General features: G+C 67.1%; 174 protein-coding genes and 6 pseudogenes (1 of these 180 only partly in view). 87 read left to right on the top strand and 93 right to left on the bottom strand.

The features are described from left to right. Together QM693_RS10265 and QM693_RS10270 are read right to left on the bottom strand one after the other, a co-directional pair. Positions 1 to 336: the 5' end (the start) of a uracil-xanthine permease family protein gene (locus tag QM693_RS10265; protein WP_283333327.1), read on the bottom strand. 1,092 nt of this gene lie to the left of the window's left edge; the window shows 336 of its 1,428 coding nt (coding positions 1–336); its start codon is at positions 334 to 336; its stop codon lies off the left edge, out of view. Between the two features lie 164 nt (positions 337 to 500). Continuing rightward, on the bottom strand, positions 501 to 2,204 hold the full coding sequence (locus QM693_RS10270) for a PucR family transcriptional regulator (RefSeq protein WP_283352244.1): 1,704 nt from the start codon (positions 2,202 to 2,204) through the stop codon (positions 501 to 503). A gap of 301 nt (positions 2,205 to 2,505) precedes the next feature. Here QM693_RS10270 and QM693_RS10275 point away from each other — a divergent pair, with 301 nt between their 5' ends. Next, complete coding sequence (locus tag QM693_RS10275; protein ID WP_502942625.1) at positions 2,506 to 3,345, top strand: NmrA/HSCARG family protein; 840 nt, start codon at positions 2,506 to 2,508, stop codon at positions 3,343 to 3,345. Positions 3,346 to 3,363: 18 nt separating this feature from the next. On the opposite strand, the gene QM693_RS10280 is transcribed toward QM693_RS10275, so the two are convergent. Both QM693_RS10280 and QM693_RS10285 read right to left on the bottom strand, forming a co-directional pair. Continuing rightward, positions 3,364 to 3,936 carry a hypothetical protein gene (locus tag QM693_RS10280; RefSeq protein WP_283352246.1) on the bottom strand — a complete coding sequence of 191 codons (573 nt, stop codon included), beginning with the start codon at positions 3,934 to 3,936 and terminating at the stop codon, positions 3,364 to 3,366. A 135-nt stretch (positions 3,937 to 4,071) separates the two neighbouring features. Then, positions 4,072 to 5,190, bottom strand: coding sequence for an XdhC family protein (locus tag QM693_RS10285; RefSeq protein WP_283352247.1), 1,119 nt, complete (start codon positions 5,188 to 5,190; stop codon positions 4,072 to 4,074). A gap of 183 nt (positions 5,191 to 5,373) precedes the next feature. Between QM693_RS10285 and QM693_RS10290 the strand changes: the two genes are divergently transcribed. Beyond that, positions 5,374 to 6,561: a CaiB/BaiF CoA transferase family protein gene (locus tag QM693_RS10290; RefSeq protein ID WP_283333331.1), complete on the top strand. Its 1,188-nt coding sequence runs from the start codon at positions 5,374 to 5,376 to the stop codon at positions 6,559 to 6,561. Positions 6,562 to 6,584: 23 nt separating this feature from the next. Here QM693_RS10290 and QM693_RS10295 read toward each other — a convergent pair whose 3' ends face one another. After that, a complete protein-coding gene (locus tag QM693_RS10295) occupies positions 6,585 to 7,946 on the bottom strand; it encodes an amidase (RefSeq protein WP_283352248.1) in 1,362 nt (453 codons plus the stop codon). 142 nt (positions 7,947 to 8,088) lie between these two features. Here QM693_RS10295 and QM693_RS10300 point away from each other — a divergent pair, with 142 nt between their 5' ends. Next, positions 8,089 to 9,264, top strand: coding sequence for an MFS transporter (locus tag QM693_RS10300; RefSeq protein WP_283352249.1), 1,176 nt, complete (start codon positions 8,089 to 8,091; stop codon positions 9,262 to 9,264). On the opposite strand, the gene QM693_RS10305 is transcribed toward QM693_RS10300, so the two are convergent. Both QM693_RS10305 and proS read right to left on the bottom strand, forming a co-directional pair. Continuing rightward, complete coding sequence (locus QM693_RS10305) at positions 9,148 to 10,158, bottom strand: hypothetical protein (protein WP_283352250.1); 1,011 nt, start codon at positions 10,156 to 10,158, stop codon at positions 9,148 to 9,150. The genes QM693_RS10300 and QM693_RS10305 overlap by 117 nt on opposite strands. 131 nt (positions 10,159 to 10,289) lie before the next feature. After that, positions 10,290 to 11,729 carry a proline--tRNA ligase gene (gene proS, locus QM693_RS10310; RefSeq protein ID WP_283352251.1) on the bottom strand — a complete coding sequence of 480 codons (1,440 nt, stop codon included), beginning with the start codon at positions 11,727 to 11,729 and terminating at the stop codon, positions 10,290 to 10,292. A 242-nt stretch (positions 11,730 to 11,971) separates the two neighbouring features. Between proS and QM693_RS10315 the strand changes: the two genes are divergently transcribed. Then, positions 11,972 to 12,430 (top strand): helix-turn-helix domain-containing protein, encoded by a 459-nt coding sequence (locus tag QM693_RS10315; RefSeq protein WP_317571073.1) that lies wholly within the window; start codon positions 11,972 to 11,974, stop codon positions 12,428 to 12,430. A gap of 17 nt (positions 12,431 to 12,447) precedes the next feature. After that, positions 12,448 to 13,638, top strand: a complete 1,191-nt coding sequence (locus QM693_RS10320) for a PIN domain-containing protein (RefSeq protein ID WP_283352253.1) — start codon at positions 12,448 to 12,450, stop codon at positions 13,636 to 13,638. Positions 13,639 to 13,836: 198 nt separating this feature from the next. Here QM693_RS10320 and QM693_RS10325 read toward each other — a convergent pair whose 3' ends face one another. Next, positions 13,837 to 14,493 carry a maleylpyruvate isomerase N-terminal domain-containing protein gene (locus tag QM693_RS10325; protein ID WP_280779269.1) on the bottom strand — a complete coding sequence of 219 codons (657 nt, stop codon included), beginning with the start codon at positions 14,491 to 14,493 and terminating at the stop codon, positions 13,837 to 13,839. A gap of 34 nt (positions 14,494 to 14,527) precedes the next feature. On the opposite strand from QM693_RS10325, the gene QM693_RS10330 reads away from it, so the two are divergent. Next, positions 14,528 to 15,190: a class I SAM-dependent methyltransferase gene (locus QM693_RS10330; protein ID WP_283352254.1), complete on the top strand. Its 663-nt coding sequence runs from the start codon at positions 14,528 to 14,530 to the stop codon at positions 15,188 to 15,190. A gap of 18 nt (positions 15,191 to 15,208) precedes the next feature. On the opposite strand, the gene QM693_RS10335 is transcribed toward QM693_RS10330, so the two are convergent. After that, on the bottom strand, positions 15,209 to 15,889 hold the full coding sequence (locus QM693_RS10335; protein ID WP_283333340.1) for a TetR/AcrR family transcriptional regulator: 681 nt from the start codon (positions 15,887 to 15,889) through the stop codon (positions 15,209 to 15,211). Between QM693_RS10335 and QM693_RS10340 the strand changes: the two genes are divergently transcribed. Further along, positions 15,867 to 16,466 (top strand): DUF2867 domain-containing protein, encoded by a 600-nt coding sequence (locus QM693_RS10340; protein WP_283352255.1) that lies wholly within the window; start codon positions 15,867 to 15,869, stop codon positions 16,464 to 16,466. The two genes, QM693_RS10335 and QM693_RS10340, sit on opposite strands and share 23 nt — an antisense overlap. Before the next feature lie 13 nt (positions 16,467 to 16,479). Here QM693_RS10340 and QM693_RS10345 read toward each other — a convergent pair whose 3' ends face one another. After that, positions 16,480 to 17,415, bottom strand: a complete 936-nt coding sequence (locus tag QM693_RS10345; RefSeq protein WP_009476517.1) for an RNA polymerase sigma-70 factor — start codon at positions 17,413 to 17,415, stop codon at positions 16,480 to 16,482. Positions 17,416 to 17,612: 197 nt separating this feature from the next. Between QM693_RS10345 and QM693_RS10350 the strand changes: the two genes are divergently transcribed. The 3 genes from QM693_RS10350 (at position 17,613) to QM693_RS10360 (ending at position 19,872) form a co-directional block, all read left to right on the top strand. Continuing rightward, complete coding sequence (locus tag QM693_RS10350; RefSeq protein ID WP_283352256.1) at positions 17,613 to 18,098, top strand: carboxymuconolactone decarboxylase family protein; 486 nt, start codon at positions 17,613 to 17,615, stop codon at positions 18,096 to 18,098. 77 nt (positions 18,099 to 18,175) lie between these two features. Next, positions 18,176 to 18,841: a HEAT repeat domain-containing protein gene (locus QM693_RS10355; RefSeq protein WP_280779264.1), complete on the top strand. Its 666-nt coding sequence runs from the start codon at positions 18,176 to 18,178 to the stop codon at positions 18,839 to 18,841. Positions 18,842 to 18,855: 14 nt separating this feature from the next. Beyond that, positions 18,856 to 19,872, top strand: a complete 1,017-nt coding sequence (locus tag QM693_RS10360) for a MerR family transcriptional regulator (protein WP_283352257.1) — start codon at positions 18,856 to 18,858, stop codon at positions 19,870 to 19,872. A 25-nt stretch (positions 19,873 to 19,897) separates the two neighbouring features. Here the strand turns inward: QM693_RS10360 and QM693_RS10365 are convergent, their stop codons facing one another. Genes QM693_RS10365 through QM693_RS10380 form a run of 4 tightly spaced genes read right to left on the bottom strand, consistent with a single transcriptional unit; the run spans position 19,898 to position 24,577 of the window. Continuing rightward, positions 19,898 to 21,142 carry an NADH:flavin oxidoreductase/NADH oxidase family protein gene (locus tag QM693_RS10365; RefSeq protein ID WP_283352258.1) on the bottom strand — a complete coding sequence of 415 codons (1,245 nt, stop codon included), beginning with the start codon at positions 21,140 to 21,142 and terminating at the stop codon, positions 19,898 to 19,900. A 29-nt stretch (positions 21,143 to 21,171) separates the two neighbouring features. After that, positions 21,172 to 22,641, bottom strand: a complete 1,470-nt coding sequence (locus tag QM693_RS10370) for a class I adenylate-forming enzyme family protein (protein WP_283352259.1) — start codon at positions 22,639 to 22,641, stop codon at positions 21,172 to 21,174. An 11-nt stretch (positions 22,642 to 22,652) separates the two neighbouring features. Then, positions 22,653 to 23,600 carry an alpha/beta hydrolase gene (locus tag QM693_RS10375; protein WP_283352260.1) on the bottom strand — a complete coding sequence of 316 codons (948 nt, stop codon included), beginning with the start codon at positions 23,598 to 23,600 and terminating at the stop codon, positions 22,653 to 22,655. 8 nt (positions 23,601 to 23,608) lie between these two features. Further along, entirely contained in the window at positions 23,609 to 24,577 is a 969-nt protein-coding gene (locus QM693_RS10380; RefSeq protein WP_283352261.1) for an enoyl-CoA hydratase/isomerase family protein, read from the bottom strand. A 177-nt stretch (positions 24,578 to 24,754) separates the two neighbouring features. Here QM693_RS10380 and QM693_RS10385 point away from each other — a divergent pair, with 177 nt between their 5' ends. From QM693_RS10385 to QM693_RS10415, 7 genes and pseudogenes are all read left to right on the top strand, one after another. After that, entirely contained in the window at positions 24,755 to 25,459 is a 705-nt protein-coding gene (locus tag QM693_RS10385) for a TetR/AcrR family transcriptional regulator (protein ID WP_120661608.1), read from the top strand. 115 nt (positions 25,460 to 25,574) lie between these two features. After that, positions 25,575 to 26,476, top strand: a pseudogene (locus tag QM693_RS10390) (SDR family oxidoreductase). 46 nt (positions 26,477 to 26,522) lie between these two features. Then, positions 26,523 to 27,629, top strand: a complete 1,107-nt coding sequence (locus QM693_RS10395) for an NADP-dependent oxidoreductase (protein ID WP_283352262.1) — start codon at positions 26,523 to 26,525, stop codon at positions 27,627 to 27,629. Between the two features lie 142 nt (positions 27,630 to 27,771). Beyond that, entirely contained in the window at positions 27,772 to 28,395 is a 624-nt protein-coding gene (locus QM693_RS10400; RefSeq protein ID WP_283334614.1) for a saccharopine dehydrogenase family protein, read from the top strand. 633 nt (positions 28,396 to 29,028) lie between these two features. After that, positions 29,029 to 29,631 (top strand): hypothetical protein, encoded by a 603-nt coding sequence (locus QM693_RS10405; protein WP_283334615.1) that lies wholly within the window; start codon positions 29,029 to 29,031, stop codon positions 29,629 to 29,631. Next, a complete protein-coding gene (gene gvpJ, locus QM693_RS10410; RefSeq protein WP_005575060.1) occupies positions 29,628 to 29,996 on the top strand; it encodes a gas vesicle protein GvpJ in 369 nt (122 codons plus the stop codon). The genes QM693_RS10405 and gvpJ overlap by 4 nt, the downstream gene beginning before the upstream one ends. 90 nt (positions 29,997 to 30,086) lie before the next feature. After that, positions 30,087 to 30,509 carry a hypothetical protein gene (locus tag QM693_RS10415; protein WP_005575058.1) on the top strand — a complete coding sequence of 141 codons (423 nt, stop codon included), beginning with the start codon at positions 30,087 to 30,089 and terminating at the stop codon, positions 30,507 to 30,509. A 4-nt stretch (positions 30,510 to 30,513) separates the two neighbouring features. On the opposite strand, the gene QM693_RS10420 is transcribed toward QM693_RS10415, so the two are convergent. Then, positions 30,514 to 31,293, bottom strand: a complete 780-nt coding sequence (locus tag QM693_RS10420; RefSeq protein ID WP_283352263.1) for a DUF899 domain-containing protein — start codon at positions 31,291 to 31,293, stop codon at positions 30,514 to 30,516. Positions 31,294 to 31,416: 123 nt separating this feature from the next. On the opposite strand from QM693_RS10420, the gene pip reads away from it, so the two are divergent. Then, positions 31,417 to 32,373 (top strand): prolyl aminopeptidase, encoded by a 957-nt coding sequence (gene pip, locus QM693_RS10425; protein ID WP_283352264.1) that lies wholly within the window; start codon positions 31,417 to 31,419, stop codon positions 32,371 to 32,373. A gap of 29 nt (positions 32,374 to 32,402) precedes the next feature. On the opposite strand, the gene helR is transcribed toward pip, so the two are convergent. Together helR and QM693_RS10435 are read right to left on the bottom strand one after the other, a co-directional pair. Beyond that, a complete protein-coding gene (helR, locus tag QM693_RS10430; RefSeq protein WP_283352265.1) occupies positions 32,403 to 34,547 on the bottom strand; it encodes an RNA polymerase recycling motor ATPase HelR in 2,145 nt (714 codons plus the stop codon). A gap of 4 nt (positions 34,548 to 34,551) precedes the next feature. Next, the gene (locus tag QM693_RS10435) at positions 34,552 to 35,781 is read right to left on the bottom strand and encodes a glycosyltransferase (protein WP_283352266.1); all 1,230 of its coding nucleotides are present in this window, start codon (positions 35,779 to 35,781) and stop codon (positions 34,552 to 34,554) included. Between the two features lie 461 nt (positions 35,782 to 36,242). On the opposite strand from QM693_RS10435, the gene QM693_RS10440 reads away from it, so the two are divergent. Both QM693_RS10440 and QM693_RS10445 read left to right on the top strand, forming a co-directional pair. Beyond that, on the top strand, positions 36,243 to 36,893 hold the full coding sequence (locus QM693_RS10440) for a DUF1345 domain-containing protein (RefSeq protein ID WP_283352267.1): 651 nt from the start codon (positions 36,243 to 36,245) through the stop codon (positions 36,891 to 36,893). A gap of 106 nt (positions 36,894 to 36,999) precedes the next feature. Beyond that, positions 37,000 to 38,265, top strand: a complete 1,266-nt coding sequence (locus QM693_RS10445; RefSeq protein ID WP_283352268.1) for a hypothetical protein — start codon at positions 37,000 to 37,002, stop codon at positions 38,263 to 38,265. Positions 38,266 to 38,281: 16 nt separating this feature from the next. Here QM693_RS10445 and QM693_RS10450 read toward each other — a convergent pair whose 3' ends face one another. Together QM693_RS10450 and speB are read right to left on the bottom strand one after the other, a co-directional pair. Continuing rightward, positions 38,282 to 39,028, bottom strand: coding sequence for a glycoside hydrolase family 25 protein (locus QM693_RS10450; protein ID WP_105418037.1), 747 nt, complete (start codon positions 39,026 to 39,028; stop codon positions 38,282 to 38,284). Between the two features lie 47 nt (positions 39,029 to 39,075). After that, on the bottom strand, positions 39,076 to 40,113 hold the full coding sequence (gene speB / locus QM693_RS10455) for an agmatinase (RefSeq protein WP_280779247.1): 1,038 nt from the start codon (positions 40,111 to 40,113) through the stop codon (positions 39,076 to 39,078). Between the two features lie 108 nt (positions 40,114 to 40,221). Here speB and QM693_RS10460 point away from each other — a divergent pair, with 108 nt between their 5' ends. The 4 genes from QM693_RS10460 to QM693_RS10475 all read left to right on the top strand — a co-directional run bounded on the left by QM693_RS10460 (position 40,222) and on the right by QM693_RS10475 (position 44,875). Then, the gene (locus QM693_RS10460; protein WP_283352269.1) at positions 40,222 to 40,842 is read left to right on the top strand and encodes a helix-turn-helix domain-containing protein; all 621 of its coding nucleotides are present in this window, start codon (positions 40,222 to 40,224) and stop codon (positions 40,840 to 40,842) included. A gap of 93 nt (positions 40,843 to 40,935) precedes the next feature. Next, a complete protein-coding gene (locus tag QM693_RS10465; RefSeq protein ID WP_283352270.1) occupies positions 40,936 to 42,393 on the top strand; it encodes an amino acid permease in 1,458 nt (485 codons plus the stop codon). After that, positions 42,390 to 43,190 carry a carbon-nitrogen hydrolase family protein gene (locus tag QM693_RS10470; protein ID WP_283352271.1) on the top strand — a complete coding sequence of 267 codons (801 nt, stop codon included), beginning with the start codon at positions 42,390 to 42,392 and terminating at the stop codon, positions 43,188 to 43,190. The genes QM693_RS10465 and QM693_RS10470 overlap by 4 nt, the downstream gene beginning before the upstream one ends. Then, on the top strand, positions 43,187 to 44,875 hold the full coding sequence (locus tag QM693_RS10475) for a flavin monoamine oxidase family protein (RefSeq protein ID WP_283352272.1): 1,689 nt from the start codon (positions 43,187 to 43,189) through the stop codon (positions 44,873 to 44,875). The genes QM693_RS10470 and QM693_RS10475 overlap by 4 nt, the downstream gene beginning before the upstream one ends. A 52-nt stretch (positions 44,876 to 44,927) precedes the next feature. On the opposite strand, the gene ggh is transcribed toward QM693_RS10475, so the two are convergent. Genes ggh through QM693_RS10490 form a run of 3 tightly spaced genes read right to left on the bottom strand, consistent with a single transcriptional unit; the run spans position 44,928 to position 48,559 of the window. Then, complete coding sequence (gene ggh / locus QM693_RS10480; RefSeq protein WP_005249245.1) at positions 44,928 to 46,265, bottom strand: glucosylglycerate hydrolase; 1,338 nt, start codon at positions 46,263 to 46,265, stop codon at positions 44,928 to 44,930. A gap of 46 nt (positions 46,266 to 46,311) precedes the next feature. Next, complete coding sequence (locus QM693_RS10485) at positions 46,312 to 47,139, bottom strand: class I SAM-dependent methyltransferase (RefSeq protein ID WP_283352273.1); 828 nt, start codon at positions 47,137 to 47,139, stop codon at positions 46,312 to 46,314. Further along, the gene (locus QM693_RS10490; RefSeq protein ID WP_280779241.1) at positions 47,132 to 48,559 is read right to left on the bottom strand and encodes an amino acid permease; all 1,428 of its coding nucleotides are present in this window, start codon (positions 48,557 to 48,559) and stop codon (positions 47,132 to 47,134) included. Before QM693_RS10490 ends, QM693_RS10485 begins: the two co-directional genes overlap by 8 nt. A 174-nt stretch (positions 48,560 to 48,733) precedes the next feature. Between QM693_RS10490 and QM693_RS10495 the strand changes: the two genes are divergently transcribed. The 5 genes from QM693_RS10495 to QM693_RS10515 are packed head-to-tail and all read left to right on the top strand — an operon-like array spanning position 48,734 to position 54,595. Next, positions 48,734 to 48,940, top strand: coding sequence for a heavy-metal-associated domain-containing protein (locus QM693_RS10495; RefSeq protein ID WP_105418026.1), 207 nt, complete (start codon positions 48,734 to 48,736; stop codon positions 48,938 to 48,940). Positions 48,941 to 48,996: 56 nt separating this feature from the next. After that, positions 48,997 to 49,887, top strand: a complete 891-nt coding sequence (locus QM693_RS10500) for a DUF8832 domain-containing protein (protein WP_283352274.1) — start codon at positions 48,997 to 48,999, stop codon at positions 49,885 to 49,887. Further along, positions 49,887 to 52,157 carry a heavy metal translocating P-type ATPase gene (locus QM693_RS10505; RefSeq protein ID WP_283352275.1) on the top strand — a complete coding sequence of 757 codons (2,271 nt, stop codon included), beginning with the start codon at positions 49,887 to 49,889 and terminating at the stop codon, positions 52,155 to 52,157. The genes QM693_RS10500 and QM693_RS10505 overlap by 1 nt, the downstream gene beginning before the upstream one ends. Beyond that, positions 52,154 to 52,480 (top strand): metal-sensitive transcriptional regulator, encoded by a 327-nt coding sequence (locus QM693_RS10510; RefSeq protein ID WP_280779237.1) that lies wholly within the window; start codon positions 52,154 to 52,156, stop codon positions 52,478 to 52,480. Before QM693_RS10505 ends, QM693_RS10510 begins: the two co-directional genes overlap by 4 nt. 36 nt (positions 52,481 to 52,516) lie before the next feature. Next, complete coding sequence (locus QM693_RS10515; RefSeq protein WP_283352276.1) at positions 52,517 to 54,595, top strand: heavy metal translocating P-type ATPase; 2,079 nt, start codon at positions 52,517 to 52,519, stop codon at positions 54,593 to 54,595. On the opposite strand, the gene QM693_RS10520 is transcribed toward QM693_RS10515, so the two are convergent. The 3 genes from QM693_RS10520 to QM693_RS10530 all read right to left on the bottom strand — a co-directional run bounded on the left by QM693_RS10520 (position 54,537) and on the right by QM693_RS10530 (position 58,488). After that, positions 54,537 to 56,201, bottom strand: a complete 1,665-nt coding sequence (locus tag QM693_RS10520) for an FAD-dependent monooxygenase (RefSeq protein ID WP_283352277.1) — start codon at positions 56,199 to 56,201, stop codon at positions 54,537 to 54,539. The genes QM693_RS10515 and QM693_RS10520 overlap by 59 nt on opposite strands. Before the next feature lie 62 nt (positions 56,202 to 56,263). After that, entirely contained in the window at positions 56,264 to 57,226 is a 963-nt protein-coding gene (locus QM693_RS10525; protein WP_065492745.1) for an MBL fold metallo-hydrolase, read from the bottom strand. 209 nt (positions 57,227 to 57,435) lie between these two features. After that, positions 57,436 to 58,488: a YeiH family protein gene (locus QM693_RS10530; protein ID WP_283352278.1), complete on the bottom strand. Its 1,053-nt coding sequence runs from the start codon at positions 58,486 to 58,488 to the stop codon at positions 57,436 to 57,438. 101 nt (positions 58,489 to 58,589) lie between these two features. Between QM693_RS10530 and QM693_RS10535 the strand changes: the two genes are divergently transcribed. Continuing rightward, on the top strand, positions 58,590 to 59,495 hold the full coding sequence (locus QM693_RS10535; RefSeq protein ID WP_283334630.1) for a LysR family transcriptional regulator: 906 nt from the start codon (positions 58,590 to 58,592) through the stop codon (positions 59,493 to 59,495). 7 nt (positions 59,496 to 59,502) lie between these two features. On the opposite strand, the gene QM693_RS10540 is transcribed toward QM693_RS10535, so the two are convergent. The 3 genes from QM693_RS10540 to QM693_RS10550 all read right to left on the bottom strand — a co-directional run bounded on the left by QM693_RS10540 (position 59,503) and on the right by QM693_RS10550 (position 62,772). After that, the gene (locus QM693_RS10540; protein ID WP_283352279.1) at positions 59,503 to 60,234 is read right to left on the bottom strand and encodes a sulfite exporter TauE/SafE family protein; all 732 of its coding nucleotides are present in this window, start codon (positions 60,232 to 60,234) and stop codon (positions 59,503 to 59,505) included. 49 nt (positions 60,235 to 60,283) lie between these two features. Further along, positions 60,284 to 61,312: a phosphotransacetylase gene (locus QM693_RS10545; RefSeq protein WP_283352280.1), complete on the bottom strand. Its 1,029-nt coding sequence runs from the start codon at positions 61,310 to 61,312 to the stop codon at positions 60,284 to 60,286. A gap of 89 nt (positions 61,313 to 61,401) precedes the next feature. Beyond that, complete coding sequence (locus QM693_RS10550) at positions 61,402 to 62,772, bottom strand: aspartate aminotransferase family protein (RefSeq protein ID WP_283334633.1); 1,371 nt, start codon at positions 62,770 to 62,772, stop codon at positions 61,402 to 61,404. Positions 62,773 to 62,997: 225 nt separating this feature from the next. Between QM693_RS10550 and ald the strand changes: the two genes are divergently transcribed. The 5 genes and pseudogenes from ald to QM693_RS10575 all read left to right on the top strand — a co-directional run bounded on the left by ald (position 62,998) and on the right by QM693_RS10575 (position 68,543). Next, on the top strand, positions 62,998 to 64,119 hold the full coding sequence (gene ald / locus QM693_RS10555; RefSeq protein WP_005249214.1) for an alanine dehydrogenase: 1,122 nt from the start codon (positions 62,998 to 63,000) through the stop codon (positions 64,117 to 64,119). Positions 64,120 to 64,222: 103 nt separating this feature from the next. Beyond that, a complete protein-coding gene (gene pdxR / locus QM693_RS10560) occupies positions 64,223 to 65,692 on the top strand; it encodes a MocR-like pyridoxine biosynthesis transcription factor PdxR (RefSeq protein WP_105418015.1) in 1,470 nt (489 codons plus the stop codon). A gap of 190 nt (positions 65,693 to 65,882) precedes the next feature. Beyond that, positions 65,883 to 66,945: pseudogene (locus tag QM693_RS10565) on the top strand (hypothetical protein). A gap of 104 nt (positions 66,946 to 67,049) precedes the next feature. Then, positions 67,050 to 67,640: a dihydrofolate reductase family protein gene (locus tag QM693_RS10570; RefSeq protein WP_283352281.1), complete on the top strand. Its 591-nt coding sequence runs from the start codon at positions 67,050 to 67,052 to the stop codon at positions 67,638 to 67,640. 633 nt (positions 67,641 to 68,273) lie between these two features. Beyond that, positions 68,274 to 68,543: a hypothetical protein gene (locus tag QM693_RS10575; protein WP_283352282.1), complete on the top strand. Its 270-nt coding sequence runs from the start codon at positions 68,274 to 68,276 to the stop codon at positions 68,541 to 68,543. 77 nt (positions 68,544 to 68,620) lie between these two features. Here the strand turns inward: QM693_RS10575 and QM693_RS10580 are convergent. Then, positions 68,621 to 69,130 (bottom strand): annotated as a pseudogene (locus tag QM693_RS10580) (ANTAR domain-containing protein); the annotation flags it as partial. Between the two features lie 220 nt (positions 69,131 to 69,350). On the opposite strand from QM693_RS10580, the gene QM693_RS10585 reads away from it, so the two are divergent. Together QM693_RS10585 and proC are read left to right on the top strand one after the other, a co-directional pair. Then, positions 69,351 to 70,229 carry an NAD(P)-binding domain-containing protein gene (locus tag QM693_RS10585; protein ID WP_283352283.1) on the top strand — a complete coding sequence of 293 codons (879 nt, stop codon included), beginning with the start codon at positions 69,351 to 69,353 and terminating at the stop codon, positions 70,227 to 70,229. Between the two features lie 232 nt (positions 70,230 to 70,461). Beyond that, positions 70,462 to 71,325 carry a pyrroline-5-carboxylate reductase gene (gene proC / locus QM693_RS10590; RefSeq protein ID WP_283352284.1) on the top strand — a complete coding sequence of 288 codons (864 nt, stop codon included), beginning with the start codon at positions 70,462 to 70,464 and terminating at the stop codon, positions 71,323 to 71,325. 34 nt (positions 71,326 to 71,359) lie between these two features. Here the strand turns inward: proC and QM693_RS10595 are convergent, their stop codons facing one another. The 8 genes from QM693_RS10595 to QM693_RS10630 form a co-directional block, all read right to left on the bottom strand. Continuing rightward, a complete protein-coding gene (locus tag QM693_RS10595; protein WP_283352285.1) occupies positions 71,360 to 72,364 on the bottom strand; it encodes a DMT family transporter in 1,005 nt (334 codons plus the stop codon). After that, positions 72,351 to 72,797: a VOC family protein gene (locus tag QM693_RS10600; protein ID WP_105423856.1), complete on the bottom strand. Its 447-nt coding sequence runs from the start codon at positions 72,795 to 72,797 to the stop codon at positions 72,351 to 72,353. Before QM693_RS10600 ends, QM693_RS10595 begins: the two co-directional genes overlap by 14 nt. A gap of 8 nt (positions 72,798 to 72,805) precedes the next feature. Further along, positions 72,806 to 73,609 (bottom strand): NAD(P)H-dependent oxidoreductase, encoded by an 804-nt coding sequence (locus QM693_RS10605; RefSeq protein ID WP_283352286.1) that lies wholly within the window; start codon positions 73,607 to 73,609, stop codon positions 72,806 to 72,808. A gap of 108 nt (positions 73,610 to 73,717) precedes the next feature. Beyond that, positions 73,718 to 74,164 (bottom strand): VOC family protein, encoded by a 447-nt coding sequence (locus tag QM693_RS10610; protein WP_283352287.1) that lies wholly within the window; start codon positions 74,162 to 74,164, stop codon positions 73,718 to 73,720. A 34-nt stretch (positions 74,165 to 74,198) separates the two neighbouring features. Then, positions 74,199 to 75,074 (bottom strand): amidohydrolase family protein, encoded by an 876-nt coding sequence (locus QM693_RS10615; RefSeq protein ID WP_283352288.1) that lies wholly within the window; start codon positions 75,072 to 75,074, stop codon positions 74,199 to 74,201. Positions 75,075 to 75,102: 28 nt separating this feature from the next. Next, positions 75,103 to 76,239 carry an acyl-CoA dehydrogenase family protein gene (locus tag QM693_RS10620; RefSeq protein ID WP_283352289.1) on the bottom strand — a complete coding sequence of 379 codons (1,137 nt, stop codon included), beginning with the start codon at positions 76,237 to 76,239 and terminating at the stop codon, positions 75,103 to 75,105. Positions 76,240 to 76,342: 103 nt separating this feature from the next. Next, entirely contained in the window at positions 76,343 to 77,410 is a 1,068-nt protein-coding gene (locus tag QM693_RS10625; protein WP_283352290.1) for an isocitrate/isopropylmalate family dehydrogenase, read from the bottom strand. Positions 77,411 to 77,475: 65 nt separating this feature from the next. Continuing rightward, positions 77,476 to 78,930: an AMP-binding protein gene (locus tag QM693_RS10630; RefSeq protein WP_283352291.1), complete on the bottom strand. Its 1,455-nt coding sequence runs from the start codon at positions 78,928 to 78,930 to the stop codon at positions 77,476 to 77,478. Between the two features lie 253 nt (positions 78,931 to 79,183). Here QM693_RS10630 and QM693_RS10635 point away from each other — a divergent pair, with 253 nt between their 5' ends. The 6 genes from QM693_RS10635 (at position 79,184) to QM693_RS10660 (ending at position 86,857) form a co-directional block, all read left to right on the top strand. Then, a complete protein-coding gene (locus QM693_RS10635; RefSeq protein ID WP_105423852.1) occupies positions 79,184 to 79,912 on the top strand; it encodes a FadR/GntR family transcriptional regulator in 729 nt (242 codons plus the stop codon). Between the two features lie 118 nt (positions 79,913 to 80,030). After that, on the top strand, positions 80,031 to 81,659 hold the full coding sequence (gene pruA / locus QM693_RS10640; protein ID WP_283352292.1) for an L-glutamate gamma-semialdehyde dehydrogenase: 1,629 nt from the start codon (positions 80,031 to 80,033) through the stop codon (positions 81,657 to 81,659). A 25-nt stretch (positions 81,660 to 81,684) separates the two neighbouring features. Continuing rightward, entirely contained in the window at positions 81,685 to 82,839 is a 1,155-nt protein-coding gene (locus tag QM693_RS10645; protein ID WP_283352293.1) for an NAD(P)/FAD-dependent oxidoreductase, read from the top strand. A 517-nt stretch (positions 82,840 to 83,356) separates the two neighbouring features. After that, positions 83,357 to 85,204, top strand: a complete 1,848-nt coding sequence (locus QM693_RS10650; protein ID WP_283352294.1) for an APC family permease — start codon at positions 83,357 to 83,359, stop codon at positions 85,202 to 85,204. 155 nt (positions 85,205 to 85,359) lie between these two features. Then, positions 85,360 to 86,541, top strand: coding sequence for a thiolase family protein (locus QM693_RS10655; protein WP_283352295.1), 1,182 nt, complete (start codon positions 85,360 to 85,362; stop codon positions 86,539 to 86,541). Position 86,542: 1 nt separating this feature from the next. Next, complete coding sequence (locus QM693_RS10660) at positions 86,543 to 86,857, top strand: DUF3263 domain-containing protein (RefSeq protein ID WP_283352296.1); 315 nt, start codon at positions 86,543 to 86,545, stop codon at positions 86,855 to 86,857. Positions 86,858 to 87,002: 145 nt separating this feature from the next. Here the strand turns inward: QM693_RS10660 and QM693_RS10665 are convergent, their stop codons facing one another. From QM693_RS10665 to QM693_RS10705, 9 genes are all read right to left on the bottom strand, one after another. Next, complete coding sequence (locus tag QM693_RS10665) at positions 87,003 to 87,896, bottom strand: SDR family NAD(P)-dependent oxidoreductase (RefSeq protein WP_283352297.1); 894 nt, start codon at positions 87,894 to 87,896, stop codon at positions 87,003 to 87,005. Positions 87,897 to 87,934: 38 nt separating this feature from the next. Then, positions 87,935 to 88,720 carry an alpha/beta fold hydrolase gene (locus QM693_RS10670; RefSeq protein ID WP_283352298.1) on the bottom strand — a complete coding sequence of 262 codons (786 nt, stop codon included), beginning with the start codon at positions 88,718 to 88,720 and terminating at the stop codon, positions 87,935 to 87,937. Then, positions 88,717 to 90,432: a PHA/PHB synthase family protein gene (locus QM693_RS10675; RefSeq protein WP_283352299.1), complete on the bottom strand. Its 1,716-nt coding sequence runs from the start codon at positions 90,430 to 90,432 to the stop codon at positions 88,717 to 88,719. The genes QM693_RS10670 and QM693_RS10675 overlap by 4 nt, the downstream gene beginning before the upstream one ends. Before the next feature lie 28 nt (positions 90,433 to 90,460). Continuing rightward, positions 90,461 to 90,919, bottom strand: coding sequence for a MaoC family dehydratase (locus QM693_RS10680; RefSeq protein WP_283352300.1), 459 nt, complete (start codon positions 90,917 to 90,919; stop codon positions 90,461 to 90,463). A 115-nt stretch (positions 90,920 to 91,034) separates the two neighbouring features. Next, positions 91,035 to 95,876, bottom strand: a complete 4,842-nt coding sequence (locus QM693_RS10685; RefSeq protein WP_283352301.1) for an NAD-glutamate dehydrogenase — start codon at positions 95,874 to 95,876, stop codon at positions 91,035 to 91,037. Between the two features lie 436 nt (positions 95,877 to 96,312). Continuing rightward, the gene (locus tag QM693_RS10690; protein ID WP_283352302.1) at positions 96,313 to 96,441 is read right to left on the bottom strand and encodes a hypothetical protein; all 129 of its coding nucleotides are present in this window, start codon (positions 96,439 to 96,441) and stop codon (positions 96,313 to 96,315) included. Between the two features lie 31 nt (positions 96,442 to 96,472). After that, positions 96,473 to 97,786, bottom strand: coding sequence for an aspartate aminotransferase type Ic (locus tag QM693_RS10695; RefSeq protein WP_283352303.1), 1,314 nt, complete (start codon positions 97,784 to 97,786; stop codon positions 96,473 to 96,475). A 234-nt stretch (positions 97,787 to 98,020) separates the two neighbouring features. Next, on the bottom strand, positions 98,021 to 99,181 hold the full coding sequence (locus QM693_RS10700; protein WP_283352304.1) for an AMP-binding protein: 1,161 nt from the start codon (positions 99,179 to 99,181) through the stop codon (positions 98,021 to 98,023). Between the two features lie 75 nt (positions 99,182 to 99,256). Further along, a complete protein-coding gene (locus tag QM693_RS10705; RefSeq protein ID WP_283352305.1) occupies positions 99,257 to 100,009 on the bottom strand; it encodes an enoyl-CoA hydratase-related protein in 753 nt (250 codons plus the stop codon). A gap of 166 nt (positions 100,010 to 100,175) precedes the next feature. On the opposite strand from QM693_RS10705, the gene QM693_RS10710 reads away from it, so the two are divergent. Together QM693_RS10710 and QM693_RS10715 are read left to right on the top strand one after the other, a co-directional pair. After that, positions 100,176 to 101,114, top strand: coding sequence for a LysR family transcriptional regulator (locus tag QM693_RS10710; protein ID WP_283352306.1), 939 nt, complete (start codon positions 100,176 to 100,178; stop codon positions 101,112 to 101,114). A 100-nt stretch (positions 101,115 to 101,214) separates the two neighbouring features. After that, positions 101,215 to 101,574, top strand: coding sequence for a helix-turn-helix domain-containing protein (locus QM693_RS10715; RefSeq protein ID WP_283352307.1), 360 nt, complete (start codon positions 101,215 to 101,217; stop codon positions 101,572 to 101,574). Between the two features lie 74 nt (positions 101,575 to 101,648). Here the strand turns inward: QM693_RS10715 and QM693_RS10720 are convergent, their stop codons facing one another. Then, positions 101,649 to 101,972, bottom strand: a complete 324-nt coding sequence (locus QM693_RS10720; protein WP_283352308.1) for a hypothetical protein — start codon at positions 101,970 to 101,972, stop codon at positions 101,649 to 101,651. Positions 101,973 to 102,805: 833 nt separating this feature from the next. Between QM693_RS10720 and QM693_RS10730 the strand changes: the two genes are divergently transcribed. Continuing rightward, on the top strand, positions 102,806 to 103,171 hold the full coding sequence (locus QM693_RS10730; RefSeq protein WP_283352309.1) for a type II toxin-antitoxin system HicB family antitoxin: 366 nt from the start codon (positions 102,806 to 102,808) through the stop codon (positions 103,169 to 103,171). A gap of 1,077 nt (positions 103,172 to 104,248) precedes the next feature. On the opposite strand, the gene QM693_RS10735 is transcribed toward QM693_RS10730, so the two are convergent. Further along, the gene (locus QM693_RS10735) at positions 104,249 to 104,677 is read right to left on the bottom strand and encodes a MerR family transcriptional regulator (RefSeq protein ID WP_283352310.1); all 429 of its coding nucleotides are present in this window, start codon (positions 104,675 to 104,677) and stop codon (positions 104,249 to 104,251) included. 343 nt (positions 104,678 to 105,020) lie between these two features. On the opposite strand from QM693_RS10735, the gene QM693_RS10740 reads away from it, so the two are divergent. From QM693_RS10740 to QM693_RS10750, 3 genes are all read left to right on the top strand, one after another. Then, a complete protein-coding gene (locus QM693_RS10740; protein WP_283352362.1) occupies positions 105,021 to 105,533 on the top strand; it encodes a hypothetical protein in 513 nt (170 codons plus the stop codon). Positions 105,534 to 106,151: 618 nt separating this feature from the next. Continuing rightward, positions 106,152 to 106,499 (top strand): histone-like nucleoid-structuring protein Lsr2, encoded by a 348-nt coding sequence (locus tag QM693_RS10745; RefSeq protein ID WP_280779219.1) that lies wholly within the window; start codon positions 106,152 to 106,154, stop codon positions 106,497 to 106,499. A 52-nt stretch (positions 106,500 to 106,551) separates the two neighbouring features. After that, the gene (locus QM693_RS10750; RefSeq protein WP_283352311.1) at positions 106,552 to 107,304 is read left to right on the top strand and encodes an SOS response-associated peptidase; all 753 of its coding nucleotides are present in this window, start codon (positions 106,552 to 106,554) and stop codon (positions 107,302 to 107,304) included. Between the two features lie 321 nt (positions 107,305 to 107,625). On the opposite strand, the pseudogene QM693_RS10755 reads toward QM693_RS10750, so the two are convergent. The 3 genes and pseudogenes from QM693_RS10755 to QM693_RS10765 form a co-directional block, all read right to left on the bottom strand. Further along, positions 107,626 to 108,201 (bottom strand): annotated as a pseudogene (locus tag QM693_RS10755) (ATP-dependent DNA ligase); the annotation flags it as partial. 1,193 nt (positions 108,202 to 109,394) lie between these two features. Further along, positions 109,395 to 109,622 carry a helix-turn-helix domain-containing protein gene (locus tag QM693_RS10760; protein ID WP_283352312.1) on the bottom strand — a complete coding sequence of 76 codons (228 nt, stop codon included), beginning with the start codon at positions 109,620 to 109,622 and terminating at the stop codon, positions 109,395 to 109,397. Further along, positions 109,622 to 110,239: a DUF2975 domain-containing protein gene (locus tag QM693_RS10765; RefSeq protein ID WP_283352313.1), complete on the bottom strand. Its 618-nt coding sequence runs from the start codon at positions 110,237 to 110,239 to the stop codon at positions 109,622 to 109,624. Before QM693_RS10765 ends, QM693_RS10760 begins: the two co-directional genes overlap by 1 nt. Before the next feature lie 580 nt (positions 110,240 to 110,819). Here QM693_RS10765 and QM693_RS10770 point away from each other — a divergent pair. Further along, the gene (locus QM693_RS10770; protein WP_283352314.1) at positions 110,820 to 111,110 is read left to right on the top strand and encodes a helix-turn-helix domain-containing protein; all 291 of its coding nucleotides are present in this window, start codon (positions 110,820 to 110,822) and stop codon (positions 111,108 to 111,110) included. A 128-nt stretch (positions 111,111 to 111,238) separates the two neighbouring features. Here QM693_RS10770 and QM693_RS10775 read toward each other — a convergent pair whose 3' ends face one another. Next, entirely contained in the window at positions 111,239 to 112,006 is a 768-nt protein-coding gene (locus QM693_RS10775; RefSeq protein ID WP_167114788.1) for a hypothetical protein, read from the bottom strand. Between the two features lie 153 nt (positions 112,007 to 112,159). Beyond that, a complete protein-coding gene (locus QM693_RS10780; RefSeq protein ID WP_283352315.1) occupies positions 112,160 to 112,717 on the bottom strand; it encodes a hypothetical protein in 558 nt (185 codons plus the stop codon). Between the two features lie 106 nt (positions 112,718 to 112,823). Between QM693_RS10780 and QM693_RS10785 the strand changes: the two genes are divergently transcribed. Beyond that, entirely contained in the window at positions 112,824 to 113,492 is a 669-nt protein-coding gene (locus QM693_RS10785; RefSeq protein WP_283352316.1) for a DUF6461 domain-containing protein, read from the top strand. 118 nt (positions 113,493 to 113,610) lie between these two features. On the opposite strand, the gene QM693_RS10790 is transcribed toward QM693_RS10785, so the two are convergent. The 7 genes from QM693_RS10790 to QM693_RS10820 all read right to left on the bottom strand — a co-directional run bounded on the left by QM693_RS10790 (position 113,611) and on the right by QM693_RS10820 (position 120,156). Continuing rightward, a complete protein-coding gene (locus QM693_RS10790) occupies positions 113,611 to 113,997 on the bottom strand; it encodes a hypothetical protein (RefSeq protein WP_120659151.1) in 387 nt (128 codons plus the stop codon). 185 nt (positions 113,998 to 114,182) lie between these two features. Then, the gene (locus QM693_RS10795) at positions 114,183 to 114,881 is read right to left on the bottom strand and encodes a hypothetical protein (RefSeq protein WP_182624746.1); all 699 of its coding nucleotides are present in this window, start codon (positions 114,879 to 114,881) and stop codon (positions 114,183 to 114,185) included. 245 nt (positions 114,882 to 115,126) lie between these two features. Beyond that, on the bottom strand, positions 115,127 to 115,606 hold the full coding sequence (locus tag QM693_RS10800) for a hypothetical protein (RefSeq protein WP_283352317.1): 480 nt from the start codon (positions 115,604 to 115,606) through the stop codon (positions 115,127 to 115,129). A 707-nt stretch (positions 115,607 to 116,313) separates the two neighbouring features. Further along, positions 116,314 to 116,532, bottom strand: a complete 219-nt coding sequence (locus QM693_RS37835; RefSeq protein WP_502942627.1) for a hypothetical protein — start codon at positions 116,530 to 116,532, stop codon at positions 116,314 to 116,316. Between the two features lie 269 nt (positions 116,533 to 116,801). Further along, positions 116,802 to 118,406 (bottom strand): amidohydrolase, encoded by a 1,605-nt coding sequence (locus tag QM693_RS10810; RefSeq protein ID WP_283352318.1) that lies wholly within the window; start codon positions 118,404 to 118,406, stop codon positions 116,802 to 116,804. After that, positions 118,406 to 119,902, bottom strand: coding sequence for a sodium:solute symporter family protein (locus tag QM693_RS10815; protein ID WP_283352319.1), 1,497 nt, complete (start codon positions 119,900 to 119,902; stop codon positions 118,406 to 118,408). Before QM693_RS10815 ends, QM693_RS10810 begins: the two co-directional genes overlap by 1 nt. Beyond that, positions 119,899 to 120,156 (bottom strand): DUF3311 domain-containing protein, encoded by a 258-nt coding sequence (locus QM693_RS10820; protein WP_283352320.1) that lies wholly within the window; start codon positions 120,154 to 120,156, stop codon positions 119,899 to 119,901. The genes QM693_RS10815 and QM693_RS10820 overlap by 4 nt, the downstream gene beginning before the upstream one ends. Positions 120,157 to 120,335: 179 nt before the next feature. On the opposite strand from QM693_RS10820, the gene QM693_RS10825 reads away from it, so the two are divergent. The 4 genes from QM693_RS10825 to QM693_RS10840 all read left to right on the top strand — a co-directional run bounded on the left by QM693_RS10825 (position 120,336) and on the right by QM693_RS10840 (position 125,219). Next, positions 120,336 to 121,517: a PucR family transcriptional regulator gene (locus QM693_RS10825; RefSeq protein WP_283352321.1), complete on the top strand. Its 1,182-nt coding sequence runs from the start codon at positions 120,336 to 120,338 to the stop codon at positions 121,515 to 121,517. A 100-nt stretch (positions 121,518 to 121,617) separates the two neighbouring features. Beyond that, the gene (locus tag QM693_RS10830; RefSeq protein WP_283352322.1) at positions 121,618 to 122,400 is read left to right on the top strand and encodes an IclR family transcriptional regulator; all 783 of its coding nucleotides are present in this window, start codon (positions 121,618 to 121,620) and stop codon (positions 122,398 to 122,400) included. Positions 122,401 to 122,583: 183 nt separating this feature from the next. Beyond that, positions 122,584 to 123,855 carry a hydroxyacid-oxoacid transhydrogenase gene (locus tag QM693_RS10835; protein ID WP_283352323.1) on the top strand — a complete coding sequence of 424 codons (1,272 nt, stop codon included), beginning with the start codon at positions 122,584 to 122,586 and terminating at the stop codon, positions 123,853 to 123,855. Beyond that, positions 123,852 to 125,219, top strand: coding sequence for an MFS transporter (locus tag QM693_RS10840; RefSeq protein WP_283352324.1), 1,368 nt, complete (start codon positions 123,852 to 123,854; stop codon positions 125,217 to 125,219). Before QM693_RS10835 ends, QM693_RS10840 begins: the two co-directional genes overlap by 4 nt. 51 nt (positions 125,220 to 125,270) lie before the next feature. Here QM693_RS10840 and QM693_RS10845 read toward each other — a convergent pair whose 3' ends face one another. Next, positions 125,271 to 126,026 (bottom strand): sulfite exporter TauE/SafE family protein, encoded by a 756-nt coding sequence (locus tag QM693_RS10845; RefSeq protein ID WP_005254313.1) that lies wholly within the window; start codon positions 126,024 to 126,026, stop codon positions 125,271 to 125,273. Positions 126,027 to 126,189: 163 nt separating this feature from the next. Continuing rightward, positions 126,190 to 127,998: a sulfoacetaldehyde acetyltransferase gene (xsc, locus tag QM693_RS10850; protein ID WP_283352325.1), complete on the bottom strand. Its 1,809-nt coding sequence runs from the start codon at positions 127,996 to 127,998 to the stop codon at positions 126,190 to 126,192. Positions 127,999 to 128,197: 199 nt separating this feature from the next. Between xsc and QM693_RS10855 the strand changes: the two genes are divergently transcribed. Genes QM693_RS10855 through QM693_RS10870 form a run of 4 tightly spaced genes read left to right on the top strand, consistent with a single transcriptional unit; the run spans position 128,198 to position 132,454 of the window. Continuing rightward, positions 128,198 to 129,031, top strand: coding sequence for an IclR family transcriptional regulator (locus tag QM693_RS10855; RefSeq protein ID WP_280779191.1), 834 nt, complete (start codon positions 128,198 to 128,200; stop codon positions 129,029 to 129,031). 10 nt (positions 129,032 to 129,041) lie between these two features. Further along, positions 129,042 to 130,010 (top strand): AAA family ATPase, encoded by a 969-nt coding sequence (locus tag QM693_RS10860; RefSeq protein WP_317570551.1) that lies wholly within the window; start codon positions 129,042 to 129,044, stop codon positions 130,008 to 130,010. A 10-nt stretch (positions 130,011 to 130,020) separates the two neighbouring features. Further along, positions 130,021 to 131,727 carry a cobaltochelatase CobT-related protein gene (locus tag QM693_RS10865; RefSeq protein ID WP_283352327.1) on the top strand — a complete coding sequence of 569 codons (1,707 nt, stop codon included), beginning with the start codon at positions 130,021 to 130,023 and terminating at the stop codon, positions 131,725 to 131,727. A 43-nt stretch (positions 131,728 to 131,770) separates the two neighbouring features. Next, a complete protein-coding gene (locus QM693_RS10870; RefSeq protein WP_283352328.1) occupies positions 131,771 to 132,454 on the top strand; it encodes a phosphonatase-like hydrolase in 684 nt (227 codons plus the stop codon). Positions 132,455 to 132,532: 78 nt separating this feature from the next. Here the strand turns inward: QM693_RS10870 and pdxS are convergent, their stop codons facing one another. Together pdxS and QM693_RS10880 are read right to left on the bottom strand one after the other, a co-directional pair. After that, positions 132,533 to 133,423, bottom strand: coding sequence for a pyridoxal 5'-phosphate synthase lyase subunit PdxS (pdxS, locus tag QM693_RS10875; RefSeq protein ID WP_005249195.1), 891 nt, complete (start codon positions 133,421 to 133,423; stop codon positions 132,533 to 132,535). Then, complete coding sequence (locus QM693_RS10880) at positions 133,420 to 134,967, bottom strand: amino acid permease (protein WP_283334651.1); 1,548 nt, start codon at positions 134,965 to 134,967, stop codon at positions 133,420 to 133,422. The genes pdxS and QM693_RS10880 overlap by 4 nt, the downstream gene beginning before the upstream one ends. Positions 134,968 to 135,614: 647 nt before the next feature. On the opposite strand from QM693_RS10880, the gene QM693_RS10885 reads away from it, so the two are divergent. The 4 genes from QM693_RS10885 (at position 135,615) to QM693_RS10900 (ending at position 141,723) form a co-directional block, all read left to right on the top strand. Continuing rightward, positions 135,615 to 137,018, top strand: coding sequence for an amino acid permease (locus tag QM693_RS10885; RefSeq protein ID WP_280783132.1), 1,404 nt, complete (start codon positions 135,615 to 135,617; stop codon positions 137,016 to 137,018). Between the two features lie 141 nt (positions 137,019 to 137,159). Further along, positions 137,160 to 138,506, top strand: coding sequence for a GlnX family signal transduction membrane protein (locus QM693_RS10890; RefSeq protein WP_283352363.1), 1,347 nt, complete (start codon positions 137,160 to 137,162; stop codon positions 138,504 to 138,506). Beyond that, positions 138,506 to 139,516: a glutamate ABC transporter substrate-binding protein gene (locus tag QM693_RS10895; RefSeq protein WP_283352329.1), complete on the top strand. Its 1,011-nt coding sequence runs from the start codon at positions 138,506 to 138,508 to the stop codon at positions 139,514 to 139,516. Before QM693_RS10890 ends, QM693_RS10895 begins: the two co-directional genes overlap by 1 nt. Positions 139,517 to 139,554: 38 nt before the next feature. After that, positions 139,555 to 141,723: a serine/threonine-protein kinase gene (locus QM693_RS10900; RefSeq protein ID WP_283352364.1), complete on the top strand. Its 2,169-nt coding sequence runs from the start codon at positions 139,555 to 139,557 to the stop codon at positions 141,721 to 141,723. A gap of 14 nt (positions 141,724 to 141,737) precedes the next feature. On the opposite strand, the gene QM693_RS10905 is transcribed toward QM693_RS10900, so the two are convergent. After that, positions 141,738 to 141,953, bottom strand: coding sequence for a hypothetical protein (locus QM693_RS10905; RefSeq protein WP_105423030.1), 216 nt, complete (start codon positions 141,951 to 141,953; stop codon positions 141,738 to 141,740). Positions 141,954 to 142,156: 203 nt separating this feature from the next. On the opposite strand from QM693_RS10905, the gene QM693_RS10910 reads away from it, so the two are divergent. Both QM693_RS10910 and QM693_RS10915 read left to right on the top strand, forming a co-directional pair. Further along, the gene (locus QM693_RS10910; RefSeq protein WP_283352330.1) at positions 142,157 to 142,924 is read left to right on the top strand and encodes a thiazole synthase; all 768 of its coding nucleotides are present in this window, start codon (positions 142,157 to 142,159) and stop codon (positions 142,922 to 142,924) included. A 41-nt stretch (positions 142,925 to 142,965) separates the two neighbouring features. Next, positions 142,966 to 143,775, top strand: a complete 810-nt coding sequence (locus tag QM693_RS10915; RefSeq protein ID WP_283352331.1) for an MBL fold metallo-hydrolase — start codon at positions 142,966 to 142,968, stop codon at positions 143,773 to 143,775. Between the two features lie 56 nt (positions 143,776 to 143,831). On the opposite strand, the gene QM693_RS10920 is transcribed toward QM693_RS10915, so the two are convergent. Beyond that, complete coding sequence (locus QM693_RS10920; protein ID WP_283352365.1) at positions 143,832 to 144,830, bottom strand: PHP domain-containing protein; 999 nt, start codon at positions 144,828 to 144,830, stop codon at positions 143,832 to 143,834. Positions 144,831 to 144,875: 45 nt separating this feature from the next. Beyond that, positions 144,876 to 145,751 carry a LysR family transcriptional regulator ArgP gene (locus tag QM693_RS10925; protein ID WP_283352332.1) on the bottom strand — a complete coding sequence of 292 codons (876 nt, stop codon included), beginning with the start codon at positions 145,749 to 145,751 and terminating at the stop codon, positions 144,876 to 144,878. A gap of 72 nt (positions 145,752 to 145,823) precedes the next feature. Here QM693_RS10925 and QM693_RS10930 point away from each other — a divergent pair, with 72 nt between their 5' ends. The 5 genes from QM693_RS10930 to QM693_RS10950 all read left to right on the top strand — a co-directional run bounded on the left by QM693_RS10930 (position 145,824) and on the right by QM693_RS10950 (position 148,696). Then, complete coding sequence (locus tag QM693_RS10930; protein ID WP_283352333.1) at positions 145,824 to 146,444, top strand: LysE/ArgO family amino acid transporter; 621 nt, start codon at positions 145,824 to 145,826, stop codon at positions 146,442 to 146,444. A 47-nt stretch (positions 146,445 to 146,491) separates the two neighbouring features. Then, a complete protein-coding gene (locus QM693_RS10935) occupies positions 146,492 to 147,073 on the top strand; it encodes a hypothetical protein (protein WP_064080315.1) in 582 nt (193 codons plus the stop codon). Beyond that, positions 147,073 to 147,477, top strand: coding sequence for a TIGR03668 family PPOX class F420-dependent oxidoreductase (locus QM693_RS10940; protein WP_280783014.1), 405 nt, complete (start codon positions 147,073 to 147,075; stop codon positions 147,475 to 147,477). Before QM693_RS10935 ends, QM693_RS10940 begins: the two co-directional genes overlap by 1 nt. A gap of 55 nt (positions 147,478 to 147,532) precedes the next feature. Beyond that, positions 147,533 to 148,201 (top strand): SDR family oxidoreductase, encoded by a 669-nt coding sequence (locus QM693_RS10945; RefSeq protein WP_283352334.1) that lies wholly within the window; start codon positions 147,533 to 147,535, stop codon positions 148,199 to 148,201. Positions 148,202 to 148,354: 153 nt separating this feature from the next. Further along, positions 148,355 to 148,696: a hypothetical protein gene (locus QM693_RS10950; protein ID WP_280783016.1), complete on the top strand. Its 342-nt coding sequence runs from the start codon at positions 148,355 to 148,357 to the stop codon at positions 148,694 to 148,696. A gap of 3 nt (positions 148,697 to 148,699) precedes the next feature. On the opposite strand, the gene QM693_RS10955 is transcribed toward QM693_RS10950, so the two are convergent. After that, the gene (locus QM693_RS10955) at positions 148,700 to 149,350 is read right to left on the bottom strand and encodes a maleylpyruvate isomerase family mycothiol-dependent enzyme (RefSeq protein ID WP_283352335.1); all 651 of its coding nucleotides are present in this window, start codon (positions 149,348 to 149,350) and stop codon (positions 148,700 to 148,702) included. 160 nt (positions 149,351 to 149,510) lie between these two features. Here QM693_RS10955 and QM693_RS10960 point away from each other — a divergent pair, with 160 nt between their 5' ends. From QM693_RS10960 to QM693_RS10970, 3 genes are read left to right on the top strand one after another with little or no spacing between them, the layout of a single operon-like run. Continuing rightward, positions 149,511 to 150,377: a TIGR04222 domain-containing membrane protein gene (locus QM693_RS10960; RefSeq protein ID WP_283352336.1), complete on the top strand. Its 867-nt coding sequence runs from the start codon at positions 149,511 to 149,513 to the stop codon at positions 150,375 to 150,377. After that, positions 150,374 to 151,219, top strand: coding sequence for an MbnB/TglH/ChrH family RiPP precursor modification enzyme (locus QM693_RS10965; RefSeq protein ID WP_283352337.1), 846 nt, complete (start codon positions 150,374 to 150,376; stop codon positions 151,217 to 151,219). The genes QM693_RS10960 and QM693_RS10965 overlap by 4 nt, the downstream gene beginning before the upstream one ends. After that, the gene (locus tag QM693_RS10970) at positions 151,216 to 151,545 is read left to right on the top strand and encodes an SCO6045 C-terminal-like domain-containing protein (protein WP_283352338.1); all 330 of its coding nucleotides are present in this window, start codon (positions 151,216 to 151,218) and stop codon (positions 151,543 to 151,545) included. Before QM693_RS10965 ends, QM693_RS10970 begins: the two co-directional genes overlap by 4 nt. Here the strand turns inward: QM693_RS10970 and QM693_RS10975 are convergent. Next, positions 151,463 to 152,488 (bottom strand): alpha/beta fold hydrolase, encoded by a 1,026-nt coding sequence (locus QM693_RS10975; protein WP_283352339.1) that lies wholly within the window; start codon positions 152,486 to 152,488, stop codon positions 151,463 to 151,465. The two genes, QM693_RS10970 and QM693_RS10975, sit on opposite strands and share 83 nt — an antisense overlap. Before the next feature lie 121 nt (positions 152,489 to 152,609). Here QM693_RS10975 and QM693_RS10980 point away from each other — a divergent pair, with 121 nt between their 5' ends. Continuing rightward, positions 152,610 to 153,365, top strand: a complete 756-nt coding sequence (locus QM693_RS10980; RefSeq protein ID WP_105423050.1) for a GntR family transcriptional regulator — start codon at positions 152,610 to 152,612, stop codon at positions 153,363 to 153,365. Between the two features lie 8 nt (positions 153,366 to 153,373). Here the strand turns inward: QM693_RS10980 and QM693_RS10985 are convergent, their stop codons facing one another. Continuing rightward, a complete protein-coding gene (locus tag QM693_RS10985; protein ID WP_283352340.1) occupies positions 153,374 to 154,075 on the bottom strand; it encodes a phosphonatase-like hydrolase in 702 nt (233 codons plus the stop codon). Positions 154,076 to 154,116: 41 nt separating this feature from the next. Continuing rightward, positions 154,117 to 155,262, bottom strand: coding sequence for a TIGR03364 family FAD-dependent oxidoreductase (locus tag QM693_RS10990; RefSeq protein ID WP_283334661.1), 1,146 nt, complete (start codon positions 155,260 to 155,262; stop codon positions 154,117 to 154,119). 187 nt (positions 155,263 to 155,449) lie between these two features. Between QM693_RS10990 and QM693_RS10995 the strand changes: the two genes are divergently transcribed. Beyond that, on the top strand, positions 155,450 to 156,259 hold the full coding sequence (locus QM693_RS10995) for a CPBP family intramembrane glutamic endopeptidase (protein WP_283352341.1): 810 nt from the start codon (positions 155,450 to 155,452) through the stop codon (positions 156,257 to 156,259). 22 nt (positions 156,260 to 156,281) lie between these two features. On the opposite strand, the gene QM693_RS11000 is transcribed toward QM693_RS10995, so the two are convergent. The 7 genes from QM693_RS11000 to QM693_RS11030 form a co-directional block, all read right to left on the bottom strand. After that, positions 156,282 to 157,379: a DUF6777 domain-containing protein gene (locus tag QM693_RS11000; protein ID WP_349307497.1), complete on the bottom strand. Its 1,098-nt coding sequence runs from the start codon at positions 157,377 to 157,379 to the stop codon at positions 156,282 to 156,284. A gap of 67 nt (positions 157,380 to 157,446) precedes the next feature. Continuing rightward, on the bottom strand, positions 157,447 to 157,821 hold the full coding sequence (locus tag QM693_RS11005) for a nuclear transport factor 2 family protein (protein ID WP_005262400.1): 375 nt from the start codon (positions 157,819 to 157,821) through the stop codon (positions 157,447 to 157,449). Between the two features lie 158 nt (positions 157,822 to 157,979). Beyond that, a complete protein-coding gene (locus QM693_RS11010; RefSeq protein ID WP_280783027.1) occupies positions 157,980 to 159,389 on the bottom strand; it encodes an MFS transporter in 1,410 nt (469 codons plus the stop codon). A gap of 74 nt (positions 159,390 to 159,463) precedes the next feature. Next, on the bottom strand, positions 159,464 to 160,192 hold the full coding sequence (locus QM693_RS11015; protein WP_283352343.1) for an enoyl-CoA hydratase/isomerase family protein: 729 nt from the start codon (positions 160,190 to 160,192) through the stop codon (positions 159,464 to 159,466). Positions 160,193 to 160,196: 4 nt separating this feature from the next. Further along, the gene (locus tag QM693_RS11020; protein ID WP_283334666.1) at positions 160,197 to 161,396 is read right to left on the bottom strand and encodes an acyl-CoA dehydrogenase family protein; all 1,200 of its coding nucleotides are present in this window, start codon (positions 161,394 to 161,396) and stop codon (positions 160,197 to 160,199) included. A gap of 20 nt (positions 161,397 to 161,416) precedes the next feature. Next, positions 161,417 to 163,489, bottom strand: coding sequence for an acetate--CoA ligase family protein (locus QM693_RS11025; protein WP_283352344.1), 2,073 nt, complete (start codon positions 163,487 to 163,489; stop codon positions 161,417 to 161,419). After that, positions 163,486 to 164,319, bottom strand: a complete 834-nt coding sequence (locus QM693_RS11030) for an SDR family NAD(P)-dependent oxidoreductase (RefSeq protein WP_011596223.1) — start codon at positions 164,317 to 164,319, stop codon at positions 163,486 to 163,488. Before QM693_RS11030 ends, QM693_RS11025 begins: the two co-directional genes overlap by 4 nt. A gap of 253 nt (positions 164,320 to 164,572) precedes the next feature. Between QM693_RS11030 and QM693_RS11035 the strand changes: the two genes are divergently transcribed. Beyond that, complete coding sequence (locus QM693_RS11035; RefSeq protein WP_005249163.1) at positions 164,573 to 165,202, top strand: TetR/AcrR family transcriptional regulator; 630 nt, start codon at positions 164,573 to 164,575, stop codon at positions 165,200 to 165,202. Between the two features lie 36 nt (positions 165,203 to 165,238). Beyond that, positions 165,239 to 166,174, top strand: a complete 936-nt coding sequence (locus QM693_RS11040) for a DMT family transporter (protein ID WP_283352345.1) — start codon at positions 165,239 to 165,241, stop codon at positions 166,172 to 166,174. A 3-nt stretch (positions 166,175 to 166,177) separates the two neighbouring features. Here the strand turns inward: QM693_RS11040 and QM693_RS11045 are convergent, their stop codons facing one another. The 4 genes from QM693_RS11045 to leuS form a co-directional block, all read right to left on the bottom strand. Then, positions 166,178 to 166,633, bottom strand: coding sequence for a DUF5994 family protein (locus tag QM693_RS11045; RefSeq protein WP_283334668.1), 456 nt, complete (start codon positions 166,631 to 166,633; stop codon positions 166,178 to 166,180). Beyond that, positions 166,630 to 167,139, bottom strand: coding sequence for a DUF5994 family protein (locus QM693_RS11050; RefSeq protein WP_283352346.1), 510 nt, complete (start codon positions 167,137 to 167,139; stop codon positions 166,630 to 166,632). Before QM693_RS11050 ends, QM693_RS11045 begins: the two co-directional genes overlap by 4 nt. A gap of 124 nt (positions 167,140 to 167,263) precedes the next feature. Continuing rightward, a complete protein-coding gene (locus QM693_RS11055) occupies positions 167,264 to 167,713 on the bottom strand; it encodes a DUF5990 family protein (protein ID WP_283352347.1) in 450 nt (149 codons plus the stop codon). A 65-nt stretch (positions 167,714 to 167,778) separates the two neighbouring features. Beyond that, entirely contained in the window at positions 167,779 to 170,616 is a 2,838-nt protein-coding gene (gene leuS / locus QM693_RS11060; protein ID WP_283352348.1) for a leucine--tRNA ligase, read from the bottom strand. A gap of 115 nt (positions 170,617 to 170,731) precedes the next feature. On the opposite strand from leuS, the gene QM693_RS11065 reads away from it, so the two are divergent. Both QM693_RS11065 and QM693_RS11070 read left to right on the top strand, forming a co-directional pair. Continuing rightward, complete coding sequence (locus QM693_RS11065; RefSeq protein WP_280783036.1) at positions 170,732 to 171,133, top strand: SdpI family protein; 402 nt, start codon at positions 170,732 to 170,734, stop codon at positions 171,131 to 171,133. A 22-nt stretch (positions 171,134 to 171,155) separates the two neighbouring features. After that, the gene (locus QM693_RS11070) at positions 171,156 to 172,127 is read left to right on the top strand and encodes a DUF1648 domain-containing protein (protein WP_283352349.1); all 972 of its coding nucleotides are present in this window, start codon (positions 171,156 to 171,158) and stop codon (positions 172,125 to 172,127) included. 32 nt (positions 172,128 to 172,159) lie between these two features. Here the strand turns inward: QM693_RS11070 and QM693_RS11075 are convergent, their stop codons facing one another. Next, positions 172,160 to 172,837, bottom strand: a complete 678-nt coding sequence (locus QM693_RS11075; RefSeq protein ID WP_283352350.1) for a FadR/GntR family transcriptional regulator — start codon at positions 172,835 to 172,837, stop codon at positions 172,160 to 172,162. A gap of 68 nt (positions 172,838 to 172,905) precedes the next feature. On the opposite strand from QM693_RS11075, the gene QM693_RS11080 reads away from it, so the two are divergent. The 3 genes and pseudogenes from QM693_RS11080 (at position 172,906) to QM693_RS11090 (ending at position 175,280) form a co-directional block, all read left to right on the top strand. Then, positions 172,906 to 174,189, top strand: coding sequence for an MFS transporter (locus tag QM693_RS11080; RefSeq protein ID WP_283352351.1), 1,284 nt, complete (start codon positions 172,906 to 172,908; stop codon positions 174,187 to 174,189). Continuing rightward, positions 174,186 to 174,436: pseudogene (locus QM693_RS11085) on the top strand (bile acid:sodium symporter); the annotation flags it as partial. The gene QM693_RS11080 and the pseudogene QM693_RS11085, both read left to right, overlap by 4 nt. 61 nt (positions 174,437 to 174,497) lie before the next feature. Next, positions 174,498 to 175,280, top strand: coding sequence for a Mut7-C RNAse domain-containing protein (locus QM693_RS11090; RefSeq protein ID WP_280783040.1), 783 nt, complete (start codon positions 174,498 to 174,500; stop codon positions 175,278 to 175,280). Here QM693_RS11090 and QM693_RS11095 read toward each other — a convergent pair. The 3 genes from QM693_RS11095 to QM693_RS11105 all read right to left on the bottom strand — a co-directional run bounded on the left by QM693_RS11095 (position 175,268) and on the right by QM693_RS11105 (position 176,898). Next, complete coding sequence (locus QM693_RS11095) at positions 175,268 to 175,444, bottom strand: hypothetical protein (protein WP_174233816.1); 177 nt, start codon at positions 175,442 to 175,444, stop codon at positions 175,268 to 175,270. The two genes, QM693_RS11090 and QM693_RS11095, sit on opposite strands and share 13 nt — an antisense overlap. A gap of 85 nt (positions 175,445 to 175,529) precedes the next feature. Then, the gene (locus QM693_RS11100; protein ID WP_009476712.1) at positions 175,530 to 176,135 is read right to left on the bottom strand and encodes a YqgE/AlgH family protein; all 606 of its coding nucleotides are present in this window, start codon (positions 176,133 to 176,135) and stop codon (positions 175,530 to 175,532) included. 67 nt (positions 176,136 to 176,202) lie between these two features. Continuing rightward, positions 176,203 to 176,898 carry a TetR/AcrR family transcriptional regulator gene (locus QM693_RS11105; protein WP_283352352.1) on the bottom strand — a complete coding sequence of 232 codons (696 nt, stop codon included), beginning with the start codon at positions 176,896 to 176,898 and terminating at the stop codon, positions 176,203 to 176,205. Between the two features lie 145 nt (positions 176,899 to 177,043). Here QM693_RS11105 and QM693_RS11110 point away from each other — a divergent pair, with 145 nt between their 5' ends. After that, positions 177,044 to 177,985: an NAD-dependent epimerase/dehydratase family protein gene (locus QM693_RS11110; protein ID WP_283352353.1), complete on the top strand. Its 942-nt coding sequence runs from the start codon at positions 177,044 to 177,046 to the stop codon at positions 177,983 to 177,985. Between the two features lie 10 nt (positions 177,986 to 177,995). Further along, positions 177,996 to 179,294, top strand: coding sequence for an MFS transporter (locus QM693_RS11115; RefSeq protein ID WP_280783044.1), 1,299 nt, complete (start codon positions 177,996 to 177,998; stop codon positions 179,292 to 179,294). Positions 179,295 to 179,302: 8 nt separating this feature from the next. On the opposite strand, the gene QM693_RS11120 is transcribed toward QM693_RS11115, so the two are convergent. Next, positions 179,303 to 179,713, bottom strand: coding sequence for a PaaI family thioesterase (locus QM693_RS11120; protein WP_009476716.1), 411 nt, complete (start codon positions 179,711 to 179,713; stop codon positions 179,303 to 179,305). A 276-nt stretch (positions 179,714 to 179,989) separates the two neighbouring features. Between QM693_RS11120 and QM693_RS11125 the strand changes: the two genes are divergently transcribed. Beyond that, positions 179,990 to 181,552, top strand: a complete 1,563-nt coding sequence (locus tag QM693_RS11125) for a glycoside hydrolase family 183 protein (RefSeq protein WP_283352366.1) — start codon at positions 179,990 to 179,992, stop codon at positions 181,550 to 181,552. Positions 181,553 to 181,573: 21 nt separating this feature from the next. Here the strand turns inward: QM693_RS11125 and QM693_RS11130 are convergent, their stop codons facing one another. The 6 genes from QM693_RS11130 to QM693_RS11155 all read right to left on the bottom strand — a co-directional run bounded on the left by QM693_RS11130 (position 181,574) and on the right by QM693_RS11155 (position 190,581). Then, positions 181,574 to 182,653: a sulfate/molybdate ABC transporter ATP-binding protein gene (locus QM693_RS11130; RefSeq protein ID WP_283352354.1), complete on the bottom strand. Its 1,080-nt coding sequence runs from the start codon at positions 182,651 to 182,653 to the stop codon at positions 181,574 to 181,576. After that, positions 182,650 to 183,456 (bottom strand): ABC transporter permease, encoded by an 807-nt coding sequence (locus QM693_RS11135; protein WP_283334679.1) that lies wholly within the window; start codon positions 183,454 to 183,456, stop codon positions 182,650 to 182,652. Before QM693_RS11135 ends, QM693_RS11130 begins: the two co-directional genes overlap by 4 nt. Further along, a complete protein-coding gene (gene modA / locus QM693_RS11140) occupies positions 183,453 to 184,262 on the bottom strand; it encodes a molybdate ABC transporter substrate-binding protein (protein WP_283352355.1) in 810 nt (269 codons plus the stop codon). The genes QM693_RS11135 and modA overlap by 4 nt, the downstream gene beginning before the upstream one ends. Further along, positions 184,259 to 184,663 carry a TOBE domain-containing protein gene (locus QM693_RS11145; RefSeq protein ID WP_280783047.1) on the bottom strand — a complete coding sequence of 135 codons (405 nt, stop codon included), beginning with the start codon at positions 184,661 to 184,663 and terminating at the stop codon, positions 184,259 to 184,261. Before QM693_RS11145 ends, modA begins: the two co-directional genes overlap by 4 nt. 86 nt (positions 184,664 to 184,749) lie before the next feature. Continuing rightward, on the bottom strand, positions 184,750 to 188,886 hold the full coding sequence (locus QM693_RS11150; RefSeq protein WP_283352356.1) for a bifunctional nitrate reductase/sulfite reductase flavoprotein subunit alpha: 4,137 nt from the start codon (positions 188,884 to 188,886) through the stop codon (positions 184,750 to 184,752). Between the two features lie 243 nt (positions 188,887 to 189,129). After that, positions 189,130 to 190,581: a CCA tRNA nucleotidyltransferase gene (locus tag QM693_RS11155; protein WP_011596241.1), complete on the bottom strand. Its 1,452-nt coding sequence runs from the start codon at positions 190,579 to 190,581 to the stop codon at positions 189,130 to 189,132. 149 nt (positions 190,582 to 190,730) lie between these two features. On the opposite strand from QM693_RS11155, the gene QM693_RS11160 reads away from it, so the two are divergent. After that, positions 190,731 to 191,306 carry an NUDIX hydrolase gene (locus tag QM693_RS11160; RefSeq protein ID WP_005572816.1) on the top strand — a complete coding sequence of 192 codons (576 nt, stop codon included), beginning with the start codon at positions 190,731 to 190,733 and terminating at the stop codon, positions 191,304 to 191,306. Between the two features lie 2 nt (positions 191,307 to 191,308). Beyond that, positions 191,309 to 192,112, top strand: a pseudogene (locus QM693_RS11165) (DUF6049 family protein); the annotation flags it as partial.

Here is a 192,112-nt window from a genome sequence, read left to right on the forward strand (position 1 = left end):
CGACACCAGGATCGCCCCGGTCACCTGCGCCGAGGTGCCGCCCTGGGCGCGGATGGCGGCGATGCCGCCGACGAACGCGGCCGACGTCCCCAGGTAACTGGGAATCCGGCCCTTGACGACCAGCAGGAAGAAGAGGGTGCAGAATCCCGACAACATCACGGCCAGTTGAGGATTGAGACCCATGATGATCGGGAAGACGAACGTGGCCCCGAACATCGAGACCACGTGCTGCCCGCCGAGCCCGATCGTGCGACCCCAGCTGAGCCGTTCGCTCGGGGCGACGACCTCCCCGGGCGCGATGGTCTTGCCATCTCCGTGCAGTGTCCAGATAGGCATAGGGGGACCTTTCAGACAGGTGACGGTGCAGGGGTGCCGACGGCCAGCTTCGATGATGTGCCGCATGTCACATTTGCACCTCGATAGGAGGGCAACGTTATTACAGCGTCAGCCACCCGGCGTGAGAAGAATCTGCCAGTGCGTGCCCGGCGAAATTGGCAACTTTAGGAATTGATGCCGCGCATCGCCATGATCTTGAGGGCGAGCGACAGGTCGAGGCGCAATTCGGGGTGATCGGTGAACGACCCGAGCATCTTCTCCAGCTTCACCACCCGGTACCGCAGGGTGTTGTAGTGAAAGTGCAGTTGACGTGCGGTTTCGGCGATGTTGATGTTGGTGGCGAGCAGCACCTCGAGGGTGCGCCGCATGTCCTGCGCCTCGGGTGTGTCCGCCGTCAGCTCACGCAGGGTCTCCTGCGCGAACGACTCGAGTTCGCGGTCGTCCTCGACGAGGCTCAGCAGCCGGTAGACACCGAGGTCGTCGAAATGCGTCACGGCCCAGGCGCCGGTGATCTGCCGTCCCACCTTCAGCGCGGTCCGGGCCTGGCCGTAGAGGGCCGGGATGCCGTCGACCGAGTCCGTCGGCCGGGACACTCCCACCCCGAAGGGTCTGCGCCCACCGCCGCCGTCGCCGCGCACGTACGCGACGAGTTCGTGGACGAGGTTCATCGTGTCGGTGCCGACCCCCATCAGGATCACCGTCTCCGTCGCCAGCGCGGTGACCGCGGCACCCGTGTCACGGCCCGCGACGGCACTCGTGAATGCCCGCGCCTGTCGCTCGACGAGCGGCATCCGGGTGGGCATCGACGGCTCGTCCTCACCGACCGGATCGGGTTCGATCACCACGACGACCACGGGACGGTCCAGGTCCCAGCCGAACGTCTTGGCGTGCGCGACGACGTGCTCGTGTTCGCCGCCGCGGCCGAGCAGCAGGTCCCGCACGAAGTTCGCGCGGTGCTTCTCCTCCACCGAGGACACGACCAGTTCGCGGGCGACCACCAGGGCGCACACCGCCGCCGCCTGCTCGACGAGATACAGGTCTTCGCTGCGCAGCGGGTGTCCGGTGCTGAAGTGCACCAGCCGCCCGTGATCGATGCCGTTGGCCGAAATCGCTGAGACGGCGATGAACTCGTCGCCCAGCCGGTGCAGGCCCAGCCCGCCCTCCGTCGAATCGGTGCGGACCCGCCCGGTGGAGTCGAGCGCCGCACTCGACGCCAGCCGGTTCAGCTCGGACTCGTCCCCGGCCCGGCACAACTGACGTCCGTCGGGTGTCGTGATCAGCACGGCCCCGCCCAGTTCACCGTGGACGGCGTCGGCGAGTTCGGCGAACCCTCCGCCGGCCATCACGACGTCGACGAGCACTCTCCGCAGCCGGTCCGCCTCGAACACGGCGTCGACCTGCCGGGCCGACAACTCCGCGAGCGCAGCCGCCAGCGGGTGTGTCTGCGAGTACAGGTCCGCGACCACGACGAGAGGAAGCCCGAGTTCGTCGGCCGCATCGGACATCTCGGCCGGCAACGTCGCGGTGGGGTCGTCGAGCCGGACGGCGAGCCCGGAGACGCCCCGCCTGTCGAGTCGGGCGAGAAACGCGTCGATCGGCTCGACCAGCCGGCCGAGAACCGCGGACGTGGTGAGCAGCAACTGCCCGGTGCGGAGCCACGGTCCGATGTCCGGCACCGCCATCACGGCGACGTTCGACACCTCACGCGAGGTGCCGGTCTCGCCGGCGACGAGGGTCGGGGAGACGAGGAGATCGGACACCAGCACGTCGGCGAACGGTTGCGGCGCAACGTCCCGAGCAGGCCCGTCGCCGGTGTCGGCGGCTGCACGGAACCCGGGAGCGGAACTACCGACATCCCTCGCCGTCACTGCAACACCCTGCTCACCTGATCCGATACTCGCCCCGAATGGCGCGAAAGTGTGACCTTAAGTCGAAACCGAATAACCGTCAAACGACGGTCACGCGGCGCACTCGGATGCGTACGAAACCTATGTACACGAAGGGCAACTCGTGGATCGGCATCTGGCATGCGCCTACCGCACAGCCGGGCAGGTCGCGTGCTTTCAACCCGGACCGGATCACAACCATCGTCGCACCGACCAGGGCAGACGTCGCGGTGAGCGGCCGGAGCCTGCGAGTAGGCTGGCGCGGTCGAGAAGGAGAGATCTTGTGCCCATGAGTGAGCCGTATGCAGTCGTCGGAGCAACGGGTGGTCAAGGAGGCGCCGTCGTCGACGCGCTCCTCGAACGAGGACGTGAGGTACGAGCACTGGTCCGTCGAAGCTCTTCGCGCTCAGACGCGTTGCGCCTGCGAGGCGTCGACATTGCCGTGGCTGATATCACCGATCGGGCGGCGATCGCGTCAGCCGTCGAGGGGTGCGCGGGCGTGTTCGCCATGACAACGCCTTTCGAGGACGGCCCGGAGGCGGAAATCGCTCAGGGTGCCGCGCTTGTCGGCGCGTTCAGTGATTCCGGTGTTCCCCACGTGGTGTTTTCTTCGGTGGCCGACGCGGACAAGAGCACCGGGGTCCCACATTTCGACACGAAGGCTGCTACCGAGTCGTTGCTGCGAGACTCCTCGGTCTCGTACACGATCGTCGGGCCGACCTACTTCTATGACAACCTGCTCGGTGGCCTCGACAGCATCCGCCGAGGCCGGCTCGATCTGCCTCTGCCGGTCGACACCCCGCTGCAGCAGTTGTCGCGCCGGGACCTCGGTCGGTTCGTCGCCCTCGTGTTCGACGACCCGGACCGCTTTGCCCGGACACGAATCGACCTGGCGTCGGACGATCCGACGCCACGTCGGATGGCCGAAGTGCTCGGCGAGGTACTGGGCACGCCGGTTCATTCCCATGCGTCCGACGCGGACGCCATCGCATCGCCGGACATGCGCGCGATGTTCCGCTTCCTTACCGACACCGGATACGACGCGAACATCGGCGAACTGCGCCGGCTCTACCCCGAGGTGGGGTGGCAGAGCTTCGCCGATTGGGCAGCCGAGTTGGCGTGACCGCGTGATCTCCGCAGATTAGTGGCGTTTGCCGGTCGGGGTTGTCCGGGTGCCCGGTGGTGGGGTGTCGGCCCGGGCGAGTTCGGCCACGCGGTCGGCCAGCTCACCGGTCAGTGTCGTGTCGGGTTCGGTGCTCGCGGCGTCCGCAAGCCGGGTTATGACGGTTGTGGTCGCCGGGTCGGCGGGGTCGGCTACGTCGTCGAGGTTCTCGGCAAGCGAATCGGTGTCGAGTTGATGGGCCGCCTTCTCGTTCAGCTCGGCGTTCCCTACGGCCGCGGACCGAGAGGCGGTCTCTACCTCGGCGGCAGCGATATCCGAGGCGCCGGGATCGTCATCGGTGTCGGGGGCGGTGCCGGCGACCAGGGTGATGCGGGGTGGGGCGTCGGCGCCACGATGGGCACGGTCCTGGTGACCCAGAACGCTACCGACGGCGCAATCGAGCAGGCCGAGGCCGCCCCGGTACAGCCGTCGGGCCGGTGCTGCGGGTGCCAGGTGTGCGATGACCTGTTCGTCGATCAGGTGAAGGGGGTAGCGCACGATCGTGTACTGCGCGCGCAGTACGGCCAGGGGAAGTGCGGTGATGATGTTCATGAGGCCTCTATATCGGGTGAAAGGAAGGACTGGGTGCCGCCGCAGGGGTTCCATACCGGCGCGGGAGACGCCCCTTCCACCGCCTTGACATCCCGCGTCGTCGCTCCACGTCCGGTTACCCGAAACTGCGTCCGATTACCCACGCCGTGATGCGACTGGTGGCCCGCCGGCTACGCACTCCTGGACTTCGACATCACGGTGAATCGAACCGCTCAGCTGCTGGAGCTCGAGCCCGGTGGTGCCCCGGGTCGTCTTCATCATCTCGGCGAGGATCGACACCGCGGTCTCCTCGGGAGTACGCGCGCCCAGGTCGAGGCCGATCGGGGAGTGCAGCCGTGCCAGCTCCGCCGCGGTCGTCCCCTGTTCCCGCAGCAGCGCGACCCGGCGCTCGTGCGTGGCCCGGCTGCCCATCGCGCCGATGTACGCGGCGTCCGATCGCAGGGCCAGGCCCAGCAGTGGGATGTCGAATTTCTCGTCGTGGGTGAGCACCGCGAGGACCGTTCGGTGGTCGACCGGCGCGGTCTCGAGGAAGCGGTGCGGCCACATCACGACGACGTCGTCGGCGTCCGGGAACCGGGCGCGCGTCGCGAACACGGCGCGGGCGTCGATCACCGTGACGTGGTAGCCGGCGAACGCGCCCAGCGTGCACATGGCCGCCGCGAAATCGATGGCCCCGAAGATGTACATCCGCGGCGGGGGCGCGAAGATCTCGACCATGCACACCGTCTCGGACCGCAGCTGATACACCCGCGACTCACCGGCGTCGAGACGACCGCGGACATTATCGACATCGGTCTCGGGCAGGTCGAGGTCGCCCGCGGCCCCGTCCCCGGTGATCACGCAGCGCCGGGTCCGTGCTCCGTCGCCGGTCTCCGTCACGACGGCGATCGGCTCACCCCCGCGGATCCTGCGCGCCACGTCCGCGAAGTCCGGGAAGTCGTTGTGCCCGATACGCTGAACGAACACCTCGATGGTGCCGCCGCACGTCAGACCGACACCGATCGCGTCGTCGTCCGCCACACAGAACACCTCGGTCCGGCTGCGCCCGTCGGCCAGCACGTCCCGCGCCGTCTCGTACAGCGCGCTCTCGACACACCCACCGGACACACTTCCGAGCACCTCACCGGATTCCGACACGGCCATCGCCGCGCCCGGTGCCCGCGGAGACGACTTCCAGGTTCGCACCACCGTGGCGAGGACGAAGTTCTCGCCGCGATCGAACCACGCTTGCAGGCCCGTCAGGATGTCGCGCATCGCCTCGTACTCCTCGGGTGCTTCGTCGGGACCCTCACGCTAACCGGCGGCGACCGGCCGTCGCGGCACACAATGCGCCGAAATCCCCAGCGGCCGCTTGTGCATTCTCGCCATCGCTATCGATCGGCGGGTCCGCAATTCTCGGACGGTCCCCCTTCCTTCACAGAGAACCGAGGATCCACCATGAACCAGTTGCTCAGCGGGATCCGGGTCCTCGACCTCACGCGGGCCCTCGCCGGTCCGCTGTGCACGGCACTGCTGTCGGATTTCGGCGCCGACATCATCAAGGTCGAGACCCGTTCCGGTGGCGACAGTTCCCGGCAGTGGCCGCCGTTCGACGGCAGCGACAGCCTGTACTTCGCCTCCGTCAACCGCGGCAAACGGTCCGTCGCGCTCGACATGCGCAGCGAGCAGGGTCGGAAACTGCTGCGCCGCATGGCCGTCGACGTGGACGTCATCGTCGAGAACTTCCGACCCGGCGTCCTCGCGGACATGGGACTCGATCAGGAGTCGCTCGCCGAGGACAATCCCGGAGTGATCGTCATGAGTGTCAGTGGTTTCGGCCCGACCGGACCCGAGCAGTTCTCGCCGGGACTCGATCAGGTGGCGCAGGGCATGTCGGGTCTGATGTCGGTGACCGGCGCGGGCGACCACACGCCGATGCGCGTCGGCATCCCGATCATCGATACGGTGTCCGGTATCTATGCGGCGCTGGGCATCACGGCGGCACTCGTGTCGCGGGGCCGTGACGGCGCCGGCCATCACGTGCAGACGTCGCTGCTCGAATCGGCCCTGTCGATCATGTCGTTCCAGGCGCAGAACTATCTGAGCACCGGACGCGTCGCGGAACCGAACGGCAACACGCACCCGACGATCACGCCATACGGCACGTTCGACACGGCCGATTTCCCCATCATCATCGCGACCGGCTCGGATCGGCACTGGGAGTCGCTGTGCCAGGTTCTCGGGGATCCCGAACTCGCCGACCGGCCCGAATACCGCACCGGCCAGTCACGACTCGCGCACCGCGATCGGCTCACCAAGGAACTCCTCGAACTGCTGTCCGTGCGGCCGGCCGCCGAATGGGTGACGGCGATTCGCGCGGCGGGCATCCCGTGCGGTCCCGTCCACACGATCGATCAGGCCTTCGCCGACCCGCAGGTGCAGGCGCTGAAGATGGTGCAGCCGGTGGCCACACCGAACGGCGGTGAAGTGCCGCTGGTCCGTGGTCCGTTCTGGGTGGACGACGAGACCCTGCCCATCCGGAATGCGCCGCCGATGGTGCTGGGACAGGACACGGCCGAGGTGCTCGGTGAATTCGGGCTGAGCGACGAAGACATCGAGGGCCTGCGGCGAGACCGGGTGATCTGACACCCGCGTCGGCCGTGGTCGCCTCACAACCGGGCGGCCACGGCCAACGCCACGTGCTCGCACCATGGGCGCGCGACGACCTGCACGCCGATCGGCAACCCGGACCGGGTGCTTCCCACCGGAACGACGACGGACGGCAGACCCGTCACACTGATCGCGCGGCAACTCGCCAGGGCCTGAGCCCACGTGAGCGACTGCCCACCGACGTCGAACAGTTCCTCGCCGAGCGGTGGCGCCGGGATCGAGGCGACGGGAAGGACGAGCACGTCGCCCATCTCGCCGAGCAATCGGTGGACGAGTTCCGCTCGCTGCGCCCACAGTCGCTCGACCAGGCACCGGTCCACGTCCCGCGCGTCGGCGAGCATCGTGGCGATGTTCGTTCCGAAGTCGGTGCCGAGTTCTTCTATGTCGGTGTGGGTTTCGACCGAACGCAAAGTACCGAACAGCTCGTTCCCCTCCGACAGCGCCGCCCCTCGGTACGGTCGGGCATCGAGCCTGCCGGCGGCGCCGGCGACGGCCGCGGCGATCTCCTCGCCGACGGGCACGGTTCCGTCACCGGGCGCCCACGTGATGTCGAGACGCGGAAGGTCCACCGAAGCCGGGTCCGTCCAGCGGTACTGCCGGGACGAGAGCACCCGCAGCACGAGCGCCGCGTCGTCCAGTGTCCGCGCCATCGGGCCGATCGTCTGCAGCGTGCCGTGCATGGTCGCCAGATTGGTCAGCAGGTGATCACCCGACGGGACGCCGGGATACTGTCCGTCGGGGTCCACCCGGCCGATCGTCGGGCGCACCGACCGCAGACCCGTGCAGTGGGCGGGCCAGCGGACCGAGCCGCCGAAGTCGGTGCCGAGACCGACAACACTCATCCCGGACGCGATCGCCGCCGCCTCGCCGCCGCTCGAACCGCCGGGGGAGCGGGAGACACCGCCGGGCCGCAGCGGGTTCACGGTGTACCCGAACAAGTCGTTGTGCGTCAGACCGCTGGCCCCGAACTCCGGGGTGTTCGTCTTCCCGACGAGAATCGCGCCGGCCGCCCTCATCGCGGCCACCGCGGGCGCGTCGACAGAAGGCACGTTGTGCTCGAGCGCGCGCGATCCCGCCGTCGTCCGAACACCCGCGGTGGCGATCAGGTCCTTCACGGTGAACGGGACCCCGGCCAGCGGACCGACGTCTTCCCCTCGGCCGATCCGGATGTCGAGGTCGTCGGCGGCCCGGATCGCCTGATCCTCCGCGACGGTGACGACGGCGTTCAGCTCCGGGTTCCGGGCCTTGATGTGCGCCAGGTGGTCGTCGAGCACCTGGCTCGCGGACACCTCCCGGTTCGTCACCGCGCGGGCGATCGTCTGCGCGTCCGAGCCGACCCAACTGCCGTCGTTACCCCACACATGTCCTCCTCGGCTCGTGCTCAGGGGTCGACGCTAGACATCGCCGGACCCGCCGCACACGGCCAGTGTGCACAGGAAACCGTGGCCCGAGCTGTGAAGAGTTGATACTTCGCCGCGCTACGGGCTCTGGGAGGATCAGGTGATGCTTCCGCCCTGGGTCCGCCTCGCCGCCGCGCTGTTCGCGGTCAGCTGGGGTGCCAACCAGTTCGCCCCGATGCAGCTCGTCTACCGCGAACATCTCGGTCTCGGCAACGGCTCGTTCACCGCGATGCTCGCGTCGTACGTCGTCGGGCTGGTGCCCGCTCTGCTGTACTTCGGGCGCGTGTCCGACCGGTTCGGGCGGCGCGCGGTGATCCGCCCGATGATCCCCGTCGGCATCGTCTCCTCCCTCGTCCTCATCGCGGGCGCCGCCGTCCCCGACCTGCTCTACCTGGGCCGGGTGCTGGCCGGACTCGCGTCCGGCATGGCGTTCGGCGCCGGCACCGCCTGGATGAAGGAACTCAGCTCCACCGCCCCGGCCGGGGCGGGTGCACGCCGCGCCGCCGTGTCGTTGTCCGCGGGATTCGGCTGCGGAGCCCTGTTCGCCGGCGTGATCGCGCAGTGGCTCCCCGCCCCCGAACTGCTCCCGTACCTGGTGCACATCGCGCTGATGCTCGGAGCCCTGGCGCTGGTGTGGGCGGTGCCCGACGTTCGGGTCCGGGCGACAGACCTCACCGCCACACCCCTGTCGGCGCTGGCGACACCCCAGTTCCGATGGGGCATCGCACCCTGGGCACCGTGGGTGTTCGGTGTGGCGACCGTGTCGTTCGCGACCCTTCCGCCGCTCGTCTCCGAGTCGCTGCGGTCCACGTCGGTGGCCTTCACCGGGCTCGTCGCGGCGCTGACCCTGATCACCGGTGCGGTGATCCAGCCGTGGGCCAAACGGTGGTCGCAGCAGGACGACGCCGCCGCCGGAATCCGGGTCGGCATCACCCTCGGGGTGCTGGGCTTCGGCGCCGCGACCGTGGTCGCGTACACGGACGGGGCGCCGGCCGTCGCCGCGATCGTCGTCGCGGCCTTCCTCCTCGGAGCCTGCTACGGCATACTGCTCGGTTCCGGTCTCGCGTCCGTCGAAAGACTGGCACCGGCAGACGAACTCGCGCAGACCGTGGCGGTGTTCTACTGCCTGATCTACGTCGGCTTCGCCGTCCCGTTCGTCATCTCACTCCTCGCCCCGCACGTCGGTTACGCCACCTGCTTCGTGGGGGCGGCACTGCTGATGCTGCTGTCCATGGCAGTGGGCCGGAAGGTGAAGGACCGGCACCTCACCCACACGTGAGTGGCGAAGCGGGCCCCGGGCCCCGTCGCCACACACCAGGGGGGGGTGCAAGCCGGCGGTCGCGCCCCACACGCCGCACGCGGGCACCAGCGCCTCACTGCGCGGCTGCGGCGTACCGGCCCGCGACCGCACCGGGAGCAGCGGCGGCCACGGCCAGTGCTGGCCGAGTCGGCCCCGCGCGCGCAGGAAGCCGAGACCGAGCACGAGCCCGAAGATCAGGTGCCCGATCAGCGACAACGTGATCGTCGTCGGCGTGAGCGGGAACATGTCGTGCTGTCCGTGCGGCGACAGGGCGACCGTTCCGATGAGCCCGGCCCACACCGGGAACACCGCGAAGGTGACGAACGCGAGGAGGACGACGCGGCGTGACCGATGTTGGAGGCCGAGCGCGAGGGCGATGAGGAAGAAGGCGATTCCGATGCCGCCGCCGTCGCCGAGGTACCGCCACAGGTAGCCGACGATCGCGCCGGTCCGGGTGTCGGTTCCCGAGTGCAGCCACGTACCCATTTTCGGAATGAAGTCGCCCCACAACCCGAGCAGATACACGGTGTCGAGGCGGAAGACGTCGTAGGCCAGACACGCGAACATCCCCCAGCCGAGGCCGTGGCCGACGATGCGGTCGATCGGGTGCGGAGCGAACACGCACAACACGGCGAGGGTGGCGGCGAGCGGAATGATCACCAGCGCACCGGTGGCATTCATCGGCACGACACCGAACACCTGCGCCGAGATCGCGAGCAGTGGTAGGGAGGCGAGCAGCAGATACAGGCCCATCCGGGCGAAGGCCCAGTGGTGACGGGCTTCTTTTTGGACGGATTCGGCCGCGGGCAGGGCGGCGCCCGGCGGATCGTGTTCGTGGACGTCAGGGACGGTGGCACCGAGGATGCGGGGCATGGGGGGTTCCTTTCGGTCGTGGGGTTTCTCTCCGAGTAGTCGGTTTTCGAGATCCCCAGCGTCCGTCGAGTGCCCGGCCTTCGAATAGTCCCCCGAGGGGTGGTGATAGCCACCCCTGTACGTACGCCCCGTCAGTACGCTCGCCCGAAGATCACCCGCTTGCCATACGCCGACGCCGCGCCACATCGCACGCACCCACCTGCCTCCGGTTCGCCGCCGAGCGGAACACATCGCGGGGTGGCAGCAGTGAGGGACTTGATCTCCTCCTCGCACGCGGCAATCCCGCAGTGCAGGGCCAGTGCCCACCCGGTCGACACCGCGTCCGCGAAATCCTCCCAGATGTCGACGGTTCGGGTGTGGTCGTCGCGGAACGCGGTGGCCCGAGCGAGCAGGAAGGCCTGAAAGTCGTCCAGGACCCCCGGCATGGTCTCGGGCAGGGAGCCGATCGGCACGGCCTGCTTGCCGTCGTCGCCGAGCCGTTTCACCATCATCACGGTGCGGGCCTCCAGATCTCGCGGACCGAGCTCGAGCCGGACCGGGACGCCGCGCATCTCCCACTCGTTGTACTTGAAACCCGGGGTGAGGTGGGGACGGGCATCGACATGGGTCCGCACCCCTACCGACCGCAGGCGGCGGGCCAGCTCGTCGGCCGCTTCCTCGACCGCGACGTTGCCGCCGCGGGTGATCGGCACGATCACCACCTGGTGGGGCGCCAACCGCGGCGGGAACACCAGGCCCTTGTCGTCGCCGTGCGTCATCACGATGCCGCCGATCATCCGGGTGCTCATTCCCCAGGACGTGGTGTGACACAGCTCCTCTCGGCCCTCCTCGCTGGTAAACCGGATGTCGAACGCCGACGCGAACTTGGTGCCCATGTAATGCGAGGTGCCGGACTGCAGCGCACGGCCGTCACGCATCATGCCCTCGATCGTGTAGGTCGCCACCGCACCGGCGAACCGTTCGCCGGGTGTCTTCTCACCCGGAACGACCGGGATCGCGGCCAGCTCACGCGCCACCTCGTGATAGATGTCCAGGGCCAGCATCGTCTCGCGGCGGGCGGACGCCTCGTCGACGTGCGCGGTGTGACCCTCCTGCCACAGAAACTCTGTCGTGCGCAAGAACATTCGCGGCCGCAGCTCCCACCGCACCACATTCGCCCATTGATTCAACAGCAGCGGCAGGTCGCGGTGCGAGCTGATCCACTTGGCCATCATCTCGCCGATCACCGTCTCCGACGTCGGCCGCACCACCAACGGCTCCTCGAGAACCTTCCCGCCGGCGCGGGTGACCACCGCCAGTTCCGGGGAGAACCCTTCGACGTGTTCGGCCTCCCGGCCCAGGTAGCTTTCCGGAATCAGCAACGGGAAGTATGCATTCTCGTGACCGGTGTCCTTGATACGACGGTCCAGCTCGGACTGCAACAGCTCCCACAGCCGGTACCCGTACGGCCTAATCACCATGGTGCCCTTGGCCGGACCTCGATCCACGAGACCCGCCTTGAACACCACCTCGTTGTACCAGGCAGCGAAGTCCTCACTCTGGGCTGTCACACCACGCTCATCCCGTGCCATGCCCAGACAGACTACTCGGGAGAATCAGCCGTCCGCAGCTGTCGAATGACGAGTTCCGGTGCAGCCTGTCCGAGATCACCCTCGCCGCACCGGCGAGGACAGACAGGGAGGCCAGATGACCGCAGCCCATGCCGTCTCGCCTGGCTGGGAATGGTGCTCGCGATCTCGTTCCTGAGTCCGTCATCCGTTACGCTGCTGCCCAGCCGCATTGTGTGTTCGTTTTTTTCGTTTTATGGTGAGGTATGGGCGCTGGGTCGAACCACACGGTATTGCCGCCGGCCACCGACGATCGGGATCTTCTCGCAGCACTGAAGGCCGTTCTTGCTGGTTCTGACGAGGTGTCGATCTCGTCCCCGGGCGGGTCGGTGCCGTTGCCGGACAGTGTTCGGGGGTTGCTCGTCGACGCGGTTGCTGCTTTGGATCGGGGTCAGGCGGTGACGGTGGAACCTCATCGCACGGTGTTGACGACGCAGGAGGCCGCGGACCTGTTGGGCATTACGCGGCCGACGTTGGTGCGGTTGTTGGAAGCGGGGAAGATCCCCTACACGTCGCCGGGCCGGCATCGCCGGGTGGAGTTGGCGGACGTGCTCGAATTCCAGCAGGGTGAGCGTGCGCGCCGGGGCCAGGTGTTCGAGGAGATGGCGCACGAGGAACCCCCGGACCCGGGCGATGCCGCTGACGGCTTCGTGTCGACTCGTTGATCTGGGCAGGGCGACCTATGACGACCTTGCGGGTGGTTCTCGACACGTGCGTCATGCTTCCCCAGGCCCTGAACAACCTGCTGCTGACGCTGGCCGATGCCGAGTTGTTCCGGCCGGTGTGGACAGCGGATCTGCTAGACGAGGTCGAGCGCAACCTGTCCGGGGAGAGGTTCGGTAAGTCGCCGCAGCAGGCGGCGCGGCGAGTGCAGCAGATGCGCAGAGCATTCCCCCTCGCAGAGGAGGAATCACGCGGATACCGTGAGCTGATCCCCGCGATGACCAACGATCCGAAGGACCGGCACGTCCTGGCTGCGGCGGTGCGGTCCGGTGCGGGTGTGATCGTGACCGCAACCCTGCAGGATTTCCCGCCGGCGGCCCTCGATCCGTTCGACGTCGAGGCGATCCACCCCGACGACTTCCTCTGTGATCTGCTCGATCTGGACCCGGAAGCAGTGCTCGAGACCATGCACCTACTGCTCGACCGGAACATGCTCCCGCCGCGCACGGTGGGGGAACTGCTCGAGTCGCTCGAGCGGCTGACCCCACAGTTCGTCAACGCCGTCCGCGCATTGCTCGTCGCCCGGGGCGAGGCTCCCGACATTGGTGCGGTGCCGGCTGCGTCCTCCTTTCCTGAGTTGACCGACCAACAGGTCAGCGCCTTGCTGCCCGAGATGCGGGAGGCCTACCTCGAGCTTCGTGCGATGGATCCGGCGGAATTATTGCGGTTCCTCGGGCATACGAAGCTGGTGAGTGCGGCGTGGGCGTTCTTGACGTCGGTGTGCGTCGACGGTGATCTGTTATCGGTGTGGCCGAACGTGGATCCCGACTTCCGGTCGGTACTCGCATGGCGGTGGGTGCGGGACAACCATTATCAGATGACTGTCGACGGTTGGGAGGGTGAGGCGGTCGCGGCGGCCCTCGCGGGTCCGGTGCCGGAGCATCCGCTGTGGGTGCATTTCGAGCGTGTGCATGTGCGGTCGTTCCGGGCGATGCTGCCGGACCCGGCGACGTGGGGGATCGGTACCGGAACAAGGATCGTGGGCCCCGGTGTGGAGGTGCTCTATGTGCACGAGATGTCGACGCTCGACAGCGGTGTGTGGGAGCCGAACGTTCCTCGGCCGGTGTTTCCGATCCTGATGCATCTCGTCGACGATCGGTGGCTGGTGCGGAATCTGGGGTCCGAGGAGGACCCTGCCGCCTCGGCCTGATTCCTTCGCACCCGAACCTCGCCCGTACCTCGAGCGCGTTTGATTTCAGCTTCCTCACGCAGAAGTCCATAGCGTCCCGCAGATTCGGCTGATACCGGAATTCGTCCAGATCGATTCATCCGGTCCGCGATACGTTCGATGAAATCTGCCCGACGGCGTGATCCAGCTGACTCATCACTGAGGTAGACGTAATCCGAGTCATTCGAGGATGAGCGGGAGTTTCGTCGCCAGCTCGCCGAGTTCGGCCTTCTCCGTGTCGGTCGGGTCCCGCCGTCCGGTGCCGACCAGCAGTGCGTCCCTGTCGGAGAACGACGCGGGGAATGCGGCCCCGGCGATCTTCTCCAGCAAGTCGCGGGACCGGGCGAGGCCCTCTGCGGGCGGTTCCGCCACGCCTGGGAGGTAAGCGATCAGGTCGAGGTGGTGCAGCGTCGATTCCAGGACATACGCGGAGAGGTAGTCGCCTGCAGTGAGGACCTCGTCGCGGGTGCTGATCCGCAGATTCGGGTCGGCGAGTTCGGCGGCGCGGCCGGCGGCGGAGCCGACGTCGTCGAAGTGGTATTTGAGCAGCCGAGGCTCCTGGTACGCGGCGGCCAGACGGACGATCAGCGCGTCGAGCGGGTCGTCGCCGGTCGGCGGCGTGTCGGCGAGGTCCCAGTAGGTCACGGCGTCGCGAGTCGGTTCCGTGTCGGCGGGGGTGACGAGGGTGATCAGGACGTCCTGCGCGTCGATGATCAGGTGGCACACCAGATCCCGCACGAGCCAGCCGCTACAGCCGGACTGCTGTGCGAAGTCCTCGTCCGGCAGGTCGGCGACCGCCGTGCGTAACGCCGACCACGAGCGTGAGAAAAGATCCACATCGGCACGGTAGTGCGGGCGTACCGTCGATGTCATGACCGAGGACAACCAGGTTGCGCCGTGGGACGACATCTACCGAGGCGACGCGGAGGAATTTACGGGACCGGTGCCGTGGAACATCGGTGAGCCGCAGCCCGAGATCGCCGGGCTGATCGCGGAGGGCAAGTTCCGCAGCGACGTGCTGGACGCGGGCTGCGGACATGCCGAGACGTCCCTTCAGCTGGCGGCGCAGGGCTACACGGTGGTGGGCCTGGACCTGTCGCCGACGGCCATCGCGGTGGCTCAGGCCGCCGCAGCCGATCGTGGACTGACGACGGCGACGTATCAGGTGGCGGACATCAGTTCGTTCACGGGTTTCGACGGCCGGTTCTCCACGATCGTCGACAGCACCCTGTTCCATTCCCTTCCCGTCGACCGGCGACGCGACTACCTGCGCGCGGTCGCTCGGGCGGCCGCACCCGGCGCGTCCTACTACATCCTGGTGTTCGCGAAGGGCGCCTTCCCCGAGGGCGAGGGACCGAACCCGGTGACCGACGACGAGCTGCGCGAGGCCGTCGCCGAGTTCTGGACCATCGACGACATTCGCCCGGCCTTCATCCACGCGCTGCTCGGCCCGGAACAGGCCGCCAGCTGGGAGCACGACGAGAAGGGCCGGTCCAAGCTGCCGGCGTGGCTGCTGTCGGCTCACCTCGACTGAGTCAGGAGTCGGAAACCCTTACCCGGCTGAGCTGTTCGTACCGGACGGGCGCAGGAGGAATTCTCCGGCGAGTTGGATGGCTTCGCGTTTGGTGTACCCGGGGTGGTCTGCGACGATGAAGTGGCGGCCGATCGCAAGTCCGAACATGAGGGTGCTGCGTGCCTCGATTTCGTCGGGGTCGGTGACGAAGGTGCCGAACATCTTTCGCAGGAAGTCCATCCGCTCGTTGTCGATGGCGTGCAGGCGCGCCGCGACGGACCGGTCGTGGTGGGCCCAGGCCCGGATCGCGAGATCGATCCGTTGAAAGTCCTCCGAGTAGGTCAGTTGCCCCACGCGCCGGATTCTGTCGGCGGGGGTGCCGCCTTCGGCATCGGCTTGGGCGATAACGGCTTTGGTGCAGCGGCGTTCCCACTCGTCGAGCATCTCGGTGAGCAACGCGGGACGGCCGTCGAAGTAGCCGTAGAACCCGCCCTTCGTCACGCCGAGTTCGGCGGCGAGAGTCTCGACGCGGACGGCGTCGGGCCCTCCTCGCGCGAGGGCGTCGAGGCCCGCCTCTATCCAGCGGGCTCGTGTCGTGCGGGCGACGGCGGGAATCGGGCCACCTCCATTGATCGCGTTCAATTTGTACGGTACCGTATAGATGAAATATACGGTGCCGTATAGATCGGGGACGACAGTGCCACGAATAGCAGAGGCCACCTACATCGAGCAGCCCTGGCGCATCCACGAATTCACGCGAGACTTCGACGTCGAGGACGTGTGGTCGTTCCGCACTCCCGGAGCCGGGCCCGACGACTTACCGACGATGCTCGCGGCGATGCGAGCCGCAGGCGGACCCGCGAAGCAGCCCTGGCTGGTGAGGTTCCTGTTCGCCGCCCGATGGAAACTCGGGGCACTCTTCGGCTGGGACAATGCCTCAACTGGTGTCGGTGAGCGGGTTGCCTCGCTCCGCGACCGCCTGCCCAGCGATCTCCGGTCCGCTCCGCGCGGCCCGGACGACGAGGGCATGCCCCTCACCGCGGTGTACGAGCTCGACACGGAGTCCGCCCGCGAGCTGGCGAACAAGACCGTGCACACCGTGATGCATCTCGGCTGGGCGAGAGGAGCGAACGGCGATTACGAACTGCAGATGACCGTTCTCGTCAAGCCCAACGGATGGTTCGGGCGGCTCTACATGACCGCCATCGCGCCTTTCCGATACCTCGTCGTGTACCCCGCCCTGACCCGGCAATGGGAGCGAGCGTGGCGCGACCGCCACCAAGCGGCGACGAGGTAGACGGCTTTCGGACTCAGCGGCTCACCGCGGTTTCCCGCTCGACGCGCGACAGCTTCTCCGGGTTGCGCACGATGTAGAGCCCGGTGATCTTGCCGTCGTCCATCCGCACCGCCACGACGTCGTCGATTTCCCCGTCGAGCCGGACGATCAGCGCGGGGGAGCCGTTCATCTGCACCGGCTCGACCGACACCGTGCCGTCGATCCGGGGCAGGCCGGCCGCCAGCAGGCGACCCACCTTGTCGGCCCCCACGATGGGCCGCAGCACGGCCTGCTTGACTCCGCCACCGTCACCCAGGAGGACGACGTCCGGTGCGAGCAGGTCGAGCAGGCTCTGCAGATCGCCCGTTTCGAGCGCCCGTTGGAAGGCCTCGAGTGCGTCTCGGGACTCAGCCGGGGATACGACGCCGCGCGGCCTGCGCGCCGCGACATGCGCCCGCGCCCGGTGCGCGATCTGACGGACGGCGTCCGGGCTCTTGCCGACGGCGTCCGCGATCTCGCCGTACTCCAGAGCGAACACCTCACGCAGCACGAACACGGCCCGCTCGGTCGGCGCGAGCGTCTCCAGCACCAGCAGCATCGCCATCGAGACGCTGTCGGCCAACTCGACGTCCTCGGCCACATCGGGCGCGGTCAGCAGCGGCTCGGGCAACCAGGGGCCGACGTAGGACTCCTTGCGCCTGCTGAGTGTGCGCAGCCGGACGAGCGCCTGGCGGGTGGTGATCCGGACCAGGTACGCACGCTGATTGCGGACCGTGTCGAGATCGACCCCCGCCCACCGCAGCCAGGTCTCCTGGAGGATGTCTTCCGCGTCGGCGGCCGAGCCGAGCATCTCGTAGGCGACGGTGAACAGCAGATTGCGGTGGGCGACGAACGCCTCGGTGGCGGGGTCCGAACGATCGTCCTGGCTCCCGCCGCGATCTGCGGGTGTGGTCTGCGACGTGCCGGCCATGGTGGCTCCTCTTCACTCTCGACTGTGTCACACACCAGACACCGGACCCGGCCGTTTTGTGACACCCAGCCGTGTTGCCCGCTGCCAAATTACGTGACCGCGAGGCAGCGGCGTGAACGATTTATCACAAGGATCGGGTCGCCGGCATCTCATGTTCGTTCCGAGCAGTACACGACACCACGAGTGAGGACGAAGTCATGGACGCCCGATTCAACCTGTTCGACAACGAGATCGCCCTGAAGTTCGGCAAGAGGTTCGCCAACGCGTCCCTGGTGATCGACCAATCGCCACTGCCGAAGGCCACTCAGGAACTGGTCAAGATCCGGGCCAGTCAGATCAACGGCTGCGGCTTCTGCACCGACATGCACACCAAGGACGCCACAGCTGCCGGCGAGACCCCGGTCCGGCTCAACCTCGTCGCGGTGTGGCGCGAGGCCACCGTGTTCACCGAGGCAGAGCGGGCCGCGCTGGCGCTCAGCGAGGAAGGCACCCGGCTCGCCGACGCCCACCACGGCGTGTCCGACGAGACCTGGGCCCAGGTGCGCAAGCACTACGACGACGACCAGATCGCCGCGCTGGTCTCGCTGGTCGCCCTGATCAACGCCGCCAACCGGATCAACGTGATCGTGCGCAATCCGGCGGGTTCGTACGAGCCCGGCATGTTCGCCAGTATGACGAGCTGACCGGCAGACGACAGCCTCCTGACAACGAGCCCTTGACTTTGACACAGTGACAAGGACTCGAATGGTCGGCGAAGGAGGTGGTTGTCGTGAACACAACCAACCACGGTGGGTCGAATGCCCACCTCGTCGACGCACTGTCCGCAGCCGACCCGTCGGGTCGGCTGCGGGCGGCGCTCTCCGCAGGCACACGCCCCGATCCGCATCTCACGGACACTCTCGTCGATCGGTGCGCCGTCGAACCGGACTTCTTCGTCCGGGACATGCTGACCTGGGCATTGTGCCGCTTCCCGACCGAGCTCACGGTGCCGAGACTGGTCCGAGAGCTCGGGTCGGACACCGCGCAGGCCCGCAGTCAGTCGCTGCACACCCTGTCCAAGATCGGGGACCGGCTCGCCTGGCCCGCCGTGTCGGCACTCCTGCACGACGAGCACGACGAGGTCGCGCGCAGCGCGTGGCGGGCCGCCGTGGCACTCGTGCCGCCCGGCGACGAGGCTGCCCTCGCGGCCGATCTGACGACCGAACTCGGACGGGGCGACCAGCACATGCAGCTCAGTCTGAGCCGTGCTCTGGTGGGACTCGGGGACGCTGTCCTCCCGGTCCTCGACGCGGCCGGGACGAATCCCGATCCGCGTATTCGAGCGCATGCGGAGGCGACGAAGCGGCTCTGTCACGACCCCGACAGCGGGTTCACCCTCTCGGTCGAGACGGCGAAACGCGTCGCGGTCACCGGTCCGGACGCGTAGCAGGAGGCGATGGAATGTTGATCGGTGAGGTCTCCCGGCGTTGTGGTGTCAGCACGCGGATGTTGCGCCACTACGACGGGCTGGGACTGGTGAAGCCCACGGGCCGCACGTCCGGCGGCTACCGCGAGTACTCCGCCGACGACATCCGACGCCTCTTCCACGTCGAGAGCCTGAGGACCTTGGGGCTGTCGTTGAACGAGGCCAAGCGGGCACTGGACGAGCCCGATTTCGCACCGGCCGATCTGGTGGGAGACCTCATCCGGCACACGCGCCGGCGGATCGCTGCCGAGCAGGAACTGCTCGGCAAGCTCGAACGCGTCGACGCCGCCTCGCCTGCGGAGTGGGACGACGTCCTGCGCGTCGTCAGTCTGTTGCGTGCGCTCGAATCGGAGTCCGCGGCCCGCCGTCAGCAAGCGATCCTGTCTCAGGACGGGACTGCGTCGCTGCCCGTCGAAGCGCTGGTCGAGGCCATCCTGTCGGAGGACGACACCAATGTGGCCGGAGCGCTGCAGTGGTCGTTGGCGCGGGCCGCCGGCCCGGGACTCGCGGATCTGGCCGACGGTCTCGACGCGGAGGAGGTCGATGTCCGGCGTCGCGTCACTACCGCGATAGCGGCAATCCACACCGCGGAGGCGGCGGTTCATCTGAGACGAGCCCTCGATGATTCGGACGCCACGGTCCGCGGGTACGCGGCCCTCGCTCTCGGCTCCCGCGGAAGCGTCGACTCGATACCCGCCCTGATCGAGATGGTCGTCGAGGGGCGGCGCGATGTGGAGGCCGCCGAAGTGCTGGGCCTGCTGACGACGGTCTCACCCTCGGCCGACGACATCGTCCAGGCCCTGCAGGACACGCTCGGTGGCGCCGAGGACGCGCCCACGCGGTTGCGGATAACGCAGGCCCTTGCCGAGATTCCCGGCACCGCGGCCCGGCGGGCACTCGACGGGCTGACCCACGACGGCGACCGGACGATCGCGGCCACCGCAGCCGCGATCGTGAACATGCAGGACCGCGGACGAATCATCGAACGTTGAGCCTCCGACCCGTCCGGAGTCTGTGCTAGCCGCCGCGTTTGCGTCCGAAGGACCCCCGGCCGTTGCGGCGCAGCAGTGCCACCGTGGTGGCGAGGCGCCCCCGATTCAGGTCGGGTTCGAGACCGGCGCTTATGCGGTGCAGCTGGTCGGTGTGCCAGCCGAGGTCGAGTACCCCGTCGAGTGTTTTCAGGTCGACCACCTTGCCGAAGACGCCTCGCATCCCGGATCGCAGTTGGTGTGTGGTGAGAGTGTCGGTTCGCCCGGTGAGAATCACGTCGGCTGCGTCGGTCGTCGTTGCGGTGGGTCGGCCGATACCGACGACATCGCATTCGCCGGCCCCGATCGCCTGATCCATGGCGGTGCGGGAGCGGAAACCGCCGGTGACCGCCAGCGGGACATTTCCTGCCAGCGCGCGGACCGTGCGCGCGTACTCGAGGAAATACGCCTCGCGGGCGCGTGTACTGGCCGCGGCGGTGCCCATCATGGCGGGGGACTCGTAGCTTCCGCCGCTGACCTCGATCAGGTCGAGGCCTTCCTGCGCCAGTGCCGCGACCACGCCGCGCGACTCGTCCTCGGTGAATCCGCCGCGTTGGAAGTCGGCCGAGTTGAGTTTGATGCCGACCGCGAAGCCGGGCGACACCCTCGCGCGGATGCGGCGCACGACCTCGAGGACGAACCGCATCCGCCGCTCCGGGTCACCGCCCCAGTCGTCGTCGCGCCGGTTCGCCAGCGGTGAGAGGAACTGGGCGACGAGGTAGCCGTGTGCACCGTGAATTTGCACGCCGTCGAAACCCGCTGTCTCGCAAACGAGAGCGGCGGCGGCGAAACGTTCGATGATGTCCTCGATCTCGCCGGGAGTCAGCTCACGCGGGGTTACCGCGCCGGGAATATCGAGCGGGACCGCGCTGGGGGCGACGGGAGTGTGCCCGAGCGCCAGCGGGTTCGACTGGCGTCCCGGATGGTTGAGTTGCACCCAGATCGGTACGCCGGCGTCTTTGGTCGTCTTGGCCCAGCTTGTCAGTGCGTCGAGGTCGCGTTCGTCCTCGATGACGATATTGCCCGGCTCACCGAGCTGGGTGCGGTCGATCATGACGTTGCCGGTGACGAGTAGACCGTACCCGCCTCGACTCCAGGTGGTGTAGAGCCGCTCGAGGCGGCCGTCGGGAGCGTTCCGCGCGTCGCCGAGCGCTTCGCTCAACGCGGCCTTCATGATGCGGTTCGGGAGCACCTGGCCGCAAGGCAGTGGCAATGGGTCGTGGAGGGACGACATAGAGGTTTCCTTTCAGACGGATTCGTTGGTCACGACGTTGCAGAGAGCGCTGTGTGGGCGGCCCGCAGTGCAACCTTGTCGATCTTGCCGACCGCGTTCTTGGCGATGGTGTCCACCACGACGAGCGCGGTGGGGCGCTTGTAGCGGCTGAGTTTGCGCGCGCAGAGCGCTTGCAACGCAGCGGGATCGACGGTCGAATCGGGTGTCGGCTGGACATAGGCGACGACGACCTCACCCCAGATGGTGTCGGGAACGCCGATCACGGCGGCCTCGAGCACGGACGGGTCGCCGGCGAGGACGTCCTCGATTTCCCTGGGATAGATGTTCTCCCCGCCGCGGATGATCATGTCTTTCGAGCGCCCCACCAGGGTCAGGTAGCCCTCCGGATCGAGGTGGCCGACATCGCCCGTGTGCAGCCATCCGTCGATGACGGTCTGTGCGGTGTCCTCCGGACGGCCGAGGTAGCCGCGCATCACATTGGGGCCGCGCACGACGACCTCGCCGTCCACCCCGGGGCCCAGTTCGACGCCGTTCTCGTCGACGATGCGCATCTCCTGACCCGGGAAAGCGATCCCCACCGTTCCGGCGCGCCGAGGTCCCGAGACCGGGTTGAGAGTGGAGGCGCACGTTCCTTCGGACAGCCCGTAGCCCTCGAGGAGGGGAAACCCGTACCGGTCCTCGAACCGGGTCAGCAACTCCGCTGAGGCAGGTGCGGCGCCACAGATGCCGAACCGCAGTGAGGACGTGTCGGGCCGAACATCGGCCGGAAGCGCCGCCAGGATGCTGTAGATCGTCGGCACCGCGCTGAAGTAGGTGGGGCGTTCGGATTCGACGAGGTCGAAGAAGGTTCGGGGATCGAATCGGCCGGCGATGACGACGCTCGCGCCGGCGAGTAGCGGGGTGAGGACGCTGACGACGATGCCGTTGACGTGGAAAAGCGGCAGGATCAGCAGGCATCGGTCTGCCGGACCCAACTGCAGCGCCTGCACACCCATCTCGGCCATGGCGTCGATGTTGGTGTGGTCGAGCATCACGCCCTTCGGCACCCCGGTCGTGCCGCTGGTGTAAATCAGCAGGGCGAGTGCGGACGAGTCCGCAGGTGGTGTGTGATCGGACTCGGTCGCCTCCTGGAACAGCTCGTCGACGGCGAGAGTGGCAACGCCACCCAATAGGGTCGTGCCGTCCTCGACGACGAGCAGCCGTGCGGCGGAGTCGGCGAGCTGCCGAGCGACCTCGACGTCGGTCAGGGTCGGGTTGACCGGGGTGATGGTGGCGCCGAGTCGCCAGGTCGCGAACAGCAGCACCACGAACTCGGTGCGGTTGGTCAGCTTCAGGGCCACGACGTCTCCGGGCCCGATTCCCCGGTCGTGGAGGTGGCGGGTGGCCGCGCGAACTCGGTCGAGGAACTGAGCGTTGGTGAGCGATCCGGTGGCGTCGGAGACCGCGTGTGCGTGCGGGTCGAGATCGGCGCGGCGGTCGGGCAGCGATGCGAAGTTCATCGTGGTCGTGTTCACCTTCGGTGTGGTGCGGCCCGGCCCGGTGACGGTGTGACCGGTGCCGAGTCGAGTTGGCGGGTGAGGAAGTCGATCTGGTCACGGACCAAGGCCTCGAAGGGTTCGCCGAGGTAGAAGTCGAAGTGGCCGGCGTCGTAGGTCTTGATCTCGCCTCGTGGTGCTGTCCGCGCGTATCGGAGGGTCTGGGCGGGTGGGGTGACGGTGTCGGTGTTACTGATGCAGAACAGGATCGGAAAGGCGATCTTCTTCGCTGCCCGCCCGGGCCGGTAGGTGACGAGACTGGGAATCACCCGTGCCGCAACCTCGTTCCGGAACGTCGTCCCTGCCGGCACGATCGCCTGGTAGCCGGGCAGTGCGTCCGGGGCGTTCATCAGTGCCAGTGAACCGGGGGGCCCGGCGAGCGGAATCATGACCGGCGCGCGCCGACCAACCTTGGCCATCAGATCCCGGGCGACCACGGGGGAGGCCTTCACTGAGGCGGCCGGGCCGAGCGCGAGCGCGGAGGCCAACCCGTCGGTGAACGGGCACTGCGCGACCGCCGCCCGCAGTTCGGGGTGCCGTGACGCGACGGTGATGGCGTGGCCACCGCCGAAGGAGCTACCCCAGACCGCGATGCGTGTGCTGTCGAGACCGCCACGAGCCTTCACCCAGGAGATGGCGGCATCCCAGTCGGCGAGCTGCTTTTTGATCGACAGCAGCTGGCGCGGCCTACCGCCGCTGTCACCGAAGTGCCGATAGGTGAACGCGAAGGCGGCGATGCCGGCCTTGGCGAAACGTTCGGCGAAGGCGTCCAGGCGCATGTCGCGGGTGGCGCCGAGGCCGTGTCCGAGGATGACGACGGGCGGTGAGGTGACGCCGGTGGGCAGATACAGCCACGCGGCGCAGGAGCTGTCACCGGAGGAGAAGAGGACGTCGTGGCGGGTGAAAGGCTTCTTGGTGGCCATGGCTGGTCTCATCGTCCGTTCGTCGAGCGAAGCCCGGGCACGCGCCCCGATTCGAGGGCCTGCTTGTAGATGTCCGGGTTGTAGAGGGGCAGCTCACCGGTGGCGTCGGTGGTCGCAAGGTAGTCGAGCATCAGCTGCTGGCCGTCCTCGGATTGGTCGGTGCCGAGGAATTCGGTGCGCTCGACGTGCAAACCCTCCGTCAGCGACATCGATCCGCCGAAATACACGGATCTTTTGACCGCCGCGACCGCCTCCCTCGGCCGTGAGCCGAAGTACTCGGCGAGTTCGGTCGCCCGCGTGATCACGTCGCCCGTAGCCACGACCTCGTCGACGGCTCCGTTGGCGAGGGCCTGCGCGGGAGTGAACGGCCTGCCTTCGAGGATGGCGACCAGGGAGCGGTGGGTGCCGATCAGTCGGGTCAGGCGCTGGGTACCGCCACCACCCGGATTGATTCCCAGCAGTACCTCGGGCTGGCCGATGAAGAAGTCACCGTCGGCCATGACCCGCAGGTCGCACGCCCAGGCGAACTCCGCGCCGAGGCCGAGGGCTGAACCATTCAGGGCGGCAACGAAAATGACGCCACTGGCGTTCATCTTCAGAAACGTCGCGTGCAGCCGGTCGAGCTGGACCGCTCCCCACAGCGGGGTCCTGCGCACCACGGGCTCGAGGGCGCGGGCGCGATCAGCGCCTCTGGCCACCCGCGCGATCGCGGAGGCACCGCGACGGCCCAGCGGCGGGACCGCTGCACCCTCTTCCTGCAGCCACCGCACATCCGCATGGCTGACGAACCGGCCGGGGCGTGTCCCGGTGAACACGACCGCACGGACGTGCGCGTCGCGGTCGACGCGGTCCACCAACTCCTCGAGCTGGTTGGCTATGTCGAGGCCGAACAGGCTGTGCGGGCCGCCGTCGACGCGGACGATCAGCACGTCCCCGCGGTCCTCGACCTCGAGATGGCCTTTGTCTTCGTGTGTCATGAGATTTCACATCCGTAAATGGGAGGAAGGGGAAGGACGTGCGGCGAGCACCCGTGGGAGCGGCCATCAAACCTGTAACTTCGTTATGACGTACTATAACCATGTTATGCGGTGGTGGCAAGGGTCACTCGGTACTTCGGTGCCCACCAGGCGGAAAATGCGAAGTCAGGTGGAGATATGGGAGAGACGTCGCCGACCACACCCGAGGGTGTGCCGGAGCGGCTGATTCGAGCCACGGTCGGCCTGCTGGCCGAACAGGGCCCGTCCGCGATCAAGGCGCGGACGGTGGCGTCCGCGGCCGGACTGTCGACGATGGTCGTCTACCACCACTTCGGCGGCATCCCCGAGCTCGTCCGCGCGGTCGCAGACCATGGATTCACCGAACTCGGCACGGCCTTTTCCCAGGTCCCTGTGACGGAGGATCCGGTCGTGGATCTGTTCGTGCTGGCATTGACGTGCCGGCGCCAGGCGCGCGAGAACCCCCACCTCTACGACCTGATGTTCGGACTCTCCACTCGTGCCACCTACCGACCGTTGGAGTCGGACGTGCGGTTGAGTGGACATTCTCCGGCCTTCCGTGATGCCTACACACACGTCACCGACGCGTGTGCGCGCTTGGTGAACTCCGGCAGGGTCGAGCCCCACGCCCCGGAGGTGGTCGCGGCGCAGTTGTGGAGTTACGTGCACGGCTACATCACTCTCGAGCTGGGCGAGCACTTCGCCGAGTTCGACGACGCGGTGGGACAGGTGCTGCTGCCGATGGGCGTGAACTTTGCCGTCGGCCTCGGCGACACGCGCGAACGTGCCGAGGTCTCACACGAGAGGGCCGTGCGCATGTACGACTCGGTCCGGCCCGCTTTGGACAGCTCGGCGGGCGCCTGAGCCGAGACCGCGGGGCCCCGGCGCGAAGTCGTTGCTGGGGCTCGGATTCATCCCGACTGGAGGTTGATGGAGCAGCGGCATTGCCTTCGTCATATAACGAAGTTACAGTTGCCGCATGAAACGTGATCTCGTGGGCCGCAAAGTAATCGTCACCGGAGCCGCGCGCGGCATCGGCGAGCAGGTAGCACGCCTTGCCGCGGCGCAGGGTGCTCGGCTCGCCCTGATCGGTCTCGAACCCGACAGACTGCGCGCCCTTTCCGAGGAACTCGGCCCGTCGGCGCACTGGTGTGAGGCGGACGTGCGCGACAGCGCGGGATTGCGGTCCGCGATCGACGAGTGCGCCGATGTCATGAACGGCGTGGACATGGTCGTCGCCAACGCCGGAGTGGCCGCCTACGGAACGGTGCGACACGCGGACGAGGCGTCCTTCGAGCGAGTCGTGGACTGAACGGCGTATTCCGCACCCTCAAGCATGCGACACCTCATCTGCAACGCAGCCGGGGCCACGTCCTGATCGTGGCATCCGCACTGTCCTTCACCTCGATTGGCGGTCTGGCCTCTTACGGCGCGAGTAAGGCCGGGGTCGAGTCGCTCGCACTTGCCTATCGCGCGGAAGTGGCCCACCTCGGGATCACCGTCGGTCTTGTCCATCCGTCCTGGATCGACACCGACCTCGTGCGGGGCGCCGAGGTCGACATTCCTTCTTTTCAGCAGATGCGCCGGCGCCTGCCGTATCCGGGGAACGTCACGACCAGTGTCGACCGAGCGGCCTCCGCCATCGTCGACGGGCTCGCATACCGGCGCAGTCGCGTCTACGTTCCCCGGGCGGTCGCCGTCGCCAACTGGGCCAAGGCGCTGCTGAATTCTCCGGTCGTGTGGCCGTGGACCAGGCGGTTCTCCGCCGCGACAGTTCCCGACCTCGAAACCGAAGTTGCCGCCTTGGGCAGGAACGACCAACTCGTTCCAGAGTTGCCGCACCTCAGTGAAAACGATCAGCGCAGCCCGGCGCGCATCTAGCGAAACCGGCTGTGGTCCGCACGAACACAAGAGATAGGAAATCACGATGAAGGCTGTCGTTCTCGATCGATACGGGAACATTGACGGTGTGCGGGCGGGTGAGGTACCCGACCCGGAGTTGCGAGATGATGACGTCCTGGTTCAAATCCACGCCGCGAGTGTGAACCCCTTGGATCTGAAGATCCTGAAGGGAAAGCTCAAAGCTATTCTGCCGTACCGTCTACCGATCGTCCTGGGCAACGACCTGGCCGGTGTCGTCGTTCGAGTCGGCGCCGCGGTGCGCCGATTCAAGCCCGGCGACGAGGTATACGCGCGGCCCCGGCAAGATCGGATCGGCACGTTCGCGAAATTCATTTCCGTGAACGAGGAGGACGTGGCGATCAAGCCACGAGAACTCACCATGGAAGAGGCGGCGTCGATCCCTCTGGTCGGTTTGACCGCGTGGCAAGCGCTGATCGAGAGGGCAAACCTGGAAGCGGGACAGAAGGTTCTGGTCCATGCCGGCTCAGGCGGTGTCGGCACGTTCGCGATTCAACTGGCCAAGCATCTCGGCGCGACCGTGGCCACGACGACGAGCACCGGGAATGCCGATTGGGTCGAGCGCCTCGGTGCGGATGTCGTCATCGACTACAAAAAGGATGATTTCGCGGAGATCCTGCACGACTACGATCTCGTCCTCGACACCCTCGGCGGTGAGACGCTCAAAAGATCACTCCGCGTTCTCAAACCCGGTGGACAGATCATCTCCATCTCCGGTCCACCCGATCCCAGCTTCGCGAAAGAAGCCGGATTGAACTGGATCGTGCAACAGGTGATGTGCCTGCTGAGCTTTCGAATCAGACGGGCAGCGAAACGACGCGATGTGACCTATTCGTTCCTGTTCATGAAATCGAGTGGAGAACAATTACGCCGTCTTGCGTCCATCATCGATGCCGGCGCCATACATCCGGTCGTCGATCAGGTCTTTCCCTTCGAATCAACCAAAGCAGCACTGGATTACGTCGAGCAGGGACGCGCAAAAGGCAAGGTCGTTGTCAAGGTCGGAGGACAATCCCATAGCGAGGCCACCTTCTGGTGTCGTCGGGATCGGGTACTTCCGTCGACACCAGTCGATGGCGAGTCAGAACTGACGTCCGCGGTCGACAGGCAGTGAGTGAAACGTGAAACCGTGGAACGACGCAGAATAGTCTTGCTGGGCGCGACAGGGTATACCGGGCAACGAGTACTCCTAGAGCTGCTCGCACGCGGTGAGGAGCCGACCCTGGTCGGCCGAAACCATACTAGTGGGGCCATTCATGCAGCTCGGTCTGGCGACGGTGACCGCGGCGGTACAGGCGGGGGCGCACTACTTCGACTCCACCGGGGAGGGAACCTTCGTCCGGCGTGTCTTCGAGTTGGACTCCGTCGCGACAGCCCGCGGAGCGACCGTAGTGCCGGCGTTCGGCTACGACTATGTACCGGGCAACCTCGCCGGCGCGCTCGCGCTGACGAGCGCGGGGGATCGGGCCACCCGGATGGAGATCGGCTACTTCCTCACCCGTGCAGGACATGGTGACGCGCTGCGATACCGAAGCGGCCTGCGTGATGTCTTCAGCCTGACCACGGGGGGCACGCGGAAGACCCTGGTCGGTGCGGCGGCCGATGATGCGTTCGCCTATCGCCACCCGCACGCCGGGGCTCCCGCCCGCCTGGTCGACGAGCGCGTCGGCAAGCGTGTGCGCACCTTCAGCTACGCGGGCGTGAACCGTGCGGCGATGACCGTCGCCGGCTCGGAGCATCTGGGCCTGCCGGAGTCTTCGCCCAGCTGGAGAATATCGACGTGTGCATGGGGTGGTTGGGGCGATGGACGCGTCCGATACGGACGGCCACCGCGCTCCCTGCACCCCTCCTGCGGTCGGCGCCGGCACGGGCCGCACTGACCTGGCTGTCCGAGCGGCTCCCCGGATCGCACCGTGAGCCGGACAGCGACGGCCGTTCGCTGGTCATCGCCGTCGCCCGCGACGACTCCGGTCGGGCATTGGCCACGACGGCCCTTGCCGGACCTGATCCTTATGAGATGACAGCATCGCTCTTGGCCTGGGGTGCCGTCCGCGCGGCAGCGCCGGATGCCGTCCTCGAGCCCGGCGTGCACGGCCCTGTCGCGGCCTTCGGCCTCGACACTCTCCGAATCGGCGCGTCCGAGGTCGGTCTTCACGATGTCGACGAACCGTCAGCCTTGCGTGCGGCACACGATGGCACAGACCCGGTAACTCGAAGTGTGAATCGGACATTCGGGTGACTGTCGACCACGCTCGGCGACCTAGCGGGTCGTCGCGGAGTGCACGGGGTACGCCGAGGAGCGACCGGTCGGGCGGTTTCCACCGTCGGTCACACCCACCGAATTTCCCACCCCATTGCGGCCTTTTGACCGATTGACGGCCATCCGTTGCGGGTAGTCGGGTTCGGGGTTGGTTCGCACCGGACTTACCGATCTGGGGGTACGCCGGGCGGCCGGCTCCGGGCGCTCGGCGTCGACCGATGACGGCCCATGCGGGTGAAGGGAGTCGACGATGATGACCCGATTGCAAATCGCGGCAGCGGTGGTCGTGGGCTATTGGCTGGGCCGAGGGCACCGGAAGAAACTGGGACTGCTGCTCGCGGCGGCGGGTGCCGGCCGCCTCGCCGGCGGACCCCAGGAGATGGTGGACCGGGCCTCGAAACTGCTGCAAACCTCGCCCGAGTTCGCCGAGCTCAGTGAATCGGTGCGTGGCCAACTCCTCGACGCCGTGAAAGTGGCGGCCATGACCGCCGCCACCGCCCGAGTCGACGCACTCAACAATCGGCTGCTCTCCGGCAGCGATGCGGTCCTGGAGACCGCCGAAGACCTGGTCGAGGACACCGCGGACATGGCCGGAGACGTCAGCGACGACACTGTGGACACGGTGGAGGAAGCCGCCGATGACACCGCGGGCAGAATGCACAAGCTCGTCGACGACACCGTGGGTGTGGTGGGCGCGCTGGGACGCAAAAAACGACCGAAGAAGACACCGCCGCCGGACGACGTCGACGACGAGACGGCAGAGGAGGCCGAGGAACGACCGGCGCGGCGACCGCCCCGCAAGCGGAGCACCCCGGCGAAAACCTCCGGTAGTCGAAAGCGAGGAGCACAGCGATGACCACAGCAGGTGGCGGCCCGAGTTCCAGCAGCCTCGCCGATGTCATCGACACCATCTTGGACAAGGGCCTCGTCATCGACGCCTACGTGCGGGTCTCGCTGGTCGGTATCGAACTGCTCACCATCGACGCCCGCGTCGTTGTCGCCAGTGTGGATACCTACCTGCGCTTCGCCGAGGCGGTGAACCGACTGGAGATCGGCAGCGAACCGAAGGGCCTGACCGACCTCGTTTCCGATGTGAAGGGCAGCGGCAGCACGAAGTCCAAGACCAAGGGCGCGCTCGAGGCCGTGGGGGAGACGCTCGGTGACCTGCTCGGCGGATCGGAAGCCGAACGCGAACCCGAGCCGCGCCGGAGGCGAAAGTGATCGGACGCTGACGTGGCCGCGCCGGCGCTCAGGCTGATTACATATTGCTGTTCCCGATAGGAGACGCCCACAGCCGGGTACGTTCGTGGCATGGGTGACGAGGCAATCGACCCCGAAGTGGCTTATGAAGCCCTGTCCGCCGGCGCACGCCTCGCTCTGCTGCGAAACCCCGAAGGCATCATGCCGCCGCAATTCATCGGGCAGGTGATGGCCGTATGCGGGGACGCGTGCGTCGCGGGGATCAGTGGTGGAGTTGATTCGGTACCGCAGATGGCGGTTCTCCAAGGGCCACTCTCCGAATACCTCTCCCAGTGCAGGTATGTGCTGGATGCGTGGTGGAACTCCCTGACGCCGCGACTCCGGGCGGTCATCAGGTGTCGCGAGGCGGTACCCGAATCGCTGACACTGCAATTACCCCAGCACACGCCCTGGACCGCGGTGTCCACGCCGTGTTCTCACCTGTTGGTGCGGGACTATCTCGAATTGCAGGCAACGGGGCTCGAACTGATGTAGGCGGTCACTCGGGGATCTTCTCTCCGGAAGTCTCGCCTGGTTCGTATTCGTCGTGGCGGCGTAGCCAACTCATGAAGGGGTCGTCGCCGCGGCGAGGTTGCGGTTCCCAGTCCTCCTGACGGCCGCGGGCAGTGAGGTCGAGCCAGTGATAGGTGCCGAGGAGGATCTCGGTGGAGCGCGCGTAACCGGAGTAGGTGTGGAAGATGCGCTCACCCTGGCGGAGGAAAACACTGACGCCGTGCTCTTCGCCGCACCAGCCTTTCCACGCGGGGTCCGACTGCACGAGTTCGGCCTCGTCCTTGTAGTTGTATTCGACCGGTGCGACCGACGCGTCGAGGGTGACGTGGAAGTCGTAGTTGAAGTCGCTGCCGTGCGAGGAGTACCAGGGGAAGGTCCAGCCCATGCGCCGGCGGTACTGCTCGAGTTTGTTCAGCGGTGCGCGTGACACGGCCGCGAACGAGGTGTCCCGGGCGTAGAGGTGCCGGAGGTTGCCGACGTTGTCCATCGTGAACGAGCAGGAGGGGCATCCTTCGTCGGCGTCGGGTTCGAACATGAAGTGGTAGATCAGGAGTTGGCCGCGGCCGTCGAACAGGTCTGCAAGTCCGGTCCTGCCGTCGGGGCCGTCGAAAACGTAATCCTTGGTAATTTCGACCATCGGTAGCGCGCGCCGAGCGGCGTTCACCCGATCGCGGTGGCGGGTCAGCTCCTTCTCCTGTGCGAGTAACTCGCGCCGCGCGATGAGCCACTCCTCGCGGGTGGTGACCTGTGGATCGGACGCTGTCATCGTTCGTCTCCTCTCGAAGGGCACCTGCAATCGTCGCAGGCGACTCTCGGCGGTGGCTACCACCGAGACCGGGAACGACTGATTCGCGGTTCGTCTCCTCGTGCAGGATGCGAAGCTGAGTTCGTGAGTAGCGCTCTCCATCCTGCGGTGGAACCGTACGAAGCCGGGTTTCTCGACGTTTCCGACGGCCATTTCCTGTATTGGGAGACCACCGGAAATCCCACGGGGACGCCGGTGCTGTATCTGCACGGAGGGCCGGGATCTGGATGCACTCCCGGCGCACGACGCTTCTTCGACCCGAATGCTTTTCGCGCGGTGCTGTTCGACCAACGCGGATGCGGGCGCAGCCGCCCGCTTGCCGCCGGCCCCGACACCGACCTATCGACCAACACGACAGCACATTTGATGGAGGACATCGAACGCCTGCGTAAGCATCTGGGGATCAGGTGTTGGGTCGTGGCCGGGGTGTCCTGGGGTGTGACCCTGGGTTTGGTCTACGCCCAGCGCCATCCCGAGCGTGTCCTCGCGATGGCGCTCGGAGCGATCACGTCCGGATCCCGAACCGAGATCGACTGGATCACCCGTGACATGGGTCGGATCTTCCCCAGGGAGTGGGAGGAGTTCATCGCTCCCGTGCCGGCCGGCGAACGGGACGGGGATCTGGCGGCCGCTTATGCGTGCCTCCTCGCCGACCCGGACGCGGCGGTGCGCGAGGAGGCGGCGAGGAGGTGGTGTGCGTGGGAGGACACCCACGTGTCGTTGATGCCGGGATGGAGACCGAGCCCCCGATACGAGGACGCAACGTTCCGGATGATTTTCGCCAGGTTGGTGACGCATTACTGGAGTCACGAGTGCTTCCTCGTCCCGAACCAGATACTGGAGGGAATGAGCCGTCTGGTAGGTATCCCGGCAGTGCTGGTCCACGGCCGCTTCGATGTTTCGGGACCGTTGGACACGGCCTGGAAGCTCTCGCGGGCCTGGCCGGAAAGTCGACTCGTCGTGGTTGACGATGCCGGCCACGGTGGAGGCGGATTCAGCTCCGCGCTGGTGGCCGCCTTGGACTCCTTCAGCGGGCCATGATCGCGGCGCTTCGAGAGCTTCGGCCGACGTCAGGTACTCGTGAGGATGACGAGTCGCTGGGTCGCCCGGGTCATGGCGACGTAGCGGTCGACGGCCCCTTCGATCCCCGTGCCGAAGGTGTCCGGGTCGACGAGGACGACCAGGTCGAATTCGAGCCCCTTCGACAGCTCCGGGGTCAGCGAACGGACGCGGGGCGTGGCCCGGAACGTCGAATCGCCGATGACGCAGGCGATCCCGTCGGAGTTTGTTTCGTGCCAGGTGTCGAGGATCGAGCCCAGATCGGAAAAGGATCCGTGTGCGACGGGGATGTCGTTGCTGCGGATGGAGGTCGGCACGTTGGCGTCCGGGAGCACGGCGCGGATGACCGGCTCGGCTTCCGCCATGACCTCTTTCGGTGTCCGGTAATTGACGGTCAGAGAGGCCAGTTCGATCCGGTCGAGCCCGACCCTCTCGAGCCGTTCCTGCCACGACTCCGCGAACCCGTGCCTGGCCTGGGCGCGGTCGCCGACGATGGTGAAGCTCCGGGACGGGCAGCGCAGCAACAACATCTGCCACTCGGCGTCCGTCAGTTCCTGCGCTTCGTCCACGACGACGTGTGCGAACGTGCGGTCGAGCAGGTCGGGGTCGGTGCCGGACAGCGCGGCTTCGTCGACCAGCATCTCCTGCAGGTCCTTCTGCCGCAGTTGTGTCATCAAACTTTCACCGTCGTCGTAGGCATCGGACGCGATCAGGTCGTCGATGACCTTGGACCTCTGCTCGCGTTCGGCGGCGACGGCGGCCTGGTGGCGACGCCGGCGTCGTGATTCCTCCGGGTCGCCGAGCCGCTGCCGTGCTGCGTCGAGGAGCGGCAGGTCGGACACCGTCCAGCGCTGGGCGTCCGGGCGTTGCAGCTTCCGAACGTCGTCGGGGCTGAGCCAGGGCGCGCACTTGTGCAGGTAGGCGGGCACCGACCACAGGTCGGCGACGAGGTCGGCCGCCTCGATCAGGGTCCACGCGTTGTCGAGGGTCGTGCGTAGTTCGTCGTTCTGCTGCAACGACTTCCGAAGCTGGGGGGCCGGAACGTCACCGTCGTACTTGTCGATCAGGATCGTGAGCAGCAGCTCCCAGATCTGCTCGCGCGCCTCGTTGTGCGGAGTACCGGGTTCCGGCGCTTCGAACGCCTCGGCCCAGTCGTCGGCGCTCAGCCAGATGTCGGACCACTCGGTCGCGACCGTCATACCCTCGGTGGGCGGCTCCTCGTAGAACGCGACGGCCGCGTCGATGGCCTTCACCAGATCCGCGGACGACTTCAGGCGGGCCACGTCGGGGTCGGTCTCGACCGTCGCGGTGGCGCCCTCGGCGACGAGGTCCCGCAGGGTGCAGAGCTGCACGCCCTCCTCTCCGAGGCTGGGCAGGACATCGGCGACGTAGGCCAGGTAGGGCTCGTGCGGACCGACGAACAGCACGCCGTGACGGACTCGGGGGTCGGAGTAGAGGAGATACGCGGCGCGGTGCAACGCGACGACGGTCTTGCCCGTACCCGGCCCGCCGTCGACGACGAGGGCGCCACGGGATCCCGCGCGGATGATGGCGTCCTGGTCGGCCTGGATGGTGCCGAGCACGTCCCGCATCCGGGCCGACCGGTTGCTGCCCAGGCTCGCGATGAACGCGGACTGGTCGTCGAGCGCGGCGTTGCCTGCGAACCCGTCCGCGGTGAACACCTCGTCCCAGTAGTCGCTGACCCGGCCGCGGGTCCAGCGGTACCTGCGACGGCGTTCCAGACCCATCGGATTGCCGTGGGTCGCACCGAAGAACGGCTCGGCCACGGGGGAGCGCCAGTCGACGAGCAGCTGATTGCCCGCACGGTCCATGAGGCCGAGTCGTCCCACGTACACGGGCTCGGGGTTGTCTGCACTGACGAAGTGCCCGAGGCACAGGTCCAAACCGTAGCGGCGCAAGGCACGCAGCTCGGCGTTCAGCCGGTGGACCATCATGTCCCGCTCCATCGCCTCCTGGCCCAGCCGGCGGGGTGCCTTGCGCTCGGTGTCGATGCGGTGGTCGAGGTCGGCGATCGACTGCTCGAGGCTTTCCGCGATGGCCGCGAAGTGCAGCTCGTCGTCGGCGATCAGCGCCGGGTCGGCCTTGGGTGCGAGGTGGTCGGGAAGGTCGAACGCGCTGGTAGTCAGATTTTTCATGTCATCAGCTCCGATCTGAGGTGCGGGCGATCGTGTCGAGCAGCAACGTCGCGGCGACCGCCGCACCGTCGGTGCGGATCGTGCCCGCCACGGCGGCCGCGCGTGCTCCGGTCTCGGGGGTCAGGGCCGCCGTGAGCGCGGCCGACAGTGACTCGACGGCCGGAACCGGACCGTCGTGCGCCGCGCCGATGCCCAAGTCGGCCACCCGGCCGGCCCAGTACGGCTGATCCACCGCCTGCGGCACCACCACCTGAGGCGCGCCGGCCCGGGTGGCCGTCGTCGTAGTCCCGGCGCCGCCGTGATGCACGACAGCGGCCACGCGCCGGAACAGTGCCTGCTGGTTGACCTCGCCGACGGCGAAGCAGTCGTCCACGTCGTCGATCAGGGCCAGGTCGGCCCAACCGCGCCCGACGAGTACGCGGCGGCCCTGCGCGCGGACCGCCTCGATGGCCACCTCGGCGGCGTCCGTCGCCGCGTGCAAGGGCATGCTGCCGAAGCCCACGAACACCGGTGGTGTGCCTGCGTCCAGGAACGCCACCAACTCGGCCGGGAGTGGGCGGTCGTCGGGCAGGATCCACGCACCGGTCTGTACGACGTCGAGGTCCGGCGTCTCCTGCCACGGATCCAGGGTCGGGTCCGTCGCCAGCCACGGCCGGTCGCCGATGACGTAGTCGCGAACGTTGCCCACCGGGGGCAGGCCGATCGACGCCCGGTTGGTGTCGAGCGCCTCCCCGAACAGTGCATCGATGCTCTGAGCGTCCAGATCCCACAGCGCCCGGTTGTCCGTCACATCCGGCGGGAACGCCCGGCCCGGATACGCGAGCGGCGGGCGATGCGGCGACGGCAGGGTCAGCTGCTGGAACGTCACGGACACGGAGCGGATGCCCAGCTTCTCGGCCACCGACAGTGCACCGGCAGCGGCCGGCATCACGCCGGTCGCCACCAACGCGTCACATCCCTCGGCCGCCGCGGTGACCGCGTCGAACTGGCCGGCGATCAACTCGGCCGCGCGCCGCGGCAGGTCCGCCGCCGACGGCGCCGCAGTCGTCAGCGCGCGCGCCGACCGGCCGACGGGCACCATCGACACACCGACCCCGGCCAGCCGCTGGGCGAAGTCCTCGTCCGGCGGCGCGCACACCCGCACCTCCGCGCCGAGTGCCTGCAACTGCACCACGAGTCCCACCAACGGTTCGACGTCCCCACGCGACCCATACGTCGACAACAACACACGCACTCGCGACTCCTATTTCTGCAGGTTCTGGCTTCGGCCGGTAATTCTGCGGCACGACCCGGGCCTTGCCGCAAGCCCCGGGGTGCGCTATAAATTGAAAGTGGAAAGGAGTTGGTACTCCTCTCCACTTCCTCGTCCGATTCGGACAATCCTCAGGCCTCGCCGCCGCGTCGTAAATCGAATGCGTTCGCCCACAATCGAGCTCACCGATCACGGTAACGCCGTCCGATCACAGCGGTGGGCGGGATAGACTGCTCGGCACATGCCGCTGGTACGCCCTGGCCTGCCGTCTGCCCTCGCGGGCGCTCTGTGTCAACACTCAGGAGGTCGCACATGACTCCGCACTCGTGCGACGACCTGAACGTCGCCACCCGGCGTGGGGAGCGCCGATGGTGACGGCTCACCCGATCCCGTCACGGGTGATGCCGCACCGGCCTCGACGCCTCCTGCAAGAGGCATAGGCATTGCACCTACCCCTCCCGACCTCCGCCATCCCGAGAGTGGCCGCCGCGGTGGTGGTCGGTGTCGCGGCGGGCTTCATCGGCGGCCTGGTGATCACAGCCGCGTTGGGGGCTCTCGTCGGCATCGCCGCCGCTGCCGCCGTGTTCGTCGTATCCGGTTGGGCGGTGTTGTGGCCGATGGATGCGGCGGCAACTCGCCGCAACGTGGGACATGAGGATTTTCGTCCGATAGTCGACGAATTGGTCGTGGTGACAGCGACTTCGGGAGGTCTCGGAGGAATCGTCGCACTTCAGGTGGCCGGCGGATCCTCGGCGGGAACCGCGCACGCCGCCGTGGCTCTGATCGGGGTATTCCTGGCGTGGGCTTCCCTGCATCTGATGTACGCGGCCCGATACGCCTTTCTGTACTACGAGGGATCTGGTCCCGAAAAGTCAACGGGTGGTATAGATTTCAATTCCACCGCCCCGCCCGCGTTTCGCGACTTCTTCTACTTCAGTTACAACCTCGGGATGACCTACCAGGTATCCGATACCGACGTCTCGAGCCCGGAGATTCGGGCGGTCGCGCTCCGGCACTGCCTGTTGTCCTACGTTTTCGGTGCAGTCATCCTCGCGACGACGATCAACCTGGTCGCCGGGATCCTCACCAGGTGAAGACTGGGGTTCTCGTACTGATTTCGGCGCCTGCGAGAACCGAGCATCTTGCCTGGTCCCCGGTGTTAATGTTGATCTACTCGGCCACACCGAAAGGTGCACCTCGATGAGAAGATTCACTCGAAGAGTCGGTGGAACCATCGTGGCGCTGACGCTTACCGCCGCGGCATTCATCGTGTCACCACCACCGGTGTACGGATTCGCCGAGGATATTTGCTACACCGAGGACGGTGCCCCACCGCACAACTGCGCTCCGCTGCCACCCGAATGTCTACTCGACGATCCCAACTCGCCGATCTGCGGCGCCGAGGCGTTCCTCCGCTACGGCTTCACGTTGCGCCGCCCACTCGGCGGACGGAGTCTCGTGCATTCGGACTCGACGTACATCATCGCCCGCACCGTCGGCTTCTCCGAGCGGGACGCCTACTGGATCGCGGCGTACGACGAAGCGACCGACCTCGGCACGTTCGCCCCACGCGACATCTTCGGCCGGCTCGTCCCGGACGCCGACGCATTGACCACCAAGGACATCAGCGGCCTGGTGCGCACCCACTTCGCCACCGGCGGGTTCCTCTTCCACTTCCTGCCCACGCTGCGCGAACCGGCGGATCCCCTGCCCAACGGCCTGCAACCGGATGTCGACGATCCCCGGCACGAGATCATGCTCACGCACCTGAGAACTTGGGCGCTGGCCGGGCCGGGAAGTGGCGCACCGTTGTGCACGGGAGGTTTCACGAACCCCTCGGAAAACGGCGACTACGCGACCGGCGCAACGTGTTACGGCGATGCCGATCCCGTGCAGATCAACGGCACGTACAGCCTGGAGACGCCCGCCGCCATCCCGTTCACCAACATGACGGGGCAGCAGGTCATCTCCGACACGGTCCTGTCGTCACAATTCGACTCCTGGATCGGCGAGAATTCCTGGAATGCGAGGACCGGCATCTACATTCACGCACTCGGCGATCGCATCTCGCACCATGTCTGCACCGACGCCGGCACGATCACGCCGCCGGGTCCGGCAGGGCTGGACTTCCGGATCGATCTGAACCAGCCCACCTGTGACCAGGGTCCGCACGCCGTCCGCCACGAATACGAGACGGGCGTGGACTTCGCCGGGCTGCACCCGGAAGACCGGACCACCGAGGCGGCCCTGTCGATGGTGTACGACGAACTCGTCAACTTCGCACGGGTGCGCGGAACCCTGGATGAGCGCGCCACGACGCCGGCGACCAAGAATGCACTCCTGACCGACGGCCTCGTGCCGGCGCTCGAGATCCGGGAGCCGGTCGAGCGGCTGAACGCCGTCACCGACGTCGGCTGCCGAGTCGGCGTCCCGGCGTTCCCCGGAAACCCGGCGTGCCGGGATTGATCGCGCCCGTCAGGCGTCAGCTGCCGAATGGGGATGCGCTGTTGGAGTATCGAGCGAAGTCGCCCTGCGCCCCGCTGTAGACGTTGAGGTCGACGTCGCCGTTGACGCCGGCGATGCGACCGGTGCTGGTGTACTGCCAGAACGTCCAGTTGCTCCAGCCGCCGGGGAGGGGGCCGGGCGTGTTCTGACCGTTGTAGTCGGCGATCCACAGCGGGTATCCGGCGAACTCGTTGGTGTTCGCCATCGCCGTCCGCCAGAAGTTCGGGTACGTGTAGATGATCGGCTGACGTCCGGTGAGCGATTGGACCGTGTTGAGGTAGCGGTGCGTCCAGTCGATCAGGGCCGCGGGCGGCAGCCCACCGGAATGCTCGATGTCGAGGACCGGAGGCATGTCACCCGGACCGTTGATGCCCAGCACCACTGTCGAGTAGAACGCAGCCTGCGCTTCCGGCGACTGGGTGGGGTCGGCGTAGTGGTACGCGCCCCGGGAGACGCCGGCCACCCGCATGGCGAGGCAGTCCTGGACGAAGAACGGATTGACGTAATTGAGACTCTCGGTAGCCTTGACCATCGCGAAGTCGTGGCCGGCGTTGCGGACGGCGAACCAGTCGATCGGTGACCCGCCCGGGTGTTGCCACGAGGCCACGTCCGGACCTCTGACAGGTTCGGCGGCAGCGTGCCCCGGCACTGCGGCCGCGAGCGCACCGGCGAGCAGTAGTGGTGCGATCTTGGAGAACCTTCGGACCTTCACCCCGATAGCCATGCGCCCGAGGGTAACGTCTTCCCGCTGCCCGCACGTGGCAACGGACGTCACTTCGTCACGTACGCCGCCTGCCGGAGCGTCTCGCCGCGCGCAGCCCGTCCCGGGGCGGACGACGCGTTGATCGCGAGCACCGACAGCAACTCGTACGCGACGTGCGCTGCCGCGATGCCGGTGATCTCGGCGTGGTCGTATGCGGGCGCGACCTCCACGATGTCGGCGCCGACCACATTCAGGCCGACGAGTCCGCGCAGCGTGTTCAGCAACTCGCGGGACGTCATGCCGCCGGCCTCGGGTGTTCCGGTGCCCGGCGCGTGCGCGGGATCGAGGACGTCGATGTCCACGGACACATAGACCGGTCCGCCGTCGAGCCGTCGACGCATCCGTTCGACGATGCTGGCGACGCCGTCCACCTCGTAGTCGTCGGAGCGGATGACCTGGAATCCGAGGACGGCGTCGTCCTCGAGGTCCTTCTTGCTGTACAGCGGGCCGCGGATGCCGATGTGCTGCGAACGCTCGAGGTCGATGAGCCCCTCTTCGCTGGCCCGCCGGAACGGGGTGCCGTGCGTGTAGGGGGCGCCGAAGTAGGTGTCCCACGTGTCGAGGTGCGCGTCGAAGTGCAGCACGGCGATGGGACCGTGGTCGCGGGCGAGGGAACGCAGGATCGGCAGGGCGATGGTGTGGTCGCCGCCGAGCGTCAGCACGGTCGAGCCGTCCTTGCGCAGGTCGGTGACGGCGCCGTCGACGGTGGCCAGGGCCTCCTGGATGTCGAACGGGTTGACGCCGATGTCGCCGAAGTCGGCGACCTGCTGCGCCGCGAAGGGGTGCACGTCGAGTGCGGGGTTGTACGGACGCAGCAGCTTCGATGCGGCGCGGATGTGGCCGGGACCGAAGCGTGCGCCGGGACGGTAGCTCACGCCGGAGTCGAACGGGACGCCCATCACGGTGACGTCGGCGCGGGACACCTCGTCGAGCCGGGGGAGGCGAGCGAATGTGCTGGGTTCGGCGTAGCGCGGCGTGCGGGTGGCGTCGACGGGGCCTTGGATGCGGGTCGCGTCGATGGGGCCCTGGCTGTCATCTGTACTCATCGGAATCCTTCGGTGTGTGCCGGAGACGTGGCGTCGTCGTATCGTTTCCTTGGAACGCATTCTTGTCAACACCTGTTTCCTATACGAGACACAACGAAGGATCGATGCATGGCGAACGAGCTCGCAACCGAAGGTGCGTCGGGCGTCGACGCGCCCAGGATCGGCCCCCGGCTCAAGGCCGCCCGGCAGGCCCAGCGCCTCACCCTCGACGACCTGGCCGCGAGCTGCGGCATCACCAAGGGCTACCTGTCGAAGATCGAACGGGACCACGCGAGCGCCTCCGTCGCCACGCTGGTGCGGATCTGCGCCGCCCTGAACATTCCCGTCGGGTCGCTGTTCGAGAGCTCCGCCGCAGGTGAGGTGGTACGCGCCGACAACTACCCGCCGATCAGTTTCGGCGGGGAGCGGATGGCCGAGTTCCTGCTGACACCGTTCGGCGAGCGCCGCATCCAGTCGCTCCTGAGCCGGATCGAGCCCGGCGGCGGGAGCGGCTCGGAAACGTACGAACTGCCGGTCGACGTCGCCTTCGTCTACGTCGTCTCCGGCCGGATCTGCATTTCCTTCAACGGTCCGGGGGCCGGGGAGGAGGTGTCGCTCGCGACCGGGGACGCGTTCACCTTCTCGCCCCAGTTGCCACACAGCTTCCGCGCGCTCGGCGACGACACGGCGACCGTCCTGTGGATTCTGGCCCCCGCTCTACCGGACGACGTCCGGCCCACCTCCCGCTAGGAAACCGTCAAGCGGTTTAGGAAACATGTGTTGACAGTCACGGCTCGCCCGTTCATTGTTGTCCACATCACTCCACCGCTCAGGAGCTCAACGTTGGACATCACCAAGATTTCTCCGCGCCCGCCGGGACTGGCCGGCGCACTCCGCGCCCGCAAATCGGTCGACGCGATCGTGGCGCGCAACGACCAGGAACCCGGTCACGGCCTCAAGCGGTCGATGGGCCTGGTGCACCTCACCGCACTGAGCATCGGTGCGTCGCTGGGAACGGGCATCTTCGTCATCCTCGGCGAGGCGACACCCAAGGCCGGCCCCGCCGTCGTCCTCGCCTTCGTGCTCGCGGCGTTCACCGCCCTCTTCTCCGCCCTCTCCTACGCGGAACTCGCAGGCAGCATCCCCGTCTCCGGTAGCTCCTACTCGTACACCTACGCGACGATGGGCGAACTCTTCGCGTGGATCTGCGGCTGGTGCCTGATGCTCGAATACGGCGTCTCGGTCGCGGCCGTCGCCGTCGGCTGGGGCGAGTACATCAACGAACTACTCCACGGCATGTTCGGCATCGCACTACCCGCCGCGATCAGCGAATCACCGGGCGCGGGCGGCATCGTGAACGTGCCCGCCATCGTCATCGTGCTCGTCGCGGTGGCACTGCTGACCCGGGGAGCGTCCGAGAGCGCCCTGGTGAACACGGTCATGGTCGCCCTCAAGATCCTCGTGCTCGTGTTCTTCTGCGCGGTCGCGTTCACCGCGTTCCGCGCCGGAAACTTCGCACCGTTCATCCCCCTCGGCGCGGCCGGCGTGACGGCCGCGGCGTCCCAGGTGTTCTTCGCCTACATCGGCTTCGACGCCGCGTCGACCGCAGGCGACGAGGCGAAGAACGCGAAACGCGACCTTCCCCGCGCGATCATCCTCTCGCTCCTGATCGTCACGATCCTCTACTGCCTGGTCGCGATCGCCGCCGTCGGCGCGATGCCCTGGCAGGACATCGCGGGTGAGGGCGCCGCACTCGCGACCATCCTCAATGCCGCGACCACCAGCACCTGGCCCGCCATCCTCCTGTCCGCGGGCGCGGTGATCGCCATCGCCAGCGTCGTCCTCGCCGTGATGTACGGGCAGACCCGGATCCTGTACGCGATGTCGCTCGACGGTCTCGTTCCGCGGGTCTTCTCCCGCGTCAACCCGCGCACCCGGGTGCCCGTCGTCAACATCGTGGTCGTCGGCGGTGTCGTCTCCGCGCTCGCCGGCTTCGTGCCGCTGGGCGAACTGGCCGACGCGACGAGCATCGGCTCGCTGTTCGCGTTCATGCTCGTCAACATCGCCGTGATCATCCTGCGCCGCCGCCATCCCGACCTGCACCGCAGCTTCCGGACCCCGCTGTTCCCGCTGATGCCGGTCCTCGGCGTCGTGTTCTGCGCGCTGCTGCTGTTCGGCTTGGGAGTCTCGACGTGGGTGGCGTTCGCGCTGTGGATGGCAGTCGGGCTCGCGATCTACTTCGCGTACGGCGTCCGCAAGTCCGAACTCCGCAACAGCCCGGAAGGGGTGACGGCACCATGAGGGCAGCACTGTTCCAGGGTCCCGAACTCTCCTTCGACGTCGCCGCGAACCTCGCCACCATCGCGTCGGCCGCGCAGACGGCGGCGGCGGCTGGGGCGTCCATCCTGGTCTGCCCGGAGATGGCGGCCACCGGCTACAACATCGGATCCCTGATCGCGGAGCGGGCCGAACCCGCCGACGGTCCGATCGCGGCGCGGATCGCGGAGATCGCACGCGAGTCCGGGATCGCCGTCGTCTACGGATACCCCGAGGCCGATGGGGGCGTCGTCTACAACAGCGTGCAGGTGTTCGACCCGTCCGGGACGTCGCTCGCCAACTACCGCAAGACCCACCTGTTCGGTGAGCTCGACCGGTCGCACTTCGCCGCCGGCGACGAACTGGTGGTCCAGTTCGACCACGCCGGAATCCGGTGCGGACTCCTGATCTGCTACGACGTCGAGTTCCCGGAAGCCGTTCGCGCACATGCCGACCGGGGAACCCAGTGGCTCGTCGTCCCCACCGGCCTGATGAGCCCGTACGAATTCATCGCGGAGAGCGTCGTCCCCACCCGGGCCTACGAGAGTCAGCTGTTCGTCACGTACGTCAACCGGTGCGGCACCGAAGCCGACCTCGACTACTGCGGATCCAGTTGTGCGATCGCGCCCGACGGCACCGAACTCGCCCGCGCCGGCCGCCACGAAGAGCTGGCCATCGTCGACCTCGAACTCGACGTCCTCCGCCGATCCCGCCGTGAGAACACCCATCTCGACGATCGACGCGTCGACCTCTACCCCTTCATGCAGGAGAAGACTTCATGACGATCCCCGTCACCCCGGACAGCACCGCCGCGGACACCGATCCCCGGCCGCTCACCATGTTCGGCCCCGACTTCCCGTTCGCCTACGACGACTACGTCACGCACCGCTCGGGTCTCGGCGCGGTGCCCACCGATCGCCACGGCACCGAGGTGGCAGTCATCGGCGGCGGACTGTCGGGGATGGTCACCGCGTACGAGCTGATGAAACTCGGCCTGAAACCGATTGTCTACGAGGCCGATCAGATCGGTGGCCGGATGCGGTCGCATCCGTTCGACGGGCACCCGGACGTGGTGGCCGAGATGGGTGCGATGCGGTTCCCACCATCGTCGACCACCCTGTTCCACTACCTCGACGCCATGGGACTGCGGACCGAAGCGTTCCCGAACCCGCTCGCCGACAGCACCCCCAGCACGGTCATCGACCTCAAGGGCGAAAGCTACTACGCGCAGCACCTCGACGACCTGCCACCCGTGTTCCGGGAGGTCTCGGATGCGTGGCAGCGCACGCTCGAGGACCACGCCGAGCTGATTCCGCTCCAGCAAGCAATCCGCGACCGTGACACCGCCGAACTCAAGCGCATCTGGAACGACCTGGTGGTCCGGCTGGACGATCAGACGTTCTACGGCTTCCTCGCCTCGTCGAAGCACTTCGCGTCGTTCCGGCATCGGGAAGTGTTCGGGCAGGTCGGTTTCGGAACGGGTGGGTGGGACACCGACTTCCCCAACTCGATCCTCGAGATCCTGCGCGTCGTGATCACCGCCGCCGACGACCACCACCGCGGCATCGTCGGCGGGTCGCAGCAACTGCCCCTGCGCCTGTGGACCGACTCCCCGGCGGGGATGGCGCACTGGCCGGACGGCACGTCGGTGCGCGCGCTGAACGGTGGAGCCACCCGTCCCCGCGTCACCGAGGTCCGGAGGACCGCACCGCACCAGGTGACGGTCACCGACTCGTCCGGGGAAATCCGCACGTACCCCGCCGCGGTCTTCACGGCGCAGAGCTGGATGCTGCTCAACAACATTCACTGCGACGACGACCTGTTCCCGATCGACCACTGGACCGCCATCGAACGCACCCACTACATGGGGTCGACGAAGGTGTTCGCCCTCGTGGATCGCCCGTTCTGGAAGGACAAGGATCCGGTCACCGGCCGCGACCTCGTCAGCATGACCCTGACGGACCGGATGAGCCGCGGCACCTACCTCCTCGACCACGGTGACGACAAGCCCGGCCTGATCTGCCTGTCCTACACGTGGTCCGACGATTCGCTCAAGCTGCTTCCGCTCGACGCGACGGAGCGGATGAACCTCATGATCAAGTCGCTCGAGGAGATCTACCCGGGAGTCGACTTCCGCAGTCACATCATCTCGACCCCGGTCACGCTGTCCTGGGAGACCGAACGCGACTTCATGGGTGCGTTCAAGGCGAACCTCCCCGGCCACTACCGGTACCAGGAACGGCTGTTCAGCCATTTCGTCCAGGACGAACTCCACCCGCGACACCGCGGCATCTTCCTTGCCGGCGACGACATCTCGTGGACCGCGGGCTGGGCGGAGGGCGCCGTGCAGACCGCACTCAACGCCGTCTGGGGCGTGATGCACCATCTGGGCGGCGCCGCCCCGGCCGACAACCCCGGCCCCGGCGATCGGTACGCCGAACTCGGCCCGATCCGGCTCTGCGACTAGCACCTGTGAGTACTTATTAACGTCCCGCGGTTAATAAGTACTCACGGGGGCGTCAGCCCAACCAGTCCAGGACCGCGGCGGCCGTCCACGACTGCTGCATGCTGCCGAGGGGCTGACCGGTGAACGGCTCGTAGTATTCGGCGAAGCTTCCGTCGCTCGCCTGCCGCAGCCCCTCGGACCGCAGCAGGTGCGCGCGCTCGGCCCACCCGCGCCGGGCGAACGCCCAGGAGAACAGCCACGTCATCACCGGCCACACCGGACCGCGCCAGTACTCGCGCGGCCGGAAGTCGCCCGACACCGGCGACGTCGACGGCGGCACGGCGTACCGGAGGTCGGGGTGACCGCAGAATTTCGGTCCCTCGAACGTGCGGAGCAGGGCGCGTTCGGCGTCCCGGCTCAGGCCGCCGCACAGCAGGGGCGAGAACATGGCGAGGGTTTCGGTGGAAATCCACCGGCCGCTGCGCAGATCGAAATCGCGTGCCGCCCCGGACCGTTGGTCGGTGGTGGTGAGGACGCCCTGCCGGAACCGGGCCGCCCACCCGTGCAGTTCCCGGACGTCGGAGTTCGGCATCGAGTGTTCCTCGCCGATGGTCGCGAGCACCTCGCACGCCATCGAGAACACGGCGCTGACGAACACGTCCTCCACCGCGAAGCTCATGGCGGTGGCCAGTTCCGCGTCGTCGTAGCGGACGGTCTTCATTTCCTCGAGCAGCCACAGGTAGCGGTCGTACTCGCCGTTGGACGGCCGCTGTCCGGTGTCGGCGACGTGGGACAGATCCTCGCGCAGATACGTGGGCATCACCCCGGCCACGACGTTGGCGTACGAGTGGTCCCAGCGCGGCGAGTTGTCCATGCCGGACTCCCAGCCGTGGTACAGCGCGATCCGGCCGTTGCCGTCGAGGTCGCGGGCGTTGGCCAGCCAGCGGTGCCAGCGCACGAGGTCGGGCCAGCGCCGGTCGAGGAACTCCTCGGCGACGGCGCGGGTGCTGCGACCGTGCCTGCGCGAGTGGTCGAGGATGCGCTGCACCGCGATGGCGTGCACGGGCGGCTGGGTGATCCCCGACGTCTGCGTGCCGCTCGGCGCGTGCGCCGCGAGGGTCCCGCACTCCCACCTCCCGGGGCCGGGGAAGTACCCGTCGACGCCGTTCGCGAAAACGATGTGCGGGATCATCCCGTTCTTCCACTGCGCCGACAGCAGGGTGTCGAGTTCGACGACGGCCCGCTCCACGCTCAGGGGCGCCAAGCCGACCGCGACGAACGCCGCGTCCCAACTCCACATGTGCGGGTACAGGCGCGGCGCGGCACTCGTCATCGTGCCGAGGTCGTTGCCGCGAAGCAGGTACGCGGCACGAGCCGCGAGCTGTGTGGGGGTGAATCCGCGGTCCGCCATTGCACCATTCTGCTGCGGGTCGGCCCACATCGCTCGTCGGACGGGTTCAGCCCGCGAATCCGCACAGGGTCAGCGTCGGACGCGAGTTGCGCAGCGGCCGCAGGTCCGACAGCCTGCGGAGCAGGGTCGACCCCCACAGGCCCCGGCCGAGGGGCAGCGTCACCTCGCGGGTGAACGCGAGGTCCGGCACCTGTCCGGGCAGGTCCGCCGCGTCGCCGGCGGAGAGGTGGAACGGCATCGGAGGGACGGTGTAGTCGCCGTGAATTCGCAGTCCCTTCTGCGTCTTGCGGCTCAACCATTTCGGTATCGAATCGAACATCATCCGGCCGCCGGGGAAACGCCGGGCGCAGTCGCCGATCAGGGACAGCGACTCGTCGGCGGGCAGATACATCAGCAGACCCTCCGCCGAGACGAACACGCCCCGGCCGGTGTCGACGTGGTCCATCCACGAGCGGTCCAGCGCGGACACCGTAAGTGTGGTGACGTTCGGCTCCTCCGGCAGCAGTTTCCTGCGCAGCGCGACCACCTCGGGCAGGTCGATCGATACCCACCGGACGTCCGGGTCGCCGATCCGCCAGTAGCTGGTCTGCAATCCTTCACCGAGGGCGACGACCGTTCCGCCGGGGTGGTCGGCGAGAAGCGCCCGTATCTCGTCGTCGAAGGCCCGAGCGCGCAGGGCGTGGGACTGGCTCGGTTTCCCGAAGTTCTCGTACGGATAGTCGAGGGTCTCGTAGAGCCTCACGGCGAGCGGGTCGACCAACGTGCCGCCCGGACTCGACGCCTCGACGGCACGGTTGCGGAGGGTCCACATCATCGTCGCGGGAACGCCGGTCAGGGCGGTCGCGTCCACCCGTTCCCGGTTTTCGTCAGCCACGCGGCACCGGCTCTGCCTCTTCGAGCTTTGAGTGCTTGCGGGAGTAGAAGAAGTACACGATCAGACCGAGGATCAGCCAGATCCCGAAGCGCAGCCAGGTCTCCCACGGCAGCGAGAGGATGAGCCAGCCGGAGAACACGACGCCGATGATCGGGATGACCGGCATGAACGGAAGCGTGAACGTGCGCGGGACCTCGGGGCGGGTGCGCCGGAGCACCGCGACCGCGATGCAGACGACGATGAACGCCGACAGGATTCCGATGTTGGTGAGTTCCGCGACGGTGTTGATGGGGAAGAACCCGGCCAGCAGAGCCGAACCGATGCCCACGATCCAGGTGACCCGCGTCGGCACCTTGCGGACCGGGTGCGTCTTCGCGAACCATTCCGGGAGCAGGCCGTCCCGGCTCATCGCGTACCAGACGCGGGTCACGCCGAGCATGAAGGTGAGCACGACGGTGATGATGCCGACGATGGCCCCGACCGCGATGATGTTCGCGACCCCGGGCATGCCGACCGAATCGAAGGCGGTGGAGAAGCCGCTCTCGGGGCTGATCTCGGTGTACTTCTGCATTCCGGTCAGCACCAGGGTGACCAGGACGTACAGGGTCATCGCGATGCCGAGGGAGTACAGGATCGCCTTCGGCAGGTGTTTGGTGGCGTCCTTCGATTCCTCGGCGGCCGTGCTCATCGCGTCGTATCCGAACACCGCGAAGAAGACGGTGGCCGCGCCGGTGAACACGGCGGCGGTGCCGAACGGGAAGTAGGGGGTGTAGTTGGCGCTGTCGATGTGGAAGACGCCCAGCACGATGATGAGGACGACCAGCGCCACCTTGATCGCCACCGCGATCGTCTCGAATCGACCGACGCTGCGGATTCCGCGCGAGAGCACCCAGGCGGTGCCCAGGCAGAACAGGGCCGCGAAGACGTCGAACACGTGCCCGTCACCGGTGCCCAGCGCGCCCATCATCCAGTCGGGCAGGCTGATGCCGATCTGTTCGAGGAGAAACCGGAAGTAGCCGGATACGCCGATGGCGACGACGGCCGCCACCGCGATGTATTCGAGCAGCAGGTCCCAGCCGATGAACCAGCCCACGATCTCGCCGAGCGCCACGTAACCGTAGGTGTAGGCCGATCCGGCCTTGGGGATCATTCCGGCGAACTCGGCGTAGCACAGTGCGGCCGCGGCACTGGCGACACCGGCGATCAGGAAGGAGATCAGCACGGCCGGACCGGTGACGGAATGCGCGACCGAGCCGGCGAGTGAGAAGACGCCTGCGCCGATGATGCCGCCGACGCCGATCGCGGTGAGTTGCCACAGGCCGAGCGATTTGGTCAGACGCTCGTCGGGCGGAGTGTCCTCGTCCACCTCGGTGAGGGGTTTGCGGCGCAGCATTTGGGTGCGCAACTTGTCCATCGACATTGCCGGGCTCCGTTTCCCAGTGGGGTGAGATGCGGTATCTCACTCAATCACCTTTCGGGGCCCGCGTGGGCGTGGAACACGGTACTCGGTGGCCGCCGTCACCCTTGCGGTAATACGGTAGGGGGGTATGGTAGTTCTCAGAGACGACATCGACCCCCGAAGAGAGGCAGACCCGTGAGCACCTCGAGCGTCACCGTCACCGGCATGACCTGCAACCACTGCGTGTCCTCGGTCACCGAGGAGATCAGCGCACTCCCCGGCGTCACCAACGTGAACGTCGATCTGACCACCGGCAAGGTCGTCATCGACAGCACCACCGACCTCGATCCGAGCGACGTCGCGGGTGCCGTCGAAGAAGCCGGGTATTCAGTCGCCGGCTGAGCCGGCACCTCCAACGCGGCCGGCTGAGCCGGCACCTCCACCACAGGAGACCCATCATGAACGCAACCGGCAAGTTCGCCGGATTCACCGTCGGCCTCGTCGTGATCTTCGGCGCCGCGCTCGCACTCGGGTCGGTTGCCGGCCCGGACGTGGCCGAGCCCGCCGCGCACACGGCCGAGGACGACGGGCACGGAGCGGGAGGCCACGACGCCGCCGCCGACCCGACCCCGGGCGGACTGACGCCCACTGCGGACGGCTACACCCTCGAACTCGCATCCGACCAGGTCACCGCCGGTGCCGCGGTCCCGGTGCAGTTCCGGATCACGAACCCCTCGGGGGTACCCGTGACGGACTACACCGTCGAGCACGAGAAACTGCTGCACCTGATCGTCGTCCGCCGGGACCTCGCCGGATTCCAGCACGTGCACCCGACGCTCGACGCGGCCGGAACGTGGAGCGTCCCCCTCGACCTCACCCGCGGCGGCGACTACCGCGTGTTCGCGGACTTCACCCCGGCAGGCGGCGAAGGCGTCACCCTGGGCACGGACCTGCGCGTCGCGGGCACGTACGACCCGCAGGAACTGCCGGCTCCCGCAGCGACCGCCACCGTGGACGGGTACACCGTCGCCCTCGGCGGCGCGCTGCGACCGGGAGAGACGTCGAACGTGACCCTCTCGGTGAGCCGCGACGGACAGCCGGTCACCGATCTTCAGCCCTACCTCGGCGCATACGGTCACCTGGTGGCGTTGCGCACCACCGACCTCGGATACCTGCACGTGCACCCGGACGGACATCCCGGCGACGGCGTCACCGCGGCGGGCCCGGGGATCGACTTCGCCGTGACCGCACCCAGCGCGGGCGATTACCGGCTGTTCCTGGACTTCCAGCACGCCGGCGCCGTCCACACCGCGGAGTTCACCGCCACTGCCGGACCGGAGGAGAAGTGATGACCCGCGGGACCGACATTGCGGCACCACCCGATTCCCAGATCGAACTGGCCATCGGCGGGATGACCTGTGCGTCGTGCGCCAACCGCATCGAGCGCAAGCTGAACAAACTCGACGGCGTCACCGCGACCGTCAACTACGCGACGGAGAAGGCCCGCGTCCATTACGACGCCGCGGACGTCTCGCCCGAAGACCTGGTCGCCACGGTCGAGCAGGCCGGGTACACGGCGCGACTGCCCGAGGTGAAGCCCCCGGTCCCGGAGGAAGAGGACCCGGCGGCGGAACTGCGGCAGCGGCTGCTCGTGTCGGCGGTGCTGACGGTCCCCGTCATCGCGATGGCGATGGTCCCGGCGCTGCAGTTCACGAACTGGCAGTGGCTCTCGCTCACCCTCGCGGCCCCGGTCGTGGTCTGGGGTGCGTGGCCGTTCCACAAGGCCGCCTGGACGAACCTGCGGCACGGCACCGCGACCATGGACACCCTGGTGTCGATGGGCACGCTGGCCGCGTTCGGCTGGTCGCTGTACGCACTGTTCTGGGGCACCGCCGGCATGCCGGGGATGACGCACCCGTTCGAGCTCACGATCGCGCGGGTCGACGGCACCGGCAACATCTATCTGGAGGCCGCGGCCGGTGTCACCACGTTCATCCTCGCCGGCCGCTTCTTCGAGGCCCGCGCCAAACGGCGGGCGGGAGCGGCACTGCGGGCGTTGCTCGAACTGGGCGCCAAGGAAGTGTCGGTGCTGCGTGACGGCACCGAACAGCTGATCGGCATCGACCAGCTCGACGTCGGCGACCTCTTCGTGGTCCGTCCCGGTGAGAAGATCGCCACCGACGGCGTCGTCGTCGAAGGTTCGTCGGCGGTGGATGCGTCGATGCTGACCGGTGAATCCGTGCCGGTCGAGGTGTCGCCGGACTCCGAGGTGGCGGGTGCGACGGTCAACGTCGGCGGCCGAATCGTGGTTCGCGCCAGCCGGATCGGAGCCGACACCCAGCTCGCGCAGATGGCGTGGATGGTCGAGGACGCGCAGACCGGCAAGGCCGAGGTGCAACGCCTGGCCGATCGGATCTCCGGCATCTTCGTCCCGATCGTGATCGCGTTGTCGGTCGCGACCCTCGGTTTCTGGATCGGGACCGGCGGTTCGGTCGCCGCCGCGTTCACCGCAGCCGTCGCCGTCCTGATCATCGCGTGCCCGTGTGCGCTCGGACTCGCCACCCCGACCGCTCTCATGGTGGGCACGGGACGCGGGGCCCAGCTGGGCATCCTGATCAAGGGACCCGAAGTTCTGGAATCGACGCGGCGGGTCGACACCGTGGTGGTCGACAAGACCGGAACCGTCACCACCGGCACGATGTCGCTGCACGACGTGGTCGCCGCGGACGGCCAGGACGAGGAGCAGGTTCTCCGGTTCGCCGGCGCGCTCGAGGACGCGTCCGAGCATCCCATCGCGCGGGCGATCACCCGCGGCGCGAAGGAGCGGCTGACGACGCTCCCCGAAGTCGAACAGTTCACCAACATCGCCGGACTCGGCGTCCAGGGCCTGATCGACGGACACGCGGTGGTCATCGGCCGCGCGAAACTGCTCCGCGACTGGTCGCTGCAGCTCACCACGGAACTCCAGCGCGTCGTCGACGCGGCGGAGTCGGAGGGCAAGACCGCCGTCGGGATCGGCTGGGACGGCCAGGCGCGCGGCGTGCTCGTGGTCGCCGACACCGTGAAGCCGACGTCGCGCGAGGCGGTGGCGCAGTTCCGCGAACTGGGCCTCACCCCGATCATGCTCACCGGCGACAACACTTCCGCGGCCCGGGCGATCGCCGCCCAGGTCGGCATCGGCGAAGTCGTCGCGGAGGTACTGCCCCAGGACAAGGTCGACGTGATCAAGCGTCTGCAGGCCGACGGCAAGGTGGTCGCGATGGTCGGCGACGGGGTCAACGACGCCGCCGCCCTCGCGCAGGCCGACCTCGGTCTCGCCATGGGAACCGGCACGGACGTGGCCATCGAGGCCAGCGACCTCACGCTGGTGCGCGGCGACCTCCGGGCCGCAGCCGACGCGATCCGGTTGTCGCGCAGGACGTTGAGCACGATCAAGGGCAACCTGTTCTGGGCCTTCGCCTACAACGTCGCGGCGTTGCCGCTGGCGGCGGCGGGCCTGCTCAACCCCATGCTGGCCGGTGCCGCCATGGCATTCTCATCGGTGTTCGTCGTGAGCAACAGCCTGCGACTGCGCCGCTTCCAGCCCCTGACCACTCCCACCCGAGGGGAACACTCATGACCGAGCAACCGACCACCGACCACGCGGACGACCACACAACCGGCCACGGGTACATCAGCGCCAAGGACGACTACCTCAAGCGCCTGCGCCGCATCGAGGGCCAGGCGCGGGGTCTGCAGCGGATGGTCGAGGACGAGAAGTACTGCATCGACATCCTCACCCAGGTCTCCGCGATGACCAAGGCGTTGCAGGCCGTGGCGCTGGGTCTGCTCGAAGACCACATCAGCCACTGCGTCGTCGACGCCGCCGTCGCGGGCGGCACCGAGGCCGACGCGAAGATCAAGGAAGCCACCGACGCCATCGCACGACTGGTGCGTTCCTGAAACCAGACCACGAGAGCAGCTTCCGAGGGAGCAGGCATGTCTCACGATCATCAGCAGCAGGAAGTGGAACAGGTCCGGGACACCGGGCACGACGCACACAGTGAGCACGCGGATCGGCATGCCGGTCACGGCGCGCACGGTGAGGTGTTCCGGCAGAAATTCTGGATCAGTCTCGCGCTGTCGGTGCCGGTGGTGGTGTTCAGCCACATGTTCGCCGACCTCCTCGGCTACACCGTCCCCGACTTCCCCGGTGCGTCGTGGATTCCGCCGGTGGTCGGCACCGCGATCTACTTCTACGGCGGCGCGCCGTTCCTCACCGGCGCATGGGGTGAGCTGAAGTCGCGGCGGCCCGGAATGATGCTGCTGATCGGCATGGCGATCACGGTCGCGTTCCTCGCGTCGTGGGTGACGACCCTGCAGATCGGCGGGTTCAACCTCGACTTCTGGTGGGAGCTGGCGCTTCTCATCGTCATCATGCTCCTCGGACACTGGCTGGAGATGCGGGCGCTGGGGTCGGCGTCCGGCGCCCTCGACGCCCTCGCCGCGCTGCTGCCGGACACCGCCGACAGGGTCACCGACGACGGCGTCACCGAGGTGTCCGTCTCCGAACTCGCCACCGGCGACCTCGTGCTGGTGCGGGCCGGTGGCCGCATCCCGGCCGACGGCACCGTCGAGGACGGCCGCGCGGAGGTCGACGAATCGATGATCACCGGCGAATCCAATCCCGTCCCACGGTCGGTCGGCGACACCGTGGTCGCCGGCACCGTCGCCACCGACAGCGCGCTGCGGATCCAGGTGGGCGCGGTGGGGGAGGACACCGCCCTCGCCGGAATCCAGCGGCTGGTCGCCGACGCGCAGTCGTCCTCGTCCCGGGCCCAGGCCCTCGCCGACCGCGCCGCGGCGTTCCTGTTCTACTTCGCCTCGATCGCAGGGCTTCTCACGTTCGTGGTGTGGTCGCTGCTCGGCAACGTGGACGAGGCCGTGGTGCGGACCGTCACCGTTCTGGTGATCGCCTGCCCGCACGCGCTCGGCCTGGCGATACCCCTCGTGATCGCCATTTCCACCGAACGCGCCGCGAAGGCCGGTGTCCTGGTGAAGGACCGGTTGGCCCTCGAACGCATGCGCAACGTCGACGTCGTCCTGTTCGACAAGACCGGCACCCTGACCCAGGGCAGGCACGCCGTCACCGGGGTGGTCACCACCGCGGGTGTCACCGAGACCGAACTGCTCGCGATCGCCGGCGCCGTGGAGGCCGACAGCGAGCACCCGGTCGCGCGGGCCATCGTCGCCGAGGCGGCGTCGAACGTGCCCGCGGACGAGCGGCGCACCGCGTCCGACTTCCGGTCACTGCCCGGACGCGGGGTGCGCGCGAACGTCGGAGGCGTGGAAGTGGCCGTCGGCGGACCGGCGATGCTCACCGAACTGAACGTGACGGTCCCCGGTGACGTTGCCGCGCAGACGACACGGTGGGTCGAACGCGGCGCCTCCGTCCTCCACGTGGTCCGCGACGGGCGGGTGCTCGGCGCGGTGGCGCTCGAGGACGCGGTCCGCGAGGAGTCTCGGCAGGCGATCGACGCCCTGCACGCGCGCGGTGTGAAGGTCGCGATGATCACCGGAGACGCCCGTCAGGTGGCCGACGCCGTCGCCGCCGATCTCGGCATCGACGAAGCGTTCGCCGACGTGCTGCCGGAGAACAAGGACGCCGAGGTCGCCGCACTCCAAGCCCGCGGTCACCGGGTGGCGATGGTCGGCGACGGTGTCAACGACGCGCCCGCACTCGCCCGCGCCGACGTGGGCGTCGCGATCGGCGCCGGCACGGACGTCGCCATCGAATCGGCCGGTGTCGTCCTCGCCGCCGACGACCCCCGCGCCGTCCTCTCGATCATCGATCTGTCGCAGGCGAGCTACCGCAAGATGTGGCAGAACCTGGTGTGGGCCACCGGATACAACGTCATCGCCGTCCCCCTGGCCGCCGGGGCCCTCGCGTTCGCCGGGGTCGCGATCTCACCCGCGGCCGCCGCGATCCTGATGTCCGTCTCCACCATCGTCGTCGCCCTCAACGCGCAACTGCTGCGCCGACTCGATCTGGATCCGGAACGGCTGGCACGGAAGTGAGCACGGTGACGAGGGGTTCGGTGATTCGGTGCAGCGCGGACACCAGCCCGTCGACCGTGTCGGTGACCGCCGCGATGTAGGCGTCGGGGCGGATGACCCACACCTCGCCGGGCTTCGCGTCCAAGGCGGCGGTGAGGACGCCGGTTCCGTCGATCTCCGACAGCCGGACGAGGCGGATCGGCGTGTGCACCGCTGCGAGTGCCGCGCTGCGGATCGCGTCGACGTCCACGCCGTCACCCGCGAGAAGCAGGATGCCGTGCCGGGCGATGTCGCGGAGCCGGCTGCCGGCACCGCCGCGCAGCGTCACCGGGGTGTCGGGCACGAGGATTCCCGGCGCGGCGGCCGGGGTGCAGCCACGCTCGGGGCGCCCGGCGAAGGGTCGTTCCGGATCGGTTGTGGTCAAGGGTGATCCGACGTACCAGAACGGCTCGGCGAGACGACCGCTGTCGACGTGTGCCCGCGCCTGCGGGTCGGTGACCGCCGCAGTGAGCACGTCGCACCGGTGCCGGCGCTGGTCCTCGGACTGCGGGACGAGGAAATCCATCGTCGCCGTGGTGACCGCGATGTTTTCGACGGCCGCCGCGTGCCGCTCGGTGTGGTACGTCTCGAGCAGCGACTCGTCGGCCCAGCCCCGCAGGACGAATGCGAGCTTCCACGCCGCGTTCTCGGCGTCGGCGACACCGGAATTCAGGCCGCGCGCCCCGAACGGCGACACGATGTGCGCGGCGTCGCCGGCGAGCAGCACCCGGTCGACGCGCATCCGGTTCGCGACCCGGGAGTGGAAGCGGTACACCGATTTCCACACGATCCGGTAGTCGGTGTCGCCGATGATCTTCCGGATCCGCGCGTCCAGCGCACCCGACTTCTCCTCGGCCTCGAGGTCGTACTCGCCGGGCACCTGCCAGTCGATGCGGAACGTCGAGTCCGGGCACGGGTGGATGAGCACCTGCCTGCCCGGGTTCCACTCCGGGTCGAAGTAGAAGCGGCGCTCGTCGGCCCAGCCCGGAATGTCGGCGGCGATGTCGCAGATCAGGAACTTGTCGTCGAACGAACGACCGTCGAACGTGACACCCAGCTGCCGCCGGATCGCGCTGCCCCGCGACCCTACGGCCACCACCGCATAGTCCGAGGTGACGGTCTCCTCGCCAGAGCCGGTGCGGCAGGTGATGGTCACGCCGGTCTCGTCCTGATCCACGGACGTGGCCTCGTATCCCCACCGAACGTCGATCGACGACGTGGCCGCGATCCGCTCGTCGAGCAGTTCCTCGGTTCGCGCCTGGGAGATGTTGACGAACGGCGGGAACGACGAGATGCCGCGGTCGACGAACGTCTGCGCGAACAGTTCGTGGTCGCGGTGGAAGGTGCGTGCGCACCCCCACGTCACGCCCTCGTCGGCCAGCTGCCTGCCGACGCCGATCGCGTCCCACACCTCGAGGACGTCCCGCTGCTGGCAGATGGCTTTCGATCCGATCGGGTCACGCTCGGCCCGCGCGTCGAGCAAAGTCACCGGTATTCCCCAGCGCGCCAACAGCAACGCCGTCGTCTGCCCCACCGGGCCGTTGCCCACGACGGTGACCGTGCCGCCGCGGGTGTGTCGTCTTCCCATGATCCTCGCCTTGTCAGTGTGAAACGGTGACGGATGTCAGCCCTGTGAAACGGTGACGGACGTCAGCCCTGCAACTGGTCCCAGACCTCGCGGTCACGCTCGGCGGTCCAGATGACGGGCCGTTCGATGCCCGACAGCTCGTCCCACACGCGGGAGACGTCGAAGGGGAGGCAGTGTTCGAAGATCGGCCAGTGCCCGTACTGCTCGTTCAGTGCGGCGTGGGTGGCTTCGAACGCTTCCTTCAGGGTGCCCCCGCGCTGCTGCACCGCCCCGACTTCGGCCAGCATGACCTCGATGAAGTGGCGGGTCTGCTCGATGGCGGCGTCGACGGCGTCCCGCCCGTGGGAGACGGCGCCGCGTCCGCCGATCAGGACCTCCGCGCCGAGCGCCTTGATCGCATCGAGGGTGCCGGTGGACCAGTCGCGGTGGAAGGCGTCGCCGGTGTAGAGCGCGGCTTGCGCCTCCACGAGGTCGCCGGCGAACAGAATCTTCTGTTTCGGCAGCCACGCGGTGATGTCGCCCTCGGTGTGCCCGCGTCCGAAGTGCTGGAGCACGAGGTCGCCGCGTCCGCCGCCGAGGTCGATGGTGAGCTTGTCGGCGAACGTCAGGGTGGGCCACGTCAGTCCGGGCACCGAGTCGGCCGCCTTGGCCAGGCGCGGCATTCGGCCGAATTCGCTTGCCCAGTCTTCCTTTCCACGCTCCTCGATGAGGGCACGGGTGGTCTCATGCGAGACGATGGTCTCGGCGTCGAACGCGGACGCACCGAGCACGCGGACGGCGTGGTAGTGCGAGAGCACCAGGTACCGGACCGGCTTGTCGGTGTGCTCGCGCAACTTGCGCAACCAGTCCTGCGCGGCCACCGGGGTGGCGAGCGCCTCGAAGCAGACGACGAAGTCCTCGCCCTCGATGGCGCCGATGTTCGGATCCCCCTCGGCGGTGAGGGCGTACACGCCGTCGGCGAGGACCTCGAGGGTCTGCTCCTTTTCACCGAGGTCGGCCGACGAAGCGAAGCTTGTGGGGCTCATGCGATCCACCTAACTAATCAAAGGTTTGATTGATGGTGGCCACAGTAACCCGGATCACAAAATAATGAAAGCCTTGATCAAAATTTGGTTCCTGAACGACGGCCCCCGGCGAGCGAACGGGACGCTCGTTCGATCTGACGCAACGAGCGTCCCGTTCGTCGCGACGGGGGCGACGGGGGGAAGTGGGGGCGACGGGGTGGGTAGCGGCATCACCCCGCGAGCAGTACCCCGACCAGGGCGATCGACGCCACCCAGACGGTGGAGATGCCCGCGAGCACGAAGGGTCGTGCGCCGACCTTCTTGATCGTCGCGATCTGGACACCGGCGCCGAGGGCGAACATCGCGGCGGTGAGGAGGGCGGTCTGCACGATCTTGGCCTCTGCGAGCAGGCCCGCGGGCAACAGGCCGGACGACCGCAGGCCGACGCAGGCGAGGAAGGCGAGGACGAAGAGCGGGACGAGCGGCGGCCGCTTCACGTCGGCGTCGGTGCCGGCGAGCTTGCGCTGGCGCACGCTGAGGACGGCCATGACCGGGGCGAGCATGAGGACGCGGGCGAGTTTGACTACCGCGGCCACGCCCAAAGCGGCACCACCGATCGCGCCGCCCGCGGCGACCACCTGGGCGACCTCGTGGATGGAGCCGCCCGCCCACAGGCCGGCGTCGGTGTCGGAGAGTCCCAGCGCCCGCGACAGCAGCGGGATCGCGGGGATCATGAGCGTGCCGAAGATGACGACGAGCGCGACCGCGGTGATCACCTCTTCCTCGTCGGCGTCGACGACACCGTCCACCGCTGCCACCGCGGCCGCGCCGCAGATCGAGAATCCGCAGGCGATGAGCAGTCGCTGGGTCCAGCTGAGGCCGAGCAGCTTGCCCGCGAACATCGTTCCCACGATGCCGAGACAGACGATCGAGACGACCACGACGATGACGCCCCAGCCCAGCCCGAGGATGTCGCTCAGCATCAATTGGAGTCCGAGGAGGGCGATGCCCACCCGCAACAGTTTCTTGGCAGAGAACTGCAGTCCCGGGCGCAGGCGTTCGGGCAGATGCACGACGTTCGACAGAACGGCGCCGAGCACGATGGCGATGAGCAGCGGGCTCACCGTCGGAAGGAACCGGCCGACACCCATGGCGACGGCGGTGGCGACGGCGCACAGCGCCAGACCCGGCAGGAGAGTGGCCGTGGCGGTCTGCAGTCGCGGCAGCGTTGCCGGGCTCTCGACGCGCTGTTCCTCGGACTTCTCGCTCAGTTGACTACTCATGGATCCACGGTCCGTCACGGTGGCCGTCTCCGGTAGCCGTCATCTCGACATGAACACATATCATCGTGATATGTCTTGCGCCGGGGTCATATACTCGATGCATGTCCCGCAGATGGCCCGAGTTCCCCGTTCTCGAGTTGCTCGTGGGCGTCGACGACCACGGAAGCCTCAGCGCTGCCGCCAGAATCGCCGGAATGGCGCAGCCGAATGCGAGTCGCGCCATCAAGCAACTCGAGCGCCAGTTCGGCATGACGCTGTTGCAGCGCAGCCCGACGGGCTCGATACTGACACCGCAAGGTACCGTGATCGCGCACTGGGCACGCCGGGTGCTCTCCGACACTCGCCGGCTGCTCGACGTGGCCGAGGGACTGCGCGCGGAACGCGCCGCCGAGTTGACGGTGGGTGCCAGCATGACTGTCGCGGAACACCTGATGCCGGGGTGGCTGGGGCAGTTTCGCCGTTTGCACTCCGACGTGACCATTCACCTGCAGGTGCACAACTCGACTCAGGTGTTCGAGCGGATCAACAGCAGGATCTGCGACGTCGGGTTCGTCGAATCGCCGACGGTACCACGACCGTTGAAGAGTCTCACGGTGGCGCGTGACCGCCTGGTCGTCGTCGTTCATCCCACCCACCCGTGGGCCCGGCGGCGGAAGGCGCTGACCGTCGCCGAGTTGGCGCTGACACCGCTCCTGGTCCGCGAGCCGGGATCCGGCACGCGAACCACCCTCGACGTGGCATTGCAGGAATACGACCGGGCGGCACCGCTTCTCGAGCTGGGCAGCGCCGCCGCGATTCGCACCAGCGTGCTGGCCGGGGTCGGTCCCGCGGTGATGAGCACCCTGGCGGTGGCGGAGCAGGTCGGCGCCGGAGAGCTGAAAGTGATCGACGTCGACGGCCTCGAGCTCGACAGGGTGCTGCGCGCCGTGTGGCGGGGCGCGCGTCAGCTCGAAGGTCCCGCAGGCGAACTGGTGCGTCTGGTCCGCCGGGTCGGTGCCGAGCCGTGAGCGGCTGTCACCCGAGAATGCAGGTCGCCGCACCGGCGGCGATCACCAGCACGATGACCGCGGAACGGAACACCCCCGGCGGGAGTCGTCGGGCGATCGCGAGCCCGGTGACGTTGCCGATCAGCGCGGCGGCGACGAAGACCGGGAGTCGCGGCCAGAACATCGATTCCGTGATTTCGTCGTGTAACCACAGGACAGCGAGCGCCATCACGTTCGCGACGATGAAATAGCCTGCGAGATCGGCGATGAAAGCCATCGGTGGCAACCGCGCGCGCATCAACAACAGGACCGGTGGCGGTCCGTTGAGCGATGTCGTCGTTCCGAGGTAGCCACCCACGGAACCGGTGAGGAGGTGCGCAGTCGTGGACGGCGCACGCGTGACTTCCGCCCGGTTGGGGAACGCCATCGCGAGCCCGCACAGCATCACCACAACTCCCGCTGCGGGCTTCAGATACTGCTCCGGCAGCAGACCGAGGGTGACCGCGCCCAGCCAGGCGCCGGGCAGACTGCCACCACCGAGCAGCGCCACCCGTCCCCAAGTGATGTGTTCTCGCAACTGGTACGCGGCGCCGATCCGCGTGATCAGGCCCGCCACCAGATTGACGAATACCACTTCGGGAACGGCGAATCCAACCATCAGCATCACCGGCGTCGCGATCAGTGCCGTCCCGAACCCGGTGGCGCCGCCGATGACCGACGCGATGCCGATGCACAGGGCACCGATGAGGAGCATCGTCATCGCGACTCCCTTCCCGATCCGGTGGCACGTTCCCGTGCAGGTCTGATGTTCAGGTGGCCAAAGATTGGACTGCGCTCACCAGAGCCATCAGTTCGATGTCGCTGCCGGTGCATCCTCGGGACAGGTCGTTCCACGGTGCGGCCAAGCCTTGCAGGATGGGACCCAAGGCTATTGCACCGCCGAGCCGCTGAGCAATTTTGTACCCGATGTTGCCGGCATCGAGATTGGGGAAGACCAAGACGTTCGCCCGGCCGGCGACCCGTGAACCGGGCGCCTTGGACGCGCCGATCTCGGCGACCAGCGCGGCATCGAATTGCAGGTCACCGTCCACGTGCAACTGCGGGTCCCGGACGCGCACCAGTTCCGCGGCCTCGCGGACCTTCGCCACTCGCGGGTGGCTGGCGCTGCCCTGGGTACTGAACGACAGCATCGCCGCGATCGGAGTCTGCTCGGTGAGCTGGAAGTGGGTGGCGCTGGCGGCCAGCGCGATGTCGACCAGTTCCTCGACCGTGGGGTCGGGTACGACGGCGCAGTCGGAGAACGTCAACTGCCTTCCGTCCGACAGCAACATCAGAAACGAGCTCGACAGGATGCTCGAACCCGGCGCGAGACCGACGATGCGCAGCCCGGCCCGCAGCACATCGGACGTCGGCCTGCTCGCGCCCGCGACGCAGGCGTCGACCACTCCGGCGCGCAGTGCCCCCGCGGCAAGGCACACCGGGTCGGACAGCGCCGACTCGATCCGGTCGGGGTACCTGGCGAATCCCGATTCGACGGCGTCACGGATCGCGGGGTCGGCGGCCGCCTCGTCGAGGTCGACGACGAGTTCCTCGGCCAGCGGGATACCCGCGGCCTCGGCGATGCGCCGGATGGCGTCCCGCCGCCCGAACAGCCGCGGGGAGACGACACATTTGTGGTGCAGATGGTGGGCCGCACGGATCGCGCGCTCGTCTTCTCCGTCGGCGAGACCGACGACGCGGCCCTCCCCACGCAGGGTGGCGACCCAGTGGTCGATCAGCGACGAATCATTCAGTCGTGCAGCGTCGGTGGGTGGTACAGCGGTGACGCCCGGGGCCATGGCCTCGCTCTCCCATCACTACGAAGAAGGGTGGCGGTCGTCGATCTCGACGACCGCCACCCGCTGGAACTCGGGGAACGTATCGTTCCCTACGGCTGGATTGCCTTTTCGATGTCGGTGAGCATGCTGTCGATGCCGTGGAGCAGTTCCGAGAGCACCTCGTCGTCGGCCACGAGGGGCGGTGAGATCATCAGCATCGTGGCACCACGGTCGTCGCCGCGGAGAATCACCTTGGTGCGGGCGAACGCCTCCGGCAGTACCTTGCGCAACACCGTCAGCGATTCCTGCTCGGTGAACTCGCGGCCGCTGTCGCTGTCGGCCATCAATTCGATCGCGTAGAAGAATCCGGTGCCGCGCACGTCCTTGACGCAGCGGTGCGAGCTCATCAGCGAGTCGAGTGCCGACTTCAACTTCGGTCCGCGCGCGGAGACGTTGCCCAGCACGTTCTCGTCGCGCATCGCGGTGATGTTCGCGACCGCCACCGCCGTAGACACCGGGTGTCCGCCCCACGTCGCGCCGTGTGTGAACACGCCGCCCTTGGGCGAGTCGTAGAGCTCGCGAACCAGCTGCTCACGCACGATCAGGCCGCCGAGCGGGGCGTATCCGGACGTGGAACCTTTCGCGAACGTGATCATGTCGGGAACCACACCGGTCAGCCCGTGCCCGAACCAGTGTCCGAGGCGGCCGAACGAGCAGATCACCTCGTCGGAGACCAGCAGGATCCCGTGCTTGTCGCACAGCGCGCGCAGCGCGGCCCAGTATCCGTCCGGCGGGACGAGGGCGCCGCGCCCGTTCTGAACCGGCTCGGCGAACACGGCGGCGATGGTCTCGGCGCCCTCTTCCTCGATGACGGCTTCGATCGCGGCGATGCAGTCGAGCTCGTTCGCCGGGCCGCAGTCGCCGAGGTAACCGAGGGTGTTGGGCACGGAGCGTACCCCGGGCAGCAGCGGTCCGAACGGGTCTTTGATCTTGGGCAGCTGAGTTACCGAGAGCGCGCCGAGAGTGGTTCCGTGGTAGGCCATCTCGCGGCTGATGATCTTGGTGCGCTGCGGGTTGCCCTGGCTGCGGTGGTACTGCCGGGCGAACTTGACGGCCGTCTCCACGGCCTCCGAACCCGAGTTGACGAAGAAGGTCGTCCCGAGATCACCGGGCGCCAGGTCGGCGATGAGCGCGGACGCCTCGATCGCGGGAATGTGGGCGCTGCCCCAGTTGGAGGCGTACGCCAGCGTCCCGATCTGCTCGCTCGCCGCCTTGGCGATGTCGTCGCGGCCGTGACCGATGTTCACGCAGAACAGGCCTGCCAGACCGTCGAGGAAACGGTCCCCCTCGGTGTCGATCAGATAGCTTCCCTCGCCACGAACGAACACCGGAAAGTCGCTTTCCCAGGTGTCCTTACGGGTGAAATGAGGTCCGAGGTGCCGGCGGGCCCGTGCTCGCAATTCGGTGACGTCCACGACCATCTCCTTCGTTGTCGAATGGCTGTGATCCACAACATACCGACGGGGCAGACCGCAGGTCAGGGCCAGAAGAGCGGTATTCGATGGGTCCAGTCTGGTCCCCGTAGACGGCGCTCAACTGGTCCTTCTGGTCCCATGCCAGAGTGATCCAGACTTCGGTATCGAATCGCTCGGGCACCACGACGTGTGGTCGGAGCGGCGAACAGCCCCAGCTAACGGAGGTCTCAGATGAGGATCGGTATCCCCAAGGAAGTCAAGAACCACGAGTACCGGGTGGCGGCCACTCCCGCCGGTGTCCACGAAATGGTCGCCCACGGGCACGACGTGTTCGTGGAACGCGGTGCGGGGGAGGGCTCGTCGATCGGTGACGACGCCTACGGCGCCGCCGGCGCGAAGATCCTCGACTCCGCCGACGCGGTGTGGCAGAGCGCGGAACTGCTGCTCAAGGTCAAGGAGCCCATCGCCGAGGAATACCACCGGATGCGTTCGGACCTCACGTTGTTCACCTACCTGCACCTCGCTGCGGGTGAAGAGTGCACCCGGGCACTGCTCGCCGCCGGCACCAATTCCGTTGCGTACGAGACTGTTCAGCTTCCCGACGGTTCCCTGCCCCTGCTGTTCCCGATGAGTGAGGTCGCCGGCCGGCTCGCACCGCTCGTCGGTGCACAGGCACTCATGCGCCCGGAGGGTGGCCGAGGCGTACTGATCGGCGGCGTGTCCGGTGTGTTGCCGGCTCGCGTCGTCGTGATCGGCGCCGGCGTCTCGGGCATGAACGCCGTCGCCGTCGCCGCAGGCACCTGGGCCGACGTGGTCCTGTTCGACAAGAACGTCGACAAGCTGCGCGCCGCCGACCGGATGTACCAGGGCCGGATCCGCACCCTCGCCGCGAACGCCTACTCGATCGAGCAGGAGGTCATGCAGGCCGACCTCGTCATCGGTGCCGTGCTCGTCCCGGGCGCCAAGGCACCGAAGATCATCTCGAACTCGCTGGTCTCGCGGATGAAGCCGGGCAGCGTTCTCGTCGACATCGCGATCGACCAGGGTGGTTGCTTCGAGGATTCGCGTCCCACCACCCACGCGGAGCCCACGTTCAAGGTTCACGACTCGGTGTTCTACTGCGTGGCGAACATGCCGGGAGCGGTGCCCCACACGTCGACGTACGCACTCACCAACGTGACCTTGCCGTACACCCTGCAGATCGCCGAGAAGGGCCTCGCCCGCGCGGCCAGGGAGAATGCCGCACTCCGGGCCGGTGTCAGCACCGTCGCCGGGCGCCTGACGAACGATGCCGTCGGTGAGGCACTCGGGATCGAGTCGGTCAGCGTCGACGACGCGCTCAACCTGGTTTGATTTCGCCGCCGGCCCGGCATACTGAGAAGTGCTCGTTCGAGAACTTCTCGGCGTGCCGGGTCGGCCTACCTCTGGCCACTCTTGGATCCACAGGAGGCGATGCGTGCCGAGAACACTGATCGAGGTCGACCGCAATTCCGCCGAACCGCTCTACCGCCAGGTTCGACGGGCGATCGAACACGGCATCGCCAACGGACTGTTCGATCCACGCCACCGCCTTCCGAGTTCGCGGGAACTCGCGGTCGATCTCGCGATCTCCCGGAACACGATCAACCTGGCGTATCAGGAACTGATCGCCGAGGGACTCGTTCAAAGCCACCAGCGCTCGGGCATGTTCGTCAATCCCGACATGATCGAGACGCTCGCAACGGACGCCCGCGCGACCATCCCGCGCATCGACTGGTCGTCCCGCATCCGGAGTTACCCCGACGCCGACGTCCCGCACATCGAGAAGAACGTCGACTGGCACAGCTATCCGTACCCGTTTCTGGCCGGGCAGATCGACATCCGCAGTTTCCCCGCCCGCGCGTGGGTGCGTTGTCTCCGCGACGCGCTATACCAACCCCACGCCTACGCGAGCCTCCAGGACAGCGTCGGTGCGGACGACCCGATGCTGATCGACATGATCCGCCAGCATCTGCTGCCCTCGCGCGGCATCGAGGCGAGTGCGGACGAAGTTCTGGTGACGGTCGGTTCCCAGCAGGGGCTGGACCTCGTCGGCCGGGTGCTACTCGGACCCGAGGATCGGGTTGCCATCGAAAACCCCGGCTATCTCGATGCGCGACACATCTTCCTGCGCACCGGCGCCCAGGTGTACGGCATCGACGTCGACGATCGCGGCCTGCGCCCGCCGGAGACTCTCCGCGGCACGGACCTGATGTATCTGACACCGAGCCATCACCATCCGACCAACGCGACGCTCGGCATCGACCGTCGTCAACGTCTGCTGCAGCTCGCCGCGGAGTCCGGCACCGTGATCGTGGAGGACGACTACGACAGCGAGTTCCGCTATCACGGCAGCCCCAGCCCGGCGCTGAAGGCGCTCGATTCCAGCGGCGACGCCGTCTATCTCGGCACGTTCTCGAAGTTCCTGGCCCCGGGCCTGCGTCTGGGCTACCTCGTCGGGCCCGCGGACCTGGTGCGCGAACTGCGGAAGGCCCGACGGTACGTGCTCCGTCATCCACCGGGTCACCAGCAACGGGCCCTGGCCATGCTCATCGACAGCGGGGAGTACCACCGCGCGCTGCGCCATCACCGCACCCAGATGAAACACAAATGGGAGCGTCTGTGTGCGGCCGTCGACAAGTACCTTCCGTGGCCGCAGGAGCCGTATCCGCCCGGTGGCGTCAGCTTGTGGATGACCGGCCCGGAGAACCTCGACTGCCGGGTACTCGTGCGCGAGGCGGAAGCCCGCGGTGTGCTCATCGAACGGGGCGACATCTTCTTCACGCAGCCGGTCCCGCCCCGCAACCACTTCCGCATCGGCTACGGCGCGATCCCCCTGCGGTCCATCGAAGAAGGCATCGCACTTCTCGGCCAGGCGTGCCAGGCGAGTTTCCGCTTTGGCAGGTAGACCCGATAACACCCGCGCCTGCGCGCATCCTGCCGCCCAGACGGCGGCCTGTTCGGCCGGCTTCCTCGCAGCCGCAGTGGCCCACGGCCCGTGGTCAGAACATATTGGAGGCGCGTCGGCTCGGGGACTCTAGGGTGGTCAGCACATGACTACAGCAGAATCCTTGTTGGCCGGCCCACGTGGGCGTCGGATGCTGCTCGCCTACGCGAGGGACGCCGAACGAACTCTGCAACCCGAGTTCCGCAGTGACTCGTTCGATCACGCCGTATTTCTGGCGTCGTATCACCTCGAGTCCGGTCGCGAAGGCGCACGCGTGCTGTTCGGGCCCGGCGCTGAAGAGGCTCGGCGGACCGTCCTCACTGCAGACGATGTGGCGCATCGCCTGTCCCAGGTGCCGCTTCCCGAGGTGACAGCGGTTGCACTCCGTTCGGCCCTCGCCGACGCGGTTGACGCGGCGCGCTACTGGCAGGACCCGGACGGTGAAGACATCCTCGTCGCCGCCGAGCCGGTGCGCCGTGAGCTTCGACGGGTCGCCGAGCACATCGCACGATCCCCGCATACGCAGTGGTGGACGACGCCCGCTGCGACCGATCAGTGGTCGGTGGGCTGGACCGAGGACGGTACGGATTCCGTTGACTCGACGACCGCTGAATTGTTGCGTGACTATCGTGATCGGACTGCCGCGGAGGAAGTGCGAACAGAACGCGATCGTCCGGCGGATCCGTCGGCGAACTGGTCCGGCTGGTGGTGGTCGACTCCACCCACACGGTATTCGTCCCGGCGGCTGTTCGACCGGACCCCGGCCGGTTTGTGGTTCGTCGAGGACAGCATGGGATGGGAGCGCGCCATCACGCGACGAATGAACATCCCCGCCGGCGCTCGCGTGTACGAGGTCGACGGTGCGCAAGCGTGGGCAGAACTGTGTAGACAGTTCTCCGTCGAGGTCACCGCGCAGAAACGACACGATTGGTACCGGACGATCGGGACGATGGGTCATTCCCGACTGGCCGCGGCTCTCCGAACGGTACGAGGGCGTCCATCTCACCGTGGCGGGATACCTCGCCGCGGCGGGCACCGCGATCGCCGTCGACGCCGGCACCGGCACCGGCACCGCGAGTGTCATCGCGGGATGGGCGCCCGACGACACCTACTGGCTCACGGACACCGTCAACCTCGACAGTGACGATTCCCGGACCTGGGTGTGCGACACCAGTGGAAGACATCCTTCCTGGGTCGGCAAAACTCACCGCTGAGGACTGCTGTCCTTGAGCCGCAGGCGGATCCGCGAACGCGATGCCGGCGGGAATCGGCACGCGACACGCTAAATTTGGGGCACCCCTATGTAGAGGAGAGCCCCATGGGCAAGGTGGTCATGTACAGCTCGGTGTCGGTGGACGGCTTCATCGCGGACGAGAATGACCAGCCCGGACCGCTGTTCGACTGGTTGACCAGCGGTGACGTCCCGTTGGACGAGAGCGGTGAGATCAAGGTGTCGCAGACGTCCTACGACTACACCCGGCCGTACTGGGACCAGATCGGGGCGACACTCGTCGGCCGCCACGTCTTCGACATGACCGACGGCTGGGACGGAAAGCCTCCGAGCGGGATCGACCACGTGGTCGTCGTGACGCACCGGCCGAAGCCCGAGGGCTGGGACCCCGAGGCGCCGTTCCACTTCGTCGACGGCGTCGAGGCAGCCGTGGCCAAGGCGCAGGAGCTCGCGGGTGACCGCATCGTCGAGGTCGCCGCCGGCGACGTCGGTGGCCAGGTGCTTGCCGCAGGCCTGATCGACGAGGTGCGCATGGACGTCGTACCCGTCGTGTTCGGGTCCGGCAAGCGCTACTTCGGGTCGGTCCACGCACAGCACCTATTGGAGGATCCCGACGAGGTGATTCAGGGCAACCGGGTGCTTCACCTGCGCTATAGGGTGCGCCGTCGACCGATCTGAGCGGACTGCGAACGGTGACACAATCGGGCCTCCGGCTGCGTTTGCGCATCGCTGTCCCTGGTCGGGCAGCCGACGCCGATTTACCCAGCGCCTCACCTGCGACAACTTCAAAGGATCGGGTTCGTCAAGACGACCTGACGAATCGGCAGGTTATGAGGAAACTTCAGTGAAGCCGTCAGACGAAGCAGCCATCCGTGCAGGTCAGGCCAGTGGCTCCTGATCGACGCCGAATCAGCCTCGATTACGGTACCCAGACAAATCCAACGGTGTCTTCTCTGGGTCGGTCAGGTCCGGATCGCTTTGCACTTCAGGCCAACTTCGGGAGTCCGGAGCCTAGTCGGCCGGACTCGGTAACAGCTGACTAGCGAATAGCGGGGATTGTCGGCTACCTCGTTCCGAGGGAGTGGGTGACGCGGACACAGTCGATGGAACGTGACGGATGTCGTCAAACGCGTTAATCCAGGTCAAGGAACTGCCCAAACACCAGCGAGGTCAGCATACTTTTTGCTCTGCAGAGCCCCGGCGCAGCGACTCGACCGTGGATTCTGTGCAGGTGAGCGCTGAAGATTCCGCGATGGGCAGGCGCCGGGCGGCCTCGGTAACAGCACAGCCGAGGATCGCGAAGTTGATCTTGTGCGAACACTGATACTGATCGGAACGGCCCTCGGTCTCGGCGCGGGCCTGGTGTGTACCAGCCTGTTCGCCTGGTGGCTGTCGTACCCGGTGCACGTCTACACCGCCAGCTACGAACCGCTCGGCTCCGACGAGACCACCGGGCGCATGGAATCGGTGAACCCCATCCCGTTTCTCGCGGCCGGCCTGATAGTCAGCGCGGTCCTCGGAGCGATTTCCGGCTTCATTGCCGCCCACCGCGGCTGGCGGCTGACACAACACGGTGCCTGATGTCCGGTGTGCTCGAAGCGGATGCCCCAGCTCGTTCCCGTTCTGCGGTTTAACGACGCCGTCCGCGGGACTGCGGTCTACACCGGACGCCGGGCGCCTTCGTGGGCGGTGAGCAGCAGATGATCGAACTGGGTGCGCAGACCCGTCCCCGTCTCGCACTGACCGAACCCGGCGACGATCAGTTCCGCGAGGATGCGTAACCGAGTGTTGGTCTCCTGCGAGCGCCAGATGAGGACGTCGAACGCCCGGTCGGCGGAAATTCCGTAGACCAGCATCAGCGCACCCTTGGCCTGCTCGATCACCGCCCGCGACTGCTCGAGTTCGGCGACCGCCTCGTCGACCGACTCCTGCACCTCGTCACGGTGGGACTCGGTGAGGTCGATGTAGAACCCGGTCGTCCCGACCACGGCACCGGTGTCGTCGCACAGCCGGTCCCCGACGACGACGACCTGGTGGATCTCACCGGCGGTGTCGAGGATGCGGTGTGTGCTGCTGAACGGTTCGGCGGCGCTGATCATCCGATCCAGGACCCGCGCCACGTGAGGGTGCTCCTCGGGGTGCTTGTGGGAGAGCAGCAGTTCGGTGGTCGAAATCTGACGCTCGGCATCCTCCTTGAACGCCAGTGGTGTAGCGCTACAACGTCCCGACGACGCGGACTCTCAAAGACCCGCGCGGCCCTGTTCGACGATGGAATCGGCCAACCGATAAGCATTGTCGTGCGCCGACGAAAGATAAATCGTCTGCCGAACTGGCTACTGATCGTGCCATCCTCGAAGCAACAGAAGACTAACGAAAGTAGGAAGCGTCGTGAAGGTTGCGATTGTCGGGTGTGGGGAAGTTGGGCGTGCGTATGCCCTGGCGTGTGCGGCCGCCGGCTACGAACTCGTGCTCGTGGACCCTCGTCCGTCGGCGGCGACGACCGCAGTCGCCGATCAGACCCAGGCGGTGCTCCATCTCTCGCTGGACGAAGCCGCCGGTGACGTAGACCGGGTGTGGATCTGCGTGTCCGGAGACTTGGTGAAGTCCATTACCGCGTCTCTGATCGGAAAGCTGCCCAGTCACGCCGTGGTGGTCGATCTGACGACCGCTTCACCAGACGATAAGCGCGAGTGCTCGGCCACGCTCGCAGCACACGGTATCGAGTACGTCGATGCCGTGATTATGGGGTCAGTGACACTGACCGGGTCGCGCACCGCGTTGCTGGCCGCGGGCCCGAAGGCTAGCGAAGTGCTCGCCGAGTTCGCAGTGTTCGAGGCGCCAGTGCAGACGATGACCGGCGGCCGGGCGGGTGACGCGGCCGCAATCAAGCTACTGCGTACGATCCTGACCAAGGGGCTCGAATCGCTTGTAGTCGAGTGTTTCATGGCTGCCGAGCAGCAGGGCCTTCGCAGCAATCTCTACGACGTATTGACCGATGTCGACACCATTGGGTTCGTTCCCTTCTTGGAGATGCTGATCACCAGCCATGTTCAGCACGCCGAGCGTCGGATGCACGAGGTAGAGCGAGCCTGTGCCCAACTTGCGGAGATGGGTTGCCCGTCGGTGGTTCTGCCCGGTACCGAGGCGCGCTTCGCTCTTACGTCAGCGGCATTGAAGGATAATGGCCCTGGGAAACTCGCCGCCGGTGACGTTGCTTCGACCATCGCATGGCTGTTGAACTCAGCTCGGGCATCGGAGACTGTCTGACAGACTCCACCGGTGTCAACGGCAGATGCCCGGCGGATCCATCGGGCCATGTCTGCGACACTTGGCCGCCTGGGTCGACCATTGATCGGAATGTCTTTTGGTTGAACCAGTCTGGGCGTGATCGGATGGGTGGCGAATTGTATCTTCCGGTCGCCGAACCCCTAAGGCCGGCACCTCACCGTTAAGAGGACTTCTCTGCAGGAGGTACCTGAGACATATAGTGGGACAACTTATGTCGTGGGAAACTTGGTGTGTGAGAGTTACCGTCATTGGTGTCGGCCGGATCGGCGAGGCACTCGTAGCAGGACTGTGTCGAGCGGGGACGTCCGCTGAATCGATCACCGTCGTCGGCAGGAGTATGGAACGGACATTCGATGTCGCGCACCGGCACGGCGTGCGAGTAGCCGACTTGCGGAATCCCGGCGAATGTGACGTCCTGGTCGTGGCGGTGAAGCCGCAGCAGATCGAGGGGGTGTTGACCGACCTCGGTTCGGCGTTGCGTGGGTCGGCTCTTCGCCCGGTCGTGTTGTCGGTGGTGGCCGGGGTGGCCACCAAGAGAATCGAGCAATTTCTTCCCTCGGTGGTGCCGGTGGTGCGCGCGATGCCGAACACCCCCATGACGGTGGGTGCGGCGGTCACTGCGATCGCCCGTGGCGCCGCGGCAACCGAACACGATCTGCGGCTTGTCGAGTCCGTGCTGGAATCTGTCGGTGAGGTACTACGCGTTCCCGAGGACCAGCTCGACGCTGTCACCGCGGTCTCCGGTTCGGGCCCTGCGTACGTGTTCCTCGTGGCGGAGATGATGATCGACGCGGCGATGACGCTGGGACTGGACCGGGTGACGGCGGACCGGTTGGTGACCGGAACCCTCGCCGGCTCGTCGGCGATGCTAGGTGTCGGTGACGTCGGCCCGGCCCAGCTGCGTGCGGCTGTGACCTCGCCCGCGGGGACAACGGCGGCGGCGTTGGAGGTCTTCGAACAATCCGACATTCGGCGAACGTTCCGAGGAGCATTGACCGCGGCACGCGACCGTTCCGTGGAATTGTCCGGCGTGGTGCGCCCGCCCCTTACGCCGGCATCTGCCGACCAGCGCTGAGTGTGTGTGTCGCCCGCCCGGGGCGTCGAGATCGTTACGCGCGCACCGGGTCCGGGATGTGGTCCTCGGGGTCCGGCGCACTGCGGGCCGAGTCGCCGTGTGGAATCACTTCGGGGTCGGCGCCCCGTACCGGACGTTTCACCCTCCGTGGCGGCATCGCAACCACCCGAATGGCGAGGGTGACCATGACGACACCGACGACCTGAGTGGGGGAAAGGCGCTCGCCGAGGACCACGACACCCAAGACGACGGCGAGAACTGGTTGGAGCATCAGGATGCTCGCCCCCACGCCTGGGGTGAGGCGCGGCAGGGATACGCCGACGAGGATCCAGCCCGCGACCTGGCCGACGATCGCGAGTGCGGCGAGCCAGCCGATCGCCGCCCACCCGGGCGACAGATCGAGCGGGTCCCATATGAGGGCGAGCACCGTGCCGGTGGCCCACGCGACGACGGACGAGCAAAAGACCTGCGAGGAGGCACGGTTCGGTGGGCACCACGCGCCGATGGCGAAGACGTAGGCGCCGTAGCAGATCCCGGCTACCAGGGCCAGCGTGGATCCGTACACAATCGTGTGGAGGTCGGCCGTGGGCTGTGCGATACCGCTGGTGAGCGCCACCCCGGACAGCAGAAATGGGACCGCGACGACGTAGGCCTTCGACGGCCGTTTGCCCGTGATGCACAGTCCGAGTAGGGGAGCGACCACGACCTGGATGTTGACCAGGACACTGGAGACGCCGGCTCCGACGAGCATGACCGATTGGGCCCACGTCGCCATGTCCACACCCAACAGGACACCGGCAACCAACTGCACGGCCAGCACCCGCCGCGGCAACGGGCCGTGCTTGCGGTATTCACGCCACGCGAGGACCGCGAGAATCGGGACCGCGATCAGGTAGCGGACCAGAATCGTCGTGGCGGTCGACACCGAGGCGAGGGCGATGAAGATCCCCGAGCCGCCGAGGGCTGCCGCCCCGAGGCCGAGCTGGACGGTGGGAGGGAGATGCCGCCGAGGCTGACCTGGACGGTTAGCGAGCAGCACGGATTTGCAAGGTGATGCCCGCGCCGGCGGTGTCGGTATCGAAGTAGGTGAATCCGGCGCCGCTGGGCAACCGCCCCCGCAACTTGGGAGTCGGTCCGGCGGCGGTGACCCGGGCTTCGGCCTCGTCGACGTCGGGAACGGAGAAACCGAGGTGGAACACCCCTTCACCGTGTTCGTCGAGGAACTGGCGCTGCAGCGTGTTCCCCTCCGGCGGGCAGCACAGCTGCAGTTGCACGTTGCCGAGATCGGCGTATCGGTACTCGAGCTTCATGAAGTCGTCGACGTCGGGGGCCTGGAGGTCCGGGCGGTAGGCCTCGAGCGACGGAAACGGATGCCAGGGGCCGATTCCGAGGGACTCGTAGTAGGCCACGGCCCGGTCCATGTTCGTCACGACGACGCAGACGTGGTGGAGGGTCTGGAACTCACTGGTCATGGTCTCGGTCACCTCTCTGTTGCCGCACGTCGGTCGTGCTCTTGGGCGGCCTGCTCGAATGTCTGGCCGGCGCGCGGGTTCCACTGGACACCGGAGCGGGCCTTGACGCCGGGCTTGAGCCGCTGGGTCCTGTCGTAGTCCTCCCAGGGGTGGAAGAACAACGGTTCGGTGTCCTCGATGGTCGTCAGGGAGTGGGCATACACGTCCAGGTAGCCCTGACGCTCGTCGGCGGTGACGTTGCCGGGCATCCAGGCCGCAAACGGCGGCAGCACGGTGAATCCGGTGTAGGCGAGGATCCCGTTGTGGATGGGCCACAGCACGTGGAGCAGGTCGCCGTCGATGCCGTTCGGCTCGTACAGAGTCGAGGCGGTTCCGGTGGTCAGACACACCATGGCCTTCTTGCCGGCGAAGTGGCCGGTCCCGTACTTGCGGCCGGCGGAGTAAGCGAACCCGCGGGCGAACACCCGGTCCACCCATCCTTTGAGGATGGCGGGCATCGAGAACCACCACACCGGGAAATGGAAGAGGATCAGATCGGCCTCGGCCACCTTCCGCTGTTCCTGGTCGATGTCGAACGCCTGCGTCTGGGTGGCGAAGGCATGTTCCTGCTCGCGGGAAAGGTCCAGGTAGTCGTCGTCGGCTCGGTCGCCGGTGAAGTCCTGGGCATCGAGCTCGGCGTTCCATTTCATCGCGTAGAGGTCGGAGACCGTCACGTCATGTCCGAGGTCGGTCAGTGTCCGTACTGCGGTGTCCTTGAGTGCGCCGCAGAACGAGCGACGCTCGGGGTGCGCGAAGACCACGAGAATGTTCATTGGTTATCTCTCTCGACAGGAGGTGGTCGATGGTCAGACCAACGGTCTCATGGTGGTCGGGACGAGGTCAAGCGAGCCGGCCCGGCGCTCGAACGCCGGGCCGGGTCGTCAAGTGTTCGGGCTCTGCCGGATTTCGAGGGTGACACCCGCCAGTTCCGGGGTCTGCAGATAGATGAACCCGGTCGAATCGGGACGCCGCCCATACATCCACGGTTCCAAGCCGACCTCGCGGGCGGCCTCGGATCCCGCATCGACGTCGTCGACGACGAACCCGAGGTGGAAGACCCCGCCGCCCGTGCGATCGAGGAACTGTCGCTGCGGTGAGCCGCCGGGACCGGGCTCACACAGCTGCAGTTGCAGTCCGGGGGCGTCGGTGTACTTGTAGGTCAGGTCCAGGAAGGCGGCGCGGTCCGGGACGTCGAGATCGGTGAACGCGCTGAGCGGCGGGAAGTCCTGCCATCCGCCGATGCCGATCTTCTCGTAGAACGTCACCGCGGCGTCGATGTCGGGCACCACGATGCAGACGTGGTGGACTGCGTCGAACGGTGGGGTCATGGCGGCATCCTTTCCGATGAACAGTGAACTGTGCTCAGGAGTGGGTGAATCCGTACAGCCGGTGTGCGTTGGTGGTGAGGATCGCCTCGCGGGTCGCGGGGTCCGGTGCCCAGTCGGGCAGCAGATCGAGGAGGGTGCCGACGTTGGGCATCTGTCCCCAGAACCCGACGTGCGGCCAGTCCGAACCCCACACGCAGCGCCGGGGCGCGGATTCGATCAGGCTCTGCGCGAACGGAATCGTGTCGGAGTAGTCGGCCGTTCGCGCCATCCGGAACGCCCCGGACAGCTTGGTCCACGCGCCGTCCGCCATCAGTTTCAGGAACTGGGTCCACTCGGGCGCGTCGACACCGGCGGTGACGTCGAAGTCGCCCATGTGATCGACCACGTAGGGCACGGTCAGCGTGCGCAGGTCCGCGGCCGCAGCGGCGAGATGCCGGGTGTTGGTGAGGAACTGTAGGTGCCAGCCCATCTCCGCGCAGATGGCGTCGTACCGGGCGAGCTGATCGAGTCCGATGCCGCCGCCCGAGAGCGTGTTGAGCCGCAACCCCACGACACCCGAGTCCTGCAGGCGGGCGAGCGTGCGGTCGTCGACGTCGGGGGCGACCACGGCGACCGCACGCAGCCGGTCACGGGCACCCTCGACGGCCTCGAGCATGACCGTGTTGTCGGTGCCGTGCACGCTGATCTGCACCAGCACCCCGTAGGTGGTGCCCACGGCGTCGAGCATGGACAGGTACTGCTCGGTCGACGCGGGCGGCGGGGTGTAACTGCGCTCGGGAACGAAGGAGTCCCCCACGACGTGCGCGTGGGTATCGACCGCCCCCGCGGGCAGGGTGAACCGTCGCGGCGCGTGCGGGGCCGGGTCCGGGGCCGGGCACACCTGGTCGACTTTGTCCGTTCCGAAATCCACGGGCGTTCTCCTTGTTCTCGGCGTCTGGTCAGCGGGCCGACTTGATCAGGGTCTTGGCGATGGTGTTCTTCAGGACCTCGGATGAGCCCCCCGCCACCTCGTAGGCCTTGGCGTCGCGGAAGTAGCGCCCGAACGGTGAGGTTTCTTGGGTGCCGGTCGCCCCGCAGACCTGCACGGCCATGCTCGCGACCTTCGTGGCCAGTTCGGCGGCAAGCAGTTTCGCCGCGGACGAGGACCGCTGGTAGTCCCCGCCGGAGTCGAGGTCGCGGGCGGCCTGATACGTCACGAGTCGGGCGGCATCGAGCTCCGCGGCAGCCTGGGCGAAATACCATTGGATGCCCTGGAAGTCGATCACGTTGCCGTCGAACGCGGGCCGGGTGCGCACGTATGCGAACGCGTCGTCGAACGCTGCGCGGGCGATGCCCAGGGAAATGCCCGCCGCGAGGGTGCGACTGTTCGACAAGGTGACCAGGGCCTGCCGCAGCCCGTTGCCTTCCTCACCGATGAGGGCGTCGCCGGGGATCTCGACGTCGTCGAGGACGAGGTTGACGTGCGGGCCGTTGCGCAATCCGAAGGTCTGTGCTTCCCGGGTCTGCCGGGTGCTGACACCGGGGGCGTCGCGATCGACCGCGAAGGTGGAGACTCCGACCGGGGTTTCAGCCAGCACGACGAAGAACTCCGCCCGCGATCCGGAGGTGATGAATGCCTTCTCCCCGGTCAGTACCCACCCGTCGCGTTCGTTGCCGCGGGCTTTGGTGTCGAGGGTGCGGATGTCGCTGCCGTGCCCGCGCTCGGTCAGCGCGTAGGAGGCGCGCAGGCCTTGCGCGTACCGCGGCAGAACTCGTTCCTTGAGGCTGTCGCGGCCGTAGAGTTCGATGATCTTGCTGCTCTGCAGGATGGTGATCAGTGAGACGCCCAGGCTCGCCGACCCGGCTCCGAGTTCCTCGAAGACCCCGAGAGCGTTCTCCATCGACTCACCCTGGCCGTCGAACCGGGTCGGCAGGGTCATCGCGTTCCACCCCAGCTTCGCGGTCTGCTCGACCAGATCCACCGGATACACGTCCTGGTGGTCGATCTCGTCGGCGACGGGTTTGACGACGTCGTTGCTGAATTGGCGTGCGGGGGCGGCGATCTTCTCGTCGACCAGGTATCTCCAGAAACTCATGGTTGGACCTTTGCTCGTGATCTCGGTATCGGTAGTGAGGCAGGGTTGGTGTCGGATGGGTGGCCGGGACGGTTCATCGGGGGCGGCCCTGTGCGCCCGCCCCTCAGGCAGGCTGGAGCGCTTGTAGTTGATCGAGAATCCGGGCGTTGTAGCCGTCCATGTCGACGAGTTCATGCTCGGGTGTGGCGAGGTCGTAGGTGCGCACACCCGACCGGTGCACCAACTCGAGCGCAGAACGGATCCGGGTTGCCTGGCCCAGGGGCCGCAGGTCGGGGCACCAGTCAAGCAGTGCTGCCAGCGCAAGCCAGGCGCCCGTCGGGTTGGAACGGCGGGTGCCGGTCCGGTGTGGTGAGGACCCGTGTGCCGGCTCGAACAGCGCGGTGATGCCCGCCCCGAAGTTCCGGTCGGGGTTGATGGTGACGGATCCGCACAGAGCAGGGGAGCCGGCCCGGGCGCAGACGATATCCGAGAGGATGTCCCCGAAGATGCCCTCGGTGGCGATCACTGCGGGCAGCTGCGAACAACTGACCAGTTCGTAGGCTGCGCGATCGACGTTGACGTGATCGAACACAACCCCGGTCCGGTCGGCGACCTGTTTGGCAGTGGCTCGCCACAGGCGTGAGGTCGCGAAAACGCCGGCCTTGTCGACACTGATGTACCTGCGCCCGGGCGCATCCGCGGTGAAGTCGGCCGCCAACTCCAGGACCTCCCGGACGCGGGCGGGCAGGAGGCGGAGCTCGTCGACTGCGGCGCTGACACCGTCGCTCTCCTCCCGCCGGCTGGGATCGGCGCACGCGCCGCCGGTAATGTTGCGAACGATCGTGACGTCCTCACTGCGCTGCGGGACCCAGACGGTGCGGACACTGACCCGCAGGTCGAACAGGTTGCGCAGGGAAATCAGCGCCGACTCCGGATTGGGGCACTCCGCGGCGGTGACCCCCGGATGGGTTCCGACCGCCCCACTGAGCACGACGTCGGCATTGCGGCACGCATCGATGGTCTCCTCCGGCAGGATCGAACCCGTCGCCTGCCAACCGGAAGCGCCGTAGGGCAGAGGCTCGGTCAGCGTGAGGGGAGCTCCGTCGGCGGCGAGTCGGCGGAGAAACTCGAGTGGCCCGTCGAGGATCTCGCCGCCGATCCCGTCGCCGGGCAATACCGCGATCACAGTCATGGGGTGCGTCTTTTCGTGGAGGGGAGGATCGCCGGACCGGCCGGACCCGATCCCGGGGGCGGTCGTCAGGACATCGCAGTCCAGGACAGGACCTGCTGCTCGTGAAGAAGCCGACGCTGAACCTTCCCGGCGGCCGCGTCACGGGGAATCGTCGCCACCCGCGCGATGTGGGCGGGACGCATGAACACCGGCAGATCGGCGACGGCATCGCGAATCGACTCGAGCGGCACGCTGTCGGCGACCACGTAGAGGACGACGTCGTCGTCGACCAGCTCACCGGGCTTCTTCCACAGTGCGAGGTCGGTGAGGGCGTCGATCGTGCCGAGCCGTTCCTCGACGTACGGGATGGGCACGAATTCGCCCTTGACGCGGATGCTTTCGGCTGCCCGCTCGAGGAACACCAGTCCGCCCTCGTCGTCGCGTCGGCCGAGGTCGCCGGTGGCGAACCACCCGTTCGCGTCGCGGTTCGGGTCGACGGCGCCGTCCCGGAAGTATCCGGCGAACAGTGTGTTCGGTGCGGTCTCGCGCACGTAGATCTGACCGTCGTCGTCGAGGCGGTCCTCGACGTCGGAGCGGGCCTGCCCGCCGAACCGGCTGGCGTTCGCGGGGATCTCGGACTCGTCGGCGAGGGACCAGCGGTGCAGATGGCTGACCCCGGCCGCCTCGGTGGAGCCGTAGCCCGACACGGCGACGGGAATTCCGAAGCGGGACATGAATTCCCGGTCGGCGTAGAACATGGTGCGCACGCTGTGCTCACCGGAGTCGGCGGTCGTGGTGGCACGCTTGAGGATCTCGACGGGCGGTGCGTGCAGCGCCAGCGCGGTGATCCCATGTTCACGGACAGCGGGCCAGAAGCCGCTGGCCGAGAACTTCCGGACCGTCAGTGCATCGGCACCGGCCCAAAGAGCACCGAGGATGCCGTATCCCATCGGATTGATGTGGAACAGCGGCAGGGGAGCGAGCATCCGGTCGCCTGCCTGCAGGCCGAGGGCATCGGCCATCGCCGAGCCGAGCCGCAGGAAGTACTCGTGGCTCTGGGCGCAGAATTTCGGTACCCCGGTGGTTCCGGAGGTGTGCATGAACGACGCGAGGTCCGACGGTGCGGCGTCGAGGCCGGGACTGGACTGCGGATCGACCGGCGACCACGCCCGTGCGGTCGACAGCGGGAGGGTGTGCAGCGTCGCGGGAAGGGTGTCGAGGTCGGTGAAGACGGCGGCCGGGTCCAGGCGCTCGAGCATCTGCGCGAGCAGTTCCGGCGGATAGGTGGGGTTCACCAGCGCCACCGGGGTCCCCGAGAGCAGACACGCCATCCACACCAGCATGTATTCGGTCGAGTTGTTCGCGACGATGGCCAGGCGCTGATCACGCCTGATGCCCAGATCCTGCAGCGCCTGCGCACCAGCCGCGGCGATGCGGACCGCGTCGGGCAGCAGCATCTGGTCGTCGATCGTGCCCACCCGGAGATCGGGTCGATCCGATGACCGCTGCAGAAGGAGTTGGGCGAGGTTCGTGGTGCTCATGTGTCTCTTCCGGGCTGGAGGGCAGGGCGTCGTCAACGGCGTAGGGCAGGTCGCGGCACGCGCGCTGAGCCCGCCGCAGGCGGTTGAAGGTCGTTCCGGTGGAGCTGGTTGCACAATCGATGGTTGCCGACGAAGTCAGATAAGAGAACGGTCTTCAGCTAGCGTCAGCAGTAAGTGAAACTTATGTCTCGTCTCGGCCAACATGCCCCTTCGGGGCTGATGACCTCGGGCCTCCCTGTGATACACATACGCCATGTCCACAGCCTCTCCCCTCGGCGCCGACTTCGAGTCGCTGCTCTCACCCGCGGTCCGCACGACGTCAGTGGACGACGTGGTCGCCAAGCTCCGCGAGATCCTGCTGACCGGCGGGGTCGCCCCGGGGGAGAAGCTTCCGAGTGAACGAGAGCTGGCCAGGTTACTGCAGGTCAGCCGTACCACGGTCCGCGAGTCCTTGCGCACACTCGAGGCTCACGGGCTGATCACGGTGCGCCTCGGTGGCAGCGGTGGCGCGTTTTTCAACCCGCCGGACCCGGGCCTGATGGGCTCGGCATTGGCGATGCTCCTCGCGTTCGAGTCGGTGTCCGAGGAAGACCTCACCGACTACCGCATCGACTTCGAGCAGGAGAACGCCGAGCTGGCGGCCCGGCGTGCGACCGACGAGGAGCTGGCGGGTCTGCAGAAGATCCTCGACGAGGTGCGCGAACTGGGCTCCTCCGGTTCGACCGACTGGGACCGGGTGCGCGCCCTCGACCTCACCGTCCACGAACTGCTGCCGGCGCTCTCGCACAACGCCGTCCGGGTCGCGATCTCGGCGGGTATTCATGACGCACTCGCCCGCAGCTTCGCCCAGGTGGAGCCGAGCGCGTCGAGCCCGGAGCTGTTGCGGGACGAAGTGATCGAGCTGCTCACCAAGGTTATTGCGCGCGATGGTGACGCCGCCCGCGCGGCCATGGCCGGGCATCTGCGGCGCTGGCGCTCCTGAGGCCGTTAACAAACTTAGTGGCCGCCGTAACAAACCGTTAACTGCTGTGCATTGACTCACTCGCACCGCTGTGGGACCGTTGGTCAGACCATCGACCACCCCGCTTTGGAGACGATTGATGAATATTTCCGCCGGCCGTACCGGCCTCTTCCCCATCGGTCCCACCGATCCCTACGCCTTCGCTGCCGGCTCGACCGAGCGCGCAGAGATCGCCGCCGCGCTCGACGAGATCCGCAACACCGACTTCCAGGTCGCGAGCACCATCGCGGGCAAGGAGATCCGCACCGGTCGCACGATGGCCATCCAGGCGCCGCACAACCACTCGCACAAGCTCGGCGAGCTCGACCTGGCCGGACCCTCGGAGACCCAGGCCGCCATCGACGCCTCGCTCGACGCCGCCCGGTGGTGGGGCGCCCTGCCCTGGGAGGAGCGGGTCGCCCCCTTCCTCAAGGCCGCCGACATGCTCGAGCACGGCCCGTGGCGGGCCAAGCTCAATGCCGCGACGATGCTCGAACTGTCCAAGACCACCTATCAGGCTGACATCGACGCCGCCTGCGAGACAGTCGATTTCATCCGGGCGAACGTCAAGAACATGCTCGACATGTACGAGACTCAGCCCGGCTCGCAGGCCGGAGCGTGGAACCGGATCGAGTACCGGCCGCTGGAGGGTTTCGTCTTCGCGGTCACCCCGTTCAACTTCACCTGCATGAACAACCTCGCGTTCGGGCCCGCAGTGTTGGGCAACACAGTGGTGTGGAAGCCAGCGGAGAGCGCCTCGCTCGTTGCCCACCTGTCCCTGCAGTTGCTGCGTGAAGCCGGTCTGCCGGACGGCGTCATCAACGTCGTCTACGGCACCGGCAGCGACGTGGGCCCCACCGCCCTCAGCAACGAGCACCTTGCTGCCGTCCACTTCACCGGCTCCACCGGGACCTTCCAGCACATGTGGCAAGAGGTCGGCAAGAACGTCGGAAGATACCGGAACTACCCGCGCGTCGTGGGTGAGACGGGCGGTAAGGACTTCATCCTGGCCCACCCGAGTGCCGATCTCGAGGCCCTCGCTGTCGCTTGTATCCGCGGTGCCTACGAGTTCCAGGGGCAGAAGTGCTCGGCTGCCTCCCGCGTCTACGTGCCGCGCAGCCTCTGGCCGCGCCTGAAAGATCGGCTCGTTGCGCTGACCGAACAGATCAAGGTCGGCGACCCCACCGACCCCGAGGTCTACGTCGGCGCCGTCATCAACGGCCGCCAGCACGCCAAGCACACCGAGATCCTCGCCCGGGCCCGCGCCGACAAGGCCGTGGTCGTCGGCGGTAACACCGACGACAGCGTCGGCTGGTTCGTCGACCCCACCATTCTCGAGGTCACCGACCCGCACTCGCCGCTGATCACCGAGGAAATCTTCGCCCCGGTTCTGACGACCTACGTGTACGAGGACTCCGACTGGAACGAGGTGCTGCGCTTGGTGGACACCTCGACGCCGTACGGCCTCACCGGCGCAGTGTTCGCAGAAGATCGTCGCGCGGTCGAAGAGGCTGACGCCGCCCTGCGGTACACGGCGGGCAACTTCTACGTCAACGACAAGCCCACCGGCTCGGTCGTCGGCCAGCAGCCGTTCGGCGGTGCGCGCGCGTCGGGCACCAACGACAAGGCCGGCACGGTGTGGAACTCGATTCGCTTCGCGAGCCCGCGCACCACGAAGGAAAACCACTTGAGGGTGACGGGCTACCGCTACCCCCACCTCGAGAAGTAATGTCCGATCCACGACAGGAAACGTCATGACCGAACCAACCGTGTACGACGTCGTGGTCGTCGGAGCCGGCATCATCGGTGCCAGCTGTGCACACCACCTGGCCCAGCAGGGGCTCGAGGTCGCCGTGCTCGAGGCCAAGGCCGGTGCCGCCGAGGGAAGCACCGGGCTGTCGTTCGCCTCGGTCCGCGCGCAGTGGGCCGACGACCTCAACACCGAGCTGTCCTGGCGCAGCATTAGCTTCTACCGGGACTTCCAGGACCGGTACGGTAGCGATATCGGATACCGCCCGAACGGGTACCTCCTGCTGATCCCGGAAGCGAACTGGGAACGTCAGCTCCAGGCGGTCGAGTTGCAGCGCGCCCACGGTGTCCCGGTCGAGGTCCTCGATATTGAGCGTGCTCAGGAGATCACTCCGTTCGACCCGGCCGGAATCGGCGGGGCGACGTGGGGGACCGCCGACGGGCAAGTCGACCCGCACGGCGTCACGAACGCGTTCCTCACCCTCGCTCGCGGGCATGGTGCCGACGTCTTCTTCCGGTCCCCGGCAGCTGGAATCGACAAGGTCGGCGAGCTGTGGACGATCACGGCGGGTGAACGTACGGTGACCGCGCGTTACGTGGTCAATGCCGCGGGCGGTTGGGCAGGCGAGGTTGCCGGTCTCGCCGGGCTGGATGTGCCCGTGGTGCACTCGCGCCGCAATGTCTACGCCACCGCGGACGGCGCGCTCGACAACTACGTGCCGATGACAATTGACGCGGCGACCGGGGTCTATATGCGCAGCGAAGGGAACCGGCTTCTCTTCGCCGGCGCCAAGCCCACCGAGATCGACGGATACAACACTGCGGTCGACTGGCCGTGGATGGAGGAGCTGCTGGCGCTGGCCGCCGACCGCTTCCCCTGGCTGGTGGACTTGCCTCTCGACCGCAAGGCATGCTGGGCCGGTACCTACGAGAACACCCCGGACCACGACGGAATCGTCGGCGCAGACCCGCGAGAACCCCAGTGGATCAACGCATGTGGCTTTTCCGGCCACGGAGTAATTCAGGCACCGGAGATCGGCCGGCTCGTCGCCGAGCAGGTCACCACCGGGGCGATCACCAGCATCGACCTCTCTGAGCTGTCCCTGGCCCGATTCCAGCAGACCGGCACCGTCGAGAATTCGGTGTCGCTCGTCTTCTGACCAGCGCGGGGTACGGCTCCCCGACGAGGTCACCGGCTAGGACCAGTCCTGCCACGGCGCATCGACAATCGGGCACGGCGAATGGTGTGTTCAACGATGCACCCGCCATCGCCGCGCCCAGCCCCGAAAAGCCAGGGGAGGGCGGCAAGTTCAATGACGCACTCGCCGCCTCCCTCTGGCCGAGGAGTAATGTCCGCCACCCCCAGGGTGGCCCGTCCGCCCCAAGTGGCAGGGCGCCCAGATCCCGTTCTGTCCGTGCGCTTTCGCCCGGCACTTTCCCTGGTCGAAGACATTTCCGACTCCGGTGATAAGCGAATGCACGCGCTGCCATCACCCACGCTGAACGCTTTCCGGTGACTGTGTTCTCCGTCACCAATGGCCTGTAATCTTCGAGCTGTCCTCTTCCGGCGCTGTGGATTTCGAATCGCCGGATGCAGGGCACCCGCCCTCCCCCTCCCCTCAGCGCTCATGTGCCGATCGAAATTGCCGGCGCCGCTGATCACGAAACAGGAAACTCATGGCACTTTCATCCGCACCATCGGGTGGCATCGCCGCCCCGGGAGCGTCGTCGGAGAAATTGACGCGCTCGATGTCCCTGACCAACCTGATCTTCCTCGGTGTGAGTGCGCAGATCGGCTCCGGGTGGTTGTTCGCCGTTCTGTCCGCCGCAGGGGCCGCAGGACCGGCCGCAGTCGTGTCCTGGGTACTCGCGGCTCTACTTTTCGGTGTCATCGCGATGCCCTGGATGGAACTGGGCGCCATGCTCCCCCGCTCGGGCGGACCGGTCCGGTACCCGAGCTTGTCGCACGGCATGATGACCGGCTGGCTGGTCGGCGGCGCGTACTGGATCGCCACCGTCGCAGTCACCACCCTCGAGGCACAGGCAGTACTGACCTATGTCAGCAGCAACTGGCCCCAACTTGGACTGATGCACGAGGTCGAAGGACTCGAGATCCTGACCTGGCCGAGAGGCATCCTCGCCGGTGTCGCCATCCTCGCGGTCTTCACGGTCCTCAACATCTTCGGCATCAAAATGCTCAGTGAAGCGAACCGCTGGATCACACTATGGAAGATCGCGATCCCGACGCTCACCTTCATTCTATTGTTCACCGCATTCCGCAGCTCCAACTTCACCGAGACCGGATTCTTCGCCATGGGCTTCGACGGCGTCCTCCACGCCATCCCCGCCACCGGTATCGCCTTCGCCTACCTCGGCTTCCGCCAGGTCCTCGACTTCGGTGGCGAATGTAAGAACCCGCAGCGCAACATCCCGATCGCCATTGCCGCGTCCATCCTCATTCCGATGGTCGTCTACGTGCTGCTCCAGGTGGCGTTCATCGGAGCGCTCGACTGGACGGCCGCCGGCCTCGCACCCGGCCAATGGGGGTCACTGCTGTCGAGTGACTGGGCGTCGGCGCCATTGTTCCAGGCCCTCATCGCCGCCGGATTCGGTGGCTTCGGCACCCTGCTGCTGATCGACGCGATCGTGTCTCCGGCCGCAACCGGATGGGTGTTCCTCGGCAGTGCTACGCGGTCGACCTACGCACTGTCCGAGCACGATATGGCCCCGTCGCTGTTGCAGCGGCTGAACCGATTCGCGGTGCCGTGGATTTCGCTGATCGTCTCCTTCGCGGTGTCCTGCCTGTTCCTGCTCCCGTTGCCGAGTTGGTACCGCCTCGTCTCCATCGTGTCGGTGGCACTGCTGCTGAGCTACCTCGTCGGCAGCTCCAGCATGATGGTTCTCCGCCGCACCGCACCGGACCTGCCGCGGCCCTTCCGGCTGCGAAACGCCGGATTCTGGGCGCCCGCCAGTTTCGTAGCAACGCTGATCCTGGTGTATGTCGCCGGCTTCTCGACCGTCCTCAACCTGTCCATCGTGGTGTTCGCGGGTACCCCGGCGTATGTCGCGTACATCGCCGTACGACAGAACTGGATCACCCGCATTCGCGCGTACAGCTGGTCCGCTGTGTTCCTCACGGTGTGGGGCTTTGTGAGCTGGCAGGGCGGATGGTTCATGACGGTCAGCGGCGGCCAGCGAGAGGGAGCGTGGGAGACCTCCGCCTACCTGGTGGCCTGTACAGCGGTACTCGCCGGCGGCGGGATCGTGCTGTACCTGATGAGTAATACCGTTGGCCGGGTGCATGTCTCCCGATCGACCTGGTTCGTCGCGTTGCTGATGGCCGTGCTCTTCCTGTCCTTCTACGGTAGCTACGGGCCGCTCGACCACCCCGTCTTCGGCGAAGGCTGGGACCTCATCCCGGTGGCGATCGCGGGCCTCGCAGGGTATTACTGGTCGGTCGCCTCCGGCTTCGAGACTGACGAAGTGCGGGAAAATCACCTCGAGGAAGACGTCGTTCCGGTGTGATCCATTCGACGGGGGCGGCGCCGACCAGTGCCGCCCCCGTCGACGTTGACTACAGGCCCCGTCGACCGTCGGATCAAGCCGAACATCGTAGGGACCCAATCGAGAGCTCGCGTACCGCTGCTGCCCGCCCGGTAGCGCAACCTGAAAGGCACGTCATGAATTCTCCTGAACCGATCGTGGTAGTCGACGGCGCGAGGACCCCGATCGGCAGCTTCGGTGGTGCGTTCAAGGACGTGCCCGCTCACGAACTGGGTGCCACCGCCGTCAACGCCGCGCTGGGGCGTGCCGGGGTGCCGGGCGGCGACATCGACGAGGTGGTGATGGGCTGCATCGGTCAGGTCGGACCGGACGCCTACAACGCCCGCCGCGTCGCCCTGGCCGCCGGACTTCCCGAGAAGACCCCCGCATATACCGTCAACCGGCTGTGCGGGTCCGGTCTGCAGGCGGTGTGGTCGGCGGCGCAGCAGATGCGCTGGGGTGGGGTGGACTTCGCCCTCGCCGGCGGCGACGAGAGCATGTCGCGGATGCCGTTCTACGACTTTTCCGCCCGCTCGGGCTACAAACTCGGCGACCGTAAGCTGGTGGACGGCACGGTCGCGATTCTGACCGACCCGTTCGGTGGCGTGCACATGGGCCGCACCGCCGAGGCCGTCGCCCGCAAGTACGACGTCAGCCGGCAGCAGCAGGACGAGTTCGCCGTCGAATCCCAGCGCCGTGCCGCCTCCGAGGCCGCCAAGGCCGCGTTCGCCGAGGAGATCACGCCGGTCGAGATCGGGGGCCGCCGCCCGAAGACGATCGACGTCGACGAGCACCCCAAGCCCGACACCACCCTCGAGACCCTGGCGAAGCTGCGGCCGGCGTTCGAGGAGGGCGGCTCGGTGACCGCGGGCAACGCGTCCGGGATCAACGACGGCGCGGCGGCCCTGGTGCTGGCCACACAGTCCGCCGCCCGCGAGAAGGGCCTGACCGGGCTGGTCACGCTCGAGGCCGTCGCGACCGCGGCGATGGACCCGGGCCTGATGGGGTACGCCCCCGTGTTGGCGCTGGCGAATCTGTTCGAGCAGACCGGCACCACCCCCGGCGACATCGACGTGATCGAGTTGAACGAGGCGTTCGCGTCGCAGGCGGTCGCGGTGATCCGGGACGCGAAGCTGAATCCGGAGAAGACCAACCCGTACGGCGGTGCGATCGCGCTGGGTCACCCGGTCGGGGCGACCGGCGCGATCCTGAGCCTGCGCCTGGCGAAGGACCTCGTGCGCCGCGACCTCGAACTCGGCATCGTCACCATGTGCATCGGCGGCGGCCAGGCCCTCGCCGCCCTCTTCCGAAGGATCTGACATGAGAAACGATCAACGGCCGGCACCGACTCGACGGCCAATCAACCATCCCGGCCGCCGTCGAGGCATTGCTACCGTCTGCCGCGAGGAGCGCGCCCTCGTTGAGTTCGCGTTGACGTGGCTACCTTTCGGTACCATCGCGAACGAACATATCTGGGTCGAGTTTGGGATGACCCCCACCCGGTATGTGGATCGTCTCGCTGAGGCGCTCGAGGGACCGGTCCGGCGCACGCTCCATCCGGAAACGCTCCAGGAGCTCAAGCGCTTTGTCTCACATCAGATGATCGAACGCCGCAGGCGGAACCAGCAGCACTGAGCTTCGAACTCTGCCGTCGACGACTTTCGCCGGCGGCAGCCGAGATCGGCGGGAGCATGTGCGGGCAGCGATCACGTGTCGATGGCCATCAGAGACACCACCGGTGACCATCGCAGGTGGTCGCTGCCCGCGCTCCCATGTCGTGTCAGCTGAGCGCGCGGGCGATGATTGCTGTGGCCATGTCCAAGGACGTGGGCTCGTGATAGATACTCTGATCTTCGATTTCGGAGAGCTGGTCACGGACCGCTTCCGCTGTCAGCTCGTCCAGCACCGCCCCTGAGGTTTCTCCGACGAAGACCTTTGCAACCCGACCGCCTGCGACCGAGTACACGGCGCCGGAGACGGGGCAGTCCTCGTGCGCGAGAAACGCGACGACCGGGCTGACGCCTTCCGGTGTCACGCGTGCCGCCAGATCACCTAGCAGGCCTGCCGTCATGCGGGTGGCGGCGATCGGCGCAATCGCGTTAGCGGTGATCCCGTAGGCCGCCCCTTCGAGCGCGAGAACGCGGGTGAGGCCGGCGATCCCCGCCTTCGCAGCGCCGTAGTTCGCCTGCCCGAAATTGCCGAATAGGCCGGAGGCCGAGCTGGTGTTGACGATGCGTCCGTAACCTGCCTCCCGCATGGCACGGAAGGCGGGTTGAGTGACGAACAGTGTTCCCTTGAGATGGACGTCGATGACGGCGTCGATCATCGGACCGTCCATCTTGTGAAAGGCCTTGTCCCGCAGAATTCCAGCATTGTTGACCAGAACATCCAACCGTCCGAATTCATCGAGCGTCGCCTGGACGATCGCACGGCCACCCTCTTCCGTGGCGACGCTGTCACGGTTGGCGACAGCCGTACCACCGAGCGCGGTGATCTCGTCGACGACGGCCTGCGCCGCGCCCGTCGATTGTCCGTCACCATGCAGCGAGCCACCCAGGTCATTGACCACCACTCGCGCACCGCGGCGCGCGAGTTCGAGGGCGTGCGATCGGCCCAGCCCGTTGCCGGCTCCGGTTACGATGGCAACGCGTTCGTCGAAATGTAGCGAGGACAACTGAACTCCTTGAGGTCGTTTCGTGCAATCTTTCGGGCTCATAAACAGGGGCTGAGGCCGGTGTCGTCTTCCGCCGCCATGTTCTTCGGGACGGGCCCATCGAGAAATCGCAACACGCGTCTGGCGGCCGAGTCCGCGACATCCGGGCGTTGCAGATCGTGACCCGCCGGAACGACCGACAACACTGCGTTCGGGATCCGCGCTGCAAGGAGCTGACTGTTGGTCGGCGGAACGATCCGGTCATGCTCGCCGGACACCACCAGCGTCGGTGCCGCGATCGATCCGAGAAACGGAATACTCGACCAGCCCGCTACTGCAGCGACCTGCCAGAGCGCACCGATGGTATGTGCCCGCCCCCAATGTCGCGCGTTGTGCGCGCCGATAAGGGTGTTCCACAGCTTTTTTCCCGATCCTGGCGTGGCTCCGCTCCCACAGGAGGTGGACAGCAAGGCCAGTCGGCGGACTCGCCCGGGCCAGCTGAACGCGAACTGCTGGGCAATCGCGCCACCGTGTGAGAAGCCGACGATATCGGCCCGTTCAACATCCACCGCCTCGAGGACATCGGCGACGATGTCCGCCAGCGCCTGCATCGACAACGGCAGCGCCGGAGTGTTCGAGGCACCGACGCCGGGCGCGTCGAATGACACGACCATCCGCTCATCCAGGACGGGGGTGAACGCCGACCAGCTCGCCATCGGGCGCAAGAGACCGTTGAGCAGGACAACCGGTTTCCCGGATCCGCTCACGCGCGCCGCAACCTGCTGCCCGTGCCGAGTCGACACGTCGAATGTGGTGGACGTCGGCTCGGTCATCGCCTCTGTCATGCCTCCTCCTTCACGTAGACCCCGGGCGCGTCGTCGAGCGGCGGATACGCCGCGTTGCCGAGCGCCGGCGGCGCCGGCCGCTTCGCCCCGGCCCGTTCAGCGAGCCACTTCGACCAGTCCAGCCACCACGTTCCGTCGCGCAGCTCGGCGGCCGCCTTCCACTTGTGGGGATCGGCGGTGACGGTCTCGTTCACCCAGTGCTTCGCCTTCGGGCTCGGCGGGTTGACGATGCCCGCGATGTGCCCGGACGTGCTCAGAACGAACCGACTGTCCCCGCCGAGTAGGCCGGTGGTCTTGTAGCTCGATGTCCATGGCACGACATGGTCGTCGACCGCCGCCACGATGTAGCTGTCGATATCCACTCGCGAGGGATCGAGAAGTTCACCGTTGATCTCGAACTCCCCTCGCGAAAACTCGTTACGCAGGTAGCACGAGCGCAGATACTCCCCGTGCATCCGTGCCGGCATGCGCGTGGAATCGGCGTTCCAGGCGAGCAGGTCGAACGCAGGAGGCTTGTTGCCGAGCAACCAGTTGTTGATCACGTACTGGAAGATCAGGTCGTTGGCCCGCAACGTGCTGAAGGTGCGTGCCATCTGCGCGGAATCGAGATACCCCTTCCGGGCCATCTGCTTCTCCAACGCGGCGATCGAATTCTCATCGGTGAACGCGCCGAGGATTCCTGGTTCGGCGAAGTCGGTATGAGTGTTGATGAAGGTCGCGGAACCGATCGACGGGTCGTCATGGGCGGCGTTGTATGCCAGACCCAGCGCGGTCAGGGTTCCTCCCAGACAGATGGATACGGTGTTGACCGTCTCCGAGCCGGTGATCTCGCGGACCACCCGAACTGCGTCGAGTGGACCGTCGAAGAGATAGTCGCGGAACCCGAGGCCGCTCATCGATGCATCCGGGTTGCGGTAGCTGATGGCGAAACAGGTGTGACCGTGCTGAACAGCCCACTCGATCAGGCTCTTTCCCGGTGCCAGATCCATGATGTAGAACTTGTTGATCCACGGCGGACAGAACAGCAGCGGGGTCGCGTGCACCTCGGGGGTTTGCGGCGTGTACTGGATGAGCTCGATCAGATCACTGCGGTAGACAACAGATCCGGGTGTGGCACCGAGATCGACGCCCACCGCGAACTGCGAGCGATCCACCTGCGAGGGCCATCCTCCGTTGTGCCGCAGGTCGTGCAGGAAGTTTCGAAGACCACGCACGAGACTGAGTCCACCGGTGTCGAAAGCCTTGCGGATCGCGGCCGGGTTGCCAGGGAAGGTATTGGTGGGGCTGAGGGCATCGAGGATGAAGCGGGCCGCGAATCGGGCCTTGACCGCGGTGTCGTCATTCAGTTCGGCGGTATCGATGAGCTCGTTGACCAAGTGCTCGAGGAGCAGGTACTGCTGTGCCAGATAGAAGTAGGCGGCGTTCTCCTGATATGCGTTGTCGGAGAACCGCTTATCGCCCGCCTTCGGTGCGACCGGCCCCGGGTTGTTTCGGCCGATCGCGCGGCCTGCGGCCGTGCGGAGCGCACTGCCGGAGCCGAGCAGGAGCCGACCATGTGCGGCGGCGGTTCCGCTCGGGTGCTTCAAGGCGCCGATCCCTGCCGCGCCGAGTGAGCGCAGGAAGGCGGCGGGGTCGGCATCGGTGGTGGCGTTCTTCAGCGCCCCGAGATCAAGCGGCGGTGTCCACGATGGGATGGCTTTCAGGATCGACAACGGACGTATTCCCCCTCTGGTGAAGTTGTTACTCGTATGCGCGGTAGATCAGTTCGATGACAGCTGCGGGTTTGGTGGCGCGGTCGCATTCGAGCGTGCTGAGGATGATGAGCTCGTAGCAGTCGTCGCCGATCCGGGTCACCTCGGTCACGGTCGCGGCCAGGCGGATGCGCGCACCGGCCGGGACCGCCGCCGGGAAACGCACCCGGTTGAGCCCGTAATTGACGACCATCCTCACGTCGGTGACGTCGAGGAGTTCGGCGAGTAGTGGAACAACAAGGGAGAGAGTCAGATACCCGTGCGCGATGGTGGTTCCGAACGGGCCGTGCTTCGCGCGTGAAGGGTCGGTGTGAATCCACTGGTCGTCACCGGTCAGTGCGGCGAATCCTGTGATGTCGGATTGGGACACTTCGTGCCATGGGCCGACGCCGAGATCCGTACCGGCGAGCTCAGGCAGGTGGTGAACGGACACAGTTATAGCTGGCATTGAGGATCTGGCTCCGATACGAGTGTTACGTGTGTGTGTTGGATTCGGAGAGTGGACTCGACCGACCGCGGCACCTCCGGGTGTAGCCCTGGCGGTGCCGCGGTCACCGATGCCGCTAGGCGAGGTTCTCCGCAAACGAACGCAGGGCGTTCGTGGCCACGAGCAACACCGCCAACTCGGGTTCGCGTGCCGGGTCGAGTGCCGCGTCGAGCACGTTGTCGAGCCAGTCGGAGGAAAGGTCGCCGACCTGAGCAGCCTCCGACTGCGGTAGGTCCGAGTCACCGATCAGACGCCGTGTGGCATCGCTGACCGCGAAATAGAGATCATCTCGCAGCGCCGCCCGCGACATGGCGTCCCAGTTGTCCACTCGGCGAAGGGCGGCCACCCGGCGCAGTAGCTTGTCGAGCCGGAACCGCTCGGCGACCTGGAAGTAGGTACGCGCCGTCCGTTCCGGATCCCTGCCGGCACGCAATGCGGTTTCGCTGATCGGGAACAGCGAGAACTCCTGGAACAGGCTCGCCGATCTGCGTGCCAGGAAGTCGGGGACATTCCGGTCGACAAGGTACCGCTGATGCTTGGCGTCGACGGCGGCCCGGTCGGCGCCGACGAGGAAGTCCGGAAGGGAGGAGCGCAGCGACTCGACAACGGGAGTGAAGTGGGCAGTTTCACCGGTCACATCGATGGTCTGCCGTCGGCTCGCCAGGAGCCAGCGCACCGAGCGCTCGACGAGCCGTCGATGGCTCAGCTGCAACCGGACGCGAGTGTCCGTCGTGACCGAGGAGTCGAGCGCGGCAATGTTGGACAGGTAATTGCGCTGACCGACGGCGCGACGAACGACTTCCCATGCCCGGATGATCGCCGCGACCGACGCCCCGGTTTCCTCCTGCATCCGGAACACGAAGGTGATGCCGTTGTCGTCGACGAGACGATTGGTGACTGCGGTCGCGGTGATCTCGTTCGCCAACGGGTGCGCCCCCAGACGATCACCGCACACGGCGACAACGTCGGCGGGAAAGTACTCGGTGCGGAAATGCTCGGCCCACGATTCCGTCGCGATCCCGGCTGCCAGCACAGCCGACTTCATCTCCAGTTTCACGTAGGCAAGCAGGGTGCCGAGTTCGGGAGAGGTCAGAGCCCCACCCTGGGTGATGCGCTGTTCGAGCTCGGCGTCACTCGGCAGCGACTCCACCTCCCGGGAAAGCAGCCCTTGCCCCTCGAGCGTCGTCAGCATCCTGCGATGCACCGGTGCCATCTCGGCGGCCTCGGCACGGGCCACCGACAGCATGGTGTTCTGCGCACGATTGTGGGCCAGCACGCGGTCGGCGATATCGGCCGTCAGCGATTGCAGCAGAACGTTGCGCTTGTCCCGATCCAGGGCGCCGGCGGCGACCGCATCGTCGAGCGCGATCTTGATGTTGACCTCGTGATCGGAGGTATCGACACCGGCGACGTTGTCGATCGCATCTGTGTTCAACCGTGTGCCGTGCAATGCCGCCTCGCGCCGCCCCAGCGGGGTGAGCCCGAGGTTGCCGCCTTCACCGACCACACGGGCACGCACCTCCCGCCCGGTGATACGGACGGCATCGTTCGCGCTGTCGCCGACCTCGGAATCGGTTTCCGAACTCGCCCGAACATAGGTGCCGATTCCGCCGTTGAACAGCAGATCGACGGGCGCCGACAGGATCGCGCGCACTACCTCGTTCGGTGTGTAGTCGGCCCGTTTCTCGTCCAGTCCCAGTGCGGCACTGGCCTGCGGAGCGAGGGTGACACGCTTCGCCGAGCGGGGGAAGACGCCGCCGCCCCCACTGATGAGGTCGCGGCGGTAGTCCGTCCATGAGGAGCCGGGCAGATCGTAGAGCCGCTGGCGTTCCTCGAACGCCGTGCCCGCCTCGGGCTGCGGATCGAGGAAGATGTGCCGGTGGTCGAAGGCGGCGACCAGGCGCACGGACCGGGACCGGAGCAGTCCGTTCCCGAAGACATCCCCGCTCATGTCCCCGATCCCGACCGCGGTGACCGGGTCGGTGTCGGAGTCGATGCCGAGCTCGAACAGATGCTGGCGTACCGACTCCCAGGCGCCGCGCGCGGTAATGCCCATCTGCTTGTGGTCGTATCCGTTGGACCCACCCGAAGCGAAGGCGTCCCCGAGCCAGAACTCCCGGTTCGTGGCGATCGCGTTCGCGACATCGGAGAATTGGGCGGTGCCCTTGTCGGCGGCGAGGACCAGATACGTGTCGTCACCGTCGTGCCGCACCGTGTGCGGTGCCGGGTCGAGGCGGTAGGTGCCGGACTCGTCCTTGGTGAAGTTGTCGATCAGATCGAGCAGTCCCTCGACGAACGTGCTGTAGGCGGCGCGCCCGATCTCGAGTTGCTGGGCGCGGTCGGCGCCGGTGTGCAGCAGCCGCGGAAGGAAAGCGCCCTTGGCTCCTGTGGGGACGATGACCGCGTTCTTCACCATCTGCGCGCGCACCAGCCCGAGCACCTCGGTGCGGAAATCCTCGACCCGGTCGGTCCACCGGATGCCGCCGCGCGCGATGTGCCCGAATCGCAGATGGGTTCCCATGACGTTCCGAGCGAACACCCACGTCTCCAGCTGCGGCAACGGAGCGGGAAGGCCACGAATCCTGCGGGGATCGAGCTTGAAACTCAGGACCGTGTCGACCGGTCCGTCGGTGTGCGCGAACAGTCGCCGGAACGCGTTCGTTCGCAAGGTGGCGAGCACGGTATCGAGCAAGGTCCGAAGGATCAGGTCGGGTTCGATTCCCTGAACCTCGTCGATTGCGCCTTCGATCTCCGCGACCAGTTCGCTGTGGTCGCGTTCGCTGTCAGCAAGCGCCGGATCGAACCGCGTGCGAAACAGTGTCCACAGGGCAGCGGCGATCTTCGGGTGGCCGGCGATCACGGAATTGACGAACTCCGAGGAGAAGGTCCAACCGCTCTGCCGCAGATAGGCGGCATAGGCGCGCAGGACCAGGACCTGCCGCCACTCCATGGAGGCGGTAGTGACCAGCGCCTGCAGCGCGTCCGCATCGGTGTGCCCGCTGTAGCTCGCCTCGAACGCCTCGGCGGTCCGCGCTGCCGTGGGCGCGTCCAGTCGGTGCTGGCGATAGCGCGAGCGGAGGATGAACTCGTACACGTAGGCGAGTTGCCCGTCGGCACTGGTCAGGGTGTGTGGATGTTCTGCTGCGAGTTCATATCCCAGGTGCCCGAAGATCGGCAGCGCGGAAGCGAGGACCATCGGCTCGGTGGTGACGGCGATGGCCGAGATCAGGTCCGTGGCCGCGCTCCGCGCGGGCGACGGAGTGACCATCAGCCGCAGCCGTCGGTGCGGATCCTTCGTCAGCTTGGAGAAGGCCGACAAGTGGGCGGCTGCTTCGGCGGGGGAGAACCGCTCCTGATAACTCAGGGGCACTGCCACGGGGATGGAGTCGTCGTGCCCCGACGTCGACGCCGTGGAGAGCAGATCGTCGAGCTTCTCGGTCCACGACCGGGCCGCTTCCACCACGACTCGCGACAACTCCGCGACATCGATGCGCTCGTCTGCGGTATGCGGCCATGCGGTGACGTGCACACGCACCAGCGCGGTTTCCCCGATTCGGGTGTTGTGATCGACCGCGGCGCCGTCGAGGAACTGGGAGACCGCCGCTACCACTGCCCGTCGAATGGCGGGTAAGAACCTGTCCTGGGGGACATAGAGCAGAATCGAGATGGCCCGGCCGTAGGTGTCCTGGCGGATGAATGCCCGCACACGTGGGTGCCGTTGCAGGTGCAGCACCGCGAGGACCGTTGGTGCAAGGTCCTCGGCGGTGCTCTGCAGAATCTCCCGCCGCGGGTAGTCCTGGAGGATGTCGAGCAGTTCTAGGCCTTCTCGGGAGCGCGGGTCGCGATCGAGCATCGTCAGAGTGCGTCCGGCAGTGCGGTTGACGACCGGGATCGTCCGCATATCCGACGTGTCGAGGGTGTTCTCGAACAGACCGAGGAAGCGGTGCTCGCCGACCGTGACCCCGTCGGAATTGACGATCTTGATTCCCACGTAGTCCAACGGGGCGTCGCGGCGCACCGTGCTGCGGGTGCCGGCCGCCGACACCATCAACACATCCGGGCCGAACGCGCGAGTCGTGGTCAGGGGGTCGAGGGTGTGGTGGCGGTGCTCATGGTGATGGGGCCGAAGAATACCCAGGCCGGTCTCCGGAAGTGGTTCGAGGGTCGCCGTTCCCGACGCCGTTGCCTTCACCAAACGGTAGGAGCAGTAGCCGAGGAAGGTGAAGTTCTCGGCGCACATCCAGTGGAGGAGCTCGCTGGCTTCGTAGGCGCTGTCGAGCTGGTTCTCGGTCGCATCGGATTTCAATGACAGTGCAGCCTTGCGGGCGACGGCTTCCATACCGGTTTGATCGGTCACCGCGACCGTGACGTCGGCGAGGGTGCTGCGAATCGCGTTCTCGATCATCGCGGTGAACTCGCCGGAAGTGGTTTCGCTTCCGCCGGACGGCTGGAACGTGATCTCCATCCAGGACTCGACCAGGGGATCGTTGTCGTACTGATCGTCCTGGCGGGGCCGGGTTATACCGTCCGGGGCGAGCACTCCCTCGCTATCGCGTCGCACTGCCACCGTGACGTGCCGAAGAGTGGAAACGCTGCCGTGCCGTCGAACAGCCATCGCGACCGAGTCGACCAGGAAGGGAAGATCGGTGCTGACCACCAAAATGTGCGCGTGGTTGGTTCCCGCCGCAATATCGCACTGCACCAGTGCGACCCCCTCGGCTCGGAGCCGAGCGAAGTTCAGGTACTCATAAGCGCGGTCGGCGAGGGCGGTGTCGGTCCATTCGGCGAGATCTTCGCGGGGCTCGTGACGGAAAAGTGCATCGACGTAATCCTGGTAGCCGCCCGGTGCGGCCGCCAGGGCACCGAGTTCAGCGCAGACCCTGAGCTGGCGGTCGTGTTCGAGTCCTTCGAGATTCACCTGACATCTCCTGTGGCACTTGATGGTGGGGCCGCCCGGCACTGATTCGTCCTGGCTCGTATGCACCATGATCCGGTCAACATCCCGTCAACGGAACGACGTTCTCGATTGCAGAGCATTAACTTTGCTTAATGCGTCGGGTTCGTTGTCCGTCGTCACCGGAAGGGGCCGCCACGGGCGGTATTTCTCGATGCGAGCGGGTGCGCGTGCAGCAGCGACCGGATGGCCGAGCCGTCACGCAGTTCGGAAAACCGTCCAGTGCAACAATGGTCAGCTCTATGGGCGATTCGAGGCCACGCCGCCCGGCGCAGGTGGGGGCCGGTGCTGGCCCCCGAGGCGCACGAGAACAGGCACCGGCCGAGGAACCTGTCTCACCCGTCTCCACGGCCGGTGCCAGACCTTCCCCTACAAGGCCATGGACCGGAAGCGGATCCGGTCATGAATTAGTTAACCAGGTGCGCATGAGCTGCATGCCCTGGTGCATGAGGTCACCGGCGACGATCAAGACCACCAACAGCCCCATGGCGAGGACGGCCCGCCGCATCTTCCACGGGATTCGACGCATCTGGAATCCTTTCCGCGCGAGCCGGTATCGGCTACACCGATACCGAAGAGCGGTGGACACCGGCCGCGCGGTCGCGGTGGACGAGTTCGATGGCCGCCAACCGGATACAGGTGCACAGCCCGCCGATCGCCAGCTGCAACTCGTCCTCGGACGGCAAACTCGGTGCCAACCGGATGTGGCTGTCGCGGGGATCTTTGCCGGCCGGGAACGCCGAACCGGCCGGTGTCAGCGCGATCCCCGCCTCCTGCGCCAGCGCCACCACCCGCTTGGCCGTGCCCGGTAGCACCTCGAGGTTGACGAAGTAGCCTCCGGCCGGATCCGTCCACGACGCGATGCCCGAATCGCCGACCTCGCGGCGAAGAATGGTGGTGACAAGCTCGAACTTCGGGGCGAGAATCTGTTGGTGCTTGCGCATGTGCGTACGCACACCGGTCACGTCGCCGAAGAACCGGACATGCCGGAGTTGGTTGACCTTGTCCTGTCCGACGCGCTTCTGCGAGAGGTGGCCCAGATACCACGCGATGTTCTCGCCGGACCCGGCGAAGAAACTCACGCCGCCGCCGGCGATGGTCATCTTCGACGTCGACGCGAAGACGAACGGCCGCTCCGGATTACCCACGAGGGCGGCGAGGGCGAGGACATCGAGCCCCTGCGGGGCGTCGCCGATGAGGGCGTGCACCGCATAGGCGTTGTCCCAGAAGATACGGAAGTCCGGTGCGGCGGTCCGCATGCTCAGCAGGTCGCGGGTGACCTGCTCGGAATAGGTCACCCCACTGGGGTTGGAAAACATGGGGACACACCACATGCCCTTGATCTGCGGGTCATTGGCAACCAACTCCCGGATCGCATCGACATCAGGGCCGTCGGAGAGCAGGGGGACCGCAATCAGTTCGATACCGAACGACTCGGTGATAGCGAAATGCCGATCGTATCCGGGTACGGGGCACAGAAACTTCACCGGAGCGGAGGACCACGGAGCGTAGTCGTCACCTGTCCCGTGGATCCACGCAAACGAGAGCACGTCGTACATCGTTTCCAGACTCGACGTGCCACCGGCAATCAAACTTTCCGGGGCAATATTGAGGACCTCGCCGAACAGGGCGCGCAGCGACGGGAGGCCGGGGAGTCCGCCGTAGTTGCGGCAGTCGATTCCATCGATCACATAGTCGTTGTCACCGGGCAGGGAAAGCATCGCGGCTGAGAGGTCGAGCTGTTCCGGTGCGGGCTTGCCCCGGGTGATGTCGAGGGCCAGCCCGCGCGCCTTCAACGTGCCGTACTCGGCGCGGCTCCGGGTCAGTTCGGCGTCGAGTTCGTGGTCGCTGAGACTGTGCAGGGAAGTGGACATCTCGGTTCCTTCAGGTTGGGGATACTCGATGTAGTACAGACGGGGGACAGCCGGGAAGTGGCTTCCCGCATCACGACTCCTCGCGGAGGGCCCATGTAAGACCGAGAGGGTGGCGGCAGGGGTCGCCGGTGGCCCTTCCGGCTGCATCGCGGCGACGCGTCCAATCTGGGCGGGGTTCGGTCGAGTTCATTGGTAGGTCCGAACTTTCTCCGCGTCGGGGCGAAACGGAGCGACTCATCCACGTGAATGGTCGAGACCGCGCTCGACGGCGACCAAACCGCCGTCCTCGTCGAGCCGCCCGTGATCCGCGGTGTGGAACCAGCCATTCTGGTCGAGCCTCGAGCTCACGCCGGGAAAGGTGAAGTATCCGGTGAACAACGCGCCACGGGCGGCTTCGCGGATCAGGATCTCACCCGAGTCCGTCAGCTTCCATTCGATGTCCTCTCGTCCGGTCCCGCCGTGGCGATGGGCGTCGGTGGGGATGTCGTCGTCGATGGACCACGAGCGCAGGTGACTCGCTCCGGCGGCCTCGGTCGAACCGTATCCGGACACGGCCCGGACAACCCCGAACCGCCGCATAAACGCACCGTCGGCCGGGAACATGGTTCGTACGCGGTGGCCGGCCGAGTCCTTCGGGGTGGCGGTGCGCGCGAGATTGTTCACCAGCGGTGCATCCAGTGTCAGCGCGGTGATCCCGTGGTCGATGGCCTCGGACCAGAAGGTGTCGACTGCAATGGTGCGCCCGAGCAAGGCGTCCGCGCCCGCGGTCAGTGCGCCGACGAGCCCGTGCCCGAGGGAGTTGATCTGCGAGAGAGGCAGGGGAGTGAGTGATCGATCGCGGTCGGTGAGTGTCATCGCCTCCGCTACTGCCCGTCCCAGTCGGAGAAAGTACTCATGCGATTGGGCGCAGAACTGCGGGATACCCGGCGTGGGCCGGGCCGGGTGCATGAGCGATGCCGTCGAGTACCGACCGGAGTTGGTGCCGGGGGCATGGCTGGGATCGAGCCGAGGGGCAGTACGGAAGGTGCTGATGAGGATCGCGCGGCGAGTTCCGGCGAACGACGGGGCCGCGGGGTGGTCACTGATCACCACCGTCGGGTCGAGTACGTCGAGCATGCACGCCAGGAGCTCTCGAGGATAGGTCTGATCCACCAGCGCGACAGGCACGCCGGCCAACAGGCAACTCAGCCAGGCCAGAACGTAGTCCGTCGAGTTTTCTGCCACGATTGCGACACGGTCCTCCGCGGAGAGATTCCGGGCCTGCAAGTCGGCGGCCCCACCGGCGGCAAGTTCGAGAGCGAGCTGCAACGAGATCTGATCGTCGAGGGCGCCGATCATCAGGTCGGGGCGGGCGGACGCGCGATCGAGGAGAAGATGTGGGAGATTGTCGATCATCACGATCCTTCCGTGTCTTTGGTTCCATCAGCGAACGGTGCCGGGTCGACCGTCAGTCCGTGGTACTGCGGGCCCCTACCGACCAGCGGCATCGACCGGGCGAGGGCGGGACAGCGACCACATTTGCCGGGCGCGTTCGACCTCGATTGCCGCCTGCCATGCGCGCGGTGGTGTGGTCGTCAACCGCAGACTGTTCGCCAAGGACCGAGCGAGTTCAGGATCTCGGGCAACCGGCTCGGCGAGGCGCTGGGCCGCATCTTCGAGATCGGCCACCGGAACTGCGTCCCACACCAGCCCGGTGACAGCGGCGCCTGCCCCGGTCAGCCGGCGCCCGAACACCCCTAGCGCGGCGGCGGCCTGGCGGCCGCCTGCCCGCTCGAGAAGATGGAAGTGCCCACCGCCGGGGTGAATTCCGTTCTCGGCGAAGCCGGGCACCAGGAGTGCGTCCTCGGCGGCAAGACGCACATCCGCCGACAACGCCAAGTTGAGTCCGGCTCCTACCGCGGCACCATTGATCGCGGCAATCGAGGGAACAGTCACCTCACCGAATCGGCGGAACGCACGATAGAGGGAATCGAGCGCCTCGTACGCCTCATGCGGCTGTGCACTTGCAAGATTCCGGAGTGCGGATCGGTCGGCCCCCGAGCAGAAGGCACTTCCGGCTCCGGTGATCACCACAGCACCCACCGATGGGTCATCGTCGACGGCATCGCAGGCATCGACCAGGGCCTGTGCGCTGTTCCGATCGAGGGAATTGCGGGTGTCGACGCCATCGAGGGTGATCCAGGCGACGTTGCTGCGGACGTCGAATCGAACGGAGGTCGTCACCGGAGGACACCTGACTTCCGGGCAAGGGAGTCGACGGCGCGGGTTGCGCGAAGTGAACTGACCATCAGGGCGTACTCCTTCTGCGGGTTTCGATACCGTCCATCGTCTCGCCGAAATCGAATAAGTAGAATGGCGATCTGGCTGCTGCAGCGCTAAGGTTTGCTTAATGAACCTCACCTCGTCGCAGTTGGCCCTCCTGCTGGCCGTCAAGCAGGGAGGCAGCCTCGCGCGCGCAGCAGAAACACTCGGAATCACTTCCCCCGCAGTGTCACAGCAGCTCGCCAAGCTCGAACGCGACCTCGGCGCATTACTGGTCGAACGGGGCGCGCGAGGCGCCAAGCTGACTCCTCTCGGCAACCTGCTGGCCGAACACAGCGAACGCGTCGCCGCCGAACTGTCCCGAGCAGAGGAAACCGTCGCACACTACCTCGGCGCTCACGCCAACAGGCTCCGTTTCGGAGCGTTTCCCTCGGCGGCGGTTGCGTTGCTTCCAGATGGACTGACGGCGCTGCGTTACCGACACCCCGAAGCTCAATTGTCTGTCGTCGACGTGCCCACCGACGGAGGCACCGAACTGATCACCAGAGGAGAGTTGGATATGGCGATCACCGCCTCCTACAGCGGCGCCCCAAGCGCGGTCGAAGGAGTTCGATTCGAGCACCTTCTCACCGACCCGCTCCGGGTCGTCCTCCCCGACGATCACCCTCAGGCGCAAGGACCGGCCTCGCAGGCGGTGGAGTTGAAGGCATTCGAGAAGGATGCCTGGGCGTGCAGCATCACCGGCAGACCCGCACGTACACAATTGAACTCGGCCGCCGCCGACTCCGGATTCGTGCCGTGGGTGCCGTTTCAGACCGAGTCCTACGACGTCGCCCAGGCGCTCGCCGCCTCCGGTGTCGCCGTCGCATTCGTTCCCGAGCTCGCTCTGGTTCCCGGCCGGGGAACTCGCGCCCGCCGGTTGAAGCCGGCGCTTGCGCGGGACGTCTTTGTGGCCTTGCCGGCCAGTGCCAGCCACGTCGCTCTGGCGGGTGAGCTCCTGACCATCCTGAAAAAGACGGGACAGGCACTCCATCGACGGCAACAATCGGCCGCCACACTGGGCTGACACTCCCCACGTCCGCCAGCCGACGTCACGTAAGCGCGGTCCGAAGCAGCTCGGACGTGCTGGTCGAAGAGCCGCGTCCCCCGATGGCTATCCTGACAGGGTGGCCGACGACAAGAAGCCGTCACCGACGTTAGGTGAATTGATCAGGCAGCAGCGGGAACTTGCCGAGCTGCCAATGCGGCAGTTCGCCGCGATGGTAGGGATCTCGAACCCCTACCTTTCGCAGATCGAACGCAATCTCCGGGAGCCCAGCGAGAGAGTCCTCGACGCCATCGCGGAGCACCTGCAGACCTCGGCCGATGTCTTGCTCGGGCAGGTCCGAACGCGCCCGGAGGAGGCTTCGGACGTCGTTCGAGCGATAGGGCAGGACGGCGACCTCACCAATGCCCAGCGCAAGGCGCTCGTGGAGATGTACGAGACGTTCCGCAAGGTCACAAGGGCCGAGCGTAAGCGCGGGTAGGCGCAGACCCCTGCGTCTTCTATAGACAGGGCGGTCAGGGCCCACGGCGACTGGTTTACCGTGGGCCCGGCCAGCTACTTCAGCAATTCTCGAGCGGCTGCGGTTGTGGCCGCGCTGATCTCACGGGCGAGCTTCGCCTGCGCATCCGCAATCGTCGAGACCCACTCGACGTTGCTGGCCGCCGCGATTGCAGTGTGGTATTCGAGGCTACTGTCGAGAGCCTTTTCGTAGGCGTCGAGCGACCGGTTCCCGGCCTTCTTGGTCGTGTCAACGACCTTCGCGCCGATACCGACGAACGCGTTGTGATCCTTGCCCTTCCCGGCATCTGTTGCGCGGGAGGCGTTTGCACCGGCGGTCTTCGTGTCAGTCGCTTTGGTGCTGGACGTCGGAGTGGTCATGAGGGGCTCCTTCTCTTCTGGGACGTTAGCAAGTTAGCAGACTCACTGCTAATTGTCTGTACGGACTGCTCCAGATAATTCCGGTCGAATGGGGTTCGATTGGAGCGCCTCGTCACCGATCTGCTCCGCGTCGCCCTCCCTGGGCGACCACCCCCAGGCGCTGGGAGCGGCCGACCGAGCGGTGGCGTTGACGGCCAGCGAACCGCTCTAGCTGGCCCCTGCGGAGCCACCCCACCAGCAGATACCAGCACGTTTGCGATGACGAGAGCTGGCCAGCAGGGAGTGTCCATGAAGGTTCGAGTTCGCAGATTTCGCGATTCTATGCTGTTTAGTTTACATAATCTTCGTTATCGATACTTTGGGATCGATTGTCTTTCAACGTATTTGGCACACTACCGCGTCTGGAACCTGCGCGTTCCGGCGGACCGGCTGCCGGTGATGTACCGCCATCCTGATCCCGATTGTCCGTGGGCGCGGTGATCGCCGAAATTCCATCGCTGCCGTGTGGGTGGATCGAACTCGTCGGCGACGTGGGCCTGAGCGCTGCCTTCGAAGTGGTATCATTGGTGATACCACATCGGTATGTCGAAGCAGGCGAAACTCCTCGCGAGGGTGCGCGCCAGTCCGCAGAGCGTGACCTACTCCGAGCTGTTCAACTTCTGCTGCGACGTCTTCGGGATCCACGCCAGCACGGCACCTCGCACGCGGTGTTCAAGACGCCGTGGCCCGGGACCCCCGGGTGAACATCCAGAAAAGCAAAGGCGGCAAGGCCAAGCCCTACCAGGTCGACCAGGTCCTCGCCGCTTCCGACAAGCTCATGAAGGAGGCAGACAATGGCTGACGCATCGCATTACACCTATCGGGTGACCTGGTCGGAACCGGACAGCGAGTTCGTCGGCACCGTCGCCGAATTCCCCTCCCTGTCCTGGCTCGCCGAAACCCAGAATGAGGCCCTCGACGGCATCATCACCGTCGTCCGCGACGTCCTCGAGGACATGGCGAGCACCGGCGAGAATCCGCCCGTGCCGATCGCGGACCGCTCCTACAGCGGCACCTTCACCGTGCGGACCTCTCCGCGGGTGCACCGCACTCTGGCGGTCGAGGCCGAGGAGCAGGGTGTCTCGCTGAATCTGTTGGTCAACCAGAAACTTTCCGCCCCGGCCACCGACCGCGTCACCCCCGACGTGAAGGCAGGGTGAGGGGCGAGCAGACCGTAGCGTCCGGGCGCATGCGCGCCAAGCCGCCATACAGCGTGACGTCTCGGTGGCGACGCGAATCAACGCGATAGGTGAGCGTCGTCGGCGAGGCTGCCTCGCACAGTCGCGCACCCTGCGTGACGACGTGTACATCCACCGGCCCGGTCCGAAACTTGCGGAAGGAGGTGTGATGGACTGGAACTACTTCATTCACCCGGATATCTACCAGTGGCTTGCCCCTTTCAATCCGTTCTTTCGTTGGCTGATTGAAATCGGGGTGTGGTGATGAGCGAGATACAGGTGGGCCTGGACGCCGCCACCCGTGACGAAGCCAGTCGGCCGGACTCGGTAACAGCTGACTGGCGAATAGCGGGGACTGTCGGCTACTGCAGACCGAGGGAGTGAGGAGAGCGGATGTAGTCAGAAGCGCCAATCCAGGTCAAGGAACTGCCCAAACACCAGCGCCCGGTAACAGCGTGGCGGGGGTGCCGGGATAGCCGGGCGCACCGCCCGCTGTGAAGGCTGCAACCACCATCCCGGAGCCAGTCTGGGCGACCCCCCGGGAAGGTCCGTACAAGAGGTCCGCAGCGCCACCCGCGCCGGTCGATATGTTGCGCCAGTGGACGACAAGATCGCAGTAGAGGTATGAGCCGCAGCGGAATCGAGTGATCCCCGGCTCGTGTGGGTCTGTCCGGACAGTGATGTACGTACTGGACGGCGAGTTGGTGAATCTAGTCGGTCCGTTGGTCATTCCCGCGAATGGGATCGCCAGGACCGTAGCCCCGGACGGCTCCGCTGAGGGTGTCCGCGCGCAAAAACACCTGCGCCGTCGCGCGACATGCCCTTCCATGTCCGACGACAGGGCTGGGCCACGTCACTCATGATTTGCGCGGTGTGACTGCTGTAAAAAAAACATTGCCGCAGCGTCTCGATCGAACCACCAGTTGAGGGCACATTTTGCTCTGCAGGTCGCTGTTGGAGCACCTCGACCGAGGACTCCGGGCAGGTGGGGGCGGAATATGCCCCGACGAGGCGGCACTCGGGCGGGCGCCGCGGTAAGTCCCGCCTGATCCGACGGTGTCAGTGATGTCCGCGTTTGCCGGTGGCCCGTGCCTGGGGTGAGGTCTCCCAACGGCGCGGACGCTGCCCGGCCTGACGTCGTGGGTGATTGGATCGGGTGGTCTCCGATGCCGGGCTCGCGGGCTGGTCTGGGTCGGCTCCGAGGTGGGTGGCGTCTGTGTCGGTCTCGGTGGCGGGGGCTTGTTCGGCGCGGGGCTGGGCGTTGTCGGCGGCCAGGCGCCGGTTGTCGCGTTCGAGTTCGCCGGTCCGGTGTTCGCGGTCGAGGACGCGGCCGATGCCGACGACGTTGACTCCGGCATCGATGAGTTCGGCGACGCGTTCGAGCCGGGCCAGTTCGTGGTCGCCGTACCGGCGGGTGCCCGCGCCGGTACGGAGGGGAGTGATCAGCCCGTACTCCTCCGCGCGGGACCGGCGGCAGTCGACAAGCACTGGCCAGGAACGCCCGCGGGACTCGCGGCGGTGCGCCGTCTGGTCGGGATCCGGCCGGCATGAGCTTCGCGTAGTCAACGGGATAAGTCCGCCTCACGCTCGGGCAGCGCACCGGAGCGCCCGCCACGTGCGATTAGGGACCGGGCACACGGGGTAGTCACGGTATACGCCTCGCGCGCACCGGCGCGCCATGTTCCACATGCTCCCGACGCCCGACGCAGTGCGTGGCGACGACACACAGCAGGTGGGTTCGATGATGAAAATAGGAAAGACCAAAACCAAAGTTGAAGTTGCCGCAGCGGTCGGCGCCGGATATCTACTGGGGCGCACACACCAGTTGAGGATGGCCGTGAAGATCGCTGGTGCGGGCGGGCGGTCCCCCAAGGGGCCTGAGGATCTGCTCGTACAGGGATCCGAGTTTCTGGCCTCGTCTCCGGAGATTGGGGAACTGGGCGATTCGGTTCGGGACGAGCTACTCGACACGGCGGCCGCCACGGCTGAGGCCAGCAGTGGACACGTCGATTCGTTCAGCGACCGCCTCCGGTCGGGCGGCGCGCACGTCGTGGCCGGCGGCGGACATCTGGTCGCGGGGGTGAAGAGGATCGGTCGGCGCGGGCACGCCCACCCGCGGGACCCCGAGGATTCCACCGTCGACGAGATATCGCAGCACGGAAAAGACGAGGACGGACGTTCGTCTCCCGCGGTCGAAGAAGAACAACAGGCGAAGCCGCACAGACTGCGCAAACGTCGGGTCACGACACCCAGTGATTCGGCGGGGGAGTCCCGCGACCAATCCGCACAGGAAGCACGACCGGACACAACCGCACGCAGGAAGGGGACGGCCAAGGCGCACTAGCCTCCTCACCCGTTGGGGCCCGGTGCGCATCGATCGGCGCCGGGTTGTGCGTGTCCGCGATCCCGTTATCGGTGCTCGTGGATTCGCTCCGACCGGCGCCGAAACCGCACACTCCGTCATGCAGCAACTCCTCGCGGACAACGAACACTTCCTCACGGTCGTGATGTGCGTGGTCGTGGTGGCACTCGCCGCCGCCGCGGTGTGGACGATCTTCCGCTGACGGACAGGATTCCGGGGGTCCGGCAGGCGGGAATCTCGTTGTTCGGCATGAAATCCCGTGTCCAACGGGCCCGCGCCGCCCTCCAGGCCCAATTGCACGACTTCCAGCCCCGCAGCGGATCGTGCGCCTGCGGAGCGACGTCATCGGAGGACGAGCACACCGCTACCGCACCCTCGGCCTATCCCGAGATCCACCACGCGACGTCGCCGCTGCGCAACGCCGCGGGTGAGAGCGGAGACAGTGAAGCGGTGAAGTGTCGAACTCCCGCGTCACCTGATCGAGCTGCCACAGCTCTCGTAGTCCCACGGGTACCCACAGTCCCCGCTGGACCTCACGAAATTACTGATACTGCCAGTACTGTTATCTGGTCCGTACTGGAGAGCTGAGGAGTGACATCTGTGGCACGCAAGGTTGTAGTTGAGATGGTCGACGACATCGACGGCACCACCTTTGGTGAGGACGGCGAGAGCATCCACTATGCAGTCGACGGCGTCGAGTACGTGATCGACCTGAAGGACGAGCACGCGAAGGAACTCCGAGAGACCTTCGAGTACTACATCGCGCACTCCACCCGCGTCGGCGGCCGCAAGCACCGCTCGGACCGACCGGTCAACCCCACTGCCGAGAGACGGCCGTCGGGCGAAACGACGAAGATCCGCGCCTGGGCACTCGAGCAGGGCTACGAACTGTCCTCTCGTGGACGTATCCCCACCGAGATCGAGCAGGCTTTCCACGACGCCCACTGAACCTGCGCAGCGCCTTCCCCGTCGCGGTGGTCGATCGTGGCAGGCTATCGGTATGTGTGGTCGTTACGCCTCGACGACGAGCCGGGGAACGCTGCTCGAGACCTTCGATGTCGCCCCTGAACGGGCCGACCCGGAGATGGCGCCGGACTACAACGTGGCGCCCACGAAGACCTCCCCAGTTGTGATCGCGCGGGTACCGAAAGACACCGACGACGAGCAACCCCAACGACAGCTGCGCAACCTCAAATGGGGCCTGACACCGTTCTGGGCCAAAGATCCGAAGATCGGCTCACGCATGATCAACGCCCGCGCCGAGACCGTGCACGAAAAGCCCGCGTACAGGCAGTGTTTCAAGTCTCGGCGCGGGATCGTCCCGGTGTCCGGGTTCTATGAGTGGTTCCCGACCGACGAGGTCGGCAAGTCCGGGAAACCCCTCAAGCAGCCGTACTACATCCACCCGGCCGAGAGCGACATTCTCCCGTTGGCCGTCATCTTCGACTTCTGGCGCAACCCCGACGTCCCCGACAACGATCCGGACGCCTGGCTGATCACATTTTGCGTGATCACAACCAACTCGACCGACGATGTGGGACATATCCATGATCGGATGCCGATGAGCGTCGCCCCGGAGAACTGGGCGGACTGGCTCGACCCGACCAACACCGACGTCGACCACGCCCGATCCTTGATGGCACCGCCGGCACCGGGCAGCCTCGAGACCTACCCGGTGTCCAAGGCCGTCAACAACGTCCGCAACAACGGTGAAGACCTTCTGAAGCCGATCACTCTCGAGGACGCCCACTGACCACTGGTGCGACCCGCGCAAACACCACGCACAGCCGGCGGACACACCGGTTCGGAATACCACCCGATGGTCCGCTGTTGAACAGCCTGACGGTGGCGGACATACCCCGGGTACCACACCAGAAAAGGCGCTACGAGCGACCACTTGCCGAGAGGCGATATGGCGTCACCGTCCCGCTGGCCGGGTAAGACCTACAGTGCGTAGCGTTCCCGAAAAGGAAACGAAGCCGCTGTCACCGGGGAAGGCGACAGCGGCTTCCCTTTGATCGGATACGTTCCGTCACAGCGAATCCCGGGTGACCGACCCCGGATCGAGGTCTCCGCGCTGACCCGGTAGATAGGGCGACCCCACCCGTTTGAAAACCGCGCCCTCCATCCCGGAATTCTTAGCGGCCTCCAGAATGACGGCACCGTCCACTCCAACCCAATGCGGCAAGATCTGCACGGGCACGCCGACCCCGTGCAGCTCGTGACCGAGGTCGGTGAGAGCGGCACGGCGCTCCAGATACGGCGCCGCCATCAGATCACTACCGTCGGCAGAGAGGACGTCGAACGGAAGATAGGTGACCGGCACCTGCCGCCGCACGGCCGTGGTCGGGCGCAGGGTGTTCATCCGCTTCTGCAAGCGCGCGAACGACAGCCGACCCTTGGATAGGGCCACGATCTCGCCGTCGAACACGATCCGGCCGCGACCGCCGAATGCTTCGGTCAACGCCTCGGCCACCTCCGGGTACGAGGAGGTGACGACGTTGAGGTTGCGGGTCCACAACACCGGCGGCTCGCCGCCGCCGACCGCAGCCACCACGCGGCACCCGTCGTACTTCATTTCCGCCGCCCAGCCCCCCATTTGCTCCGGGGGTTCACCCGGGGTGGCCAACATCGGCGCAATCAGCCGCATGGGCCGATTGTGCGCCCACTTGCGCAGCTCGGGCGACCCTTACGGTTCCGGTATGCGGAAGACCAGCCGATTCGTCAAGCGTATGTTCACGCTGCTCACGTGACGCTGAACCACCAGTACGCGATCTGTGCCAGACCGTTGGCGATCGCATAGAAGGCGGGCTGCGCCCACTCGGGAATGCCCCAAAGACTCAGGTCGTCCATGGCGTCCTCCACACGTTGAAGTTGGCCCCGACAACTACGCATCGCTCGCGGTTACGGGGGATCGGAATCACGTCAACACCTCCGGGGTTAGTTGAATGGAAGCGACTGCCACCACTGGATCGCGTTGCCTAGTGCCACCCACGCGTCGAGGACCTGAGGGAAAGCGTAGAAGAATCCCAGGTCCAACATGGCGAACTCCTTGGTCGGAACGGGCTCTGTTGAATGGAAGCGCACCTCCTGCGCTGTGTATCGCCCGCCGGAGGCGGATCGGTACAGCTACCCAATCGAGTGGGGCCCGTAGGTGCAGGCCGAGTGATGGCGGGTTCACCCGCAGATCGCAAAGAGAAACAGGCCGCCACACCTGCCAATCCGCGGAACACCGTAGATCAGGACCGTGATGATCACCGGTCTGGGCAGTGAGTGGCGACCTGTTGCTCGTCGCGGTTGTCAGAGTAGATCGTCCCTGTGACAGAGACGATCAGGACTTCGGCGGGACGAGAAACTTCACCGCGACGCTGAACGCATATTTTCCTGGGTTATGGATAGGGACTCGATGAGTGCATGGCCGTCCTCATCGATGCTGAGGATTTTGAACTGAGGGTGGAGCATCACCGTGTCGCCAGTTGTCAAACCCGCGCGAGTTCCGGGATTCTCGGGCATACGCAACGATGAACCCGTACGGTTTCGGTGTGCAAGCCGCCGATAATTGCCGGATTCGATCGATCGTGGCACCGACTGCCGCAACGGGCGCCACAGTGCTGTGCCGATAGCGGATCCCCTACTGCCCGCTGCGCGATACGGGATTCACGCGGGCCAACGCAGGTCGGGCAGGTCCAGACCGAAGCGCCATTCCTGATCGACCTTGGTGATCTCGTCGATACCGTCGGTGAACGTGCGCACGACGATGACGTCGGGGATGACCACGGCCTCACCGTGCCGTGAACCGATGCAAATCAATGTCTCACACGCGGCGTCGACCACCTTCGGCCGTCACCGCGCGCGAACGAGGAGGTCGCCGACCTCGCAGTCGAGGGCGTCGCAGATCGCGACGAGGGTGGAGAACCGGATGGCCTTCGCGCGGTCGTTCTTGAGGACGGACAGGTTGACCAGGCTGACTCCTACCCGTTCGCTCAGCTCGGTCAAGGTCAGGTTGCGTTCGGCGAGCAGGACGTCGAGGCGGCAGTGGATGCCTGAGGCGTCGGACCCCGCAGACGCCATCAGACGAGTCCTTCGGTGTCCCGCTGGAGTCGCTCGCCGGTCTGGAAGGCGACGGCAACCACCGCGAGGGCGAGTGCGACGAAGCACGGCGTCCAGTTGATTCCGAACCTGGCGTTGTCGTAGGTGTGCTCGCTGAGCGCGGCGAAGGCCCCGTTGATGCCCATGTTGCCGAACATGGTGGTCGCGAACCACCCGAAGAGGATCACGCCCGAGCACACCGTGATGAGGCGTGAATTGGTGCGACTGAACGCGATTCCCCGCATCAGGTTCCGGCAGAGCAGGTAGCCACACGCGACCACGAGGACAACGGTCACGGCGAGGGCGACCTGCGCGATGACCAGTGACGCGACGGTGATGCCCGCCATGTCCGACACCCGCACAGTCGCCTCGTCCACCAGTACGGTCACGGCAGCGCCGTCCGGGCCGACGGGCAGTTGTGCCGGAGTGTCGACGAACGGCGCGCGCACCGGCACGTCCCTGTTGGTCACGATCTCGGCGATGCGGACCACGCTGACCACGAGCGTCACTCCGGCGGCGATCACTCCGCCGGCGATCACGAGCAGCAGTCCGACCCGGTCACTTCGCGTCAGTGATTCCTTTTCCACACGGTCACCCATCACAGTCCCCTTATCGAATACCGATATTATCGTTTTTCGATGTTAACGATAATCGGTATGGGAGGCAATCGGTTGCAGGGCAGCGGTACGCGCCGCGGGGCTCCAACGTGCTGGCGTCGTAGATCGGCAAGTCGATTCCTCGAGGGACGTCGACGTCGACCGAACCCCCGGCCTCCCGGGCTCGTATGAAAATCCCTGGTCAACCCACTCCAGAAATTCTGTAGTCGCGGGAGTAGACATTGAGGTGGTGCCGTTGTAGAGTTTCTCTCGTCGCAAGGAAAGAGTTCACGAGGTGCGGGAGAGGATGAACTACCCGCATAGCAGTTACCGCAAGATGAGGAAGTGCCAGGGCACGGGTTGATGTGAGTGTGTAAGGCCCCGGCACCTCCGGTCGGCGACCGGGCAGCAAGAACAGCCCGACAGCCGGAAAAAGTGCAGTGAACAAGGAAATGAAACCGGCCCCCGGTGCCTCACGGCGCCGGGGGCCCTGTCCGTTGAGAGGTGTCACCCCATTCAGGAAGATTCGCCCGACCACAGCCCGGCCGGGAAGTTCGACGACGAGGACTACCCGGCCTACAGCATGGGCCACGCCGCCGAGATCCTCGGCGTAACACAGGCATTCCTCCGCAGCCTCGACGCCGCGAAGCTCCTCACCCCCGGACGCTCGGAGGGCGGCCACCGCCGCTACTCCCGATACCAGCTCCGCATCGCCGCCCGCGCCCGTGAACTGGTCGACCAGGGCACCGCACTCGATTCCGCGTGCCGCATCATCATCCTCGAAGACCAACTCGCCGAGGCCCGACGCATCAACACCGAACTCCAGCACACCCCCCGACCACAGGCCGATGGAGCCAGCCCCACACTCGACTGAAACACCGCTGCCTGCTCCGAACGCCAGTCGACGGCTATTCCTGGAAGTCGCCCGTCCACTCGGCGGCCTCTGGCAGCCCAGAGCGCACCATCTTCGCCCGCCGGCGTTCGATCCCGCTCAACCATCGGCTATCGGCCCGGCGGGCGGAGGTTCGCGGCGTAGAACTCGATGCTGGTCGTTTTGAGTCCAAACTCGGGGTAAGCCACCGTGACGTGGATGGTGCTCTGTGTGGGTACCGGACTGAGGAAGTAGTGCGCTCGCGTTTCAATCACACCCAGGTCGCGGACACGGCTGCGGGAGTCGCCGCCACCAGATAGCCATGGCTCGTTCGGATCATCGGGAAAGTCGTCCTGTCTGAATGAGTTGGACAGCACGGTGCCGCCGAAGAAACCGTGCTCACCAAGAGTTGGTGATACCGCGAGGACCAGCCGGATCCTGGTTTTGTGAGCCTTGTCCGGCCTGATCCTGTACCCCAGATTGATTGTCTCGGTGTCGAAGGGGATACCGGCGGTGGGGTCTGGGTCCGGTTCGCGGGCGACCAGATCAAAGCCCATCCCGTTCTCGTACACCTTCACTCTGGTGAACCGGAGGTCGAGGCCGTTGTTTGTTCTGAATGGGATGGAGAGCTTCGGCTCGTAAAGGACTGGATCCTCGTCCTCTGTTGTCAGGAACGCGTCGGGTCGTTTCCGAAATTCGGGCACCTCGCGGCGGCCGGGCGGCCGCTGCGCGCGCTTCTCGCGTTGTTCCTGTTCCTCACGTTCCAGTTCGCGCTCAAGTTCTTTGTCCGGGATGGATTCGCCAGCCAATCGCAAGATCCGGGCGCTCCACTTCAAGTGGGCAGTCCACTCCGGTGGAGGATCGCCGACATAGGCAAAGTTGAATCGCTTTTTGGACATGCCACCGATACTTGCATGCGCTAACCGGTGAACGGCACAGTTGCTGACAACGTCCGTGGTGACCCGCAAGCCGAACCCGCACCGGGACGAGATCGGCGCCCAGCGCGCACCAGCAAGGATCAACGCTCGTCCCGAAAGCGGATCCCTGACCGGTCAGGCCTCGCCTCGGAAAGCACGCATATACGCGTTCTTTCCTGACAGATACGGTTCGACATCGCGAACCCGGATCAGAGTAACTCGGTCCAATGGATACCGGCGGCCCTCGAGCACAATTCCGACGTTTCCGGCAGTCGCTGCGGCCCACCAACGTTCTCGACCTCCCCAGACGACGAAGGAGACGGCTTGCCCGTCTACGGGTATGAGCGCCGTGTGGTCCTCCGCCGCCTCCACCTCGTCACGACGCCGCCGATACTCGTCATCGAGGGGAGTGAGTCCCAGTGCGGACACCACCAACGAAGCGGCTTTGCCGATTGGATCGTGCACTGTTGTCAGCACGTCGACTGTGGGGCCGTCGGTGTCGGGCGTCCCATGTTTGAGACCCGCAAGAATAAGCGTCTCGTCTTGCCATTCCCAACCACCGAGCATGATCGGGTCAGTCCACTCTTTCAGCCCGTAGGTCGGGAAGGAGAGTGCCGCATCGCGGATCTGCTGATCGAGCGCGCGATTGCGTTCCCAGAATTCGTCTGGCGTCAACCGGCCTGCGAATCTCATAACACCAGTGTGCTATCCGCCGAGGGTCGGCGTCAGTCAGACGAGATGTCGGAACGTCCCGCTCAAGCATCCCTTTCCGGCGGCAATTCATCGTTGCACCGGCCGTTTGCCCGCGCTGGTCCTCGATCAACGAGAGAATTTCCTGCCGGAGTGTCTGACTACTTCCAGGAAGGATCTGGGTTCGAAGGTGAAAACCTACCGAGACTTCGAATGGGTGATCCGCGAGTACCCATGGGTCGAGAACGGTCTATTCGTGACCTACGTGCGCGACGCGGATCCGACATCAGTGATCGAGGCGATGACTGTCCGGAGTCTGGGGACGGCGAATGGATTGCGTGGTGTCAATGAGCGCGGATGGGAGGAGATCTCGATAGTCGGGGCCGCTTCCCTGGGCGAATGGACGATCGCGATTGCACCCGCAGCCTTCGCGGGCGTGTCCGAAGAGTTGATGCGGCTCCTGTCCAAGGGGCGTGAGGTGTTGACGCACTCCAAAAATATTGAAGCGGTGTCCCATTTTTTCGTGTGGAAGGACGGGGAACGCACGGTGTACTTCGATCCCCTGTTGCGCCGCGGGTTCGGACTAGATCCCATGCCGGCGTCCTGGGAATCCCGCTTGAGTGAAGTCGGTATCGACCCCCGCGGGGAAGGGCCTCTTCCGGACGGCAGATTCCATGTGGTCGAGGCCTCGTTCGCTATGGCGGCGAACTATACCGGCGCGCAGATCACGCCTGAGTTCTTCACCGCGTCGACCTTTGTCGTGGGCAGCGCCAACTGACACTGTCGATCGACCGGTGAGGGATCCGCATACGGAACAGGTCACCGTTGGCCTGGTGGCGTCTGCCACCATGACCAGATGTACGAGTGCCCGGCACGGGACACTCGCCTGCGGGTTCCTATCCTGCTGTGTCCCAGAAGACCCGGGGATTACCGTCGGCATCCGTGCCTACGAGGTTGGCGGGGTGGATCCCGCCGGACGTGATGAATTCGGTCAGCAGATGCTCCATCCCGGGTGGAGCGTTGACCTCACCATGTGAGTACAGCGCGATCACAATGCCAGCCTTCGAGGCGGGCACGTGCTCGATGCCGTAGACGGCATTAGGCGCGAACTCGATGTGGATCTCCAGAGAGTTCTCGTCGAGCCGACCGATCCCGGTGACCCTGAAGCGATAGAGCTCCGGTTCGCTCGCTGCCTCGTTTTCAGAGACACCAAACGCAGTCCACAATCTGTTTTTCCACAGCATGAAGAGCCGATCGAGCTCGGTACGATCGGGAACACTCATCGTCGTGACTCTCCCGGTAGTGACGTCGTCGGGCAAGAGGAAGAGGATCCTTTGCCCGAACCTGCTTCGGACGAAGTGGCGTCTCAGCGCGTGCCGGCGGCAGTCGACCGTCGTTCCGCAAGCGGATCGATGACCGGTCATCGATTCACCACTGCTCATTCTTATCTCTGACCGGAGGCCTGCGTTCAGGTGAGGCGCCGAACCTTCTCGAAGACCCTAGTAAACACCTCGCCGAACTCAGCCTCGAACTCTTTGCCCTGGTATCCGAGAACCATCACGGTGTATCCATTGAGTGCCGCGTAGCCGAGTAGGACTTCGTCGTTGACCCTGGCCGGGTTATCAGGGTCGGTGACTTCGGACAGGATGACCGCGTCTTTCGACATGAGCGACGGAGGAAGATCGAGCCGCTCGGTCCGTACCGTCCCTCGGTACGTGTGGTCGTTGCTTGTGGATGTGAGTGTGTAGGCCGAACACGGACCGGTGTGCGCGTCCGCCACTCGGGGCACATCCATGTCGGTCTCGCTGACCAGCACGACGTAGCTGCGTTCGCCATCGAAGATTGCAACGTTCGCGGAGCCGTCCCGAATCAGACGTACGCGAGCCTCGTCGGCGTATCGGTTCTGTTCGTCGCACTCCGGCGGGTCGAAGACGCGGGTGTTTTCCAACCCCAGCCCGGTGCTTGGGGCGTCGAGCTTGATGCTGAGGACCATCTGCTCCTCGTCGTCGAGGCTATCGATCTGAGCACCCGCAGGCAGGTCCACGGTGTCTGGCAGCAGACTCGCCCGGGAGACGCCCGGCTCGTCGGCGGGAGCTTCTTGTGCCCCGCACCCCGCGGCACCCAGTATCCCGATAACCCCCAGTGCGGCTGCCCATTTCCTCGGCATTCTGTTTCCTCCCCGTTGCGGGCCGAGGTGCTCAACCGCGGCACGCAACGGTATCAACGGTCGAGTCCGGCAGAGTACCGCCTGGGCGCGCCGTGTTAGAACGGAGCCGTAGCGGACAGACGCTATGACATGGGCGTGTGGCCACGGCAAGCAACTGGCGGAAGGTCGGCAAACGCATCTGGTGCTCCGATGGGCGATCGCTGAGCGGGCCTCGTTCGCGAAGCGACTCGAGGCCTGTATCGATCTCAATCATTGACCGTGTCAGCCGACCGCAATATCGACTGGTCCCCTGGCACAGTCATGGCTTCGATCGATTGAAGCGCCACGAGCTGCTCCACGCAGCTGCGGGATGCTCCCACGTACGTTGTCATCAGGTCGACGTCTGAACCAACACACCATGCGGCATCGCTGGGCCACCACAGATTCGGCCTCGACAGAGCGATCGAAGGACCGATCGAAGAAGCGATGCGGCCAATCGGTCCAGTGAACACATGAAACGGCCGCTTCCCGACCTTCGTCGGCCGTGAAGTGACGCCGCTGAAAGACTCGACCATGTTGTCGAGCGCTGTAAAGGCGAAGAAACAGACATCGGGAGTCGTGGTGTGCCCGGCCAGCACCGTCGCCACTTCTACGGATTCATTGACTTTCAATTCCCCGGGCCAGGGGGGATCTGCCCAAGTTCGCGACGACTCACTGACGCCCCGAACGATGGAGTCCCACTCCATCGCGGGATGGGACACGGCACCGCTCAGGGCCGCGATCTCGTTCCAGCGGAGGGGCCGTTCACCCGAGCCGTCAGGCGCGTACGCGGTCCATGCGGGGTGGAAGATCCGGCAATACGACTCGAACCCAGTCGGGACTATCGAGCTCACAGTATGGGCCCGGAACGGAGCCAGACGTTGTTCTATCCACCTCGACTCCGCCTCGGCGGAGTCCGCCAACTCAGATGCGTCCCATTGGGAACCCGCCCCTGGTTCATTCGCGTCGGCCACAGGAACAACGGTAGTCACGTCCGACGATGGTGAGCCGATAAACGAACCTGCACCGGGACGAAGTGGTGTCCCAGCGCATGCCGGCGGCAGTCGGCCTTCGTTCCGTAAGCGGATCCGAGAAGGGGTAGAGGACTTGCATTCGGGCGTTGCCCTTATGCGGAACCCTCACCTGGCTCGTTCCGATTGCCGTCCCATGACTGGAACTCGCTGACCTGCCGCGTTCCCGTAGAGGTGGTCCGATGAAGAGATTCCGAATTGGGGCGTCAAACGGGGCAGAAACCTGCGGGTCGCTACGCCCAATCGACGATGTATCGCAGTCCGTTTGCAACACGCGGATTGCGTTTCCTCGTCTCTGGGGGAGATTTCGAAACTGATATGCAGACTGATTCGCTCGACCGAGATCATCCCTCCACACGTGGTCAATGGTCAACTAAGTCTGGCTACAACATCCCTTCCATACCAGCCCTTTTCGCGGCATTCAGCATGCTTTTGCTGCTCTGGTTCTCCCAGTGCGGAGGGACGGTGATGGGCAGGCCGCCGACGTCCTGCATTATCGAATCCAGCTCGGCCAGCGCCGCCCGCCGATCGAGGTACGACGCGCTCGTGAAGTCCAGGTCGTCGAGCACCAGAACGCCGAAAGGAAGGTAGGTGACCGGCACCTGCCGTCGCAGGGCCGTTGTCGGGCGCAGGGTCTTCGGCCACCTCCGGGTACGAGGGGGTGACCACGTTGAGGTTGTGGGTCCACAACACCGGCCCCTGACCGCGGCCGACCGCAGCCAACAGGCGGCACCCGTCGTACTTCATTTCCGCCGCCCAGCGGCCGTCCATTGCCTCCGGGAGCTCACCCGAGTTACCGCCGGTAGCCGGAATCCGCCCTCGCCTGATCGGCGAGGACGGATTCCGTTTTAACTGAGGCACTTACGTTCGTCTAGCGCATGTCCGCCGACTCTCCGTCGATCATGACCATTGTGGGACGGGGGATTTCGGTGGTACCGTCCGCGAGATCCCCGAGGCTGCCGTCGAGCGCCACCAGGTCCGCACGGCGGCCCGCCGTCAAGGTGCCGACACGGGTCTCGTCGTGCACCAGGTACGCGCTGTCGATGGTCATGGCCCGGATCGCGCGATCCACTCCGATCCGCTGGTTCCCGCCGAGCACGGTGCCGCCCCTCGTCATCCTGGTGACCGCGGTCCTGATGGTCGCGAGCGGGTCCATCGGGGTGATCGGGCAGTCCGAATGCAGTCCGAATCGCAGCCCCAGTTCGTCGGCGCAGGCGAGCGGATCCATCTCGGCGGCGCGCTCGGCACCGAGGAACCGGTCGCGGTGGCGGTCGCCCCAGTAGAAGACGTGGTTGACGAAGAAACTCACCCCGAGTTCGGCTTCCCGGATCGCGGCCAGGTCGCTGGGCGCGCTCACCTGGCAGTGTTCGATGCGGTGCCGTCCCACCCGGCCGTCGGTGGCTTGCGCCCTCCGCAGCGAGGTGATCGCGGCACCGACCGCCGCGTCGCCGTTGGCGTGCACGGCGACCTGACCGCCCGCACGATGCACCCGCAGGATCATCTCGTCGAGTTGCGCCTGCGGGTAGAGCAGGTCGCCGTGATGGCTGGGGTCACACGCGTACGGCGTGCGGAGGGCGGCGGACAGCCCCTGGATCGACCCGTCGGCCCAGAACTTCGCGCCGGCCAGCCGGAAGCGTGCGCCGGCCCCGGGTGTGTGCTCGAACGTGACTCCGCGGTCGTCGAGGGCCTCGAGCGCCATGTCACCGCGCAGGAACCCGACGACGTGCACCGGCAGCTCACCCGACGCGTCCAGCGAGCGGTAGGCGGTCAGCTCCTGCTCGCCGGCCGAGAGACCCACCCCGAGATCGTGGATCGTGGTGATACCCCGCGACCGCGCCGACAGCAGGCTGCGAAGCAAGGCGCCGTTGACCTCCTGCTCGGTCAGCGCGGGAACCGCCGCGGTGAGCCTTGCCACCGCATCGATTTCCCACGCCATCCCGGTCAGACGGCCATCGGCGCCGCGAGGGAAGAGCGGGTCGTCCACCGGCACCGTGGATTCGTCGATGCCTGCGGCCGCGAGTGCGGCGGTGTTGGCGACGGCGAAGTGCCCGCAGATGTGCAGCACGATGACCGGACGATCGGTGCTGACGGCGTCGAGATCCGTCCTGGTCGGATGCCGTCCTTCGGCGATCTGGGTGTCGTCGTAACCCCACCCCCTGATCCATCCGCTGCCGGCGGCCGCGGCGCGCAACGCCTGCTGGATGTCGGCGATCGACCGGCACGGTGGTGTCCGGCAGTCCGCCCAGCCGTCGGTGAGGCCGGCGTAGGTGGGGTGGATGTGCGATTCGATGAGACCCGGGATCACCGTGGCCCCGGGCAGGTCGAGGCGGCGGGCGCCGATTCCGGCGCGGTCGGCCATGTCCTTCCTGGTGCCGGTGGCGATCACATCGGCTCCGTCGATGACCAGCGCTTCGACAGTCGGCGACGACGGGTCCTGCGTGTGAATGGAATCGGCGGTGAGCAGTGTCCTGGACATCAGGCACCCACTTCGCTGCGTGCGGCCACGGATCCCGCGGAGGTGCCGGACGTTCGGCCGTCGGCGCGAAGGCCGCGGACGGGATCGGTGGGTGGCCAGAACACCCGCGTCGACACCACGAAGAGGATGTTGAGCACCAGGGCGGCCGCGCCGAGATTGACACCGTGCTCGGCGAGCCACACGGACACCGGGCCGTGCTTGTCGAGATACAGCCACAGCACCACGACGTCGCCGAGCACCACGCCCATGGCGAGGGCGGCGGGTCGCAGCTTCCATCCGAAGACCATCGTCGCGAAGACCACCGCGGCCTGGGTGACGCCGTAGTACGCCGTGTTGACCAGGGTGAGCAGGAGCTGAGGTGTCGCGAGGGTGAGCAGGAGCGAGATCCCGAGGTACGCCACGACGACTCCGCGCACCCAGACCCGTTGGCGGGATTCCGGGATCCCGGGAATGATGTTGCGCGACACGATCGCGCCGATTCCGAGGGCCGCCCCGCACAGGACCACGATCGCGCAGAGGGCCGCGCCGCCTGCGACGACGCCGGTCAGCCAGTCGGGCAGCAGTTGTCGCGACAACTGCAGGAGCACCTGGTCGGATTCCGTGCCCTCGAGCTTCGTCGGCAGCAGCGTGATCGCCCCGAAGGCGGCGGCGACGAGGAACGGGTACATGAGCATGTACAGCGGATTGAACTTGGCGACCCGCTTGATCGTCGCCTCGGACTTCGCCGCGAGCACGGCCTGCACGATGATCGGGAAGATGAAGAACCCGACCGATTGGAACACGATCGTCGTCAGGACGAAGGTCAGTGACGACCCGGTGACCGTGGAGTGTGAGGCCGAGCCGCCACCACTGGCTGCCGCCGCGGCGAACAGTTTCTCGGTGCCACCGGTCTCGATCACTGCCGCCAGTCCGATCAGGACGGCGCCGAGCAACAGGGCGGTGTCCTTGACGTAGGACACGAACGCGGGGGCGCGCACCCCGGACAACATGAGGAACAGCAGCGCGAGGGCCGCGCCTGCGAATACCGCGACGGTGGGGTCGATGGAGATACCCAGACCGGTCAGCGCGATCTGCAGTCCGGCGAGCTGAAGCTGGCCCCACGGGATGAGGAATACGACCGAAGCGATGGCGATGGTCAATTCCAGCCCACGCGACCGGAAGTGGCGTCCGGCCACATCGGGCAGGGTCATGGCGCCGTATCTCTTACCCGCGCGCCAGAGGTAGGGCGCGAAGAAGTATCCGATCGGGTAGGCCAGCAGGATGTACCCGATGAACCAGACGCCGTAGCTCGCCCCGTGCGCGTACACGCCGCCGGGGAACCCGATCAGGGTGCCGATGCTGTACGCCTCGCCCGCTCCCAGGATGAAGACCAGCAGCGGACCGAACGACCGGCCACCCACCAGGTAGTCGGAGATCTCCTTCTTGCTGCCGCGCCGCGACAGCACGCCTGCCCCGAGGGCGAGGGCGAGCACGAGGGTGAAGAAGGCCGCGGTCATGACTGGTCTCCCATCCCAGCGCTCGCAGCGGCCGATTCGGCGTGCTCGGCAGCTTCGAAGTCCTTGCGGTCGAATAGCTTCCAGGCGAGATGGAGGCACAGCGAGGTGAGCGGCATCCACAGGAACAACCACGCGAACAGGATGGGGACTCCGAAGACCGTGGCCGTGGATCCGGACAGGGCGACGATGCCGCCCAGGACCCCGGCGAACGGGACACCTATCGCGAGTAAGGCGCTTTTTGCCTCGTTGGACATGATTGTTTTGTCTCCTATTCCGACTGCGTCCACCGGCGTCGCGGGTTGGGTCCGGTGCCGGTCGACGTGCACTCTGGCACTAGTGTGGTTTGAATCACTCCCCTCGGGCCATGGGCGAATCCCGGAAAACGTCGAGGCGGTTCGTGAATTTCACGGGAGTGCGGAAACCGAGGGAGAGGGTGCCCGAGTCCGTGGATGAAGACACGATCCAACGGCTGTGCCGGCAGGTCTCGGAGGAGATCGAATCGGTAACCGACCGAGCGGTGGGTCAGATCCGCGCCGAGTTGCAGTCGTACGCCGCCGTACCGATCGACGAGCAACGCGGATACATCAGTCGGCAGCTCGCGGCGACGTTGCGCGCCCTCGCGGAGAGCGAGCCTCTCGCCGACGACGTCCTCGAGCGTTCGCGTCAGCTCGGCAGGCGCCGGGCCATGCAGGGTTTGCCACTGTCCGACGTCATCGAGACGTACCACATCGCGTCCCGCGAATTGTGGAACACGATGGTGGCCACCGCCGCCGAGCCGACAACCGACCTGCTGCGCGCGGGCGGCATGATGTGGGATCTCGTCCACACCGCCACCAGCGCGGTCGCCGTCGGACACACCGACGCGACCCGAAGCGAACAGGCCATCCGCGCGGGGGTGCGATACCGGTTCTTCGAGGCCCTCGCGAGGTCGGTCGACGGCGACCACCGTGATGTGCGCGAGCTGGCAGAGGCGCTGGGTTTCACACCGCAGCACGAGTTCCAAGCGGTGTGCGTCGCCGCGGAGGAGTGGTCGGAAGCGCAGCTCGAACGGCTGCAACGCACCCTGGACACGATCCCGGGCACCACTCAATGCAGCGGGCACGGCACCGTCATCATCGCCCTGAGCCAGCGCGCACCGGTCGACGACATCATCCGCGAGGTCCGGCTCGGCCACCCGGGGACAACGGTCGGAGTCGGACTGGGCCGCCCCGGCCTGGCCGGCGCGGCGATGAGCATCACGGACGCGCGCCGCGTCCTGCATCTGGCCTCGCCTACCGGCGAGGTGGTCCGTTTCGCCGACGAATGGGTTGCCGCCACCCTGGCGGATCATCGCGACGAGCTCGCCACGCTGCTGGAGCCGGGTGTCGCCGTCGCCGCGGACCATCCGCACCTCGTCGAGGCGGTACTGGCCTTCGCCCGCAACGAGTTCTCCATCAGCGCGGCCGGGCGGGACATCCACCTGCATGCGAACTCGATCACCTACCGGCTCGACCGCTGGCAACAGCTGACCGGCTGGGATCCCCGGACCCTCGACGGCCTGCAGCGCTCGGTGTCGAGTCTGAGTCTGTTCCAGCGCGATTCGGGCGACACGCCCTCCGACACCGCGGGGGAATAGCGGTCTACCGGCCCCAACTGCGACAAGATCTGCGCCTCGGTCATCGGCCGAGCGGGTAACATCGACTCGCCGGCAGGTCGGACGAAGATGGGATTGCGTGGTGAGCGAAGAACTGCCTGCGGGCACACAATCCGTCGGACGTGCGCTGGCCGTGCTCAAGTTGCTCGCATCTTCACCCGACGAACTCACCGGCAGTGCTATCGCGGCAGAACTCCAGTTGTCGTCCGGTACGGCCAACAGACTCATCCGGGCCCTGATCGCCGAGGGTCTCGTAGCGCGGAATCCGATGTCCGACAGCTACTACCTCGGCAGTGGAACGGTACTGCTCGGCCAGGCCGCCCAGCGCGGGTTCGGCATGGACAAGGCGCTTCCCATCCTGGAGCAGCTCAATTCCGAGACCCAGGAATCCGTGAACCTTTCCATCCGTCAGGGGCCGGAATCGGTGGTGATGATGCGGGTGCAGTCGACGCTCCCGTTGCGGTTCGAGCAGCACACGGGCGCCCGGTTTCCCCTGTACACGACGGCTTCGGGCAAGGCGATTCTGGCGTTCTCGCCACACGCCGAGACGTACGTCAAGTCGCTTCCCGCCACGCTCGCCAAGGTCACTCCGCACAGCTTGAGTACTCCCCGTGAACTCTCGGAGCAACTCCGGGAGATCCGGGTCCGCGGGTACAGCATCGACGAGCAGGAGAACGTCGAGGGTGTGCGTTGCGTAGGCGCACCTATTCTGGACGCGGACGGGTACGCGCAGGCTGCGCTGGTGATTCAGGTCCCCACCGTCCGAATGCCCAAGTCGAGGGTACGGACGCTCGGAGACCGCATTGTCCAGGCGGCGAAGGAAGTATCCCAATTCGTCCCGGTCAACCGGGCGATGTCTCACTGACCCGAGGCTCTCCCACGGCCCGGGTGTTTGGCGCGGCCGCCGTTCCGTGGCGTCGCGATCCGCTGTGTGCTGGATCCCTCGAATTCTTCTTGTGAGGCACTTCACATATCCACGTCGCTGGCCTATCGTCGGTTCACAGTGTGGGGACTATCCCTACATTGTGACAGCGAAGGAGTCTCAACGATGTACCGATCGAACGAGAACGAGAGCGTCTTCACCTGGGCGGCACCCCCATTGAAATTCGGCATCGGCGCTCTGGACGAGGTCGGCGCCGAACTGTCCGCACTGGGATCGGAATCCTGTTTGGTGATCACCGACCCGGGCGTTCGAGACACCGGGATCCCCGACCGCATTCGCGATCAGCTGATCGCCGCAGGAATCAAGTCGGACGTATTCGACAGCGTCGCGGTGGAACCCACGGATCAGAGCATCGAGGAGGCCGTCTCTTTCGCCCGTGAACGGGAGTGGGACTCCTACATCGCAGTCGGCGGAGGTTCCGCGATCGACACCGCGAAGGCTGTCAACCTACTCACCACTCACCCCGGGGAACTGCTCGAGTACGTGACTCCGCCCATCGGCGGAGGTAAGGCGCCGTGGCTTCCCCTCAAACCCCTGATTGCCATACCGACCACCGCGGGCACCGGATCGGAATCGACGACGATCTGCGTCATCGACTTCCTCGGCCTGCACTTGAAGGCCGGGGTCAGTCATCCCAAGTTGCGACCGACGCTCGCAATAGTCGATCCCCTGACCACCGTCACGCTGCCCTCGCAGGTCACCGCTGCGAGCGGAATGGATGTACTCTCTCACGCGCTCGAGAGCTACACCAGCGTCCGGTTCGACGCCAAACCTGCGCCCGAAGACCCGATGAAGCGCCCCGCCTTCTGCGGTTCCAACCCCATCAGTGACACCTGGTGCGAGCAGGCCCTGTCGTTGGTGGGGAAGTACCTGCGACGCGCGGTGATGAACGGACGGGACCTGGAAGCTCGTTACCAGATGGCGCTGGCCTCGACCTCCGCCGGAACAGGGTTCGGCAACGCTGGCACCCACCTGCCCCACGCCAATGCGTACCCGGTCGCCGGCGCCGTCGAGAACTACCAGGCCGAGGGCTATCCTCGAATGCCCATGGTGCCGCACGGGCAGGCCGTATCCGCCACTGCCGCAGCAGTTTTCCGATGGACCTACCCGAGCGACCCCGGCAGGCACCTGCGAGCGGCCGAGCTCCTCTCCGGACGGACATTCACGGCCACCGATGGAGCGGACGCGCTTGCGCACGTACTGAGCGAGCTGATGGCCGACATCGAAATGCCCTCGGGATTGCGAAGCTTCGGCTACGGGGAAGAGCACCTGGCGACGCTGGTGGATGGCACGATGAAGCAGACGCGTCAGCTGGCGGTCGTGCCCCGACCGGTGACGAGGAACGCCCTCACAGACATATTCCGGGAGTCGTTGTGACTTTTCCGCGAGACACCGACCAGGAACCGTCGAAGTCCGAGATCCGTACCGTCGTAGCCTCGAGCATCGTCGGAACGACGGTGGAGTGGTACGACTTCTTCCTCTACGGCATCGCCGCCGGCCTGGTGTTCGACAAGCTGTTCTTCCCCAGTTCGGATCCGATCGTCGGCACATTGCTCGCGTTCGCCACGTTCGCGATCGGATTCATGGCCCGGCCGTTCGGCGGTCTGATCTTCGGTCACATCGGCGACCGCATCGGCCGGAAGAAAACCCTGGTCGCGACCATGATGATCATGGGTGTGGCAACCTGCCTGATCGGACTCGTCCCCACGTACGCGACGATCGGAATCGCCGCGCCGATTCTGCTGGTGGTGCTCCGGCTCGCACAAGGAGTCGCAATCGGCGGCGAATGGGGTGGGGCAGTCCTGATGGCCGTCGAATACGCACCCCGCGGTAAGCGTGGGTTCTACGGAAGCCTGCCGCAGATCGGTCTCGCAATCGGCTTGATGTTGGGTACGGGTGTCTTCGCGGCACTCAACTCGACCCTGTCCGAGGCCGCATTCCTGGACTGGGGTTGGCGGATCGCATTCATGCTCAGCGCGATCCTGGTGGCGGTCGGCCTGTTCATCCGCCTCAAGGTCATGGAGACCCCGGCCTTCCGCAAGCTCGAGACGGTGGAGGAGAAGGCCACCGTGCCTGCTTTGGAACTGATCAAGAGCCCGCAGTCACGGCGAAACATGGTGCTGGGAATGGGCAGTCGATGGGCCGAGGGTGTGGCCTTCAATACGTGGGCGGTATTTGCGATCACCTACGGCACCGGCACGCTGCACCTCAGCCGTCAAACCCTGCTTCTGGCAGTGATGGCGGCGGCCGCGACCATGATCGTCTTCATTCCCGTCTTCGGAAAGGTCGCCGACCGGTACGACCGCAGACATGTGTTCGCGGCGGGCAGCGTGATTCTCACGGCTGCAGCCTATCCCGCTTTCGTGCTCATCGGCACCGGAGATACCGCTGTCATCGTCATCACGATCGTGCTGGTCCTCGGCGTCCTCTATCCGATCGTCTACGCCCCCGAGTCCTCGCTGTTCGCGGAACTCTTCCCCACCCGAGTCCGCTACAGCGGAATCTCTGTCGTCTACCAGCTGTCGGGAATCGTCGCATCGGGTCTGACGCCGCTCGTGCTCGCGTCCCTCCTCGGCTCGGCGAGCGGAGGACTCTCACTGATCATGGGATACATCGTTGCGGTGGGCGCGGTCAGCACGCTGTGCACGCTCGCAATCCGCCGCCGGGACATCTACACGGAAGACCAGGACGGCAGTTCACACCCTGACAACGCCGCCATGTCACAAATATCCCCGACCTGACACTAAAGCTGTTGTGGCCCCGCCTCGGTCTACCGAGAGCGGGGCCTCGGGCTACCGCAACGCCACCTGCACGAGGACGGCGGCGCCGAGGAAGCCGAGTAGCCACAGCACGCGTTGCCGGACCTGCTGGGCGGTGGTGCGGTCGAACAGCCATTTCCCCGCGGCGGCGCCGAACATGCAGAGCGGCGTGAACAGGGCGATCTGTGCGAGGACGGGCACGGTGAGGAGACCACCGGCGGCCGACCCCGCGGCGCCGAACGCGTCGATGACGAGGAAGAACACGACGAGCGAGGCGCGTCCGGCCGCCACGTGGGTGGACGCGGAGAAGTACATCAGGACGGCGGGCGGGCCACCGAGGGCGAAGCCGCCGTTGAGGAGACCGGACGCCACGCCCGTCACCGTGGTCACCCCGGGGCCGGGCAGCGACTGCCGGTCGGGGACGGCGGCCATGGCGACGGCGGAGCCGATGATCGCGACGCCCAGCAGGACGCGCACCAGGTCACCGGACAGTTGCGTGAGCGCCCACATCCCCAGCGGCATTCCGATCAGGGTGCCGGCGAACAACCAGCGCAACGACTTCCAGTGCACCTGACGCCACACCTGGGGCAGCATCGCAGCGCTCGCGACGACCTCGAGGACGAACACGGTGGGGATCACCGACGTCGGGGGGAGCAGGACGACGAGTCCCGCGACCCACACCATCGCGCCACCGAACCCACCGAAACCGCGGACGACACCGCCGGCCACCACCACGCCGAGCGCGAAGAGGAGGGCGGGCAACGACAGATCCCACACCGTTGCCGCCATACCCTGTTGCACCGCTTCCGTTCGCCGTTTGTCTCCGTCAGAAGTGTGGGGGTCGCGGCGTCGAAGCGACAGGTCCAGACGACGGCGAATCGTCGGTACCAGGAACGCACGGGACGTGGCCCCCGGCGACTGCGCCGAGGGCCACGCGCTCGCAGGGAGCGGACTACACGTAGTCCTTGTACTTGTCGAGCAGGCGAACCGGCTTCGACAGCGCGTCGCGCCGGAAGGGGTCGCCGAGTTCGCGGGTGCACATGATCTCGATGACCGTCGTCTTGCCCTCGTTCATCTGTGCGGCGACCGCGCGCTGCAGTGCGGGACCGACCTCTTCGAGCTTGTCGACGACGATGCCCTCGGCGCCCATCGCCTGTGCGATCCCGGCGAAGGACTCGCTCTCGAGCTCACCGGCGACGAAGCGGCGGTTGTAGAAGTCGACCTGGTTCTTCTTCTCCGCACCCCACTGCCGGTTGTGGAATACGACGGCGGTGACCGGGATGTCGTGCCGGACAGCCGTCATGATCTCGCCCAGGCTCATGCCCCAGGCGCCGTCGCCTGCGTAGGCGATGGCGGGCCGTTCCGGTGCCGCCGCCTTCGCGCCGATGACGGTCGGCAGGGCGTAACCGCAGTTACCGAAACTCATCGGGGCAAGGAAGCTACGCGGCTTCTCGAAGCGCAGGTAGCTGTTGGCGACGGAGTTGATGTTGCCGATGTCCGTGGACACCATCACGTCTTCCGGCATCGCCTTCTCCAGCTCGCGCAGCACCTGACGCGGGTGCAGCCAGTTGCCTTCCTCGCCTTCCTGTTCGGCGATCATGTCGAGGCTGAACGCATCGCGCTCGTGCGTCCATTCGTCGAGTTCCGTCTCCCACGCCGCCTTCTCGGCGTCGATCTTCTCGCCGCGTGCCGCACGATTGCCGTCGCAGACGAGGGACTTGCCCTCGAGCCGCTCGGTGAGCGCGACGGCAGCGGCCTTCGCGTCACCGCAGATCCCGACGGAGATCTTCTTGACCAGACCGAGCATCTTGTGGTCGGCGTCGATCTGGATGATCTTGGCATTCTTCGGCCAGTAGTCCATGCCGTGCTGCGGGAGAGTCCCGAAGGGGCCGAGGCGGGTGCCGAGGGCTAGCACCACGTCCGCCTGGCTGATCAGCTTCATCGCGGCCTTGGAACCCTGGTAGCCGAGCGGTCCGGTCCACAGCGGGTGGCTGGCGGGGAACGAGTCGTTGTGCAGGTAGCTGTTGACGACGGGGGCGCCGAGACGCTCGGCGAGTGCCTTGCACTCCTCGACACCGTCGGCCATCACCACGCCGCCGCCGGACACGATGACCGGGAACTCGGCCTGCGCCAGCAGTTCCGCCGCCTCGTTCAGGCTCGTCTCCCCGCCGGGGCCGCGGTCGAGGCGGGTGGGCTGCGGGATCTCCGTCTCGATCTCACCGTAGAAGTAGTCGCGCGGAATGTTGAGCTGCGTCGGGCCCATCTCGGACATCGCGCGGTCGAAGCAGCGGCCCGTGAACTCGGCCATGCGCTTCGGGTTGTTGACGTGCCCCTGGTACTTCGTGAACTCCTGGAACATCGGCAGCTGGTTGGCTTCCTGGAAGCCGCCCAGGCCCGTTCCCATGGTGCCGGCCTCGGGAGTGACGATGACGACGGGGCTGTGCGCCCAGAACGCGGCGGCGATCGCGGTGACGCAGTTGCTGATACCCGGACCGTTCTGCCCGATCACCATGCCGTGCCGCCCGCTGACCCGGGCATACCCGTCGGCCATGTGTCCGGCGCCCTGCTCGTGCACGACCGGGACGAGTCGAATCCCGGCGGGAGCGAAGATGTCCATCGCATCCATGAAGGCGGATCCCATGATGCCGAACATGTCGGTGACGCCGTTGGCGACCATCGTCTCGACGAACGCCTCCGACGGTGTCATCTTCTGTACACCGGAGACAGCGGTGCGATCGGCACCGTTCTTCTTCTTGCTCATGTGTGATCCTCCTTCAAGGGCGCGCCGGAACCGGCAGAGAATGTCAAAAATCGGAACGTTTCGTTCGTGATTTTGTGATCTGCAACGACAGTAGGCCACGTCACACGCTTCGTCAATGAATGTTCCTAAAACTGGAACGGGATGTATGATTTTTCGATACACGATGCGAATGCGTCGCCGTTTCGGCCAAGGAGGAACCGTGGGTGAGATTCACCGGATCGACGAGTCGAACGGACACCCGACTACGGAGCTACCCGGAGACACACCGACGCTCCGCCTGTTCGCACTGCTCGAGATGATCGCGTCCAAGGACCAGCTGTTCACGTTGCAGGGGCTCGTCGAAGAGACGGGCATGGCCAAGCCGACCCTGCACCGCATGCTCCAGCAACTCGAGGGCGCCGGACTCCTCACCCGGCAGAACAACGGCAGGCACTACGGCACCGGCGTGCGCCTGCGACGCTTCGCCGAAAATCTGCTGCTCAACGACACCCACCACGGCGCACGACACGCCATCCTCCGGAACCTCGTCGCGGAACTCGGCGAAAGCTGCAACGTGACCACCCTGTCGGGTAGCGAAGTGGTGTATCTCGACCGCGTGGAAACCTCCGAGCCCCTTCGCTTTACACTCCATGCGGGATCGCGGGTGCCCGCGCACTGCTCGGCCAGCGGCAAGATGATCCTGTCGCAGCTCAGCCCCGCCCAGCGCCGGCGACTTCTCGGGCGGATGCCGCTCGAGAGGTACACCACCAAGACGGTCACCGACGTCGAGCTGATCGAGACCGAACTCAAGCAGGTCCGCCGCGACGGTTACGCCATCGACGACGAAGAGTTCCTTCCCGGCCTCGTGTGCGCTGCGGTACTCGTCCCCTGTGCCACAGGCAATTCCAACCTCTGCATCGCAGTCCAGGCCCCGGTCATGCGACTCACCCCCGACAAGGCGCTCAAGCTTCTGCCCGCGTTGCGGCGGGCGGCCGACGCCATCGGTGAGATCGAGAACGAGGTCACGGACGACGGTTCGCCAGACCTGAACTGAAGGAGGGCGCATGCCCGAAATGACCACTGCGACACCCAGCCACGTGCTGTCCGCACGCGAGCTGTTCGGACTCGACACCGACCTGACGGTGCGCGCCTTCCGCGAACCCGCCGACCACGTCCCCGACGTCGACCCCGCGTACCGGTTCGATCACGCGGTGACCACGGCCCTGCTCGCCGGGTTCGACCGCAACCGCCGGGTGATGGTGCAGGGTCTGCACGGTACCGGCAAGTCCACACACATCGAACAGGTCGCGGCGCGGCTCAACTGGCCGTGTGTGCGGGTCAACCTAGACGGACATCTCAGCCGGCTGGACCTGATAGGCCGGGACGCAGTGGTGCTGCGAGACGGCAAGCAGGTCACCGAATTCCAGGAAGGCATCCTGCCCTGGGCATTGCAGCGACCCGTCGCCCTCATCCTCGACGAATACGACGCCGGCCGCCCCGATGTCATGTTCGTCATCCAGCGTCTCCTCGAACGCGACGGGAAACTCACCCTGCTCGACCAGAACAGGGTCCTGACTCCGCATCCGGCCTTCCGGTTGTTCGCCACCGCCAACACCGTCGGCCTGGGCAATCTCAACGGGCTGTATCACGGTGTGCAGCGGCTCAATCACGCGCAGATCGATCGCTGGAACATCGTCGCGACGCTCGATCACCTCCCCGCGGAACAGGAAATCGAGATCGTGTCCGCGCGGGTGCCGTCACTGAGCCGGGAGCTGATCGGGTCGATGGTGGCCGTGGCCAACCTGACCCGGAGCGGTTTTCGGGTCGGCGACCTGTCGACGCTGATGTCGCCGCGCACGGTAATCACCTGGGCCGAGAACATCGAGATCTTCCACGACCCGGCGCTGGCATTCCGGTTGTCGTTCGTCAACAAGTGCGACGAGGCCGAGCGCCCCGTCGTCGCCGAGTACTTCCAGCGATGCTTCGATTCGGAACTGGAGCGGTCGGCGATGCTCGCGACGAGCACGGCCTGAGCGGGCGGTCATGACAGAACTGCCTGTGCGCCCCGCGGCGGTCCGCCGTCAGCAGGAGGTGCACGAACTCTGTGCCGGCACGATCCGTGCCCTCGCGGGCCAGGGCGGGTTGCACTTTCGCGGACCGGAACTCCATCGCGGACATCGGCGCGTGCCGATGTCCGCCCCACACCTGCACCCGTCGTTCGACGGCGCCGACTTCGCGTCCTTCCGCGGTGCGGCGGACGGCATGGCGTCGCGCCTCCTCCACACCGACCCCGTCCTGCATCGCAGCCTGTGCCCGGACGCCACGGCGGGTCGGCTGATCTTCGAGATCCTGGAACAGTTCCGCGTCGAGTCGCTGGCCGCCGACGCGTGGGGTGGCGTGCGCGCCAACCTCTCCCACCGCTTCACGCAGTGGTCGCAGGACTACGTGGCGTCCGGGCTGACCGAGACCGTGCACGGGATGCTGCTGTTCACGGTGACGCAGATGTGCCGGGCCCGGATCACCGCCGAGCCGATACCCGAGGCCACCGAGGACCTGATCGAATCGACGCGGTTCGCTCTCGCCTCCGTTCTCGGCGACCACCTCCCGTGGCTGCGTCGAACCCGTTTCTCGCAAAACGACTTCGGGGTCCACGCACAGGACGTCGCCGAGCTGATCGGCCGTCACCTGGAGTCACCCGACGACACGGACGTCTCGGCCGACGACGCGAGCGACGGCCGGGCGGCGTTCTCCCTCCTGTTCGACTTCGACCCCGACGACGACGAGGCCGTCCAGACCGCGGTGTCGGGACGCAGTCGCGCACTGGGGGAGGGCGGAGACGGATACCGGGTGTTCACCCGCGCCTACGACGAGACCCGGCAGATCGCGTCCCTCGTCCGGCCCGAGTTGCTCCAGGACTACCGCCGGCGACTCGACGTCATCATCGACACGCAGCATCTCAACGTCCGGAGACTCGGACGGCAGCTGAAGGCGCTGCTCGCGGAACCGGTCCCCGACGGATGGGAAGGCGGCCGGGAAGAGGGGTACCTCGACGGTCGCCGGCTCGCCCAGCTGGTCACCTCGCCCACCGAGCGCAGACTCTTCCGGGCCGAACGCACCGAGCCGCACACCGACACGACGGTGACCTTCCTCATCGACTGCTCGGGTTCGATGAAGGAGTTCGGCGAACCGGTTGCGGTCCTGGTCGACGTGTTCGCCCGGGCACTCGAACTGGCCGACGCCCGGTGCGAGATCCTCGGCTTCACGACCGCCGCATGGAACGGGGGACGGGCCCGCCGAGACTGGCTCCGGTCCGGCCGTCCGCGCAACCCGGGACGCCTCAACGAGGTCCGGCAGCTGGTGTTCAAGGACGCCGAGACCTCCTGGCGCCGAGCCCGTCCCGCGATCGCCGGGCTGCTGAAGAACGACCTGTTCAAAGAGGGCGTGGACGGTGAGGCCGTCGACTGGGCGTGCTCCCGGATGCGGGACCCCCAGGGCCGCAGGCTCCTGTTCGTGATCTCGGACGGAAGCCCACTGGACGGCGCCACCGCCCTGGCCAACGACGAGTTCTACCTGGACCACCACCTGCAGGACGTGGTCGAGCGACACGAGGACGAGCGGGCCGTCGAGGTGTACGGACTGGGAGTCGGGCTGGATCTGAGTCCGTACTACGACCGCTGCCGGACACTCGATCTGTCGCGCGGTACCAACAGCGACGTCATTGCCGACGTGCTGTCGATGATCGGCCACTGACAGCCATCACCTGCCAGTGGCTCAACAGTGAGGAGTCATACCCATGACCGCACACGGGGTTTCCCTGGTCACCTTGGACATTGCCGGAACGAGCGTCGACGAAGGCGGCGCCGTGTACGTCGCGTTGCGCGACACCGTCGAGAAGCACCTCGGCGAGCCGATTCCGGACGATCGGTTCGACCGGTGGAAGGGCACGGGCAAGCGGCAGGCCATCGAGGGACTGCTGCGGGAGAGCGGGGTGCCGGCCGAGAAGAATGTTCTGGACGCCGTCGAATCCGATTTCACCGCAATGCTTCTGGCTGCGTACCGGAAGACACCGCCCACCGCACTGCCCGGGGTTCACGACGCCTTCGGTGCGTTGCGGCAGCGCGGCATCAAGATCGTTCTCCAGACCGGCTATTCACGCCAGATCGCGGAACCGCTGCTGGAGCAGGTCGGGTGGGAGATCGGGCGGGACATCGACGGTGTGATCACGAGCGACCAGGTGCGGATGAGCAGACCGTCGCCCTATCTCATCTTCCGCGCCATGGAGATCGCCGGAGTACAGAGCGTCGACGAGGTGCTGGTGGGTGGTGACACCCCGAACGACCTCCGGGCGGGGACGAACGCCGGGGCGCGGTACGTGGTGGGTGTTCTGACCGGCGCGCACGACGCTGCGACGCTCCGTCCGGAGCCCCACACGCACATCCTGGAGAGCGCGGCGAAGATCCCCGAACTGCTGGGCTGAACGACGACTGTGGGCCGGTTCTGCTGCACGACAGCGGAACCGGCCCACAGTGGTTCCGGAAGAGCGGGATTACCTACGTCACCAGCCGCGTTCGGCGAGCCGGTGCGGGACGGGGATGTCGTCGACGTTGATCCCGACCATCGCCTCACCCAGCCCACGGGAGACCTTCGCCAGCACGTCCGGATCGTCGAAGAACGTGGTCGCCTTCACGATCGCCGCGGCCCGCTCCGCCGGGTTACCCGACTTGAAGATCCCCGACCCGACGAACACACCCTCCGCACCGAGCTGCATCATCATCGCCGCATCCGCCGGGGTGGCGATGCCACCGGCGGTGAACATCGTGACCGGCAACTTCCCGGCCTTGGCGACCTCGACGACCAGATCGTACGGGGCCTGCAACTCCTTCGCCGCCACATACAGCTCGTCCTCACTCAGCGAGGTCAACCGGCGGATCTCCCCACCGATCGTCCGCATGTGCGTGGTCGCGTTCGACACGTCACCGGTACCGGCCTCACCCTTGGACCGGATCATCGCCGCACCCTCGGTGATCCGCCGCAGCGCCTCACCCAGATTGGTGGCACCACACACGAACGGGACGGTGAACTGCCACTTGTCGATGTGATTGGCGTAGTCGGCCGGGGTCAGCACCTCCGACTCGTCGACATAGTCGACCCCCAGGGACTGCAGGATCTGCGCCTCCACGAAGTGCCCGATCCGGGCCTTGGCCATCACCGGGATCGACACCGCGGAGATGATGCCGTCGATCATGTCCGGATCACTCATCCGGGACACCCCACCCTGCGCCCGGATGTCCGCGGGCACCCGCTCGAGCGCCATCACCGCGACCGCACCGGCGTCCTCGGCGATCTTCGCCTGATCGGGGGTGACGACGTCCATGATGACCCCGCCCTTCAACATCTCGGCCATGCCACGCTTGACGCGTGCCGTACCGACGGCGGAACTGTTCACGACTGTCTCCTCTGATGACGATGGGTATGCGGCTTCTGTTGCGCAGCCGCCAGCAGTTCGATGTCCGAGCCGCCGAGCGTCTCCACGGACTCGATGCGCTTCTCGGCCTCCGCTACCGACTCGTCCGCGGAACCGATCGGGGGAGCACCGGATAGTGATTCGTCGTCGCGACCGCCCTTGCCGAGCAACTTCCGCACCTCGTAGCTGATCAGGATGACGATCAACGTCAGACCGCTCATGAGGAACTGGGAGCGGGTGGTCGGCAGGAACGCCATCGCGAGGATGACGGTGGCCATCAGGGCGATGGTGGCGTAGCTCAGCCACGGGAACAACCACATCCGCAGTTGCAGTGCGGCCGGGTCTTCGCGCTCGAGTCGACGCCGGAGCACCACCTGCGAGATGGCGATGAGGAGGTAGACGAAGAGCGCGACAGCGCCGTACGAGTTGACGAGGAAGCCGAAGACGACGTCGCCCCACACGTAGGTGCAGGCGACGGAGACGTATCCGACGGTGGTGCCGAGCAGGATCGCACGACGGGGCACGCCGTTGCGGGACAGCGTCGTGAAGAACTTCGGGGCGTCGCCGTTGCGGGTGAGCGCGAATAGCATTCGGGACGTGGTGTACAGCGCCGAGTTCAGGCAGGACAGGACCGCGGTGAGGACGATGAAGTTCATGATCGTCGCGACACCGGGAATTCCGAGGACCTCGAGCACCGCGGCGTACGGGCTCACCCCGACGCTCTCGGTGTTCCACGGCTGGATCGTGACGACCACGAGAATCGAACCGACGTAGAACGTCACGATCCGCACCACGATCGACCGCATGGCGTGGGCGACAGCACGCTTCGGCTCCTCCGACTCGGCGGCCGCGATCGTCACGATCTCGGCTCCGGTGTAGAAGGCGACGCAGGGGACGACCGCGGCGAGCACCGCACCCCAGCCGAGCGGGGTGAAGCCGCCGTGGTTCACGAGGTTGCCGAGTCCGGGCGTCGAATCGGGCCACAGTCCGGTGATCCAGAGGGCGCCCATCCCGAGAAACAGAACGATCGCCACGACCTTGATCGACGAGAACCAGTATTCGAACTCGCCGTAGGAGCGGGCGGACACCATGTTGGTGGCCGTCAGCAGGAGCATCAGGCCCAGGCTGAGGAGCCACAGCGGGATCATCGGCAGCCAGAGCTGCAGGATCCGGCCACCGGCGATGGCCTCGACCGCGACGACGATCACGAAGAAGTACCAGTACATCCACCCCGTCGCGAACCCGGCGCGGCGCCCCAGGGCCTGGCGGGCGTAGACGTAGAACGATCCGACCACCGGCCGGGCCACCGCCATCTCCGCGAGCATCCGCATGATCAGCAACGTGATGATGCCGGCGATGAGGAAGGAGATGATCGCGCCGGGGCCGGCCCCGCCGATGACGACACCGCTGCCCACGAAGAGACCGGCGCCGATCACCCCGCCCAGGGCGATGAGGTTCATGTGCCTGCGTTTCAGGCCCTTGCCGAGACCTGAACTGTCGGTGTGTCCGGGAACGGTACTGTCCACATTTCCTCCAGAAGGCGCTGCCGGGACCCTCGCCCGACACGACCTCGTCGGTCGTACGTCGATGCGGGCACCCACCGGTTCAGCGACCCAATCGTATGTGTGATCCACATCACTTGTTTCAGTGTTCACCTCACACTACGACTGGCGCCAGAACTCGCCCAGAGCCAGTTGCCTCGCAAGCGATGGGACCAGTTCGACCGCGGAACCGCCGATCGAGAACGCCGCTGAGCTGGGCGGACAGCGATCGCCACCGGGAGGTGCGTGTTCACACGGCCCGGCGGCACGGGTTCCCGGCACATCTGGATCCCCCGGCGCCGGCGCTCATCCACGAGGCCGTGCAACGCCCTTACCCTGTGACCAGTGGTAACGAACTGGTCCTCAGACGTGCCGTCGAACTGGCACTGTGCTGCCCACCGGACCCTCCATACAGTGTTGTGCATCACATCAACAGTTCAGTTCGCGGTGGATCGTCTCCCGTATCTCCGCCGGCACTGTTCTCCGTTCCAACCGCCCGACGATCCGGCCCCGGATCGCGATGGCGACCTGACGATTCCGGTCAGCGCACAGTGGAGGAAAACGTGACTTCAACACCACCCCCGGTCCAATCCCAGGACTCCGGCCTCGGAAAGGGCCTGAAGAAACGGCACATGAACCTCATCGCCCTGGGCGGCGTGATCGGTGCCGGATTGTTCGTCGGCAGCGGCGTCGTCATCGAGAGCGCAGGCCCGGCGGCGATCGTGTCGTTTCTCATCGCGGGGGTCATCACACTCCTGATCATGCGGATGCTGGCCGAGATGGCGGTGGCCCGGCCGGTGGTCGGATCGTTCTACGTGTACGCCAGGGAAGCGCTCGGCAATCGCGCCGGCTTCTCCGTCGGCTGGATGTACTGGTACTTCTTCGTCATCGTCGTCGCCGTCGAAGCCATCGCCGGCGGCCGAATACTCCAGCTCTACCTCCCGTCCGCGCCGCTGTGGATCCTCAGCCTCGGCCTTCTCGTCATCCTGACCTGCACCAATCTCGTGTCAGCGCGGTCGTTCGGCGAATTCGAATACTGGTTCTCGTCGATCAAGGTGATCGCGATCGTCCTCTTCCTCGGGTTGGGCGCACTGTGGATAACCGGACTGTGGCCGGACGCGACCCCCGGAGTGGCGAACCTCGTCAGCCACGGCGGATTCGCTCCGCTCGGCTGGGGCGCGGTGCTCGCCGCGGTCGTCCCCTGCGTGGCCTTCTTCACCGGCGCCGAGATCGTGACCATCGCGGCCGCCGAGTCCGCGGAACCCAAGAAAGCGGTCGCCCGGGCGATGCGTTCCATCGTGGTCCGGATCATCACCTTCTACGTCGGTTCCATCTTCGTGGTCGTCGCGGTGGTGCCGTGGAGCACGGAGGCCGTCGGCGTCAGCCCCTACGCGGCAGCCCTCTCCGCCCTTCACATTCCCGGTGTCGCCACGATCATGAACGTCGTCATCCTCACCGCGGTGCTGTCCTGCCTGAACTCCGCGCTGTACACCTCCTCGCGGATGCTCTTCGCGCTCACCCGCAACGGCGACGCCCCGCACATGTTCACCCGCCTGTCCGGCGGCGGCGTGCCCCGGCGCGCCATCCTCGCCGGAACGGTGATCGGTTACGCGTCGGTGATCGCGGCGTTCGTCTCCCCGGACCTCGTGTTCTCGTTCCTGGTCAACTCGTACGGCGCCGTGGCGCTCTTCGTCTACCTCATGATCGCGATCTCCCAGGTCGCGCTCCGCAAGAAGCTGGAGGCTCGAGATCCCGAGGCCCTCAGCCTGAAGATGTGGCTGTTCCCCTGGCTCAGCTACGCGACCATCGTCCTGATGGGAGCCGTGATCGCCGCCATGGCCGTGCTCCCCACCACCCGTTCGCAGTTCTGGCTGAGTGTGGTGACTCTCGCCTTCATCCTGGTCGGGTACGAGTTCCGCCGACGCAGCCGGACCAACGCCGAACGCCTCGACACCGTCACACCGCCCGCGGCCTCGCCCGCCGACGGATCCGACGCGGAACAACTCGTCGGAGTCGTCACCCGCGAGCAGCCCTGACGCACCCGCCGTACCGAAGGACAGGGACCGCACCAGCGGTCCCTGTCCTTCTCTGTGCGTCCGATGCGACATCGGCTTTTCCGGCACGACCCGCCGGGAATCGGGGCACACTTGCAGAAGACCTCGGCGGAGGAGGGCACCGTGTTCCACCGCGGAGACGACGCCGTCACCGAAGAACACTCGCTGGACGAGTCCCTGCTCGTCGAGCCCGAATCCCGGAGCCGGCCGTGGCGGGAATTCCTCGTCTCGACCCCGGGACGACTGTCCGTGCTGGGGATCGCCCTCGTGACCGCCGCGCTGGCGACCGGGGCGATCACGTCGGCGGCGATCGGTGCCCGGCAACAGCGCATCGAGACCCTGCGAACGCACACCGAACCCCTCACCTACGCGGCCGAACGGCTCTACAGTTCGCTGTCCATCGCCGACGCCGCGGCCGCCACATCCTTCATCTCGGGCGGTGTCGAGCCGATCGCCGTCCGCAATCGGTACAACCAGGCGATCGGGGACGCATCGAACGCGCTGGTCACCGCGTCGAACGGCGTCGCCTCGACAGACGCCGCGGCCCTCGCGCTGCTGTCCGAAATATCGCGGGACCTCGCCGACTACACCAGCCTGATCGCCACGGCCCGCGCCAACAATCGGTCGGGCAACCCGGTCGGCGTCGCCTATCTCAGCGACGCCTCCACGATGATGCAGGACACGATCCTGCCCGCAGCCGAGAGCCTCTACTCGGAGCAGTCGAGGACCGTCGCCGACACCCAGGTCCTCACCGCGCGGCTCCCGAGAGCCGCATCCGCCGTCGCCGTCGCCCTGCTCGTCGCGCTCGTCCTCGCGCAGGTGTACCTGGCGCGCAAGAGCAAACGCCGCGTCAATCCCGGCCTCGTCCTCGCCTCCCTCCTCGCCGCCACCCTCCTGATCTGGCTGGCCGCCGCCACCCTGGTCTCCACCGCGGCCACGGACCGGGCGAGAACCGAAGGGGCGCAACCACTCGGCACGATCACCCAGGCGCGGATCCTCGCCCAGCAGGCCCGGGCGGACGAGACCCTCGCGCTGCTGCAGCGCGGCTCCGACGAACAGTCCGAGGTCGACTACGCCCGGCGGTCGGCCGAACTCGCCGACATCCTCGGGGGGCTGCAGGACGGCGAACACGGTCCGGCGACGACACCGCCGATCGACGCCGCCGTCACCGCACTCGGCGACTGGCGGCGCGCGCACACCATGCTGCAGGAGAAGCTCGACGTGGGGGACTACCCGGGTGCGAAGGCCATCGCGATCGGCCCCGCGGACTCGGCGTCCCCCGCCACGTTCGCGGCGCTCGACGAGTCGTTGCAGGACGGCATCGACCGATTCCGCAGCGAGGAACTCGACGGGATGGCCGACGCATATCGCTCGTTGTCGCTGCTCGCGGTGGGTAGCATGGTGATCGGCGTCCTCTGCGGGTTCGCCGTCGGTGGGGGGATCTGGCCCAGACTGAACGAGTACCACTGATGACGCGGGTGATTCGACCGAGACGGCGGACGCGCCATCGCGCCCTCCTCCTCTCCGCTGCCGTGGTCGCCGTCCTCGCCGCCGGATGCGCCACCCCGCAACCCCTCACGCCCACCGTCAGCGGCGACTACGCGGAAGTGCCGTTGACGAGTGGGGCCGAGATCCTTCTGCCCACCGGCGACGTGCCCGAGGAGCCACCCGCACCCGACTCCTGTGGCGCGCTCGCGAGTCTCCGCCCCGCCGCCGCACCGGACGTCCGGGCGCCGGGAAGCTCCCTGGCCGAGATCACCGCCCGCGGCCGGCTGATCGTCGGAATCGATCAGAACACCAACCTCTTCAGTTTCCGGGATCCGACCACCGGCATGCTGATGGGATTCGACGTCGATGTCGCGGGAGAGATGGCGCGGGACCTGTTCGGTGACCCCTCCCGGGTCGAATTCCGCCTGCTCACGTCCGGCGACCGTTTCGACGCCCTCCAGAACGAGGACGTCGATCTCGTGGTCAAGAGCACGTCGATCACGTGCGAACGGTCCGAGCGTGTCGCCTTCTCCACCGTGTACTTCCAGGCCTATCAACGTCTGCTGGTGCCGAAGGGCTCCGGTATCTCCGGCCCGGAGGATCTGGCGGGCAAGCGCGTCTGCACCGCCGGCGACACCACCTCACTGGACACCGTTCGCCGAGTGCAGCCCGAGGCCACGATCGTGGCGGTACCCGACTGGGACGACTGCCTCGTGGTCCTCCAGCAACGGCAGGCCGACGCCGCGAGCACCGACGACTCCATCCTCGCCGGGCTCGCCGCCCAGGACCCGAACCTGGAGATCGTCGGCGCGCCGCTCGAATCGGAGCCGTACGGCATCGGGGTCAACAAGAACCACGACGATCTGGTGCGTTTCGTGAACGGCACGCTGGATCGGATGCGTGCGGACGGAACCTGGACGCGGCTCTACGACAACTGGCTGACGGTTCTCGGTCCTTCCGCCGGACCACCCGCCCCCACGTACCGGGACTGAGGTGACACCGAGTGAGCGACGAAACCAGGCGAACACCGATGGACGACCCGCAATCCACCAGGGGTGTGCGGTTCGATCCGTTCGCGGACGACGACGATGACGACGTCCCCTCCTCACGCACGGTGCCGGACGCCGCCCACACCTCCGACCTGTCGATGCTCCTGACCAATCCCGTTCTGGCGGAGCACAAACGTTACTGCGACCGATGCAAGCGTCCCGTCGGACGTTCCACCGCCGCGCGGCCGGGCGACACGGAGGGGGTGTGCACCCACTGCGGCACCGTCTTCTCGTTCGCGCCGCAACTCGAGGCGGGAGAACTGGTCGCGGGCCAGTACGAGGTCCTGGGGTGCCTCGCCCACGGCGGTGTCGGCTGGATCTACCTCGCGCTCGACCACAATGTCAGCGACCGCTGGGTGGTGCTCAAGGGCCTGCTGCACTCGGGCGATCCCGTGGCCCAGGAGGTGGCTCTCGCCGAGCGCCGGTTCCTCGCCGAGGTGACGCATCCGAGCATCGTGAAGATCTACAACTTCGTCGAACACCCCGGGATGGACGGCAATCCCATCGGGTACATCGTCATGGAGTACGTCCGGGGCAGAACCCTGCGCGACCTGCTCACCGAACTGAAGGAGGACGCCGGACCCGACGACCCGAAGCCGATGCTGCCGGTGGAGCACGCCATCCGCTACCTCCTCGAGGTCACGCCCGCGCTCGGATACCTGCACTCGATGGGGTTGGTGTACAACGACCTCAAGCCCGAGAACATCATGATCGGCGACGACTACGACCAGCTCAAGCTCATCGACATGGGCGCGGTCGCCAGGATCGGGGACCACGGATACATCTACGGCACACAGGGTTACCAAGCCCCCGAGATCGCCACCACCGGTCCGACCGTCGCCTCCGACATCTACACCGTCGGGCGGACGCTGGCCGTGCTGACCCTCGACATGCCCACCGCCGGCGGCTGTTACGTCGACGGCCTGCCGACACCCGAGGAGGCGCCGCTGCTGGCGGAGTACGAGTTCTACCACCGGCTGCTGCTCCGGGCCATCCACCCCGATCCGGCCCGCCGGTTCGCGTCGGCCGAGGAGATGTCGACGCAGCTCGAGGGTGTCCTGCGCGAGGTGCGGGCCCAGCAGACCGGCCACCCGCAGCCGGGGTTGTCCCACCGATTCAGCCCGCAGCGCACGACGTTCGGGACCGACCTCACGATCAGCCGCACCGACGTCTACGTCGACGGGCACCGCCGGGACGAGCGGATCAGTGCGATGAGTATCGTTCGAGCACTACCGATTCCGTTGGTGGACCCGGACGACCCGGCCGCCCCGTTGCTCTCCGTCGTCCACAGCCGACCGAGGGAGCTCCTCGATTCACTGCGCAGGGCGAAGGAGTCGGCGGACGACGGCGTGGCGTCCACGAGCATCGAGATCCCGCTCGCCGAGGTACGCGCGCACCTCGACCTGGGGCAGCCCCGTGATGCCGCCACCATTCTCGAATCCCTCGACCACCAGCGTGAGGACACGTGGCGCGTCGACTGGCACACCGGACTGTGTGCGCTGGTGGGCGGCGACTTCGAGGCGGCGTTCACCCGGTTCGATTCCGTCCTGACCGCGCTACCGGGCGAGGAGGCCCCGAAACTCGCCCTCGCGGCGACTGCCGAGATGTGGTGCGAATACCGCTCCGGCGAGGACATCGGGCGGTGGCGGCGGACCGCCGAAAAGTACTACTGCACAGTGTGGCGCACGGATCACGGCGCGGTGAGTGCGGCGTTCGGGCTGTCGCGGCAACTGGAGCACCGCGACGACCGGGCGGCCGCGGTGGAGGCCCTCGACGAGGTGCCACCGACATCCCGGCACTATGCCGAGGCCCGGTTGACGAGTGTGCTGATGCTCGTCCACGATCGGCCGCTCGCCGAGGTGAGCGAACGGGATCTGCAGGAGGCCGCCCGGCGAGTCGAACTGCTCGCCCACGACGAGCGCCGCGCACTCCAGACCCGGGTGCTCGTCCTCGGCGTGGCCGTCGACTGGCTGCACGCCGGCGGCATTCCCGAGACGACGCGGATCCTCAGCGTGCCGTTCACCGAACGCGGTCTGCGCACCGGGGCGGAGTCGGCGCTCCGGGCCCTCGCCCGCAAGGCCCCCGAGCGCAGGCATCGGTACACCCTGGTGGATCTCGCCAACCTGATCCGCCCGACCACGTGGCTGTGACTCCCGGACTCGGGTCACCGCACCCCGAATCCGGTGTGCTCGCGTCCCCACCGGGCATTCCACGCCATCACCTGCATGCGGTCGCTCAAAGCATCACGGCTGCGGACCGTTTCGGCCAGCTGGCCCATGAGTTCGATGATGCGGCGGCGGGCGTCCTCCAGTTCCGTTGCCAGGCGCTCCTCCTCCCTCGACCTCGCGGTGCGGTTTCTGCGCGCGACCATGGTGTTCATCTCTACTCCGATCGTGACGACGTGGCGTTCGGCTCCTCGCACCGACAACTCTGGGCCGTCTGGTACGGGTCCAGAAGATCCAGAATGACAACGAGACAGGGGACCAATCTGGACCTATGACGTAGCGCACAAGTGGTTCTGACGTCGGAGACGATTCGGTCGTAGGGTTCGAGTGCTCGCCGAAATCTCGACCGGAGGTACCCATGCGCATCCACACCGACGCACTCACGATCGCGGGCCGGGACTTCTCGTCCCGCCTCCTCATGGGCACAGGCGGTGCGGCCAACCTCTCGGTACTGGAAGAGGCACTCGTCGCCTCGGGCACCGAACTGACGACGGTGGCGATGCGCCGAGTGGACGCCGCAGGGAGAACCGGGCTGCTCGAACTGCTGGATCGACTGGGTATCGCGTTGTTGCCGAACACAGCCGGCTGCCGGGGCGCCACGGAGGCGGTGCTGACTGCGCGCCTGGCCCGTGAGGCCCTGGGCACCAACTGGGTCAAGCTCGAAGTGATCGCCGACGAACGCACGCTCCTGCCCGACGGGATCGAACTCGTCGCGGCCGCAGAACAACTCGTGGACGACGGATTCGTCGTGCTGCCGTACACCAACGACGACCCCGTGCTCGCGCAGCGCCTGGTCGACGCCGGGTGCGCCGCCGTGATGCCACTCGGGTCGCCGATCGGCACCGGACTCGGTATCTCGAACCCCCGCAACATCGAGATGATCGTCGCGCGCACCGACGTCCCGGTCATTCTCGACGCCGGGATCGGCACCGCGAGCGACGCAGCACTGGCGATGGAACTCGGCTGCGACGCCGTACTGCTCGCCACGGCGGTGACGAGGGCGTCGGACCCTCCGCTGATGGCCACGGCGATGGCCGCAGCGGTCACGGCCGGGCACCTCGCCCGGAATGCCGGACGGATACCGAAACGGTTCTGGGCGCAGGCGTCGTCACCGGTCGCGGTGTAATCGGCGCCCCGCGAACACCGACTCGGCTAGCGTGAGCCCCCATGCGGGTACACCACCTCAATTGCGGCTCGTTCTCCTCGGCGCTCATCGGGCGGTTGGTGTGCCATGTGCTGGCGTGTGAAACCGACGCGGGCATCGTGCTGGTCGACTCCGGCTTCGGGCTGGCGGACGTCGCCGATCCCACCGGACGCGTCGGCCGGTACGCGAACCTGATGGGCGCCCGGTTCCGGGAGTCGGAGACGGCGGTCCGCCGGCTCGAGAAGCTGGGCCTGAATCCTGCGGACGTGACCCACATCGTCGCGACCCATCTCGACTTCGACCACGTCGGCGGCGTCGCCGACTTCCCGAACGCCACCCTGCACACCACCGCCGCGGAACGAACGGCGTCAGAAGGACGTTCGTCGTTCCGGGAGAAGGTCCGCTACCGTCCCGCCCAGCTCACCCCCGAACCCACGCTGCACACCTATTCGGGGCCGGGCGAATCCGTGCTCGGGTTCTCCGACACCTACCCGATCGCCGGTGCCGCCGACCGCATCGTGCTCGTCCCGATGCCTGGCCACACCCGCGGTCACGCGGCGGTGGCCGTCGACACCGGCGAGAAGGGCTGGCTGCTACACGCGGGCGACGCGTTCTACCACCGCAGCACCGTCGCCGCCCCAGGACAGGTGGCGCCGGGAACCGAGGGTCGCGCCCTGCGGGTGATGGAAGAGCTGATCGCGGTGGATCGTTCGAAGATCCGCGGCAATCATCGCCGGCTCCGGGAACTGAACAATCAGGTGGCGCCGCGGGTGCGCGTCTTCTCCGCCCACGACCCGACACTGTTCGAGGAACTGGCCGGAGAGCGGGGCTAGGCCTTCGGCCCGTGCGCGGTTGACGAGTCCCTGCACTCGTCAACCACGCACGAGCGCTACTTTGCCCATTCCAGCAGGTCGTCGGCGGACCACGTGTTCACGACCCGGTCGGCCTCGACGCCGCACCGCATCGCCCGCTCGCATCCGTACCCCTGCCAGGCGAGTTGCCCGGGGGCATGCGCGTCGGTGTCGATCGAGAACAGGCACCCCACGTCGATGGCCAGATCGATGAGACGGCTCGGCGGGTCGCGGCGTTCGGGACGGCTGTTGATCTCGACGGCGGTGCCGTGGTCGCGGCAGGCGGTGAACACCTGCTCCGCGTCGAACGCCGACTCCGGCCTGGTCCCGCGCCCGCCCTCGACGAGGCGGCCGGTGCAGTGCCCCAGCACGTCCACCAGCGGATTCTCCACCGCCCGGACCATCCGGCGGGTCATCGCCCCGCGCTCCGCCCGCAACTTGGAGTGCACGCTGGCGACGACGATGTCGAGTTCGTCGAGCAGATCCGGATCCTGGTCGAGTGAACCGTCGTCGAGGATGTCGACCTCGATGCCGGTGAGGATTCGGAACGGTGCCAGTTCCTCGTTCAGCGCGGCGATCACCTCCAGCTGAGAACGCAGCCGCTCCGCCGACAGCCCGTTCGCGACCGTCAGACGCGGGGAATGGTCTGTCAGAGCGCAGTATTCGTGACCCAGAGCGGCCGCGCTGCGCATCATCTCGTCGATGGGGCTGCCGCCGTCCGACCAGTCCGAGTGCGTGTGCAGGTCGCCTTTCAGCGCTTCCCGCAGCGCGCCGCCGCCGATCGGCTCCGCGTTCTCCCGCAGTTCCGCGAGATAGACGGGCACACCGTCGAGCGACTCACGGATCACGGTCGCCGTCTTGGGTCCGATGCCCGGCAGATCCTTCCAGCTGTCGGTGCGCCGGCGGACGTCCCGTTGCTCCTCCGACAGTTCGGCCACCACGTCGGCGGCACGCCGGTACGCCTTCACGCGGTGCGTCTCCGCACGCGACCGTTCGAGCCAGAACGCTGTCTCTCGCAGGGCCTGCACCGGGTCCATCGGGCTGTCGGCGTCCATGCCTCCAGTGTTGCGCCCACCCCGACGTCACCGCAACGCTTCGCGCGCCCCGTCCCGGACCGCGGTGGTGAGCGCCGCGAGGATCGGCGAATCCAGCTTCCACCGCTGCCAGTACAGCGGGACGTCGACCGGGCGGGACGGGTCGAGTTCGACGAGCCCATGGTCGTCGCCGGTGTGTAATTCCGGCAGCAGTCCCCAGCCCAGACCGTGGCGGACGGCGTCGGAGAACGCCGAAGACCCGGGAACGAAGTGCCGCGGCGGCTGGAGCCGGCGCCGCGTGAACCCGCGCAGGAACCGGGCCTGCAGTTCGTCCTTGCGATCGAAGTCGAGCATCGGTGCCACCGCGAGGGCGTCCGCCGTCGGACCGTCGGGGAGCCAGCGGTCGGCGTAGTCGCGGCTGCAGAGCGCGCGGTACCGCATCGACCCCAGCTTCTCCACGGTGCAGCCCTGCACCGCCTCCGGGACGGACGTCACCGCGGCCATCACCGTGCCCTCCTTCAGCAGGGTGGTCGAGTGGAATTCGTCTTCCCGATGCAGATCGAACAGCGCCCGATGCTCCGGCGCCAGGCGGGCGAGGGCCGGAATCATCCACGTGGACAGCGAATCCGCGTTGACGACCAGCGACAGCGTGCTCGTCGTCGCCTCCTCGGGGTTGAGGGACGACATGGCCTCGCGCTCGAGGTGGGCCATCTGGCGGGCGAGCGTGAGCACGACGTGTCCGGACTCGGTGGCCCGGACCGGCTTGGCCCGCTGCACCAGGACGCGCCCGACCTGCTGCTCGAGTACCTTGATCCGCTGGCTCACCGCGGACGGCGTGATGTGCAGTACCCGGGCCGCGGCGTCGAAGGTGCCTTCGTCGATCACGGCCGCGAACGTGCGAAGCGAAGCAAGGTCCAGATCCATATGAAGCGATGCTAATGGCAATGAAGGATAATTAGCTGGATTGATGATCGCGGGGTTCGTAGCGTGGTTCTCATGCACTTCACCCCTGCCCTGCTCACGGCGGCCGCCGGCTTCGGTACCGGCCTGTCGCTGATCGTCGCGATCGGCGCGCAGAACGCGTTCGTCCTGCGACAGGGGATCGCGCGCAGGCACGTCCTGCCGGTGGTCGTGCTGTGCGCGGTATCGGACGCCGTGCTCATTGCGGTCGGGATCAGCGGGATCGGCGCCGTACTCGCGCACGCTCCGGCTGCCATCACCCTGATCCGCTGGGCGGGTGCGGCATTCCTCGTCTCCTACGCGGTGCTCGCCGCTCGCCGCGCCCTCCGCCCCGGAACGCTCGACGCCACGCAGGAAATAGGGTCGGCGACCCTCGCGACGTCGATCCTCACCTGCCTCGCACTCACGTGGCTCAACCCGCACGTGTACCTCGACACGGTGCTGATGCTCGGCTCGGTAGCCAACAACCAGGGCGAGTCGGGCCGATGGCTGTTCGGCCTCGGTGCCGCCACCTCGAGCGTCGTCTGGTTCCTCGCGCTCGGCTACGGCGCCCAGTTCCTGCACCGGGTGTTCGCCCGCCCCGGCGCGTGGCGCGTGCTCGACGCCGGGATCGCCGCGCTGATGCTCACCCTCGGCATCACCCTCGTCACCACCTAGTCAACATTTGGTTGACAAGGCGACTCGTGTCAACCAATACTTGACATATGCCGGATGCCGCGCTCACCCAATTGCTGTCGGACGCGATCGCCAAGGCGGACCCCGAGATCGACCCCGGACTGGACCACGACCCCGCCGCCTACCTGGCCCTCGTCCGGCTCACCTCGCAGGCGCGGGAGTCGGTCGACGAACTGCTGGTCTCCGCGATCGCCGCGGCGCGCTCCGCCGGGCACAGCTGGGACACGGTCGGCGCCGCACTCGGCATGTCGCGGCAGGCGGCGCAACAACGTTTCGGCAAACGGATCGGCGACGCCCCCGACACGGACCCGGACGGCCGGACCCGCCGGCTCACCCCGCTCACCGCGTTCAACGAGATGCGCATCCTCAACCACGCCGGCTCGTACGGCTGGCACTCCGTCGGATTCGGCACCCTGTTCCACACCGTTCGCAAGTCCGAGGAACAGTGGGAGCACACCCGCGTGTCGGCGCCGGCGAGCCGCCAGAAACTCGAGGCCGACGGCTGGCAGAAGGTCGGGACGTTGTGGTTCCCCTGGGCATACTTCAAGCGCCCGTTGGGCATTCCCGCCCTCCCGGAACCGGTGAGCGGCGACTACCTGATGGAACCGTGATGGACGTCGTCGCGCGATTCGCGGCCGCCCGCATCGCGCGGCTCGCCACGGTCGGGGCGGACGGGGTGCCACACCTCGTCCCGCTCGTCTTCGCACTCGACTCCGACACGATCTACTCCTGCGTCGACCACAAACCGAAGCGCACCACGGCCTTGCGACGCCTCACGAACATCGCGGCCAACCCCGCGGTCACCCTGCTCGTGGACCACTACGACGAGAATTGGGACCACCTGTGGTGGGTGCGGGTCGACGGTCGGGCCGAGGTGCTCGCCCCCGACTCCCCGGCGGGCGGCGCCGCGATCGACGTTCTTGCCGCGAAGTACCCGCAGTACGTCGACCGCCGACCGGACGGACCGGTGATCGCGATACACGACCTGACGTGGCACCACTGGAGTGCCCTGTGAGTACTTGTTAACCGCCCGACGTTAATAAGTACTCACGGGCGTTAGCCTCGACAGCATGCCCACAGCCCTGATCACCGGCGCGAGCCGTGGCCTCGGAGCCGCCATCGCCCGCGAACTCGCACCGACCCACGACCTCCTGCTCGGCGCCCGGTCGGCCGGGTCGCTGACCGACATCCTCGACGAACTGCCGGGCGCCACGCCCTGGCCGGTCGAGCTGACGGACTACGACGCGCTGGCGGCGGCGTGCGCCCCGATCGAGCGGCTCGACGTGCTCGTCCACAACGCCGGCGTTGCCGATCTCTCGACCGTCGCGGAGTCGGCCGTCGACCAGTGGCGGCACACGCTCGAGGCGAACGTCATCGCGGTGGCCGAACTGACACGGCTGCTGCTGCCCGCTCTCCGCGCCGCGGGTGGGCACGTCGTCCTGATCAACTCGGGCGCCGGGCTCCGCGCGAACGCCGGCTGGGCGTCGTATGCGGCGAGCAAATTCGCCCTGCGGGCGTTCGGTGACGCACTGCGGCTCGAGGAGCCGTTACTGCGCGTCACGTCAATTCACCCCGGCCGGATCGACACCGATATGCAGCGCGCCATCGTGGCCGGCGAGGGCGACGAGTACCGGCCGGAGAAGTATCTGAAGCCGTCGACCGTCGCAAAAGCCGTGCGCAACGCGGTGGAGACACCGGGTGATGCGCACCCCACAGAAATCGTGCTGAGGGTCCGCTGACAGCGAAGAAACCTGCGTGAGATAGATCACAGATTGATCTCACAGAAAGGCTTTAAGCTGCTCACAATTAGTCGCCCTACAGTTCTTCTCATCAGCAGAGGTCGCAAACGTGAGTCAGGTTCAACGAGCTGACTCCCAGGAGGTATCCCCACGATGAACACCGACCAGCGTACGTACAGCGACACCGTCGTCGCCGTCGACGGCGACGTCTTCGCGACGATGTTCACTCTCGATCTCGGTGACGGCGAGGTCGATCGCGAAGCAGTCGAGCGGATTCACGGCGGCGACTTCGACGAGTGGATCGAGGCGGCAGCGCGGTCCGGTCTGTTCACGCCGCAGGCGGTCGCGGGCCTCGTTCAGACGTGGCAGGACAACCCGAAGTCGTTGTTCGACGCCCTGCTCGTCGATGCCGACGAGATGACCCACAAGCGCTACGCGATCATCTGGGACGCGCTCGACGACGCCGACACGTTCGAGAACGTCGAGTACGCCTGACGCTCAGAACGGCCACGCGGGCACGGGCGGCAAGCCCTCCCGCGTGGGGCGCCCGATAACCCACGCCAGCAGTTCGGTGCGCGGAAGTTCCGGCACCCCGACGTCCGGATGCCTGGCCGCCAGCTCGGGCAGCTCCGATTCCAGCGTGTGCTCCACGAAGGCCGCCGGCCAGTCGGCCGCCGAGTAGCCGAGCCCCAGGTCGACGTGGTGGATCTCGAGCTCACGCCACCGCAGCACCGGCACCTGCCGCACAGGCACCCGCTGACGCCAGTTCACCGGCGTCTCGTACAGATCTTCGGTGATCCGCCGCAGCGACTCGAGCACCCGCCGTCCCGCGAAGCGGAAGTCGGCCACCAGTAGTTCGGCCGGACGCCCGGCCCCCTCCTCGATCGCCGCGGCCCGCGCGGCCGGACCGCCCGGGTACATCTCGGGCGCGGCCTCGCCGGTGATCACCCCGACCGCGAACCGGTTGAGCGCGTCCGCATTCCTCGCGAGGTGCGTGACGACGTGCCCCCGGCTCCACCCCGGCAGCAACGACGGTTCCCGCGCCTGGTCGTCGGTCAATCCCTCCAGCGTCGCCTCCGCCGCCCGGTGCGATTCGGCAACCGTGTCGAGCAGTTCGGCATACGACAGTGCGGCACTCGGCGACGTCATGCTGACGATGCTAGGCGATGCCACCCACAGCCACCTCACGACGAATCCCCAGGATCCCGATAACGGAACGGTGACGATCGGCATCCGGCGGGTGCAAATCGGACAATCGTACTGATACTGAGATCGACTGTCGGACAACGTGGTTGAAGGGTGGTGTGTGATGTACAACGAATCCGCTACGTGGGGGATACCGAGCGAGACCTTTCTGGTGGTCTACGTCGCCGCCGCCGTGCTCGCGGTCGGGCTGGCGGTGTTCCTCCGGTCCCGGGGCACCGCATCCACCCCGACCGCCGGTGTCCGCCTCGATCCGGTGCAGGCCGGGATGCTGACCAGCGACGATCGCGCCATCGCCGCATCCCTGACGCTGCTACGGGGAGCTGACCTCATCTCCGCCGACGGGACGGTCCTGCGGGCGTGGGGAGTCGCCGACAACGCCCTCGGATCGTTCACGCGGGCCGTCTACGACGAACTCGCCTCCGGGCGCAGCGCCCTCGGCAACCTGCGGCTCCCGGGCCGGTTGCAGGCCCCGCTCGACCACCTGCGGTCCACCCTGGTCGCGCAGGGGCTGCTCACGGGTCCCGCACAGAAGGCGTGGAACCGCCGCGCGAGCCTCCCGATCCTCGTCGTCGTGGCCGTCGGCGTCGCACGCCTCGTCGCCGGGTTCGCCGGCGGCAAGCCGATCGGCTTCCTGCTGGTCGCGGTGGTTCTGCTCTCGGCCGCGCGGGAGCTCGTTCGCCGGACCGGACGCAGGACGCCCCAGGGCACGGCGGAACTGCAGCGCCTGCGCCGCGACCACTCGTACCTGTCGCCGCGGATGCGCCCGTCGCTCACCGCATACGGTCCGACGCCGATCGCGCTGTCGACGGCACTCTTCGGGATGGGGGCCGTCGGCCTGTTCTCCCCGGGTTTCGCGAGCGCGGCCGGTATCACCGACAGCGGCAGCGGGGACGGCGGCAGCAGCGGTGGAGGCGACAGCTCCTGCGGCGGCGGCGGAGGCTGCGGCGGCGGTGGGGGGTGCGGGGGATGACCGCCCTGATCGAGCCGGGCCTCGGCATCGGCTGGCGGCCGGAGATCTGCGGGATCATCGACCGGCTCGACGGCCTGCGGTTCTGCGAGGTGATCGCCGAATCGCTGCCCGCCCGCCGGCGCGGAGTCGGCGTTCCGGACGAACTGCGGTCGCTGGGCGTTCCCGTCGTCCCGCACGGCATCTCGCTGTCGCTGGGTGGCGCGGACGGTGTCGAGCAGCGCCGGATCGACCATCTCGCGCGGTGCGCCGACGCGCTCGGTGCGCCGCTCGTCAGCGAGCACGTCGCGTTCGTGCGGGCGGGCGGAATCGAGGCCGGGCACCTGCTGCCGGTGCCGCGCTCGGCGGAAGCCCTGAACGTGCTGGTGCGCAACATCCGGCGCACGCAGGAGTGCCTGCCGGTGCCCCTGGCCGTGGAGAACATCGCGGCCCTGTTCGACTGGCCGGACGACGACTACTCCGAGGGCGAGTTCCTGGCCGAACTCGTCGAACGCACCGGCGTGTACCTGCTGCTGGACGTCGCCAACGTCTACGCGAACGCCCGCAACCGCGGCCGCGACGCCGGCAAGGAACTCCGGCGGCTTCCCCTCGAACGCGTGGCGTACGGCCACGTCGCCGGGGGATCCGAACGGGACGGCGCGTACCACGACACCCACACCGACCCGGTGCCCGGCGAGGTGCTGGACCTGGTCCGGCAGTGGGCATCCGCGGGTCCCCCCGCGATGATGCTCGAGCGCGACGGGAACTACCCGCCCGCCCGTGAGTTGTTCGCCGAGCTGGATGCGATCGCGGATGCGGCCGGCGTCGACCGGGTCACCGGGGACGCGGTGTGGAGTCTGCCGTGACGGGGCTGGCGGAGCGGCAGGCGGCACTGGTCCGGGCTCTCGTCGCGGCGGGGGAGCTGCCCGCGGGATTCGACCGCGACGCGCTCGACACCGCATCGAAGGCCCTGCTCCGCAAGCGATCCGGGGAAGTCGGCGGTCACCTTCCCCACGTCCGCGCGGCCCTCGGCGACCGATTCTTCGCGCTGTTCGCCGCCTGGGCCGACGGCAGGCCGAAGGTGAGCACCCACGCGGACGCGGAGGCGTTCACCGCGCACCTCGAGTCGACCGGTCACCTGCCCGAGCCGAGTCGCCGTCGTCGCCGCCTGTACCGCCCGCGACGAACGTGAGCAGCAACTCGTTCACCTCTTCCGGTCTTTCCTGCTGGACGAAGTGCCCGGCTCCCTCGACGAGATGGAGTCCGCGCAAGTCGGGGACGGTGTCGCGCATCCGGTCGAGGGCCTGCGCACCACTCATCGTGAGGACGGGATCGTGCGCACCGGCCACGAACAGCGTCGGCACCTCGATGTCGGCTCCGGCGAGATTCCTGGAGCGTTCCCAATTGGCGTCGTACGCCCGGTACCAGTTCAGTCCGCCGGTGAATCCCGTCCGGGTGAAGACCTCCACATAATGGTCGAACTCGTCCTCCGTCAGCCACGACCACGGCAGGGGTGGGGCTTCGGGCAGCACGTCCAGGTAGCCGTTGCCCTCCGAGGGGTGCTGCCAGATGTCCAGATAGCGGTAGGCGCCCGACAACGCATAGAACAGCCGCTGCAGGAATCCTCGGGGATCGGCGTCGAGTTCGCGGTCGGCGACACCGGGTTCCTGGAAGTAGTGGATGTGCAGGAAGTGTTTGCGCGCCATCGACGCATACAGCTCCGACGGTCGCAGCGGGAACCGGTCGGGCGCGTAGGGGACGGCCAGTAGCACCAGCCCGGACACGCGTGCGCGGTGACGCAGTGCGACGGTCCAGGCGACCGGCGCGCCGAAGTCGTGGCCGACGAACACCGCACGCTCGTGACCGAGACTGTCGAGCAGGCCGATCAGCGCATCCGACACCCGCTCGTTCGTGTAGTCGTCGATGTCGCGGGGCACGTCGGTGCCGCCGTAGCCGGGCAGGTCCGGGGCGATCGCCCGGTACCCGGAAGCCGCGAGAGCCCGCATCTGATGGCGGTAGCTGTAGCCGAGCCCCGGGAATCCGTGGCACAGGACGACGGGCGGCCCGTCACCCAGTTCGAAAATCTGCCAACGGAATCCGTCGACCGTGACCACCCGCTCCGTCGACGACGCCATGCTCCGCATCCCTCCACCGGCTGGAACGTGTTTCAGCACTGTAGCGTAGCGACGACGCCATTAGAATGCACCTGACTCGCAGTGGCGACCGTCGACCGGCGGGGAAGTGGAGTGATGCGCAATGGTGGAGGCACGCTCCCGCCATGAGTTCGTCGCACTCCAGCTCCGGCAGCGCATCATGCAGCGGCAGTACGCGGTGGGTGAGTCGCTGCCCAGCGAGAGCATGCTGTGCGCGGAGTTCGAGGTGTCGCGCGGTCCCGTGCGCCAGGCCCTGGCAACGTTGAAGAACGAGGGGCTCATCCAGCTGTCCCAGGGCAAACCGGCCGTGGTGCGCAGTCACGACATCACGCAGACCCTGGACACGTTCACCCCCTTCTCGCAGTGGGCGCGCCGCACCGGCCGCGCGGCGGGCAGCCGCACGCTCGAGATCTCACGTCGCCGGGTGTCCGAACCTGCCGCCAGCGCATTGGGATCGGCCCCGGACGACTTCGTCGTCGAGGTGCTCCGCGTCCGGCTGCTGGACGGCGAACCGACGATGATCGAGCGGAGCACGTTCACCGACCGCGTCGGCTCCCTGCTGTTCGATTTCGACATCGACACCGGATCGATCACCGATTACCTCACCTCCCGCGGCGTCCGCTTCGAATCGATGGAGCACGTGCTCGACGCCGTCGCCGCGACCGGGGTCGACGCCGAGAATCTCGGCATCGACCCCGGCAGCCCGCTGCTTCGGGAACGTCGGACGTCGCGGGATCAGAACGGCGACACGTTCGAGTACGCGGACGATCGGTACCGCCCCGACCTCGTCGCCTTCAGCATCGTGAACGCCCGCACCATCGACCCCAGGCTTCCGTCGGACGACGGCAACGGAGCCTGATCGGAAAATCAGGTGTTGCGCAGTTCGGCGAGCAGACTGGGCAGGTCCGCGACGCTGTCGAGAACGTGGGTGGCCCCGGCCTCGGACAGCTGGGTGGCGTCGTGGGCGCCGGTGAGCACGCCCACGGAGGCAAGGGCTCCGGCGCGGAGACCGGTGGTGACGTCCGACGTGGTGTCGCCGAGCACCACCATGGACTGCACGGACGGGGCACCGGTGCGCATCAACGCGGTCAGCGCCAGGTCCGGGAAGGGGCGGCCGCGGACACCGTCTCCGGGGCACAACACGACGTCGGCGACGTCCTGCCAGCCGAGGGCGCGAATGATCGCCATCTGCGTCTCGTGCGCGAAGCCGGTGGTGAGCGCCGTCTTGATGCCCTGCTCCCGCAGGGAGCCGAAGAGTTCCACCGCGCCGGGGATCGCGCTGCACCGCCCGTCGTCGACGAGTTGCGAGTAGCAGCGTTCGAATTCCTTGTTCGCGGCCTGCGCCTGCTCCTCGTTTCCGCCGCTGAGATGGCGGAAGACGACGATCTTGGACTGGCCCATGGTGTCGGAGACGTAGTCGAGCATCCGCCTGCGGTCCTCGTCGGTCTTCGACAGTCCGGCATGCGCGTCCGCGGCGAGGAAGGACTGCTGTACCAGCCCGCTGTCCTCCACGGTGGTGCCTGCCATGTCGAAGACGACGAGGCTGATGTCCCGGTGACGTGTTCCCATTGTCTGATTCCTCTCGGTGTTCGGTGAATGTGGTTGTGCTGCTATGCCATTACGGGCAGGGTGTCGCGGCCGAAGACGGAGTCGATGCGGTCCTTCGCCAGACCCATGCTGGTGGTCATGCCGATCCCGGTGGTCACGGTGACGACGTGCACGCCGTCGATCGGCTCCTCGATCAGGAAGTCGGAATCGGGTGCCGAGCTGTACACGCCCTGCCAGCGTTCGGTGACGGTGACGTCCGAGACGCCGAAGAGGGCGGCGGCCTCACGGATCAGCACCTCGAACCCCTTCTCCGACTGGAACGGCTCCGCCGAGATCTCACGGATGTGGGTGTCGCCCAGCAGGATCGATCCGTCGGGCTGCGGCGTGTACATCTGATGGAGGTCGAGGTCGACGTAGTCGGGGTACTCGTCACGCAGCCTCGCCGCGAGTGCCGCCGTCGCGGGAAGATTCTGGAAACCGCTGTACCGCACGAGCGACCAGCCCGTGAAGAGCGGTGCGGGCAACGGCGCGGACAACGGAATCCTCGCGCGCATCATGTGGAGCCGGCACCGCAGGAGCCCCCCGCGCTCGGCCGGCCCCGGGAACAGGCGGTCGATGTCGTAGTTGACGGTGACGAACACCGTCGCCGCCTGCAGATCGCCCCGCGAGGTATGAACGACGCCGGTCTCGAATCCGGTTGCGGCAGTGCGCCAGAAGAAGTCGACACCCGACGCGTCGAGCCACTGCGCAATGGCGGGGGCCGCTTCCCGCGGGTTCACCTGGAGGTCGTCGGCCATGTACATGCCCCCGACGACGCGGTCGCCGACGATGGGTAACGCGCCGAGGATCCGGTCTCGGGACAGCAGTTCCACTTCGGCCGGTCCGCGTACGGCCGCGAACTCGGTCATGACTGCCAGCTCGTCGTCATGTCGTGCCACACAGTATGTTCCGGATTCGGCGGACCAGAACCCGGCCTTGCGTGCCAGGTCGAGCCAGTGCTCCCGGCCCGCTCGGGCGTAGTCGCGGGCGACGCCCGACTGGGCGGTGATGCAGGCGTGGCCGAAGTTCTGGACGGACGCGCCCGCAACGCGGTCGGCGTGGTCGATCACCGCCACGGACAGGCCTCGGTTGCGCGCGTGATACGCGTGCGCGAGGCCGACGATTCCGGCACCGACGACCACCACGTCGTAGCGTCGTTGAGTTGTCATGCGACTCACTGTGGACCCACCCGGGACAACATGTCAATACAAGTACAAGAAATTTGCCGCAGGTATATATAAGTCGCTTTCCGTTAACCGTCCGTTGTGCGACCCGGCGGGCGCGTCGGGTGGTCGCGGTCGGGGGTTGCTGCGAAAATTGCCGCCCGAGTCCACCCACCTGCAGAGGGGCTGATCGATGAGTAGTGGTTCCGGCCCGAGAGCCGTTCCCGTCCACGAACCGGCGTCGTCGAACGACCGCTTCGGTCCCCTGATCGAGCGCCGTGACGACGTCGACTTCCCCTTCTACAACGGGACGCCGACCACGCTGTCGGTGCGGCAGTGGGTCCTGGCGTGGGCCTCGGTCGCAGTCGGCTTCGCAGCCCTGGTCCTCATCCCGCAGACCGACAACGTCGTTGCGCTGATTCCGCGCATCCTGTTCGTCGGTATCCCGCTCGTCGTGCTGGCGATGGTGACGCGCGAGCACTGGACAGCGTTGTTCCGGAAGGTGCACGGCCGTGACGTCCTCACGATGATCGGCTTCGCCGTGCTCAACCTCGTTGTCACGTCGGTGCTGGCGTTGATCGTGCGCGCCCTGTTCGGGGTGGCGTCCAACGAGGCCATCGACGGTGCGGGCGAGGGCGGTGCGCTCGACACGGCAGCGTTCTACGTGGGAACCGGGATCCAATTGGTCGGCGAAGAAGTCTTCACCATCGTCCCGTTTCTCGCGCTGATGTATTTCCTGTTCGCCAAGGCGAAAATGTCCCGCAAGACCGCGATCATCCTGGCCTGGCTCCTCAGTGCGGTGTGGTTCGGCGCCGCCCACCTGCAAACCTACGACTGGAACTTCGCGCAGGCCTTCATCGTGATCGGCGGGGCCCGGCTGGTGCTCACCCTCGCCTACATCCGGACCAAGAACCTGTGGGTCTCGACGGGCGCGCACATCATCAACGACTGGACGCTCTTCACCCAGGCGATCGTGATCAACGCCGCGCTCGTCACCCTGTAGCCGAGTACTCCGCGTCCGACCCTCAGTTGGGAATGGGGATGACGATGGGTGGCAGACCCGGTATCTGCACCTGAATCTGCTGTGGCGGTGCGGGCGCCGGCGCGGGGGGAGGCGGGTAGTTCACCGGCGGTTCGGGTGCGGGCGGCGGGGGAGGTGGCGGCGGTGGGGGCGGGGGCGGAGCCGCAGCGGGCGGAGGCGCAGGTTCCGGGGCGGGAGCCGGCGCGGGACGGGGAGCCGCCTGCTGCACCACCGCGGGCGGCGAATCCACTACCGGCGCCTGGGCTTCCACGGGTGCCACCGGATTCGGGCGCTCCGCCGGCTGCTGCGGGCCGGAACCGATCGGCACCGGCGTCAGTCCACCGGTCATCAGATCCACCACGGTCACTTCGGTCATCGCCAGGTTGGAGGGCTGCACGACGTACAACCTGTCCTTTTGGAAACCCGGCCACGGATCGCCCTGCACGTCTGCGTTCTCGTTCACCACCGGAGACAGCAATGGGCTTCCGCGCACACATCGGACGCGGGGAACGCCGTGGTCGTCGATCAACACGATGGTCCCCGCCTCGAGGACGGACTGGAATGCGCTCGCATGCCCGTCGTCGAAGCCGTGATTGGTGACGCGGGTGTCCGCACGGAGCAGCACAGGTGTCAGGGTCCGGACGTAATTCCGCACGTCGTCGACCTGGAACACACTCGACCAGGCCTGCAGCATCGCGGGATCCTGCTCGAGGTCGTCGACGAGGCGTTGCCGATCGCAGAGCACCCGGTCGGGGCTTCCGCCGTAGAGACCGGCACGGTCGCCGATCACCCGGATCCCGGCGGCGCGGGGTTCGCTCGGCAGATCGGTACCGGGCGGACCGAACGGGACCGTCGTCGGCGTCTGCGGTGGAAGCAGCACTTCCGTCCACGGAAGCTGCCCGCTGTCGGTGGCCCGGTCCAGGCCGACCGGATCGGGGTGGCCCCCGGAACCAGAGGAGCACGCCACGAGCACCGTGGCGGTCAGCGCCCCGGCGACCGACAGCCAGCTACGCGGTGCGCGCCCGGGGCGCGTACCGGCTCGAACGACTGCTCTGCGTCGGGCACGCCGTGCGGCCTGCCCGGCGACGTCGGTGGCCACCACGCCATGGTAAGCACAGTCGCTGATCAGCCGGGCCGAATTGCGGTGTGGTTGCCGGGCCCGGCGTCGGTCAGCTCGTGATCATGTCTTCCTGCGACCAAAATGCGCGCATGGACGTGATCTTGCCGTCGTCGTCGAACGTCATGACGTCGATCGGCGCGATCTCGAGCTTCTGCTCACCCAGGTCGGTGACGAGGGAGAAGTGAAACGCGGCCGAGTTGCCGGCGATCTTCAGCGTCAGGAGCTCGCCGGTCTGCTTCAGCGGTTCGATCACCCCGTAGAACTCCCGCAGCGATTCCACCGTGGTTCGCGGCTCGGTTCCCACCGGATCCTCCACGGTGGCGCCCTCGGCGTACAGTGCGACGACGTCGTCGGCGGTCCCGGTGGCCACCGCCTCGATGTACCTCTCGACGGTCTTGCGGATGTCTTCTGCGGACGGTGCCATGATGCGAACTCCTCAGTCGAATAGAACGTGTTCTAGTGGTGAGAGTAACGCAGCACCGGCCCGGTGGGGAGCCCCTTCTCCCAGGCAGCGGGACATGTCCGCACAGGGGTCCGCCCCTGCCGACGTCGGAAGCCGGCAGGGGCGGGAGGGAACGATCCTCAGGTTCGCGGCGCGGACGCCTCCTCCAACTTCTCCAGCCGGGGAGCGCTCGTCCCCATTACCGGGGCAGCGGACACGGAGGACACCTCTTCCAGCGACTTCCCCTTCGTCTCCGGCGACATGAAGAAGCAGATCACGAACGCGACCGCCGTCAGCACCGCACCGAAGAGCATCGTGGTGCCGGTTCCCAGCGCCGAGATACTCAGCGGCAGCAGGTACGTGCCCGTCGCGGCGCCGAACCGGCTCACCGCGGTGGCGATTCCCACCGCAGTCGCCCGGAACTCGGTGGGGAAGAGTTCGTTGGGGTAGATCCACACCAGGATGCTCGGACCGCCGGAGATGAACGCGTACGCGCAGAAGGCGGCGACGATGAACCAGAGGGGACCGTCCGCCCACAACCACAGCCCTGCCAGCGGAATCACCATCAGGGCCAACGGGACCACGGCGATCGGACGCCGGCCCCACTTCTCGACCAAGAACAGTGCGGGGATGGATCCGGCGACGATGAGCCCGATGATGACGGTTTCGACGATGAGCCCCGCGGAACCGTCACCGGAGATCGAGAAGCCCGACAGGATCGTGGGCAGGAAGGTCAGCAACGCGTAGAGCGGGGTGACGACCGCCAGATACAAAGCGCTGCACATGATCAGCCGGGCCAGGTACTGACCGCGGAAGTAGATCCGGATGTCGGCCTTCGGCTTGTCCGCCGTGTCCTCGACGGTGACCTTGCTCAGGTCGAGTTTCTCCCCGTAGATCTTCTCGACCACAGCCTCGGCGTCGGCCACCCGGCCGTTCTTCAGGAGCCAGCGCGGCGACTCCGGGATTCCGCGGCGCACCAGGATCACGATCAGACCCAGCACCGCACTGGACGCGAGGAGCAGGCGCCAATGGTCGTTGCCACCGGAGATGCCGACGACGAGCGCACCGACCACGTACGCGGAAACCGCGCCCGCCGACCACGCGACAGCCGACATCCCGACCATGGCGCCGCGCTTCTTGGTGGGGGTGAACTCGGTGAGCAGCGAGGTGGCGATGGGGTAGTCGGCACCGATGGCCGCACCGATGACGAAGCGCAGAACGATGAGCTGCCACGGCAATTGAACGAACACCGACAGTGCACACGCGACGACCAGCACCACCAGGTCGAGGGCGTACATCTTCTCCCGGCCGATCCGGTCGGTGAGGAAGCCGAACACTGTGGCGCCGAAGAAGATACCGATCAGCGAGGCGGCACCGATCAACCCTGCCTCGGCTGTCGTCGGGTGAAGTTGCTCGGTCACCCCGAGCAGGGCCACGCCGATGATGCTCATGACGTACCCGTCCAGGAATGGTCCGCCACAGCACGCGATCAGGAGCTTGGTGTGAAACCCGCGTTTGGCGGGTCTGTCCATCACGTCGAAGGAACTCATGTCGTCTCCACTACGTAGATTGGTGCCGTCACCCTGGGGGTGGCGGTCGAGTCGGCCGCACTCGGCCGGTACCGCTAAGGGGTTGTCTTGTTCAGCGCCGAGTAGGCGAGCTGCTCGAGCAGCAGCGAAGCATGATGCGGGGAGTCGGCGCTGACGTCCAGCACCTGCTTGGTGATGCTCAGCGCCAGTGGCGAATACGCCGCGAGTTCGTGCGCGATGCTCAGCGCCTGCTTCACGTGCTCCGCGGAAGGGGCGATCTCACTGACGACGCCCCAGCGTTCGGCGTCGGTGTGATCGAAGCGCCGTCCGCGCAGGACGAGGTCGCGGGCACGGCCCGCCCCGACGATGCGGGTGATGCGGGTGACCCCACCGGAACTGGGGAGGATCCCGATTCCGATCTCCGGGAACCCGAAGACCGCGGCCGGATCGGCGACGCGGATGTCGGTGGCGAGAGCCAGTTCGAGCCCGCCGCCGAGGCAGTAGCCGGTGATCGCGGACACGGTGGGTTGCGGGAGAGCCGCGAGCGCCTCGTACACCGACCCGGAGGTCCGGTAGTACTCGGCGATCGCCTCCGGCGTCATCTCCCGCAGTTCGGTGACGTCCGCGCCGGCCGAGAACACCGAGTCGCCCCCGGTGAGGACCACCGCACGGCTGGACTTCACCTCGGATGACCCCAGTGCGCCGAGCAGTTCGGCTTCCATGTGCGTGGACAGCGCGTTCCGCTTCTGTTCGCGCCTCAGGGTGACGACGGCGACGTCGCCGTCGCGGCGCACATCGACGGTCCCGGCGTTCTCGGTCGACATCGTGCTACTTCTCCCCGGCCTCGTAGCGGAAGGACAGCAGGTTGTCGAGACCCCGCTTGTTGGCCTCGTTCGCGATGACCAGGCGCTGGATCTCCGACGTGCCCTCCCAGATGCGGTCGACGCGCAGTTCGCGCCACAGCCGCTCGACGGGGTAGTCGCGGATGTAGCCGCGCCCACCGAAGATCTGGACGGCCCGGTCGACCACCCGGTTCGACGCCTCGGAGGCGGCCAGCTTCACGGTCGCGGCCTTGGCATGCAGCGTCTTTCGCAGGTCGGCATCATCAGGATCGGCCTGGTCGAATTCCCACGCCACCTGGTGGGTGAGCGCCCGGTTGGTGGTGATGTCCACGACGGAGTCGGCGATCATGCCCTGGATGAGCTGACGGTTGATCAGCGGCTCGCCGCCCTGCACCCGCTCCCGCGCCCAGTCGACGGCCAGGGTCAGCGCCCGCTCGGCGGCACCGATCGTGCGTGCGCCGATCATCAGCCGCTCCTCCGTGAACCAGTCGCGGGTGAGGTCGTGGCCCTGCCCGATGCCGCCGAGCACGGCGTCGGCTCCGACGCGCACATTCTCGAACGTGAACTCGGGGTGCTCGTAGACGAAGGTGTGCGTGTAGCGGGGGATGTGCTTGATCTTCACACCCGGGGTGTCGACGTCGATCAGGAAGATCGTTGCGGCGTGCTCGGGTTCGACGTTGGCCAGCACGATGAGGTAATCGGCGACGTCACCGACTGTGACGAACCACTTCTCGCCGTTGATGATGTACCCGCCGTTGCCGTCGGGGGTCGCGGTCGTGCTCGCCGCGGAGAAGTCCGAGCCCGCGTTGGCCTCGGAGATCGCGACGGCGTCGCGGCGGTCGCCGCGGGCACCGGGAATCAGGTAGCGCTCCCGCTGTTCGGGGGTCGCGTGGGTCAGCGGGTTCGCGGGCCGCCACACCGTGTCCCACAGCGCGTTGGTGAGCTTACCGAGTTCGTCCTGCACGACGGCCTGCTCGAGCACCGTCAGTCCGGCACCGCCGTACTCGACGGGGGTGTTGATCGCCTGCAGTCCCGATGCGAGGACGGCCGCCTTGATGGTGGCGTGGGATTCGTCGGAAATTCCGTTGTTTCTTTCGCACTCGTCCTCGAACTGCATGATCGTGTCGGTCAGGGCGCGTGCGCGCTCCTTGAGGTCGGCGAGGCGGGGGCTGTATGCGAATTCCATGATGAAAGAACTTCCTTGTGTCAGTTGATGTTCGATGAGCTGAGGACTATGCGTGCGTCGAGCCCGAGGGCGTGCTTCGGAGTGACGAACAGTGGGTTGATCTCGAGTTCCGCGATCTCGGGGTGCGCGGTGGCCACGGCCGTGACGGCGGCAATGGCGTCCGCGGCCGCGTCGAGGTTGATCGGGAGCCTGCCGCGAACCCCTCGGAGCAGAGCGGACGCCCGCAGATTGTCGAGCAGACCACGGGCGGTCTCCGCATCGACGGGCGCCAGCGCGAAGGCGACGTCGGCGAGGACCTCGGTGAAGATACCGCCGAGACCCACCATCGCCACGGGACCGAACCGCGGGTCGGTCTGGACGCCCACGATGAGTTCGACTCCCTCACTGAGGTCCGCCATTCCCTCCACGCAGTAGGCGGGCGCGGCGAGCGAGTCGTCCATCCGCGTGAACGCGTCGGTGAGTTGCTGCGCGGTTTCCAAACCCAGTGCGACCCCGCCGGAGTCGGACTTGTGCAGCAACCCCATCGCCTTCAGAACCACGGGGTATCCCACCTTGTCTGCCGCTGACACCGCCTCGGCGCACGTCCGCACCAGTTGCGCGTCCGGGAACTCGACGCCCGCACCGCGGAAGAGTTCGCGGGCGTCCCAGTAGGCGTCGCTGGTGACCGGCTCGGCCGGCTCACTCTCCCCGCCCGCAGGATGCTGCGGCGCAGCGGTTTCCGCGATGACCCCGAGCGCACCCGCGGCATCCTCCACCGCCCGGAAGACCGGGACTCCGCTGTCGGCCAGGACCCGGGCCGCGGCGCTGTCGGGATGCATCGTGTGTACGACGACCGGCTTGCCGTGGGTGCGCGCCGTCTCGGCCATCGCACGGGCGGTGTCGACCTCCGCTCGCGCGAGGTTCTCGCCGTAACTTCCGTAGCCGCCGAAGTATCCGGTGAGCAGGACGGAGTCGACGGCCGGACTCTGCAGGATGGTGTCGAGGACCGAGACGAACGAGGTGATGTCCTGTTCCCCGGCGCCGGCGAGGTCGACGGGGTTCGTCACCCCGGCGGACGGCGGCAACAGGGCGCGCAGTGCGCTGCTGACGTCGGCCGCGAACTCGGGCACCGCGAGGCCGGCAGCCTCCACGACGTCGGACGCGACACCTGCGTGCCCGCCGCCGTCCGCGATGACGCCGACCCGGCGCACCTCTGCGGGTCCGTACCCGAGGAGTGAGGCCGCCACGTCCGCGAGCTGCCGTGGACTCGACACCCGGTACACCCCGGCGGCCCGGCAGGCCGCGTCGATGACCGCGCTGTCGGATGTCAGCGATCCCGTGTGCGACTGTGCCCCGCGGATGGATGCCTCGCTGCCACCCACCGTCAGCAATAAGACCGGCTTCCCGGCCCGGGATGCCTGGGCGGCGGCGTCGACGAACGCCCGCCCGTCACCGAAGTCCTCGCAGTACACGGCGATGAGATCGGTGTCATCGTGCTCCACGCAGGAGCGGATGAGGTCGGCGGCGCCGAGGTCTGCCTGGTTCCCGAGCGAGGCGAACCGGGAGAACCCGTGCCCGCGGGCCTCGAGGAATTGGCTGAGTTCGAGTGCCATGTTGCCGCTCTGGGAGAGCAGCGCGACCCGTCCGGCCGGAAGCGGGTTCGAGGCCAGCGTCAGCGCGGTGCTCGAATCCAGCACACCCAGGCAGTTCGGCCCGAGCAGGACGGCTCCGGCCGCCCGCACCCGCTCCACGACCCGATCCTGCACAGCCTTTCCGGCAGCACCGAGTTCGGCGAAACCGGCGGTGACGCCGACGATCGCGGTGGCGCCCGCCGCGAGGGCGTCGTCCACGGCCTCCTCGAAACCCTGTGCCGGAACGGTGATGACGACGAGATCGACTCGTTCGTCGAGTTCCGACAGGCTGCGGAGCGAGGGGTGTCCCAGGATGCGCTCACCGCGCCGGTTGACGAGGTGGACCGACCGGCTGCCCTTCATGCGGAGGGCCTGAACGCTGATCCAGTTGCCGTACTTCGTCTCGTCGTTGCTGGCACCGAGGACGGCGACCGACCGGGGGTCGAACAGTGCCGTGAGGTCGCGGTCGGTGATCGCGCTCATCGCGTCTCCTCGACCTTCGGAGCGGGATGGCCCGTACCCCAGGCGTCGGCGCCGCCGTCGATCACGAGCGTGGTGCCGGTGACGTAACTGCCTGCGGGGGAGGCGAGGAATGTGACCACTCCGGAGACGTCCTCGGCCGTACCCAGGCGACCGAGCGGAACCGCGGACGTCCACTGCGCGCGGGCCTCTTCGGTGTAGTTGCCCTCCATGCCCTCCGTCGCGATGGTGCCGGGGGCGATGCAGATCGACCGGATTCCGTACCGGCTCCACTCCAGCGACAGTCCGGAAGCGAGGTTCTCGAGGGCGGCGCGGGCGGAGGTGGCATGGACCATCGATGCGATTCCGCGACGCGGGGAGAACGCCATGAAGAAGATGCATCCCGACCGCTGCGGAATCATCGCGCGAACGGCGACCTCCCGGGTGACCGCCCAGGTGGCGTCGACGGCGAGGCGGTGCACGGCGCGCCATCCCTTGCTCGTGATGTCCTCGGCCGGCGCCGCGAACTGGCCGCCGGCGTTGTTGACGAGGATGTCGATCCGGCCGAACGTGTCGAGCGCGCGGTCGACCAGGTCGGTCACCTGCTCTTCCTCGCGAATGTCGGCGGGCACTGCGAGCACCCGGGCGCCCAGCGCCTCGATCTCGGCGGCGGTCTTTTCGAGGGGCTCGGACCGGCGGCCGCTGATGACGACGTCGGCTCCACACCTCGCCATGTCCAGTGCGATCGCGCGTCCGATCCCGGTGCCTCCACCGGTGATCAGTGCCACCCGCCCGCGATGGACGTCGGGGCGCAGCACCTGCCCGGCGCCTCCACCTGGGTTCTCACATTCCATCGAGCGTTCGCCTCTCGTCGCTGCCGTTCCGACCCGGGGGTCTGACTGATGCATCAGTTATACCGTGACGTAGCCCACAGATGTCAAGAGTTTGCCGAAAACTGACGCGACGTCCGAATGTCGCCTGTGCCTGTTAAGGCTGTTTGAGCTGCGGTTATGCCTGAGAACGTTCGACTCCGGCCCCTTCCGCTCAGGTAGTGCAGCGTCTGACTGATGCGTCAGTTTGAGGCGTATGATTTGATGGATCAGTCAGATGACTATCGAAGGAGGGACAGTGACCGCTCAACTCACCGAGGACGCGCGCCGAACGGCGATACTCGACGCCGCGGCTCAGCTGATCGCCGAGCGCGGATACCACTCGGTCCGTATCTCCGATATCGCACAGGTCGTCGGCACCAGCACCGGAGCGGTGCACTACTACTTCCCCGGCAAGAGTGACGTCCTGACGGCGGCCCTCCGCCACGCCATCGACAACGCATTCGACCGGCAGAGCCGCGAACTCAAAGCGATCGACAACGCCCACGAGCGGCTGCTCCGCCTGATCGACATGCAGTTGCCCCGCGTCGGGCCGCTGCGCGACGAGTGGTCCATCTGGCTGCAGTTCTGGGCCGAGGCCACGCTGCGACCCGAACTCCGCCCGTTCCACAACACCTACTACGCGCGCTGGCACGAAACCGTCGTCAAGATCGTCCGGCGCGGACAACGCCAGGAGATCTTCCGCACCGACGTCGACCCGGAGACCATCGCGCAGCGGCTGACCGCGCTCACCGACGGGACCGCCATCCAGGTGCTCACCGGCGCACCGAACATGACCGTCGCCGCCATGAAAGAGGTTCTCGTGCAGTTCGTTCACGACGAACTCGTCGCGCCGCGGACATGGTGACCCGACCACCGCGGACCGCTCGACGCGTTCGAGTCCATGGGCGATAGCACCACCCGCGGCCGCAGTGCCGTCGCCTGGGGATGCGGTGCGGCCTCCGCGGTCGCCTACGGACTCACCCCGACGTTCGCCGCGATCGGCTACGCCGGTGGAGTGTCGCCGGCCGTCCTCGTCTGCCTCCGCAGCCTCGTCGGTGCCGCACTCCTGCTACTCCTGGCCTGGTCCACCGGACGACTGACGGGCGTGACCTGGAAGTCCGCTGTCGGGCTGTGCGCCGTCTGCGGCCCGCTGTTCGGTATCCAGCTTCTGTGTTTCTTTGCGGCAGTGCGCGTGACTGGCGCCCAGATCGCGGTCGTGATCGTCCACATCTACCCACTGTTCGTGATGGCACTGGTCTGGGTGCTCACCCGGAACAGGATCCACCGCGGTCAGTTGGTGCTGGCCCTCACGATGTCCGGCGGCATCGCGCTCGTCGCAGGCGCGGGCGGCTCCGCCGTCGCCCTGAACGGGGCGATACTCGCCCTCCTCAGCGCCGCCGGGTACGCCGTGTATCTGGTGGTCGGGGAACGATGGGTGCACCAGGTCAGCCCCGTCGCCGCCGGCGGACTGGCGTCACTCGGCGCCGGAATCGCCACCGGCACGATCGCCGTCGTCGACGGACAGTCCTGGACGTTCGCACCCAGCGGGTGGGGGTCCATTCTGTTCCAGGGGCTCCTGCTGATGCCCATCGGGATCGGCTGCTCCTTCATCGCGGTGCGCGCGCTCGGCTCGGCCTCGGTCAGCCTCCTCGGACTGCTCGAACCGGTGGTCGGGGTGCTGGCCGCACAGATTCTGCTGGGCGAGCAACTGTCGCCGGTGCAGTGGGCGGGAATGGCCGTCGTCCTGATCGCGTCCGCAGCACTGCCGTGGATGCGGGAGAAGCGTCCCCGTCACGTCGATCGGTCACCGGCCCTCCACGACGCCGAGAGTCGATAGCGACTACTGGTCCGGAGCGAGACCCACAGCCCTCTTCATCGCCTCGAAAGCGTTGTCGGCGTCGGTATTGGGCCCGACGATCAAGATGTCGAGGCGACGTCCGTCGGTACCGAAGACGTACATGATGTCGGTCGGCTGATCCGGATCCGGGCCGGACACCTCGATGCCGTCCCGCCGGTCGATGCCGCGTTGCGAGATGCTCAGCGAGTTCCAATCGAAGGCGACGCGTTCGGTCGTTCCCACTCGATCCGTCAACGCGCTGATCAGGTCGTGCAGTTCGGTGGTCAGATTGGTGGTTCGGGGCCACCACGCCCCGTCGACGCCCTCCGACACCTCGCCGCGAGCGCGCAGGAGCAGCCTCGGGGTCCGGGTGGGTGCGTCGAAAGGCTGCCCACCGTCGGCCGGCCGAGAAAGTCCCAGCCCACGACCGGAATGCGTGATGTTGTCGTCGTGCGTCATCGTTCACGTCCCTTCGCGCTCGCGGTGCGGTCGAAGCCATCCCTGATGCCCGACATCAGCAACTCGTCGGCGGTCAGGGCACTGTTGGGATTGGCGGCCGTATGCATCGTCGAGTCGGCATAGCGGGCATCGGCCTCGGGGGGCACCACCAGGAGCGTCAACCTCGTCCGCTTCAGACCGCTCACGTACAGGGTGTTGAGCGGCTGGTACTCGTAACCGTCGAGATGCACCGATCGTCCCGCGACCATGATCCGGCGCGGCGCAGGAAGCCAGGCCTTGAGGTCGTACACGACCCGATCGACCACACCCATCCGAACCGCCACCAGCGCAACCAGATCCGCAATCTCCACGGTCAGGTCACGGGACCGGGGCCACCAGGCGCCGTCCACCGTGCCGGCACCGGGCGCCTCCGGCTTCAACCGAAGCCGCGGCGACTGCGCCGGGCCGCCACGAGTATGGGCGCCGTGAAGACGACCGGGAAAGTTGCGATCCTGTTGTAGCGTCATGACGACGCTCCCGCCTCGGCCGCAAAGCGGCCGATATCTCTGTCGGCGGCGACGCGATCTCGGGCGTTCGCGTACGAAGTGCCGCCGATACCCTCACCCTACGCGCAGGGGGTACGGCGATCGGCTACGCCGACCACTCGACCAACGGCGGACGCACCGCCGCGCACAGCGGATTTCCCCGGGCGTCGGTGAGCCCGAGACGCGCCGTGATGCGACCGGCAGCCGACGCCGCGTCCGCAGTCGCCGGATCCACCGCGTCCCACATCAACTTCGCCCGGCGGAACATGTCGAATCGGCCGTCGGCATCGAGCGTCCCCCACGACAGGTAGACGAACCGCGCGCCCGGCCGGCCCTGCACGTACGGTCCGGTGATGTCGAGACCCGTCGGCGTCGGCGTCACCGTGCAGTCGAGAACCCAGCGCGCCGCGGTCGCGTCTCCCGACTGCAGACCGAGTAGGTCGCCGTGTGCACCACGGCGTTGCACCGCCACGTGGATGTTGTCGTAGCCGGGGAAATTGGCTCCCGCCGGGCACGACGATCCGGGAAGGTCGGTTGCCTCGATCACGAGTTGCACCCATGTATCAAACCACCCGTGAGTACTTGTTAACCGCCGGTGGTTAATAAGTACTCACGGGTGCGTCAGCGCACTATGTTGACCATCTTGCCGGGAACGACGATCACCTTGCGGGGATCCTGGCCGTCGAGGAGCGCCACGATCTTGTCGTCGGCCAGCGCGATCTTCTCGATCTCCTCGCGCGGGGCGTCGGCGGCGACGGTCACGCGGCTGCGGACCTTGCCGTTGACCTGGATCGGGTACTCGACGGTGTCTTCCACCAGCCACTTCTCCTCGGCCACCGGGAACGGTCCGTGGGCCAGGGACTTCTCGTGCCCGAGCCGCGACCACAACTCCTCCGCGAGGTGCGGGGCCAGCGGTGCCAGCATCAGCACAAGCGGCTCCACCACCGAGCGGGGGGCACCGCCGGGGTACGCCTTGGTGAGGTGGTTGGTGTACTCGATCAGCTTGGCTGCCGCCGTGTTGTCGCGCAGCGCCGTGTAGTCCTCGCTCACACCGGCGATCGCCTTGTTCAGCGCGCGCAGCGTGTCCTCCGTCGGGGCGTCGTCGGTGACGCGCACTGCACCGGACTCCTCGTCGACGACCACACGCCACGCACGCTGCAGGAAGCGCTGCGCACCGACGACGTCCTTGGTCGCCCACGGGCGGGACGTGTCCAGCGGACCCATCGACATCTCGTACACGCGGAGCGTGTCGGCGCCGTACTCCTCGCAGATCTCGTCCGGCGACACGGAGTTCTTGAGGCTCTTGCCCATCTTCCCGTACTCGCGGTTGACCTCGATGCCCTGGTGGAAGAACTTGCCGTCCTTCTCCTCCACCTCGTCCGCGGGTACGTACACGCCGCGCGCATCGGTGTACGCGTACGCCTGGATGTAGCCCTGGTTGTACAGGCGGCGGTACGGCTCGCTCGAGGTGACGTAGCCGAGGTCGAACAGCACCTTGTGCCAGAACCGCGAGTACAGCAGGTGCAGCACCGCATGCTCGACACCGCCGACGTACAGGTCGACGCCGCCGGGATCGTTGGGTCCGTGGAGCTCCGGGCGCGGACCCGTCCAGTACCGCTCGTTCTCCTTGTCGCAGAACACGTCCGGGTTGGTGGGATCGATGTACCGCAGCTGGTACCAGGAGCTGCCGGCCCACTGCGGCATCACGTTGGTGTCGCGGCGGTACGTCTGCAGTCCGTCACCGAGGTCGAGTTCGACGTTGACCCAGTCGACGGCCTTGGCCAGCGGGGGAGAGGGCTCCGAGGACGCGTCGTCCGGATCGAACGACACGGGTGCGTAGTCCTCGACCTCCGGGAGCTCCACCGGCAGAGACGATTCCGGCAGGGCGTGCGCGTTGCCCTCGGCGTCGTACACGATCGGGAACGGCTCGCCCCAGTACCGCTGGCGGGCGAACAGCCAGTCGCGCAGTTTGTACTGGATGGTGCCCTTGCCGGTGCCGTCCGCTTCCAGACGGTCGGTGATCGCCTTCTTGGCGTCGGCGACGCTCATCCCGTTCAGGAAATCGGAGTTCACTATCGTGCCGTCGCCGGTGTACGCGTCCTTGGTGAGGTCGCCGCCGGAGATCACCTCGACGATGTCGAGACCGAACTCGGTCGCGAACTCGTAGTCGCGGTGGTCGTGACCCGGGACAGCCATGATGGCGCCCGTGCCGTAGCCGGTGAGGACGTAGTCGGCGATGAACACCGGCAGCTCGAGCCCGTTCACCGGGTTCACGGCGTAGGTGCCGAGGAAGACACCCGTCTTCTCCTTGTACTCCTGACGCTCGAGATCCGACTTCGACGCGATCGACTTCCGGTACGCCGCAACCGCTTCGGCGGGAGTCGCGGCACCGCCGGTCCAGCGCGAATCGACGCCCTCGGGCCACTGGGCCGCGACGATGTCGTCCACCAGTTCGTGTTCCGGCGCCAGCGTCACGTACGTCGCGCCGAACAGCGTGTCCGGACGCGTCGTGAACACCTCGATCTCATGACCGTCCGCCTGGAACTTCACCTGCGCACCGTGCGAGCGCCCGATCCAGTTGCGCTGCATGGTCTTGACCTTCTCGGGCCAGTCCAGGTACTCCAGGTCGTCCACCAGACGGTCCGAGTACGCGGTGATGCGCATCATCCACTGCTGCAGGTGCTTACGGAACACGGGGAAGTTGCCGCGGTCGCTGCGACCGTCCGCGGTGACCTCTTCGTTCGCCAGCACCGTGCCCAGACCGGGGCACCAGTTGACCATCGAATCGGAGTGGTAGACGAGGCGGTAGGAGTCGAGGACGGCCTCCTTCTCGGACACGGACAGCGACGCCCAGTCCCGTCCGTCCTCCAGCGACCGCACGCCCGACACGAACTCGGCCTCGAGCTCCGAGATCCGCCGGGCCTTGCCCGCCTCCTTGTCGAACCACGCGTCGTGGATCTGCAGGAAGATCCACTGCGTCCAGTGGTAGAAGTCGGTGTCGGTGGTCGCGAATGTGCGGCGTTCGTCGTGGCCGAGCCCGAGGCGGCGCAGCTGCCGCTTCATGTTGACGATGTTGGCCTCGGTGGTGGTCCGCGGGTGCGTACCCGTCTGCACCGCGTACTGCTCGGCAGGCAGACCGAACGCGTCGTAGCCGAGGGTGTGCAGCACGTTGTGGCCCTGCATGCGGTGATAGCGGGCGAACACGTCGGTGGCGATGTAGCCGAGCGGGTGACCCACGTGCAGACCCGTCCCCGACGGGTACGGGAACATGTCCTGCACGAACAACTTGTCCGCGGGAACGTCGCCGGCGAGGGGACCGACCGGGTTGGGCGCGTTGAACGTGCCCTCCTCGCTCCACCGGTCCTGCCAGCGCTGCTCGATCTGGCCGGCGAGCTCCGCGGTGTAGCGGTGCTGCGGGGTCGCGTCGGACGGGTTGGCGGGCTGCACGTGCTCGGTCACTGTGGTCGCTATCTACTTGGCTGACATTCTGAATTAGGGGGATACCGTCAACCAGGGTAGAGCCTCACCCCACCCGGGCTCACCTGCGCGTCCGGGTCCGCCGTATCCTGGTCTCGTGTTGATTGCCTCCGCCGTGCTGTTCGTGCTCGCCGTCGCTGTCTCCGGTGTCGCCGTTGCAGGCCTCGCCGAGCGCCTCCCGCGCAACCGGTGGGCGGGCGTCCGCACCCCCGAGACGATGCGCGACGATCAGACGTTTGCGCTGGCCAACAAGGTCGCAGGGCCCACCCTGCTCGCCGCGGCCGGGCTCCTCGTCATCGGCGGAATCGCCGCAATCCTGATCGGCGGAGTCTTCGGAATCGGTGCCGTCCTCGTCAGCGTCGTGGCCGCCGCTCTCACCGCGGCGACGGGCGGATCACTCGGTGCCCGTGCCGCCGCGGCGGTGCCCGCCGCCGACACCGGCGGGTGCGGCAGTTCCTGCGGTGCGTGCTCGCTGAAGGGCGCCTGCCAGCCGTCCTGACCGGCTGCCGACGGCCCGTCCATTGAAGTCCTCGCGCGTCGTCGACCCCGCAGGCGCAGTGTTCGGTCTCCTGCTGCCGGTCGTCGCCGCCCTGTTCGGGGTGATCCTGACGAAGGTCTGGGAACCGCGGCTTCCGGTGGAGATCGCCACCCACTGGACCACCACCTCGCCCGACGGCTTCTCCACCCCGATGTCCAGTGCCTGGACCTTTGCCCTGGTGGCAGTCCTGTTCGGTGGCGGATGTGCCGCGATCGCCGCACTGGCCCAGGCGATGCTGATGATGCGCCGCACGATGCTCGTCGTCGGACTGTCCGTGGTCGGCCTGATCCTGACCGTGCAGGTGGTGCTGCTCTACGTCCAACTCGACGTCACCGACGTCTCGAGTACCGAACTTCCGTTGTGGTCGCTCGGCGTCGGCGTCGTGATCGGCGCGATTGTCGGCCTGCTCGGCGCCGCCCTGCTGCGCGACTACCGGCCCCGGGTGTCCGCCACCAGTCCTCCCGACCCCCGGTTGTCGCGCGCCGACGACCCGGCGACGGTCGCGGACACGGTCGGTTTCGGCACCGTCGGCTCGCTGGTGCTGCTCCTGCTGCTCGGTGTCGCGCCCGCTGTCGCCGTCTGCCTGCTCGTCGACGGGTGGTGGCCGCTCGCGGTGTTCTTTCCCGTCGGGCTGCTGATCGTGAGCCTGCTCCGCTTTCGGGTGATCGTCGATCCGTCCGGCATCCGGGTGGTGAACATGGGCATGACCGCCCTGCAGTACGGCATCGACGAGATCGAGGGCGCCCGCGTCGACGTGATCAAGCCGTTCGACGACTTCGGCGGCTGGGGACTCAAGGTGAAGGGCCGACGGAACTACGGCGTCGTGACGAGGACCGGTCCCGCCGTGATCGTCACGACCGCGTGCGGCGACCGGCTGACCGTCACCAGCGCACGGGCCGAAGAGCTGGCCGGTGCGCTCAACACGTTCGCCGACAGGCGGCTCCGCCACCCGTGAGTGGCCCGGGAGTGCAGGGACTCGCTAACCACTCACGGGCGGGAGGCCTGGTGCACCGCGTCGAGCACGCGGTCGAGGTAGCCGAGGGCGGCCCGGACCGCGGCGTCCTCGTCGCGGGCGGCGATCGCGTCGATGACGGCGCGATGGTCGTCGGTGGTCAGCGACGGGGGGTGGACGCCTTCGGTGAAGTCGTAGGTGGCGCGGGTGGGTTCGAGGATCCCGGCGAACAGGTCGGACAGCACCGGATTGTGCGCGGCCTCCACGACCCCGAGGTGGAACGCGAGGTCGGCGTCCGCGAATCGGGACGGCTGATCCGTCGTTCGCTGCCGCTCGTCCAGTAGCGCGGACAGGGACCGCAGGTCGTCGTCGGTGCGGCGACCGCACGCGAGCCGGACGGCCTCCGTCTCGAGCGCCCGCCGGACCTCGAAGACGTTCAGCATCTCGGCGACCGCGACCTGCCGCCCGAGCAGCCCGCCGATGTCGGTGCGGGCCCGCACGAACGTCCCGGACCCGCGCCGGATCTCGAGGATGCCCGTCGACGTCAGGGTCTTGATGGCCTCGCGCACGGTGTTGCGCCCGACCCCGAGCAGCGTCATCAGCTCGGGTTCCGTCGGGATGCGCTCGCCCACCGTCCAGTCGCCCTGGGCGATCTGGCCACGCATCCAGTCCAGGGACTGCTGATACGCGGATTCGCGCCGAACCACTGTCATGTACTCATCCTCACACCTCGCCGGCTCGCGACTCATGACCGGCCCGCCTAAACTACGTAGGACGTCCCATGTATTCGGACAGCCCGAGGAGGCGACCCCACACGTCCACGTCAACCGCTCATGCCGACACCGTCCCGACCTCCACCGCCCGCACCACCAGCCGCCACTTCCATGGCCTGAACTACCTCCTCGTCGTGCTGCTTCTCGGCGCCAACATCCCCACGGCGCTGTACTCGCTCTACCGCCACGAGTTCGGATTCACTCCGCTGGTCCAGACGCTGATATTCGCCGTCTACGTCGCCGGACTGCTTCCCTCGCTGCTGTTCTTCGGCCCGCTGTCCGACGCACTCGGACGCCGTTTCGTGTTGCTGGCCGCCATCTCCTTCAGCCTGCTGGGCGCCGTGGTCCTCGCGTTCGCCGACTCGACCATCTGGCTGTTCTTCGGCCGAATCGCCCAGGGCATCGCCGTCGGTGCGTGTTCGGCCGCCGGGTCCGCCGCCCTCATCGAGCACGAACCGGCCCGGAACCTCCGCCGCGCAGGTCTCGCCGCCACCCTCACCACCGCACTCGGTGCGTCGCTGGGCCCGCTGTTCGGCGGGGCCGTCGCGCAGTATCTCCCGCACGCCCTGGTCCTGCCGTACGTGCTGTTCGCGCTGGCTCTGCTGCCCGCGCTGATCATGGTGCTGCTGCTCCCCGCACCCACCGGCGGGCAGTCCCACCCCACCCAGTTGTTCCAGGTCCCGCACGTCCCCGCACCCATCCGCCAGGTGTTCTGGCTGTCCTCCCTCGGTGTCGCACTGGCGTGGGGCGCCGTCGGCCTGTTCCAGTCGGTGGTCCCGACGTGGATCATCGGCCTGCTCGGCGTGGACAACCTCGTGGTCGCCGGCGGTGCCGCCGCACTGGTCATGATCTGCTCGGTGACAGCGCAACTCGTGGCCAACCGGCTCGGAACCGTGCTCTGCCGAACCCTGGGCATCGGTGCCGTCGGTGCAGGCATGATCGGGTTGCTCGTCGTCGACTTCGTGCCGTCCCTCGCCCTGCTGTGCGTCGTGACCGTCATCGTCGGTGTGGGGCACGGACTCTCGTTCGCCGGAGCGATGCGCGCGGTGGGTGCCGCCGCCGCGGAGCACGCCCCCGACGCCCAGGGCGGGACGCTCGCCGCGTTCTTCACCGTCGGCTACGTCGGTCTCGCCGTGCCGTCCATCTGCGCGGGCATCGCCATCACCGTCCAGGGCATGCACGTCGCCATCATCGAACTCGCGATCATCGGCGCCGTCCTGTGCGGCGTCCTCGCGGTGCTGAGCGTCCGCACGAAGGGTCGTGACCACGCCGTTCTACCCTTGACGGCTTGAAATTTCTCAGCCGGTTCCACCTCGACGAGTTCGTCCTCGGCATCGTCGCCGTGGCGATCCTGGGGAGTGTTTTCCCGTGTCGGGGACCGGTCAGACCGTGCTCGAGTGGGCCACCCGGATCGCGATCGGCGTCCTGTTCCTGCTGTACGGCGCGCGGCTGTCGCCGCAGGAGGCGCTGAAGGGACTGAAGCACTGGCGGCTGCATTCCGTCGTGTTCGCCGCGACGTTCGTGCTCTTCCCGCTGATCCAGAAGTATTCGAGGCGCAGCCGCGAGGAGTCGGCCAGTACTGTGGCATGAGAGATGTGAAATGCCGATGCCCGAGCCACTTCGTCACTGCGAGTTCCGCTTCTACGAGGAGCTGAACGACTTTCTGCCGCCGGTACGGCGCAAGCACACGTTCGAGCACGAATTCGACGGCACCCCGTCGGTGAAGGACCGGATCGAGGCGCTGGGCGTCCCGCACACCGAGGTGGATCTGATCCTCGTCGACGAAGTGTCGGTCGATTTCGCGCACCTGCTGCGCGGCGGCGAACGGGTCGCCGTGTACCCGATGTTCGAACGACTCGAGCTGACCGGAGTCACGAAACTGCGTCCCCGACCGCTGCGCGACCCGACGTTCGTGCTCGACGTGCATCTCGGCCGACTCGCTCGCTACCTCCGCCTGCTGGGATTCGACACCCGCTACCGCAACGACTTCGCCGACCCGGAACTGGTGGACATCTCCCTGTCCGAGCATCGCATCGTCCTGACCCGGGACACCGGCCTACTCAAGAGGTCGGCGCTCACCCACGGCGCGTTCCTGCACGAAACGGACCCACGCAGGCAGTTGCGGGAAGTGCTGGACCGCTTCGACCTTCGGTCGCGAATCTCACCGTTCACGCGGTGCGCGCGGTGCAACGGCCTTCTCGCGCCCGTTCCCCGTGCCGAGGCGCTCGCCGAGGCACCACCGGGCGTCGCGGGCAACGAACACGAGTTCAGTCGGTGCCGGGACTGTGCGCAGCTGTACTGGCCGGGCAGCCATCTTCCGAAGCTGCGCCGACGCCTGTCGGAGGTCGGGGTGACGCTCGAGGTGGATTCTCAGGATGCGTGACGCAGCTGCTCGGCGAACTCCGCCGAGCACACGCAGTCGCCGAATTCGTCGCAGTCGATGATCAGTGCGTGCCGGACCTCGGACAACTCGACGCACGACTCGTCCGTGCACTCTGCTCCGTAGAGCGCGTGCACGATCAGTGTTCCGTGACAGGTGTCGATCACGTGTGCTGTCCTCCTCACTTCGTTCCCCACCTCTGTTGATACCACCCGTCCCCGACAGTCCAGGGACGTGCGCGGGGTGTGTCGGCTAGTTGCGCTCGACGTCGATCGGGTGAGTGGCGAGCAGGGCGAGGGGGAGCGGCTGCCGGCGCAGCACCTGCGCCCACACGTCGACCCGGGCGGGAGCGACCACGTCCGACGCGAGCGCCGAGATCACGATCCAGTCGTCGCGCTGGAGTTCGGAGTCGAGCTGGCCGTACGTCCAGCCGGAGTAGCCGGCGAAGATCCGGACACCCTCCACCAGCGGGGCGATGACCTCGGGGTCGGAGTCGAGATCCACCATCACCACGCGGCCGTGGACCCGGCGCAGACCCGCGACACCGTCGGCCTGCGCACCGGTGCGCAGTGTCGCCAGGCACAGTGCGGCGTCCCGTTTGACGGGGCCGCCGACGTACAGCGCGGAGGGGCGCGCGGCGAGCGGCGCCCACTGTGGCAGCACGTCGTGCACCGCGGTTTCGCTGGGACGGTTGATGACCACGCCGAGGCTGCCGGCGTCGTTGTGCTCGATCACATAGATCACGGTGCGACGGAATGCGGGTTCGACGAGATCTGTGGACGAGACCAACAGGCTGCCGGGCCGGACCACCGGTTCCGTCGACGCCGTTCGATCTTCGGGTTCTTCTGCGTGCGCCACCTGAACATCATCCCACCGCGGCGGACGCGATGTGACGGAGGACGCGACGTGCGTCCGGTTCGCCGCTTTACGCCGCGGGCAGCCCCGCCGTCTCGGCCAGAACCGCGAGGTGGTGCTCGAACAGTGCCCCCGGTGTGGTGAACGTGTCGGCGCCGTACTGCCCGAACACCTCGAAGTTGACCGCCCCGAACAGCGCCGACCAGACCAGCACGCCGCGGGCGAGCAGAGGGTCGGGGGTGGTGAGTCCGAGTTCGGCGCGGATGCGGTCGAGGTCTGCCGCGAGCTCGTCGTCGATGGGCGCCGCCGCGGCCGCCTCGAGCCTGCCCGCCCGGAACGCGGTGTCGAAGATTCCGACGAGTGCGTAGATCACCCGCGTCCCCGGAGTCGTGGTCTGCTCGCCGGGCGCCTGGTAGCCGGGAACCGGGCTGCCGAACAGCAATCCGTAGCGGGCGGGCTCACGCAGCGCCCACTCGCGCACCGCCCGGCCGAGTGCCAGGAACTGTTCCCGCGGTTCGGCGGCGGACGCGACGGCTGCCTCCGCGGCGTCGCCGAGTTCGTTGTATCCGTCGACGACGAGCAGCGTCAGCAGTTCGTCGCGGCTCTTGACGTACCGGTAGACGGCGGAGGACACGACGCCGAGGTCCCGCGCGACGGCCCGCAGCGACAGGGCCGCGGCGCCGACCGCGGCCAGCTGTTCGCGTCCGATCCTCGTGATGTCCTGCAACGTCTGTTCGCGGGCGCGCTCCCGTGGTGTTCCTGGCATGGGGTCCAGACTGGCAATTTCAGAGAGCGGTGTCAACAAAGGAGAGCAGTGCTCTTGACAATGAGGTCGAGGGGGAGCATTCTCGAATCAGACAGAGAGCAGTGCTCTCGAATCGTCGAAATCGACTCACACAGCAGGAGCGGACATGTCGAACATCGAGATCGTCACCGGAGCAGGACCCGTCGGCTGGACCGTCGCCCTGCAGCTCGCCGAGCAAGGGCGCCAGGTGCGGGTCCTCACGCGGTCGGGCAGCGGCCCGGACCATCCCCTGATCGAGCGGCGGAAGGTCGACGTCTCCGACGCCGACGCACTGCGTGAGGCATTCGACGGAGCAGTCGCCGTCTACCACTGCATCCACGCCGCCTACAGCGCGGACGCGTGGGAGCGCGAACTCCCCGCCGCCGAGCAGACCGTGCTCGAGGCCGCAGGCCGCGTCGGCGCCGTCGTAGTGTTCCCCGAGAGCCTCTACTCCTACGACACGTCGCACCAGCCGATGACCGAGCACACGCCGCGGTCGGCCGACTCCGGCAAACGCGGCATCCGGACCCGGTTGCTGAAGGCCCGCGCCGAGTCCTCGACCCCCACCGTGAGCGTCGTCGCGTCCGACTTCTTCGGACCGCAGGTGCTGAACGCGCACGCCGGCGAGCGCATGGTGCCCGTCGTCCTCGCGGGCAAGACGATGCGCGTCCTCGGTTCCGCCGACCTGCCCCACTCGTTCACGTACGTTCCCGACTTCGCGGCCGCGATGATCGTCGCCGCCCACGACCCCGCCCTGTGGAACTCGGTGCTGCACGTACCGACGGTCCCGGCCGTCACCCAGCGGCAGATGGTCGAGGCCTATGCGAAGGCCGCCGGGGTTCCCGCCCCGAAGGTGAGCACCCTGCCCGGCTGGGTGATCCGCGGCGGCGGGCTCGTGCACCAGGGGAGCCGCGAACTGGCCGAAATGCTGTACCAGTTCGAGGAGCCGTTCGTGATGGACTCGTCCGAGAGCGAGGCCCGGCTCGGGCTGACCCCGACCCCGCTGGACCGTGCCGCCGAGGAGACCGTCCGGTGGTGGCAGGACAGGTCGGTCGCGGCCGCCGGATAGGGTCCTGTGAATGGCGAAACAGCTCGGCAACCGGCGCGAGGCGTGGCGCAGAACGGCGTACACCCTCCGGCGGTCGCCCGGGCTGGCCCGCCTCGCGACGGTGCGATTCGCCAGTCAGCTGGGCGACGGCATGTTCCAGACGGCACTCGGCGGCGCGATTCTGTTCAACCCGGAGCGCGCAACGGATCCCGTCACGATCGCCGCCGGTTTCGCGGTACTGCTGCTCCCGTACTCGGTGATCGGACCGTACGCGGGCGCGCTCCTCGACCGCTGGGACCGCCGCGCCGTGCTGCTGTGGGCGAATGTTCTGCGCGGACTGCTGATTCTGCTGACCGCCGTGTTGCTGGAGACCGGGACCGGTGAGTCCGCGCTGCTCCTCCTCGCCCTCGCCGCCATCGGCGTGAGCCGGTTCGTTCTCGCGGGAGTCTCGGCGGCGCTGCCGCGAGTGGTGCACCGGTCCTGGCTCGTGGCCACCAATTCGGTGCTCGCCACCGCCGGCTCCGTCGTCGCCGCACTCGGAGCCGCGACGTCCGTCGCCATCATCTCCCTCGTGGGCGCCGGCGACCGCGGCTCGGGAATCGCCGTCGCGGCAGCCGCCTGCGGTTCCGCGGTGGCCGCGTTCGCGGCGTCGCGCTTCCACCATCGGCTGCTCGGCCCGCACGCCGACGAGAAACCCGAATACGGGGCGGTCCGCGCCGTCGCGGCCGGACTGCGCAACGGGGCGGTCGCCGTGTGGCAGTCACCGGGCGTCACGACGGCGATGATCGGAATAGGCACGCACCGGATCGTTTTCGGTGTCAACACGCTGATCATGGTTCTGGTGCTCCGCGACACCGCCACCGTCAGCGCCCTGCCCGGAGGTCTGGCCGGTTTCGGTGTCGCGGTCGGCGCCACCGCCGCGGGCATGCTGCTGGCGGCGATCTCGACGCCGTTCCTGATTCCGCGAGTCGGACGGTCCCGCACCATCGTCGGCGGCCTGATCCTCGCCCTCGTCGTGCAGTGCACGCTCGTCGCGACGCTCACGCAGGCGTCGCTGCTGTGCGGTGCGCTCCTACTCGGATTCGCCGGGCAGTCCATCAAACTCACCGGTGACGCGGCAATGCAGATCGAGATCGAGGACGACCGCCGCGGACAGGTGTTCGCCCTGCAGGACACGGTGTTCAACGTGGCCTTCATCGCGTCGATCGCCGTAGCCTCCCTCGTGATCGCCCCCGACGGCCGGTCACTCGGGCTGGTGCTGGCGGGTGGTGCGGTCTACGGACTCGGACTGCTCGGCGTCCTGTTCAACTCCCGACGCGAACCCGCCTGACAACCGAGCTATTTCGACCCCGGCATCGGCACGTTCTGCAGCCGCACCTGACCGCGGGCCACCTCCTTGCCGGTGTCGGTCGCGGTGATCACCACCGACCACAACTGCTGCACCCGACCCTGCTGGATGGGCACCGCGACCACGTCGACCCGTCCCTCGGTGCGGGCCCGCAGGAAGTCGGTTCCGTTGTGCACACCCACCGCGAACTCACCACGGTCGGCGACGGCAGTGCTCGCACCGATGCTCGCGGCCGATTCGACCGCCGTCGTGTAGACGCCGCCGTGCACGACTCCCCACGGTGTGTGGTGGTCGGCGGACAGGTCGATGTGGCCGACGACCTTGGTCCCCGACACCTCGTCGAGTTCCAGGCCGGCAGCGGCGACGAAGGCGCTCGCCGCCTCCCGGGTCAGATCGGTCATGATGCGTTCTCCTCGTCGAACACTCGGTTAGTTTGAAATCCCAACCCACTGTGCCCGGCTTCGGCACCGACGTCAATGGTCCGGTAGTACCGGTTCCACCTACGCCCGATGAAATTCACCTGTGCGACAGTGAGACCGCACTGTGACCGGACGGGCCGGGCTCGTGCGCCGAGGATGCCGTCGCCGGGTGTTATCTTCAACCCGAACGTGCAGGTCGGTCCACCGTTACTCCGACCACCGATCTGGAGGGGTCCCGTGGTCGAGAAGTCATGGTCTGTGGCCGGAGTGCCGCTGTGCGTCGCGGCCGTCGTGGCCGCGACGATCGGCTTCACCGCCGCCCCCGCCGCGGCCGAGACCACTCCGTGGCTGCCGGTGAATGCCTGCGGCGAGACCGGGTTCAACCCGGCAAAGGAGCCTCCGAGTCCGGGCGGCGGCCCACTGCTGCCGCCCCTTCCCCCGACCGTGAGCATCCCGATTCCGTACCCCGACTTCGTGCCGGTGCCGGTCCCCGGACCGACCGCCGACCAGACGCGTGTCGCCCAGGACCTTCCCGCCGACCCGTGTGCGGACCCGTGCCCCGACCTCACCGATCCGGTCGACGAACCGGAGACCGAGCCCGGGTCCTCGGGTTCTGCAGGCTCTTCCGGTTCCGCGGGGTCGTCGGGTTCTGCGGGGTCGTCGGGTTCTGCGGGGTCGTCGGGCTCGAGTGCGCTGACCATCCCGAAGATCTCGATCGATCCGCGTCCCGAGACCATTCCCATCCCGGTTCCCGGCGGCCCCGGACCCGACCCGCAGCCGGCGCCTCCCGTCGAGATCAACCCCGCCGAACGTGGTTCCCTCACCGCACCCGTGGCGAAGCCGGAGGTCGGCGACGTCCGGTTGGTGTCGCAGCTGACGGGCCGCGGTTCGGAGAACCGCACGGACAAGCGCTGGCAGGTCGACGGCACCGACCTCGGCATCACCTGGGAGACGAAACCCGGTGAGGTCGCGGTCGCATTCGGCGACACGTTCGGCAAGGACTGGGCTCCGCCCGGCGCGTTCGGCGAGGACTGGCGGAGCAACGTTCTCGGCCACAGCAACGACACCGACCTGTCCGACGGCATGACCATCGACAGCATGGTCCAGGACAGCCGGTGCCATGCCGCCGAGATCATCGACAGCAGGCACATCAACAACTTCGAGACCACCACCATCCCCACGTCGGGGTTCGCGATCGGTGACCGTCAGTACCTGAGCTACATGTCGGTGAAGCGCTGGAGCATGGTCCCCGGCATGTGGTACACGAACTACGGCGGCATCGCGTACTCCGACGACAACGGGCAGACCTGGACCAAGGACCTGCACGCCAAGTGGGACAACATCTTCGGCGCCCGCTTCCAGGTGTCCGCGATGGTGCCGCAGGGCGACTACGTGTACATGTTCGGCACCCCCAACGGGCGGATCGGCACCATCGGCCTGGCCCGGGTGCCGGTCGAACAGGTCCTCAACACCACGTCGTACCAGTACTGGTCGGACGGCATTTGGACCCCCGTGTCCCAGCACCTCGCGACCCCCATCGTCGGTGGGGTGGCCAGCGAACTGTCCGTCCGCTACGACGCGACCGCGGGCACCTGGCTGATGAGCTACCTCGAGCCCGTCGGTGGCTCGATCATCCTGCGGCGGTCGTCGAGCCCGCAGGGTGTGTGGTCGGACGGCGCGACGCTCGTCGACACGGCCGACTACCCGATGGCGTACGGCGGCTTCATGCATCCGTGGTCGACGGACAAGGATCTGTATTTCACGATCTCGGAGTGGGACAGCTACAACGTCTACCTGATGCACGCGTCCCTGCACCCGTGAGTACTTATCAACCGCCCGTGGTTAACAAGTACGCACGGCATGGAGGGCGACCTCGGTGGCCTTGACGACGAAGAACACGTCCAGCCCCGGCACCAGATCGAGTTCCGCGACGGACGCCGCCGTCACATCGGCGCTGAGTTCGAACCTGCCTCCGGCTTCGGCGGCGCGCACCCGGACCGTCGGCCCACGCACCTCGATCTCCGAGATGGACACCCGGAAGACGTTGCGCGGACTGCCTTCCGGAGAGCGCCGGTGGACGGCCACCGAGTGGGGAGCGAACACCGCGACCGCCGGCGCACCCGGCACGAAATCGGCGTCGGGCAGACCGTGCAGCCGAACACCGGTCTCGGTCTCGAAGCCGTCCTGCGCCCCGAACACGGGAACGAGGTTGAGCCCGGCGATCCGCGCGGCGAACGCACTGCGGGGGCGGGTCAGCACGTCTCGCACCGAACCGAATTCGACCACCTGACCGCCCTCGACGACGATCACCCGGTCGGCCAGCGCCAGCGCGTCGAGGATGTCGTGGGTGACCACGACCGCGGTCCGGTCGCCCTCCCGCAGCACCCGTCGGAGCAGGACGCGCAGGGCGGGCGCCGCGGCCACGTCGAGGGCTGACGTGGGTTCGTCGAGCAGGAGGGCCTGGGGTTCGGCCGCGAGGGCCCGCGCCACCGCGACCCGCTGAGCCTGCCCCCCGGACAGCTCGTGCGGACGACGGTCGGCGAACTGGGTCGCATCCACTGCGTCCAGCCATTTCTCGGCGATCGCCCGCGCCTCCCGACGTCCCCGGCCGGCACTGCGCGGGGCGAATGCCACGTTGGCGGCCACCGTCAGATGCGGGAACAACAGCGCCTGCTGTGCGAGCAGCGCGATGCCGCGCCGGTGTGGGGGCACGGCGACGCCCCGGGTGGTGTCGGTGAGCACGCGACCGTTCAGTTCGACGCGTCCGAAGTCTGGGCGAACCAGGCCGGCGACCACCGAGAGTGCCGTCGACTTGCCGGCACCGTTCGGGCCGAGCACCGCCAGCACCTCGCCCTCGCCGAGGTCGAACCCCACGTCGACGCCACGCGCATCCACCCGCGCCTCGACGCTCAGGCCGGTCATACTGCAGCCCTCGACGCCCAGCCCCGCGAACCCACCACGATGAGTACCGCGACCACGACGAGCACCAGCGACAACGCCACGGCCGCATCGGCATCGGTCTCACGCTGCAGGTAGATCTCGAGCGGCAGGGTTCTCGTGACGCCCTGCAGACTGCCCGCGAACGTCAGTGTCGCCCCGAACTCGCCGAGCGCCCGCGCGAACGACAACACGGCCCCGGACACCAGCCCGGGCAGCACCAGCGGCAGCGTCACCCGCCGGAAGACGGTGGTGGGGCTCGCACCGAGCGTCGCGGCGGCGTGCTCGTACCGGCTGCCTGCGGTGCGGAGCGAACCCTCGAGGCTCACCACCAGGAACGGCAGCGCGACGAACGTCTGCGCGAGCACCACGGCCGTGGTGGTGAACGCGATGTGGATGCCCGCGACCTCGAGGTGCTGCCCGATGAGGCCCTTCCGGCCGAACGTGTACAGCAGGGCGATACCCCCGACCACCGGTGGAAGCACCAGCGGCAGGAGCACCAGCGACCGCAGCACGTGCAGTCCGCGAAAACTGCTGCGCGACAGCACGGCCGCCATCGGGACACCCAGCAGGACGCACAGCACGGTGCTCAGGGCTGCGGTCCGCAGGCTCAGTTCCAGCGCTGCGAGCGAGGATTCGGACGTGACCAGCTGGAAGAACCGCGACCAGTCGACGCTCGCGAGCATCGCGAACAGTGGCAGGACGACGAACAGTCCGCCCAGTGCCGCCGGAACGAAGATCCAGCCCGGAAGCCCGGACGGGACTCTGACGCGCGTCGGCCGGATCACGGCTGGGCGAACCCTGCCTTCGCCAGCACTGCCTGGCCGTCGGGTCCCGTGACGAGGTCGACGAAGCCCTGCGCCGCGTCCGGTGTTTTCGAAGCGGACAGCGTCGCAATGGGATAGGTGTTCACAGCCTGCGCGGCCTCGGGGAACGCCACGGCCGTCACCTTCTCACCCGCGCTCGCCGCGTCCGTGACGTACACCAGTCCGGCGTCGGCCTGGCCGGCCGTCACCTTGTTCAGCACGTCGGTGACCGACGACTCCTCGCTGACCGGGGTGAGGTCGACACCCGACGCGGTCTCGACCTTCTGCGTAGCGGAACCGCACGGAACCTGCGGGGCACACGTGACCACCAGCGTCCCCTCACGGTTCAGATCCGTGAAGGACGTGATGCCCTTGGGGTTTCCGGGTGCCGTCACGATGGTCAGCGTGTTGGCGGCGAAGTCGACGGGACTGCCCTCGACGAGTCCGGCGTCGACCACCTTCGTCATGTTGGTGGTGTCGGCGGACGCGAATACGTCGGCCGCGGCGCCCTGGTCGAGTTGAGCGGCGAGGTCGGAGGATCCGGCGAAGCTGAACTCCACGTGGGATCCGGGGTTCGCGGTCTCGTACATCTGGCCGAGTTCCGTGAACGTGCCCTTCAGCGATGCGGCGGCGAACACCGTGATGCCGCCACCCGGCGCGGACGCGGACGCCGACTCGGCCGAACCCGAGGCTCCGCTGTCGTCGTTCGAACCGCAACCGGTGAGAAGACCGAGACCGAGTGCGGCCGCAGCAGCCCCCGTCGTGGCCCGCCGCCAGGACATCCTCATGAAACTCCTCCCGGTGTTTCGACGATCACCGTGGTCGACTTGACGACGGCTACCGCGACCTTGCCGGGCTCGAGCCCGAGGTCGCGGACGGCTTCGCTGCTCATCAGGGAGACGACGCGGAAAGGCCCGCACTGCATCTCGACCTGGGCCATCACCTTGTCCATCACCACCGCGGTCACGATGCCGGTGAATCGGTTACGCGCCGAGGAGTCCGATCCGAGCAGATCGGGCGACTTCGAGGCGTTGGCGCGCGCGAACTCGGCGAGCGCGGGGCCGTCGACGACCTTGCGGCCCGACTCGTCCTTCTCCGCCGCGAGACTGCCGTTGTCGATCCACCGCCGGACCGTGTCGTCGCTGACGCCGAGCAGTTCTGCTGCCTGTCGTATCCGGATACCCGTCATCCGAGAATTGTCCGCGCATGCGTCATGACCGACATCCTATGTCGGCAAATACGGACTGATCAAGTGCGCCTCTCCGCAGATGCGGATCAGTACACGTCGCGCACGTAGCGCTTATCGGTCGCGAGCTGCTTCATGTACAGCTCGGTGTCCTCTTCGTCCAGGCGCCCATGCGTGCGGACGACCTCACGGACCGTCTCGTCGACGTCCTTCGCCATGCGGCTGGCGTCGCCGCAGACGTACAGGGACGCACCCTCCTGCATCCAGCCCCACAGCTTGGCGCCGTGCTCGCGAATGCGGTCCTGCACATAGATCTTCTGCCGCTGGTCCCGGGAGAACGCCGCATCGAGGTGGGTGAGAAATCCGTCGCGGTGCATAGCTTCCATCTCCTCGCGGTAGTAGAAGTCGGTAGCCTCGTGCTGCTCACCGAAGAACATCCAGTTCTTGCCCGTGTGACCCAATTCCCGGCGTTCGTGCAGGAATCCGCGGAACGGAGCGATGCCGGTGCCGGGACCGACCATGATCATCGGTGCATCGGCCGCCTGCGGGGGACGAAAGTGCGCCGACTTCTGCACGAAGATCGGCACGTCGGCCTCGTCGCAGTGATCGGCGAGGAACGTCGAGCAGACCCCGGAGCGGTTCTTGCCCTCGTGGTTGTAGCGCACCGCGGAGACGGTCAGCTGCACCTCACCCGGATCGACCTTGGGGCTCGACGAGATCGAGTACAACCGCGGCTGCAGGCGCTTGAGAACGCTCAGCCACTCGTCGGCGTCGGCGTCGACCCCGTACTCCGCCAGCACGTCCATCGACTGCCGCCCCCACAGCCACTGCTGGAGCGCGATCTTGTTCTGCGGGCGCAGCAGCCGCGCCAGCTCGGTGTCCTGGGTGCGGCTCTGCACGAACCGCAGCAGCTCGGGGGTCACCTTCGTGATCTCGAGCTTCGTGCGCAGCGCCTCGCGCAGCGTCATCTCCGGCAGGTCCGGCAACGTCACGGGCGTGTCCGGGATCGACCGGGTGACCTTCAGCCACTCGTCGACGACGGCGTCGCTGTTGGTCGGCCAGACACCGAGAGCGTCGCCCGCCTCGTAGGTGAACTCCGGATCGCTCACTTCGAAACCGAACTGCCGCACGTCCTTCGACGATCCGGTCGCGCTGAGCGGAATGTTCTTCGTCAGCCGCGTGATCAACGGCGTCTTCCGCGTGAACGTCGCCGCCTTCTTCGCCGCGGGCCGGGCAGGCGCGGGTGCGGACGCCACCACGGTCGCACCGTCGGCCGCCGCACGCTCCCGGACCAGCTTCTGGACCTGGGTCAGCCACTGACGTGCCTGCTCCTCGTAGTCGGGTTCGCAGTCGACCCGCTCGGTGAGACGCTTCGCCTCCAGCTGCTCCAGCCGGGCGTCGATCCGCTTGCCGTGCCCGCAGAAGTCGTCGTAGTTGGAATCGCCGAAAGCCAGCACAGCGTACCGGGTCTGCGACAGCTTCGGGGCCTCGTCGCTGCTGAGCGCGGACCAGAAGTTGCTGCCGTTGTCGGGGGCGTCGCCGTCCCCGAACGTGCTGGTGATGATCAGGAGGTCGCGGACGTCGGCGAGGCCCGCGACGTCGTAGTCGTCCATGCTCATCAGGCGGGTGCCGTGCCCGGCCGCTTCGAGTTGTTCGGCACATTCGGCGGCGAACTCCTCGGCGTTGCCGGTCTGCGACGCCCACACCACCACCACGGGGTGCTGTACCGATTCAGTGTTCGCGTCCGGCACCACGACGCTCTGCGGAACGTCGGAACGGGAGAACAGCCCCGCCATCAGACCGTCCAGCCACACTCGCTTGGACCCGGAGATCGGTGCGCTTCGCGGAAGGACCGGAACGCCCTGGATCTCGGTGGACTGCAGCCCCGACAGCAGCCCGGCGAGGTACATGCGTTCGTGTTCGTCGAAGGTGGGGGAGGCGGAGTCGTCCAGGCCCAGGATGCGACTCATCTCCGCGGCGGGCGAACCCTGCGCGAGCGTGAGCGCCCCGCCGGATTCCGGGGCCTCCGGCGTCGACACCGGGGCCACCCGGGTCAGGGAGACGGCGCACGCCTTGAACTCCGGCTGGAAGGACGTGGGATCGACGGCGTCGTTGGTGACGGCGTTGATGCTGAGGTACTCGCCGAAGGAATCGTTCCAGTGGAACGGGGCGAAACACCCGCCGGCGAGGACGCGGTCGCTGACGACGGCGGGAAGGACCGCGCGACCGCGCCGGGACGCCACCTCCACCTTGTCGCCGTCGGCGATCGAAAGCTTCTGCGCATCAGCGGGATTGATCTCGACGAACGGGCCGGAGTTCAGCTTGTTGAGCTTGGCCACCTTGCCCGTCTTCGTCATCGTGTGCCACTGGTGCTGCAGGCGACCGGTGTTGAGGACGAAGGGGTAGTCGTCGTCGGGCATCTCGGCGGGCAGCATGTGCGGGCGTGGGAAGAACGCGGCCTTGCCGCTCGCGGTGGCGAACGCCAGGCGGGGGAGTGAACCGTCGGGAGCCGACAGCAGGTTCTGGCTCACGCCGTCGTTGACGTAGCGGAGGGGGTTGCGATCGGTGCGGTTGCCGGGCGGGCTCGGCCACTGCACCGGTGTCTCCCGCAGGCGGTCGTAGGTGATGCCGCGAAGGTCGTAGCCGGTCTTGGGATTCCAGGTGCGCTTGATCTCCTCGAACACGTCCTCCGAGGAGTCGTAGGTGAACGCGTCCGCGTATCCCATCTCGCAGGCGACGCGGGCGATGATCTGCCAGTCGGGCAGTGCCTGACCCACCGGGTCGACGGCCTGCTGCAACAGGGTGAGGTTGCGCTCGGAGTTGATCATCACCGAATCCGACTCCGCCCACAGCGCACCGGGCAGCAGGATGTCGGCGTAACCGTTGGTCTCGGTGTCGAGGAAGACGTCCTGCGTGATCACGAGCTCGGCGGCCTCGAGACCCTCGATCACCGTCCGCCGGTTCGCCACGGTGGCAACGGGATTGGTGCAGATGATCCAGCAGGCCTTGATGTCACCCGCCACCATCCGCTCGAACATGTCGACGGTTCCGGTGCCGACCTCCGTGCGGATACTGCCCTCCGGCAGCTCCCACAGATCCTCGATGAACGCCCGGTCGTCGGCGGCGAGCACCGACCGCTGCCCCGGCAGGCCGGGACCCATGTACCCCATCTCGCGGCCACCCATCGCGTTGGGCTGACCGGTAAGGGAGAACGGGCCGCTGCCCGGACGGCAGATCGCACCGGTGGCCAGGTGCAGGTTGCAGATCGCGTTGGTGTTCCACGTGCCGTGGGTGCTCTGGTTGAGCCCCATCGTCCAGCAGCTCATCCAGTTCTCGGCCTCACCGATCCACTGGGCGGCCTGACGGATGTCGGATTCGGGGATGCCGGTGATCTCCGCGACCTTCTCGGGGGTGTACTCCTCGAGGAACTCCGACATCACCTCCCAGCCCTCGGTGAACTCGGCGATGAACTCGGGATCGGTGTGCCCGTTCGTCACGAGCAGGTGCAGCAGGCCGTTGAGCAGTGCGAGGTCGGTGCCCGGCGCGATCTGCATGAACAGGTTCGACTTGTCGGCCGTCGCGTTGCGGCGCGGGTCGACCACGATCAGCTTGGCGCCGGCCTTGACGCGGTCCATCATCCGCAGGAACAGGATGGGGTGACAATCCGCCATGTTGGCGCCGATCACGAAGAACACGTCGGCCTTGTCGAAGTCCTGGTACGACCCGGGCGGGCCGTCCGCACCCAGCGACTGCTTGTAACCGGTGCCCGCACTGGCCATGCACAGCCGCGAGTTGGACTCGATCTGGTTGGTGCCGACGAAGCCTTTCGCGAGCTTGGTGATCAGGTACTGCGCCTCGATGGACATCTGACCGGAGACGTAGAAGGACAGGGCGTCCGGTCCGTGTTCGTCGAGTTGTTCCTTCAACCGGCGCGCGGTCTCGCTGATCGCGGCGCCGACGTCGATCGAGGTGGGTGCCTCCCCGCGCTCGTCGCGGACGTACCCGGTCTCCATCCGGCCACCGGCCACCAGCATCTCGGCGCTCGTCGCACCCTTGGTGCACAGCCGCCCGAAGTTGGTGGGATGGTCCTTGTCGCCGGACGCCTTGAGCACGCGGCGCGCACTGGTCTCGGGATCGATCCCGACCTCGAGCACCATGCCGCAGCCGACACCGCAGTACGAGCAGGCGGTCTTCACTGTGGAAGTCCCGGCTTTCTGCTGCTGCATCGACTAGCTCCTCACCTGCACGGTCGCAGCCTGTCCACCCGGCTCACGACCTGTATCAATGCTGCCGTGAACCGTGTTTCGTCGGGATTAACCCCCGTGAGCGTTCGGTGACGTCTCTCGCACCCGGGCCCGAGCACGGTGGTGATGTCGAGGCAGAATCGACCAGGTCATGTGACCGTCGTCACTTCAGGTGAGTGGCCGCCCGAAAGCGGAGTAAGGAGAACCGAGCGGATCGACGCTCGGTCAGCCCTGCTGCGTGGCCCACCACGACAGCAGTTCGGCCTCGGCCTCGTCGCGACTGAGGGGGCCGCGATCGAGCCGGAGCTCCTTGAGGTACTTCCACGCCTTCCCGACGTCGGGGCCCGCCGGAATGCCGAGCAACTCCATGATCGCGTTGCCGTCGAGGTCGGGGCGCACCCGCGCGAGGTCTTCCTGCTCGGCGAGCCGGGCGATCCGCTCCTCGATGTCGTCGTATGTCGCCTGCAGGGCGGCCGCCCGCCGCTTGTTGCGGGTGGTGCAATCGGCGCGGACCAGCTTGTGCAGCCGCGGCAACAGCGGGCCGGCATCGGTCACATACCGGCGCACGGCGGAATCGGTCCACTGACCCTTGCCATAACCGTGGAACCGCAGGTGGAGGAACACCAGCTGCGACACGTCGTCGACCATCTGCTTCGAATACTTCAGCGCCCGCATCCGCTTGCGGACCATCTTCGCGCCGACCACCTCGTGGTGGTGGAAGCTCACACCACCGCCCGGCTCGTTGCGCTTCGTGTCCGGTTTACCGATGTCGTGCAGCAGCGCCGCCCACCGCAACACCAGGTCGGGGTCGCCGTCCTCGAGGTCGACGGCCTGCTTCAGCACGGTCAGCGAGTGCCAGTACACGTCCTTGTGCTGGTGGTGCTCGTCGATCTCGAGCTTCATCTGCGGCACCTCGGGCAGCACGAAATCGGCGAGACCTGTCTCGCACATCACGTTCATGCCGTCGATCGGGAATTCGCCGAGAATCAGCTTGTCGAGTTCGGCCCGCACGCGTTCGGCCGTGATCCGCTCGATCTGCGGCGCCATGTCGACGATGGCCTGATGCACGCGCTCGTGCAGCGTGAACCCCAGCTGAGACACGAACCGGGCGGCCCGCAACATGCGCAGCGGGTCGTCGTTGAAGGAGTTCTCCGGCGCCGACGGCGTGTCCAGCACTCCGGCCAGCAGGGCGTTCATGCCGCCCAGGGGGTCGACGAAGTCCTGCGATCCGTCCGCACCGATCCGCACGGCCATCGCGTTGACCGTGAAATCGCGCCGAACCAGATCGTCCTCGAGCTTCGTCCCGAACTGGACGACCGGATTGCGCGACACCCGGTCGTAGGCGTCGGCGCGATACGTCGTGATCTCGATCTGCTGGCCCGCCTTGGCGGCGCTGATCGTCCCGAACTCGATGCCCGTGTCCCACTGGTTGTCGGCCCAGCCGGACAGCAGCTTCTGCACCCGCTCCGGGTGAGCGTCGGTGGTGAAGTCGAGGTCGGTGCCGAGGCGGCCCAGGATCGCGTCCCGGACACTGCCCCCCACCAGGTACAACTCGTGACCGGCGGCAGCGAACCTCTCACCGAGCGGCGTCAGGACTTCGGACAGCTCGCGCAGCGTCACCGCGGCGCCGGCAAGCAGTCGCGTACGGCGCTCGTCGTCGAGAGAAGGGGCAGTCACGTCCAGGAAGCTTACCGAGGTGCGCAAATAGCGAGATACGCATACACGCTGTCACCTCGCCGTTCGGTTCACCACAGGTGTGTCACGAAGCGTCTCGGTTCGGGTGCGGCGTTCCGGTGGAGACGGCAAAGCCAACTACTATCGATGGGGTGTCTGCTGCCGAACGTGCGAACAGGAGTCGCCGCAACTCGCGGCGGCGCGGCGCCGTCGGCAAACCCGCGAAACCCCACATGAGGACGGTTCGCGAAACCTCGGCGGGCGGGCTCGTCGTCAACGGTCTCGGCGGACCGCGGGAGAATCTGTGCGCCGCGCTGATCGGACGCACCGACCGACGCGGGCGGCTGCTGTGGTCGCTGCCCAAGGGACACATCGAGCAGGGCGAGACCGCCGAACAGACCGCGATGCGTGAGGTCGAGGAAGAGACCGGCATCCAGGGCACCGTCCTCGCGTCGCTCGGCAGCATCGACTACTGGTTCGTCACCGAGGGCCGACGGGTCCACAAGACCGTCCACCACTATCTGCTGAGATGCCTCGGTGGGGAACTGTCGGACGAAGACGTGGAAGTCACCGAGGTAGCGTGGGTGCCGCTCGCCGAGCTGGGATCACGCCTGGCCTACGCAGACGAACGGAAACTCGCAGAAATCGCCGGTGACTTGATCTCCAAGATGACTACCACCCCGACCGCCCCCGACCTGAAGCTCCAGAAGGGGCCAGACGCCGGATGAGGATGGCTTTGCGTCGGGTCGGTGCCGTGACGTTGACCGCACTCGCGGTCGTTCTGGCTCCCACCAGCACCGTGGTGGCGGCGGCCCAGGACCCGGTGCCGCCCGAGAGCGCCGGGACCCAGACGGTCGACGAGGACCCCGAGTTCCTCGAACTGCACATCGACAACGTCACGCCGTCCACGGTCACCACCACCAGCGACCCGTTCGTCACCGTCACGGGCTCGGTGAAGAACGTCGGCGACCGCACGGTCCGCGACGTCAGCGTGCGGTTGCAGCGCGCCCCCGCCGTCGCGAGCAGCGAGGGCCTCCGTACGTCTCTGACCCTCGATCAGTCGCGGTACGACACGGTCGGCATGTTCGACACGGTCGCGGGCCGCCTCGACGAGGGGCAGAGCAAGCAGTTCACGCTGTCGCTGCCGCTGCGGTCCGACACCGACATCTCCCTCGACATCACCGAACCCGGCGTGTATCCGCTGATGGTGAACGTGAACGGCACCCCCGAGTACGGCGGGGCGGCGCGTCTCGACGACGCCCGTTTCCTGCTTCCCGTGTTCGGGGTCCCCGGCACGCCGGCCGTGCCCCCGGACATCTCCAGTCCCGTCGCGGTCACCATGCTGTGGCCGCTCGCGGACCGGCCCCGGCTCGCGGCGGGGGTGCCCGGCTCCGTCACCGAACCGGTCCGTCTCGTCGACGACGACCTCGCGACGTCGCTCGCGGACGGCGGCCGCCTCGACGAACTGCTGGGCGCGGTGGAGTTCGCCACCCGGGAGAGCGTCGACCGCGACCACACGCTCCGGGACAGTATG

It is taken from the genome of Rhodococcus sp. IEGM 1305, from assembly GCF_030058635.1.
GTDB classification, from domain to species: Bacteria; Actinomycetota; Actinomycetes; order Mycobacteriales; family Mycobacteriaceae; genus Rhodococcus_F; species Rhodococcus_F opacus_D.

What these genes read in the sequence shown, in the direction of transcription:
- QM693_RS10750 (WP_283352311.1), top strand. Translation starts at nt 106,552, where the DNA reads ATGTGTGGTCGTTACGCCTCGACGACGAGCCGGGGAACGCTGCTCGAG.
- QM693_RS10385 (WP_120661608.1), top strand. Translation starts at nt 24,755, where the DNA reads ATGGGAGAGACGTCGCCGACCACACCCGAGGGTGTGCCGGAGCGGCTG.
- QM693_RS10925 (WP_283352332.1), bottom strand. Translation starts at nt 145,751, where the DNA reads ATGGATCTGGACCTTGCTTCGCTTCGCACGTTCGCGGCCGTGATCGAC.
- QM693_RS10860 (WP_317570551.1), top strand. Translation starts at nt 129,042, where the DNA reads ATGCCCGAAATGACCACTGCGACACCCAGCCACGTGCTGTCCGCACGC.
- QM693_RS10670 (WP_283352298.1), bottom strand. Translation starts at nt 88,720, where the DNA reads ATGACAGAGGCGATGACCGAGCCGACGTCCACCACATTCGACGTGTCG.
- QM693_RS10600 (WP_105423856.1), bottom strand. Translation starts at nt 72,797, where the DNA reads ATGACCAGTGAGTTCCAGACCCTCCACCACGTCTGCGTCGTCGTGACG.
- QM693_RS10910 (WP_283352330.1), top strand. Translation starts at nt 142,157, where the DNA reads ATGCGCATCCACACCGACGCACTCACGATCGCGGGCCGGGACTTCTCG.
- QM693_RS10470 (WP_283352271.1), top strand. Translation starts at nt 42,390, where the DNA reads ATGAGGGCAGCACTGTTCCAGGGTCCCGAACTCTCCTTCGACGTCGCC.
- QM693_RS10320 (WP_283352253.1), top strand. Translation starts at nt 12,448, where the DNA reads ATGACGACCTTGCGGGTGGTTCTCGACACGTGCGTCATGCTTCCCCAG.
- QM693_RS10645 (WP_283352293.1), top strand. Translation starts at nt 81,685, where the DNA reads ATGACCGAACCAACCGTGTACGACGTCGTGGTCGTCGGAGCCGGCATC.
- QM693_RS10835 (WP_283352323.1), top strand. Translation starts at nt 122,584, where the DNA reads ATGTACCGATCGAACGAGAACGAGAGCGTCTTCACCTGGGCGGCACCC.
- QM693_RS10660 (WP_283352296.1), top strand. Translation starts at nt 86,543, where the DNA reads ATGAGAAACGATCAACGGCCGGCACCGACTCGACGGCCAATCAACCAT.
- QM693_RS10980 (WP_105423050.1), top strand. Translation starts at nt 152,610, where the DNA reads ATGGTGGAGGCACGCTCCCGCCATGAGTTCGTCGCACTCCAGCTCCGG.
- QM693_RS11090 (WP_280783040.1), top strand. Translation starts at nt 174,498, where the DNA reads ATGCCGATGCCCGAGCCACTTCGTCACTGCGAGTTCCGCTTCTACGAG.
- QM693_RS11050 (WP_283352346.1), bottom strand. Translation starts at nt 167,139, where the DNA reads ATGACGCTACAACAGGATCGCAACTTTCCCGGTCGTCTTCACGGCGCC.
- QM693_RS10285 (WP_283352247.1), bottom strand. Translation starts at nt 5,190, where the DNA reads ATGCGCGACATCCTGACGGGCCTGCAAGCGTGGTTCGATCGCGGCGAG.
- QM693_RS10820 (WP_283352320.1), bottom strand. Translation starts at nt 120,156, where the DNA reads ATGTCCAACGAGGCAAAAAGCGCCTTACTCGCGATAGGTGTCCCGTTC.
- modA (WP_283352355.1), bottom strand. Translation starts at nt 184,262, where the DNA reads ATGAGGATGTCCTGGCGGCGGGCCACGACGGGGGCTGCTGCGGCCGCA.
- ald (WP_005249214.1), top strand. Translation starts at nt 62,998, where the DNA reads ATGAGGATCGGTATCCCCAAGGAAGTCAAGAACCACGAGTACCGGGTG.
- QM693_RS10975 (WP_283352339.1), bottom strand. Translation starts at nt 152,488, where the DNA reads ATGGCGTCGTCGACGGAGCGGGTGGTCACGGTCGACGGATTCCGTTGG.
- QM693_RS10630 (WP_283352291.1), bottom strand. Translation starts at nt 78,930, where the DNA reads ATGAGCACCACGAACCTCGCCCAACTCCTTCTGCAGCGGTCATCGGAT.
- QM693_RS11015 (WP_283352343.1), bottom strand. Translation starts at nt 160,192, where the DNA reads ATGTCGACCGAGAACGCCGGGACCGTCGATGTGCGCCGCGACGGCGAC.
- QM693_RS10505 (WP_283352275.1), top strand. Translation starts at nt 49,887, where the DNA reads ATGACCCGCGGGACCGACATTGCGGCACCACCCGATTCCCAGATCGAA.
- pruA (WP_283352292.1), top strand. Translation starts at nt 80,031, where the DNA reads ATGAATATTTCCGCCGGCCGTACCGGCCTCTTCCCCATCGGTCCCACC.
- QM693_RS10625 (WP_283352290.1), bottom strand. Translation starts at nt 77,410, where the DNA reads ATGACTGTGATCGCGGTATTGCCCGGCGACGGGATCGGCGGCGAGATC.
- QM693_RS10905 (WP_105423030.1), bottom strand. Translation starts at nt 141,953, where the DNA reads ATGAACACCATGGTCGCGCGCAGAAACCGCACCGCGAGGTCGAGGGAG.
- QM693_RS11130 (WP_283352354.1), bottom strand. Translation starts at nt 182,653, where the DNA reads ATGACCGGCCTGAGCGTCGAGGCGCGGGTGGATGCGCGTGGCGTCGAC.
- QM693_RS11040 (WP_283352345.1), top strand. Translation starts at nt 165,239, where the DNA reads ATGGGCGATAGCACCACCCGCGGCCGCAGTGCCGTCGCCTGGGGATGC.
- QM693_RS10995 (WP_283352341.1), top strand. Translation starts at nt 155,450, where the DNA reads ATGAGTAGTGGTTCCGGCCCGAGAGCCGTTCCCGTCCACGAACCGGCG.
- helR (WP_283352265.1), bottom strand. Translation starts at nt 34,547, where the DNA reads ATGAAAAATCTGACTACCAGCGCGTTCGACCTTCCCGACCACCTCGCA.
- QM693_RS10350 (WP_283352256.1), top strand. Translation starts at nt 17,613, where the DNA reads ATGGACGCCCGATTCAACCTGTTCGACAACGAGATCGCCCTGAAGTTC.
- QM693_RS10400 (WP_283334614.1), top strand. Translation starts at nt 27,772, where the DNA reads ATGCAGCTCGGTCTGGCGACGGTGACCGCGGCGGTACAGGCGGGGGCG.
- QM693_RS10515 (WP_283352276.1), top strand. Translation starts at nt 52,517, where the DNA reads ATGTCTCACGATCATCAGCAGCAGGAAGTGGAACAGGTCCGGGACACC.
- QM693_RS10695 (WP_283352303.1), bottom strand. Translation starts at nt 97,786, where the DNA reads ATGTCCACTTCCCTGCACAGTCTCAGCGACCACGAACTCGACGCCGAA.
- QM693_RS10690 (WP_283352302.1), bottom strand. Translation starts at nt 96,441, where the DNA reads ATGCGTCGAATCCCGTGGAAGATGCGGCGGGCCGTCCTCGCCATGGGG.
- QM693_RS10950 (WP_280783016.1), top strand. Translation starts at nt 148,355, where the DNA reads ATGAACACCGACCAGCGTACGTACAGCGACACCGTCGTCGCCGTCGAC.
- QM693_RS10370 (WP_283352259.1), bottom strand. Translation starts at nt 22,641, where the DNA reads ATGAACTTCGCATCGCTGCCCGACCGCCGCGCCGATCTCGACCCGCAC.
- QM693_RS10475 (WP_283352272.1), top strand. Translation starts at nt 43,187, where the DNA reads ATGACGATCCCCGTCACCCCGGACAGCACCGCCGCGGACACCGATCCC.
- QM693_RS10650 (WP_283352294.1), top strand. Translation starts at nt 83,357, where the DNA reads ATGGCACTTTCATCCGCACCATCGGGTGGCATCGCCGCCCCGGGAGCG.
- QM693_RS10730 (WP_283352309.1), top strand. Translation starts at nt 102,806, where the DNA reads ATGGCTGACGCATCGCATTACACCTATCGGGTGACCTGGTCGGAACCG.
- QM693_RS10870 (WP_283352328.1), top strand. Translation starts at nt 131,771, where the DNA reads ATGACCGCACACGGGGTTTCCCTGGTCACCTTGGACATTGCCGGAACG.
- QM693_RS10920 (WP_283352365.1), bottom strand. Translation starts at nt 144,830, where the DNA reads ATGGACCCGGTGCAGGCCCTGCGAGAGACAGCGTTCTGGCTCGAACGG.
- speB (WP_280779247.1), bottom strand. Translation starts at nt 40,113, where the DNA reads ATGAGTACAGATGACAGCCAGGGCCCCATCGACGCGACCCGCATCCAA.
- QM693_RS10720 (WP_283352308.1), bottom strand. Translation starts at nt 101,972, where the DNA reads ATGACCACTCCGACGTCCAGCACCAAAGCGACTGACACGAAGACCGCC.
- QM693_RS10395 (WP_283352262.1), top strand. Translation starts at nt 26,523, where the DNA reads ATGAAGGCTGTCGTTCTCGATCGATACGGGAACATTGACGGTGTGCGG.
- QM693_RS10680 (WP_283352300.1), bottom strand. Translation starts at nt 90,919, where the DNA reads ATGCCAGCTATAACTGTGTCCGTTCACCACCTGCCTGAGCTCGCCGGT.
- QM693_RS10760 (WP_283352312.1), bottom strand. Translation starts at nt 109,622, where the DNA reads ATGGCGTCTGCGGGGTCCGACGCCTCAGGCATCCACTGCCGCCTCGAC.
- QM693_RS10490 (WP_280779241.1), bottom strand. Translation starts at nt 48,559, where the DNA reads ATGTCGATGGACAAGTTGCGCACCCAAATGCTGCGCCGCAAACCCCTC.
- QM693_RS10865 (WP_283352327.1), top strand. Translation starts at nt 130,021, where the DNA reads ATGACAGAACTGCCTGTGCGCCCCGCGGCGGTCCGCCGTCAGCAGGAG.
- QM693_RS10770 (WP_283352314.1), top strand. Translation starts at nt 110,820, where the DNA reads ATGGGCCACGCCGCCGAGATCCTCGGCGTAACACAGGCATTCCTCCGC.
- QM693_RS10380 (WP_283352261.1), bottom strand. Translation starts at nt 24,577, where the DNA reads ATGACACACGAAGACAAAGGCCATCTCGAGGTCGAGGACCGCGGGGAC.
- QM693_RS10930 (WP_283352333.1), top strand. Translation starts at nt 145,824, where the DNA reads ATGCACTTCACCCCTGCCCTGCTCACGGCGGCCGCCGGCTTCGGTACC.
- QM693_RS10530 (WP_283352278.1), bottom strand. Translation starts at nt 58,488, where the DNA reads ATGAGTAGTCAACTGAGCGAGAAGTCCGAGGAACAGCGCGTCGAGAGC.
- QM693_RS10545 (WP_283352280.1), bottom strand. Translation starts at nt 61,312, where the DNA reads ATGGCCCCGGGCGTCACCGCTGTACCACCCACCGACGCTGCACGACTG.
- QM693_RS10655 (WP_283352295.1), top strand. Translation starts at nt 85,360, where the DNA reads ATGAATTCTCCTGAACCGATCGTGGTAGTCGACGGCGCGAGGACCCCG.
- QM693_RS10290 (WP_283333331.1), top strand. Translation starts at nt 5,374, where the DNA reads ATGAACCAGTTGCTCAGCGGGATCCGGGTCCTCGACCTCACGCGGGCC.
- gvpJ (WP_005575060.1), top strand. Translation starts at nt 29,628, where the DNA reads ATGACCACAGCAGGTGGCGGCCCGAGTTCCAGCAGCCTCGCCGATGTC.
- QM693_RS10815 (WP_283352319.1), bottom strand. Translation starts at nt 119,902, where the DNA reads ATGACCGCGGCCTTCTTCACCCTCGTGCTCGCCCTCGCCCTCGGGGCA.
- QM693_RS10800 (WP_283352317.1), bottom strand. Translation starts at nt 115,606, where the DNA reads ATGGAGTGGGACTCCATCGTTCGGGGCGTCAGTGAGTCGTCGCGAACT.
- QM693_RS10535 (WP_283334630.1), top strand. Translation starts at nt 58,590, where the DNA reads ATGTCCCGCAGATGGCCCGAGTTCCCCGTTCTCGAGTTGCTCGTGGGC.
- QM693_RS10620 (WP_283352289.1), bottom strand. Translation starts at nt 76,239, where the DNA reads ATGAGTTTCTGGAGATACCTGGTCGACGAGAAGATCGCCGCCCCCGCA.
- QM693_RS10965 (WP_283352337.1), top strand. Translation starts at nt 150,374, where the DNA reads ATGACCGCCCTGATCGAGCCGGGCCTCGGCATCGGCTGGCGGCCGGAG.
- QM693_RS11145 (WP_280783047.1), bottom strand. Translation starts at nt 184,663, where the DNA reads ATGACGGGTATCCGGATACGACAGGCAGCAGAACTGCTCGGCGTCAGC.
- QM693_RS10915 (WP_283352331.1), top strand. Translation starts at nt 142,966, where the DNA reads ATGCGGGTACACCACCTCAATTGCGGCTCGTTCTCCTCGGCGCTCATC.
- QM693_RS10520 (WP_283352277.1), bottom strand. Translation starts at nt 56,201, where the DNA reads ATGGGAAGACGACACACCCGCGGCGGCACGGTCACCGTCGTGGGCAAC.
- QM693_RS10740 (WP_283352362.1), top strand. Translation starts at nt 105,021, where the DNA reads ATGGCCGTGAAGATCGCTGGTGCGGGCGGGCGGTCCCCCAAGGGGCCT.
- QM693_RS10460 (WP_283352269.1), top strand. Translation starts at nt 40,222, where the DNA reads ATGGCGAACGAGCTCGCAACCGAAGGTGCGTCGGGCGTCGACGCGCCC.
- QM693_RS10935 (WP_064080315.1), top strand. Translation starts at nt 146,492, where the DNA reads ATGCCGGATGCCGCGCTCACCCAATTGCTGTCGGACGCGATCGCCAAG.
- QM693_RS10550 (WP_283334633.1), bottom strand. Translation starts at nt 62,772, where the DNA reads ATGGTCGTGGACGTCACCGAATTGCGAGCACGGGCCCGCCGGCACCTC.
- QM693_RS11105 (WP_283352352.1), bottom strand. Translation starts at nt 176,898, where the DNA reads ATGCCAGGAACACCACGGGAGCGCGCCCGCGAACAGACGTTGCAGGAC.
- QM693_RS10415 (WP_005575058.1), top strand. Translation starts at nt 30,087, where the DNA reads ATGGGTGACGAGGCAATCGACCCCGAAGTGGCTTATGAAGCCCTGTCC.
- QM693_RS10605 (WP_283352286.1), bottom strand. Translation starts at nt 73,609, where the DNA reads ATGAACATTCTCGTGGTCTTCGCGCACCCCGAGCGTCGCTCGTTCTGC.
- QM693_RS10635 (WP_105423852.1), top strand. Translation starts at nt 79,184, where the DNA reads ATGTCCACAGCCTCTCCCCTCGGCGCCGACTTCGAGTCGCTGCTCTCA.
- QM693_RS10525 (WP_065492745.1), bottom strand. Translation starts at nt 57,226, where the DNA reads ATGAGCCCCACAAGCTTCGCTTCGTCGGCCGACCTCGGTGAAAAGGAG.
- QM693_RS11080 (WP_283352351.1), top strand. Translation starts at nt 172,906, where the DNA reads ATGTATTCGGACAGCCCGAGGAGGCGACCCCACACGTCCACGTCAACC.
- QM693_RS10960 (WP_283352336.1), top strand. Translation starts at nt 149,511, where the DNA reads ATGTACAACGAATCCGCTACGTGGGGGATACCGAGCGAGACCTTTCTG.
- QM693_RS10570 (WP_283352281.1), top strand. Translation starts at nt 67,050, where the DNA reads ATGGGCAAGGTGGTCATGTACAGCTCGGTGTCGGTGGACGGCTTCATC.
- QM693_RS10900 (WP_283352364.1), top strand. Translation starts at nt 139,555, where the DNA reads ATGGACGACCCGCAATCCACCAGGGGTGTGCGGTTCGATCCGTTCGCG.
- QM693_RS10810 (WP_283352318.1), bottom strand. Translation starts at nt 118,406, where the DNA reads ATGTCCAGGACACTGCTCACCGCCGATTCCATTCACACGCAGGACCCG.
- QM693_RS10405 (WP_283334615.1), top strand. Translation starts at nt 29,029, where the DNA reads ATGACCCGATTGCAAATCGCGGCAGCGGTGGTCGTGGGCTATTGGCTG.
- QM693_RS10450 (WP_105418037.1), bottom strand. Translation starts at nt 39,028, where the DNA reads ATGGCTATCGGGGTGAAGGTCCGAAGGTTCTCCAAGATCGCACCACTA.
- QM693_RS10765 (WP_283352313.1), bottom strand. Translation starts at nt 110,239, where the DNA reads ATGGGTGACCGTGTGGAAAAGGAATCACTGACGCGAAGTGACCGGGTC.
- QM693_RS10845 (WP_005254313.1), bottom strand. Translation starts at nt 126,026, where the DNA reads ATGGCGGCAACGGTGTGGGATCTGTCGTTGCCCGCCCTCCTCTTCGCG.
- QM693_RS10790 (WP_120659151.1), bottom strand. Translation starts at nt 113,997, where the DNA reads ATGAGTGTTCCCGATCGTACCGAGCTCGATCGGCTCTTCATGCTGTGG.
- QM693_RS11115 (WP_280783044.1), top strand. Translation starts at nt 177,996, where the DNA reads ATGGCGAAACAGCTCGGCAACCGGCGCGAGGCGTGGCGCAGAACGGCG.
- QM693_RS11120 (WP_009476716.1), bottom strand. Translation starts at nt 179,713, where the DNA reads ATGACCGATCTGACCCGGGAGGCGGCGAGCGCCTTCGTCGCCGCTGCC.
- QM693_RS10775 (WP_167114788.1), bottom strand. Translation starts at nt 112,006, where the DNA reads ATGTCCAAAAAGCGATTCAACTTTGCCTATGTCGGCGATCCTCCACCG.
- QM693_RS11020 (WP_283334666.1), bottom strand. Translation starts at nt 161,396, where the DNA reads ATGGAATTCGCATACAGCCCCCGCCTCGCCGACCTCAAGGAGCGCGCA.
- QM693_RS10885 (WP_280783132.1), top strand. Translation starts at nt 135,615, where the DNA reads ATGAACCTCATCGCCCTGGGCGGCGTGATCGGTGCCGGATTGTTCGTC.
- proS (WP_283352251.1), bottom strand. Translation starts at nt 11,729, where the DNA reads ATGGCACGGGATGAGCGTGGTGTGACAGCCCAGAGTGAGGACTTCGCT.
- QM693_RS10940 (WP_280783014.1), top strand. Translation starts at nt 147,073, where the DNA reads ATGGACGTCGTCGCGCGATTCGCGGCCGCCCGCATCGCGCGGCTCGCC.
- QM693_RS10330 (WP_283352254.1), top strand. Translation starts at nt 14,528, where the DNA reads ATGACCGAGGACAACCAGGTTGCGCCGTGGGACGACATCTACCGAGGC.
- QM693_RS10300 (WP_283352249.1), top strand. Translation starts at nt 8,089, where the DNA reads ATGCTTCCGCCCTGGGTCCGCCTCGCCGCCGCGCTGTTCGCGGTCAGC.
- proC (WP_283352284.1), top strand. Translation starts at nt 70,462, where the DNA reads ATGTCGTGGGAAACTTGGTGTGTGAGAGTTACCGTCATTGGTGTCGGC.
- QM693_RS10510 (WP_280779237.1), top strand. Translation starts at nt 52,154, where the DNA reads ATGACCGAGCAACCGACCACCGACCACGCGGACGACCACACAACCGGC.
- QM693_RS10540 (WP_283352279.1), bottom strand. Translation starts at nt 60,234, where the DNA reads ATGACGATGCTCCTCATCGGTGCCCTGTGCATCGGCATCGCGTCGGTC.
- QM693_RS11035 (WP_005249163.1), top strand. Translation starts at nt 164,573, where the DNA reads ATGACTATCGAAGGAGGGACAGTGACCGCTCAACTCACCGAGGACGCG.
- QM693_RS10360 (WP_283352257.1), top strand. Translation starts at nt 18,856, where the DNA reads ATGTTGATCGGTGAGGTCTCCCGGCGTTGTGGTGTCAGCACGCGGATG.
- QM693_RS11110 (WP_283352353.1), top strand. Translation starts at nt 177,044, where the DNA reads ATGTCGAACATCGAGATCGTCACCGGAGCAGGACCCGTCGGCTGGACC.
- QM693_RS11010 (WP_280783027.1), bottom strand. Translation starts at nt 159,389, where the DNA reads ATGAGTTCCTTCGACGTGATGGACAGACCCGCCAAACGCGGGTTTCAC.
- QM693_RS10445 (WP_283352268.1), top strand. Translation starts at nt 37,000, where the DNA reads ATGAGAAGATTCACTCGAAGAGTCGGTGGAACCATCGTGGCGCTGACG.
- ggh (WP_005249245.1), bottom strand. Translation starts at nt 46,265, where the DNA reads ATGGCGGACCGCGGATTCACCCCCACACAGCTCGCGGCTCGTGCCGCG.
- QM693_RS10500 (WP_283352274.1), top strand. Translation starts at nt 48,997, where the DNA reads ATGAACGCAACCGGCAAGTTCGCCGGATTCACCGTCGGCCTCGTCGTG.
- QM693_RS11075 (WP_283352350.1), bottom strand. Translation starts at nt 172,837, where the DNA reads ATGACAGTGGTTCGGCGCGAATCCGCGTATCAGCAGTCCCTGGACTGG.
- QM693_RS10345 (WP_009476517.1), bottom strand. Translation starts at nt 17,415, where the DNA reads ATGGCCGGCACGTCGCAGACCACACCCGCAGATCGCGGCGGGAGCCAG.
- QM693_RS10780 (WP_283352315.1), bottom strand. Translation starts at nt 112,717, where the DNA reads ATGAGATTCGCAGGCCGGTTGACGCCAGACGAATTCTGGGAACGCAAT.
- QM693_RS11030 (WP_011596223.1), bottom strand. Translation starts at nt 164,319, where the DNA reads ATGGAATGTGAGAACCCAGGTGGAGGCGCCGGGCAGGTGCTGCGCCCC.
- QM693_RS10305 (WP_283352250.1), bottom strand. Translation starts at nt 10,158, where the DNA reads ATGCCCCGCATCCTCGGTGCCACCGTCCCTGACGTCCACGAACACGAT.
- QM693_RS10895 (WP_283352329.1), top strand. Translation starts at nt 138,506, where the DNA reads ATGACGCGGGTGATTCGACCGAGACGGCGGACGCGCCATCGCGCCCTC.
- QM693_RS10990 (WP_283334661.1), bottom strand. Translation starts at nt 155,262, where the DNA reads ATGACAACTCAACGACGCTACGACGTGGTGGTCGTCGGTGCCGGAATC.
- QM693_RS10710 (WP_283352306.1), top strand. Translation starts at nt 100,176, where the DNA reads ATGAACCTCACCTCGTCGCAGTTGGCCCTCCTGCTGGCCGTCAAGCAG.
- QM693_RS10420 (WP_283352263.1), bottom strand. Translation starts at nt 31,293, where the DNA reads ATGACAGCGTCCGATCCACAGGTCACCACCCGCGAGGAGTGGCTCATC.
- QM693_RS10700 (WP_283352304.1), bottom strand. Translation starts at nt 99,181, where the DNA reads ATGATCGACAATCTCCCACATCTTCTCCTCGATCGCGCGTCCGCCCGC.
- QM693_RS10985 (WP_283352340.1), bottom strand. Translation starts at nt 154,075, where the DNA reads ATGGGAACACGTCACCGGGACATCAGCCTCGTCGTCTTCGACATGGCA.
- QM693_RS10375 (WP_283352260.1), bottom strand. Translation starts at nt 23,600, where the DNA reads ATGGCCACCAAGAAGCCTTTCACCCGCCACGACGTCCTCTTCTCCTCC.
- QM693_RS11005 (WP_005262400.1), bottom strand. Translation starts at nt 157,821, where the DNA reads ATGGCACCGTCCGCAGAAGACATCCGCAAGACCGTCGAGAGGTACATC.
- QM693_RS10610 (WP_283352287.1), bottom strand. Translation starts at nt 74,164, where the DNA reads ATGACCCCACCGTTCGACGCAGTCCACCACGTCTGCATCGTGGTGCCC.
- QM693_RS11025 (WP_283352344.1), bottom strand. Translation starts at nt 163,489, where the DNA reads ATGAGCGCGATCACCGACCGCGACCTCACGGCACTGTTCGACCCCCGG.
- QM693_RS10365 (WP_283352258.1), bottom strand. Translation starts at nt 21,142, where the DNA reads ATGTCGTCCCTCCACGACCCATTGCCACTGCCTTGCGGCCAGGTGCTC.
- QM693_RS10280 (WP_283352246.1), bottom strand. Translation starts at nt 3,936, where the DNA reads ATGAACATCATCACCGCACTTCCCCTGGCCGTACTGCGCGCGCAGTAC.
- QM693_RS11150 (WP_283352356.1), bottom strand. Translation starts at nt 188,886, where the DNA reads ATGCAGCAGCAGAAAGCCGGGACTTCCACAGTGAAGACCGCCTGCTCG.
- QM693_RS10945 (WP_283352334.1), top strand. Translation starts at nt 147,533, where the DNA reads ATGCCCACAGCCCTGATCACCGGCGCGAGCCGTGGCCTCGGAGCCGCC.
- xsc (WP_283352325.1), bottom strand. Translation starts at nt 127,998, where the DNA reads ATGAGCAAGAAGAAGAACGGTGCCGATCGCACCGCTGTCTCCGGTGTA.
- QM693_RS11045 (WP_283334668.1), bottom strand. Translation starts at nt 166,633, where the DNA reads ATGACGCACGACGACAACATCACGCATTCCGGTCGTGGGCTGGGACTT.
- QM693_RS10955 (WP_283352335.1), bottom strand. Translation starts at nt 149,350, where the DNA reads ATGACGTCGCCGAGTGCCGCACTGTCGTATGCCGAACTGCTCGACACG.
- QM693_RS10795 (WP_182624746.1), bottom strand. Translation starts at nt 114,881, where the DNA reads ATGCCGAGGAAATGGGCAGCCGCACTGGGGGTTATCGGGATACTGGGT.
- QM693_RS10315 (WP_317571073.1), top strand. Translation starts at nt 11,972, where the DNA reads ATGGGCGCTGGGTCGAACCACACGGTATTGCCGCCGGCCACCGACGAT.